This window comes from Variovorax sp. Soil_C_33 (assembly GCF_057656935.1).
Genome location: NZ_JBDGJK010000002.1, coordinates 161,101 through 382,205, shown reverse-complemented (window position 1 = coordinate 382,205; position 221,105 = coordinate 161,101). Strand labels below are relative to the sequence as shown.

The following is a 221,105-nucleotide window of genomic DNA, read 5'->3' as shown; positions in this document are numbered from 1 at the left end:
GCCTTCATCGCGTGCCATCCGAAGGAAGGAAGGACCGTCATGCAGCTCCAATCCCACGCAGCGTCCAGATACCGGCTCTCGGCGCTCGCCGCAAACAGCCGGAAGAAAAGCCGCATGCCCCGGCTGCTGCTCGGTTCGGTGGTCATGGCCGCGATCCTGCTCGCCGGCCTGGCGCTGCTCGGCCACTGGCAAGCCGAGGCCAGTGGCGCCGCGACGCAGCGCCAGGCCTGGCCTGCGGCCGCCTATCGCAGCAGCGACCCCTCGGTGCCCGCCGCGAGCGAGGTGCTGACCGACCGCGCCCCGGAACCAGCCGATCACGTGCCGGCCTTCTGACCGTCATGAACAACCAGCTCGCCTCCGACAAGGAAGAGGGCGACGCGCCCTGGCTCGTGGTGCCCTTCGTGCTGATGCTGGTGCTGGGCCTCGGCCTGCTGCTGATCGCGCGCTGGAGTCTCGGATAGGCGATTGCGGGGGCGATATGCTCCGGGCATGCCCGCCGAGCCGCTGAATCCCCCGGTCGCCCACATCCCTGCCGATGCTGCGCGCTACGGCGCGGTTGCCATGGGGCTGCACTGGCTGCTGGCGCTGCTGATCGTGGTCGCCTTCAGCGTCGGCCTCTACATGAGCGGCCTGCCCTTCTCGCCGATGCGGCTCAAGCTCATCAACTGGCACAAGTGGGCCGGCATCACGATCCTGACGCTCTCGGCCCTGCGCCTGCTGTGGCGCCTTTCGCATTCGCCGCCGCCGCTGCCGGCCCGCATCCTGGAGGCGATGCCGGGCTGGCAGCTCGTCGCGCACCGCGGCACGCATCTGCTGCTGTATTTGCTGTTCTTCACGGTGCCGCTGTTCGGCTGGGCCTACAGCTCGGCGCTGGGCATTCCGATCGTCTGGTTCGGCGTCGTCCCGCTGCCCGACCTGGTGCCGGTGGACAAGGACTTCGCCGACGCGGTGCTGAAGCCGCTGCACAAGGGCAGCGCCTACACGCTGGCCGCCCTGGTGCTGATGCATGCGGCGGCGGCGCTCAAGCATCAACTCATCGATCGCGACGGCCTGCTCGATCGCATGTGGCCAAAATGAAGCTCTTCCCCAGGCTTGCCTACTTCGTCGCCATGATCGCCATCGCAGGGCTGGCGAGCGCCGTGGAGCCGATGGCGAAGCTGGTCCCCGGCTACGGCCAGATCGTCTTCGTCACCAAGCAGATGGGCGTGCCGGTCGAAGGCGCGTTCAAGAAGTTCGACGCCCAGATCGCCTTCGACCCGCAGAAGCCCGAGGGCGGCACGGTCGCCCTGCAGATCGACATGGGCAGCGCCACCCTCGGCGTGCCGCAAAGCGACGCCGAGCTGCCCAAGGCGCCGTGGTTCGACACCACGCGATTTCCCAAGGCCAGTTTCCAATCGAGCAAGATCAAGACCCTCGGCGGCGGGCGCTTCGAAATCGCAGGCAGGCTCACGATCAAGGGCACCACCCAGGATCTCGTGGTGCCGGTCGCGATCACGCAATCCGCGGGTCAGTCGGTGGCGACGGGAAGCTTTACGATCCAGCGCCTCGCATTCAAGATCGGCGAAGGCGAATGGACCGACACCTCGATGGTCGGCGACGACGTGCAGGTGCGTTTCAAGCTCGTGCTGACGGGCCTGCGTCCGCTTTGACCCTGACCTTCTTTCATTCTTTCATCGTCCTATTCGAAAGCTCGTCATGATCAAGTCCATTGCTGTCGTTGCGCTCGCGGCTGCAGCGAGCGTCGCCGCCGCACAGCAGGCACCGGAGTTGCCCGCCCTGCCGGCAGGAGGTCCGGTCAAGGGCGCCAGCTACGTGGTCGACCCGACCCACACCTTCGTGATGTACGAGATGGGCCACTACGGCACCACCACCAACCGCGGGCGCTTCAGCACCAAGGACGGCACGGTCAGGATCGACGCCTCGGGCAAGAGCGGCAAGATCGACATCACGATGGACATCGGCTCCATCAACACCGGCGTCGATCTGCTCAACCGTCATGTGATGAGCAAGGACTTCTTCAACGTCGCGGAGTTTCCGACCGGCCGCTTCGTGGCCGACAAGATCGACTTCAACGGCGACAAGGTGGTCGAGGTCGACGGCACGCTCACGCTGATGGGCCAGACCCGGCCCGTCAAGCTCAAGGCCAACCGCTTCGGCTGCTACCTGAGCCCGCTGATCAAGCGCCAGGTCTGCGGCGGCGACTTCGAGACCGTCGTGGAGCGCAGCGACTGGGGCATCACCTGGGGCATCAACTTCGGCTTCGAGAACAAGGTGCGGCTCCTAGTGCAGGTGGAAGCGGTCAACATCACGGACCGGCCGAGCTAGGGCCTGCTAACGCTATTTGCGGGGTCGCGAAGGCATGCCAGGGCGGGCCAATCAAGGCGCGCGACGCGGTGCGTGCGTCGGCACGCACAAGGAGCGCAACGCCGAGTGGCGCGCCCTGGCATGCCTTCCCTTCGGGCTGCCCAGCCAAGGGGCCGTCTGCGGCGTTGCCCGCGCTTGCAAGGCGAAAGCCTTGCTGCGCACGGACGCCTTGCATCCAGCCCCTTGGCTGGACAACGCGATCCCCGCAAATAGCGTTAACGGGCCCTAGGGCGCGATCGCTTCTTCGCTGCCGGTGCGAGGGCCAGCTCGAACTGTTCGAGCGCTTGAGGATGTCCACCTGTCCCCTGGCGCAACTGAAGGCTCCCGGGCGTTCCTTGAAGAAGGCGGCCGGCAGACGCAGCGCGTTGCTTGAGTTCGGCGTACTGCGTCCTAAAAGCCAACTTCATGCATGCGGTACATGGCGTGCTGGACAGGCATCGATTCTTACCCCACAAAACTGAATTTTGTGCGGTGAGTCACGTTCCTGCCTTGGGCGCCAGCGCCGCAACATTCAGAAACAAGCTTCACAGAGCAGGCGGGTCCTGCTTTACGCGGGCCGGGTGCAATGACCCCCAACGGCACTTCATGCCTTCAGGAGTTTCTTCATGAACATCGCGCACACCCGTTTCTCCAAGTGGATCGCCGCCGGCGCCCTCTCCGCCGCAGCCGTGCTGGGCGCTACGTCCGCCAGCGCCAGGGACCTGGCCGTCTCGGTGGGCATCCATGTGCCGGGTGTGGCCGTCGGCATCGCCAGCCCGGTCCACTATGCCCCGGCGCCGGTCTACTACGACCCGCCGCCGCGGCACTACCGCCCGGCCCCCGTGTATGACTACCACCGCCCGCCGCCGCGGCACTTCTACCGCCATGAATACCGCGACGAGTACCGGCACGGTCATCGCCATCACTACCGTCATGACCGCCACGATCGTCATGACCGCCATGACCGTTATCGCTACTGACGAGGTCTAGAGCAGGCTCTCCGGCGCCAGCGGCGCCAGCAGTTCGAGCATCAGGTGGTCCCAGAAGCCCGCATCGGGCTCGCTGGTGAGCACCTGCTCGACGCCGGCCTCCTCGCTCACCCACTCCATTCTCTCGGTGCCGGGCGCGAAGCGCACCTTGTAGGCGCCCTGCTGCTTGAGCACCTCGACCAGCTTCAGCACCTGCTGCGCCATCTCGCGGCTGAAAATGAAGAGGCCGATCTCCGTGTTGTGCACTTCCGAGCGCGGGTCGAAGTTCATCGATCCGACGAACAGCGTGCGCCCGTCGATCACGGCCGACTTGGCGTGCAGGCGGCCGATCTGCGTGCCGAACAGGCCCAGGCGCACGCTGCGCCGCGTGCGCACCGAGCTCAGTTCGTGGATCTCGGCGCCGAGGCGCAGCATGTCGGCACGATAGCGGCGGTAGCCGGTGTGGACCACGGGCTCGTCGGTGGCGGCCAGCGAGTTGGTGACAACGCTGATCTTCATGCCGCGCCGGCGGATCTCGCGCAGCACCTCCAGCCCCTCCTTGCCGGGGATCAGGTAGGGCGACACCAGCGTCACGTCGGAACGCCCGCGCCGCATCTGCTCGACCACGTTGTAGCGCACGCTGTCGACATCGAGCAGCGGCACGCCGCCGTAAGTGACCTGCTTGCCGATCACGCGGTCGGGCGAATCGGCGTATGCCTCGGCGGTGGTCCAGATGAGGTCGAGCTTGCCGGCGTTGAGGTTCTCGACGATGGGGCTGTAGCCCAGCAGGTCGTTGGGCGCCGGCGGTCGCGGCACCGGAGTGGTGGCCGGGGCGGTCAGCTCCTCGAAGCGCCGCTGCCGTTCCTCGCGCGCGAGCGTGGGCGCGACCACGGTTTCGATCGGCCGCACGTGCTCGCTGTTCCAGTACAGGTCGAACAGGCTGGAAAGGCGCGGGATCAGCGCGCCGGCGACGAAGGTGTCGAGGTCGATGAAGTTCGCGCCGGCCGTCTGCGTGAAGTACGGGTTGCCGATGTTGCGCCCGCCGGCCACCGCCATCGCGCCGTCGGCGATGAAGAGCTTGTTGTGCATGCGCCGGTTGACGCGACTGAAGTCGAAGAGCGAGGCCGAGAAGCGCCTGAGCATGCTGCCGCGCCCGGCCGGAAACGGGTTGAAGAGCCGCAGTTCCAGGTTGGGCGTCGCGGCCAGCGCGAGCAGCAACTCGTCCTCGCCTGCGGTGTAGAGATCGTCCATCAGGAGCCGCACGCGCACGCCGCGCTGCGCCGCGTCGCGCAGCGTGCGCAGCAGGTAGCGGCCGGTCTCGTCGTTGTCGATCTGGTAGTACTGCACGTCGAGCGTGCGCTCGGCGCGGCGGGCGAGCTCGAGCCGCGTGTTGAGCGCGAAGTCGCCGCTGGGCATGAGCCGGAAGCCGCTCAAGTCCGCATCCGGCTGCGAGGCCTTGGCGATGCGGCCCAGCGCGGTGTCGGTGGACAAGAGCATCGCCTTGGAGGGCGTGCGGTCGAATTCGGCCGGCAGCATCGCGCAGCCGCTGGCCAGCAGGAGCATCGCGGTCAAGGCCAAGCCCAGGCGCCTCCACTGCGGCCACGGACCTGGGCGGGCGCGCATCGCTACAAGGCCTTGCGCAGGTTCGCAGGCGCGATGCGCAGCGCCTCGCGGTACTTGGCCACCGTGCGGCGCGCGCACTCGATGCCCTGCTCCTTGAGCATCTCGGACACCTGGCTGTCGGACAGCGGCTTCTTCACGTCCTCGGCGCTCACGAACTGCTTGATCAGCGCGCGCACCGCGGTGCTGGAGGCGTTGCCGCCGGTTTCGGTGCCGAGGGCCGAACCGAAAAAGTACTTGAGCTCGACGGTGCCGTAAGGCGTCGCCATGTACTTGGCGGTGGTCACCCGGCTGATGGTGGATTCGTGCAGGCCCAGCTCGTCGGCGATCTCGCGCAGCACCAGCGGCCGCATCGCGAGCTCGCCGTGCACGAAGTAGCTCTTCTGCCGCTCGACGATCGCGTTGGAGACGCGCAGGATGGTGTCGAAGCGCTGCTGGATGTTCTTGATGAACCAGCGCGCTTCCTGCAGCCGCTGCGACAGCGCCTGGCTGCCCTCGCCCTTGTGCTGCTTGAGCGCGCCGGCGTAGATGTCGTGCACGCGCAGCCGCGGCATGACCTCGGGATTGAGCATGACGCGGAACTTCGCGTTGGTGCCGTGGCCGATGCGCGTGACGATCACGTCGGGCACGACGATGTTGCGCTCGACATCGACGAAGCGGCGCCCCGGCTTGGGTTCGAGCTTCGCAATCAGCTGCAGCGCGGCGCGCACCTCGTCCTCGTTGCTGCGCGTGAGCGTGGCCAGGCGCTTGAAGTCGCGCCGCGCGAGCAGCTCCATCGGCTGCTTGCAGATCGCGATGGCGGTCTTGCGCACCTGGGCCTCGTCCTCGCTGTCCCTGGCGCTCGCCAGCTGGCGCAGCTGGATGGTCAGGCATTCGCCGAGGCTGCGGGCGCCGACGCCGGCCGGCTCCAGGCTCTGCAGCAGGCCCAGCGCGACCTGAAAGTGGTGCACCAGCTCGTCGAACTGGTCGTTGTCGTCGCCCGCGAGGCCCGAGGCCAGCGCCGGCAGCGAATCCTCGAGGTAGCCGTCGTCGTTGAGCGACTCGATCAGGAAGCGCAGCGCGGCGCAGTCGTTCTCCTCCAGGCGCAGCGACAGCGCCTGCCGGTGCAGGAAGGACTGCAGCGATTCCTGGCTGCGCGCGAGCTCGGTCGCATCGGCGCGCTCGTCATCGCCGAGGTTGTTGGCGCGCGCGGGCGCATCTCCGCCCCATTCGCTGTCGTCGGGCGCAAGGTCGACCGTGCCGTCGCCCTCCCAGTCGGGCTCGCTGTCGGCGGGCGCAGCCGCTTCGGCATCGCCGTTGGCGGCGACCGCCACCTCGGTCGGCGCCGCGGCCGAGCTGGGCGTGAAATCGGTCTCGCCCTCGGCCTGGCGGTCTTCGTCGCGCACCGGCGCGTCGGCGGCCTCCAGACCGAACTCCTCGCGCGGCGCCTCTTCGGCCGTGCGCTCGAGGAATGGATTCTCGTCGAGCATCTGCTCCACTTCCTGGCTCAATTCGAGCGTGGAGAGCTGCAGCAGCCGGATCGACTGCTGGAGCTGCGGCGTGAGCGCCAGGTGCTGGGAAACGCGAAGCGAGAGCCCTTGCTTCATCGAAATACGGCCCCTCCCTACATCCGGAAATGTTCGCCCAGGTACACGCGTCGTACCTCGGCGTTGTCGACGATCTCCGAGGGCGTGCCTTGTGCCAGCACATGCCCGTCGCTGATGATGAAGGCGTGATCGCAGATGCCAAGCGTTTCGCGCACGTTGTGGTCGGTGATGAGCACGCCGATGCCGCGCTCCTTCAGGAAGCTGATGATCCGCTGGATCTCGATCACCGCGATCGGGTCGATGCCGGCGAAGGGCTCGTCCAGCAGGATGAAGCGCGGCTGCGTGGCCAGCGCCCGCGCGATCTCGACGCGGCGGCGCTCGCCGCCCGACAGCGCCAGCGCTGGCGAATCGCGCAGGTGGTCGACGCGCAGGTCGTGCAGCAGGTCGCCGAGGCGCTCCTCGATGCGCCGCTTCGACAGCGGCACCGGCCGCCCCGCGTCGTCGGGTTCACGCTGCAGCTCGAGCACGGCGCGCACGTTCTCCTCGACCGTGAGCTTGCGGAAGATCGAGGCTTCCTGCGGCAGGTAGCTCAGGCCCATGCGCGCGCGGCGGTGGATCGGCATGTGCGCGATCGGCTCGCCGTCGATGCTGATCTCGCCCGCATCCGCCCGCACCAGCCCGACGATCATGTAGAAGGATGTGGTCTTGCCCGCGCCGTTCGGCCCCAGCAGGCCGACCACCTCGCCCTTTTGCACGCCCAGCGAGACGTCCTTGACGACCTTGCGGCTGCCGTAGCTCTTCTGCAGGCCGCGCGCCTCGAGGCGGCTGCCCGGGACTTCGTTGCCGCCGTTCACTTGCGCTGCTCTCCGCCGAGCGTAGTGGTCGAGCGCAGGCCCGTTCCGGACACCGGCGCGGAGGCGGCCGGCGCGGAGGCGGCCGGCGCCGCCGGCTTGGCGGCCCCGGCAGCGGGCGCCGAAGCGGCCGCCTTGGGCGTGAGGATGGCCTTGACGCGGCCGCCGGGCTGGGTCGCGACACCCGCATTGGGCGGCAGCGGCGAGCCGTTGACGGTGAAGGTGTCGTTGCTCTGGTCGTAGACGATCAAGGGTCCGCTGCTTTCGTCGTTGGGTGTCGCGCCGACCAGGCGGCGCATCACCGCGCGCCGGATGAACTTCACGTTGTCGGCGCGGCTGTCGTACTCGATGACTTCCGACTCGCCCTCGATCCACTCGTCGGGGCCGGCGTCGCGCTTCTGCTTGAAATAGGCCAGCTTGCCCGGCGCGGCCGTGACCACGCCGTACTGGTAGCCCTCAGGGTCCTGCCGGACGTCGATGCGCGTGCCGCGGATGATGATGGTGCCCTTGGTCACCACCACGTTGCCGGTGAAGACGCTGGTCTGCTTGAGGTCGTCGTAGCGCATGGCGTCGGCCTCGATGTTCATCGGCTTGGTCCGGTCCGCCTTCTCGGCCTGCGCCGCCGACACGAAGCCGGCCACGCCCAAGGCGACTACGAAAGCACGACAAAGATGGCGAAGGACAGAGGAGGAATGTAACGACGTCATAAAAGGCACGAAACTTGCTGGAAGATTGTATGCGGCCTCATGGATCCGGCTTTCGCCGGCGGATGAAAAAGCCCGCCGAAGCGGGCTTCCTGCCAGTTGCCGCGAGCGGCCAGAGAGGCCTTTTTACGCGCTCTTGCGCGCTTCGCCGACCAGGAAGTCGGTGACCTGCAGCGCGCGGTCCATGCTGCGCGCGAGTTCGCCGTCCGTGTACCACCTGCCCGCAATGCCCATCGAGGGCACGCCGGCCACCTGGTAAGCCTCCTGCAGCTGCTTGGCGCGCTGGATCTTGCTCGCGACGGTGAAGGACTTGAAGTTCTCGGCGAACTTGGCCTTGTCGAGGCCGTTGGCGGCGGCCCAATCGATGATCTGCTGCTCGCCCGAGAGATTCTGGCGCTGCTGGTGGATCGCGGCGAACACCTTGCGCTGGTATTCCTCGACCTTGCCCATCGCCTCCAGCGCGTAGTAGAGCCGCTGCTGCGGCTGGAAGCTGGGCTGGAAGGCGACCGGCACGCGCTTGAAAGACACATGAGCGGGCAGCTTCTTGATCCAGGTCTCGAGCGTCGGCTCGAAGGCGTTGCAATGCGGGCAGCTGTACCAGAAAAACTCGATCACCTCGACCTTGCCGGCCGGCGCGTCGACCGGCACGCGTTTGTCGAGCACGGCGTAATCGGTGCCCGCCTTGGGCGCGGGCGCCTGGGCGTGCGAGGGTGAGGCGAAGGGAAGAAGCCCCAGCGAAGTGGCGGCCAGCGAAAAGTCACGACGTTTCATATTGAGAAGTTCTCCTGTGCGGCTGACAGAGCCCGCGGCTGGCCCGGAGTTCCCGGCCTCGCGAGGGTGTGAAGGATGAAGGCTCAGCGCTGGACGCGCACCAGGGCCGATTCGAGGCCACCGCCGTCGAGCCGCTCCTTGAGCCGGTCCGCATCTTCCTTCTTGTTGAAAGGCCCCGCGCGCACGCGGTAGACGGTGCGGCCGGCCTGCTCGCGCTCGGTGATGCGCGCTTCCACGCCCATCAGCGAGAGCTTGGCACGCTGCGCCTCGGCGTCCTCGGGGGTGCGGAAGGCGCCGGCCTGCACGAAATACATGAAGGGATCGGTGCTGGCGCTCGGCGCCGCGGCGGCGGTGGTGGTGCTGCTGCCGGGGCTGGCGCCCGAACGGGCCCGCGCGAGATCGCCGATCGGGTCGTTCGATGGCGGCACCGCATTGGCTTCGGCCGGCAGGGGCGGCCGTCCGGCGCGCTGTTGCTGTTGCTGCTGCGCGCCGGGCGGCACCACCACGGGCACCGGCGCGGTCGGCGGCGGCGTGGGCGCCCCCGCCGTGGTGGGCTGCGGCGGTGCGGGCGTCGCGGGCGCCGGCGGGCGGGCGGCGCCTGCCTTGCCGGCGAGCGGGCCGTTGGGGTCCCAGTCGCGGTTCTTGCGGGCCTCGGCTTCGTCCTGCTCGGGGCCGCCGCGCTGGGTCTTGGTCATGAAGGGGATCGGCACCTTGGTCACGTAGACCGCGATGCCCAGCGCCACGCCCAGCCCCAGCACCAGGCCGACGATCAGCCCGATGACGATGTTGCCGCTCTGTCTTTTAGTCATGGTTCGAAATCACATCTTGCGCGGCGCGCTCACGCCGAGAATTGCCAGCCCATTGTGCAGCACCTGCGCGGTGGCCGCGACCAGCGCCAGGCGGGCCCGCTTGACCGGCTCGTCGTCGACCAGGATGCGCTCGGCGTCGTAGTAGCTGTGGTAGCAGGCGGCCAGCTCGCGCAGGTAGAAGGTGACGTCGTGCGGTGCGAAATCCTTGGCTGCGGCCGCGAGCATGTCGGGGTACTTGGCCAGAAGCAGCAGCAGCGCCTGCGCGGCCGGGCTTTGCAGCGGCGCGAGGTCGACATCCGCCAGCGCGGCCGCATCGCCGCCCCAGGCGGCCAGCACGGAGCAGATGCGCGCATGGGCGTACTGCACGTAGTAGACCGGGTTGTCGTTGTTCTGCGCCAGCGCGAGGTCGATGTCGAAGGTGTATTCGGTGTCGGGCTTGCGGCTCAGGAGGAAGAAGCGCACGGCGTCGGTGCTGGTCCACTCGATCAGGTCGCGCAGCGTCACGTAGCTGCCGGCGCGCTTGCTGATCTTGACCTCCTCGCCGCCGCGCATCACGCGCACCATGGTGTGCAGCACGTACTCGGGGTAGCCGGCCGGGATGCCGGCGTTCGCGGCCTGCAGGCCGGCGCGCACGCGCGCGATCGTGCCGTGGTGGTCGGTGCCCTGGATGTTGACCACCTCGGTGAAGCCGCGCTCCCACTTGGCGATGTGATAGGCGACATCGGGCACGAAGTAGGTGTAGCTGCCGTCGCTCTTGCGCATCACGCGGTCCTTGTCGTCGCCGTAGTCGGTCGACTTCAGCCACAGGGCGCCGTCCTGCTCGTAGGTCTTGCCGGCCTCGACGAGCCGCTTCACCGTCGCCTCGACCCGGCCGCTGGTGTAGAGGCTGGATTCGAGGTAGTAGTTGTCGAAGCGGACCTGGAAGGCCTTCAGGTCCAGGTCCTGCTCGTGGCGCAGGTAGGCCACGGCGAACTGGCGGATCGAGTCGATGTCGTCGACGTCGCCGCTCGCGGTGTACTCGCGGTCGTCCGAGCGCACGGTCTTCTTCGCCTTGAAGTCCTCGGCGATATCGGCGATGTATTCGCCGTTGTAGGCCTGCTCGGGCCATTCGGCATCGCCCGGCTTGAAGCCCTTGGCACGCAGCTGGGTGCTGGTGGCGAGCGTCTGGATCTGCACGCCCGCGTCGTTGTAATAGAACTCGCGCCACACCTGCGCGCCCTGCGCCGCGAGCAGGTTGCAGATCGCGTCGCCGAGCGCGGCCTGGCGGCCGTGGCCCACGTGCAGCGGGCCGGTGGGGTTGGCGGACACGAACTCGACCAGCACGCGATCGCTGCGAGCAGGCTGGCGGCCGAAGGCCTCGCCCGCGGCCAGCACCTCGCGCACCACCTGCTGCTTGGCAGCGGTCTTGAGGCGGATGTTCAAAAAGCCGGGGCCCGCGATCTCGATGGCATCGACCCACTGCGCGAAGGCCGGGGTGGCCTGGAGCGCGCCGCTGATGTCCTCGGCCAGCTCGCGCGGCTTGCGCGCCAGGGGCTTGGCGAGCTGCATCGCCGCGGTGCTTGCGAGATCGCCATGCGCCGCGACCTTGGGCGATTCGAACGCGGCTTTGGCGCCGGCGCCGGGCGAGAAGGATTCGAGCGTGTTCGCGAGCGCCGCGAGCAGCTCCTGTTTGACCAATAGCATCGCGGGATTTTACCGGGGGCAAACCCGGGCGTTCCTTGCAAGTGGCGGTCATCCGCAGCGCGGCCACAATCGTTAACAATTGTGGCCCAGTCTCGGGCTGCCTTTACCACTCTCAGCAAGGACGCACACACCATGAAGAAGCTCCTCTCGATCGTTGCTGCAAGCGCCTGTCTCTGCATCGGCTTCGCGCATGCGCAGGACAAGGCCCCCACGGCCCAGCAAAGCAAGATGACGACCTGCAACAAGGATGCCGGCGACAAGAAGGGCGACGAGCGCAAGGCCTTCATGAAGGAATGCCTCTCGGCCAAGCCGGTGACGCAGCAGGACAAGATGAAAAGCTGCAATGCCGACCCCAAGGCCAAGGCCCTGAAGGGCGACGAGCGCAAGGCTTTCATGAAGGAATGCCTCTCGGCCAAGCCGGCGGCCTGAGCGCAACATCATTCACTGAAAACCCCTGCAGGCTCCGCTTGGCGGGGGTTTTTATTACTTCAATACCCCGAACAGGTTGTTGAAGTCATCGGTCCAGGGTTGCAGCCCGGCGATCGTCGGGAAGGCGGAGGTCGCGCCGCGGATCGGCTCGCGCGTCAGGGCCTGCGGATCGCGCGACACCAGCACCCAGTCGGTCGAGTCCAGGTTTGTCGATTTCCCGGGCTGGTCCTCCACCAGCACCGCGTGCAGGCCCTTGGCCCGCGCGATCTTCTCGACCACCGGCGCCAGGGCCAGGTAGCGGTTGCTCACGTGGAAGGCAATCACGCCACCGGGCTGCATGTGGCGCAGATAGACATCCATCGCCTCCGCCGTGATCAGGTGAACGGGTATCGAGTCGCCCGAGAAGGCATCCACCGCGAGCACGTCGAATCGTTGCGGGCTCTCGCGCTCCAGCGCGAGCCGCGCATCGCCCAGCACCCGCTCGATGTGCGCCGCGCTGTCGGCCAGGAAGCTGAACTCGCGGTCGGCCAGCTCGAAGACCAGCGGGTTGATCTCATAGAAGCGGTAGATGTCGCCCGGCCGGCCATAGACCGCCAGGGTGCCGGCGCCGAGGCCGATCAGCCCGACGCGGCGCGGGCCTGCCGGCGCGGCGGCGATCGCGCGTCCGATACCCGAGGTGGGCCCGTAGTAAGTCGTTGGCTCGCGGCGCAATGCCGGCGCGAGGTACTGCTCGCCATGCTTGATCGAGCCGTGAAAGAGCTTGCGCATCGGGCCCTTCGCACCGCTGCGCGTTTCGGTGGTGAGCAGCGCGCCGTAGAAGTTGCGCTCCATGTGGAACATGCCGACCGCATCGCGCTTCACCTGCTGCGCGAGGAACCAGGCGCAGCAAGCGGCCAGCGCCAGCGAGGCCGCGATGCCGATGCGCCTCGCGCGCCACAGGGCGGCGGCGACGATCGCGCACAGCACGAGGCCGATGCCCAGTTCGTAGTAGGCCGGCAAGACATGCGGCGCGACCAGCCCCACGCCCACCCCGCCGATGGCGCCGCCGAGCGAGAGCATCAGGTAGAAGCGCGTGAGCCAGGCCGCCGCAGGACGCATGCGGGCCATCTCTCCATGCAGGAACATGCACAGGGCGAACAGGCCGACGACGTAGATCGGCAGCGCGGTCTTGATGTGGGTGCCGATGCGATGCTGCAACCCGAAGGCGCACAGCAGGAGCATCGCCCCTGCCAGGGGCAGGAACACGCGGCGACGGTACCAGCGGTCGCTCTCGAAGGTGAGCACGAAGGTCAGCAGGTAGACCGAAAGCGGCAGCACCCACAGGAAGGGGATGGCCGCGACGTGCTGCGTGATGTGATTGGTGATGGCGAGCAGCAGCCACGAACCGAGCGCGGGCAGCGCGAGCCAGAGCAGGTAGTCCGTGCCGCGCGGCTTCGCGGGCGGCGTAGAGGCAGCGGCCGGCGCGGCCACCGCCTGCGTGGCCGCGGCCCACTTCCGAGAAACATACAGCGTGGTGCCCGCACACAGCAGCACGAACACGGCATAGCCTGCCGACCAGCCCCAGGCCTGGTGCAGCAGCGTGCTGCGCGGTTCGATCAAGAGCGGGTAGCTCAGGAGCGAGACCAGCGAGGCCAGGTTCGACAGCGAGAAATAGCGGTAGACCTGCACCCCCCAGGGCGTGCGCGCGACCCAGGACTGCACCAGCGGCCCGGTAGTGGAGAGCAGGAAGTACGGCAGCCCGATGGTTCCGACGAGCAGGCCGAGGATCCACAGCGTCGGGTCTTCGGTACCGCTCGGCTTCCAGCGCGCGCTGGTCACGATCGGCAGGAAGGCGAGGCTCGCGACGAGCAGCGCCACATGCAGCCGCGCCTGCGCGCGCACGCCGAGCCGGCGCGTGATCCAGTCGGAGTAGGCATAGCCCGCCAGCAGCACGACCTGGAAGAACACCATGCAGATCGACCACACCGCGGCCGAGCCGCCGAACCACGGCAGGATCTGCTTGGCGATCAGCGGCTGGACCAGGAACAGCAGGAAGGCACTGGCGAAGATGGTGCCGGCGAACAGTGCCTTGACGCTGGCCGGCCCCATCGGCGCTTCAGCCTCTTGCGCCGAAGCCGCGCGCCAGGAACACGGCGACCAGCGGGATCAGCACGAGCAGGTGCGCCTGGATCATCACGAGCCGCCGGGTCTTCTTGATCTCGGCCTCGCTCGGCAGGGTGCCGGTGGAACGCAGCGCCTTGCGCCAGCGCAGGTAGGTCAGCGTCGGGAAGATCGAGGTCACGCCGATGATGATGAAGAGCGTGAGCTTCACGTGCAGTAGCGGATTGGTCCAGTACCAGGCAGTGCCCTTCATGCCCCACCAGGTGCGCGCGACGCCGGTCGCGAGCACGGCGATGGCGGCGAGGCCGTAGACCATGTCGACCTTGGCGAGGCGCTCGACCACCGCGGCGTTGAGCCACTGCACGCGGCACAGCGCGGCTTCGCTCGAGATGAAGACCACCATCGTGAGGATGGCCAGGATGTGCAGGTAGGCGAGGATCGCTTCGAGGGTCATCGTGGTTTTTCCTGTTGTTTCGACTGCGCCGCGATTGTGCCGCCCCAGAACTCCGGCCGCGCATACTGCGCCTTCAGAAAATCGAGCCACAGCCGCAGGCGCAGCGGCAGGTGCTTGCGCTGCGGGAACACCGCATAGATGCCGTTGGGCGGCGCCGCAAATTCGTCGAGCAGCGGCACCAGCAGGCCGGCGTCGATCTCGGCTTCCACCTCCCAGGTGCTGCGCCACGCGATGCCGTGGCCGGCCAGGCACCAGTCGTGCAGCACCTGGCCGTCGGAGCAATCGAGCGGGCCGGTCGGCTTCAGGTAGATCACCTCGTGCTCGCCGCCCACGGTCGGCACGCGAAAGGCCCAGCCGCGGGTCTGCGAGGCGTCGCTCGACAGGCTGAGGCAGGCGAAGCGCGCCAGCTCGCCCGGATGCCGCGGCGCGCCGTGGCGGCGCACGAACTCGGGCGTCGCGACGCAGCGGCGCCGGTTGTCCGCCAGGCGCAGGCTCACCAGCGAGGAATCCGGCAGGTCGCCCACGCGCACTGCGCAGTCGTAGCTCTCGCCCGCCACGTCGATCACGCGGTCGCTGAGGTTGAGCGAAATCGTGACCTCCGGGTGCAGCGCGTGGAAACGCGGCACCAGCGGCGCGACATGGCGCCGGCCGAAGCCCGCCGGCGCCGTCACGCGCAGGTGGCCGGCGGCCTTGACGCCGCCGGCGCTCACGCTGGCCTCGGCGTTCGCGAGCTCGACCAGCAGGCGCTGGCAGTCCTCGAGGAAGGCGCTGCCCTCGTGCGTGAGCGTGATGCGGCGCGTGGTGCGCAAGAGCAGCTTGACGCCCAGCCGCTCCTCCAGCGCATCGAGGCGCCGGCCCATGATCGCCGGCGCCACGCCCTCGGCCTTGGCCGCGGCCGTGAGGCTGCCGCGGGTGGCGATGGCGACGAAGGATTCGAGTTGCTTGAGTCTGTCCATGGCGGGGCGCCAATGATGCATGGGCGGCAGGCGCCGCGAATCCGCATTTCCATGGTGATATTGATGCTACATAGTTTGTAGCGTATGCTACGCATCATGTGGGCCATCCTGATCGTCACCCTTCCGTCTCAACCGAACGCGGTGCGCCTGCGCATCTGGCGGGCGCTCAAGGCGCTGGGCTGCGCGGCGCTGCGCGACGGCGCTTACCTGCTGCCTGACGCGCACGCACCAGCCCTGGAGTCCCTGGCCGCCGAGGTGCGCGAGCACGGCGGCTCGGCGTCGGTGATGACGCTCGCGCCGCGCGACGAGGCCCAGCGCGCCGAGGTGCTGGCGCAGTTCGATCGCACCGAGGCCTATGCGCAGTGGCGCGAAACCGCGACGGCGCTGCAGCTCGAGCTCGAGGGCCTGGCCGAAACCGAGGCCAGGCGCCGGCTGCGCGGCGTGGCCGACGCGCTGCAGGCCTTGCGCGGCATCGACTACTACCCCGGCCCGGCCGCCGAACAGGCCGAGTCCGAGCTGCTGGCATTGCGGCGCGCGCTCGACGCCCGGTTCTCCAAGGGCGAACCGCAGCCGCGTGCGGACGACGGCATCGAGCGGCTGGATCGGGCCAAGTTCCAAGGCAAGCGCTGGGCCACCCGCGCGCGCCCGTGGGTGGACCGGCTGGCCTGCGCCTGGCTGGTGCGGCGCTTCATCGACCCGGCGGCCGAGTTCGTCTGGCTGGACGACGCCCGCGCCCCGGTTCGCACGCCGCGCGGCGCCATCGGCTTCGACTACGACGGCGCGCGCTTCACCCACGTCGGCACGCGCGTCACCTTCGAAGTGATGGCCGCGAGCTTCGGCCTGGAATCCGATCCGAGGCTGCAGCGCGTCGCCGGCGCGGTGCACTATCTCGACGTCGGCGGCATCCCCGTGCCCGAAGCGGCCGGGCTGGAAGCCGTGCTGGGCGGCCTGCGCGAAGTGCACGCCAGGGACGACAAGCTGATCGCCGCCGCGGCGGCCGTCTTCGACGCGCTGTATGCGGCGCCGGGAGCATCTTCGTGAGCGCCACCTTGGAGAAAACTGCCGAGGCGATCGCGACGCCCGACCCCGTCAGCTTCGGCGAGGCCTTCCGCTTCTGGCTCAAGCTCGGCTTCATCAGCTTCGGCGGGCCGGCGGGGCAGATCGCGATCATGCACGCCGAGCTGGTCGAGCGCCGGCGCTGGATCAGCGAGAAGCGCTTTCTGCATGCGTTGAACTACTGCATGCTGCTGCCCGGTCCGGAGGCCCAGCAACTCGCCACCTACATCGGCTGGCTGATGCACCGCACCTGGGGCGGCATCGTCGCCGGCGCGCTGTTCGTGCTGCCTTCGCTCTTCATCCTGATCGCGCTGTCGTGGATCTACCTGCGCTTCGGCGAGGTGCCGGTCGTGGCCGGCATCTTCTACGGCATCAAGCCGGCGGTGACGGCGCTGGTGCTGCACGCGGCGCACCGCATCGGCACACGCGCGCTCAAGAACCCCTGGATGTGGGGCATCGCGGCGGCGGCCTTCGTGGCCATCTTCGCTTTCGACACGCCCTTCCCGGCCATCGTCCTGGCGGCCGGGCTGATCGGCCACTTCGGCGCGCGCCGCGCGCCCGCGGTGTTCGCGCTCGGCGGCGGCCACGGCAGCCAGCAGCAGCGCTACGGACCGGCGCTGATCGACGACGACACGCCGACGCCGGCGCATGCGCGCTTCTCGCGCAGCCACCTGGCGAAGCTGCTGGCCGTCGGGCTGGGCGCGTGGACGCTGGCGATGGGCGCGCTCGTCGCCATGCAGGGCCTCGAGGGCACGCTGACGCAGATGGGCTGGTTCTTCACCAAGGCGGCGCTGCTGACCTTCGGCGGCGCCTATGCGGTGCTGCCCTATGTCTACCAGGGCGCGGTCGAGCAGCACCACTGGCTCAGCGGCGCGCAGATGATCGACGGCCTGGCCCTGGGCGAAACGACGCCGGGCCCGCTGATCATGGTGGTGGCCTTCGTCGGCTTCGTCGGCGGCTGGGCGAAGCAGGTGCTGGGCCCCGATGCGCTCTTCCTCGGCGGCGCGCTGGCCGCGACGGTGGTCACCTTCTTCACCTTCCTGCCCTCCTTCGTCTTCATCCTGGCGGGCGGGCCGCTGGTCGAATCGACCCACGGCAAACTGGGCTTCACCGCGCCGCTGTCCGCGATCACCGCGGCAGTGGTCGGCGTGATCCTGAACCTGGCGCTGTTCTTCGCCTATCACGTGCTGTGGCCGCAGGGCTTCAGCGGCCGCTTCGACCTCGTCTCCGCCCTCGTCGTCGCGGCCGCAGCCATCGCGCTGTTCCGCTTCAAGGTCGGCGTGATGCCGCTGCTCGGCGCCTGCGCGCTGGCCGGGCTCGCCGTCACCTTGGGCCGGCCCCTGCTTTTCCCCTGAGGAGAGTTCCATGGATGCATCCGTCCTGCCCCCGCCGATGGCGCTGGCCCTGGCCGCCAACTTCGGCAGCGTCGAGCGTTGGCGCGAGGAGTTCATCGCATTGGCGAAAACGCCCGGTGACGCATCGGGCTCCGTGCTGCTGATGTTTCAGCCGCACGAGGGCACGCTCGTCAATCGGCAGGCGCCCGGCGGCGGCGGCATACCAATTCTGGCCGTCGACAAGCAGGAAGACATCGGAGCATTCATCACCGCCATCGACTGGAATCCGGTGTACGAGCCTTACCAGGAGGCCGTGCATGCGGCGAGCGAGCCCTTCGGCGCGAGCCAGGACGAGGTCGCGGACGCCTTGCTGCTCGACGTGCGTCGCGTCGGCGTGTTCGAACAGGCGGCATCGATGATTCCCGGCGCCCGTTGGTGCGACCCGGCCGATGTCGGCCGTTGGGCCGGCGAACTGCCCGCCGGTCGCGAGGTGGTCGTCTACTGCGTCTACGGCCACGAGGTCGGGCGTTCGACCGCGATGCGCCTGCGCGCGGCGGGCCTGAAGGCACGCTTTCTGCGCGGCGGCATCGACGGCTGGCAGGGCGCCGGGTTGCCCCTCGCCGTCAAGACGGACACCGGCTAGGGCCGGTGGGAGAACAGCTGATTCAGTCTCCTGTCGTAATGTTGCGCGTCTTCAGTTCGGCGATCTGCGCATCGCTGTAGCCGACCTCTTTTAGCAGCACGCTCGTGTGCTCGCCCAGCAGCGGCGGCTGGATGCGTATGCCGGGGCGTTCGCCGCCGAGCGTGAAGGGCATCAGCGGCACCTTCGAGGTGCTGCCGTCGTTCATGCGGATCGGCGCCAGGCCGCCGGTGGCGTTCAAGTGCGGATCGTCGAACAGCTCCTGCGGCTTGGTGATGGGCGCGAAGGGCAGCTCGTTCTTCTCGAACACGGCGGAGAGCTCGGCGGCGCTGAAGCCGGCCAGGTGCGAGCGCAGCATCGGCATCATCCAGTCGCGCGCGAGCACGCGGTCGTTGTTGGTCGCGAGGCGCGGATCGGCCAGCATCTCCTCCAGGCCGAAGGCCTTGCAGAAGATGGTCCATTGCTTGTCGCTGACGGCAGCCAGGAAGATCTGCTCGCCATCCTTGACCGTGAAGACGTCGTACACGGCCCAGGCCGAGATGCGGCTGGGCATCGGGTCGGCCGCGCGGCCGGTGGCCGCGAACTGCATCATGTGCTGCGCGACCAGGAAGATGTTGTTCTCGAACAGCGCCGACTGCACCTCGCAGCCGCGGCCGGTCTGCTCGCGCTGGCGCAGCGCCGCCATCGCGCCGATGGCGCCGAACATGCCGCCCATGATGTCGTTGACGCTGGTGCCGGCGCGCAGCGGGTCGCCGATGCGGCCGGTCATGTAGGCCAGGCCGCCCATCATCTGCACCACCTCGTCGAGCGCGGTGCGATGGTCGTAGGGGCCGGGCAGGAAGCCCTTGTGGCTCACGTAGATGAGGCGCGGATTGAGCTGCCTCAGGCTCTCGTAGTCCAGCCCCAGCTTCTTCATCGTGCCGGGCTTGAAGTTCTCGCTCACGATGTCGGCGGTGGCGACGAGGCGCAGCGCGGCCTCCACGCCCTCGGGCTTCTTCAGGTCGAGCGCGATGCTCTTCTTGTTGCGGTTGAAGGTCGGGAAGAAGCCAGCGCCGGAACCCAGCAGTCGCCGCGTGGCGTCGCCTTCGATCGGCTCGACCTTGATGACCTCGGCGCCGAGATCGGCCAGCAGCATGCCGCAGGTCGGGCCCATCACCATGTGGGTGAATTCGACGACGCGGACGCCTTCGTACGGCAGGGGAGCGGAGGTGTCAGACATGTGCTTTTCCTTGGATGAAGCCCTTGGGCAGGCCGGCCTCGGGCGTCATGCCGTAGACCGGCTCGCCCGGCAGGCCGGCCATGAGCGGCGCGCGCGCCGCGATGAGTTTTTCGATGTCGATGCCGGTGGCGACGCCCATGGCCTCGAACATGAAGACCAGGTCTTCGGTGACGACGTTGCCGGATGCGCCGGGCGCGTAGGGGCAGCCGCCCAGGCCGCCGAGCGAGGCGTCGAAGGTGCGCACGCCTTCTTCATACGCCGCCAGGCAGTTGGCGAGGCCCAGGCCGCGCGTGTTGTGCAAGTGGGCGGCGCCGGCCTTGTTGCCGAGTTCGGCACGCAGGCGCCTGAAGAGGCGGCGCACCTGCGCCGGATTGGCATAGCCGACCGTGTCGGAGAGGCCCGACTCGTCGGCGCCGGCGGCGATGCATTGCGCAGCGAGCCAGATGACTTCGTCCTCCGGCACCTCGCCCTGCAGGGTGCAGCCGAAGGCGGTCGAGATGCCGGCCTCGAGCTTGACTTGCGGCGCGATCTCGCGGCGCAGCTCGGCGATGGCGCGCACCTCCTCGACCATCTCCTCGCGCGTCTTGCGCACATTGGCCAGCGAGTGCGCGGCACTGGCCGACACCGGCATCGTGAGCTTGTGCACGCCGGCCGCGAGCGCGGCTTCGGCACCGCGGCGATTGGGCACCAGCGCCATCACCGTGAGGCCGGGCAGCGTGACGGCATGGCGCACCACCTCGGCGGCATCGGCCATCTGCGGCAGCAGGCGGGCCGGCACGAAGGAGGCGACCTCGATCTCGCGCACGCCGGCGGCGTAGAGGGCATCGATCCAGCGCAGTTTGTCCGCCGTGGGCATCGTCGCCTTGACGGATTGCAGGCCGTCGCGCGGGCCGACCTCGCTGATGAGGACATCGGAGCTTGTCATCGGGCGTTGTCTCCTTGACAGTTCTATCTAACAGAACTAGATTCTGTTTTACAGAATTAGACTGCACCAGCCCCAGCACTGTCAAGCCGAAGCCATGCCCCGCAAAGCCCAGACCGAATCGCTCTCCGACCTCAACGCCGCCCCCGGCGGCGCGGCCGCGGTCGATCGCGCCCTGAGCCTGCTCTCGTGCTTCCAGCCCGGCGACGAGGCGCTGAACCTGGCGCAGTTCGCCGAACGCACGCAGCTCTACAAGAGCACGGTGCTGCGCCTGCTCGCTTCGCTCGAGCATGCGCGCTTGATCCGCCGGCAGGAAGACGGCCGCTATGCGCTGGGCGCGGAAATCGCGCGGCTGCACGGTCTCTACGCGGCCTCGCTCTCGCTCGACCGCATCGTGCCGCCGGTGCTGCGCGAGCTGGTCGCGGCCACCGGCGAAAGCGCGGCCTACCACGTGCGCCAGGAGCAGGGCGACAGCTGGGTGCGCCTGTGCCTCTATCGCGTCGATTCATCGCACGTCGTGCGCGACCACGTGCGCGCCGGCGACCTGCTGCCCAACGACCGCGGCGTCGGCGCGCGCATCCTGATCGCCTTCGGCCCCGAGGCCGAGCGTCCGCGCGGCCCCAAGGAGCGCAAGCTCTACGACGCGATCCGCGCGCAGGGCTACTGCGCGATGGTCGGCGACCGGTCGGCCGAATTGGGTGGCATCTCGGCGCCGGTGTTCCATGCCGACGGCCGCCTGGCCGCGGCGCTCACGCTGACCATGCCGGCGCATCGCTATGACGAGCGGCACATCGAGCCGGTGCGCGCCGCCGCGCAGCAGCTCAGCGGCCAGGTCTGATTTCAGTCACTCGGCCTTGAAGCCGGAAGCCTTGATCGGCGCTTCCCAGCGCTTCAGGTGCGCCGCCTGGATCGCCGCCAACTCCGCCGGGCCGGCATGCGCCGGCACCAGGCCCAGGTTGTAGATGCGCTCCTGGATCTCGGGCGAGCGCAATGCGTCGGCCGCCGCGCGATCGATGCGCTGCACCAGCTCCGGCGCCATGCCGGGCGGGCCGTAGAGCCCGAAGAAGGCATCGGCCGTGATGTCGATGCCGGACTCCTTGAGCGTGGGAACATCCGGCAGCGCCCTGCTGCGTTGCGCGCCGGTGACGGCCAGGATGCGCACCTTGCCGGCGCGGTGGTGCTCGATGGTTTCCACGGCCGTGTCGACCATCAACGGCACCTGGCCGCCGATCAGGTCCTGCGCGGCCGGCGCGCCGCCGCGGTAGGCCACGTGCGTCATCGGCACGCCGGCCGCCTGCGAGAGCAGCAGACCGGCGAAATGCGGCACCGTGCCCGCGCCCGAGGTGCCGTAGTTGGCCTTGCCGGGATTGGCCTTCATCCAGGCCAGCACCGTCTTCAGGTCGCCCGGCGGCGCGCCGGGTCCGGCGGTGACGGCGAAGTCGAAGGTGCTCGCGAGCGAGATCGGGGTGAAGTCCTTCACCGTGTCGTAACCCAGGTTCTGGTAGAGCCACGGGTGGATCACCAGCGCGCCGCTGGGCGAGAAGATCAGCGTGCTGCCGTCCGGCGCGGCGCGCTTGACTTCGGCCAGGGCCAGGCGGCCGCCGGCGCCTGGCTTGTTGTCGACGATGACGTTGTGGCCGAGCGAGACCCGCATCCTGTCGGCCAGGAGGCGCGCCACCACGTCGGCCGATCCACCCGGCGGAAAGCCGACCAGGATGCGGGTGCTTCGGTCCTGCGCCAGGGCCAGAGGTGCGGCCAGCGCGACGGTGGCCAGCGCTGCGAAATGACGGCGTTTCATCGGGAGTCTCCTCGGGTCGTTCGATCTTCGCGGGGATCAGCGCGCCGGCGCGTTGTCGCGCAGCGCGGCCAGCACGGCCTCGTTCTGCTCGGCCAGGCCAACCGTGATGCGCAGCCAATGCGGCAGGCCGTAGTTGTCGAGCAGCGAGACCTCGATGCCGGCGGCCAGCAGGCGCGCGTGCACGGTGCGGCCCTCGCCGACCTGCACCATGAGGAAGTTGCCCGATGAAGGCACAGACGCCAGCCTGAGCTCGTGCAGCCCGTTCGCGAGTTGTGCCCGCCCGATGGTGTTGAGCTGGTAGCTGCGCGCGAGAAAGGTCTGGTCGGCCAGCGCCGCTGCCGCCGCGGCCTGGGCCGGCGTGCTCACGTTGAAGCGCGGCCGCTGTGCGTTCAGGCGCGCTGCCAGCGCCGGCTGCGCGACGCCGTAGCCGATGCGCAGCCCGGCCAGCCCGTAGGCCTTGGAGAAGGTGCGCGCCACGATCAGGTTGGGGAAGTGCCGCACCCAGCCGATGCTTTCGTAGCGCTGCGCCGGCGCGAGGTACTCGGTGTAGGCTTCGTCGAGCAGCACCGTGACGTGCGCCGGCACCGACTGCAGAAATTCGAGCAGCGGGCCCGCTTCGATGAAGGTGCCGGTGGGATTGTTCGGATTCGCCACGAAAACCAGCCGCGTGTCTTCGACGATGGCTGCCCGCATGGCAGCGAGGTCGTGGCCGAAATCCTGCGCCGGCACCACGGTGCTGCGCGCATGCGCGTGCGCGGCAGCCTGCGCATAGACGATGAAACCGTACTGCGAATAGACGACGCCTTCGCCGGGCCGGACGCTCACCTGCGCCGCCAGCTCGAGGATCTCGCTCGAGCCGCTGCCCAGCGTCAGCCAGTCCATCGGCACGTCCAGCCGCGCCGCCAGCGCATGCTTGAGCGCGGTGCCGTTGCTGTCGGGATAGTTGCCTGCGCCTTCCAGCGCTGCGGCGGCGGCGCGGCGCGCCGACTCGGGCATGCCGAGCGGGTTTTCATTGGAGGCCAGCAGGATCATCGCGGCGGATCGCAATTATTTAAGAAGTTAAATTATCCGAGGCATGTACATCGCTCCTATCAGGGCCTACCCTTTGAGCTGAAGCCTCGGCGGGTCACGATTACCTTCAATTTGGTCATTGATAAAACCCACCTTCGGCTCTTACTGATCAACGAGGTATCGAATAAAGTCGTCGACTGCATTCGATTTCAAGGAGTAAAGAACCATGACCGCCCGCACCACCGTCCACGGCCTCCAGGTCGCCGACGAGCTCCATCGCTTCATCGAAGACCAGGTGCTGCCCGCCACCGGCGTGGCCAGCGAGACCTTCTGGAAGGGCTTCGACGCGATCGTCAACGAGCTCGCGCCGAAGAACATCGCGCTCTTGGCCGAACGCGACCGGCTGCAGGCCGAAATGGACGCCTGGCACAAGGCCCACCCCGGCCCGATCGCCGACATGCCGGCGTACCGCGCCTTCCTCGAAAAGATCGGCTACCTGCTGCCGCAACCCAGGGACGTGCAGACCACCACCGCCAACGTCGATGCCGAACTGGCACAGCAGGCCGGCCCGCAGTTGGTGGTGCCCATCCTCAATGCGCGCTACGCGCTCAACGCCGCCAATGCACGCTGGGGCTCGCTGTACGACGCGCTCTACGGCACCGACGCGATCCCCGAGACCGGCGGCGCCGAGAAGGGCAAGGGCTACAACCCGGCGCGCGGCGCCAAGGTGATCGCGTACGCGCGCGGCGTGCTCGACCAGGCAGCCCCGCTCGCAAACGGCTCGCACAAGAACGCGACCGGCTACTCGGTCAAGGACGGCCAGCTCGTGGTCGCGCTGCAAAGCAGCAGCACCCACCTCGCGGACCCGGCGCAGTTCGTCGGCTACCAGGGCGATGCGGCGGCGCCGAAGTCGGTGATCATCAAGCACAACGGCATCCATGTCGACATCCAGATCGACCGCACGACCGCGATCGGCAAGACCGACCCCGCCGGCATCAGCGACGTGGTGCTCGAGGCCGCGCTCTCCACCATCCTCGACCTCGAGGACTCGGTGGCCGTGGTCGATGCCGCCGACAAGGTGCTCGCCTATTCGAACTGGCTCGGCATCCTGCAGGGCACGCTGACCGAGGAAGTTGCCAAGGGCGGCAAGACCTTCACGCGCGGCCTGAACCCCGACCGCGAATACACCGGCGCCGACGGCCGGCCGGTGAAGCTGCACGGCCGCTCGCTGATGTTCGTGCGCAACGTGGGCCACCTGATGACCAACCCGGCCATCCTCTACGGCGGCGGCAAGGAGATTCCGGAAGGAATCATGGACGCGGTGATCACCACCACCATCGCCACCGTCGACCTGAAGCGCAAGGGCAATTCGCGCACCGGCTCCGTCTACATCGTGAAGCCCAAGATGCACGGCCCGGCCGAGGTGGCCTTCGCGAGCGAGCTCTTCGGCCGCGTCGAAGCCATGCTGGGCCTGCCGGCCAACACCGTGAAGCTCGGCATCATGGACGAGGAGCGCCGCACCAGCGTCAACCTCAAGGCCTGCATCGCCGAGGCGGCCGCGCGCGTGGCCTTCATCAACACCGGCTTCCTCGACCGCACCGGCGACGAGATGCACACCTCGATGCACGCGGGGCCGATGCTGCGCAAGGGCGACATGAAGACCACGCCCTGGATCCAGGCCTACGAGAAGAACAACGTGCTGGTGGGCCTCGCGTGCGGCCTGCGCGGCAAGGCGCAGATCGGCAAGGGCATGTGGGCCATGCCCGATCTGATGGCCGCGATGCTCGAACAGAAGATCGGCCATCCGAAGGCCGGCGCCAACACCGCCTGGGTGCCCTCGCCCACCGCCGCCACGCTGCATGCGCTGCACTACCACCAGGTGAGCGTGGCGGATGTCCAGAAGGAGCTGGAGAAGATCGACGCCAATGCCGAGCGCGACAACATCCTGGGCGACCTGCTCAAGGTGCCGGTGGCGCCCGAAGCGAAGTGGACCGCCGAAGAGCGCCAGCAGGAGCTCGACAACAACGTGCAGGGCATCCTGGGCTACGTGGTGCGCTGGATCGACCAGGGCGTGGGCTGCTCCAAGGTGCCCGACATCCACAACATCGGCCTGATGGAAGACCGCGCCACGCTGCGCATCTCGAGCCAGCACATCGCCAACTGGCTGCTGCATGGCGTGGTGACCAAAGCGCAGGTCGACGCCACCTTCCAGCGCATGGCCGCGGTGGTCGACCAGCAGAACGCCGGCGACCCGCTCTACCAGAACATGGCCGGCAACTTCGCGACCTCGGCCGCGTACAAGGCGGCGCAGGAGCTGGTGTTCAAGGGGATCGAGCAGCCGAGCGGCTACACCGAGCCGCTGCTGCATGCGTGGCGGTTGAAGGTGAAGGGCGAGGCCTGACGCCGAATCTTCAGGCGCGGCCGGCCAGGCGCGACTGCACCTCCCGGCGGCTGAGCTGCCGCTTGGCGAGCGCGTAGACGCCGTCCTGCCCATACATGGCGCGTGTCGCCGGCACGCCAGGCGCCGGCGGCTGCTGCGCGTGCGCGCGGGTCACCTTGCAGCGGCGCAGCACGTCATAGCGCGCGGACGTCGCGCCCGTGCCGGGCGGCAGCGGCGCGAGTTTCACCTCGAACCAGCAGCCATCGACCCGATGCCACTGCGTGACGCTGTCGATCACGTGGTAGTCGGCATACGGCTGGTCCGTGCGCCGCTGTGCCCGCCGCGCCCGTTCCTGCTGCCGCGCCTGGTGCTGGCCCCGATTCGGCAGCAGCACGCCGGTGACGGGGTGGACGAACAGTTCGGTGTACGAATGCTCGCGCACCGGGACCCATGACGAAGGCCCGGGCCAGTTGCGCCAGACCATCACCACGCCGTCGATCCATCGCGTCTCGCGTGCGACGAACTGGTCGATGTGTTGATGGATGTGGGCCTGCACTGTGTTGCGACGATCGATGCCCCTGCACAGCTCGGAATACACCGCGTCCCACGGCCGATGCACCTGCTTGTGCAACCAGCGCTTGAGCGGCGCGAGGTTCTCGTTGAAGCCCTTGGGGTGCGCGTACCCGCGCTGCATGCCCAGGTGCGCGCCGCGATCCCGGCTGTTGCGCCAGATGCGCCCGTCGCCCTGCACGCCGCCGCCGCGCCGCGGGCGCTCGACGATGACCTTGTCCATGTCCTCGCGCATCTCAAGGCTCCTCGATCCATCGCACGGCTTTTTGCAAGGCCACGCGTTGCGCGCGCCGTTCGGCGCCTCGGCTGCGCAGGTGGCGGCCTGCACCCTGGCTCGACGCGCGATGCGCCATCGCGGCAACCACGGGGTTGCGCGGCGCCGGCGCGGCCGGCAGCGGGAAGTAAAAACGGGCGAGACGTTTGTCGTCGTCACGCGCCTTGCGTCGCGAACTCATATCCGCACTCCAAAAAACAAAGCCCCGGCAGATGGCTGCGCCGGGGCCGTTGTGTCGACGGGCCGCGGCGGGACGTAATGCACGTCCGGCCGGGGCGGTCGGAGTGCGGGTCAGGAGTTCAGAAAACGGTTCATGGAAAGTAAAGCTCGTCAGGGAGGTTGATCGTCACCGGACGCACAGCAAACGCTTGCTGAAACGAAGCGCGGATTGTGGCGAGACCGACCACCGCCTGCAAGCGCAGAGCCGGTGGTTGTGGCGCGAAGACGACGGCGCTTGCGTTCGTGTGCTACTCGGACTGCGTGCGCGCCCGCGCGCGCTCCAGCGTCCGTCCTACCTCGGCCGGATCCATCCCGTACATCTCCGCGAACTCCGCCACGCTGCGCCCGCTGGCTTCGAAAGCCCTCAGCAACGCCTCGCGCTTGGCGGTGCGCGCGCCCCAGTCGGCGAAGGCCTCGTCGAGCACGGCGTTCGATGCCTCGTCGTTCGTGCGCACGACGAGCATGTATTCCTCGCGCGAGAGGCCCGAGGCCTCGATGGCTTCGACCAGCCGCGCGCGCAGCTGGGGCCGCAAGTCGTCGGCCGTGCGTGCCTGGCGCCGGCGGAACACCTCGAGGATGGCGTGGTGCACATGCTCGGGCGCGACGTCTTCCACCGGCACGCCATTCAGGTCATGGCGCTTCTCGCCCGCGGCCACGGCCTCGAGGTAGCGGGTGGAGCGCGCATGGAGGCCGAGCGCGATCTTCAGGTCCTCTTTCTTGAATTCGTCGGGGTGCAGCGCCAGCAGGTCCTGGAACACGCCGAGCTTGAGCGGCAGGAAACGCGCGCCGAACATCTTCGGGTAGAGCTCGAACAGGCGTTCGAGCACGGGGTTCACCTTGCGCGCGCGCGGCGGCGCTTTGCCCCCCTTGGCGTCCTGGGGCTGGGTCTTGCGGCGAGGGCGCTTGCCCTCCTTCTTGGCGGCGGTCGGTGCGGGAGCGGTGTCGGTCATCAAAAACTTTTCTCTCGAATTGGTTGCCCCGGACTGTAATGCCGCGTGGTCTCCTTCCTACAGGACTGCGCGTCGGGTGCCGACCCGCCGCATGCACGCGTGGCGCCTAAGTTGAACGCAGCTGGTCATTCGGGCCGGCGCATTCCAATCGAACCCTCAGTCTGTCCTCAAGGAGCAATCAGATGAACGCACGCAAGCATCTTCTCGCCGTCCTCGCGCTAGGCGCCAGCGGCTTTGCCTTCGCGCAAGCCACGCCACCGACGACCGCATCGCCCAACCCGGCCACCGCAGCCGGCCAGCAAAGCCCCGCGGGCGGCCCGATGGGTTCGACCGGCACCTCCGTGGCGCAAGCCCAGACGCCCACAAGCCCGGGCACGACCACCACACCTCCGAGCCAAAGCCAGGCACCTGCAGCCATGCCTGCGCCGAGCACCGACACCACGACGCCGGCGCCGATGTCTCCGCCGCGCGCGGACCGCAACTGAGGCGCTGTGAGATAGCATCTTTAGCCATGAGCCGGGCTGCACGCCCGGCTTTTTCAGTTGATTCGGAGTCGATGCATTGAAGCGCTTCATCTCTTTCGTCCTTTGCCTGGCGGCCTGCTCGGCGACCGTCGCAGCAGATGCGCCCGCGGAGATCGCGCAGTTCGCGCAGCGCGCGGTGGCCACGGGCGACAGCGCCCAGCGCCCGTTCGCGATCGTGGACAAGCGCAACGCGAGGGTGTTCGTGTTCGATGCCGACGGCCGCCTGCGCGGCGACGCGCCGGTGCTGCTGGGCCTGGCGCGCGGCGATCGCTCGGTGCCGGGCATCGGCGAACGCAAGATGTCGGAGATCCGGCCCGAGGAGCGCACCACACCGGCCGGCCGCTTCCTCTCCGAGCCCGGGCGCAACATGCAGGGCGAGGACATCGTCTGGGTCGACTATGGCGCGGCCGTATCGATGCACCGGGTGCGCGCCAACGACAAGTCCGAACGCCGCCTCGAACGGCTGGCTTCCGCCACCGTCGACGACAACCGCATTTCCTATGGCTGCATCAACGTGCCGGCCGATTTCTACGATGCGCATGTGAAGCCTGCGCTGGGGACTTCGCGCGGCATGGTCTACGTGCTGCCCGAGACCGCATCCGCCACCGAACTGTTCAGCTTCGCGGCCGATGCGCGCTGAAGCTCAGGCGCGCTGCGCCGCCTCGGCCTCGGCGCGCAGCCAGCGCACGAAGTCCTGCGCATCGGCATTGCCGGCCGCGCGGCGCGAGCTCTCGATGAAGTAGGCGCGCCGCGAGGCCGCGCCTTCGCTGAAGGGCGCCACCAGCTGACCGCTCTGCACCAGCTCGCGCAAGAGCGGCAGGCGGCCGATCACCACGCCCTGTCCGGCCACGGCGGCCGCCACCGCGTCGGTGTACTGGGTGAAGCGCATGGTGTTCTTCATGCGCAGTTCGGTGAGTCCCATCAGTTCGAACCAGGGCTCCCAGTCGACGGTGGGCGCCTCGCTGTGCTTCGGCATCTCGATGGTCAGCAGGGTCTGGTCGGCCAGGTCGTCCGGCACGCGCAGCAGCGCCGCGACCTGCGGCGCGCACAGCGGCATGACCGACTCCAGGAACAACGCCGGCCCGGTGCCGCGTTCGATCGGCACGAAGCGCACTGCCAGGTCGATGCGGCTGCGCTCGAGGTCGAGCACCTCGAGCGTGGCCGACAGCCGCACGTCGACCAGCGGATGGTCGGCCGTGAAGCGCGCCAGCCGCGGGATGAGCCAGAAGGACGCGAAGCCCGGCGTGCAGGTGATCGCGACCTGGCGCGGCGCCGGCGCGGCGCGCAGACGCGCGGTGGCGTCGCGCAGCCGCTCCAGGCTTTCGACCACCGCGCGCTGCAATACGCCGCCGGCCTCGGTCAGCGCGAGCGCGCGATGACGGCGCTCGAACAGCAGTACGCCGAGGCTGGCTTCGAGTTGCTGAATCTGCCGGCTGACGGCCGACTGGGTGAGAAAGAGCTCACTGGCCGCCTGGGTGAAGCTCAACGTGCGCGCCGCCGCCTCGAAGCTGCGCAGCAGCTCCAGGGGCGGCAGGTCGGCCGCGGCGGAGAAGAGTTTCGCATTCTCAACACGCATGCAATGAGTTCCGGATTACCGTGTGACTTACGCGGGCTCACTCACTATATTCATTCTCATACCGAATGCAAAGGAGTCCCCCATGACAACCGACACCAGCCGCTTCCACCTGAGCCTGGCGAAGCGCGCCATCTTCACCCTGCCCGACGCGGCCGGCGTCGGCATCGAGTGCCGCAGCGGCACCGTCTGGGTCACGCTCGACAACGATCCGCGCGATGTGGTGCTGGAGCCCGGCGAGCGCTTCGAAGGCGATTCGCACCGGCGCATGCTGGTGTCGGCACTGGAGCCGTCGTGCATCACCGTCTCGGGCTCGCGGCCGGCAGCGTTGCCGGTGCATGCGCGCGACCAGCGGTCGCCTTGGCGACTCAGGCCCCACGGGATGTCCCCGGCTTGACCACCGGGGCCCCGGCGTAGAACCATCGACGCTCGTGGCCCTGGATGCACCGATGCACGCCGTCCCTCGGGACGGCGTTTTGCTTGGAGGCGCCGGCCATCGACTTTCTTCTTCTCCGGACAAGGAATTCACACATGGCAGAGGCATACATCGTCGCCGCCGCACGCACCGCAGGCGGCCGCCGCGGCGGCAAGCTCGCGGGCTGGCATCCGGCGGACCTGGCGGCGCAGGTGCTCGACGCGCTGGTAGCGAAAAGCGGCATCGACCCGGCCGCAGTGGAGGACGTGATCCTCGGCTGCGTGAGCCAGGTCGGCGAGCAGGCGAGCAACGTCGCGCGCAATGCGGTGCTGGCCTCGACGCTGCCCGAATCGGTGCCGGGCACCTCGCTCGACCGCCAATGCGGCTCCTCGCAGCAGGCGCTGCACTTCGCGGCGCAGGCGGTGATGTCGGGCAGCATGGACGCGGTGATCGCGGCCGGCGTCGAGAGCATGACGCGCGTGCCGATGTTCACGCCCATCGCGCTGCCGGCCAAGGCGGGGCTCGGCACCTACATGAGCCCCGGGATGCAGCGGCGCTATCCCGACGTGGAGTTCAGCCAGTTCGTCGGCGCCGAGATGATCGCGAAGAACCACGGGATCGAGAAGGAAGCGCTCGACCGCTACGCACTGGAGAGCCACAGGCGCGCGATTGCCGCGACGCGCGAAGGCCTGTTCAAGGACGAGGTCTTGGCGGTCGAGATCCGGTCGGCCGACGGCTCCGCCTCGGGCGAGATGCACACGATCGACGAAGGCATCCGCTTCGATGCCACGCTGGAAGGCATCGCGGGCGTCAAGCTGATCGCCGAAGGCGGGCGCTGCACCGCCGCTACCGCGAGCCAGATCTGCGACGGCGCGAGCGGTGTGCTGGTGGTCAACGAACGCGGCCTGAAAGCGCTGGGCGTGAAGCCGCTGGCACGCATCCACCACATGAGCGTGCTGGGCCACGACCCGGTGATCATGCTGGAGGCGCCGATCCCCGCGACCGCGCGCGCCCTCGAGAAGGCGGGCATGAAGATCGAGGACATCGACCTCTACGAAGTCAACGAGGCCTTCGCGCCGGTGCCGCTGGCTTGGCTGCAGACGCTGGGCGCGGACCCGGCGAAGCTCAACGTCCACGGCGGCGCGATCGCGCTCGGCCACCCGCTGGGCGCCTCCGGCACCAAGCTCATGACGACGCTGATCCATGCGTTGGGGCAGCGCGGCAAGCGCTACGGGCTGCAGACCATGTGCGAGGGCGGCGGGATGGCCAACGTGACGATCATCGAAAGACTCTGATGCCGGCCGTCCTCTGGGATCTCGAAAACAGCGTTGCAACACTGACGCTGAACCTTCCGCACAAGCTCAATCCGATCGCGCTCGACCTTCAGCACGAGCTGCGCGAAGCCTTCGCGCGCGTGCGCGGGGACCGCAGCGTGCGCGCCGTCGTGCTCACCGGCGCCGGCACGGCCTTCTGCGTGGGCGCGGACCTGAGCGCGATGCGGCCGCCCGACGCCGGCGAGACGCTCGGCGACCAGACGGCGAAGTGGATGCAATCGGTCAGCAACCCGCTGATCGAGGAGATGCGCGCGCTGCCGGTGCCGCTGGTGTGCGCGGTCAACGGCGCCGCGGCGGGTGCCGGCGTCGGCCTCGCGCTCGCGGGCGACGTGACCCTGGCGGGCAAGAGCGCCTACTTCTACCTCTCCTTTCTGCCCAAGCTGGGCATCGTGCCGGACCTGGGCTGCACCTGGTTCATCCCGCGCCTGGTGGGCCCGGCGCGCGCGATGGGCATGAGCCTGCTCGACGAGCGACTGCCGGCGGAACGCGCGGCGCAGTGGGGCCTGATCTGGGCCTGCGTCGAGGACGACCTGCTGCTGCTCGATGCGCAGCAGATCGCCGAGCGCCTGGCACGCCTGCCCGCGCATGCCGTGCTCGAGGCGCGCAAGGCCTTCGAGGCCTCGGCGCGGCACACGCTGCCGGAGCAGCTGCACTACGAGAGCGAACGCCAGCGCGAGCTCCTGAACCGGCCCGAATTCGGCGAAGGCGTGAGCGCATTCCTGCAGAAGCGGACCCCCACTTTTCCGGGTCGCGAGTCATGATCGAACGCACCCTTTTCACGCCCGACCACGAGGCCTTCCGCGACAGCTTCCGCCGCTTCATGGACAAGGAGATCGCGCCCTTCCACGAGGCCTGGGAGGAGCAGGGCTACGTCGCGCGCGCGGTCTGGAACAAGGCCGGAGAGAACGGCTTTCTCTGCATGGCGCTGCCCGAGGAATACGGCGGCGCGGGCGCCGACCTGCTTTATTCGGTGATCCAGTTCGAGGAGCTCTGGGCGCGCGGCTTCACCGGCATCGGCTTCGGGCTGCACAGCGAGATCGTGGCGCCCTATCTCCTGCGCTACGGCACCGGGGCGCAGAAGAAGAACTACCTGCCGAAGCTCGCGAGCGGCGAGATGATCGGCGCCATCGCGATGAGCGAGCCGGCCGCGGGCAGCGACCTGCAGGCCGTGCGCACCACAGCGCTGAAGCAGCCCGACGGCAGCTACCTGATGAACGGCAGCAAGACTTTCATCACCAACGGCTGGCATGCCGACCTCGTGATCGTGGTCGCCAAGACCGACCCCGCGGGCGGCGCCAAGGGCACCAGCCTGTTCCTGGTGGAGCGCGGCATGCCGGGCTTCGAGAAGGGCCAGCGTCTCAAGAAGCTGGGCCTGAAGGCGCAGGACACCTCGGAGCTCTTCTTCAACGACGTGCGCCTGCCGGCTGAGGCCCTGCTGGGCGAGGAGAACCGCGGCTTCGCCTGCCTGATGGAGCAGCTGCCGTGGGAGCGGCTGCAGATCGCGATCAGCGCGGTGGCCGCCGCGCAGGCCGCGATCGACCATACCGTGGCCTACGTGAAAGAGCGCAAGGTCTTCGGCCAGCCCGTGGCGGCCTACCAGAACACGCGCTACACGCTGGCCGAGCTGCAGACCGAGGTGCAGGTGGCGCAGGTCTTCGTCGACAAGTGCATCGAGCTCCTGATGCAGGACAAACTCGACACCGCGACCGCGAGCATGGCCAAGTACTGGACCACCGACCTGCAGTGCAAGGTGATGGACGAGTGCGTGCAACTGCACGGCGGCTACGGCTACATGTGGGAGTACCCGGTGACGCGCGCCTACGCCGATGCGCGGGTGCAGCGCATCTATGGCGGCACCAACGAGATCATGAAAGAGGTGATCACGCGGGCGATGGGGCTGCCGGGGCGCTGAAGCACTGGCATCCGCGAGAGGGCTGCGGGAGAATGCCGCATGACCATCCTCAATGCCTTCTACGCGCAGTCCGGCGGCGTCACCTCGGTCATCAACGCCTCGGCCTGCGGCGTGATCGAAACGGCGCGCCGCCACGCCGATCGCATCGGCACCGTCTACGCCGGCCGCAACGGCATCCTCGGCGCGCTGGCCGAGGAGCTGATCGACACCAGCCTGGAATCGGCCGAGGCCATCGCAGCGCTGCGCTCCACGCCAGCGGGCGCCTTCGGCTCCTGCCGCTACAAGCTCAAGTCGCTGGAGAAGAACCGGCGCGAGTACGAGCGCCTGATCGAGGTCTTCAAGGCGCACGGCATCGGCTACTTCTTCTACAACGGCGGCGGCGACTCGGCCGATACCTGCTTCAAGGTGAGCCAGCTGTCGCAGTCGCTCGGCTACCCGCTGCAGGCGATCCATGTGCCGAAGACCATCGACAACGATCTGCCGCTCACCGATTGCTGCCCGGGCTTCGGCTCGGTCGCCAAGTACGTCGCGGTGTCCACGCTCGAAGCCTCGCTGGACGTGCGCTCGATGGCCGCCACCTCGACCAAGGTGTTCGTGCTCGAAGTGATGGGGCGGCACGCGGGCTGGATCGCGGCGGCCGGCGGCCTGGCGGCGGACCACGGCATTCCGGTCGTGATCCTGTTCCCCGAGATTCCCTTCGACCAGCCGGCCTTCCTGGCGCGCGTCGATGCGCTGGTCAAGCACCACGGCTATTGCACGGTGGTGGTGTCGGAAGGCTGCCATCACCCCGACGGCACTTTCCTCGCCGAGCAGGGCACGAAGGACGCCTTCGGCCATGCGCAGCTCGGCGGCGCCGCACCGGTGGTGGCGCAGATGGTCAAGGAGGCGCTGGATTACAAGTTCCACTGGGCGGTGGCCGACTACCTGCAGCGCTCGGCGCGCCATATCGCCTCGGCCACCGATGTGCGGCAGGCCTACGAGCTCGGGCAGCGCGCGGTCGAGCTCGCACTCGAAGGCAAGAACTCGGTGATGCCGACCATCGACCGGACCTCCGACTCGCCCTATGCCTACCGCATCGGAAGCGCGCCGCTCGACCAGGTGGCCAACACCGAGAAGTTCATGCCGCGCGACTTCATCTCGGCCGACGGCTACGGCATCACCGACAAGTGCCGCGCCTACCTGCTGCCGCTGATCCAGGGCGAGGACTATCCGGCCTACCGCGACGGGCTGCCGGTCTACGTGACGCTGCAGAACCACGTGGTCGCGAAGAAGCTGCCGGCCTTCGAGATCGCCAAATGAACGCCGCAGCCGCGCAGCCCGATCCCTCGCGCTGCCCGCTGTGCGGCGAGGCGAACCGCTGCGCGTTGGAGATCGAGCGCGAGACCGGCCAGACGCAGCCGCCCTGCTGGTGCATGCGGGCCGACTTCGACCGCGCCGTGCTCGCGCGCGTCCGTGCAGAGTTGCGCGGCCTGGCCTGCATCTGCGCGCGCTGCGCTACTGCTGCCGATCCTGCTTCTGCGCCGGCGGTTCAGGGCTGAGGGGCGCCGGCGGCTGCCGGCCGCGCTCCCGCTCTTCTGCGATCAGCTCGTGGATGAACTGCAGCTTGCCCACGGCCGCGTGCGGCAGCACGAAGGGGTAGTAGTCGGGCTGGCCCATGCTGCGCGACAGCTCGTTGAGCACATTGGTGAGGCGCACCCAGCCGTTGAGGAAGTCGAGGAAATTCGCCGCCCCGGGATGTTCGGGCTGCCAGAGGTCCGAGAGCTCGAACAGGTCGCTCGTGAGCTCGACATTCTGCGCGTCGACGCCGAAGCTCTTCGCCGTATCCGCGGTGTCGGCCATGTGCAGATAGTGGGCCCAGGTTTCGGCCCAGTCCTCCCACGGATGCGCGCTCGCGTAGCTCGTGACGTAGCGATTCGCCCAGTCGGGCGGCGGGCCGTTGTCGTAGTGCTTGCGCAGTGCCGTCGCGTAGTCGGCGCGCTCGTCGCCGAAGAGCTCGCGAAAACTGTCGAGCCACGGCGTCGGGAAGACCAGCAGGTCCCAGTAGTAGTGGCCGATCTCGTGGCGGAAATGGCCGACCAGCGTGCGGTAGGGCTCGCGCATCTCGGCGCGGATGCGCTCGCGCACCGCGTCCTCGGCCTCCTCGGCGTTGAGCGTGATCACGCCCAATTCGTGGCCGGTCATCACGTGCGGGCCGCCCGGGATGTTGCCTAGGAAATCGAAAGCCAGGCCGTGGGCCGGATCGCTCAGGCGCGTGACGACCGGCAGGCCCAGCGCCAGCAGTTGCGAGATCAGCCGGCGCTTGGACAGTTCGAGCTTGCGCCACAGCTCGCCGTTGCTCTCGATCGACAGGTCGGGGATGGTGCGCGTGACGCTGCATGAGAGGCAGAGCCCCGGCACCAGGCCGTCGGTGTTGAAGGACGGGTCGTCGCCTTCGCGCGGCGCGGGCACCATCCAGTTGCAGGCGGCGGGGGTCATCAGATTGTCGCAGCGGCGGTAGGCCTTGCCTTGCGCGTCGCCGAAGACAGTGAAGGTGTCGGGCTCGGCGCCGTCGAAGGCGGCGGGCGCGAGCGGCACCACGCCGAGGCTTTCGATCACGTAGCCGAGCGGCGTACGACAGGCCAGGCACTGACTGTTGCGCAGGAACACCGGGCGGCCGCACTGGCACTGGTAGGCACGGGTGACGGTCGGCGCCTGGAGCTCGGCCGCGAGCGAAGGCGCGGCCTCGACGGCGGGGTCGCTGCCGTCGGGTGTGGTGGGTTCCATGGCTCTCTGTTCTTTTGGACTTCGGGCGGGACAGCCGGGCCATTGTGAAGGCACGCCCACGTGCGGGACGGGCGCGCAAACACCGATATCCTTGTAGGACGGCCCGAACAGACCGCCGACCCCGATGACCTCGACGCTCCCGCCGCAATCCCTCAGCAGCCGTTACGGCACCCGCTACCGCTGGTTGCTGCTCTTTTCCGTGATGGTGGGCGTCATGGCCTCGATCATGTCCTCGACCATCGTCAACGTGGCGATCCCGGGCATGAGCCATCACTTCGCGCTGGGGCAGGAACGCGCGCAGTGGGTCAGCTCGGGCTTCATGGTCGCGATGACGGTGTCGATGCTGACCACCCCCTGGCTGCTCGCGCGCTACGGCTATCGCCGCACCTATGTCGGCACCATGCTGCTGCTGCTTGCCGGCGGCGTCGCGGGCGGACTGGCCAATCACTTTCCGCTTGTGCTGGCCGCGCGCGTGGCCGAAGGCCTGGCGGCCGGCGTGGTGCAGCCGATCCCGGCCATCATCATCCTGCGCGCCTTCGAGCCCCACGAGCAGGGCCGCGCAACCGGCATCTTCGGCATGGGCGTGGTGCTGGCGCCGGCCATCGGCCCCAGCATCGGCGGCGTGCTGGTCGACCTGTTCGGCTGGCGCTCGATCTTCTTCATGGTGGTGCCTTTCTGCATCGCCTCGATCTGGCTGGCCTACAAGTTCGTGCCGACCACGGCGCCCGGCGGCGTGGCGGCGGCGCGCAGCGGTGGGCTCGACTGGGGCGGACTCGCATTGGGTACCGCCGGCACCTTGTGCCTGTTGAACGGCCTGGTCGAGCTGCGCGGCGATGCGCCGCTGCAGGCCGCGGCGCTGCTCGTCGGCGCGTTCGTGGCCTTCGGCGCCTTCATCGGCTGGCAGAAGCGGCTCGCGGCCGCGGGCGGCACGCCGCTGATGAACCTGGCGCTGTTCCAGTACCGGCAGTTCGCGATGGGCAGCGTGGTCGCCTTCATCTACGGCACGGCGCTGTTCGGCTCGACCTACCTTCTGCCGGTCTACATGCAGGTCGGGCTGCAGCTCTCGGCATCGCATGTCGGCACCATCCTGCTGCCGGCCGGCATCGTGCTCGCCTTCACCATCGCCGGTGTCGGCCGGCTCGCGGACCGGCAGCCGACCTGGCTCCTGGTGTGCACCGGCCTCGCCCTGCTGGCCGCCTCATTCGCGCTGATGCTGCTGCTGCGGCTCGACAGCGCGCTCTGGCTGCTGGTGGCCTTCGCGATCATCGGCCGCATCGGCCTGGGCTTCATCCTGCCCTCGCTCAACCTGGGCTCGATGCGCCCGCTAGCCAAGCCGCTGATTCCGCAGGGCGCGAGCGCAATCAACTTCCTGCGCATGCTGGGCGGCGCCGCCGGCGTCAGCCTGTGCGCGATCGTGCTCGAGTGGCGGCTGGCCGCGCATGGCGATTCGCTGGTCAACCCGGCCACCAGCCCGGCGCGGCTGGCGGCCTTCGACGAGGTGTTCGCAATGCTGGCGGCCTTGTGCGCGCTCGCCATGTGCGCGGCCTGGCAATTGCGCGAAAAGCGCTCTAATTGACCCATGTGCCAACTGCTCGGAATGAACTGCAACACGCCGACCGACGTGACATTCAGCTTCACGGGCTTCGCGCAGCGCGGCGGGCGCACCGACCACCATGCCGATGGCTGGGGCATCGCCTTCTTCGAGGACCGGGGCCTCAGGCATTTCGTCGACCACCAGCCGGCCTGCGAGTCACCGGTGGCCGAGCTGATCCGGCGCTACCCGATCCAGAGCCGCAATGTCATCGCGCACATCCGCAAGGCCACGCAGGGCGCGGTGAACCTGCAGAACTGCCACCCCTTCGTGCGCGAGCTGTGGGGCCGCTACTGGGTGTTCGCGCACAACGGCGACCTGAAGGACTTCAGGCCGCGACTGCACGGCAACTTTCATCCCGTCGGCAATACCGACAGCGAGCACGCCTTCTGCTGGATCATGCAGGAGATGGCAAAGTCGCATGCTGGCGTGCCGAGCGTCGAGGAGCTGACGCTCACGCTGCGCGAGCTGGCGCCGCGCTTCGCGTGCCACGGCACCTTCAACTTCATGCTCTCGAACGGGCAGGCGCTCTGGTCGCACGCCTCGACCCACCTCTGGTACATCGAGCGGCGCCACCCGTTCGTGACGGCCGAGCTCTCGGACGAAGACCTGAGCATCGACTTCGCGCAGCACACCACGCCGAACGACCGCGTGGCGGTGGTGGTGACGTCACCGCTCACCACCAACGAGACCTGGACCGCCTTCGTCCCCAACGAACTCGCGGTATTCGTCGACGGCCGGCGCGCCGGCTGAAATCGCCGACGCCGCGCGAAAAGCGGCCCCAGGCCTGTGTGCGGATAGATAATAACGGTTCTCATTTGCACCTTTATTCTCAACACGCCCATGTCTTCCGCCCGTTTTCCCCTGCGCCCCGTCGTCCTGGCCACCACGCTCGCGCTGCAGGCGCTGGGTGCATCGGCGCAAGCCCCGGCCCCGGTCGAGTCCGCCGGCACATTGCCCGCGGTGAAGGTCGAAGCCAGCGCCGATGCCTCCGCCGAGGGTCTGACCACGCCGTATGCCGGCGGCCAGGTGGCGCGCGGCGGGCGCGTGGGCATCCTGGGGAACCAGGACTACATGCAGACGCCCTTCTCCATCAATAGCTATACGACCGAGCTCATCCAGGATCAGCAGGCACAGAGCGTGGCCGACGTGCTGCTCAACGACCCGTCGGTGCGGGTGGCGCGCAGCTTCGGCAACTTCCAAGAGCTCTACGTCATCCGCGGCTTCCCGGTCTTCTCGGACGACGTGGCCTACAACGGCTTGTACGGGATGCTCCCGCGCCAGTACATCGCGTCTGAGTTCTTCGAGCGCGTGGAGGTGTTCCACGGCGCCAACACCTTCCTCAACGGCTCCGGCCCGGGCGGCAGCAACCTCGGCGGCTCCATCAACCTGCTGCCCAAGCGCGCGCCCAACGAGCCCCTGACGCGCCTGGGGTTCGGCCTGCAGACTGGTGGCCAGGCCGCCCTCACCGCGGACATCGCGCGGCGCTTCGGGCCGGACCAGAGCACCGGCATCCGCGTGATCGCGGCGCGCCGCGACGGCGGCACCGGCGTGGACAACGAGAAGCGCGAGCTCAGCGCCCTGGGCGTGGGACTCGACTGGCGCAGCAGCCGCGTCCGCTTCTCGGCCGACGTCGGCTACCAGGACCACGACCTGCGCGAGGGCCGCCCGAGCGTGACGCCTTCGGCCACGCTGCCCATCCTGCGACCGCCGGCGGCCGATGCCAACTTCGCGCAATCCTGGACCTACTCGCGTGAACGCGACACCTTCGGCACGGTGCGCAGCGAATTCGATCTCTCCGACAACATCACCGCCTGGGCCGCGGCCGGCGTGCGCCGCAGCACGGAATCGAACTCACTGTCGAACCCGACTATCACCAACCTGCTGGGCGATACCATCGCGCGGCGCGCGGACAACGAGCGCGAGGACCGCGTGGGCACCGGCGAGCTCGGCGTCCGCGCGAGGTTCGAAACCGGGCCCGTCAGGCATGCGTTGACGGCCTCGGCGGTGACGCTGAGCAATTCGCGTCGCAATGCCTACGCGTGGTCGGGCGTGACGATCGCGAGCAACCTCTACGCGCCGATCGACCGCTTGCCGCCGGTTCCGAGGGCGATCACGGGCGGCGTGCCGTCCAACCCGCTGGTCACCGACGAGATCAAGACCCAGAGCGTGGCGGTGGCCGACACGATGTCCTTCGCGGAGGACCGTGTCCAGTTGACCGTCGGCGCACGCCGGCAGTCGATCGAGCAGAACACCTTCAACTACAACTCCGGCCTCTTCACGGGCGGCTACGACAAGGCCAAGACCACGCCGGTCGCGGGCCTCACCGTCAAGGCGACACAGAACCTCTCACTCTACGCCAACTACATCGAGGGCCTGATCAAGGGCGAGACGGCGCCTCTGTCCGCCAACAACCTCCCGGTCACCAACGGCGGCCAGGTCTTCGCGCCCTTCGCCGCGAAGCAGAAGGAGATCGGCGCCAAGTACGACGGCGGCAACATCGGCGGCAGCGTCGCATTCTTCACGACCGACCAGCCTTCGTACTTCGTCCAGAACCAGACCTTCGGACCCAACGGCAAGCAACGCAACCGGGGCATCGAGCTCACCGTGTTCGGAGAGCCTGTCCGGGGGCTTCGGGTGCTGGGCGGCCTGACGCTGCTCGACGCCGAGCTGCGGCAGACGGCAGGCGGCCTCAACGAAGGCAATGACGCCATCGGCGTACCGCGCCGCGCGCTCAACATCGGCGTCGACTACGACGTGCCGGGCGTGCGGGGCCTAGCGCTCAACGCCCGCGTGGTGAACACGTCGAAGCAGTACGCCGACGCGGCCAATCGGCTCGTGGTGCCGGACTGGACCCGCGTCGACATCGGCGCGCGCTACCTGATGGACGTCGGCAACGGCCGGCTCCTGACCCTGCGCGCGCGCATCGACAACCTGCTCAACAAGTCCTACTGGGCGTCGGCGGGCGGCTACCCGGGCTCCAACTACCTCGTGCAGGGCGCACCGCGCACGCTGGTGGTGAGCGGCACCATCGACTTCTGAGAGGGCGCGGTCCATGCGCAGCTTCTGGACCCTGGTCCATCGCTGGCTCGGGCTCGCAACCGCGCTGTTCCTGATCGTCTCCGGCCTGACCGGCGCGGTGATCTCCTGGGATCACCAGATCGACGACTGGCTCAACGCCGAGCTCTACGAGGTCGAAAGCCGCGGCCCTTTCCGCACTCCCTTCGAACTCGCGGCGACCATCGAGGCGCAGGACCCGCGCGTGCAGGTCAGCTACCTGTCGCTCAGCTTCGAGGAAGGCCACAGCGCGGCTTTCTTCGTGCGGCCTCGCAACGATCCGGCCACCGGCAGGCCCTACCGCCTCGGCTTCAACCAGGTCTTCATCGACCCCGTCACGACCAAGGTTCGCGGCCGGCGCGACTCGGCCAGCGTGTCCCTGTCGCGCGAGAACCTGATGCCCTTTCTGCGCAAGCTGCACTACACGCTGCATGTGCCCGCCATGTGGGGGACGGACCGCATCGGCTACTGGATCATGGGTACGGTCGCGCTGGTGTGGCTCGTCGACAGCTTCGTGGCGATGTACCTCACGACGCCGCGGCGCCAGCGCGAACCGCTGCCGCATCGCAGCGCATCGGGCTGGTGGCAGCGCTGGAAGCCGGCCTGGGCGGTGCGGCGGGGTGTCGGCGGCTACAAGCTCAATTTCGACCTGCACCGCGCGGGAGGCCTGTGGACCTGGGCGCTGGTGATCGTCATCGCCTTCACCTCGTTCTCGCTCAATCTCTACCGCGAGATCTTCCACCCGCTGCTGTCGCTGGTCTCGCAGACAACGCCCGGCCCCGCCGCCGGACGCGCGCTCGCGCCGCTGGGCACGGTGGTCACGCCGCGCGTGGACTTCGAAGAGGCGGTGCGGATCGCGCGCGACGAGGCGGCGCGCCGCGGCTGGACCACGCCGGCCGCCGGAGCCTTCTACAACGGGCGCGCGGGCTTCTACAACATCTCCTTCTGGGACCGGGAGACGCACGACACGGCCGACGGGATGGATTTGTCGAACCTCTACATCGACGGCCAGGACGGCCGCATCATCTCGTCGAACCAGCCCTGGCACGGCACCGCGGCCGACGTGTTCGCACAGCTGCAGCTGCCGCTGCACTCGGGCCGCATCCTGGGGCTGCCCGGGCGCATCCTCATGTCCTTCATGGGGCTCGCGGTCGCGATGCTGTCGGTGACTGGCATCGTCATCTGGGCCCGCAAGCGCCGCGCGCGGCTCATGCAGGTGCGGCGCCAGCGCGAGGCGATGCTGGCGCCGGGCTAGACCGAGCGCTAGCGGAGGTACGCCTCCAGCGCATCGATGAACATCGCCGGCACGTCGAAGCCGGTCTGTTCGGTGATCTCCTGGAAGCAGGTCGGGCTGGTCACGTTGATCTCGGTCAGCGAGCCGCCGATCACGTCGAGGCCGATCAGGAGCAGGCCGCGTTCGTTCAGCACCGGGCCGATGGCTTCGGCGATGCGCCGGTCCTGGTCGGTCAGCGGCTGCGCCACGCCCTTGCCACCGGCAGCGAGGTTGCCGCGCACCTCGCTGCCCTGCGGAATGCGCGCCAGGCTGTGCGGTACGGCCTGGCCGCCGATCACGAGGATGCGCTTGTCGCCCTGCGTGATCTCGGGCACGAAGCGCTGGACCATGATGGTTTCGGAGCCGTTCTTGTTGAGCGTCTCGACGATCGAGCCGAGGTTCAGCCCGTCGGCCTTGACGCGGAAGATGCCCATGCCGCCCATGCCGTCGAGAGGCTTCAGAATGATGTCCTGGTGCTCGGCATGGAAGGCGCGCACCGCGGCCGCGTCGCGCGTGACCAGCGTGGGCGTCGTGTACTCGGCGAACTCCATGATCGCGAGCTTCTCGGGATGGTCGCGCAGCGCGCGCGGCCGGTTGACGACGCGCGCGCCTTCGCGCTCGGCCTGCTCGAGCAGGTGGGTGGCGTAGATGTACTCGGCATCGAAGGGCGGATCCTTGCGCATCAGCACGACGTCGAAAACATGCAGCGGGCGCTCGATCACGGCCTCTTCGCGGAACCATGCCTCGTCGCCGGTCAGCACGATCTCGCGCACCCTGGCGGTGACCGGCCTGCCGCGTTGCCAGTTCAGGTGTCGCGGCTCGCAGGCCGAGAGCGTGTAGCCGCGGCGCTGCGCCTCGCGCATCATCGAGAAGGTGGTGTCCTTGTAGATCTTGAACTGCTCGAGCGGGTCAGCGATGAAAAGGATGTGCATCAGGATGTCTTTCCGGCGATCGATGAGGAAGGGGCTGCTTCGGCAGAAGCGGGCCGAGCGTCTTGCTTGATCTTGCAGGCAGGTGCGATGTCCTTGCCGGCGAAGGGTTTGCCGCGGCCGAGCTGCTGGATGGCCGAGAGGCTCAGGTCCTTGAAGAATCGCATGGACGGCCTCGATGCCCTAGATCTCGATCTTCGAACCCAACTCGACCACGGCATTGTTCGGCAGCCCGAGGAAGCCCGCCGCTCCGCTTGCGCTGTGGTGCATCTGCGCGAAGAGCTTTTCGCGCCACGGCGCCATGCCGCTGCCGAGCGTGGGGATCACCACGTCGCGCGAGAGGAAGTAGCTGGTCGTCATCGGCTCGAGCTGGCAGCCGCGCAGGCGGGCGTGCTCCAGAGCGCGCGGCAGGTCGACGTCGTTCTTGAAGCCGTAGTGCACGACCACCTGCCAGCAGTGATGGCCGAGCGGCTCCATCTCGATGCGCTTGTCCATCGAGATCCAGGGCACTTCGTGGCTGCGCACGGTGACGAACAGGTTCTGCTCGTGCATCACCTTGTTGTGCTTGAGGTTGTGCAGCAGCGCATTGGGCACCACGCCCGGCTCCGCCGTCATGAACACCGCCGTGCCGTCGACGCGCGCCGGCGGGTTGACGAACACGGAATCCAGGAAACCGCGCAGGTCGATGGCCTCGGCCAGCTGCATCTGGCCCATGAGGCGCCGGCCTTCCTTCCAGGTCAGCATCAGCATGAAGATGGAGCCGCCGATCACGAGCGGGAACCAGCCGCCCTCGAACAGCTTCAACAGGTTGGAGGCGAAGAACAGGAAGTCCACCACGAAGAAGGCGCCGGTCGCGGCAATGCATAGCGCCAGCGGGTACTTCCATGCATAGCGGATCACGAAGAAGGTCAGCACCGTGGTGATCAGCATGTCGGTGGTCACGGCGATGCCGTAGGCCGCGGCCAGGTTGCTCGACGAGCGGAACATGACCACCGCCAGCACGATCGCGACGAACAGCCCCCAATTGACGAAGGGGATGTAGATCTGGCCGGCGGTGCGAACGCTGGTGTGCTCGATGTTCAGGCGCGGCAGGTAGCCGAGCTGGATCACCTGCCGCGTGACGCTGAAGGCGCCGGTGATGAGCGCCTGCGACGCGATCACCGTGGCGGCGGTGGCGAGCAGCACCAGCGGGATCAGGGCCCATTCGGGCGCCATCATGTAGAAGGGGTTCTTCACCGCCGACGGGTTCTCCAGCAGCAGCGCGCCCTGGCCGAAGTAGTTGAGCGTCAGCGCCGGCATCACGACCGAGAACCAGGCGATGCGGATCGGCCGCTTGCCGAAGTGGCCGAGGTCGGCGTAGAGCGCCTCGGCACCGGTCACGCACAGCACGGTCGCGCCGAGGATGATGAAGCTGGTGCCCGGGTTGTCCCACATGAAGCGCAGCGCGTAGTGCGGGCTCATGGCCTTGAGGATCTCGGGATGCGAGAGGATCTGCCACACGCCCAGCAGCGCGATCACGAAGAACCAGACCAGCGTGATCGGGCCGAAGAAGCGGCCGATGCCCGTGGTGCCGTGCTTCTGGAGCGCGAACAGGCAGAACAGCACGACCAGCGTGATCGGGATCACGTAGTGCTTGAAGTGCGGCGACACCACTTCCAGGCCCTCGACCGCCGACAGCACCGAGATGGCCGGCGTGATGACGCCGTCGCCGTAGAAGAGCGAGGTGCCGAAGATGCCGACGACCAGCAGCACCTGGCGCAAACGGGGCTTGTCGACCACCGCCTGCGAGGCCAGCGCCAGCATCGCGACCAGTCCGCCCTCGCCCTCGTTGTCGGCCCGCAGGACCAGCACCACGTACTTGAGCGAGACGATCACCGTCAGCGTCCAGAAGAACATCGACAGGATGCCGTAGACGTTCTCGATCGTGAAGGGAACGTGGCCGTGGCCGAACACCTCCTTGACCGCATACAGAACGCTGGTGCCGATGTCGCCATAGACGACACCGATGGCCGCAAGGATCAGCGCGGCAGAGGAAGATTTGGTGGGGGACACGGAGTCGATGAAAAGGGTGTCCGGCGTGACGCTGCACGCCCGGGCGCCTGGGCAGCTGGGTGCAGCCGCCGCGTCGCTTTCCGCCCTCTTGTTTGCGTTGCTGTGGGGTCGCTATTTTGCCGCCGCCGGAGGAGCCCGCAACACGTACTACGAAATCATTCGTAGATTTCGGCGTCCGGATCGGTCGCCTCGAGCTCGTAGCTGGCCGCCACCATGGCCAGCCGCCCGATCACGCCGTACATGTAGAAGCGGTTCGGGGCGCTCGCGCCGGGCTTGGCACCCGGTTGCGGTAAGTGCGCACTCTCCGAGAACGCCAAGGGCACGAAGCTCGCACCCGGGAGATTGAGGTTCTCGTCGGGGCTGCGCTCGGCATGCACGCGATAGAAGCCGCCGACCACGTAGCGGTCCATCATGTAGACCACCGGCTCGGCGACGCCGTTGTGCACGCGCTCGTTGGTCAACACGCCTTCCTGCACGATCACGTCGCCCGGCTCCTGGACCTCCCGGGTGGCGCTTTCGGTCTTGCCGCGCGGCTTGCGGCCGAGGGCCTCGAGATCCTTGACGTCGCGCACCGTCAGGACACCCATGCCGTGGGCGCCGTTGTCGGCCTTGACGACCACGAAGGGCTTCTCGTTGATGCCGTATTCCTTGTACTTGCGCCGGATCTTGGTGAGCAGCGCGTCCACGTGGCTGGTCAGCACGTCCATCCCCTGGCCCTCGGCGACGTTGACGCCGCTGGCGCGCGCATACATCGGGTTGATCAGCCAAGGGTCGATGCCCAGCAGCTTGCCGAAGCGCTTGGACACTTCCTCGTAGCTGTGGAAATGGTTGCTCTTGCGGCGCACCGTCCAGCCGGCATGCAGCGGCGGCAGCAGATACTGCTCGTGCAGGTCCTCCAGGATGCCGGGCGTGCCGGCAAGGAGGTCGTTGTTGAGCAGGATGGTGCAGGGGTCGAAATGCTTGAGTCCCAGGCGCCGCTTGCCGCGCACCACGGGCTCCAGGCACACGGTCTCGCCGTTCGGCAGCTCGATCTTCTTGGGCGACTTGATGGCCGGATCGATCGAGCCCACGCGCACGTTGAGCCCCGCCATGTGAAAAATCCGCACCAGCCGGGCCACGTTGGCCAGGTAGAAGGTGTTGCGCGCATGGTTCTCCGGGATCACCAGCAGGTTGCGCGCCTCGGGGCAGATCTTCTCGATCGCGGCCTGCGCGGCCTGCACCGCCAGCGGCAGCATCTCATCGGTCAGGTTGTTCCAGCCGCCGGGATAGAGGTTGGTGTCGACCGGCGCCAGCTTGAAGCCGGCATTGCGGATGTCGACCGAGCTGTAGAAGGGCGGGGTGTGCTCCATCCATTCGAGCCGGAACCAGCGCTCGATGGCCGGCATGGAGTCGAGAACGCGTTGTTCGAGTTCGTTGATGGGGCCGGTCAGGGCAGTGACGAGGTGGGGAACCATGCGGCGGCCTTGTTATGCGTGTTCTGCGACGAAAGGTGGAGTGGAATTGTAGGATTTGGGGGCGCCCGTTCGGATGACAAGCGGCGTCCCGATCCGCGTCACCTCTCAGCTCCGCACTTCACCCTGGCCCAGCACCACGTACTTGAGCGAAGTGAGCCCCTCGATGCCCACCGGCCCGCGCGCATGGAACTTGTCGGTGCTGATGCCGATTTCAGCGCCGAGCCCGAACTCGAAGCCGTCGGCAAAGCGCGTGCTCGCGTTCACCATCACGCTGGCAGAGTCGACCTCGCGCAGGAAGCGCTGGGCGTGCATGTGGTCGCGCGTGACGATGGCGTCGGTGTGGTGGCTCGAATAGCGGTTGATGTGCGAAATGGCCTCGTCCACGCCCTCGACCACCTTGATGCTGATGACGGCGGCCAGATACTCCTCCGACCAGTCCGACTCGACCGCGTCCACCACCCGGGCGCTCGGCGGGAGGGCACCGTCGGCGCGCAGGATGCGCGCCGCGACCGGGTCGCAGCGCATCTCCACGCCCTTGGCTGCGAAGATGGCGCCGATCTCGGGCAGGAAGCTCTCGGCCATCGAGGCCGCCACCAGCAGGCCCTCGGCCGCATTGCAGGGGCTGTACTTCTGCGTCTTGGCGTTGTCGACGATCTTCACCGCCATGTCGAGCTCGGCCGTGTCGTCCACGAAGACGTGGCAGTTGCCGTCCAGGTGCTTGATGACCGGCACCTTGGCCTCGCGGCTGATGCGCTCGATCAGGCCCTTGCCGCCGCGCGGGATGACCACGTCGACGAACTCGGGCATCGCGATCAGCTGGCCCACCGCCTCGCGGTCGGTGGTCTGCACCAGCTGCACCGCCTCCACCGGCAGGCCCGCCTCGGCGAGCGCCTCCGACACCAGCAGCGCGAGCGCCTTGTTCGACTCGATCGCCTCCGAGCCGCCGCGCAGGATCGCCGCGTTGCCGCTCTTGATCGCCAGGCTCGCGGCCTCGATGGTCACGTTGGGCCGGCTCTCGTAGATCATGCCGAAGACGCCGATCGGCACCCGCATCTGGCCGACGCGGATACCGCTGGGCTGCTGCTTCATCCCGATGACTTCGCCGATCACGTCGGGCATCGCGGCGAGCTGCTCGCAGCCCAGTGCCACGGTCTCGATGACCTTCGGCGTGAGCTTGAGCCGGTCGACCATCGGGGCCGAGAGGCCGGCCGCGGCGGCCCGTTCGATGTCGCGTGCATTGGCCGGGGCCAAGCCCTGCGCGCTCTCGCGCAGGCGCCGGGCCAGCGCCTTGAGCGCCTTGTTCTTGGTGGCCGCGGAGGCCTTGGCCATCAGGGCGGCGGCCGCCTTGGCCTGCAGCCCGAGGGTCTGCATGTGTTCGTTGACATTGAACGCGTTCATCGCCGCATTTTCCCACGCGAGCTGCGGGCCGGGCGGCAATGCGTGGAAACGCGGGGTTCCCGAAAGAGGAACGATCCGGGCTCAGCCGCGCGCCGGCGCCCCGCAGGCCCGGCACAGCATCAGCGCCAGCCGCTGCAGCGCCTGCCAGCCGCCGGCCGGCCAATCCGGCTGTTTCAGGCCCTTGACGATGCCGTCCACGGTGTGCGCGGCGCGCAGCATGCGGGCCAGCGCGCGATCGTCCAGCCGCGGCAGCACGCGCTCGAAGGCGCGCTCGCGCGGGCCCCAGATGCGGTTCTCGCGCAGCGCCATGGGCAGCGGCCGGCCGGCGGCCATCGCGTCCTTGACGCGCTTCAGCGCCCGGATGTCCTCGGCCAGCGTGTAGTGCACCAGCACCTCGGCCTCGCCTTCGGCCTGCAGGCCGTCGAGCATGCGCGCGACGCGCTGCGGATTGCCCCCGAGCACCGCCTCGGAGAGCTTGAACACGTCGTAGCGCGCCACGTTGTTGACCGCGCCTTCGACCTGCTCCCAGGACAGCTCGCCCTGGGGATGCAGCAGCGCGAGCTTCTGGATTTCCTGGTGCGCGGCGAGCAGGTTGCCTTCGACTCGGTCGGCGAAGAACTGCAGCGTGCGCTGGCCATCCTCGCCGCCCTTCACGCGCTGGCCCTGCTGCGCCAGCCGCTGCGCTATCCACTGCGGCAGCGCGGCGCGCTCGATGCTTTCGATCTGCAGGCTGATGCCGTTGTTCTCCAGCGCCGAGAACCAGGCGCCGGTGCGCGTGGCCTTGTCCAGGCGCGGCAGCATCACCAGCGTGAGGGTGCTGTCGTTGCCCTGTGCGGCTTCGGCGATCTGCTGCAGCGCGACGCTGCCGTCCTTGCCCGGCTTGCCCGAGGGGATGCGGATCTCGACGATCTGCCGGTCGGCGAACAGGCTCAGCGACCCGCCCGCGGCGAGCACCGCGCTCCAGTCGAAATGCGCGCCGGCCACGGTGTACGAGCTGCGCTCGGTGTAGCCCTGCGTGCGTGCCGCCGCGCGGATCGCGTCGGCCGCCTCCTGCGCGAGCAACGGCTCGTCGCCGTGGATGGTGTAGAGCGGCCCCATCCTCTTGGCGAGGTGTCCCGAAAGCTGAGGAAGAGTGAGTTGCACGACGTCAGTGCGGCGCTGTATCGGCCGCCGCCGGGCCGCCCCAAGGCGGCCGAGCCCACATGCTGCCGCCAGAGGCGTCAGCCCTTCGTTCCGTCCAAGGCTGCGCGGGCAGCCCTGGAGCCGCGGACTTCAGCCCCTCGGGGGGTGGCGAAGCACACGAAGTGGCAAGCCAGGGGGCCGTCGTCTGCATCAGAGGCTCTTGACGGCCGCGAGGCGGCGCATCGTCTGCTGGGCAATGTCGTTCTGCATGTCGCGGTACAGCAGCTCGGTCTCGCTCTCCTTGGCGAGGGCGGCGGTTTCGTTGTAGGTGATGTCTCGGAACTGCTCGATCTGCGTCGGCGCCAGCAGCTCCTTGCCTGCAGGCGTGCGCAGCCGGATCCGCATGACAAGGCGCAGCTGCAGCTCGCGCACCTGCCCCGCCGAATTGGTGGAAAGCACGACCGTGCCGCGGTTTTCCGACAGCACGTCCAGGATCGCATCGGCCCTCGCCTGTTCCTCGGGCGGCACCAGCTCGACGTTGCCGGCGGCACGAAACTGGCGGCGCAGCGAATTCACGAAGGCCGAGCTGCCCGGCACCGCCAGCGACTTGAAGGCGAAGACCGGCGCGCGGCGCAGCTCGAAGCCGCAGCCCGCGAGCGCGAGGGTGGCGACCGCGGCGGCGAGCAGGGCCCGGCGCTGACTGGAGGATGTATTCATGCCGCCCTTTTTCATACCACCACGTTGACCAGCCGCCCAGGCACCACGACCACGCGCTTGGGCACGGCGCCCTCGGCATGCTTGGCGAGCACCTCACTCGCCAGCGCGATCTTCTCGATTTCCTCCTTCGAGGCATTGGCCGGCACGCGCAGCGAGCCGCGCAGCTTGCCGTTGACCTGCAGCATCAGCTCGACTTCGTCCTGCTCGAGTGCGACCACGTCGACCGCCGGCCAGGGCGCGTCGAGCAGCGGGCCGTGCAGCGTGTCGTAGCCCAGCTGATGCCACAGTGCGTGCGTAATGTGCGGCGTGGCCGGGTAGAGGCAGCGCAGCAGGATGCCGAAGCCTTCGCGCACCGCCGCCCGGTCGCCCGTGCTGCCGTCGGACTTGAAGCCCTCCAGCGCGTTCAGGAGCTTCATCGCCCCCGAGACCACGGTGTTGTATTGCATGCGCTGGTAGTCGTAGTCGATCTGGCGCAGCACGGTGTGGACTTCGCGGCGCAGCGCCTTGGCCTCCTTGCCGAAGGCCGAGCGCGGGTCGACCGCGTCGATCTCCACCTCCGCGTTCTCCGCGGCAGCGACGGTCGCCGCTTCGAGCGCCACCCCGAAGTTCCAGACCCGGCGCAGGAAGCGGTAGCTGCCTTCCACGGCCGCGTCGTTCCACTCCAGCGTGGCTTCGGGCGGCGCGGTGAACATGGTGTAGAGGCGCGCGGTGTCGGCGCCGTACTTCTCGATCAGGTCCTGCGGATCGACGCCGTTGCGCTCAGTCTTGCCCATCTTGCCGACGCCGCCGTAGTCGACCTGCGTGCCGTCGGCCAGGGTGCCGCCGCTGATGCGGCCCTGCGCGTCGAGTACGGGCGTCACTTCCGAGGGCGGGAAGTATTCCTTGCCGGCCTTTTCGCTGCGCTTGTAGAAGATGTGGTTGAGCACCATGCCCTGCGTGAGCAGCTTGCTGAAGGGCTCGTCGATCTTCACCAGACCCAGGTCGCGCATCACCTTGGTCCAGAAGCGCGCGTAGAGCAGGTGCAGGATCGCGTGCTCGATGCCGCCGATGTACTGGTCCATCGGCATCCAGTAGTCCGCGCCCTCGGCCACCATGGCCTGGTCGTTCTTCGGGTCGCAATAGCGCATGAAGTACCAGGCGCTGTCGACGAAGGTGTCCATCGTGTCGGTCTCGCGCCGCGCGGCCTTGCCGCAGACCGGGCAGACCACGCCGGCATGGAAGCCTTCGTGCTTGGCCAGCGGATTGCCCGAGCCGTCGGGCACGCAGTCGGTCGGCAGCACGACCGGCAGGTCGCGCTCGGGCACCGGCACCGCGCCGTGCTCCTCGCAATGGATGATCGGGATCGGCGTGCCCCAGTAGCGCTGCCGGCTCACGCCCCAGTCGCGCAGGCGCCAGGTGGTCTGCATCTCGCCCAGGCCCTTCTGGCCGAGCGCATGCGCCACGGCCTTGACCGCCTCGGCGTAGGACATGCCGCTGAAGTTGTCGGAGTTGATGGTCACGCCGCGCTGCTTGTCGGCGTACCAGTCCTGCCAGCGGTGGTAGTCGAAGTGCGGCTCGTCGTCGACCAGCACCACCTGGATGATCTCGATGCCGTACTTGTTGGCGAAGGCGAAGTCGCGCTCGTCGTGCGCGGGCACGCCCATCACGGCGCCGTCGCCGTAGCCGATCAGCACGTAGTTGCCGACCCAGACCGGGATCGGCTCGTCGGTGATCGGGTGCCGCACGGAAAGGCCGGTGGGCACGCCCTTCTTTTCCTGCGTCGCGAGTTCGGCCTCGGTGGTGCCGCCGGTCTTGCATTCCTCGATGAAGGCGGCGACCTTCGGGTCTTTCTTCGCGGCATGCACGGCGAGCGGATGCTCGGGCGCCACGGCGCAGAAGGTCACGCCCATGATGGTGTCGGCGCGCGTCGTGAAGACGTACATGCGGCCGTCCTGGATCAGCTTGCCGTGCTCGTCCTCGATGTCATGGGGGAAGGCGAAACGCACGCCCTCGCTCTTGCCGATCCAGTTCTCCTGCATCAGCTTCACGCGCTCGGGCCAGCCCGGCAGCTTGTGCTGAGTGTGCTCGAGTAGCTCTTCGGCGTAGTCGCTGATCTTGAGGTAGTAGCCGGGAATCTCGCGCCGCTCCACCGTGGCGCCGGTGCGCCAGCCCTTGCCGTCGATCACCTGCTCGTTGGCCAGCACGGTCTGGTCGACCGGGTCCCAGTTGACCAGCTGCGTCTTGCGGTAGGCGATGCCTTTCTCGAGCATCTTGAGGAACAGCCACTGGTTCCACTTGTAGTAGCTGGGATCGCAGGTCGCGATCTCGCGGCTCCAGTCGATCGCCAGCCCCATGGCCTGGAGCTGGCTCTTCATGTAGCCGATGTTCTCGTAGGTCCATTGGGCCGGCGGCACGCCGTTCTTGAGCGCCGCGTTCTCGGCCGGCAGGCCGAAGGCGTCCCAGCCCATTGGCATCAGCACGTTGTAGCCGCTCATGCGCAGGTAGCGCGTGAGCATGTCGTTGATGGTGTAGTTGCGCACATGGCCCATGTGCAGCTTGCCGCTGGGGTACGGCAGCATCGAGCAGGCGTAGTACTTCTTCTTCCGCGCGTCCTCGGTCACGCGGTAGACATCGGCCGCCGTCCAGGCGGCCTGGGCAGCGGACTCGACGTCGCTGGGTTTGTAGCTGGGGTTCATTGGGCTTCAGGCAAGCCCGGCATCGGGCGGCCGGGGAATGCGGATTATCGCGGCAGAGGAAGCTCAAGGCTTCCTGGTGGCCGGCGCTTCGGTCACGAAGCCGATCCGGCTGAGCCCGGCCTTGTTCGCGATGCCCATCAGCTCGACCACCTTGCCGTAGGGCACGGTCTGGTCGGCGCGCAGCTGGACCTCGGTGTCGCGGCTGGCGGCGGCGGCCTGCCCGAGACGTGTGGCGAGCTCTTCGGTCGTCACAGCCTGGTCGTTGAGGAAGACCTTGCCCGCCGCATCCACCGCGAGACTCACGAACTTGGGGGTGTCGGCGGGCTGCCCGGCGTCGGTGCGCGGCAGGTCGAGCTTGATCGAGCTGGCCATCAGCGGGGCGGTGATGATGAAGATCACCAGCAGCACCAGCATCACGTCCACCAGCGGCGTGACGTTGATGTCCGACAGCGGCCGTTGCCCGCCGGCGCCGATCGCCCGCCCACCGGTGGCGGTGCTGCCGAGCGAGGTGCGACCGAAGGCCATGGGGCTGCCGCTGCTCCTAGACCGGCATCGGCCGCGCGGGCGGCAGCGGCGCTTCGCGCTGCGGCTCGTCGCCGAGCGCACCGAGCAGGTCGTGGGCGAAGCCTTCCAGCTCGGCCTCGATCCGGCTGACGACGCGGCCGAACACGTTGTACGCCAGCACGGCCGGAATCGCGACGGCCAGGCCGAAGGCGGTCATGATCAGCGCCTCGCCGACCGGGCCGGCCACCTTGTCGATGGTGAATCCGCCGCTTTCCCCGGCAATGCCCACGAGCGCGCCGTAGATGCCCCAGACCGTGCCGAGCAGTCCGACGAAGGGCGCCGTGGCGCCGACCGTGGCGAGCAGGATCTGCCCAGCCTGCAGGCGCCGCAGCGCGGCATGCAAGGCCTCGCGCAGCGCGCGCGTGAGGCGTTGGGCGCGGTCGACCGCGCCGCCGAGGGTGGCGGCATCGGACTTGGCGGCCAGGTCCCGGACCGCGCTCACGGCCGGCCAGACCAGCGCGGCGCGGTCGAAGGCCCGGAGCTTCTGCTCGGCGTCGCCGAGCGAGGCCGATTGCCAGAAGGCCGCGATGCTGCGCACCACGTCGCGCGTGCCGCCTCGCAGCAGCCAGGCCTTCCAGAGAATCACGACCCAGCTGGATACCGACATCAGGAGCAGCAGCGCGGCCACGGAGCGGCTGACGCCGTCGCCGTGGGTGAGCAGCTCCAGGACACTCATGCCGCGGGCCTGCCCTAGCGCAGGCCGAGCACGTCGAACATGTCGAACAGGCCGCTCTGCTGCCCGGCCAGGAAGCGCACCGCGCGCAGGCTGCCCTGCGCATAGGTCGCGCGGCTGGCCGACTTGTGCGTGATCTCGATGCGCTCGCCGGTGCCGGCGAACAGCACCGTGTGGTCGCCCACGATGTCGCCGCCGCGGATGGTCGCGAAGCCGATGCTGGACGGGTCGCGCGGGCCGGTGACGCCCTCGCGCGCATAGACCGCGCATTCCTTGAGGTCGCGGCCCAGCGCATCGGCGATCACCTCGCCCATCTTGAGCGCGGTGCCCGAGGGCGCGTCGACCTTGTGGCGGTGGTGCGCCTCGATGATCTCGATGTCGTAGCCGGTCGAAAGCGCCTTGGCCGCCATTTCGAGCAGCTTGAAGGTGACGTTGACGCCCACGCTCATGTTGGGCGCCATCACGATCGCGATGTCTTTCGCTGCCGCGGCGATCTCGGCCTTCTGCGCGTCGCTGAAGCCGGTGGTGCCGATCACGGCCTGCACGCCCAGTTCGCGGCACACCGCGAGGTGCGCCAGCGTGCCTTCGGGCCGCGTGAAGTCGATCAGCACCTGGGCGTCCTGGAGACCGTTGCGCAGGTCGGCCACGATGGGGACGCCGCTCGTGACGCCGAGAAAGGCGGCCGCATCGCTGCCGATCGCGGGACTGCCGGCGACATCGAGCGCACCGGCGAGGCGGCAATCCTGCGCCTCGCGCAGGGCCTCGATCAGCATGTGCCCCATACGCCCGGAAGCGCCCGCGACCGCAATGCGCCGCAGCGGGGGAATGGAGGAGGAGGAAGAGGAATCAGTCACGCGATTCAGCCTTGAAAAAGCGGGCCGGCGCGGCCGGCGCGCGCTAGCGCGATGCTTCGAGCGGGGGGTAGCTCGGCGGCAGCGGAGGCAGGGAGACGGAGGACGACTCGCCGTCCGCCTTCTTGTCCTTGGGCGGATCGAATTTCTTGAGCTGGTCTTCCGAGGCTTCCAGGGCCGGCACCTTGCCGCTGCGCTTGCGGGTGTCGAGCGCGGCGACGAATTCTTCTTCGCTGGGCATCGGGTCGCCTTCGAAACGTTCGAGCACTTCGCCATTGAAGAACACCGTCAGGCGGCGTTGCTGGGGCTCGACGCCCTGGCGCCGGATCGTGAAGACGTAGTCCCAGCGATTGGAATGGAAGACGTCGTTCAGCAAGGAGGTGCCGAGGATTTCGCGCACCTGCTGGCGCGACATGCCGGGCTTGAGCAGCTCGACCTGCTCCTTCGACACGAAATTGCCCTGGACCACCTCGACCTTGTAGGGCGTGATGGCATGCAGCGCATCGCGCGAGCGTTCGGTGACGCTGCTGCAGGCGCCGAGACAGAGGCTCCCAGCGACGGCGCCGACGAGCAGCCAGAGGCGGCGTTGTGGAATGTCAGGCATGGGCAAAAGGGCAAAGAGGGGTAGCGATATGATCGGGCCATTGTAGCGGCTGCCCCCCGGCGTGCCCCTCTCGCACAGCCGGCGCAGGAACCATCATGGGCAACATCGACGAACTGAAGAACACCGGCCTCAAGGCCACCCTGCCGCGTCTCAAGATCCTCGAAATCTTCCAGAACGGCGGCCAACGCCACATGACGGCGGAAGACGTGTTCCGGGTGCTGCTCAACGAGCACTCCGACATCGGTCTGGCCACGGTCTATCGCGTGCTGACGCAGTTCGAACAGGCAGGGATCCTCGAACGCAGCCATTTCGAGAGCGGCAAGGCCGTCTACGAGCTCAACGAGGGCAAGCACCACGACCATCTGGTGTGCACCTCCTGCGGCAAGGTCGAGGAGTTCTACGACCCCGAGATCGAGCGCCGCCAGCAAATGATTGCGACCGACAAGAAGTGGATCCTGCAGGACCACGCCATGTCGCTCTACGGCCTCTGCGGCGACTGCGCAAGCAAGAGGTAAGGCCCCCCGGCTTTTTCACGAGCTCTGCTCGTGCAACGCCACCCCCGAGGGGAGGCGCGGCGGCCGCAGACCGTCAATCGTCCTCGCGCGCGCCTTCCATGGCCTTGTGGTGGCGGGCCACGAAGTCGGCGTAGGTATCGATGCCGCGCAGCTGCAGGATCGAATTGCGCACGGCCGCTTCCACCAGCACGGCGATGTTGCGGCCGGCCACCACCTGGATGATCACCTTGCGCACCGGGATGCCCAGCACGTCCTGGGTCAGCGGCGCCGAGGGCATGCGTTCGTAGTCACGCTCGAAGCTGTCGCGCCGCACCAGGTGCACGATCAGCTTGAGGCGCATCTTCCGGCGCACCGCGGTCTCGCCGAAGATCGCGCGGATGTCCAGCAGGCCGATGCCACGCACCTCGAGCAGGTTCTGCAACAGCTCGGGGCAGCGCCCTTCCAGCGTGGTCTGGTTGATGCGGTAGAGGTCGACCGCGTCGTCGGCCACCAAGCCGTTGCCGCGCGAGATCAGCTCCAGGCCCAGCTCGCTCTTTCCCAGTCCCGACTCCCCGGTGATCATCACGCCCAGGCCCAGGATGTCCATGAACACGCCGTGCATCGAGGTGCGCTCGGCGAAGTGCTTGGAGAGGTAGGCGCGCAGGAGATCGATCACGAAGGCCGAGGATTCCCGCGTGGCGAACAGGGGCAACTGCGCCCGCTCGCAGATCGACAGCAGTTCGTCTGGCGCCGGCTGGCCGTCGGCCAGCACCAGCATGGGCGGTTCCAGGGTGACGATGCGGGCGATGCGCCGCACGCAATCGTCGGGCGTGCCGCGCGTCAGGTAGGCCACCTCTCGCGCGCCGAGAATCTGCACGCGGTAAGGATGGATGTAGTTGAGGTAGCCCACCAGGTCGGCGGCCGACTGGGCGCGGCTGATGACGCCGGGGTCGAACTGGCGCTCCGAGGCGCCCAGGCCCGCCAGCCACTCCCACCGGAGCGAGCCGCGGAATTCCTCGAACATCGCGTCGGCACTGATGACGGTCGGCTTCATGCGCCAGACTGTCTCATGCGGATGCGCTTCAAGCCACTTGGGCGGATTGCCATCCTGCGATCAGGGCATGGAGCGCGGCGGCGTCGGAACTCGACTTGATCTGCTCGCGCAGGCCGGCATCGCTGAGCAGTTCCGCGATCTCCGAAAGTATTTCAAGGTGTTTCTGAGTCGCCGCTTCGGGCACCAGCAGGAAGATCAGCAGCACCACAGGCTGCTCGTCCGGCGCGTCGAAACCGATCGGATTCGCGAGCTGGAACACCGCGGCCATCGGCGACTTGAGGCCCTTGATGCGTCCATGGGGGATGGCCACGCCGTGGCCGAGGCCGGTGGAACCCAGGCGCTCCCGGGCAAACAGGCTGTCGGTGATGAGGGCACGGCCCAGGCCGTGCAGGTTTTCAAACAGCAAGCCCGCTTCTTCAAAAGCACGTTTCTTGCTGGTGGCGTCAACGCTCACGAGGACTTGAGCGGGCGGCAGGATGGACGCGAGTCGGTTCATGTTGGGGCGGGGCGGGGGCGATTATGCACCTGCTCCGCAAAAAGCAAAGGGCCGCCCTGAGGCGGCCCGCAAGAGTATTTGCCCGGAGAGGTACTACATCACGCGCTTCGGCGCCTCGTGATGGTGGTCCTGCAGGCGGTCCTTGTGACGGACGACCTGCCGATCGAGCTTGTCCACCAGCTCGTCGACCGCGGCGTAGAGATCAGCGTGGCTCGATTCCGCGAACATGTCATTGCCCTTGACGTGAATATTGCATTCGGCTCGTTGCCGACGTTCCTTTTCCTTCTGCTTTTCCACCGTGAGGATCACCTTCACATCGACCACCTGGTCGAAATGGCGGGTGATTCGGTCCAACTTGCTCGTAACGTAGCTGCGCAAGGCGGGGGTGACGTCGAGGTGATGACCGCTGATCGTCAAATTCATGAATGACCTCCTGGATTGACGGTTGGGGAAAAAGACCCCGCTTCATGGATGGTGAAGCGCGGCCGGCGAAACAGGGAAAGAGGGGGAAGAGAGAGAGAAGGGAGAGAGAGCGGAAAGAGCGGAAAGAGGGGGAAGGTCGGTTCACTATGCCCATGCTGTCATCGAATTGCAATCCCTTCCGGGGCAAATCCCGGCATCGGCCGCCCATGCTCGCGGCGCGCTATCGATTTGATAGTGCTAAAGACCTCGCGCGATGCTCAGCGCCAGGCGGCGCGCATGCGGCTCAGCAGGTCGATCGTGGCTGCCGGCGGCGGCACGTGGGGTGCGCGTTCGGGCGCCGGCGGCCAGGTCTGCTCGTCGAAGCGGCCGGCGTCGGCGGCCGAAATGAAGCGCGTGCGGCCGGCGTACAGATGCCGGTCGCCGCGCGCCGCCTGCTGCGTGACATAGAAGCGCTGGGGCACCAGCAGGTGCAGGTGGTCGCGCGCGCGGGTCATCGCCACGTAGAGCAGGCGCCGCTCTTCCTCCAGCTCCTGCGCGCCCTGCGCCACGTCGGCCGGGATGCAGCCGTCGACCACGTTGAGCACGTGCACCGAGCGCCACTCCTGCCCCTTGGCGGAGTGGATGGTCGAGAGAATCAGGTAGTCCTCGTCCAGCAGCGGCGGACCCGGCCGATCGCTCGTGGCCTCGGGCGGATCGAGTGTGAGCTCTGTCAGGAAGCGCTCGCGCGAGGCATAGCCCGAGGCCAGGCGCGCGAGCTGCTCGACGTCGCCGCGCCTGAGTCCGGCGTCGTCGTGAAGCCGCTCCAGGTGCGGCACGTACCACTGCAGCGCAAGCTCCATGTCGGCCGGCCAGGCGAGCGTGGGCGCGCGCAGCGCGGCATAGATGGCCGCGAAACGCGCCCACTCTTCCTTCGCAGCAGCGGGCGGCACGAAGGCCTGCACGACCGCACCAGGATCCGCGGCCTCGGCCATCGCATCGAGCAGCCGCGTAGCGCTGACGGGCCCGATGCCCGGAATCAACTGCGTGACGCGAAAGCCCGCCATGCGCCCGCGCGGATTCTGGGCGAAGCGCAGCACCGCCAGCAGATCCTTCACATGCGCGGCCTCCAGAAACTTGAGGCCGCCGTACTTCACGAAAGGGATGTTGCGCCGCGCCAGCTCGAGCTCGAGCGCGGCGCTGTGGCTCGAGGTGCGGAACAGCACGGCCTGCGACTTCAGCGCCAGCCCGCCTTCGCGGTGCGCGAGCACGCGTTCGGCCACGAAGCGGGCCTGCTGCGCCTCGTCGGGCACCAGCACCAGCTGCGGCCGGCCGGCCGAGGGCTTGTCGGTCCAGAGCGTCTTGGCATGGCGCTCCGGGGCGGCGGCGATCACCGCGTTGGAGACGTCGAGGATGGGCTGGGTCGAGCGGTAGTTGCGCTCCAGCGTGACGATGCGCGCAGGCTGCGTGAACTGCTGCGGGAAGTCGAGGATGTTGCGCACCGTCGCGCCGCGGAACGAGTAGATCGACTGCGCGTCGTCGCCGACCACGGTGAGGCCGCGGCCGTCGGGCTTGAGCGCGCGCAGGATGGCGGCCTGCAACAGGTTGGTGTCCTGGTACTCGTCGACCAGCACGTGATCGAAGCGCGCGCCGATCTGCGCCGCGAGCGCGGGCTCCGCCACCATCTCGGCCCAATACAGGAGCAGGTCGTCGTAGTCGAGCACCTGCTGCGCCTGCTTGGCGTCGACGTAGGCGCCGAACAGGCGCTTGAGCTCGGCCTCCCATTCGGCGCACCACGGAAACGCATGCTTGAGCACCTCGGCCAGCGGCGCGCAGGTATTGACGGTACGCGAATAGATTGAGAGGCAGGTTCCCTTGCGCGGAAAACGCCGCTCCATGGTCGCAAGCCCGACGTCGTTGCGCACCAGGCCCATCAGGTCCTCGGCATCGCCGCGGTCGTGGATGGTGAAGTTCTCTTGAAGGCCGATCTGTGCCGCGTGTTCGCGCAGCAGGCGCGCGCCGATGCCATGGAAGGTGCCGGCCCATGGCAAGGCCGGCGGCGCCTCGGATTTCAGGCCGAGCACGCGCGCCAGCACTTGGCCCGCGCGGCGCTCCATCTCCTGCGCCGCGCGGCGCGAAAACGTCAGCAAGAGGATGCGCTGCGGATCGGCGCCGCGCGCGATCAGGTGGGCCACGCGATGCGCGAGCGTGCTGGTTTTGCCCGAACCCGCGCCAGCGATCACGAGCAAGGGCCGCTGGTCTTCGGGCGCCTCGCCCAGCGCCGCACCCACCCCATGCTCCACCGCCGCGCGCTGCGCGTCGTTGAGCTTGGCGAGCGCATCCGCGAGGCGCTCGGCCTGGCTCGTGGGTGCGGATGTCGCGACGCTTTGCATCGCCGCGACTTTACTGGATGCCCATCCAGACACCCACAAAAAGGTGGTGGAGGCCGGTGACATAATCGCGCCTCGCTGCAACCGGAGACTTCGCATGGAAACCGTTCCGCCTCGGCAGCTTTCAACTCCCCTGTGATGCGTTGTTGGCCAGGGACTTGAAAGCGCCCCGCCCCTCGCCAACCGCTACAAAAACCACCGGGAGTGAGCCATGCTCAATATCTTCACGCTCGCCAACGGCCGCCTCGTCCAGGAAGAAATCGAAGCCCTCGAGGAGCTCTCTCAGTTCCAACCCATCTGGGTCGATCTCGAATCGCCCACGCTCGAGGAAAAGCGCTGGATCAAGCAGTACTACGGCCTGTCCATCCCCGAAGACGCGATGGACGAGGACATCGAGGAGTCGGCGCGCTTCTACGAGGAAGACAACGGCGAGCTGCACGTGCGCAGCGACTTCCTGATCGACGACGCCGAGAACCCGCGCTCCGTGCGCGTGGCCTTCATCCTCAACCAGCACAACACCGAGTTGCGCAGCCGCGGCGTGCTGTTCTCGATCCATGACGAAGACGTGCCGGTGTTCCGCCTCCTGCGCATGCGCGCGCGCCGCGCACCCGGCCTCATCGAAGACGCCAAGGAAGTGCTCTTGAAGCTCTTCGACGCCGACGCCGAATATTCGGCCGACTCGCTGGAGAACATCTACGACGAGCTGGAAGTCGCAGGCAAGAAGGTGCTGGAGGGCAACGTCAGCGACGAGCTGGCCGGCGAGGTGCTGGCCGCGATCGCCCGGCAGGAAGACCTGAACGGCCGCATCCGCCGCAACGTGATGGATACGCGCCGCGCGGTGAGCTTCATGATGCGCAGCCGCATGCTCAACGCCGAGCAGTTCGAGGAGGCGCGCCAGATCCTGCGCGACATCGAGTCGCTCGACAACCACACGGCCTTCCTGTTCGACAAGATCAACTTCCTGATGGATGCGACCGTCGGCTTCATCAACATCAACCAGAACAAGACCATCAAGATCTTCTCGGTGGCCAGCGTGGCGCTGCTGCCGCCGACCTTGATCGCGAGCGTGTACGGCATGAACTTCAAGCTCATCCCGGAGCTGGACTGGTCTTATGGCTACGCGTACGCGGTCGTGCTGATGGTCGCCAGCGCGCTGGTGCCGATGTGGTACTTCCGCCGCCGCGGCTGGCTCAAGTAGCCGCAGCGCCGGGCAGCGCCGCGAGCCAGGCGTCGATCACCGCGAGGCTGTAGCGGCTCGCGACGGCGGCCACGAAGCGCAGGAAATCGGCATGCGCCGCATCGTCGGCACGGTCCGAGATCGTGCGCACTGCGGCGAAGGGCACGCGGTAGTCGTGGCACACCTGCGCCACCGCGGCGCCTTCCATTTCGACCGCGAGCGCCTCGGGCAACGCGCGCCTGAGCGCTTCGCTTTCTGCGGCGGTGGAGATGAAGCGGTCGCCGCTCACCAGCAGGCCGCGATGCAGCCGGGGCGCCTGCAGGCCGAAGTCGTCGACCACGGTCCGACCCAGCAGCGCGACCGGATCGCGCAGCACGCCGGCGACCACGGCGGCCAGCGCATCGCTGATCGCGGTATCGGCCGCGAAGCGCGCGTGCCCGGTCAGCGGCACTTCGTATCTGGGAAAGATCGGCGAGGCGTCCAGGTCGTGCTGCAGCAGCTTGGTCGCCACCACCACGTCGCCCACCCGCACGCCGGGCGCCAGGCCGCCGGCGACGCCGGTGAAGACGATGGCGCGCACGCCGAAACGCTCGAGCAGGACGGTGGCTGTGGTGGCCGCCGCGACCTTGCCGATGCGCGACAGCACCGCCACCACGGCATGGCCATGCAGATGGCCAACCCAGAAATCGCGGCCGGCAACGCGCACGCGCTGCTCGTCGGGCATGGCCGCGAGCAACGCGCCCAGCTCTTCCTGCATGGCGGCAACGATCGCGACCGGCCCCGCCATGGAGGTGCCCGCTACTTCTTGTCGCGCAGCTCGCGCCGCAGGATCTTGCCGACCGGCGTCTTGGGCAGCTCGGTGCGGAACTCCACCACCTTGGGCTGCTTGTAGCCGGTGAGATTGGCGCGGCAGAAGTCGCGCACCTGGGCCTCGGTCAGGTCGGGGTTCTTCTTGACGAGCACGAGCTTGACGGCCTCGCCGGTCTTCTCGTCGCCGATGCCCACGGCCGCGCACTCGAGCACGCCCGGGATCTGTGCGACCACGTCCTCGACCTCGTTCGGGTACACGTTGAAGCCCGAGACCAGGATCATGTCCTTCTTGCGGTCGACGATCTTGAAGAAACCGCGTTCGTCGACCACGCCGATGTCGCCGGACTTGAAGTAGCCGTCGGCCGTCATGACCTTGGCCGTCTCGTCGGGGCGCTGCCAGTAGCCTGCCATCACCTGCGGGCCCTTGATGGCGATCTCGCCGGGCTGGCCCATCGGCACCTCGCGGCCGTCGTCGTCGAGCAGCTTCAGGTAGGTGCTGGGCAGCGGCACGCCGATGGTGCCGGTATAGGCGGTGCTGGTGGTCGGGTTGCAGGTGGCCGACGGCGAGGTTTCGGAGAGGCCGTAGCCTTCGCAGATCGGGCAGCCGGTCTTCTCGAGCCAGAGCTTGGCCACCGCGCCCTGCACCGCCATGCCGCCGCCGACCGAGACCTTGAGGTTCTTCCAGTTGACGGTTCCGAAGTCCGGATGATTGGCAAGCCCGTTGAACAGCGTGTTGACGGCCGGGAAGCTGTGGAAGGTGTGCTTCGACAGCTCCTTCAGCACGGCCGGGATGTCGCGCGGATTCGGGATCAGGATCAGCTTGCCGCCGGTGCGCATGCTGAGCATCATGTTCACGGTGAACGCGAAGATGTGATAGAGCGGCAGGGCGCAGACGCTGGTAGGCTGCTCGCCGGCCGGCACCTTCTGCATGACCGGCTCGTTCCAGGCCTCGGACTGCAGCACGTTGGAGATCACATTGCGATGCAGCAGCACCGCGCCCTTGGACACGCCGGTGGTGCCGCCCGTGTACTGCAGCACCGCGACGTCGTCGGGCCCGATGGGCGCCGGCTGGGGCGTGCGCCCCGCCCCCTTGTCGAGGGCGTCGTTGAAGCGCACGGCGCCGGGCAGGCTGAACTCGGGCACCATCTTCTTGACGTTGCGCACCACGTAGTTGACCAGCGCGCCCTTGAGCAGGCCGAGCCGATCGCCCATGCCGCTCAGCACGACGTGCTTGACCGGCGTGGACGCGATGCACTGCTGCAGCGTGGCGCCGAAGTTCTCCATGATCACGATGGCCTTGGAGCCGGAATCCTTCAATTGGTGCTCGAGTTCGCGCGGCGTGTAGAGCGGGTTGACGTTCACCAGGATCAGCCCGGCGCGCAGGACGCCGCACACCGCGATCGGATACTGCAGGCAGTTCGGCATCATGACCGCGACGCGATCGCCCTTCGCGAGCCCGAGTCCCTGCAGGTAGGCCGCGAAGGCCCGGCTCAGCTTGTCGACTTCTCCGTAGCTCAGGTCCTTGCCCATGAAGCTGTAGGCGGTGCGCTCCGCGTACTTCTGGAAGCTCTCCTCCATGAGCGCCACCAGGGAAGGGTAGCGCGAGCCATCGATATCGGCGGGCACGCCTTGCGGGTAACTGGTGAGCCAGGGGCGGTCTGTCATGGACATGTCTCCTCAACGAAATTCTGAGTTCTGGTCAACGGGGCTGCCGCCGGCGCTGCCGGCTAGGCGCAGGCGCAAGACGCCCTTATTCGATCGCCTTGCCCATGTCCTCGACCACCTTCTTGGCGTCGCCGAAGACCATCATGGTCTTATCCATGTAGAACAGCTCGTTGTCCAGACCGGCATAACCCGCAGCCATCGAACGCTTGTTCACGATCACCGTCTTGGCCTTGTAGGCCTCTAGGATCGGCATGCCGTAGATCGGCGTGCCCTTGGTGAGCGCCGCCGGATTCACCACGTCGTTGGCGCCCAGGATGATCGCCACGTCGGCCTGCGCGAACTCGCCGTTGATGTCCTCCATCTCGAACACCTGGTCGTAGGGCACTTCGGCCTCGGCCAGGAGCACATTCATGTGGCCCGGCATGCGGCCTGCCACCGGATGGATCGCGTACTTCACCGTCACGCCCTTGTGGGTGAGCTTCTCGGCCAGCTCGTTGACCGCATGCTGCGCCCGCGCCACCGCCAGGCCGTAGCCCGGCACGATGATCACGGTCTCGGCGTTGGAGAGCATGTAGGCTGCGTCGTCGGCGCTGCCGCTCTTGACCGGGCGCTGCTCCTTGGCGCCGCCCGCGGCGGCCGTGGCCTCGCCGCCGAAGCCGCCCAGGATCACGTTGAAGAACGAGCGGTTCATCGCCTTGCACATGATGTAGCTCAGGATCGCACCCGAGGAGCCCACCAGCGAGCCGGCAACGATCAGCATCGCGTTGTTGAGGCTGAAGCCGATGCCGGCCGCCGCCCAGCCCGAGTAGCTGTTGAGCATCGAGACCACCACCGGCATGTCGGCGCCGCCGATCGGGATGATGATCAGCACGCCCATCACGAAGGACAGCAGCACCATCAGGAAGAAGGCCGTCCAGCTCTCGGTGAAGACGAACACCAGGCCGAGCGCGATGGTCAGCAAGCCCAGCGCCAGGTTCAGCATGTGCTGGCCCTTGAACTGGACCGGCGCGCCCTGGAACAGGCGGAACTTGTACTTGCCCGACAGCTTGCCGAAGGCGATGACCGAGCCGCTGAAGGTGATGGCGCCGATAGCCGCACCCAGGAACAGCTCGAGCCGGTTGCCCGCGGGAATGAGCTGACCCTTGGGAACGATGCCGAAGGCCCAGGGCTCGACCACCGCCGCCACGGCGATGAAGACCGCGGCCATACCGATCATGCTGTGGAAGAAGGCGACCAGCTCGGGCATCTGCGTCATCTCGACGGTCTTGGCGCGGTAGGCGCCGTAGCCGCCGCCGGCCACCAGCCCCAGCAGCACCCAGGCCATGCCCATGGCCTTGCCGTCCGAGATCTGCACGATCAAGGCCGCGGTGGTCAGGATGGCGATCGCCATGCCGACCATGCCGAAGATGTTGCCTCGGATCGACGTGGTGGGATGGCTGAGGCCTTTGAGCGATTGAATGAAGCAGACCGATGCGATCAGGTACAGCAGCGTGGCGACATTCATGCTCATGCTGCATTCCCCTTGTCCGCCGCGGGCGCCGCCTTCTTGTCCTTCTTCTTGAACATCTCCAGCATCCGCCGCGTGACGAGGAAGCCGCCGAAGACGTTGACCGCGGCCAGCGCCACGGCCAGCACGCCCATGGTCTTGCCGAGGCCGCTCTCGGTGAGCGCCGCCGCCAGCATGGCGCCGACGATCACGATCGCCGAGATCGCATTGGTCACGGCCATCAGCGGCGTGTGCAGCGCCGGGGTGACGGTCCAGACCACGTGGTAGCCGACGTAGATGGCCAGCACGAAGATGATCAGGTTGATGACGGTATGGGACACGGGATCCATGAGCTTTTTCTCCTCGCTTGTCTTGCTGGCTATTTCTTGGTGACCTGGCCGTCCTGCGTCATGCGGCAGGCAGCGACGATGTCGTCCTCGAGGTCGATCTTGAGCGCGCCTTCCTTGTTCACGATGAGCTTCAGGAAGTCGAGCACGTTGCGCGCATAGAGCGAGGAGGCGTCGGCGGCCACCAGCGCGGGCAGGTTGGTTTCGCCGACGAGGGTGACACCGTGCTTGATGACGGTCTTGTCGGCCTCCGACAGCGGGCAGTTGCCGCCCACGCCGTCGGGGCCCTTGCCGGCAGCGATGTCGACGATGACCGAGCCCGGCTTCATCGACTTGACCATGTCTTCGGTGATGAGCGTGGGCGCCGCGCGGCCCGGGATCAGCGCGGTGCTGATCACGACATCGGCCGCTGCCACGCGCTTGGCCACTTCGACCTTCTGCCGATCGAGCCAGCTCTGGGGCATCGGCTTGGCGTAGCCGCCGACGCCCTGCGCCGCTTCCTTCTCTTCCTCGGTGTCGTAGGAGACATCGATGAACTTGGCGCCCAGCGACTCGACCTGCTCCTTGACGCTCGGGCGCACGTCGCTCGCCTCGATCACTGCGCCCAGGCGCTTGGCGGTGGCGATGGCCTGCAGGCCTGCGACGCCGACGCCGAGGATCACGATGCGCGCCGCCTTCACGGTGCCGGCGGCCGTCATCAGCATCGGAAAGAAGCGCTGGTACTTGTCGGCCGCGATCATGACGGCCTTGTAGCCGGCGATGTTGGCCTGGCTCGACAGCACGTCCATGCTCTGCGCCCGCGTGGTGCGCGGCGCGGCTTCGAGTGCGAAGCCGGTGAGGCCCGCCGTCGCAAGCCTTTGCAGCCCGGCGGCATCGAAGGGGTTGAGCATGCCGATGACGACGGTACCGGGTTTCATGAGCGCCGCCTCGGCATCGCTCGGCGCGCGCACCTTGAGCACGATGTCGGCGCCGAAGGCGCCTGCCGGGTCTGTGATCTCGGCGCCGGCGGCCTGATAGGCCGCATCGGTGACGCTGGCTGCCACGCCGGCACCGGACTGGATGCGCACGGTGTGGCCCTGTGCAACGAGCTTCTTGGCCGTCTCCGCAGTGACGGCCACACGGGTTTCGCCTGGCGCAGTTTCGGCCGGCACGCCTATCAGCATGGGGGATCTCCTCGGGGCAGCATTGGAATTCGGGCCGAGCTTACATGAAGATGACAAAGAACTGGCCGAGGACCGCATCCCTCTGTACAGTAGCGCCTCGCGAATGACCGGCGCACAGATCGCCGGCTTTGTGGAAAGAAATCAGGGAGAAGAACGATGCGGATTGCAGCGCTCGACGACGAGCCGCGCCAGCTCGAACTCATTCGGCATGCCATGGCGGTGATCGGACATGAATGTCATGGATTCGAAGACGGCCGCTCCCAGCAGCGTGCCCTCTACCAGCAGAGCTTCGACATGCTGATCCTCGATTGGCGGCTTCCCGACGTCGAAGGCTCCGACGTCATCCGATGGATCCGCGAAAAGCTCGGCAGCCGCCTGCCCATCCTCTTCGTTGCCGGGCGGCGCAAGGAAGAGGGCATGGTCGAGGCGCTCACGCTCGGCGCCGACGACTCATGGCCAAGCCGATTCGCGTTGCCGAACTCCAGGCCCGGGCGAAGGCGCTTCTGCGCCGCGCCTATCCGGCGCTGTTCGAAACCGAACTGGTCTGCGGCCCCTACCGCGTCTTCCCCCTCACGCGCACGCTTCAGATCCACGGCCAGACGATCAGGCTCAAGCACCGCGAGTACACGCTGGCGCTCTTCCTGTTTCGCAACATCGGCCGCCTGCTGTCGCGCGAGCAGCTGCTCGAAGCGGTGTGGGGTGCGGATGCGGAGGTCACTTCGCGCTCGCTCGACACGCACATGTCGCGGCTGCGCTCGAAGCTGGACCTGCGCTGCGCGAACGGTCTGGTGCTGTCGGCCGTCTACGGCCTCGGCTATCGGCTCGAGTTCATCGACCAGAATGGCGTCGAGTCGCCCTACCCCATGGCGGGCGTGTCCGAATGAGCCGGTTCCCGATTGAAGGAGCAACACCGCGATGATGATCCGAATGATTCGACTTCTGTCCGCGGCCCTGTTGCTCGGCGGCTGGCTGCAGCTCGCGGCCGCGCAGGAGGTGGACCCGGGCGAGCTGGTGCGCGGCGGCCTGCAGGCGATCCAGATGATCGACCAGAACAAGATCGGCGAGCTCTGGGACGGCGCCACCCCGGCCGCCCGCAAGCGCGTCAGCCGCAGCGACTTCATGAGCCAGGTCGCCAAGGCCCGCACGCCGCTCGGCGCCGCACATCAACGCACCTGGGTAGCGATCAACCGCCAGGTGGTCGGCGATGGCGATCCCGAGCTGGCCGGCCAGTATGTGAACATCGAGTACGAGACCCGCTTCGCCAACAACAGCACGGCCACCGTGCGCGAACTGGTGACGTTTCAACTGGGCAGCGACCGCGTCTGGCGCTTCTCGGGCTACGTGCTGCGATAGCGATGTCTGAACGCTGGAAACCCAACGTCACCGTCGCCGCGGTGATCGAGCAGGACGGGCGCTTCCTGCTGGTCGAAGAGCATACGAAGGCCGGACTCAGGCTCAACACGCCGGCCGGCCATCTCGACCCGGGCGAGTCGCCGGCCGAGGGCTGCGCGCGCGAGACGCTGGAGGAAACGGCCCACCACTTCACACCGACCGCCCTCGTCGGCATCTACATGGCGCGCTTTCTCGGCGACGAGGAAGACGTGACCTACATGCGCTTCGCCTTCGCCGGCACGCTCGGCGCCTTCGAGCCGGGCCGGCCGCTGGACCAAGGCATCGTGCGCACCCTGTGGATGACGGCCGACGAGATCCGCTCGAGCGTGGCGCGCCATCGCAGCCCGCTGCTGCTGCAATGCGTGGAGGACTACCTGGCAGGGCAACGCTATTCGCTGGACCTGATCCACACCCACGTGTCGGTCGGCGCACCGTCGCAAATCTAGCCGGCCCGCGCGATCACCCCGCCGCCCAGGCACACATCCCCGTCGTAGAGCACCGCCGACTGCCCCGGCGTCACCGCCCACTGCGGCTCGGCAAAGGCGAGCCGGAAAGCGCCGTTGGCACCGTCGCCCAGGTCGCAGCCCGCATCGGCCTGGCGGTAGCGCGACTTCGCCGCATAGGCGCCCGACGGCGGCGCGCTGCCCGAAACCCAGCTCGCATCGTCGGCTTCGAGCGCCGGCGACAGCAGCCATGGATGGTCGTGGCCTTGCACCACCCACAGCGTGTTGTTCGCGATGTCCTTCTTCGCCACGAACCAGGGCGAGTGGTCGCCGGCCCCGCGCTGCGCCCCCTTCGGCTTGATCCCGCCGATGCCCAGGCCCTGGCGCTGGCCCAGCGTGTAGAAGCTGAGGCCCTGGTGCTCGCCGATCTGGCGGCCGCGCTCGTCGCGAATCGGGCCCGGCTCCTTGGAGATGTAGCGGTTGAGGAACTCGCGGAAAGGCCGCTCGCCGATGAAGCAGATGCCGGTCGAGTCCTTCTTCTTCGCGTTCGGCAGGCCGATCTCGTCGGCGATGCGGCGCACCTCGGTTTTCTTCAACTCGCCGACGGGGAACAGCGTCTTCGAGAGCTGCTGCTGGTTGAGGCGATGGAGAAAGTAGCTCTGGTCCTTGGCCGGATCGAGTCCCTTGAGCAGCTCGTAGCGCCCGCTTGGCGCGTTGCGCCGCACGCGCGCGTAGTGCCCGGTGGCAATCTTTTCGGCACCAAGCCGCATCGCATGATCGAGAAAGGCCTTGAACTTGATCTCGGCATTGCACAGCACGTCGGGGTTGGGCGTGCGGCCGGCCTGGTACTCGCGCAGGAACTCGGCGAACACGCGATCCTTGTAGTCGGCCGCGAAGTTGACGTGCTCGATCTCGATGCCCAGCACGTCGGCCACGCTCGCGGCGTCGACGAAGTCGATGTTCGACGAGCAGTACTCGCTGTCGTCATCGTCTTCCCAGTTCTTCATGAAGATGCCGACCACCTCGTGGCCCTGCTGCTTGAGCAGATGCGCCGTGACCGCGGAGTCCACTCCGCCGCTCAGGCCCACCACGATGCGCTGTTTTTCCATGAGGAGGCGATTGTCCCAGCCTCGGCAAGCCGGTGCCCGCATCCGGGAAATCACCGAGCGGCCCATGCCCGCAGCGAGGCGGCAGACTCCCACAATGGGCTGCTGCCCTCAACTGGAGACACGCATGCACAGCCTTCCCCTCGGCCCCGCACGGCCGGCCCCGGTCTCGCGCCGGCTGGTCTGCCAATCGCTCGCGCTGTTTGCCGCGGGTGGCGTCCACACCGTGCAGGCCCAGGGCGCCTGGCCGCAGAAGAGCATCCGGCTCGTGGTGCCCTTCGCGCCCGGCGGCTCGAGCGAAGTGGTGGCGCGATCGGTCGCGGCCGAACTCACCAAGCAGCTCGGCCAGAGCGTCTATGTCGAGAACAAGCCCGGCGGCGCCGGCACCATCGCCATGCAGGAGATCGCCAAGGCGCCGGGCGACGGCTACAGCCTGATCCTCGGCCACGTGGGCACGCTGGCCGTCAACCCGTACATGCTGCCCAACCAGCCCTACGACGTGAACCGAGATTTCGTGCCGGTGACCTTGCTGGCCAAGGTGCCGAACGTGCTGGTGGTGCACCCGGACGTGCCGGTGAAGAGCTTCAGGGAGTTCATCGCCTACGCCAAGGCCAACCCGGCCAAGCTCAACTATTCGTCGGCAGGCAACGGCAGCGCCGGCCATCTGAGCATGGAGTACCTGAAGCTCACGGCCGGCTTCTTCATGACGCACATCCCCTACCGCGGCAGCGGCCCGCAGATGACCGACCTGCTGGCCGGGCGCACCCAGGTGGCGATGAACGGCCTGCCCAGCGTCTCGGCCTTCATCAAGTCGGGAAAGCTGCGCGCGCTGGCCGTGGGCTCGGCGCAGCGCATCGCCGCCCTGCCCAATGTGCCCACCATCGCCGAGAGCGGCTACAAGGGCTTCGAGACCTCGCAGTGGTATGGCCTGCTCGCACCGGCCTCGACGCCGGCACCGATCGTGAAGCGGTTGCAGGAAGAAAGCCTCAAGGCGCTGAAGACCGGCCCGGTGACCGAGCGCTTCGCACACGATTCGGCGCTCGGCGTGGGCGATACGCCGGAGCAATTCAGCGCCTTCATCACGGCCCAGCAAAAGACCTGGAAAGAAATCGTCACCAAGGCCGGCATCAAGCCGGATTGATCAAGGAGAGAAAGATGGATCACCTCAGCGGCATGGACGCCTCGTTCCTGCACCTCGAAACTCCCGAGTCGCCGATGCACGTGGGCAGCCTGCAGCTCATCGACCTGCCGCCCGGCTACGAGGGCGACTTCGCCGAGGACGCCAAGAAGTACCTGAGCGGCCGGCTGCACCTGGCATCGGTGTTCGTGCGCAAGCTCGCGATGATGCCCTTCGACCTGGCGAACCCGGTGTGGGTGGACGACGACGACCTGGATCTCGACCACCACATCCGTCACGTGATCATGCCGAGGCCCGGGACCATGGCACAGCTGGAGCGCCTGGTCGGCCGGCTCCACTCCACGCTGCTGGACCGCAGCCGGCCGCTTTGGGAGATCTACATCATCGAAGGGCTGCAGACCGGCCAGGTCGCGCTCTACAGCAAGATGCACCACGCGGCGATCGACGGCCAGGCCGGCGTCGCGGTGGCGAAGGCGTTGTTCGACATCTCGGCCACGCCGTCACCGGTGAAGGCGCCGCGCGCCAGCCGCCGCCCCGACTCATCGCAGCTCGGCATGGCCGAGCTCGCGAGCGCCGCGCTCAGCAACACGGTACAGCAGTACGTGAAGCTGATCCAGTCGATCCCGGCCACGGCCAAGGCGATCACGAGCGTGCTGCTGCCGGTATCGGAGGCCACCGGCAAGCGCAGCTTCGAGCTGCCCAAGGGCTTGAAGACCGCGCCCAAGACGCCGCTCAATGTCTCGATCACCAACCAGCGTTCCTTCGCCGGGCGCTCGGTGCCGCTGGCCGAGGTCAAGCAGATGGCCAAGGCCACAGGCACCAGCCTCAACGACATCGTGCTGGCGATCTGCGCCGGCGCGCTCAAGCGTTACCTGGCCGACTACGGCTGCAAGCCGGCCAAGCCGCTCATGGCCGGTGTGCCGGTCTCGCTGCGCAGCGAGGGCAACACCGACCTCAACAACCAGGTGTCGGTGATGCTGGTGAGCCTGGCCACCGACATCACCGATCCGCTCGAGCGGCTCGCGGCCATCCATGAATCCTCGAGCGAGGGCAAGAAGCTCACGGGCAACGTGAAGGCTGCGATCCCGACCGACTTCCCGTCGCTGGGCGTGCCTTCGCTGATGTCGGGCCTGGCCTCGCTCTACGGCCGCTCCGGACTCGCCGACAAGCTGCCGCCGATGGCCAACGTGGCGATCTCCAACGTGCCCGGCCCGTCGTTCCCGCTCTACTTCGCGGGCGCCAAGCTGGCGACCTATTTCCCGGTGTCGATCCCGGGGCACGGCCTGGCGCTCAACATGACGGTACAGAGCTACAACGGCTCGCTCGAGTTCGGGCTCACGGCTTGCCGGCGCGCAGTGCCGGACATCGCCGACCTGGGCGACTATGTGGTCGCGGAGCACAAGAAGCTGTTCGGGCTGATCGTGGGGCAGGCAGCGGCTGTGCCTGTTGCAGCCGTCGCTGCGCCGGTGGAGGCGCCGGCAGCCAAGAAGCGGGCAGCACCCAAGAAGAAGGTCGTTGCGAAGGCGGTGCGCACTGCCGCGACCAGAGTACCGCGCAAGACAACCGCTGCCGCGAAGCGTGCTGGTGTCTTGAACTGACTCAGGCAGCGAGCTCTGCCAGGATCTCGTAGGAGCGCAAGCGCGCCTCGTGATCGAACACCTGCGAGGTGATCATCAGTTCGTCCGCGCCGGTGCGCTCGATGAACGACTGCAAGCCGGCGCGCACCGTCTCGCGCGATCCGACGGCCGAACACGACAGCACCGAATCGAGCAATGCGTTCTCCGCCGGCCCGACGCGCTGGCGGTAGTTCTCGACCGGCGGCGGCAAACGCCCCGGCCGCCCGCTGCGCAGGTTCACGAAGGCCTGCTGCCACGAACTCGAACGGAACACCGCCTCCTCGTCGGTCTCGGCCGCGAACACGTTGAAGCCGAGCATCACGTAAGGCTTGTCCAACTGCTTCGAGGGCTTGAAGGTCTCGCGGTAGATCCGGATCGCCTGCATCAGCTGCTGCGGCGCGAAATGCGAAGCGAAGGCATAGGGCAGCCCGAGGTGCGCCGCGAGCTGCGCGCCGAAGGTGCTCGATCCGAGAATCCAGACCGGCACTTCGAGTCCGATGCCGGGCACCGCGCGCACCGGCTGCTTCGGCTCCTTCGACATGAAATCCATCAGCTCGACCACGTCCTGCGGGAATTGGTCGGCGTCGGACTGCAGATCGCGCCGCAGCGCCTGCGCGGTGCGCTGGTCCGAGCCCGGCGCGCGGCCGAGGCCGAGATCGATACGGCCCGGGTACAGCGACTCCAGCGTGCCGAACTGCTCGGCGATCACCAGCGGGGAGTGGTTGGGCAGCATCACGCCGCCGGCCCCGATGCGGATGGTCGAGGTGCCGGCGCCGATGTAGGCCAGCAGCACGGCCGTCGCGGCGCTCGCGATGCCCGGCATGCCGTGGTGCTCGGCCAGCCAGTAGCGCCGGTAGCCGAGCTTCTCGCCATGCTGCGCCAGGGACAGCGAATTGCGGAAGGACTGCGCGGCGGTGCTACCTTCGGTGATGGGAGACAGGTCGAGGATGGAGAGTGGGGTCATGGATCGGCCGGAGCAGCAGAGCAGGGCCGGTATCTTGGACCGAAGTGCAGGCCGGCGAATGCGAAGGGCCATTGCAGCCTCGCTGCCGCTCTGCTATCCAAAGAAACCAAAGGGTGCTGCGGCAGAAAACCTCAATTGCGTTGCGCTTCATCATGACAGGCGGGCTTTTCTCAAGACCCAAACTCCCTCACGCATGAATAGACAAACCGCAGGACTGCAAAAAGGACAGAAATTCCGAAAGGAATAGATCGACAGGCGACGCAATGCTTTGCACGCTTGTCAGCGGGTGCGGACGGTGCGGATGGTGCTGGGGGTTGGCGCGACAGAATTGCCCCGGGCCGGGAAGTAGTTCTTGCGACTTACTTCTCGCTTCTTGTGCGTTCACCTGCCGGATACCCTGTGTGAGAGGGCGACCGAGGCGCGACAGGCGAGGACGAGCCGTTCTACGGAAATTGCCGGCTGAACGGACTAACCGAGCGATGTGGTCTGTCTAAGCTGTCCGTCAGAAAAAGTAGATTTGCGCGCGTGTTCTGGACACTACTTGCTGACCGCAATCAGTGCGCAGTCAATCGATATACCGCTGACTTTCGCCGCTCCTGCCTGGCGTCGCGCGCCTATTGAGGAGCAACAAAAAGGCGCAGAGCCGTCAAGCCCTGCGCCTTTTTATGAGATCTCCGAGAGATTTCGTCAGAATGGAATATCGTCGTCCATATCGTCGAAGCCCGACGAGGATTTGGCCGGCGCCTGCCGCGGTGCCGGCGCCGCGGCGCGCGGTGCTGCAGCGGGAGGACGCGAATAACCGCCGCCTTGCGCCCCCTGCGAGTAGCCGCCGTCGTCGTCGCCGCCGCCCAAAGGACCGCCCTGGCCCTGGCGACTGCCGAGCATCTGCATCTGGTCGACACGGATGTCGGTGGCGTACTTTTCGGCGCCGTCCTTGTCCGTGTACTTGCGCGTACGGATCTGGCCCTCGACGTAGATCTGCGAGCCCTTGCGCAGGTACTGGGCCGCAATCTCGGCCAGGCGGCCGTTGAACACGAGACGGTGCCACTCGGTAGCTTCGCGCATCTCGCCGCTTTGCTTGTCCTTCCACTTGTCGGTGGTGGCGAGGGTCACGTTGCAGATCTGGTCCCCGCTGGGAAAGGTGCGCGTTTCCGGATCGCGTCCGAGATTGCCGACGAGGATGACTTTGTTGACCGATGCCATATGCACTGCCCCTGATGAATGGATGGAAGAGGAGGAAAGCGGAGATTGTGCCGCAGCCGGTCGCGCCGGCCGAAGCGCCGGAGAAGTCGGCCGAATCCCGCCAGATGCCGCGGAATCGCCGGGGACTTATCATGCCCGGTTGCCCAAGATCGACCGCCCCGTGAATTCCCCCAACGACGATGCCTACCTCGGCGCCGTGCTCGCGCAGCAGCGCATCAGCATCCGCGGCGCACGCACGCACAACCTCAAGAACGTCGACCTCGACATCCCGCGCAACAAGCTGGTGGTGATCACCGGCCTGTCGGGCTCGGGCAAGTCGAGCCTGGCCTTCGACACGCTCTACGCCGAGGGCCAGCGCCGCTACGTCGAGAGCCTGTCGGCCTATGCGCGGCAGTTCCTGCAGCTGATGGACAAGCCCGATGTCGACGTGATCGAGGGCCTGTCGCCAGCCATCAGCATCGAGCAGAAGGCGACCAGCCACAACCCGCGCTCCACCGTGGGCACGGTGACCGAGATCCACGACTACCTGCGGCTGCTCTATGCGCGCGCCGGCACGCCCTACTGCCCAGACCACGACCTGCCGCTGCAGTCGCAGACCGTCTCGCAAATGGTCGATGCGGTGCTGGCCATTCCGGACGAGCCGCGGCTGATGATCCTGGCACCGGTGGCGCGCGAGAAGAAAGGCGAGTTCCTCGAGCTCTTCGCCGAGATGCAGGCCCAGGGCTACGTGCGCTTCCGCGTCAACGGCGAGACCTTCGAGTACAACGACCTGCCCAAGCTCAAGAAGACCGAGAAGCACGACATCGATGTCGTCATTGACCGGCTGCGGGCGCGGCCCGACATGCAGCAGCGTCTGGCCGAGAGCTTCGAGAACGCGCTGCGCCTGGCCGAGGGCCGCGCGATCGCACTGGAGATGCACGAGGACGGCAGCGCGAAGGAGCATCTCTTCAATGCCAAGTTCGCCTGCCCGATCTGCCACTACTCGCTGGCCGAACTCGAACCGCGCCTGTTCTCCTTCAACTCGCCCGTGGGCGCCTGCCCGAGCTGCGACGGCCTCGGCCACAGCGAAGTCTTCGATCCGGCGCGCGTGGTCGCCTTTCCCTCCCTGAGCCTGGCGAGCGGCGCCATCAAGGGCTGGGACCGGCGCAACGGCTACTACTTCAGCATGCTGGAGAGCGTGGCCAAGCACTACAAGGTCAACGTCGACACGCCCTTCGAAGACCTGCCCGCCTCGGTGCAGCAGGCCGTGCTGCACGGCTCGGCCGAGGAAGAGATCAAGTTCTCCTACACGATGGAAAGCGGCCAGCAGGCCGGCAGGAAGCTGACGCGCAAGCACCCCTTCGAAGGCGTGATCCCGAACATGGCGCGGCGCTACCGCGAGACCGATTCGGCGATGGTGCGCGAAGACCTCGCGCGCTTTCGCAACATGCAGCCCTGCCCCGATTGCGGCGGCACGCGGCTTCGGCGCGAGGCGCGCAGCGTGTTCCTGCAGGACGACTCCGGCCCCGAGCCGCGGCGCATGGCGATCTTCGAGATCAGCCGTGCCACGCTGCGCGACAGCCTCGCCTACTTCCAGGGCCTGCACCTGCGCGGCGCCAAGGCCGAGATCGCCGACAAGGTGGTGCGCGAGATCGGCCTCAGGCTCAAGTTCCTCAATGACGTGGGCCTCAACTACCTGAGCCTGGACCGCAGCGCCGAGACGCTCTCGGGCGGCGAGGCGCAGCGCATCCGCCTGGCCTCGCAGATCGGCTCCGGCCTCACCGGCGTGATGTACGTGCTCGACGAGCCCAGCATCGGCCTGCACCAGCGCGACAACGACCGGCTGATCGGCACGCTCAGGCATCTGCGCGACATCGGCAACAGCGTGATCGTGGTCGAACACGACGAGGACATGATCCAGGCCGCCGACCACGTGATCGACATGGGCCCCGGCGCCGGCGTGCACGGCGGCCGCGTGATGGCGCAGGGCAGCTATGCCCAGGTCGCGGCGAGTCCCGATTCGCTGACCGGCCAGTACCTGTCGGGCGCGAAGAAGATCGCGGTGCCGAAGCGCCGCACCCCCTGGCTGCCGGCGGTCGCCAAGCCGGCCTTCAACGAGGGCAAGAAGGCCTCGCGCTTTCCGCAGAGCCCGGCGGCCGAACGGCGCGCGGCGCGCGAGGCGGCGCACCTCGCAACGCAGACCGACCTGCAGGAAATCCGCGTAATCGGCGCCACCGGCAACAACCTCCGGGACGTGAACGCCGCCTTCCCGGTCGGCCTCCTGACCTGCGTGACCGGCGTCTCCGGCTCGGGCAAGTCGACGCTGGTCAACGACACGCTCTACAGCGCCGTGGCGCGCACCCTCTACCGCGCCCACGAAGAGCCGGCCGCGCACGAGGCGGTCGAGGGCATCGAGTACTTCGACAAGGTCATCAACGTCGACCAGTCGCCCATCGGCCGCACGCCGCGCAGCAATCCCGCCACCTACACCGGCCTCTTCACGCCGATCCGCGAGCTGATGGCCGAGACCAACACCGCACGCGAGCGTGGCTACGGGCCCGGGCGCTTCAGCTTCAACGTCGCGGGTGGCCGCTGCGAGGCCTGCCAGGGCGACGGCGTGGTCAAGGTCGAGATGCACTTCCTGCCCGACGTCTACGTGCCCTGCGAGGTCTGCCATGGCCAGCGCTACAACCGCGAGACGCTGGAGGTGCAGTACAAAGGCCGCAACATCGCGCAGATCCTCGACATGACGGTCGAGGCCGCGCATGAGTTCCTGAAAGCCGTGCCGACCATCGAACGCAAGCTGCGCACGCTGCTCGACGTCGGCTTGAGCTACATCAAGCTGGGGCAGGCCGCGACCACCTTGTCGGGCGGCGAGGCGCAGCGCGTGAAGCTCGCGCTCGAGCTCAGCAAGCGCGATACCGGCCGCACGCTCTACATCCTCGACGAGCCGACCACCGGGCTGCACTTCGCCGACATCGAGCTGCTGCTCAAGGTGCTGCACCAGCTGCGCGACGCGGGCAACACCATCGTCGTGATCGAGCACAACCTCGATGTCATCAAGACCGCCGACTGGCTGATCGACATGGGGCCCGAGGGCGGCGCGGGCGGCGGCACGGTGGTGGGCGTGGGCACGCCGGAAGCGATTGCCGCGAACGAGGCGAGCCATACAGGGCGCTACCTCAAACGACTGCTCTAGGCGCTGGCAGGGTACAGTCGGCGATGACCGAAATCACTCCTCCTGATCCAGGCCCCGAGGCGCCGGACGAGCTGCAGACGGAGGCATCGGCATTTGCAGCCGCCTGGATCGTCTTCGGCGTGCTCATGCTGCTGGTGCTTCTCGTGCTGGCAGGCGTTCGCCACTTCTTTCCCTGACGAACGCGCCGGGCGAGCGCCCCTCCGTGCGCTATCGCACTGAAAAAGCGGCCCGTTCGGAATACGCTGGCATGCGCCCCCCGGTGCCTGGAGCCATCCCATCGCCCTTTTCATGTTTGCCGCCGAATGCCTCGTTCATGACTACCTGAACGGCCGCACCATGCCGACGCTCGTGCACCGCCGTGTAGTGCGCATCGTCGAAGCACGACTCGTCGACGGCACGCTGCCGGTGCTCGATCACGATCTCTGCAGAGACGTCGACAGCGAGGCCAGCGTCCTGCCACGCGTCATCGAAGCCTCCTGAGAACCAGTGCTTCCGGCGCGGCTGTGTGCGATATCGGACATACTGCGCGCAATGGCCACGCCCCCCGATCCCCGAAAGAACCATCTGCTCGCCATGCTGCCGGACGCCGAGTGGCAGCGCTGGCGTCCGCAACTCGAGTGGGTGGACATGCCGCTCGGCCAGGCGCTCTACGAGTCGGGCAGCACGCTCAGCCACGTGTACTTTCCGACCACCGCCATCGTCTCGCTGCTGTATGTCATGGAGAACGGCTCCTCGGCCGAGATCGCCGTCGTCGGCAACGAGGGGATCGTCGGCATCTCCCTCTTCATGGGGGGCGAATCCACACCCAGCCGCGCCGTGGTGCAAAGCGCGGGCCAGGGTTGGCGGCTGAAGGCGCAGATGATGAAGGACGAGTTCAACCGGGCCGGTCCCGTGCTGCATCTGCTGTTGCGCTACACCCAGGCGCTGATCACGCAGATGGCGCAAACGGCGGTGTGCAACCGGCACCATTCGCTGGACCAGCAGTTGTGCCGCTGGCTGCTGCTGAGCCTCGACCGCCTGCAAGGCAACGAGCTCGTGATGACGCAGGAGCTGATCGCCAACATGCTCGGCGTGCGCCGCGAAGGCGTGACCGAGGGCGCCCTCAAGTTGCAGAAGGCGGGGTTGATCCGGTATGCGCGCGGCCGCATCACGGTGCTGGACCGCGAAGGACTGGAGAAGCGCACCTGCGAGTGCTACGCCGTGGTCAAGAAGGAGTACGACCGGCTGCTTCCGGAGCGGTTGGCGACCTGATCCCGCGGCTGCTCCGTGCGCTGGCAGACAGTCGTGCCGCGGCGCGGCGCGCAGACTGTGTGTTGCCTCAACGCACCGGGGAGCCCGTTGGCCGCCGTCGAAAACCACCTCATCGAGCTGCTTTCCCGCAGCGACCGCCAGAGTCTGCTCGCCATCTGCGAGTCGGTCCAGCTGGTGCTGGCCGAGGTGATGTGCGAGCCCGGCGAGCCGACCCGGCATGTCTACTTCCCTGTCGATGGCTTCATTTCGCTGATCGCGCGGATCGACGGCCAGCCGGGCCTGGAAGTCGGCATGGTGGGCCGCGAAGGCATGCTGGGGACGCAACTGGCCCTGGGCGTGGCGACGACGCCCCTGCATGCGGTGGTTCAGGGCCGGGGCGCTGCATGGCGCATCGCCGCGTCCGACTTCCGGCGCGAACTGGCGCGCAGCCCGGGCCTGCAGCGTGGTCTCCACCACTACATCCCCGTCCTGATGTCCCAGCTGGCCGATTCGGCCGCATGCCTTCGCTTTCACCTGATCGGCCCGCGCCTGGCGCGCTGGCTGTTGATGAGCCCAGGACCGCGTCCATTCGGACAGCTTCCGCGTGACGCAGGAGTTCCTGGCCTACATCTGGGCGTGCGCCGCGTCGGCATCACGGAAGCTGCCGGCGCCTTGCAGCGTGACGGTTTGATCCGATACAGCCGTGGCGAACTGAAGGTGCTGGACCGCCCCCGGCTCGAGGCGATGGCCTGTGCGTGCTACGCCGCCGACAAGAGGGCCTACGCCGAGTTGATCTGAATTGTGCGGTCGCGAACAGACGGGACGCACCCGATCGCCTACAAGGGGGCATGGACCATGACCTCGCTTCCAGACGCCTTCCGTACCACGGATGGGAGGTGCGCAGCCGCCTCACCCATGCTTCCCTGGAGGGCACCGTGGCGGCCAGTGCGGACCTCTTCGTCGGCGACGTTTGCATGTGCCACCTCGTGTCGTGCAAGCAATTTGCCCACGGAGGCGATGCCATCAGCGCGATCGAGCGCAAGGCCACCCTTTGGATCGATGACCGCGCAACGCATTCCAGGAGCCGCGATGTCGCAGCCGCCCTTCTTTCATGAGGCTTCCGGCACCGTGCGCTTCTGGGTCGAGGTCGAGGGACAGTTCGTCGGCGCCAGCGTCGGCAAGGAAACCTTGCACTACCGCTATCGGTCGACCGCCACCGACGACGAAGCACTGGACACCTATGCGCTTCACGCGCAGGACATCGATGACGCCGTGCGGCGCCGCGTCGCACAAGGTTCCACCGAACCGGTGATGCTGCGCGAGTTCGATCTGCGCCAGGACGCTCCGCGCCCCTGAGGCTCGGCCAGCCGTCATGACCTGCGAGGTCATCGACGCCGCGCGCCCGCTCTGAGACATTGGATGCAAGCCGGAACCGAGGTGGTTCCGGCAGCAACCAGGCCGAACTTCAAAGGCCGCGAAAGAGCACCATGACCTCAGGTTTCGACATCCTCCCCCTCGCCGTCGCGCTTCTCATCGGCATCGCAGCCGTGGGTTCCTGCATCGGCATCGGCATCGTCGGGTCGAAGCTGCTGGAAGGCACGGCACGGCAGCCGGAGCTCAAGGACACGCTGCAGACCCTGTTCTTCCTGATCGCCGGCGTGACCGACGGTGCGTTCATCATCGCCACCGGCATCGGCCTCTGGTTCGCCACGGCCAATCCGTTCGGGGGTTGAGGGCGCGGGCCACAATGCCCAACCATGCAAACCCTCACGCTGCGCCAGTTCGCCCTGCTCGTTCCGCTGACGCTGGCGTGGGGCCTCAACTGGCCGGTGATGAAGCTGGGCGTGGCCGACTACCCGCCGTTGGCCTTTCGCACCCTTTCGCTCTGGCTCGGCCTGCCCGTGCTCGGGCTCGCACTGGTCGCGATGAAGGTGCCGTTCCGCGTGCCGCGGCGCGATTGGCCCGAACTGCTGTGGTTGGCGGCCACCAACATGTTCGTCTGGCACGCCTGCATCATCCTGGCGGTGAAGGCGCTGTCCAGCGGGCGCGCCGCGATCCTGGGCTACACGATGCCGGTGTTCTCGGCCGTGATCGGCGCGCTGCTGTTCAGCGCGGTGCTGACGCGTCGCGGCTGGCTCGGCGTGAGCGCCTGCACGCTGGGCGTAGCGCTCTTGCTCTGGCACGAGTTCACCCATCTCGCGGGGCGCCCGGGCTACGTCGCACTGGCCTTGATGGCCGCGGCCACCTGGGCGCTGGGCACGCAGCTGCTGCGGCACACGCGCATCGCGCTGCCCACGCTCACGCTCTCGTTCTGGATGACCGCGCTCACCGCCGTCGTGATGACGCTGTTGTCGCTGCTGTTCGAGCGCCCGCAATGGCGGCCGCCCGGTGACGCCACGTGGGCCGCGATCGCCTACAACGCGGTGCTGATCTTCGGCTTCGCGCACGCCGCCTGGTTCTACCTCGCCCGCGGGCTGCCGCCGGTGGCGTCCACGCTCAGCGTCATGCTGATCCCGGTGCTCGGCGTGTTCAGCGGCGCGCTGTGGCTGGGCGAGACCGTGTACTGGCAGGACTGGACGGCGGTCGTGCTGATGATGATCGCCATCGCCTCGGTGCTGTGGCCGGCGCGCGCCGACCCCGCGCTCAAGCGGCCTTGAGCTCGACTTCGCGGCGAGCCCGCGCCGGCACTGCCGCGGCCTGACGCGCGGCTCCCTCGCTGCGCAATGCCTCCCACAGCGCGGTATCGCCGGCCCGGCGCGCGGCCTCCATCGCGGTGAGGTAGATCAGGCTGCGCTGCGCCTGGCTGCCGCCGAAGCCGTGGGCGACGGGGAGCAGCGGCAGCAGCAGTTGCGCGCAGTGGCCGTAGCGGCCTTCGCCGAAGGCCATGACAGCCTCGCAGACGGTGCCCGCCTCGCGCCACCACGGCGCGGGCGCCGTGTGCGGCACGGCGGCCATCGCGCGCTGCCCCGCCTCCACCTGCACGGGCTCGCCGCCGCCGACCAGCGCCAGCATTGCATGCACGTCGTTGAAGACCGACCAGCCCCAGGCGGCCTGGTCGCGCCAGCGCGGCGCCAGCGCCTGCCAACGCCCGGCCACATCGACACCGCGCAGCCCAAGCCGCCACAGCAGCGCACTCGCATCGACCAGGTCCAGCGCCATCGAGGCTGGCCCCGGCGCGATCGCGCGGTCGTAGAGCGCCAGCGCGGAGGTGTGATCGTCGTTGCGCAGGTGCTGCAGCGCCAGATGCCAGTGGTTGTGCACCGCAAGCGCGTTGTTCTGCTGCCAGAACGAGGTGTCGGTCGTGAGCCACCGGATGCCTTCGGCCACGCGGCCCTGCATCTCGTAGACATGGGCCACGGCATGCACGGCCCACGCGTCCTGCGGATTGCGCGCCAGCGCCTCCATGCCCAGCGCCTCGGCGCGCGCGTATTCGTTGCACTCCTCGAGGCCGAAGGCATGCATGCCCAACACGTAGCCGTAGCCGGCGTCGTCGGCGCTCCATTGATCCAGCGCACGGCCGATGCGATCGCGCAGCATGGTCGACTGGCCCAGCACCAGGTCCGCCATGTGCGTGAGCTGCAGCGCGAACAGGTCGCGCGGATGGTCGATCAGGTGGCGATCGAGCAGGCGGTTGGCGCGGCCCATGTCGCCGTCGGCCCAGACCTGCAGCGCGGCCTGGAAGGAGCGTTCGCGCTCGTTCGGCCGGTGCCGGCTCGCTGTGGCGGCAGCCAGGCTCGCGCGCGCGGCCGGCAGCACCTGGCCGTCAATGGCACTGAGCATGAAGCCGGCCATCAGCAGGTGGCCGGAAATGAAGTCGGGGTCGTGCTCCAGCGCCGGCTGCAGCACCGCGACCGGATCCAGCCGCAGGCTGTTGAAAAGGTCGAGCGCCTGCTCGTAGGCGGCGACGGAGGCCGCCTGGTCGGTGGAAAGCGCCAGGCCGCGCGCATCGTGGTGGGTCATGGTGGCTCCTTGTACGAAAGACGCAAGAAGCGTAAGTTCGCCGGGCAGAAACTCCCCCAGCGATTCCCGCAATAAGGCTGACGATTCCGCCAATCGATGAGCTCCGCAGTCGCTTCCTCCTCCGGCGATCGTCCCGTGATCGCCATCCTCGTCACCGCCGAGAGCGCAGCCTCGGTGGTCTACGGCATGTTCGACCTGCTCAAATGCGCAGGCCGCGATTGGCCGATGGTGGTCGACGGCCAGCTGGGCGCCGAGCTGCTCGAACCCGTGCTGGTCGCCGCCAGGCCGGGCATCGTGCGTGCCGCCAACGGCGTGCCCATCGAGGCTCACCGCAGCTTCGACGAGCTCGCCGCGCCGGCCGTGGTCTGCGTGCCGGAACTCATGATCTCGCCCTACGGGCCGCTCGACGGCCTGTTCGCCCGGGAGGTCGCGTGGATCCAGCGCTGCCACGCCGCGGGCTCGCTGCTCGCCGCCTCCTGCTCGGGCGCCATGTTGCTCGGCGAAGCCGGCCTGCTCGACGACGAGGACGCCACCACGCACTGGGCCTTCTGCGAGGTGCTGCAGCGCCGCTACCCGCTCGCACGGGTGCGGCCGCATTGCGCGCTGATCGCCTCCGGCGAGGGCCAGCGCCTGGTGATGGCCGGCGGCGGCAGCTCATGGATGGACCTGGCGCTCTACCTGATCGCGCGCTTTGTCGGCATCGAGGCCGCGATGCAGGTCGCCAAGCTCAACCTGATCGACTGGCACCACGTGGGCCAGCAGCCCTTCGCGCGCGTGGCGAGCACGCGGCAGGCGGAAGACGCGGTCATCGGCCGCTGCCAAAGCTGGATTGGCGACCACTATGCGCAAGCCGCGCCGGTGGCCGCGATGGCCGCTCAGAGCGGGCTGGCGGAGCGCTCGTTCCAGCGCCGCTTCAAGCTCGCGACCGGCATGACGCCGATGGAATACGTGCAGACCCTGCGCATCGAGGAAGCCAAGCACCTGCTCGAGACCACGGAAGACCCGGTAGAGGCGATTGCGGGCGAGGTGGGCTACGACGACGCGGCCTTCTTCAGCCGCATGTTCCGCCGTGCGGTGAGCCTGAGCCCGGGACAGTACCGGCGGCGCTTCGGCGGCCTGCGCGCGGCGCTGGCCGGGACCGGGCGCTGAACGCCAGGTCCGGCGTCAGATAGGCGCCGCGCCGCCGCTGCTCGACCACGGGCTTCCCTCGGGCAGCACGCGCAGCATGCCTTCCTGCGCCGTCGAGGCCACCAGCCGCCCGTCGCGCGTGAACAGGCTGCCGCGGCACAGGCCGCGCGCGCCACTGGCGCTCGGCGAATCGAGCACGTAGAGCAGCCAGTCGTCCATGCGGAAATCGCGGTGGAACCACATCGCATGGTCGAGGCTGGCGGGGCGCACCCTGCCGCTCATGAAGCTCAGGCCGTGCGGCAGCATGGCGGCGCGCAACAGGCCGTGGTCGGAGGCGTAGGCCAGGAGCGCGCGGTGCACGACCGGGTCGTCGGGCAGCGGCGCGATCGCGCGCAGCCAGAGCGCTGTGTGCGGTGGGCGCGGCGCGGGCGTGAGCAGGTCGTCGGGATCGACGCGGCGGTACTCGATGCCATGAGGCGCCAGGGCGTTGTTGCGCCAGCGCTCGGGCAGCCGCTCGCCGAGCGCGCGGCGCTGTTCCAGTTCGCTCTGCAAGCCTTCCGGCCCGCCCGCTTCGGGCATCGCGAGCTGGTGCTCGATGCCCTGGTCCGCCGTCTGGAAGGAGGCCGACATCTCGAAGATGATGCGCTCGCGCTGGCGCGCCACCACGTGCCGCGTGGTGAAGCTGCGGCCGTCCCGGACACGATCGACCGCGTACTCGATCGGTGCATGCTCGCCCGGCAACAGGAAGTAGGCATGCATCGAGTGCACCGGCCGGTCGGCGGCCACCGTGCGGCTTGCCGCGACCAGCGCCTGGCCGAGCACCTGGCCGCCGAACACGGCCGGGGTGCCGATGTCCTCGCTCTGGGCCCTGAAGCGGTCATCGCCCAGGGGTTCGAGGTGCATCAGGTCGACGAGCTGGTTGACGAGGCGGGCGGCGGTGGCGGGATCGGTCATCCGGCGAAGATAGCAAAGAGGATGCCGCGGCGCTGTCCCGCCGGCGGCTTGCTGCTATCGATCGAGCTCGGCGCCGTCGGCGACCAGCTTCTTCTGCAGCGCCGGCACATCGACCGTCGCAAAGCTGCCGCTGCCCAGCGAAGCCGCCGCCGTCCCCGCGGCCTGCCCCATGACGAAGCAGCCGCCGCTGGCCCGCGCGGCCGACTGGCCCTCGTGCGTCATCGAGGCGCAGCGTCCGGCCACCAGCAGGTTGTCGACGCGGCGCGGCACCAGCATGCGCCAGGGCAGCTGGTTGTAGGTGCGCGTTTCGTCGCGCGGGAAGGCCCATTCGATCTTGCCGGCGGCATGCATTTCCATCGGCCAGGCGTTGATGCCGATGCTGTCGTCGAAGCGCGCCGAAGACAGGATGTCTTCGCCGGTGAGCGCATAGAGCCCCTCGATGCGCCGCGTCTCGCGGATGCCGACCTGCGGCGCGATCTCGACGATGGCCGATTGCTCGAAGCCCGGCACTTCGGCCTTCAGGAAGCGGAAGTACTCGCCGATCTGGCGCCGGCCCTCGACCTCGCCGTCGCTGAGCTCGCGCGCGTCCACGCCGTTCATGGCGTCGCCGCGGGCGTTGCGGATCTGCGTGACATTGGCGCGCCATTCGCGCGGGTCGATCTGCGGCCTGAGGATCGCGCCTTCGCGCGGGAAGCGATAGGCCTCGGGGTCGCGCTCGCGCGCCTTCGCCATCAGGTCGTTGATGGCCTTGAACTCGCCCACCGCGGCCAGCGCGCGCGGCGCATCCACATGGCCGACGCGGAACATGGTGGACGGAAAGAGACCGCTGCCACGGCCGTCGCCGACGGCGAAGGGTACGCCCGCGAAGACCGCGACATCGGCATCGCCGCTGCCGTCGACGAAGGCATTGGCGCGGATCGCCTGCCGGCCCGACTTGGTCTCGACCACCAGCGCGGCGATGCGCGGGCCTTCCATCACCACGGCCGCGGCCCAGGCGTGGAACAGCAGCTCGACACCGGCATCGAGCAGCAGCCGGTCGGCCGCGCACTTGTAGATCGAGGTGTCGTAGGAGCGCACGCGGATGCGGCCCTGCATGCCGTCCTGCGGCTTGTTGAGCCCGCCCATTGCATCGATGCGTGCGAGCAGCTCGTCGACCACGCCGTGCACCAGCTGCGTCATCTCGCCACCGCGCTTGCCGTAGAGGCCCGCGAAGTTGGTCACGCCGCCGGCGGTGCCCATGCCGCCGAGGAAGCCGTAGCGTTCCACCAGCAGCGTGCGCGCGCCATGGCGCGCGGCGCTGACGCTGGCCGCGATGCCGGCCGGACCGCCGCCGACCACGACCACGTCGTATTCGCCGAAGACCGGCAGGCTGCGCGCAGGCTCGATGATGGAAGCGCTCATTGCAGCTTGATGTTGTTGGTCGAAATGATCTTCGTCATGATCGCCGCCTCTTCCTTCACGCGCGTGCGCATGCCGTCGGGCGAGGTGCCGACCGCCTGCCAGCCCTGCTCGAACAGCTTCTGCCGCACTTCGGGCGTCTTCATGATGACGGCGAGCTCGCGCGTGATGCGCTCCTGCGCGGCCTTGGACAGGTTGGCCGGGCCGAGCAGCGCGGTCCACACCTCGAGATTGAAGTCCTTCACGCCGGCATCGGCCAGCGGCGCCAGCTCGGGCACCAGCGTGCTGCGCCCGCTCGTGATGCCGATCGCCTTGACCTTGCCGGCCTTGACCTGGGGCATGGCCACGCCGGGCGGGATCAGCGCCATCTGGATCTGGTTGCCGATCAGGTCGGTCATGACCTGCGGATTGCCCTGGTAGGGCACATGCACCGCCTTCAGGCCCGGCACGCGCCCCTTGAGCAGCTCCATGCCCAGGTGGCCCACCGAGCCCACGCCCACGGAACCGTAGCTCCACTTGTCCTCGCTCTTGCGCGCCGCGTCGACGAAGGCGGCGCCGCTGGGCAGGCTGTTCTGCGCCACCAGCACCAGCGGCGCAGTGGTGAGCAGCGAGAGGTAGGTGAAGTCCTTGGCCGGGTCGTAGGGCAGCCTGGAGTAGAGCATCTTCGACGAGGTCAGGTTGCCGTTGATGACCACGCCGAGGGTGTGATCGTCGGTCGCCTTGGCCACCTGGTCGGCCGCGATGTTGCCCGAGGCGCCCGGCTTGTTGTCGACCACCACCGGCTGGCCAAGCGCCTTGGCCAGCGGTTCGGCGATGGTGCGCGCCGCGATATCGGGCGTCGAGCCGCCGGGGAAGCCCACGATCAGGCGGATCGGCTTGGTGGGCCAGGCGCCGTTCTGCGCCGCGGCGGCCAGCGGCAGCGCACAGGCGGCGATCAAAAGAGCTCTCTTGGAAAACTGCATGGGAAGTGAAGCGGGAATGGAAAGAGAAGCGAAGGATAAAGCCGACCTGTGACCAAGCGTTACTCGAGGCTGATATTGCCCCGGCGAACCAGTTCCCCATAGACCTTGGACTTGGCCTCGGCCTGCCGCTGGATCTCCTCGGGCGACCAGGCCAGCGGCTCGAAGGCAAAGGTGTCGAAGCGCGCGCGGATCTCGGGGTCGGCGATGACCTTGGCGACGTCGGCATTGATCTTCGCCTTGACCGCCGGCGATACGCCCTTGGGCGTGAGCAGCGAGACGAAAGAGCTCACCTGCAGGCTCGCCGGGCCGCCGGCCTCGGCCATGGTGGGCACATCGGGCATCTGCGGAATGCGCTGGGGCGCCGCGATCGCGATGTAGCGCAGCTTGCCGGCCTTGTACACGCCCTGGCTGGAGGGGATGGTGGCGAAGCTCCACGGCACATCGCCCGAGCCCACGTTGGCGTAGAGCTGCGAGACCTCGCGGTAGGGTACATGCTGCATGTGCACCCCGGTCAGGGACTCCAGCTGCTGCGCGCCCAGGTGGCCGGCGCTGCCGACGCCCCAGGAACCGTAGCTCAGCGGGTTGGACTTGGCGGCAGCGACCAGGTCGCTCATGTTCTTCCACTTCGAGTCGCTGGACACGGCGACGAAGAAGGGCGTGCGGAACAGCGAGGCCACCGGGTCGAAATGCTGCAGCGTCACGAAGTTGCGCGACTTGTACAGATGCGGCAGCGCGGCGACATGCTCGCTGTCGAGCTGCAGCAGCGTGTAGCCGTCGGGCGCGGCGCGCCGGGCCTGGTCGATGGCGATGAAGCCGCCGCCGCCGGGTCTGTTGTCCACCACCACGCGCTGGTTCCAGAGCCGCCCCAGCTTGTCGGAGATCAGGCGCAGCACGGCGTCGGGCCCGCTGCCGGCGGCAAAGGGGGTGACCAGGGTGACGGGCTTGCTCGGGTAGTCGGCGGCCGATTGCGCCGCGGCGCCGAAGCTGAAGAAGGCGGCGAGGCCGGCGATCAGCAGGAGGGTGGGTTTCATGCAGTTTGTCTCCGTGGTGTGTCGTTGAAATAAGGCGGGTTGTCTCAGGCCGCGGTGCGCGGCGCGTCGGCCAGGCACTTGGCCGGGCTCCATGCGTAAAGCCATTCGACTGCGTCGTAGAAGCGCTCGGGGGTGCGGCCGATCCAGAGGCTGTTGCGTACCAGCCGCTCAATGCCCTTGGCGTGGTAGAGCCGGCCCATCTCGCGCACCGACAGCACGACGCGCGCGGTGCGCGCCACGCGTGCCGACGCATAGAGTTGGAACGCGGCGGGCAGGTCGAACTCGCAGGCCTCGACGGCCGCGCCCAGCGTCACCGCATCTTCGAGCGCCATGCAGGCGCCCTGCGCGAGGTACTGCATCATCGGATGGGCCGCATCGCCCAAGAGCGTGGCCGGGCCTTCGCTCCAGTTCGCGACCGGATCGCGGTCGGCGGTGCTCCAGCGACGCCACGAGCTGGGCCGGTCCAGCAGCTGGCGCGGGCGCGCGTGCACGCCTTCGAAGTAGGACAGCACTTCCTTCCTGCTGCCTTCGGTCACGCCCCACTCTTCCTGCTCGCGGCTGTGGAAGGTCACGACCAGGTTGTACTGCTCGCCGTGACGCAACGGGTAGTGCACCAGGTGGCAATTGGGGCCGGCCCACACCACCGGCGCGTTCCAGCGCAGGTCTTCGGGCATGTCGGCGGCCGGCACCACCGCGCGGTAGACCACGTGGCCCGAGACGCGCGGCGCATCGCCGATGAGCCTGGCGCGCACCACCGACTTGACGCCGTCGCAGCCGACGATCGCATCGGCCTGGAAGCGCCGGCCGTCGCGCGTGACCGCCGTCACGCCGCTGCTGCCGATATCGAGATGCTCCACCTGCGCCGAGGTGTGGAAGCGGATCAGCGGATGCTCCCTGACCGCCTCGTGGATCGCGCCGTGCAGGTCGGCGCGGTGGCTCACCGCATACGGATTGCGAAAGCGCGCGCGGAAGGCCTCGCCCACCGGCACCGAGGCCACCTCGCTGCAATCGACCGCATCCATCATCACCAGCCGGTCGGTGAAGACCGAGCCCCGCCGCACCGCCTCGCCGACGCCCAGCGCATCGAGCGCCGCGAAGGCATTGGGGCCGAGCTGCAGGCCGGCGCCGATCTCTCCGATGGCGGCGCTCTGCTCCAGCAGGTCGATCGAGATCCCCAGCCGCGCCAGTGCCAGCGCCGCGGCCATGCCGCCGATGCCGCCGCCGACCAGCAGCACGGAGGGCTTGTCTTGTCGTGGGGTGCCCATGATGTCTGTCTCCCTGTTGTGCTTGCGAACTCAGCCGATGCGAACTGAGATCGACTCCAGGCCGTCGATGCGCACCTGCATGGTCTGCCCGCGCTGCACCGCGCCCACGCCTTCGGGCGTGCCGGTGAAGATCAGGTCGCCGGGCTGCAACGCGAACAAGGTCGAGAGGTTCGCGATGACCTCGTTCACCGACCAGATCAGGTTGCGGATGTCGCTCTTCTGGCGCGTTTCGCCGTTCACTTCGAGCACGATCGCGCCGGACGTGATCTCGCCGGCTTCCTCGCGACGGCGCACCACGCCGACCGGCGCCGAGAAGTCGAAGGCCTTGCCGATCTCCCAGGGCCGGCCCTGCTCGCGCATCTTCATCTGCAGGTCGCGGCGCGTCATGTCGAGGCCGACCGCGTAGCCGTAGATGTGCGCAGCCGCGTCCTCGACCGCGATGTCGCGGCCGCCCTCGCCGATCAGCACCACCAGCTCGGCTTCGTAGTGGTAGTTGGCGGTCTGGCCCGGATAGGGAATGCCCACCGTCTCGCCGGCAGGCACCGGAACGATCGACGCATCGTCGTTCGGCTTGCAGAAGAAGAAGGGCGGTTCGCGGTCGGGGTCGAAGCCCATCTCGCGCGCATGTGCCGCGTAGTTGCGGCCCACGCAGTAGACGCGGCGCACGGGGAACAGGTCGGTCGAGCCTGCGACAGGGAGGCCGACGACGGCCGGGGGAGTGACGACGAAAGACATGAAGGCTCCTGCCGCAGCGCGGCGCATGTGGGTCAAGAAAAAACAGGCTGCCGCCAAGCAGCCGCGAATCAGGCGTTCTCGAGAAAGGCTTCGCGCAGCACACCCATCGCCTGCTGCACCGGGCGATCGGAGAAGCTGAACAGCACCACCTCATCGCTCGCGGAGAGGCGCAGCGGCGCCCACGAAGGCACGACGAAGGTGTCGCGCGGTCCGAAGTCGAAGCGCTGGCCGCCGATCTCGGCCGTTCCGCGGCCCTCGACCACGCTGTAGACCGCGCCATCGGTCGCGCGGTGCGTCCTGCCGGCAAAACCCTTGGGCAGCAGTTGGAGGTTGGTTCCGATGGTCGGCATCGGCGCGCCGCCGGTCAGCGGGTTGATGTAGCGCAGCTTGTGGCCCAGCCAGGCATCGGGCGCTTCCTGCTTCTGCAGTTGCGCCAGCGCCTCGCGGCTGCGCACATAGGGGTAGTTGAAGATCGGCGAGGTGGGCGTGCTGTGGTCGTGGCGCACCGGCACCATGTTGTGGCCGAAGCGCGCCAGGCTGTGCCCCTCGGGCCGCGCGACATGCTGCACCTTGGCATCGTCGTTCTCGGCGAAGCCGGCATCGAAGAAGCGCAGCATCGGGATGTCGAGCCCGTCGAGCCACACCACCGGCTCGGCCACGCCTTCGATGCCCTCGTTGCCGTGGTCGTGCCAGGCCCACGAGGGCGTGATGATGAAGTCGCCCGGGTACATGGTGGTGCGCTCGCCGCCCACCGTGGTGTAGGCGCCCTTGCCGTCGACGATGAAGCGCAGCGCCGACTGCACGTGCCGGTGCGAGGGCGCGACCTCTCCCGGCATGATGAGCTGCAGCCCGGCATAGAGCGATTGCGTGATCGACGAGCGGCCCGGGATTGCCGGGTTCTCCAGCACCAGCACCCGGCGCACCGCCTCTTCGGCCGTGATGAGCGCGGCCGATTCCATCAGCAGCGGGCGGATCTCGTCGTAGCGCCACAGCGCCGGCACGCAGGGCGTCTGCGGCTCGCGCGGCACTAGGGCGTGCAGCGATTCCCACAACGGCGTGAGGTGCAGCGGGCGGATGCGCTCGTAGTAGTCGCGGCGCTCGGCGGCGTCGGCGCGCGCGGCCTGGGGGGCGGTGCTCATTTGTGGCATGTCTCCGGGGGAATGACCGCATTGTTCGCCCGTACCACTATTTGTTCAAGACGCACAGCCAATACCTGGAATCCGATTTTTCGATAATGGTCGCTGCATCCCACCCGAGGAATCCCATGTCCAAGCTCGATCTCGAATGGCTCGCGGTCTTCGACGAGGTCTACAAGACCGGCAGCGTCTCGAAGGCGGCCGAGCGCCTCGACATGGCGCAGGCCGCGGCCAGCACCATGCTCAACAAGCTGCGCGCGCATTTCGACGACCGGCTGTTCGCGCGCACCGCGCAGGGCATGCAGCCCACGCCCTACGCCCAGCGCATCTACACCCACGTGCGGGAGGCGCTCGCCCAGCTCGAGCAGGCGCGCGGCAGCCGCGCGAGCTTCGACCCCGGCGCGGCGAGCCGCAACTTCCGCATCTGCATGACCGACATCAGCGAGGTGGTGCTGCTGCCCGGGCTGCTCGATCACCTGCGCCGCACGGCGCCCGGCGTGCACATCGAGACCGAGATCATCTCGACCGCGAGCGGCCGTCGGCTGGAGGACGGCGAGGTTGACCTGGCGGTGGGCTTTATGCCGCAGCTCGATGCCGGCTTCTACCAGCAGACGCTCTTCATGCAGAACTTCGTCTGCCTGGCGGCGCGGAACCATCCGCGCATCGGCGAGCGGCTCACGAGGAAACGCTTCGAGGCCGAGGCGCACGCGGTGATCTCGTCCTCCGGCACCGGCCATGCGATCGTCGACAAGACCATCGCGCGCCTGGGCCTGGCGCGCAACGTGGTCGTTCGGCTGTCGAGCTTTCTCAGCGTGGCGCGCATCGTGGCCCACACCGAGCTGATTGTGATCGTGCCGCGCATCCTCGGCGAGGTGCTGGCCACGCAGGAGCCGGTGAAGCTGCTGGAGCCGCCTTTCGCGCTGCCTTCCTATGCGGTCAAGCAGCACTGGCACGAGCGCTTCCATGCGGATCCTGGCAATGCGTGGCTCAGGCGCACCGTGGCCCAACTTTTCGCCCCCCAAACCCACCAGGCGCTTCCATAATCGCCGCGGGCGCCCCACGACATCAACTTATCGCCCAGGCAATCATGAGCTCCATCACCCTGCGTTTTCTGGCCGAACCCAGCACCGTCAATTTCGGCGGCAAGGTCCACGGCGGCACCGTCATGAAGTGGATCGACGAGGCCGGCTACGCCTGCGCGACCAGCTGGTCCAAGCGCTACTGCGTGACGGTGTTCATCGGCAGCATCCGCTTCCACCGGCCGATCATGATCGGCGACCTGGTCGAGGTCGAGGCGCGCCTGGCCTACACCGGCAGCAGCAGCATGAACATCTCGGTCGAGGTGCGCAGCGGCGACATGAAGGGCGGCGAGATGCAGAAGACCACCGAGTGCCTGGTCGTCTTCGTCTCGGTCGACTCGCACGGCCGGCCGCTGCCGGTCGACAGCTACACGCCCGAAACGCCGGGCGAGATGGCACTGGCGGAGCGGGCACGCACACACCTCGAGGCTTCGCGCGCCGCTTCGGGCGCCGGCTAGCCGTAAACGCTGCGGCGGCTTACGCCACAGCGGGCGCGCCCTGGCTACACTGCGGCGTGCCGAGGCACGCCGCTTTCGTCCAAGGCACTTTTTCCTCACTCTGCAGGGGCAAGAGATGAACGTTCTGGACAAGTCCGTGGCGACCAGCTCAGTGGACGAGATGGCAACGCTGCTGGATGCGCTGACCCGGTTCCGCAAGGGCGATGCCAAGGTCCGGCTGCCGGCGCACTGGGCCGGGCTTTCCGGCAAGGTCGCCGACGTCTTCAACGACCTGGTCGAGCAGAACGCCGCGCTGGCCGCCGAGCTGGTGCGCCTGCGCCAGGTGGTCGGCAAGGAAGGCAAGCTCAAGCAGCGCGCGGTGCTGGCCGAAAGGCGCGGCTTCTGGGGCGAGTCGGTCGAATGCGTGAATGCGCTGATCGACGATCTCGTGCATCCGACCACCGAAGTCGCGCGCGTGATCGGCGCCGTGGCCCAGGGCGACCTGTCGAAGAGCATGGCGCTGGAAGTCGACGGGCGCGAGCTGGAAGGCGAGTTTCTCCGCACGGCCAAGACCATCAACAAGATGGTGGAGCAGCTGGGCAACTTCTCGGCCGAGGTGACGCGCGTGGCGCGCGAGGTCGGAACCGAGGGCAAGCTCGGCGGCCAGGCCAAGGTGAAGGGCGTGGCCGGCACCTGGAAGGACCTGACCGATTCCGTCAACTCCATGGCGGGCAACCTGACCGACCAGGTGCGCAACATCGCCGACGTGACGACCGCGGTGGCCAAGGGCGACCTGTCGAAGAAGATCGATGTCGACGTCAAGGGCGAATTCCTGACCCTGAAGAACACGATCAACACCATGGTCGACCAGCTGCGCTCCTTCGCATCGGAAGTGACGCGGGTGGCGCGCGAGGTCGGAACGGAAGGCTCCCTGGGCGGGCAGGCGCGGGTCGAAGGCGTCTCGGGCACCTGGAAGGACCTGACCGACTCGGTGAACTCGATGGCCGGCAACCTGACCAGCCAGGTGCGCAACATCGCCGACGTGACCAAGGCGGTGGCGGCCGGCGACCTCTCCAAGAAGATCACGGTCGACGTGAAGGGCGAGATCCTCGAGCTCAAGAACACGGTCAACACCATGGTCGACCAGCTGCGCTCCTTCGCGGCCGAGGTCACGCGCGTGGCGCGCGAAGTGGGCACCGAGGGCAAGCTGGGCGGACAGGCCGACGTGCAGGGCGTGGCCGGCACCTGGAAGGACCTGACCGAGTCGGTCAACTTCATGGCCGGCAACCTGACCTCCCAGGTGCGCAACATCGCCGACGTGACCAAGGCGGTGGCGGCCGGCGACCTCTCCAAGAAGATCACGGTGGACGTGAAGGGCGAAATTTCCGAGCTGAAGAACACCGTCAACACGATGGTCGACCAGCTGCGCTCCTTCGCCGCCGAGGTCACGCGGGTGGCGCTGGAGGTCGGTACCGAGGGCATTCTCGGCGGCCAGGCCGACGTGCAGGGCGTGGCCGGCACCTGGAAGGACCTGACGGACTCGGTCAACCTGATGGCCTCGAACCTGACCAGCCAGGTGCGCAACATCGCCGACGTCACCAAGGCGGTGGCCACCGGCGACCTCTCCAAGAAGATCACCGTCGACGTGAAGGGCGAGATCCTGGAGCTGAAGGCCACCATCAACACGATGGTGGACCAGCTCTCCTCCTTCGCCGCCGAAGTGACGCGGGTGGCGCGCGAGGTCGGCACCGAAGGCCGTCTCGGCGGCCAGGCCCAGGTGCGCGACGTCTCGGGGACCTGGAAGGACCTCACGGACAACGTCAACTCCATGGCCGGCAACCTGACCGGCCAGGTGCGCGGCATCGCGAAGGTGGTGACGGCGGTGGCCAACGGCGATCTGCAGCAGAAGCTGACTGTCGAGGCCAAGGGCGAGATCGCGGCGCTGGCCGAAACCATCAACAGCATGACCGACACGCTCGCCACCTTTGCCGACCAGGTGACGACCGTCGCGCGCGAGGTCGGCGTCGAAGGCAAGCTGGGCGGCCAGGCGAAAGTGCCCGGGGCCGCCGGCACCTGGAAGGGCCTGACCGAGAACGTGAACCAGCTGGCAGCCAACCTGACGACCCAGGTGCGCGCCATCGCGGAGGTGGCCACGGCGGTGACGCAGGGCGACCTGACCCGCTCCATCACCGTGAAGGCCCAGGGCGAGGTCGCGGCGCTGAAGGACACGATCAACGAGATGATCCGCAACCTGAAGGACACGACGCAGAAGAACACCGAGCAGGACTGGCTCAAGACCAACCTCGCCAAGTTCAGCCGCATGCTCCAGGGCCAGAAGGACCTGCTCACGGTGGGGCAGCTGATCCTGTCCGAGTTGGCGCCGGTGGTGGGTGCGCAGCAGGCGGAGTTCTATGTGCTGAGCACCGCCACGGCCACGCCGAAGCTGAAGCTCTTTGCCAGCTATGCCTCCGGCGGCCAGACCTCGCACGGCAAGGAGCTCGAACTGGGCCAGGGCCTGGTCGGCCAGTGCGCGGTCGAGAAGTCGAAGATTCTCCTGACCAACGTGCCGAGCACGGCGTTTCGCATCGTCACGGGCCTGTCCGAAGGCGCGGCCATGGACGTGATCGTGCTGCCGGTGATCTTCGAGGGCGAGGTGCGGGGCGTGCTGGAGCTGGCGTCTCTGGAGCGCTTCAACCCGGCGCACCAGGCCTTCCTGGACCAGTTGACCGAGTCCATCGGCATCGTGATCAACACCATCGCCGCCAACATGCGCACCGAGGACCTGCTGACCCAGTCGCAGTCGCTGGCCGAGGAGCTGCAGAGCCGCCAGCTCGAGCTTCAACAGACCAACGAGGCGCTGCAGGAAAAGGCGCGGCTTCTGGTGCACCAGAACCAGGAGGTGGAACGCAAGAACCAGGAGGTGGAGCAGGCACGCCAGGCGCTGGAGGAAAAGGCGGAGCAGCTCGCGCTCACCTCCAAGTACAAGTCCGAGTTCCTGGCCAACATGTCGCACGAGCTGCGCACGCCGCTCAACAGCCTGCTGATCCTGTCGGACCAGTTGTGCAAGAACAGCGAGGGCAACCTGACGGCCAGGCAGGTGGAGTTCGCGAAGACCATCCACCTCTCGGGCAACGACCTGCTGATGCTGATCAACGACATCCTGGACCTGTCGAAGATCGAATCCGGAACGGTCGCGGTGGAGGTCAGCGAGCTGCGGCTGGACGACCTGCAGCGCTCGGTCGAGCGCAGCTTCCGCCACGTCGCCGAGGCCAAGCACGTCGGCTTCCACATCCAGGCGTCGGGGCCGCTGCCGGACACGATCGTGACCGATGCCAAGCGCCTGCAACAGATCATCAAGAACCTGCTGTCGAATGCGTTCAAGTTCACCCACCAGGGTTCGGTCGCGCTGACGGTCGAGGTCGCGGACAGCGGCTGGTCGCGCGACAACGAGGAGCTCAACCGCGCCGGCCAGGTCATGGCCTTCGCCGTGTCCGATACCGGCATCGGGATTTCGGCCGACAAGCAGCAGATCGTGTTCGAGGCCTTCCAGCAGGCGGACGGTTCGACCTCCAGAAAATACGGCGGCACCGGCCTCGGCCTCGCGATCAGCCGCGAGCTGGCGCGACTTCTGGGCGGCGAGATCCGCCTGGTGAGCACGCCCGCGCAAGGCAGCACCTTCACGCTGTACCTGCCGCAGAACTACGGCTCGTCGCGCGGCGCCCGGCTCGGCCGCACGGCCGCGGCCGGGGCGGATCTTTCCCGCCGTGCCGCACGCAGCCGGGCAGCGGAACTGCGGCCCGATTTGGAGAAGCCGGCGCGGCGCATCGTTGCCGCAGGGGCCAAGCCCGACCCAGCCGCCGAACGCGGCGATGCAGCCGACGTGCTCCCGTCGCTCAACATCGCAGAGGACGACCGCGACAGCATTCTTTCCGGGGACAAGGTGCTGCTGATCGTCGAGAACGACCTCGCCTTCTCCAAGATGCTGCTGCAGGCCGGGCGCAAGAGCGGCTTCAAGGGACTGGTCAGTCCCAGCGGCGCCGGCGCATTGGCGCTCGCGCGCGACTACCGCCCGGGGCTCATCACACTCGACATCTTCCTGCCCGACATGGAGGGCTGGCGCATCCTCGAGCGCCTGAAGGCCGACCTCGCGACGCGGCACATCCCGGTCTGCGTGGTCTCGACGGACGACTCGCGGGAGCGAGCCCTGAACTCCGGCGCCGTCGGCTTTCTCGCCAAGCCGCTGCAATCGATCGACGAAATCGACGCCGCGCTCGGCCATCTCTACGGCTTCGTTCAGGCGGACGCCAGGAAGCTGGTCGTCGCCATGCGCGCCTCGTCCCTGCGCGAGCGCTATCTCGCGGCGCTGGCCGGCAGCGAGATCGACATCGTGGTCGCGGAGACGGCCGAGGCCGCCAGGGGCGCACTGGCGCGCAACGACGTGGACTGCCTCGTGACCGACGGCACGCTGGCCGGCTTCGGCCGCGCGGATACGGCCGAGTTCGCCGAAGCCCGCCCGGCGACGCGGCAATTGCCGATCGTCCTGTACAGCGCGGCCCCGGGCGGCCGCGTGCCGGGATGGGAGCCGGGCCACGGCGGCTCGGCGATGCGCGTCGCGGATTCGCCGGAGCGGCTGATCGACGCGACGGCCTTCTTCCTGCATCGGAGCCTGGCTTCGATGTCCCAGCAGGAGCGAAGAGCAGTCGAAGCGGTCAACGCCGGCGCCGGCACGCTGGCCGGCAAGAAGGTGCTGATCGTCGACGACGACATGCGCAACATCTTTGCGCTGGCGACCATCCTCGACGCGCAGGGGATGTCCATAGTGTCCGCAGAGAACGGCCGCGACGCGATCCGGCTGGTGCAGGAGGACGCCGGCATCGACATCGTCCTCATGGACATCATGATGCCGGAGATGGATGGCATGCAGACGATGCGCGAACTGCGCCGCCTGCCGCGCGGCAAGCAGCTGCCGCTGGTCGCCGTGACGGCGAAGGCCATGAAGGGCGACCGCGAGAAATGCATCGAAGCGGGGGCCTGGGACTACCTGTCGAAGCCGGTGGACACGGCCTATCTGCTGGCCGTTCTGCGGGGATGGCTGTGCAAGTAGACGAGTCGCCTGCACTGCCCGAGGAACGAGGCCCCGACGGGCTGCCGTTCGACGAGAAGGCCGACATACTGGTCGTCGACGATCTGCCCGAGAAGCTGCTGGTTTTCCGCACCGTGCTCGAGGACCTGGGCCAGAACCTGGTGCTGGTGCGCTCCGGCACCGATGCGCTGCGGGAGGTCCTGCAGCGCGAGTTCGCCGTCATCCTGCTCGATGTCAACATGCCCGGCATGGACGGCTTCGAGACGGCGACGCTGATCCGGCTGCATCGGCGCAGCGCCCACACGCCGATCATCTTCATCACCTCCTATGCCGACGAGATGCAGACCGCGCGCGGCTACTCGCTCGGTGCGGTGGACTACATCCTCTCCCCGGTGGTGCCGGAGATCCTGCGCAGCAAGGTGAGCGTCTTCGTCTCGCTGTACCTGATGCGGCGCCAGGTCCGGCGCCAGGCCGATGCGCGGGCCGCGGTGATGGCGGCACAGGCGGCTCGCCGCGTCGCGGAGGAGAACGACAGGCGCTCCGCATTTCTCGCCCATGCCAGCCGTGCGCTCAGCGGATCGCTGGAGATCACGGTCGCGATGAACCAGCTGGTCGAACTGCTGGTGCCAGGCCTGGCGCCGCTCGCCGTGCTGCTGCTGGTCGACCCCGAGCTCGGCGCGGGCGAGGTGCTTGCCGCGGCCGAGCGGCCGGGCCACGCGAGACTTCAATGCTCGGCCGTTGTCGAATCCGCACTCGACCCGGGCATCCGGGCCGCGCTGCGGGCTGCGGCAGACGGCAGGCGGCGAACCGCCGTGACGGAGCAAGCGCTGCAGCCGCTCACTCCCGCATCGTTCGGCCTCGCTCCGGCCGCGGCCGAGCTCCCATTGCTGCGCTCGGCCGCGGCCGTGCCGATGGTCTTCGGGGAACGTGTGCTGGGGGTGGTTCTGGTCGCGTCCGCGAATCCGGACGACCGGAACGCCGGCGCCGAAGCCGGGATGGTCGACGAGCTGGCGGCCCGGGCCGCGACGGCCTTCGAGAATGCGCGCCTCTACCGCATCCTGCAGCGCGAAATCCTCGAGCGGCAGGCGGCGCAGGAAGAGCTGCAGCAGGCCAACCAGCGCAAGGACGAGTTCCTCGCCATGATGTCGCACGAGCTGCGCAATCCGCTGGCGCCCATCCATACCGCCATGGAGGTGATCCGCCGCGTCGCCGCGCCGCAACCCAGGGTCACGTGGGCGCTCGACATCGCCGACCGGCAGCTGCGGCAGATGACGCGCCTGATCGAGGAGCTCCTCGATGTCGCGCGCATCAGCCAGGGCAAGATCGTGCTGAAGCGCGAGACGATGGATCTCAATACCGTGATCGGCCAGGGCGTGGAAACGGTGCAGCCCTTCATCGACAGCCGCCGCCAGGTGCTGAGCGTCGCGATACCCGAAGAGCCGGCATGGCTTCTGGGCGACGTGGCCAGGCTCACGCAGGTGATCGCCAACCTGCTGCACAACGCCTCCAAGTACAGCCCGGAGGGAACCGCCATTGCGCTCGCCTCCTGGTTCGAGGAAGACGACATCGTCGTCTCGGTGCGCGACCAGGGCATCGGCATCGACGAGGAACTGCTGACGCGCATCTTCGACCTCTTCGCGCAAGGCAAGCGCGGCCTCGACCGCGCCCAGGGCGGGCTGGGCGTCGGCCTGACGCTGGCACGGCGCCTGACGGAGATGCACGGCGGCCAGATCGAGGTATTCAGCGAAGGGCGGGACCGGGGCTCCGAGTTCAAGATCCGCTTGCCGCGCGTCGCGGCCGTGCCCGAAGCCGGGCAGAACGCTCCCGTGGTCCCGTCAGCGCCTCGCCTCGAGCCCCAGCGCGTCCTGATCGTCGACGACAACCGCGACGCGGCCGCAGGCATCGCGGCGGTTTTCGAGCTCGAAGGACACAACGTCCACACGGCGGGCGATGGCGAGGAAGCGCTCGCGATCGCAGCGGCACACCGGCCCAGCGTCGTCGTGCTGGACATCGGGCTGCCGCTGCTCGACGGCTACGAGGTCGCGCGCCGGATGCGAAGAATGCCCGAGACCGAAGACGCGCTGCTGATCGCGCTGACCGGCTACGGCCAGAACGAGGACCGCCAGGCCGCGCTCGGTGCCGGCTTCGACCATCACTTCGTCAAGCCCGCGGAGCCGAATGCGCTCCTGGCCTGCATCCATCAGTGGTTGTTCGAGCGGCGCGCCAGCGAAAGGCGCACGGTATCGCCCTCCAGCGCCACGAGATAGCCCAGGTCTTCGGCCAGCAGCTGCAGCGCGACAGCATCGATCGCCAGCTTGCGCGGCGCTCGGTGCGGATCCGCAGGCTCCGTGAGGTCCGACGCTCCGCGCGTCGCCTGGAAGCGCACGGCGTCGCCGCCTTCGGGCTCGATGCGCACCACGCTGAGTTTCGGTGCGCCGTCGTGCAGATAGCTCAGGGCGCCGAGGCACATGTAGCGCAGCGCGGCGCCGGCCGGGAAGCGCGGCTCGCCCTCGTCGGGCGCCAGTCCCTCGCCGATGTGGAGCCGGATGCCGTTCAGTTCAAAGGCAGCGCGCATCAGTCCTGCGCACTGGGCCACCAGCGCACTGCGGGTGACGCCCTCGTCGGTCACGGCCAGCTCCCAGTCGCGTAGGGAACGCACCCCGGTCGCCAGCGCGCCGACCTGGCTTTCCACCAGCGCCACCCTCTCCTCCCAGGCGGCCGTGTCGGCAGGCTTCACCGTCGCCAGGCGCTTGAACATCAGCATGGCCATTCGGATCACCGACACCGGCGAAGCCAGGTCGTGGCGCAGCGCCGGGAAGACGCGGGTGAGCAGTTCGTGGCGCACGCCGGCAGCCATCCAACTACGGGCTCCGGGGGTTGCCTTCATCGTGCAGCAGGCGGCGCCAGGATGCGATCCAGATCTTCGAAGTCGATCGGCTTCTGCAGATGATGGTCGAACAGGCCGGGAGCGGTCGTGCCGCCGGGCTCGTCGGCGCTGAAGCCCGAGATCGCGACCAGCAGCAGCGGCTTGTCGCCCGCCTGGTCACGCATGCGCCGCGCCAGCTCGGCGCCGGGGAGATCCGGCAGCACCAGATCGACCAGCGCCGCATCGAAGGCTGTCTTGGCCGCGGCGTCGAGCGCCTGTTGCGCGGTGTAGCTGCAATGCGCCGCATGGTCCTGCAGCGCCAGCAGTTCCCGCAGCAGATCGGCCGCGGCCTGGTTGTCGTCGACGATCAGCACGTTCACAGCAATACCCCCGGAAAGCGCTTGCAGTATCGAGGGCGGCCGCTGAGCGCGGCGTAGGAGCGTGCCTCGTCCCGTGCGAGGCCGCGAACGCTCAGGCGCCGGCCGCTTCGACCGTCGCGCTGGCTTCGCCCAGCCCGATGCGCACCGCGCCTTCGCGCTCGCAGAAGCCGCGCAAGGAGAGCGTGTCGCCGTCTTCGAGGAAGCTGCGACGCTCGCCGTTGGGAAGCAGGATCGGCTCCTTGCCGCCCAGCGTGAGCTCGAGCAGCGAGCCGGCCTCGTCGGGCTTCGGGCCCGAGAGCGTGCCCGAACCGAGCAGGTCGCCCGGCTGCAGGTTGCAGCCGTTCACCGTGTGGTGCGTGATGAGCTGCGCGGCGGTCCAGTAGGCGGCCTCTTTCGCGTTGCCGCGCGTGAGACGCACGGCGCCCTCGCCGGCCGCGCGCATCTTCGCGGTTTGCAGCCAGACCTCGAGCGTGATGTCGAGTGCACCGCCTTCGCGGTTGGCGGGCGCATCGAGGTAGGGCAGCGGCTGCGGATCGCCGGCCGGGCGCTCGAAGGCAGCGCGGAAGGGCGCGAGCGCCTCCATCGTCACGATCCATGGCGAGAGCGTGCTGGCGAAGTTTTTCGACAGGAAGGGTCCGAGCGGCTGGTACTCCCAGGCCTGGATGTCGCGCGCCGACCAGTCGTTGAGCAGGGTGACGCCGAACAGGTGCGCTTCCGCCTCGCCGATGGAAATCGGCTCGCCGAGCGCATTGCCCCGGCCGACCAGGAACCCGAGTTCGAGCTCGTAGTCGAGCCGCTTCGAAGGGCCGAAGGAAGGCGTTTCGGCATCGGGTGCCTTGGTCTGGCCCTTCGGACGCTTGAAGCGCTGGCCGCTCACGCCGATCGACGAGGCGCGGCCGTGGTAGCCGATGGGCACCCACTTATAGTTGGGCAGGAGCGGCTGGTCGGGACGGAACAGGCTGCCGACCGTGCGGGCGTGATGGATGCCGGTGTAGAAGTCGGTGTAGTCGCCGATGCGGCAGGGCACCGTCATCTCGATCGCCGACTGGGCCAGCAGGGCCTTCGACCACTCGGGGGCCTGGTCGCTGCCTTCGGCCAGGCCGGCGGAGATCGCGGTACGCAGGGCCTGGCGCTCCGTCGGGTTCTTCGCCATCAGCACGTTCATGTCGTCGGTATGGACCAGGCCGGTCGCCTTCAGGTCCAGCACCTGGTCGCCGATCGCCACGCCGATGCGGAAGGGCTCGCCGGTGCCGGCCGGTCGGAAGCGCCCGAACGGAAGGTTCTGGATCGGGAAATCGCAAGCGGCCTGGTTGGCCGAGCCGACCCAACTGCGCAGTGCCGGGTCGTGGGTGGGGTTCAATGCGTTGTTCATGGCTTGAATTGGTCCTTGAGGCTGGCCCAGCAGTCGGCGTAATCGGCGTCCAGCGCCGGGCTCTGCAGCGCCCAGGCGGTGGGGATGAAACGGAAGCGGCTCTCGAACATGAAGGCCAGCGTGTTGTCCAGCTTCTGCGGCTTGAGATCGGCGTGGCTGGCCTTCTCGAAGGCTTCCTCGTCGGGACCGTGCGGCACCATCGCGTTGTGCAGGCTGGCGCCGCCGGGCTTGAAGCCGCCTGGCTTGGCGTCGTACTCGCCGTAGACCAGGCCCATGAACTCGCTCATCAGGTTGCGGTGGTACCAGGGCGGACGGAAGGTATCTTCCATCACAAGCCAGCGCGGCGGGAAGATCACGAAGTCGCAGTTGGCGGTGCCGGGCGTGTCCGAAGGCGAAGTGAGCACGGTGAAGATCGACGGGTCCGGATGGTCGAAGCTGATCGAGCCGATGGTCATGAAGTTGGCGGTGTCGTACTTCACCGGCGCCAGGTTGCCGTGCCAGGCGACGACGTTGAAGGGCGACTGCTTCATCGGTGCGCGCCAGAAGCGGCCGGCGAATTTCTTGACGATCTCGTAGCTCCCGGCCTCGCTCTCGAAGGCTGCCACCGGCGCCTGGAAGTCGCGTGCGTTGGCCAGGCCGTTGGAGCCGATCGGGCCCAGCTCGGGCAGGCGGAACTGGGCTCCGTAGTTCTCGCAGACGTAGCCGCGCGAGGGGCCCGCGCCAGCCTCCGAATCCGGCAAGGCGATCTTGAACACCACGCCGCGCGGCAGCAGCGCGATCTCGCCGGGCTTCACATCCAGCACGCCCATCTCGGTGGTGATCAGGAGGCGGCCCTGCTGCGGCACCAGCAGCATCTCGCCATCGGCATTGACGAAGGCGCGGCGCTCCATCGAACGGCTCGCGAGGTAGACATGCGCGGCGACGCCACTGTGCGCCTCGGCGTCGCCATTGGCCGCCAAGGTATGGATGCCGTCGACGAAGTCGGCCTCGGCGTTGTCGAGCGGAATCGGGTGCCAGCGCAGCGGCTCGGGTGCGAGCGCGATGCCGCGGTCTGCACCGGTCTGCCAGTGCGGCTGCGCGTAGGCCTGGTAGCGGCCGGAGACCACCGAGGGCTGACGCCGGTACATCCAGCTGCGCCGGTTCTCGTGGCGCGGCGCGGTGAAGGCGGTGCCCGAGATCAGCTCGGGATAGAGGTCGAAGGGCGCGCGCTGCGGGCTGTTGCGGCCCTGCGGCAGGGCGCCGGCCACGGCCTCGCTCGCGTATTCGTTGCCGAAGCCGCTCTGGTAGCGCAATGCGTCGCTGCTCATGAGGATCCTTTCAATATCAATCCACGCGGATGTTGTTGGTCTTGATCACCTGCCCCCAGCGCTCGCGTTCGGCCTTCACGTAGCTTGCCATGTCGCCCGGCGTGCCGGGAAGGCCTTCCACGCCAAGCGCGTCGAAGCGCGCCTTGACGGCCGGCGAGGCCAGCGCCTCCTGCAGGGCCTTGGCATAGCGCGCCACCGTGGCCTCGGGCGTACCGGAGGGCACGGTGAGTCCCTGCCAGGCATAGGCCTCGTAGCCTGCCAGTCCCTGCTCCATCAGCGTCGGCACGTTGGGCAGCGAGGCGATGCGCCTGGCACTCGCCACGCCGATGACCTTGACCTTGCCCGCCTGCACGAACTGGTTGCCGCTGGCCGTGTCGACCAGCATGAAAGGCACCTGCCCGCCCAGCACGTCCTGCATGGCCGGTGCCGCGCCGCGGTAGGCCACGTGGGTGAGCTTGAGCCCCGCCTTCTCGCGCAGCAGCTCGGTGGCCAGGTGATGCGGGCTGCCGACGCCGGCCGAGCCGTAGTTGACGCCGCCCGGCTGGACCTTGGCCCAGGCGGCGAACTCCTTCCAGTTGTTCGCCGGCACCTGCGGGCCGACCACCAGCACGAGCGGGAAGCGCGCCAGCAGGCCGACCGGCTTGAAGTTCTTCTCGGCGTCGTAGCTCAGCTTGGAAAAGAGGAAGGGATTGGCCGCCAGCGTCGCGAAGTCGGCGGTCAGCAGGGTGTGCTCCACGTCCTTGGCACGCGCGACGTACTCGGCCGCGATGTTGGTGGCCGCGCCCGGCTTGTTGTTGATGACGATGGGCGCGCCCAGGCTCTTGCTCATGGTCTCGGCGGTGGCGCGCGCCACCGAGTCGGAGCCGCCGCCGGCGGCATAGCCGACCACCCATTCGATGGGCTTGCCGTCCTGGGCGGCGGCGGCAAAGGAGAGAGCGGCCAGCCCGAGGGCGGCCAGGGTGTTGCGGATCATGGGACTTGTCTCCAGCGGAAAAAGAAAATCTCTTCAGGCGCGCGCCGCCTCGAGGGCCTCGCGCAGCACCGGCAGCGCCCCGATGTGGTTGGCCAGCACCAGCACCAGGCGGGCATTGAAGGCGTGGCTTTCCTCGGTCGACAGGCCTTGGTGCGCGTCGAGGAGGGCCTCGTAGAAGTCGTCGGGCGCATCCAGGTGCGGCGTCAGGATCAGGTGGTCGTTCGACATGTCGTGCTCTCCTGGAGTCGGGTATCAGGCCTTGCCGAGCGCACGCGCATGCGCGGCGCGAATCGCGGCGGCCGTGGGACTGCGCCAACGCGCGCATACATGCTGGTCGGGACGCAGCAGGTAGGTGGTGCCGGGCCGGGCGTCGTAGCGCTGCGCGGCCAGGGCATGGGCCTGGTCGAGCGGAACGCGCAGCACCGGGGCCGGCAGGTCGGCCTCGGCCAGCGCGCGCAGGCTGGCTTCGGCAGCCTCGCCGTCGCCGAACACCAGCGCGGTGAAGCGGCCATCGGTGCCGATCGCGCGCAACAGCCAACCGTCTGCGCCAGCGGCGAAGGGCGCATCGGCCGCCACCGCGCCGGGCACCATGCGCCCTTCGAAGTCATCACTGTCCAGCGTGTTGAGCGTCGAGCCATGCAGCGTGGCCGGCACCGACAGCCGTCCGCTGTTGACCAGCGTGCGGGCGAAAGGGTGGCGCTTCGCCAACTGCAGCACCGCGTCGCGGAACACCCGGCTCATTTCGCTCTTGGGCGTGATGAAGTCGGTGGCGCGGGTCGAGTTGCGGATGTTCTCGTCGGCCGCGTACTCGCGCTCGCGGGCGTAGCTGTCCAGAAGCGCCGGCGGTGCCTCGCCGCGCAGCACCGCGGCCAGCTTCCAGGCCAGGTTGTCGGCGTCCTGCACGCCCGAGTTGGCGCCGCGCGCACCGAAGGGCGAGACGCCGTGCGCCGAATCGCCTGCAAACAGCACGCGGCCGTGGCGGAAGGCCTCCATGCGCAGGCAGGCGAAGGTGTAGACGCTGGCCCATTCGAGCTCGAACTCCGCGTCCTTGAAGGGCGAGGCCGCCAGCAACGCCTTGACGCGCGGGATGATGTTCTCGGGCTTCTTCTCTGCCTCGGGATCGGCCTCCCAGCCGAGCTGGAAGTCGATGCGCCACACATTGTCGGGTTGCATGTGCAGCAGCACGCTCTGGTGGCGGTGGAAATGCGGATCGAACCAGAACCAGCGCTCGGCGGGGAAGTCGACCTTCATCTTCACGTCGACGATCAGGAAGCGGTCCTTGAAGATGCGGCCCTTGCTCTCCTGGCCGATCAGCTGGCGCACCGCCGAGCGCGAACCGTCGCACGCGGCCAGCCAGTCGGCCTGCAGCCGGTAGTTCCCGTCGGGCGTCTCGACGGTCAGGAGCGCGTGGTCCTCGTGCTGCTCGACGCCGGCCACCTTGTGGCTCCAGCGGATGTCCAAGAGCGGCAGCTCGGCCGCGCGCTCGGCCAGGTAGCCCTCGACGTAGTACTGCTGCAGGTTGACGAAGGCCGGGCGCTGATGGCCCTCTTCGGGCAGCAGGTCGAACTCGTAGATCTGCGCGTCCTGCAGGAACACGCGGCCCAGCTTCCACGACACGCCTTTCGCCGCCATGCGCTCGCCGCAACCGAGGCGGTCGAAGATCTCCAGCGAGCGCTTGGCAAAGCAGATGGCGCGCGAGCCGGTAGACAGCTTGTTGTCGTTGTCCAGCAGCACCACGGGCACCTGGCGTTGCGCCAGGTCGATGGCCAGCGCCAGGCCGACCGGGCCGGCGCCGACCACGACGACGGGATGGCGGGCCGGCGTGGCGGCGTCCTGGTCGGGGTGATGCCGGTAGCCGTAGCGCAGGTTCTGGTAGTCGATGGGCGCGGCGGCTGAAGCAGCAGTGGCGTTCACGTTCCTGCCTCAGCCTTCGAGGGTCTTCCACATCTCGACGTCGCGCTCGGCAGTCCACACGCGCGGGTCGGCGTACTGTGTGGCCTCGTCGTAGCAGCGCGTGATGTCGAAGGGCATGCAGTGGTCGAAGATGACCCAGTGCCCATACTTGGGCTTGAGCTTCGCGTAGGTCTCCTTGTAGACCGCGTTCAGGTCCTTGCCGGCCTTGGCGCCTTCGGAGACGCTGGCGTACACGTCGGCAATGAAGTCGCGCGTGCCGGCGAGACCCTTGGTCACTTCTTCCGGCGTGGTGAGCGCGGCGCCGCGGCCGGGCACCAGGGCCTTGGGGCCCAGCGCGGCGACGTTGTCCAAGGTCTTGGGCCAGTCCTTGAAATAGGCGTCGCCGGCATAGGGCGTGGCGTCGAACTCGACCAGGTCGCCCGACAACAGGGTCTTCTCGCCCGGCAGCCAGACCACGGTGTCGCCCTTGGTGTGGCCGCGGCCGAGCTGCAGCAGCTGGACTTCGAGCTTGCCCAGCCACAGGGTCATCTTGCCGGTGAAGGTCATGGTCGGCCAGGTCAGACCGGGCGGCACGGTCTCGACGTTCTGGAACAGGCGCGGGAAGCGGCCGATCTCGCTCGCCTTGTCCTGCTCGCCACGCTCGACGATCAGGTCGTAGGTGTCCTGGCTGGCCAGGATCTCCTGGGGCTTGTAGGCGCTGGCGCCCAGCACACGCACTGCGTGGTAGTGCGTGAGCACCACGTACTTGATGGGCTTGTCGGTCACTTCGCGGATGCGGCGCACCACGTCGGCCGCCATCGCGGGCGTGGCCTGGGTGTCGGCCACCAGCACGCAGTCGTCGGCGATCACGATGCCGGTGTTGGGGTCGCCCTCGGCCGTGTAGGCCCAGGCATGCTCGGAAATCTGGCTGAAGGTGATCTTCTTTTCTTCGAGGTCGGCCTGGCTGGCGAAAACCTTGGTCTGGCTCATCGGGGTCTCCTTGAAATTTGTCTAACGCAAACGAGTTTGCAGGGAACGAACGGAAAGGAGTGTAATCCGGAGATCAGTTAATGTCTAATGCCTTCTGCATGAACGAACAAAGAGACGGTATGGCCGCTGACCGCAACGATCGCGCGCAGCGCGGCATCCAGAGCATCGAAGTGGGCGGCCAGCTGCTGCGCGCCCTGGTACACCACGGCCGGCCGATGGCGCTGAAGGACCTTGCACGCGAGGCCGACATGTCGGCCGCCAAGGCGCATCCCTACATGGTCAGCTTCGGCCGCCTCGGGCTGATCGAACAGGACCGCAGCAGCGGTCACTATCTGCTCGGGCCGCTGGCTTTGCAACTCGGGTTGATCAGCCTGCAGCAGGCCGATCCGGTCCACGTCGCCACGCCGCTCGTTGCCGAGCTCGCGCAGCAGATCGGGCACACGACGGCGATCGCGGTATGGGGCGACCGCGGCGCCACGATCGTGCGCGTGGCCGAGTCGCCGGCGGCCTTGCACGTGAGCATGCGTCACGGCACGGTGTTCTCGCTGACCAGCACCGCCTCGGGCCGCCTGTTCGCCGCCTATCTCGACGCCGCGGTGGTCAAGCGCCTGCTCGACAAGGAGCGCCAGCGCGAAAAAAGCAGCACGGCGCCGGCGCCGCACGTGGGCATGCCGCCGCCGCCGCCGCTGCCCGACTGGAAGGCCTTCGAGGCGCAGCTGCACGAGGTGCGTGAGCGCGGCATCAGCCGCTCCGAAGGCGAGATCGTGCAGGGCGTGAGCGCGATGTCCGCGCCGGTGTTCGACCACACCGGCGCGATCGCGCTGGCGATCACCGCGATCGGGCCCGCCGGCGTCTTCGATGCGAAATGGGACGGGCCCGTCGCCCGCGCATTGAGGCAATGCGCCGGCGCGGTGTCGCAACGGCTCGGAGCCGCACGCAGCTGATCGGCTCCTAGGCCCGCTTGAGGAGGCGGACAATCAGCAGAAGCACGACCGCCCCGATGGTGGCAACGACGATGCTGCCCACCAGGCCGCCGCCCAGCGAAACGCCGGCCGAGCTGAAAAGAAGGCCACCGAGAAAGGCGCCGACCACGCCGACGATCAGGTCGCCGACGAGGCCGAAGCCACCCCCTTTGACCAGCACGCCGGCCAACCAACCCGCCACGAGGCCGACGACAAGAAACAGCAAAAGGCTCATTTCTTTACTCCCTGATTGAACATGAAAGAGCGGCGGCGCCGCCCGCGCGCAGGGTATCAGCGGCCGTCGGGCAATCAGCCCGCCGTCGGCCCCGCGGGCGGGCGCGAGGCCTTCAGCGCCCTGGCGCGTGCCAGGCTCTCGGCCGGCCAGTGCTCGGCGCGGCTGTAGTACTCGGCCACGGCCGGCGTGCCCGGCGGCAACAGCACCCAGGGCTGCTTCGACATCGTGAAGATGTGGATGTCGGGCGGCAGGTGGTCCGGAGCATCGAGCGTGCCCACGCGCACAAAGCACACGGCATCGCCGGCGCCTGCGTAGTGGCTCCACAGCGCGACGCGGCAGCGCGGACAGCGCGCGACCTTCTGCCCCTTGCCGCTGGCCGACGGCGTCACGACGAGTTCGATCTCGCCCTGGAGCAGTTGCACGCGCTCGGCCTCGATCATCGCGTTGAGCGCGAAGGCGGAGCCCGTCTCGCGCTGGCACCAGCGGCAATGGCAGCAGTGCACGAAGAGCGGCCGCGTCGCCATGCGGTAGCGCAGCGCGCGGCAGGTGCAGCCGCCTTCGAGCGGGAAGGGGTCGGGGTCGATCGGGATGGCGCTCATGGTGCGCCGTACTTTGGCCTGGCCGCGTCCGAAACGCAACGCGGGCGTTCTCAGGCCGTGGCCGCCCCCAGCGCCACGAACTCGCCCTCGAGGCGGCCCACCGTTCGGCCCCCTTGTTCGAGAACGGCGGCGACCGCGATGCGGGCCCGCCCCTTGCGGTCGAGCATGCGAAGAAAGGCCGGCCATGCCTGCGGCTGGGCGATGTGCGAGCTTGCTGTGAACTCGCCTGTGATCGGCAGTTCGTAGTCCATGCTGTTGCGCTGAATGACCAGCCTGCTCGAGACACCGGCGCGCTGAAGCCGCGTGTGCAGCAGCGACCAGGCCGCCAGGATGGCGACGGCCGAGGCGCTGCCGCCGAACACGGTCTCGCGATGATTGATGTTGGGCGCGAGCGGCGCGCTCAACACGACCTCGTCTTCACGCAGCCCGAGCACCACGACCTGCATCGCCTTCGACAGCGGGATGTGCGCGTGCAAATAGTCCTGCAGCTCGCCGGGGCTCACCGCGAACGCCCGTCGAAATGCGTCACTGGCACCGATTCGAGCTCGATGCCTTCGAGGCAGCGGATGTTGACCGCCGACATCTTGTTGCCCTTGGGATCGCTGCCCTCGGCAAAGGGATGGATGCCGCAGGTGGGACAGAAGTGGTGCTCGAGCACATGCTTGTTGAACAGGTAGGTCCCCATGTCCTCGCGCGGGGTGCGCAGCGTGAAGCTGTCGCGCGGCACGAACCACAGCAGCGAGCCCTTGCGCTGGCACATCGAACAATTGCACGCCATCGCACTCTTGAGTTCGCCTTCGACCTCGAAAGCGATCCGCCCGCAGTGGCAGCTGCCTTGGTATTTCATCGGAGTCTCCTGAAAAGAAAAGCGCGGACTGCAGAGTATGCAGACCGCGCCCGCTGCCCATGTAGGCAGGCGCCCTCAGGCCATGAAGCCCACGTTCTTCGGGTAGTCGATGCCGTTGAAATTGCCGCCGAAGTTCTTGAGGTTCGGCAGGATGCTCTCCAGGTTGCCCGCCGGCACGCCGAACCAGCTCGCCAGCGTGGCGCCGTACTGGTCGACCGAGGTGGTGGGGATCAGCCGGCCCTGCCCCACATGGCCTTCGTAGCCGGCCAGCTTCGAGTCGTTGTTGATGCTGACCACCTGCGGCGTGCCGTAGATCTGCTTGCCCTTCACCGCGCCCCCGAGGATGAAATGGTGGCCGCCCCAGCCATGGTCGGAACCATCGCCGTTGGAGGCCAGCGTGCGGCCGAAGTCGGAGGCGGTGAAGGCCGTGACCTTGTCGGCCATGCCTTGCGCGACCATTTGCCGGTAGAACGCGGCCATCGCATCGCTCAACTGCTTCATCAGGCCGGGCTGGTTGGCGATCAGGTTGTCATGCAGGTCGAAGCCGCCCATCGAGACGAAGAACACCTGCCGCTTGGTGCCCAGCGTGCTGCGGCCGCGGATGAGCCGCGCGACCATCTTGAGCTGGTTGCCCAGGCCGGTGGCCGGGAAGGTGCCGGCAGCGAAATCCGTACCGATGGCCGAGGTGACCGAACCCTCGGCCTCGACCGCGCGCTTGGTGACCTTGTTGTATTCGTTCTCCAGCACATGGCCGCGCGCCTGCTGCACGAGCTGCGCCATCGCGGCCTTGACCGAGCTCGAGCCGTAGACGTTGGCGTTCTTCACGCTGTTGATGCCGACCGCACCGCCCGTGCTCACCTGGTACTGCAGTGCGGTGTCGCCGGAGAGGAACACCGCGTTGCCCGACACCGACATGCAGGTGAAGAGCGAGTTGCTGTTCTGCGTGAGCATCAGGTCGCCGATGTTGCCTCCCCAGCCGACGGTCGAGCCTTCGGGCGAGGATGACTGCCAGGTCGACTGCTGGTCGTTGTGCGAGAACAGTTTCGGCGGCTGCGGATAGAGCTTCTTGTTGCTGTTGTTGTACTGGGAGCGCGTGAGCGGGACCACCAGCGGTCCCACGTTGAGCTGCACCGCCATCTTGGCGTCTGTATTGAACAGCGCGGCCAGCTCGGTCATTGCCGGGTGCAACGCGTACTGGCGTCCGTCGGGCAGGGCCGAGGTCGGCGCGAGCAGAGTCGGCGTCAGTTCGGCCTTGCCGATCGCCACGCCTCCCGCAGCTTGGCCCGCGGCGCCGCCACGAATCGTGCTGTACGCGTTGTAGCTCGGATCGTCGTAGGTGACGACGGTGTTCGCATAGTCGTTGCCTCCGAACAGGAAGACGCAAACCAGCGCCTTGTAGTCGTCGCCGGCCGCCTGCGCGGCGGCCTCGCCCATCGCGGCCAGATTGAGCGCGAAAGGCAGCGCGGTGCCCGCCATGGCGAGCTGGCCCGAGCGGCGCAGAAATGCGCGGCGGGTGTGGGCTGCGGGATCGATCAGGTACATCGCGCGCTTCCTTATTTCTGGACCAGGTATTCCGGCGAGGCCATCACCAGCAGCACCGCGGCATAGACGCGGTTGTTCTTGACGCTGTCGCTGCTGGTCGAAGTGACCGCCGGCGTGGCGAGCGCATTCACGATCAGTGCCTGCGTGGCGGCGCTGAGCTGGTTGCCGGTCAGAAGCAGGTTCAACCGCCGCACCAGCGCGGCCGGATCGAGCACCAGCGCCTTCTCGGCCGCGTAGCTCGGGATCACGTCCTTGCTGTTGAAGCCGTTGGGCACCACGTTCTGCATGAAGTTCAGGTAGCCGCCCACGCTGGTCTCGTTGACCATCTGAAACTCGGGCGCCACCAGCCTGGCGCTGGCGATCGCGGTCGATGGCGGCACGTAACCGGGACGGAAGAAATTGAAGACCGAGGGCGAACGCAGCGGACTCTGGCCCAACTGGTCGTTGGGACGGGAGAGGTTGCCGATCTTCCAGGTGTCCTGCGTGGAGTTGATGCCACAGGTGCGGCCCCACTGCACGAGACGCAGCATGGGCTCGCGCAGGCGGCCGAAGTTCGGGTCGGTCAAGCCGGCCGGGCTGCGCGCCTCGTTGTCGAGCAGCACGGCGGCGAACACGCTCTTCATGTCGCCGCGCACGCCGGCGCCGTTGTTGGCGAACACGTCCGCGACGCGCTTCACGTAGGCCGGGCTCGGGTTGCTGGTCACGAGGCGCTGGATCAGCTGCTTGCTGATGAAGGGGCCGACGTTCGGATGGTTGAACAGCGTATCGAGCGCGATCTTGAGCGCGGCCTTGCCCTCGGTGTTGGCCGGCACGGTGGCGCCGAGGAACCTGGCTTCGAGCATCGAGTGCCTGGAAGCCGTGAGCGCCATCGGCCGCCTGGTCCAGGCGTTGCTCTCGATGGTGTAGCTGGCGCCGGGCGGCGTGAAGGTGTTGCGCTCGGCGGCGGGGATGTCGAGGTCGTAGCCGGTGAACACGCGCGCCAGGTTGGTCACGTCGTCCTGCGTGTAGCTGTCCAGCGGCGTGCCGTCGGCGGCGGTCTTGACCGTGCCGTCGGCATTGAGCTGGTAGAGCCCGATGGTCATGAGCTGCATGACCTCGCGCGCATAGTTCTCGTCCGGCTGGCGGCCCTGCGCGTTCTCTTTCTGGTTGCCGCGCGTGTTGAGGTAGTGGCCCATCGCCGGGTTGAGCGTCACGTCTTCCAGGAGCTTGCGGAAGTTGCCGGTGACGCCTGCGACCAGCATGTCCCAGTACTGGGCCATCATGTGGTCGCTCCAGTTGGAGCCGATGTCGTTGGCAGAGACCACGAAGATCTCGGTGAATGCCAGCGCCATGCGCTTGCGCATCCCGTCCGGCGCGGTCATGAGCTGGTTCCAGATCATGTCGTCGGTGTAGACGGTGTTGTAGGGCTTGCTCGCGATCCAGTCCCAGCCGGTCTGCGTGGGCGGCCGGTCCACCTGCTCGCCGAGCCAGGGCAGGTAGCCCTTGGCGCGCACTTCTGCGATCTCGGCCTCGGAAGCCGCGAACTGCGACTGCAGCAGGAAGCGGGCGGCCTCGTCGTCGGTCTTGGCCTGCGTGTAGATGTAGGTCTGGCCGGTCGGCGTGCCGGCCAGAGGCGTCAGCGAGCCGGCCTGGACCTCGCCGCCGCCCATGCCGGCGAAGCTGCTGCCGCCCCCTCCGCCGCCGCCGCCACCGCATGCGGCGAGCGCCGCTGCGGCAGCCAGTGCGGCCGCCAGGGGCAGCGGATTGTTGTGCGCCGCCGGTGCCTCGGGGACTGCGTGCGTTTCGGACGCGCGCAGCAATTCGTCGGTCGCCTCGGAGCGACCGGTCGCAATATCTTCCACCATGAGTTCCTCGCTCCTCGGCGCCCTTGCGCCGTTCTTCTCAAGGCAAGTGTCATGCCGGACTTGCGCCGGGCCGCGAGCACCCTAAAGGCGGTTCAAAGGCGCTGACTACGACAACAATTGTTCTGAAATGTGACTTTTTCCGTCACCCAGATACAACCGCGCCCTTGCCGGCGACGCGAAAAGTCGGCTCAGGGCTTGGCTTTTTCGAGGCTGTCGCGGGTGCGGATCGCCTCGCGCCGGGCGGCTTCGGCGAAATCGGCGCCGGCCGAGGCGTAGCAGATGGCGCGCGACGAACTGACCACGATCGGCGCATCGGCGCGCCAGCCCGCACGCACGGTGGCGACCGCATCCCCGCCCTGGGCGCCGATGCCGGGAATCAGCAGCGGCACGGTGGGCGCCAGCGCGCGCACGCGCTCGATTTCGGCCGGGTAGGTGGCACCGACCACGAGGCCGAGCTGGCCGTTCAGGTTCCAAGGCCCCTGGACGAGTCTTGCAACGTGTTCATACAAAAAAGGTTCTCCTTCCAGCCCGGCAAGCCGTTGGCCCTGCAGGTCTGCGCCGCCCGGGTTGCTGGTACGGCACAGCAGGAAGGCGCCCTTGCCGTGGTGGCGCAGGTAGGGCTCGACCGAATCGAAGCCCATGAAGGGCGACAGCGTGACGGCATCTGCACCGTAGCGCTCGAAGGCTTCGCGCGCGTACTGCTCGGCCGTGGAGCCGATGTCGCCGCGCTTGGCATCGAGGATCACCGGCACCTGCGGCGCATTGCGGCGCATGTGCTCCATGAGCTGTTCGAGCTGGGCCTCGGCACGGTGGGCCGAGAAGTAGGCGATCTGCGGCTTGAAGGCGATTGCCAGGTCGGCGGTGGCATCGACGATGCGCGCGCAGAACTCGTAGATCTTGCCGGCGTCGCCCCTCAAATGGTCGGGGAATCTCGCGGGTTCGGGGTCGAGGCCCACGCACAGCAGCGAGCCGTTTTGGCGCTCGGCGGCGCGCAGCTTGTCCAGGAAGATCATGGGGCGGAATTTTAGGCCGCCGCCGCTGCGCTCAGCCCGGGCGCACCAGCTGCTCGGCCGCCAGGCACAGGTCGGCCCAGGCGCGCGCCTTGTCGGCCGGATTGCGCAGCAGGTAGGCCGGGTGGTAGGTCGCGACGACCGCGATGCCTTCCAGTTCGGGGATCGCCAGCCGCACCGCCCGGCCGCGCAGCTTGCCGAGCGGCTCGCCGCTTTGCAGCAGGCTTTGCGCCGCCAGCGGCCCCATCGCGAGCACGACGCGCGGCGCCAGGGCGGCGGCGGGCGCCGCAAAGGCCTCGGCAATCGGGCCCGGGCTGCCCGGCTGGCCCGAGGCCACGCCGCGGTGCGTGCGCATCAGGTGCACGGGCGTCGCTGCGCCATGCAGCTGCAGCGCGCGCAGCATGTTGTCGAACAGCCGGCCGGCATCGCCCGCAAAGGGTTCGCCGTGGCGCCCGTCGAGCTCGGGCGGCATGTCGGCGACGATCAGCCAGCCGCCTTGCACGGCCTGCCCGTCATTGCCGTAGAGGCGACGCGGCGCTTCGATCAGCACGGCCGCGCCATGGGGCGACACGACAGGCGAACGGGCCGCCGCGGGCACCGGCGCAACGGCGCGGATCGGCGGCGGTGCAGGCAGCGTGCGCGGCACCGCCGGCATGGCGTCGGCCTCGACGCGGACAGCCACGGCCGCCACCTCGACCGCCTGCGCCTCGGGCGCCTCCACCGGCCACCAGACCTTGACGCCCATCTCGTCGAGCATCGCGCGCTGCCGCGCGTCGAGATTCAACGTGCCGGCGCTCATTTCAATGCACCCCATGCGCTGGTCGATTCGTTGAGCCGCAGGCTCATCACCACCGCATCTTCGCGCGCGTTGCCTTCTGCCGGGTAGTAGCCCTTGCGCATGCCCACGCGGCGAAATCCCTGGCGTTCGTAGATGGCGAGCGCGCGCAGGTTGCTTGCGCGCACTTCGAGCCACAGCCACTGCGCGTTCTGGCCGCGCGACCAGCCGGCCAGCGCCTCGAGCATCAGCGGCGCCCAGCCCTGGCCCTGGAAGGCCGGCGCGACCGTGAGGTTGAGCAGATGGACTTCGTCGACGCCTTTCATGGCCACGAAGTAGCCGATGATGGTTTCGTCGCCGGTCCGCGCCGCTGGCCGTCCCCAGAGCGCGCGCGGCCCGCCCGCGGGCGGCGGCAGCACCGGCGGCGCCACCAGGCACTGGCAGTGGTAGCCGGCGGCCAGCGAGTCGCTGAAGTTGGCCGGCGTCCAGGGATGGGTGAAGGCGGTTTTCTCGATCGCGCAGACCGCCGGAATCCGCTCGAGCGTGATCGGTTCGAGACGGGCTTCGCGCGGCGGTTGCTGCAGGACTGCGCTCATGATGACGAATCGGTGGTTGCCGCCTTGAGGGCTGCACGCTCTTGGGTGGTCTGCGCCACTTTATCGCGAACATAGAGCGGCCAGGCGTCTGCGGGGGCGACGGTGCGGCCGGCTGCAAGCAATTCGGGCGCCAGGCGCAGCATCGCGGCCGCGGTGGGCAGCACCTCGTGGCGCGCCGCGGCGGCCGGCAGGCGCTCGCCATAGGCCGCGAAGGCATTGCCGGCCAGCGCCCAGCCGGGCGGCACCTCGACCTCCTCGGGCGCCAGCAGTTCGGCTTCGCCCGCAGGCGCCACTGCACGCCCCAATTCGTAGCGCGCGGCATACACCTGGTCCATGCGGGCATCGAGCACGGCGACCACGCGCATGGCCCCGAAACGGTGATGCGCCTCCTCGGCCACCGCCTGCAGCGTGTCGATCGGCAGCAACCGCAGGCCGGCGCCGAAGCCCAGGCCCTGCGCCACCGAGCAGGCGGTGCGCAGGCCGGTGAAGGAACCGGGCCCGCGCCCGAAAGCGATCGCATCGAGTTCGGCCAGCGCCAGGCCGGCTTCGGCCAGCAGTTGCTGGATCAGCGGGATCAGCGTGGTCGAGGACTGCGCGCCGCCGGCGCCGCTGTGCTCGAGCAGCCGGTCGCCTCGGCGCACGGCGACCGACAGCACCTCGGTGCTGGTGTCGAAGGCCAGGAGCCTGAGCTCGGTCGCCATGGCCGTCATCCGCGCGCCGGCGCGGCAGCCGGCCTTGCCGCTGCCGCGGCGCGAACGCGCTGCACGCCGAACAGGATGCCGGCCGTCACGAGCAGCAGCCCGGCGATCAGGTTCCAGTGCAACGGCTCGCCGAGGAAGACCACGGCAGCCAGGGCCGAGAGGCCCGGCACCACGGCCGTGATCATGGTCGAGCGCACCGGCCCGAAGTACTGGATCATGCGCGTGAACGTGATGCCGGAGATCACGACCGAGCCGACGCCCTGGAACAGCATCTGGAACACGATCTCGCCGGCCGGCGCGCTGTCGAGCCGGCTCGCGACCACGCCGGCGGCGGCCAGCAGGGCATAGACCGGCACGTAGGTCACGAAGGCGAACACGGTGATGGCGATGGTGGCGCGCACCGCGTCCAGCCCATGGCGCCGCACCACCACGCTGTAGCAGGCCCAGCAGAAGGCCGCGCTCATGAAGAGCAGGTCGCCCTTCCAGATCTGGCCGCCCTCGAGGGCATGCAGCAGGCTGGCGCCGCCGACCAGCAGGTCGCCTACCACGATCAGCGCCAGCCCGAGCGCGCGGGCTGCAGTGATGCGGTCGTGCAGCACGATGGCCGCGAGCACGGCCGTCCACAGCGGCAGGCTGCCCGGCATCAACACCGAGGCATGGGTGGCGGGCGCATGGACAAAGCCGGTGTACGCGAGCAGGGCATAAGCCAGGCCGCCGAAGGTGCCAGCGGTCGCGGTGGCGCGCAGCGAAACGGGCGACAGGCCGAAGAGCGAGCCCGCCGACGGATCGCTCCGGCGCGCCTGCATCACCAGCCAGGCGCCCCAGGGCATGAGCACCAGGCTGGCGCCGCAGATGCGCGCGAAGGCGATATCGAAGGGCGTCAGCGAGCGGCCGGCCGAGGCCCGCGCGATCACGATGAAGGCGGTCCAGACCAGGACGGTGACGACAGCCGCGCCGATGCCGATGGTGCGGGCGGAAAAGCGGGGTGCGGCGGGCATCACGCGATTATCGAGGGGCTCCCATGCACCGCGCTGCCATGGGCCCTTGGCACTGCCGGCCGGGATAATCGCACGATGCCCTTCGCTCCGCACCCCGCCGCGCGCCGCGCCCTGCGCACGCTGTCCTTGGTTCTGGCGCTGGCGGCGCTGGGTTGGATGCCCGCCATCGCCCAAAGCCTCCCGCCCGAGGTCGAGGCGGCGCTGGCCCGCGCCAAGGTGCCGCGCGATGCGGTGACGATGCTGGTGGTCGACGCCGATGCTGCCCACGCCCCGCGGCTCGCGTGGCGGGCGCAGGTGCCGGTCAACCCGGCGTCGGTCATGAAGCTCGTCACCACTTACGCGGCGCTCGACCTGCTCGGCCCGGCTTTCAGCTGGACCACGCCGGTGTACGTCGACGGCCCGATCCAGAACGGCGTGCTGGCCGGCAACCTCTACATCAAGGGCCAGGGCGATCCGAAGCTGGTGCTGGAACGCCTGTGGCTGCTGCTGCGCCGCGTGCAGGGGCTGGGCATCCACACCATCCACGGCGACATCGTGCTGGACCGCAGTGCCTTCGAGGTTCCCGACGTCGATCCGGCGGCCTTCGACGGCGAAGGCCTGCGCCCCTACAACGTCGCGCCCGATGCGCTCCTGATCAACTTCAAGTCGGTGGTCATGACCTTCGTGCCGAACCGAGACAGCCAGACGGCGCAGGTCAACTTCGAGCCCTACCTCGCCGGCGTGGCGACGCAAGCCACGGTGCCGCTTTCGGCCGGCGAATGCGGCGACTGGCGCGCCGCGCTGGCGCCGGCCTTCACCGACCCGACGCGCGTGAGTTTCGCCGGCAGCTACCCCGCCGCCTGCGGAGAAAAGGTGTGGCCGGTGGCTTATGCGGACCCGCGCAGCTATGCGATGCGGGCGGTCGGCGGGCTGTGGGCCGAGATGGGCGCCAAGCTCCGGGGCCAGGTGCGCGAGGGGCAGGTGCCGGTCGGCCTCAAGCCCGCCTTCGAAGCCGCCTCGCCGCCGCTGGCCGAAGTGATCCGCGACATCAACAAGTACAGCAACAACGTGATGGCGCAGCAGCTGTTCCTCACGCTCGGCCTGCAGCAGAAGAAGCGCGGCACGCTCGAAGGCGCGCGCGCCACGATGCGCCAGTGGTGGAACGAGCGCATCGGCACCGGCGAAGGCCAGCCGGTGTTCGACAACGGCTCGGGCCTCTCGCGCGAGGAGCGCATCAGCGCAGCCGCGCTCGCGAAAATGCTGCAGGTGGCCTGGCGCTCGCCGGTGATGCCCGAGCTGATGTCCTCGCTGCCCGCCACCGGCGTCGACGGCACGCTGCGCAAGCGTGCGCTGCGCTCGGGCGGCGCGGCGCATCTCAAGACCGGCACGCTGCGCGATGCAGCCGGCGTTGCGGGCTACGTGCACGGCGCCAGCGGCCGGCGCTGGGTCGTGGTCGCGATCGCCAACAACGGCAATGCCGGCGCGGCGCGGCCGGCCTTCGATGCGCTGGTCGACTGGGCCGCCCAGGACAACTGATCCGCGCGTCGCCAAGGCGACTTCCACGCCGTTCCGGCTCCGGGTTTCCCTTGTCTTGCTTTGCAGATCGCCAGCCTAGGATCGGTGCGCCTTTCACAACAAGACTCCCGGAGACATCCATGAAGCGCCTGCATCTTCTGAGCGCCGTCGCCATGGCCAGCCTGCTGGCCGCCTGCGGCGGCGGCGGCGACGGCCCCGGTTTCAACTTCGGAGCCGGCGGCGGCGGGACCGGCACCGGCGCGCTCCAGGAACCAGCCGTCACCGTGACGACGCTGTCGGCCGCGCAGATCGATGCCGGCACAGCGCAGAACGGCTTGCAGCCGATCAGCGGCAAGGCCAAGTGCGACGTGAACGTGGTTGCGCTCAACTACAGCACGCTGGGTCCGAAGGGCGAGGCCACCAACGCCTCCGGCGTGCTGCTGATGCCCGCGGGCAGCTGCGCCAACAATGCGCCGCTGGTGGCCTACGCCAAGGGCACAGACGTGCAGAAACCGCGCACCCTGGCCAATCCGCAGGATCCGGAGACCTTCCTGCTGACGGCGATGTACGCGGCCCAGGGCTACGCCGTGGTCGCCACCGACTACCTGGGCTATGCCAAGTCGAGCTTTTCATACCACCCCTACCTGCACGCCGATTCGGAGGCCCGCTCGGTGCTCGATTCGATCCGCGCCGCGCGCACGGCGTTGGTGGCGACGGGCGGCTCGTTCTCGGGCAAGGTGATGTTCAGCGGCTACTCGCAGGGCGGGCACTCGTCGATGGCGGCACACCGGGCCGCCGAGCGCGACAGCCCGCTCGAATTCAACGTGGTGGCCGGCGCGCATCTGGCAGGTCCGTACAACATGTCGGGCTCGTTCAAGCTCACGACGGCGATCGCGGGCTACCAGTTCTTCGTTCCATTCATCGTCACGTCCTACCAGAAGGTCTACGGCGACGTCTACACCGACGTCAACACGGTCTTCAAGGCGCCCTACGCGGCGACCATCGAAAACCTGCTGCCGAGCCCGACGCTGAACTTCACCACGCTGGTGACGACCGGCGCGCTGCCCGGCGCCAACGGCGAGACGCCAGCCCAGGCACGCGACGCGCTGTTCCACAGCGCATTCCTGACGGACGTGCAGACCAATCCCAACAACGCGTTCTTCCTTGACGCGAAGAAGAACGACCTGTTCGGCTGGAGTCCGCGCGCCAGGACGCTGCTGTGCGGCGGCGCCGGCGATCCCACGGTGCCGCCGGCCGTGCACATGGTGCCCATGAAGGCGGACTTCGACGCGCGCGGCGTGACCACCGTGTCGACGGTGGACGTCGATGCGCAGATTCAGGCGACCTACGGGCCGGGCGGCAAGGCGCCGACCGATCCGACGACGCCTGCCTATGCCACCTACTTCGCCGCCTACCACGGCAGCTACGAGCCGCCGTTTTGCCATGCGCGTGCGCGCGCTCTGTTCGATACGGTGAAGTAAGCGGGCGGCTCAGGCCGCGGCCGCGCGCTGCAAGCGGTCGCGCACGCCTTCCCATTCGGGACCGGCCGGTGGCATCTCGACCCAAATCAGCTTGACTCCCTCGGCGTCGAAGGCGCGCAGCACCGCGAAGAGCTGCTGCGCGGCGGCGGCGGCATCGTCGGGCATGCGGCGCTGCAGGATGTGCTGCGATCGGCTCTTGAGCACGCTGCGCGACCAGAGCGCGATGTGGGCGGCATTGGCGCCGAGCACGTCGAGGCCGGTTTGCATGGCCTTGGCATCCATCAATCGCAGCTTGGCGCTCGGCGCGTAGTGCGCCTCGAGCGTGCCCGACGCGCGCGGATCGGGTGTGGCCAGTTCGTGCTTGTCGCGCAAGGCCTCGCCGCAAGCCGCCTCGATCTGCGTGCGCGTGATGGCGCCGGGGCGCAGCAGCACCGGCGCGCCGCGGCTGCAGTCGACGATGGTCGATTCGATGCCCACCTCGCACGGCCCGCCGTCGATCACCAGCAGCGCGTCGCCGAACTCCTGCTGCACATGCTGCGCGGTGGTCGGGCTCACGCGGCCGAAGCGGTTCGCGCTCGGCCCCGCCACGCCCGGCACGCCCTGTTCGGCGCAAGCCGCGAGCAGCGCCTGCGCCACCGGGTGGGCGGGGCAGCGCAGGCCGATGGTGTCCTCGCCGCCGGCTGCCGCCGCCGCCACGCCGGGCTGGCGCGTGACGATCAGGGTCAGCGGGCCCGGCCAGAACGCGAGCACGAGTTTCTGGGCGAAAGGCGGCAGCGGCTGCGCGAAGCGCGACAGCGCTTCGGTGCCCTTGACGCCGGCCGCCACGTGGACGATCAGCGGATGGTTGCTGGGCCGGCCCTTGGCCTTGAAGATGCCGGCCACGGCCGCGTCGCTGGTCGCATCGGCGCCCAGGCCGTAGACGGTTTCGGTCGGGAAGGCGACCAGGCCGCCGGCGCGCAGCACGCGCACGGCCTCGTCGATGGCTGCGGGCGACTGGCCGTCGCGGATCATTCGGAAAGCGGGATCGGCAGGCCGAGCAGCGCAGCCGCGAAATCGGCGGTGCTTCGAACCGTGTCGATGTTCTCGCCCGTGATCGTGAGATGGCCCATCTTGCGGCCGCGGCGCGCCTCGGTCTTGCCGTAGAGATGGAGATGCGTTCCCGGCAGCGCGAGCACATCGGCCCAGCGGGGCGCGACCGCCGTCTCCGCCGATCTGGACCCGCCCGAGGCCTCGGCGTCGGCAAACCACAGGTCACCCAGCAGGTTCAGCATGAGCGCGGGGCTGTGCTGGCGCGGCGCGTTCAGCGGCAGGCCCGCGAGGGTGCGCACCTGCAGCTCGAACTGCGAGATGTCGCAGGCCTCGATGGTCCAGTGGCCGCTGTTGTGCGGGCGCGGCGCCATCTCGTTGACCACCAGCGAACCGTCGGCGAGGATGAAGAACTCGACGCAAAGCACGCCGACATAGTCCAGCCCCTCCGCGATGGCAACAGCCGAATCGATGGCGCGCCGCGCCTGCGCTTCGGCCATGTTGCCGGGATGCACCTCGGTCACCGCGAGGATGCCGTCGCGGTGCCAGTTGCGCTGCGGCGGGAAGTGCACCACCTGGCCGTCTTCGCCGCGGGCGACGATCACCGAGCACTCGAAGTCCAGCGGCAGCAGCTTTTCGAGCACGCAGGGCACGCCGCCCATCGCGTTCCAGGCGGCTGCGAGTTCCTCGCGCGTGCCGACGCGCTGCTGCCCCTTGCCGTCGTAGCCGAGCCGCGCGGTCTTGAGGATGCCGGGCAGCAGGTTCGGCGGCACGGCCATGTGGTCGGCCGATTCGATGATCGCGTAGGGCGCGCAGTCCACGCCGCAGCCGACGAAGTGGCTCTTCTCGCGGATGCGGTCCTGCGCGATCGCCACCGAGGTCGACGCCGGCCATACCGGACGCGCGACCGAGAGATGTTCCAGCGAGGGCGCCGGCACGTTCTCGAATTCGGTCGTGATGGCATCGGCCAGCCCGGCGAGCCGCGCGAGGCCGTCGACATCGGTGTAGTCGGTGTGGATGTGGTGGTGGCTCACGCGCCCTGCGGGGCTGTCGGCATCGGGGTCGAGCACCGCCGTGAAGTAGCCCATGCGCTGCGCCGCGTGCACGAACATGCGGCCGAGCTGCCCGCCGCCGAGTACGCCGAGGGTGGCGCCCGGCAGAATGGCGCTCACAGCGCGCCTCCGCCCTGGGGCGAAAACGGTGAGACCGGCGGCGAATCGACGGGCGGGAGGGCCATCGATCGGGCCGCCTCGGTCTGCTGCGCGCGGAAGGCGTCGAGCCGCTCGCGCAGCGCCGGATCGGCCACGGCCAGCATCGCGACCGCGAACAGCGCCGCGTTGGCCGCGCCGGCGTTGCCGATGGCAAAGGTCGCGACCGGCACGCCCTTGGGCATCTGCACGATGCTGTAGAGGGAATCCACGCCCTGCAGATGCCGGCTCGCGACCGGTACGCCGAGGACGGGCACGGTGGTCTTGGCCGCCAGCATGCCCGGCAGGTGGGCCGCACCGCCGGCACCGGCGATGATGGCCGCCAGGCCGCGCGGCGCCGCGTTTTCGGCATAAGCGAACAATTCGTCGGGCATGCGATGGGCGGAGACCACCCGCGCCTCGTGGGCGATGCCGAATTGCTGGAGAATCTCGACCGCGTTGCGCATCGTCTCCCAGTCGGAGTTCGAGCCCATCACCACGCCGACCTGAATTGCTTGCTTCATGGTTTCAATTTTACGTTTCACCCCCAGGTTTCCGCGATGATCGACATCACCCTCGAAAATTTCCAAACCGAGCTGATCGACGGCTCGATGACCACGCCGGTGCTGCTCGACATCTGGGCCGAGTGGTGCGGACCGTGCAAACAGCTCGGCCCGGTGCTCGAAAAGCTCGAACTCGAGTATGACGGCCGCTTCACGCTGGCCAAGCTCGATGCCGACAAGGTGCCGCAGATCTCGCAGCAGCTGAGCCAGATGTTCGGCGTGCGCAGCATTCCCTTCTGCGTGATGTTCAAGGGCGGCCAGCCGGTCGACGGCTTCGTCGGCGCGATTCCAGCCGACCAGATCCGCAGCTTCCTCGACAAGCATGTGCCGGGCGCCGACGAGGCGGCGGCCGCGGAACAGGAAGAGGCTGCGCAGGAAGCGCTGGCCGAGGGCGATACCGAAGGTGCGCTCGAGCGCCTGCAGCACGCGGTTGCGACCGATCCGGCCAACGACGACGCGCGCTTCGACTACATCAAGCTGCTGCTGCAACAGGACCGCGTCGACGATGCCAAGGTCGCGTTCGCCCCGGTGATTGCCAAGACTTCGGCCGTGCGCCGCTTCGACGCACTGCAGCGCTGGATCGACGCGATCGACTTCGCAGCGCCGGCCACCGGTGCGCCTCCCACGCTCGCCGACGCCGAGGCCCGCATCGCGGCCAACAAGCGCGACTTCGAAGCCCGCTTCGACCGTGCGCGCCTTCTGATGAGCGCGCAGCGATGGACCGACGCGATGGACGAGCTGCTCGACATCCTGATGCGCGACAAGGGCTGGAACGAAGAGCTGGCGCGCAAGACCTATATCGCGATCCTGGACATCATCGAGCCGCCCAAGCCCAAGGTGGCGGACGGCCAGATCCCGCCGGACGATCCGACCGTGGCGACCTACCGGCGCCGCCTGAGCAGCGTGGTGCTGAGCTAGAACTTTTCCTGGGCCACGGGGCTCGCATACCATCAGCGGGTTTCAATGTGTTGCAGAAGGAAAGTACGGCCATGCGCCTCCTCTTCTTGACCACGGTCTTATTGTCTGCCGTGCTGGCCAGCGGCTGCGGCAGCGGCATCAGCCTGGACGAGCCGATCGAAGGGCCGGTCTGGCAGCTTGAGCAGCTCGGCAGCGAGCTGATCGAGCCGAGTAGCGACCCGCGGCGCAACGCCCAGATCCAGTTCGACCGCAACAGCGGGCGGGTCAGCGGTTCGGGCGGCTGCAACCGCGTGTCGGGCACTTACGAGCGCAGCGGCAGCACGCTCAGGATGCGCCAGCTGGGCTCGACCCGCATGGCCTGCCCCAACGAGGCGAGCACCATCAACGAGACCCAGTTCTTCGCGGCGCTGCAGGCCACGGCGAGCTACAGGCTGCAGGGGAGTTCGAAGCTTTCCTTGCTGGATGCGAGCGGGCGGACGGTCGCGACGCTGAGCAACGGCGGCACACGCTGAGCGCAAAGTCGTGCTTTCATCGCGAACTACCAACGCGCGGGAAGGTCCCGCAGAAGCACCAATTGCCGCCCGGCGGTATCGACGTACCCGCCGCCCTCCAGGTCCTTGATCAACCGGCTGACCATCTCCCGTGAACATCCGATTTCGCTGGCGATCGCCTGGTGCGTCAACTTTTGCGCGACGCGGCGCGTGCCATCGGCCTGCGCCTGGGCGCGCTCTTCAAGAAACTTCCTGAGCCGGCTATAGACATCCAGCAGCGCCATGCTGCGCGCACTCTCCGTCGCCAGGCGCGCCCGCTTGATCAGCCGCACGATCAGTGCCAGTGCGAACTCGGGGTCTGTCGCGATGTGCCGCAGCACCGTTTCGCGCGTGACCACCACGCAGACCGTCGGCTCCACCGCCTGCACGCTGGCCGAACGCGGTCCGCCGTCGAGCGACATCTCCCCCACGTACTCGCCGCGACCGTGCAGACCCAGCGTCACTTCGCGCCCGCGAGCGTCCGAGACGAAGGCACGGACCCGCCCCGACAGCACGATGTAGACCGAGCCGCTTTGGTCGCCCTCCTCGATCAGCAACGCGTGCGTTCGGTAGCGCCGCTGCACGCCGAGCGCCGCGAGCGCCTGGAGCGGGGGCGGCAGCTCGGCGACGAGATCGGCGGGGGACGCGGCAGGTGTCGGCAGCATGCGCGGACTATACGGCCCGCATCCCCTTCGGCGCGCCCTTCCAAGACAACGGGCGAGCCGCCGGCGTCGGCACACGCCGCTTCAGTCCTGCCCCACCAGCCGCAGTGCCGACACGATCTGCGGCATGCGCGACAACTCGCGCACCAGTTCCCGCACGCTGCCGCGGCCGGTCTTCTGCCGCACGTTCTTGATATGGGTGCGCACGGTGGAGACGCGGATGCCCTGCAAGCACGCGATCTCCTGCGCGCCGCGCCCTGCGCACAGCTGCGTCAGCACCGCCTGCTCCGCCGGGGTGAGCCGTTTGGATCGGGCGAACATCTGCACCGTGAGCGTCTCGCAGCTTGCGCGCCGGCTGCACATGACGAGCACGGTATCGATCGTCGTGCTCCCGTGCAGCATCGCGAGCGGGATGAAGGCCAGCGAGAGCGGCTCGCCCGCCGGGCCGAGCTCGACAATGCTGCGGCAATCGCGCTCGGCGTCCTTGAGCGCCTGGCGGATCTTCGCCTGCCAGACCGGCAGGGCAGCCCCCAGCATGCCCTCGGCGCTGTGAAGCGTGCGGCCCGCCGCCAGCTCGCGCTGGGCAGGCCGGTTCGCATGCAGGATGCGCCCGGTCAGGTCGACGAGCACCAGGCCGTGGTCGATCTCGTCGAGCACCCGCGCCAGCAGGGCGGCCTGCAGGGCATCGGGCGGCGGCGGAACAGTGTTCCGTACTCCCTCACGTTGGAGAACAGGTGACTCGGCGATCGCATTCATGGCACTTTCCTCATCCGTTGTGATGAGAAAAGTATCGGAAATCCCGATGGCGCCGGGCTGTGACTATTGCCGCCGGATTTGTGACTTATTCACCTCCGCCGATCGGCCGTCTCAACCTGTCAGCCGCTGCAGCGCCTCGCGGTACTTGGCCGCCGTCTTCTCGATCACCTCGGCCGGCAGGCGCGGCGCCGGCGGCGTCTTGTCCCAGGGCTTGCCGTTGATCCTGGTGGCCTCCAGCCAGTCGCGCACGAACTGCTTGTCGTAGCTCGGCGGGTTCGTGCCGGCGGCGAGCGCGGCCTCGTAGCCCTCGACCGGCCAGTAGCGCGAGCTGTCGGGCGTGAGCACCTCGTCCATCAGCACCAGCGTGCCGGCCTCGTCGAGGCCGAACTCGAACTTGGTGTCGGCAATGATCATTCCCTTGGCCAGCGCGATGGCCGCGGCCGCCTCGTAGATCGCGATGCTGGTCTCGCGGATCTGCTGCGCGAGCGCCGGGCCGACGACCTCGACCACGCGCTCGTAGCTGATGTTCTCGTCGTGCGCGCCCGCCGCCGCCTTGGCCGCGGGCGTGAAGATCGGCCGCGGCAGCTTGCTCGCATTGCGCAGGCCCTCGGGCAGCGGCACGCCGCACACGGCGCGGCTCTCCTGGTACTCCTTCCAGCCGCTGCCGGCGAGGTAGCCGCGAACCACGGCCTCGACCGGGATCGGTTTGAGCCGCTTGACCAGCATGGAACGGTCCTTGACCTGGGGCACCTCTTCCGGCTTCACCACGCTTTCCGGCGCATCGCCGGTCAGGTGGTTGGGGCACAGATGGCCGAGCCGATCGAACCACCAGAGCGCCATCTGGGTGAGGATCACGCCCTTGCCGGGGATCGGCTCGCCCATGATCACGTCAAAGGCCGAGAGTCGGTCGCTCGCGACCATCAGGATGCGGTCCTCGCCGACCGCGTAGTTGTCGCGCACCTTGCCGCGCGCGAGCAGGGGGAGGCTCTGGATGGAGGAGGTGTGGACGGTGGTCATGGCGGGGCGGCTGTGTCGGGATGGGCGAAGAACGACGGAGATTGTGCGCGCAGAAAAAAGCCACCGCGAGGGTGGCTGGCCGGGACGGGCCGAGCGTGGGGGCTGACGCCCTAGACCACTTCTTGCGCGAGCTCGCCCTTGGCGTACTTGGCGGCGACGACCTGCAACGTGCCGCCCTTGAACTTGGCACCCTGGCCCTCGCAGCCGAACTCGATGTAGCGCTGCTTGCAGATCTGCTTGGCGGCCTCGCGCGCGGGCTTGAGCCATTCGCGGGCGTCGAACTTCTCCGGGTTTTCGGCCAGGAACTTGCGCACGGCGCCGGTCATCGCCAGGCGGATGTCGGTGTCGATGTTGATCTTGCGCACGCCGTACTTGATGGCTTCCTGGATCTCCTCGACCGGCACGCCGTAGGTTTCCTTCATGTTGCCGCCGTACTGGCGGATGATGGCCAGCAGGTCCTGCGGCACGGAGGAAGAGCCGTGCATCACCAGGTGGGTGTTGGGGATGCGGCGGTGGATCTCCTTGATGCGGTCGATCGCCAGGATGTCGCCGGTGGGCTTGCGGGTGAACTTGTAGGCGCCGTGGCTGGTGCCGATGGCGATGGCCAGCGCGTCGAGCTGGGTCTTCTTCACGAAGTCGGCGGCCTGCTCGGGGTCGGTCAGCAGCTGTTCGCGCGTCATGGTGGCGTCGGTGCCGTGGCCGTCTTCCTTGTCGCCCTTCATGGTCTCGAGCGAGCCCAGGCAGCCCAGCTCGCCTTCCACCGTCACGCCGACCTTGTGGGCCATGTCCACGACCTTGCGCGTGACGTCGACGTTGTAGTCGTAGCTGGCGATGGTCTTGCCGTCGGCTTCCAGCGAGCCGTCCATCATGACCGAGGAGAAGCCCAGGTTGATCGCACCCTGGCACACGTCGGGGCTCTGGCCGTGGTCCTGGTGCATCACCAGCGGCACGCTCGGGTAGGCCTCGATGGCGGCCAGGATCAGGTGCTTGATGAAGGGCTCGCCCGCATACTTGCGTGCGCCGGCGCTGGCCTGCAGGATGACCGGCGCGCCGGTTTCCTTGGCCGCTTCCATCACGGCCTGCACCTGTTCCAGATTGTTCACGTTGAAGGCCGGGATGCCGTAGCCGTTGGCTGCGGCGTGGTCGAGCAGCTCGCGCATCGAAACAAGTGCCATGGGTAGTACCTCGCGGGGAAGATTAAGAACAAAAAACTACCGCGATTCTACCGAGCACCCCTGTCGGACAGGACCGACGCGCGGCCTGAGGGGCGGGCTAGCCCACCCGGCAGATCTTGAGCATGTTGGTGCCGCCGGGGGCACCCATGGGCTCGCCGCAGGTGATTGCGTAGACGTCGCCGGTCTGCACGATGCCGCGCTTCTTGAGGTGCGCCTCGGCCTGCAGGAGCGCCGTGTCGCGGTCGCTTTCCGAATCCATGAGCAGCGGCCGCACGTTGCGGTAGAGCGCCATGCGGCGCTGCGTGGCGAGGCGCGAGGTCAGCGCATACATCGGAATGTGCGCGCGGTGGCGGCTCATCCACAGCGGCGTGGATCCCGATTCGGTCAGCGCGACGATCGCCTTGGCCCCCAGGTGGTGGGCCGTGAACAGCGCGCCCATGGCGATCGACTGGTCGATGCGGGCGTAGGACTGGCCGCTGAAGTCGGCGTCGAGCTTCAGATCCTCGGCGGCTTCGGCGGCCTCGCAGATGCGGCTCATTTCCTGCACCGTCTCGAGGGGGTAGCGGCCCGAAGCGGTCTCGGCCGAGAGCATCACGGCGTCGGTGCCGTCGAGCACGGCGTTGGCCACGTCGCTGACCTCGGCGCGCGTGGGCACCGGGTTGGTGATCATCGATTCCATCATCTGCGTGGCGGTGATGACGACCTTGTCCATCTCGCGCGCCATGCGGATCATCTTTTTCTGCAGCGCCGGCACGGCCGCGTTGCCGACCTCGACCGCCAGGTCGCCGCGCGCCACCATGATGCCGTCGCTGGCGCGCAGGATTTCCTCCAGCTTGGGGATCGCCTCCGCACGCTCGATCTTGGCGATCAGGCCCGGCTTGTGGCCGAACTCGGCCGCCGCCACGTTGCACAGTTGGCGCGCCATTTCCATGTCGGTCGCGTTCTTCGGGAAGCTCACCGCCACGTAGTCGGCCTGGAAGCTCATCGCAGTCTTGATGTCCTCCATGTCCTTGGCCGTCAGCGCCGGCGCCGTGAGGCCGCCACCCTGCTTGTTGATGCCCTTGTTGTTGGAGAGCTCGCCGCCCAGGCGCACCGTGGTGTGCACCGCGTCGCCCTTGACGGCCTCGACCGTGAGCACGATCAGCCCGTCGTTCAGCAGCAGGCTGTCGCCGGGCTTCACGTCGCGCGGCAGGTCCTTGTAGTCCAGGCCCACTTCATTGACATCGCCCAGCTCGGTGCGCGAGGCGTCGAGCACGAACTTCGCACCGGCCTCCAGCCAGACCTTGCCCTCGGCGAACTTGCCGACCCGGATCTTCGGGCCCTGCAGGTCGGCCATGATCGCCACCTCGCGCCCCGTGCGGTGGGCCGCCTCGCGCACCATGGCGGCGCGGTTGATGTGATCCTGCGCCGTGCCGTGGCTGAAGTTGAGCCGCACCACGCTGACCTTGTTGAGGATCATCTTCTCGAGGAGATCCGGGGAGCTCGATGCCGGGCCGAGCGTTGCGACGATCTTGGTGGCGTGGCGGGGAAGGCGGGGCGTGCTCATTCAGGTCTCCGGTTTGTATTCCATACTGTATACACTTTCTCGGGCGACCGATAGAGGGTTTCAGCCGGCCGCACGCTTCGAAAGAATCTCGAACGCCGGCAGGGTCTTGCCTTCCAGGACTTCGAGGAAGGCGCCGCCGCCGGTCGAGATGTAGCCCACCTGCTTTTCGATGCCGTACTTGGCGATCGCGGCCAGCGTGTCGCCGCCGCCGGCGATCGAGAAGGCGCTGCTCTCGGCGATGGCGCGCGCGATGGCCTCCGTGCCCTTGGCGAAGGCGTCGAACTCGAACACGCCCACTGGGCCATTCCACACGATGGTGCCGGCTTCGCGCAGCTGCGCGGCCAGGACCTCCGCGGTCTTCGGGCCGATGTCGAGGATCAGGTCGTCGTCGGCCACCTCGCTTGCGGCTTTCACCGTGGCGGCGGCATCGGCCGCGAAGGTCTTGGCCGTGACCACATCGACGGGAATGGGCACCGCCGCGCCGCGCGCGCGCATCGCCTCGATCACGGCCTTGGCCTCATCGAGCAGGTCGGGCTCGGCCAGCGACTTGCCGATCTGGAGGCCGGCCGCGAGCATGAAGGTGTTGGCGATGCCGCCGCCCACGATCAGCTGGTCGACCTTGTCGGCCAGGCTCTTCAGGATGGTGAGCTTGGTGCTGACCTTAGAGCCGGCGACGATCGCGACCAGCGGGCGCTTCGGCTGCGCCAGAGCCTTGGTGATGGCGTCGATCTCGGCCGCCAGCAGCGGGCCGGCGCAGGCCACCTTGGCGTACTGGGCGATGCCGTAGGTCGTGGCCTCGGCGCGGTGCGCAGTGCCGAAGGCATCGTTGACGTAGATGTCGGTCAGCGCGGCGAGCTTGCGCGCGAGCGTCTCGTCGTTCTTCTTCTCGCCCTTGTTGAGGCGGCAGTTTTCCAGCAGCACGACCTGGCCGGGGGCCACCTGGACGCCCTCGACCCAGTCGGGCACCAGCGGCACCTCGCGGCCCAGCAGCTCGCCCAGGCGCTTGGCGACCGGCGCCAGCGAATCCTCGGGCTTGAATGCGCCCTCGGTCGGGCGGCCGAGATGGGAGGTGACCATCACAGCTGCCCCTGCATTGAGCGCCAGCTCGATGCAGGGCACCGAGGCGCGGATGCGCGTGTCTTCGGTGATGCGGCCGCTGTCGTCCTGCGGCACGTTGAGATCGGCTCGGATGAACACGCGCTGGGCGGCGACTTTGCCTTGCGCGCAGAGGTCGGTGAATCGAAGAACGTTCATGGGATGGGCGGGATAAGGAGCGGACGAGGGGAGTGCCTTGAAAAGAGGCAAGCGGCCATTGTAGGTTTCGACGGCGGCGCGCCGGCGTCAACCCGCGAGACCCGGCTTCCGCACGCACTGCTCCAGCATCTCGACGAAGCCGGCCGCCGCCGGCGACAGCGAGCGCCGCGACGCGGTGTAGACGCAGACCTCGCGGTGGAAATCGGGCCGGTCGAGCTTGACCATCTGCAGTCCGTGGGCCTTCACCAGCGGGGCCGAGTAGGTCGGGCAGACCGTGAGCCCCAGGCCCGAGGCGACCATGCCCAGCGCGGTGGTCATGTACGAGACCTCCTGCGTCGTCGCGCGCAGCATCAGCTCTCGGGCTTCGGCGTCCAGCTCGGGCAGCACGCGCTGGCGGAAGTCGCGCGTCGGCGCAATGAAGGTGTAGGGCCCGAGCTCGTTCCAGCGCACCTGGCGCCGGCGCGCGAAGACATGGTCGGCCGGGCAGATCAGCCAGTGGCGGTCGCGAAAAAGCGTGCGGCGCTCGATCACCGCCGGGTCCACCGCCACGTCCTGCCCCACCGCCAGCTCCGCCTCGCCCGAGAGCACGCCGGCCAGCAGGTGCTCGGGCAGCGTGTCGGCCAGGCGCACGTCGATGTCCGGGTAGCGCGCGCTGTAGGCCGCGATCACGCGCGGCATCAGCGTGCAGGCCATGAGCTGCGGCGCGGCGAGCCGCAGCACGCCCTTCTTCTGGTCGCGCAACTCGGTCACGCCGGCCACCGCGCCCGCGAGGTCGGCCAGGAGGCGCTGCACCGCGGGCTGGAATTCGCGCCCGGCCTCCGAGAGCAGCACGCGCCGCGTGTGGCGGTCGAAGAGCTGCACGCCCATTTCGCGCTCCAGCTCGCGCACCAGCACGCTCAACGCCGACTGGGTCAGATGCAGCCGGGCGGCGGCGGCGGTGAAGCTGCCGGTGTCGGCCACGGCGTCGAAGGCGCGCAGCTGGCGCAGGGTCAGATTCATGGCCTCAGTTCATCAATCAATGAATTTATTTCGATTGAATCATAAGAGGAACGGCGGCCCAATCATGGACCGCCCCACCCCGGAGACATGCCATGACCCCCTCGCCCGTGCCCGTGCGCGGACTGCACCACTTCGCCTGGCGCTGCCGCGACAGCGAGGAAACGCGCCGCTTCTACGAGGACCTGCTGGGCCTGCCGCTGGTGCACGTGATCAAGAGCGACCATGTACCGAGCACCGGCGAGTTCTGCCCCTACGTCCACATCTTTTTCCAGATGCGCGACGGCTCCTACATCGCCTTCTTCGACCTCGGCGACGACGTGGCCGCGCTGCCTTCGCCCAACACGCCGGCCTGGGTCAACCACATCGCGCTGCGCGTCGATTCGGTGGCCGACCTGCTTGCCGCCAAGGCGCGGCTCGAAGCGGCCGGCGTCGAGGTGCTGGGCGTGACCGACCACCACATCATCGAGTCGATCTATTTCTTCGACCCCAATGGCATCCGCATCGAGCTGACCACGCCCACCGTGCCGCAGGCCGAGATGGACGCGCATGCGAAGCGCGCCCATGCCGACCTCGAGGCCTGGACGCTGCGCAAGGCCGAACTGCGGAGGAAGGCGGCGCATGCCTGAGCTCCAACTCGCCGTCATCGACGTCAAGCCCGGTGCCGCCATGGAGAGCCAGTCGGGCCTGCAGATGCTGCGCCCGCGCATCTACGGCGCCTACCGCGCGCCGGCCGGCCCGAAGAAGATCGCGGCCATCGTGATGCACCCGACGAGCAACTTCATGGGGCACTACCTGATCGCGCCGCTGGCCGAGCGCGGCATCTGCTGCATGGGCCTCAACTCGCGCTACATGGGCAACGACACGGTGCTACTGATGGAACGCGCAATCCAGGACCTGGGCGCCGGCGTGCAGTTCCTGCGCGCCGCGGGCTACGAGAAGGTGCTGCTCATCGGCAACTCGGGCGGCGCCGCGCTCGCGAGCTTCTACCAGGCGCAGGCCGAGAAGCTCACGGCGCACCACTTCCCGGACGGCGACCCGACGCACCTGCATCCCGACGACCTGCCGCCGGCCGACGGCATCGCGCTGTGCGCGGCGCACCAGGGCCGCTCGAAGCTGATGCGCGACTGGATCGACCCTTCTGTCACCGACGAGCACGACCCGCTGTCGGTGGACCCCGAGCTCGACATGTACGACCCGCGCCATGCCGTGCCCTACAGCGCCGAGTTCCTCGCCCGCTTCGGCGCCGCACAGAAGGCCCGGCTCGACCGGCTGGAGCACTGGGCGATGGAACGCCTGCGCCTGTTGCGCAGCACGCCGGGCGCGCCGCGCGACCAGGCTTTCGTCGTCTACCGCACGCATGCCGATCCGCGCTGCGTCGACCTCTCGATCGATGCCAACGACCGCGCACCCGGCAGCGTGTGGGGCGACGCGCGGCAGGTGAACTACTCGGCCAACGCGATGGGCCGCACCACTTCGCTGACCGCCTTCCTCTCGCAATGGTCCTCGCGCTCGCACGCCGACGGGCCCTCGAACCTGGCGCGCACCACTTGCCCGAAGCTGCTCCTGACCTACACGGCCGACCAGTCCACCTTCCCGAGCACGCGCGATGCCTGGCTCGCAGCCGGCGGCGAGCGCATCCGCAATGTCGCCATCGTCGGCGGCAACCACTACCTGGCGGGCCAGCCCGAACTGGTGCCGCGTGCTGCCGACGCCATTGCCGAATGGGCCCACGCGCTCTGAACGCCGCCATGGAAAGCTTCCATTTCGCGCCCGAATACGAGCTGCCGCGCTGGCCCTTCCAGCCGCCGCCCGAGCTGGGCAGCGGCCAGGTTGTGCGCCATCCGATCGTCATCGCCGGCGCTGGCCTGGCCGGCCTCACGCTGGCCTGCGACCTCGCGCAGCGCGGCGTGCGCGCCGTGCTGCTCGACGAAGACGACACGGTGGGCGTGCGCGGCGCCTCTTCGCGCGGCATCTGCTATGCACAGAAGAGCCTGGAGATCTTCGAGCGCCTCGGCATCTACCGGCGCATCGCCGACAAGGGCATCACCTGGTCCTTCGGCCGCACCTTCTCGGGCGAAGAGGAGGTCTACAACTTCAACCTGAAGACCGACAGCGTCTCCGCGCAGCCGCCCTTCATCAACCTGCAGCAGTTCTACCTCGAGTGGTTCCTGGTCGACCGCATCCTCGAGCTCGGCTTCACGGACCTGCGCTGGAAAAACCGCGTGACGCACATCGTGCCCGGCGACGAGAGCGTTCGCGTCGAGGTCGAGACGCCGGCAGGCCGCTACACGATCGAGGCCGGCCACCTGATCGACGCGACCGGCGCCAACAGCGCGATCCGCACCCAGCTCGGCCTCGACACCCACACCTCGCGCAGCACCGACCGCTGGTGCATCAGCGACGTGCGCTTCAAGAAGCCGCTGCCCACCGAACGCTGGACCTGGGTCGACGCGCCCTTCAACGAGGGCCGCGCGGTCTGGCAGCACCTGATGGCCGACGGCGTCTGGCGCATCGATTACCAGATGCCCGAGGACTGCGACACCGCCCACATCAGCAAACCCGAGGTGGCCGGCGCGCGGCTGCGCGAGCAGCTTGGGCCCGGCGTCGAGTTCGAGTTCGTCTGGATCGGCCCTTACGGCTACCGCGACCACCTGCTCGACCGCTTCCGCCGCGGCCGCGTGTTCTTCATCGGCGACTCGGCGCACGTCGTGAGCCCCTTCGGCGCGCGCGGCGGCAACAGCGGCATCCAGGACGCGGCCAACCTCGGGTGGAAGCTGGCGCTGGTCATGCAGGGCCAGGCCGGCGATGCGCTGCTCGACACCTACGATGCCGAGCGCCGGCCGGCCGCCGCGCAGAACCTCCAGGTCACGAGCCGCACCGCCCGCTTCCTGGCGCCGCGCTCGCCGGCCGAACACACGCTGCGGCGCGCGGTTGTGGCACTGGCCTCGCGCTGCGCCTTCGCGCGCGCGCTCGTCAACACGGGCCGCATGTCGGTGGCGAATGACTATCCGACGGCGCCGCATCTGCCTGAAGGCGGCCGTAGCGTGCAGAACCTGCCGCTTCGCTGGAGCGACGGCCGGCCGACCACGCTGATGCAGCTGCTGGCCGAGGGCACGAAGTGCCTCGGCCTCTGGTTCGCACCGACGCGCGCGCAGGCCGAGGCTGCGGCATCGCTGCCGCTGCAGGTGGTCGCGGTGGGTGGCGAGAGCGGCCTGCCCGCGCTGCAGCCCGACGAGGCGCTGGCGCGCCATCTCGGCGTCGAGTCGCCCGGCAGCTTCTGCCTCGTGCGGCCCGACGCCTACCGCGCCGCGCTGCTCACCGATCCCACGCCGGCGGCGATCGCCGCCGCCCTCCAGGCCGCACTGGCGCAAGACGCGTGATCACCGACCCTCACAGCCTCGACCTCGATGGCTTCTACGCCAAGTGGTCATCCAGGCTGCCGGCGTGTGGCTACCAGCCAAGGCCCAGGTGCAGCGGCAGGTAGACCGCCATGCCGGCCAGCATCGTCCCCAACACGCCGCGGCGCCAGAAGTAGTAGGCGGCGCCGGCCGCGGCGGCATAGATCCGCGCATCCTTCCAGGTCGCGATCAGGTGCCCCTGCGTCATCACGATCTCGGGCACGATCACCGCCGCCAGCGCGGCCGCCGGCGCATAGTGCAGCGCCCGGTGCGCCCACTCCGGCAGGCCCCATGGCCGGTCGAGGATGAAGAAGAAGCAACGTGTCAGCACGGTCACTCCGGCCAGGCCGACGATCACGGCCAGGGTCCAGAAATCGGTGGCGCCACCGTTGCCGATGCTCATTTTTCATCCTCCGCATCGGGATCCAGTCCGAACTGCTTCTCCAGCCAGAAGCACAGCAGCACCGCGACGCCGATGCCGGCCACGATGTTGAGCTTGAGCGGCAGCGCATAGGCCGCGACCGCCGTGGCGCCGGCAACCAGCGCCGCCAGGATGCGCAGCCGCGTCGTCGCCATCGAGCAGACGATGGCCACCAGGCTCAGCACGCCGGCGAAGCCCAGCCCCCAGCTCTGCGGGATCAGGTTGGCCAGCAAGATGCCGAGCAGGCTCGTGCCCATCCATGAGCACCAGGTCACGAAGTAGTTGCCGGTCAGGTAGGCCTCCTGCGCGCGCTTCTCGGCTTCGGTCGCCGGCGGCTCGGGGTAGCGGCCGGTGAACATCGCATAGCTCATGTCGGCCGTGAGGTAGCCGTGCGTCAGGCGGCGCCAGCGCGGCATGTGCATGAGGTAGGGCCGCAGGTGCAGGCTGAAGACCACGAAGCGCAGGTTGACGCAGAAGCCCGTGGCGAGGACCACCCAGGCCGGCGCGCCGGCGATCAGGAGCGGAATGGCGGCCAGCTGCGAGCTGCCGGCGTAGACCAGCAAGGTCATCGCGACCGACTCGAAGACGCTCATGCCCGACTTGACCATGGCCACGCCGGTCATCAGGCCCCAGGCGCCGATGCCCACGGCGACCGAGGACATTTCGCTCGCGCCTTGGCGGAACTCGGGTTGGCGGCGGACGGAAGAAGACAGGAACATCAGGACTCCCGCCGTGCCGCCCCGAGGGAGGCCTGCGCCACCTCGGGGGGCAGCGAGGACACGCAGTGCCGAGCGTGGGGGCAGTACATCAGCCGAAGACCTGTCCCGGCTTGATGTCGAAGCCGCGCAGGAAATCGGCCGCGCCCAGGCGCTTGCCGCCGGGCCGCTGCAGTTCGGTGATCAGGACGACGGCATCGCTGGCGGCGACGGCGATGCCCGGCGCGCCGGCCGCCAGTACCGTGCCCGCCGCGTCCGCAGGCGTCCCGGGCTGAACCCGCGCTGCCCAGAGCTTGATGGTTTCGCCGTCGAGCACGCTGCTCGCGCCGGGAAAGGGATCGAAGGCGCGGATGCGGCGCACGATGGCGGCGGCATCCTGCGTCCAGTCCACCTGCGCTTCGTGCTTCTCGACCTTGTGCGCGTAGCTCACGCCTTCGGGCGGTTGCGGCTTCGCCTGCAGCGCTCCGGCCCGGGCCTGCTTCAGCGCGTCGACGATCAGCCGCCCGCCGAGCGCGGCGAGCCGGTCGTGCAGTTGCGCGGTGCTGTCCTCGCCGATGGCGAGCGATTCGGCCAGCAGCATGTCGCCGGTATCGAGCCCGGCATCCATCTGCATGACGGTGATGCCGGTCTGCGCGTCGCCGGCCTCGATCGCGCGATGGATCGGCGCCGCGCCGCGCCAGCGCGGCAAGAGGCTCGCATGGATGTTGAGGCAGCCGAAGCGCGGCACGTCGAGCACCCACTGCGGCAGGATCAAGCCGTAGGCGGCGACCACCATCACATCGGCCTTCGCCTCGAGGAGGGCGGCGCGCGCCGCGGCGGCATCCTCGGGGTACTTGCCGTCCAGGCGCAGGCTGCGCGGCTGCGCCACGGGCCAGCCATGGGATGCGGCGAACTGCTTGACCGGCGAGGCCTGCAGCTTCATGCCCCGCCCGGCGGGGCGGTCGGGCTGGGTCAGCACCAGCACGATGTCGAAACCCGCGGCGGCGATCGCCTCCAGCGCGACGCGGGCGAACTCGGGCGTACCCGCAAATACGACCCTCATGCGCCCCTCACGTCGGGGCCAGCAATTCGAGCATCAGGTCGTCGCCCGTGTGGTAGCGCTGCACCACGCCGGCAGGGTCGACATAGATGTAGAGCATGCGGGGCGTGTTCATCATCTTGTAGCGCCAGGTCCAGATCACGCCGTCGAAGGAGCTCACGCGCGTGATCTCGAACGGCCGGCCGTAGGTCCGCAGCACGTCGGCCTCGCGCCAGACGCCGACGCCCGGCTGGATGGTGCGGTCGAACAGGCGGTCGTCGAGTTCCTGGCGGATCGAGACCACGCGCCCGCCGGCATCGAGATCGACATTGCTCACCTCGAAGCCGGCCGGCGCGCGGGAATACTGGAGCCGCTCGCCGCCGCCGGGCAGCGGGTACATGGCGGTGGGCGCGCCGAGCTGGTGCAGCGCGTCGGCCTTCGAAGTGCCCGGCGCAATCCGCGTGGGCTCACCCGCACAGCCCGCCAGGCCCAGCGCCGCGGCAAGCAGCGCGGCGGCGCCGGCGCGGGCGACGACGCTCACCGCCGTCCTTCCCGTTGCTCGAGCTTCTGGTCTTCGCGCTGCTGCTTGAGCAGCTTGCTCTTGATGCGGTTGCGCTTGAGGGGAGAGAGGTACTCGACGAACACCTTGCCGAGCAGGTGGTCGAGCTCGTGCTGGATGCAGACCGCCAGCAGGCCCTCGGCTTCGATGGTCTGGGGCTCGCCGTTGGCGTCGAGGGCGGTCACGCGCACCGCGGTCGAACGCTCGACACCGTCATAGATGCCGGGCACCGAGAGGCAGCCTTCTTCGTTGAGTACTTTTTCCTCACTGGCCCAGACGATCTCGGGATTGATTAGCACCAGCGGCTGGTTGCGCTCCTCGGAGATGTCGATCACCACCAGCCGCTCGTGCACGTCGACCTGCGTGGCTGCCAGGCCGATGCCGTTGGCCTCGTACATGGTTTCGATCATGTCGGCGACCAGTGTCTTGATGCGTGCATCAACGCCCTGCACCGGCTTGGCGACCGTGTGCAGGCGCTTGTCGGGATAGCTCAGGATGGTTCTTTTGGCCATGAATGCGAGGAAAAATTGTCGTTATTTTCGCCATTTCCGCGACGGTACGACGCGCTGCGACCTGATAAACGTTGCCCCTTCAAGGGCTTCAGCGCAAAATTCGTTGCAAATTGTGAGGATTCGTACGCCCCCCTGGGCGTAGTGCGTGCACACCATCAAACCATGAAACAACTCCGAATCAACGACTGCCTGCGTCCGAACATCTTCGCCACGCTGGCGATGATCGCCATGGTGGGCACCGGCACGACGGCCCTCGCGCAGAACTACCCCGTCACGCCGCAGCAGCGCGCCACGGCCCAGCAGACGGCGCAGACCGGCGTGCCGCTCAGCGAGCTGGCGCCGAATGCGCCCGACGAATACACGATCAAGCCGCGCGACACGCTGTGGGCCGTTTCCCGCCTCTATCTGCGCAGCCCCTGGCGCTGGCCCGAGCTCTGGGGCATGAACATGGGCGAGATCCGCAACCCGCACCTCATCTATCCGGGCCAGGTGCTCTATCTCGACAAGACCGGCGGCCGCGCCCGCCTGAGCACCCGCCGCGGCGGCTCGGGCGTGGCCGACGGCGGCACCATCAAGCTGACGCCGCGCACGCGTTTCGAGTCGCTTTCGGGCATGGCTCTGCCGACGCTCAATCCCAGCCTGATCGAGCCCTTCCTGAGCGAGCCGATCGTGGTCGATCAGGAAACTCTGCTCTTGGCGCCGCGCATCGTGGCGGGCAACGACAGCCGCGTGCTGCTTGCCCGCGGCGACCGCGCCTATGCGCGCGGCGAGGTCAACTCGCCGCTGGTGGAAACCGCCGGCCCGATCAAGACCTTCCGCATCTTCCGCAACGCGACGCCGCTGAAGGATCCCGGCACAGGCGAGATCCTCGGCTACGAGGCACAGTACCTCGGCAAGGCCCAACTGCAGCGCGGCGAATCGAGCGTCACCGAGATGGTGGAAGGCAAGGAGATCAAGAGCGTGGTGCCCGCCACCGTCGACATCGTGGCAGCGCGCGAGGAAATGCGCGCCGGCGACCGTCTGCTGCCCGAGCCTCCCCGCCAGCTGCTGAGCTACGTGCCGCGCGCGCCCCATCAGACCATCGAGGAGGGCCGCATCGTCTCCGTCTACGGCAATGCGGTGCAGTTCGCGGCCCAGAACCAGGTGGTCGCGATCAACAAGGGCACGATCGACGGCATCGAGAACGGCCACGTGCTGGCGATTCTCAAGAACGGCGAAACCATCATCGACAAGACCGGATCGGGCAAGGAAACGCTGAAGCTGCCCAACGAGCGGATCGGCCTCTTGATGGTGTTCCGCCCCTTCGAGCGGGTCTCGTACGCGCTGGTGCTCGAAATCAACGACGCCCCGCGCATCGGCGATCTGCTGGTCAATCCCTGACGCCTCCTCTTCCTCCTTCGCGTGGAACGTGAAGAACTCGCGAGCTGGCTGCGGCTCACGCTGACGCCGGGCATCGGCAACGGCGCTGCGCGCAAGCTGCTCGCGGCCTTCGGGCTGCCGCCGGACGTTTTCGTTCAGTCGCCGGTGGCGCTGCGGCAGCGGGTGACCGACGCGCAGGCAGAGGCCCTGCTTCGCGCACCGGCTGAACTCGCAGCGCAGATCGATCAGACCTTCGAGTGGCTGCAAGGCACCTAAGCGCAGGCGCCACGCGGCGCATCCTGACCCTCGGCGATCCCGGCTATCCGGCCTCCTGCTCGAGATGGCGGACCCGCCACTCATGCTGCAGCTGCTGGGCGCGCCGGCATTGGATCTCACGCAGCTCGAAAACAGCATCGCCATGGTCGGCAGCCGCAATCCGACGCCGCAGGGCGCATCGAATGCGCGGGCCTTCGCCCGGGCCTTCGGCGAAGCCGGGATCCCGGTGGTATCGGGGCTTGCGCTCGGCGTCGACGGCGCGGCCCACGAAGGCGCGCTCGATGCGCCGGGCCGCCCAGCACGTGAGCGAGTTCCCGCTCGGCACGCCGCCGCTCAACCAGAATTTCCCGAAAGCGCAACCGCATCATCGCCGGCCTCGCGCGCGGCACGCTGGTGGTGGAGGCCGCGCTGCAGTCGGGCTCGCTGATCACCGCCAGGCTCGCGACCGAGCAGGGCAAGGAAGTGTTCGCCATTCCCGGCTCGATCCACTCGCCGCAGTCGCGCGGCTGCCATGCCTTGATCCGCCAGGGAGCGAAGCTGCTCGAGACGGTGGGCGACGTGCTCGAAGAGCTGCGTCTGGAAGACACCGCCGTTTTCGCCGCTGCGAACCCGGGATCCGAAGACGTCGATGCCATGCCGGAACACCGGCTGCTGCGCGGCATGGGCTACGACCCCGTGAGGCTGGATGCACTGGGCGCACGCACCGGCTTCAGCGCCGCCGAGCTGCAGGCGCAGCTGCTCGAACTCGCCGGCAGCGTGGCCCGCCTGCCCGGCGGCCTGTTCCAGCCTTTGCGCAGGGCTGACGGCGTCGCGTTCGAACAACGCGGCGAGCCAGGCGCGCCGAGTGGGCTATATTGGCCCCATGTTCGAAGTGCTCGTGTATGTCTACGAAAACTACTGGCGCGGCGATGCGTGTCCCGAGCCCGAGCAACTGGGCCGCAAGCTCAGCGCGCAGGGCTTCGATGCGGAAGAGATCCGCGACGCGTTGCGCTGGCTCGATGGCCTGAGCCTCGCCACCCAGGGCGTGCAGCTGACCCGGCACCCCGACGGCACCAGCGCCACGGTCAGCCTGCGCAGCCCGGCCGACGCCGCCCTGCCTGCATCGCCGGGCTCGATGCGCGTCTATTCGACCGCCGAGCAGGAACACCTGGGCGCCGAATGCCTGGGCTTCATCAGCTTCCTCGAGTCGTCTCGCGTGCTGCCCTCCGGCATGCGCGAGATCGTGATCGAGCGCGCGATGGCCACGCCGGGCGAGCCGTTGGCGCTCGACGAGCTCAAGATCATCGTGCTGATGGTGCACTGGAGCACCGGTGTCGAGCCCGATGCGCTGGTGCTCGACGAGCTTTGCGACGACACCACGGGCCGCGTCGCTCACTGAACTTCTGGTTCAGTTCAGCAGACGCTCCGGATTGGCATCCAGCTTGGCCAGCGCCTCGCGCGTGGCCCGCACCGTGAGCGTTTCCTCTTCGGCCGGCACCAGAAGCCCGGCCTGCAGATAGGACGCCAGCCGCCCGACCTGGACCAGGAAGCTGCGCCCATCGCTCGAGGCGAACAGGTGCAGTTGCTTGCGCTCGCTTCGCCAGACGAACTGGACCTGGCTCACGCGGTCGTTGTGGTCGAGCATGAACCAGGTACCGACCTGGAGTTCGCGCGCCCACGCGAGCATGTCCTCGCCGACCTTGGTGCCGGTGTCGGGAACGATCTCGAGCGATGCCGCATCGACCCCGAGCAGCAGCTCGATGCTGGCGGCGTCCAGCGGCAGGTCGGTCGCGCCGTCGTCGTCGGAAACGAAATCCTCGAGGTTGGCCAGGCGCTTGGCCATGGCCTCGATCTTGGCCGGCGGAATGGCTTCGGTCTTCGAGAGGAAGGCATCGGACAAGGTGGCGCCGATGGTCTTGATGTGCGCCTCCTGCGGCTCGCCCTCGATGCCCAGCAGGCCCATGCCCTGGCGCAGGCGCTGCAGCAGCTGGGGCAGATCCTGGATCACGCGGGCGCGGTCGTTGCGATTGGGTTTGGCGCTTGCGGCCCACACCAGGTCGGAAGCGGCGCGCTTGAGCGTGACCGTCTGCTCGTCCTGGGCGCCGTAGCGCAGCGCCGCGATGGCCAGCACCTCGGCCCAAACCTTGAACAGGAACTCCCGGATCTCCTCGCGCACCGGCATGTCGTTGAGCATCTTGCGCAGCTCGATGGTGTACTGGATCGCCATCGTCTCCTTCTGCTCGACCTGCTGTGCCACGCTCATCAGGCGCTGGGTGGCGTCGCTCTGCGTCAGGTACTTGTTGAGGAAGGCGACGAATTCGTCGAACACCAGCTTGAACACGCGCTGGCCGGTTTCAGGATACTGCTCGATCACCTGGACCACGCGCCGGATCTCGCCCTCGAGCGCGCTGCCCGAGATGGCGGCGGCGTCGAAGCCCATCACGCAGGAGCCCATGCGGTCGATCAGCATGCGCGCAGGATGCTGAAGCGTGCCGAAGAATTCCGGCTCGGCAATCGCGACGCGCAGCACCGGCATCTGCAGGCGCGCGAACCACACGCGCGCCGAGAACGGGATGCGCTCCTCGGCAAGAATGGCCTGGAACATCAGCGCCACGATCTCGACCGTGGCCTTGTCGGCCGTGGTCGGCGCCTTTTTCTTGAGTTCACTGGTGCGCCGGCGCAGTTCGGCCGCGGTCTGGTGAATGGCCGTGGCTTCGTCGCCGACCACGTACTGAGAGGCCATCATCTGGTAGGCCGCTTCCGCATCGGCGATGGCGGCGGCAAAGGCCGGTGCGCCGAGGCCCACGCCGCCACCGCCGCCGGCATTGCCGCCACCTGCACCACCGCCAGGCCCGCCGGCGGCCCCTGCGCGGTGCTGGGTGATGTCGCCGCCGATGCGCGCGGTCACGAAACGCTTGAGATTGAGCAGCACGCCCTGCGCACGCTGGCGCGCCAGGACCAGCGGCGAGCCGCCGGTCGCGACCAAACTGTCGCCGCCACCACCGCCGGGCCCGCGGCCGACGCCGATCGCCGCCGGCGCGAAGCTGCCGGGGGGCGCCCCGAAGGCGGCCGGATTGCCGCCGATGCCCATCGGCGCGCTGCCGGCATGGGATGCTCTCGCAAAACTGGTGCCGAGCGTCGCCGCGCCGGAACTGGCGCTGCCGGTCCGCTTGACGAAGCTCTTGAGATCGATCTCGGGCATCACGCCCTTCTCGATCAGGAAGGCATTGGATTCCTTGTAGGCCCTGACGATCACGTCGACCAGGTGGTTCTGCACCACGTCCTGCACCTTGGTCCAGAGGCTGCGGCTCAGGCCGGCGGCCAGCCACTGGTCGACCAGCACCTTGGCCAGCGCCTCGGGCTTGAGGATGTCCCGGGCAGCCAGCTCGGCCGTGCCTTCGAGATGCTGGATGCGCAGGCGCAGGTCGTTGAGCTCGAAGCTGGCCTTGTCCTGGATGGCCTGGGCCAGGCGGGAGTACAGGATGCCGGTTTCCACCACGTCGTCGCCGATCAGTTCGAGACGCGACAGCGAATTGGACGAAGGCCCGCTGCCTGTGCTGCCGGCCAGCGCCTTGCGCCACGCGGTCTGCGACAACGGAACCCAGCTCGAGCCCTGGGCTTGGAAGGCGATGTAGTCGTCGCGGTTCTCCTGCATCTGGCGCACGTTGCCGGTCATCCCGGCCAGCGCAGCCAGCCGCTCGCGGATCGCATGGGCGACCGGCGGGATCGCCCCTTCGGTGGCGGCGACGAAGCGTTCGCGCGTCTCGCGAGCGAGTTGCTGGGAAGAAGCTGGAGACCGCGAGATCATGGACAGGAGCGACGGCTAATTAAAAACGTTTCAGGCGCGAGCTTGCATCTGTAAGCGTAACCGCACAAGAGCCGCCGCTGCTCGGCAGCAACCCCGACATACGAAAGTCGGGGTTCCGTGGCGCGCCGTTCACACGGTGGCGCCTGCGTTCGGATCGTCCGGATCGCCCTCGCGCTTGACCGGCCCCTTGACCAGGTCCTCGCGCTTCACGCCCAGCCACATCGCGATCGCCGCCGCCACGAAGGCCGACGAATAGATGCCGAACAGGATGCCGATCGTCAGCGCCAGCGCGAAATAGTGCAGCGTCGGGCCGCCGAAGAAGAACATCGAAAGCACCACCAGCTGCGTGCAACCGTGCGTGATGATGGTTCGGCTGATGGTCGAGGTGATCGCGTTGTCGATGACCTCGCGCGTCGTCATCTTGCGGTAGCGCCGGAAGTTCTCGCGCACACGGTCGAAGATGACCACCGACTCGTTGACCGAATAGCCCAGCACCGCCAGCACCGCCGCCAGCACCGCCAGCGAGAACTCCCATTGGAAGAAGGCGAAGAAGCCCAGGATGATCACCACGTCATGCAGGTTGGCGAGCACGGTGGCGAGCGCGAACTTCCATTCGAAGCGGAAGGCCAGGTAGATCATGATGCCGACCACCACCATGGCCAGCGCCTTGAGGCCGTTGGTGGTGAGCTCCTCGCCCACCTGGGGGCCGACGAATTCGTTGCCGCGCAGGGTGGCCGATGGGTCTATCGCCTTCAGGGCAGCCATCACCTGGTCGCTCTGCTGGGCCGAGGTCTGGCCTTTCTGCACCGGCAGGCGGATCTGCACGTCGCGCGAGGTGCCGAAGTTCTGCACCTGCACGTCGGGGTAGCCGAGCTTGCCGATGGTTTCGCGCACCTTGCCGACGTCGACCGACTGCTGGTAGGCGACCTCCATCACGGTGCCCCCGGTGAACTCGACCGACAGGTGCAGCCCGCGATGGAACAGGAAGAACACCGCCAGCAGGAAGGTGAGGACGGAAATCGCGTTCAGCACCAGCGCATGGCGCATGAACGGGATGGTCCGGTGAATTCGGAAGAACTCCATTTTTTTGCTCCCTTACTTGGCGTCGGCCGTGGCCTTGCTGGCATCAGGCTTCCAGACCGTGCCGATCGACAGGCTCTTGAGCTTCTTCTTGCTGCCGTACCAGAAGTTCACCAGGCCGCGCGAGAAGAACACCGCCGAGAACATGGAGGTGACGATGCCGATGCAGTGCACCACGGCGAAGCCGCGCACCGGGCCCGAGCCGAAGGCCAGCAGCGCGATGCCCGCGATCAGGGTGGTCACGTTGGAATCGAGAATCGTGCCCCAGGCGCGGTCGTAGCCCGCATGGATGGCCGCCTGCGGCGAGGCGCCGCCGCGCAGCTCCTCGCGCACGCGCTCGTTGATCAGCACGTTGGAGTCGATGGCCACGCCGATCGCGAGCGCCATGGCCGCGATGCCGGGCAGCGTGAGGGTGGCCTGCAGCATCGACAGCACCGCCACCAGCAGCAGCAGGTTGACCGCCAGCGCGATCGACGAGAACACGCCGAACAGCGCGTAGTAGAGGCACATGAACACCATGATCGCGGCGAAGCCGTACATCACGCTGTCGAAGCCCTTCTGGATGTTGTCGGCGCCAAGGCTCGGACCGATGGTGCGTTCCTGGATGATCTCCATCGGCGCGGCCAGCGAACCGGCGCGCAGCAGCAGCGCGAGGTCGTTGGCCTCGACCACCGTCATCGAGCCCGAGATCTGGAAGCGGTTGCCGAGCTCGCCGTTGATCGACGGCGCGGTCAGGACCTCGCCCTTGCCCTTCTCGAAGATCAGCATCGCCATGCGCTTGCGGAAGTTCTCGCGGCTCACGTCACGCATGATGCGGCCGCCCTTGGCGTCCATGGTCAGGTCGACCTTGGGCTGCTGGGTCTGCGAGTCGAAGCCGGGCTGCGCGTCGGTGAGGTTCTCGCCCGTCACCAGCACCTGCTTCTTGACGATGACGGCGCGGCCTTCGCGGTCGAGGAATTTCTCCGAGCCGAAGGGCACCGGGCCGCTGCCGGTTTCGGCCGCACGGCCTTCGGCCGACTCGTCCACCAGGCGCATCTCGAGCGTGGCGGTGCGGCCCAGGATGTCCTTGGCCTTGGCCGTGTCCTGCACGCCCGGCAGCTGCACCACGATGCGGTCCAGGCCCTGCTGTTGGATCACAGGCTCGGCCACGCCGAGCTCGTTGATCCGGTTGTGCAGGGTCGTGATGTTCTGCTTGAGCGCCGCATCCTGCAGCCGGCGCGCGGCATCGGGCTTGATGGTGGCGACGAGCTTCCACTCGCTGCCTTCCTGGCTGTCGGTCGTCGCGAGATCCGGGAACTGGTCCTGGATGAGCGCCTTGGCAGCTTCCAGCCCGGCGGCATCGCGGAAGCGCACGTCGATGGTCTGGCCGTTGCGGTTGACCGAGGTGCCGCGGACGTTCTTGTCGCGCAGGCCTGAGCGCAGGTCGTTGGCGAAGGACTCGGCCCGCTTGTCGATGGCGCCCTTCATGTCGACCTGCAGCAGGAAGTCGACGCCGCCGCGCAGGTCCAGGCCCAGGTACATCGGATAGGCATGCAGCGCGGCGAGCCAGGCCGGCGAGCGCGACACCAGGTTGAGCGCCACGATGTAGGGCGGATCGCTCGGGTCCGGCACCAGCGCGCGCTGCAGCACGTCGCGCGCCTTCAGCTGGTCGTCGGTGCTGGCGAAGCGCGCGCGCACCGAGGTGGCGTCCAGCGTCAACAGGTCGGGCGCGAGCCCGGCGGTCTTCAGCGCCTCGGCCACGCGCGCCTGGGTAGCGGCATCGACCTTGACGGTCGACTTGCCCGCGGACACCTGCACCGCAGGCGCCTCGCCGAAGAAATTGGGCAGGGCGTAGATCAGCCCCACGAGCAGCACGATCACGATGATCGCGTACTTCCAGACCGGGTAACGGTTCATCGCTGGAAAACCTTCAAGGACGCGGGTGCGCAAGCATCCGCGTTATCGCCACTTACTTGATTGCGCCTTTGGGCAACACCTGGACCACCGCGCTGCGCTGCAGCTGCACTTCGACGCCCTTGGCGATCTCGACCGTCAGGTACTGGTCGCCGAGCTGGGTGATCTTGCCGAGCAGGCCGCCGGCGGTCGCCACCTCGTCGCCCTTGGCCAGGGCGTCGATCATGGCGCGGGCTTCCTTCTGGCGCTTCATCTGCGGACGGATCATCACGAAATACAGCACCACGAACATCAGCACCAGCGGCAGCATGCTGCCGAGCGAGGACATCATGTCGCCGCCGCCGGCAGCAGCAGGCGCGGTCTGGGCGAAAGCAGAGGAAATGAACAAGGAAGTCTCCAGCAGAGGGAAGTGATAAGAGCGCGAACCCCGGCCGGGGTTCACGCTTCCGCGGCCGCCTGACGCAGCCGCGCAGCGCGGGGCCTGGCCGCGCACAGCATCGAGCATTGTATTCGGCGACGCTCAGCCCGCCGGGGCTAACCCGGCGCGGGATTCGGGGCTTTCAGGGCAGCGCTCGGTGGTCCGCCCGCGCGGGCCTCAGGCCGCAGCGCGCTGCGCCTGCGGATCGCGCCACTTGGCCACCAGCTCGGCCCAGCGCTTGCGCGCCGCCGCCAGGTTGCGCTCCTTGACGTGGCCGTAGCCGCGGATCTGCTCGGGCAGGCTCGCGATCTCGAGGGCGAGCGCATGGTTGCCGGCGTTCAGCCCGGCCAGCACCTCGTCGATGCTGGCGCGGTATTCGGCGATCAGCGCGCGCTCGGTCTTGCGTTCCTCGGTGCGGCCGAAGACGTCGAGCGCCGTGCCGCGCAGACCCTTGAGCTTGGCGAGCAGCCGGAAGCCGGTCAGCATCGCGGGGCCGAACTTCTGCTTCTGCAGTTCGCCCCTGGCGTTGCGCTTGGCGATGATCGGCGGGGCCAGGTGGTAGTTGAGCTTGAAGTCGCCCTCGAACATGCCCTCGACGCGGTCGAGGAAGCTGCGGTCGGTGTGCAGGCGCGCCACTTCGTACTCGTCCTTGTAGGCCATCAGCTTGAACAGGTAGCGCGCCACCGCTTCGGTCAAACTGGTTTTGCCCAGCGCCGATTCGGCCTGCTGCACCTTCGCGACGAAGGCCTGGTATTGCCCGGCATAGGCCGCGTTCTGGTAGCCGGCGAGGAACTCGGAGCGGCGCGCGACCAGGCTCTCGACCGTATCGCGCTTCTTGAACTCGATCACCTGGCCGGGCGAGATGCGCTTCTGCAGCGCCTCCGGCCGTTGCGCAGCCTGGCGGCCCCATTCGAAAGCGGCCTTGTTGTTCTCGATCGCCACCGCATTGAGCTCGATCGCGCGCATCAGCGAGGCATGCTCGAGCGGGATCCAGCCCTTCTGCCAGGCATAGCCCAGGATCATCGGGTTGACGTAGATGCTGTCGCCCATGAGCGAAGTCGCCGCCGCATCGGCATCGAAGGTGCCGACGCCTTCGACGCCCACCGCGCGCGCGATCTCGGCGGCGCAGGCTTCCTGCGGGTTCTGCCAGTTGGCGTTGCGCACGAAGGCGGCCGTCGGCGTGCTGTGGCTGTTGAGCGCGACATGGGTGCGCCCTTCGCGCATGCGCGCCATGGTTTCGGCGTTCACGCTGACAAGCGGATCGCAGGCCAGGATCAGGTCGGCCGCCGCCGTGCCGACGCGCGTGGTGCGGATGTCGTCCTGCGTGTCGCCGATCAGCACGTGGCTCCAGGTGGCGCCGCCCTTCTGCGCCAGGCCGGCCGCGTCCTGCGTGACGATGCCCTTGCCCTCGATGTGCGCCGCCATGCCCAGCAGCTGGCCGATGGTGATGACGCCGGTGCCGCCTACGCCCGCAACCACCACGCCCCAGACCTTGCCGCCGGCGAGCGAAGGCAGGGCCGGCTCGGCCAGTGCGCCCAGCTCGGCCGGCGTGGCCGACTTGTCCTTGGCCTTCTTCTTGAGCTGCCCTCCTTCGACCGTGACGAAGCTCGGGCAGAAGCCCTTGAGGCAGCTCATGTCCTTGTTGCAGGTGCTCTGGTTGATGGTGCGCTTGCGGCCGAACTCGGTCTCCAGCGGCTCGACCGACAGGCAGTTGCTCTGCACGCTGCAGTCGCCGCAGCCTTCGCAGACCAGCTCGTTGATCACCACGCGCTTGGCCGGATCGACGGCCGTGCCGCGCTTGCGGCGGCGGCGCTTCTCGGTGGCGCAAGTCTGGTCGTAGATGATGGCCGTCGTCCCCTTGATCTCCCGGAACTCGCGCTGGATCTCGTCCAGGTCGTCGCGGTGCCGCACCTTCACGTCCTGGCCCGGCACGTTCACGCCCTCGTACTTCTCGGGCTCGTCGGTCACGATCACCACCTTGGCCGCGCCTTCGGCATGCAGGCTCTCCGCGATCTGCAGCACCGAGTGGCCCTCGGGCCGCTCGCCGACCTGCTGGCCGCCGGTCATGGCAACCGCGTCGTTGTAGAGGATCTTGTAGGTGATGTTGACGCCGGCCGCGATGCTCTGGCGGATCGCCAGCAGGCCGCTGTGGAAGTAGGTGCCGTCGCCCAGGTTGGCGAAGATGTGCTGGTCGGTGGTGAAGGGCTGCTGGCCGACCCACGGCACGCCCTCGCCGCCCATCTGCGTGAAGCCCAGCGTAGAGCGGTCCATCCAGGTCGCCATGAAATGGCAGCCGATGCCTGCCATCGCGCGCGAGCCCTCGGGCACCACGGTGCTGGTGTTGTGCGGGCAGCCCGAGCAGAACCAGGGCTGGCGGCCCGCGTCCGACACGCCGGTGGCCTGCGGCGCCGCCATGGCGCGCTCCTTGGCTTCGAGGATGGCCAGCTGCGCGTCGATGCGCGCGGCCATGTCGGCGCCGGCTGCCGCCAGGAGGCCGCTCTTCTTCAGGCGCTGGGCGATCGCCTTGGCGATCAGCGCCGGGTTCAGGTCGGCGTTGGCGCGCAGGAGCGTGTGCGAAGTCGGATTGGGCATCGACCATTCGCCGCCGGAGTAGCCCTCGGCCTCGTACACCTCGCCCTCGTCGAACTTGCCGACCACGTTGGGCCGCACGTCGGCGCGCCAGTTGTAGAGCTCTTCCTTGAGCTGGTATTCGATGACCTGGCGCTTCTCCTCGACCACTAGTATTTCCTGCAGGCCGGTGGCGAAGGCGCGCGTGAGCTGCGCCTCCAGCGGCCACACGACCGCGACCTTGTGCAGCCGGATGCCGAGCTGGCGGCAGGCCGCGTCGTCCAGGCCCAGGTCGATCAGCGCCTGGCGCGTGTCGTTGAAGGCCTTGCCGCTGGCCATGATGCCGAAGCGGTCGTTCGGACCTTCGATCACGTTGTGGTTGAGCCGGTTGGCACGGATGTAGGCCAGCGCGGCATACCACTTGTAGTGCATGAGCCGCGCCTCCTGCTCAAGCGCATGGTCTGGCCAGCGGATGTGCAGGCCGCCGGGCGGCATCTGGAAGTCGGTGGGCATCACGATCTCGACGCGCTCGGGGTCGATCATCGCGGTGGCGCTCGATTCGACGATCTCCTGGATCGTCTTCATGCCCGACCAGATGCCGGCGAAGCGGCTCATCGCGAAGGCATGGATGCCGAGGTCCAGGATCTCCTGCACGTTGGTCGGGAAGAACACCGGCGTGCCGCAGGCCTTGAAGATGTGGTCGCTCTGGTGCGCCGCGGTCGAGCTCTTGGAGATGTGGTCGTCGCCGGCCACCGCGATCACGCCGCCCCAGGGCGTGGTGCCGGCCATGTTGGCATGCTTGAAGACGTCGGAGCAACGGTCCACGCCCGGGCCCTTGCCGTACCAGATGCCGAACACGCCGTCGTACTTGTTGGTGCCCGCGGGCGAGAAGCCCAGCTGCTGGGTGCCCCAGAGCGCGGTGGCCGCGAGCTCTTCGTTCACCCCCGGCTGGAACACGATGTGCTGTTCCTTCAGGTACTTGCTGGCCTTCCAGAGCGCCTGGTCGTAGCCGCCGAGCGGGGAGCCGCGGTAGCCGCTGACGAAGCCGGCCGTGTTCTTGCCCGCCTGCTTGTCGCGCAGGCGCTGCAGCATCGGCAGCTTGACCAGGGCCTGCACGCCGGACATGAAGGCGCGCCCATAGTCCAGAGAATATTTGTCGTCGAGCGTGACCGTTTCTAGGGCCTTGCGAATGTGCTCCGGCAGCGGTGCGTTCATCGTGTTTGTCTCCGTGGCTGTGCCTTGTGGGCGTGGCGGTTGGTGTGGGGCGAGGCGTCCGGGTAGAACATTTCCCGCGAGCCATCATGCTCGCAAAGTGTATGCCTGCTGGCTTGATAGGTGTTTGCGTTCTTTGCCTGTTCGATGGCCACTTTTGAAAGGATCTTGCTTAAGATAGGCCTCCATGGAAAGCATTGACAAGTTCGACCTCGCCATCCTGCAAGAACTGCAGGCCGACGCCCGGCTCACCAACGCCGAGCTGGCGCAGCGCGTGGGGCTGTCGGCGGCGCCCTGCTGGCGCCGCGTGCGCGCGCTGGAAACGGCCGGCTACATCCGCGGCTACCACGCCGAGATCGACCGCCACAAGATCGGGCTGGGCGTGCTCGCCTTCGTGCGCCTGGACACCGACCGCGCCACCGGCGATGTCACGCGCAAGATCGAGGAGGCGATCCGCAAGCTGCCCGAGGTGGTGGCCTGCCACTACATCAGCGGCACCGGCATGTTCGAGCTGCAGGTGGTGGCCGAGGACCTGGACGGCTTCTCGCGCTTCGCGCTCAACAGCCTGATGCACCTGCCCAATGTGAAAGACCTGCACACCAGCTTCTCGCTCGGCGAGGTCAAGGCCAGCCGCGCGCTGCCCTTGGGCCACCTGGCGAAGAAGCCGCCGAAGTCCGGCAAGCCGGGCGCGGGACAATAGCGGTCGATGCCACCGATCTCGACCGAGGAAACCCCCGTCGCCCCGACGCGCGCACTGCCGCCGCGCATCGGCCCCTTCGAACCGCTCAAGCAGCCGGTGTTCCGCATGCTGTGGAGCACCTGGCTGGTCGCCAACGTCTGCATGTGGATGAGCGACGTGGCGGCGGCCTGGATGATGACCTCGCTGACCACCTCGCCGATCTGGGTCGCGCTGGTGCAGTCGGCCTCCACGCTGCCGGTGTTCCTGCTCGGGCTGCCGAGCGGCGCGCTGGCCGACATCCTGGACCGGCGGCGCTGGCTGGTCGCTACCCAGTTCTGGCTCGCCGGCACCGCCATCGTGCTGTGCGGCGCCGTGGTGCTGGACCTCATGAATGCGCCGCTCCTGCTGGCGCTGACCTTCGCCAACGGCATCGGGCTGGCGCTGCGCTGGCCGGTGTTCTCGGCCATCGTGCCCGAGCTGGTGCCGCGCACCCACCTGCCGGCCGCGCTCGGGCTCAACGGCCTGGCGATGAACGCCTCGCGCATCGTCGGGCCGCTGCTGGCCGGCACGCTGATCGCGAGCGCGGGCACCGTCTGGGTGTTCGGCCTCAACGCAGTGCTGTCCATCGCCTCGGGCTTCATCGTGCTGCGCTGGCGGCGCGAGCACAAGCCCAATCCGCTGGGCCGCGAAAAGCTCATCAGCGCCATGCGCGTGGGCGTGCAGTTCGTGCGCCAGTCGCAGCGCATGCGCGCGGTGCTCACGCGCATCTCGATCTTCTTCCTGCACTCGACCGCGCTGCTCGCGCTGCTGCCGCTCCTGGCGCGCAACCTGCAAGGCGGCGGGGCGGGCACCTTCACGCTGCTGCTGGCGGCCATGGGTTCGGGCGCCATCGTGGCGGTGCTGTTCCTGCCGCGGCTGCGCCAGGCGCTCGCGCGCGACCAGCTGGTGATCCGCGGCGCCATGCTGCAGTCCGGCGCCACGGCCGTGATGGTGGTGGCGCCCAACGCCTGGGTCGCGGTACCGGCGATGTTCCTCGGCGGCATGGCCTGGATCACGGTGGCCAATTCGCTCTCGGTCTCCGCCCAGCTCGCGCTGCCCGACTGGGTGCGCGCACGCGGCATGTCGATGTACCAGATGGCCATCATGGGCGCGAGCGCCTTCGGCGCCGCGCTCTGGGGCCAGGTGGCCGAGCTCTCCTCGCTCTACATCAGCCTCGGCATCGCGGCGGTGAGCGGCACCGTGTGCATGCTGGTCGCGCTGCGCTACGTGACCGACGGCGTCGGCGAGGAAGACGACACCAGCCCGGCGCGCAAGGGCTGGGTCAAGGGCCCGCCGGCGGAAGCGCCGGGCGAGGAGGGGCGGGTGGTGATCACCGTCGAATACATGATCGACCCCGCGCGCGCCGCCGCCTTCCACATCGTGATGCAGCAGACGCGCCGCGCGCGCCTCGGCCAGGGGGCGATCGGCTGGGAGCTGCTGCACGACATCGCCGAGCCTGGCCGCTATGTCGAGGAGATCGTCGACGAATCTTGGACCGAGCATCTGCGCCGCTTCCACCGCGCGACGGCGGCCGACATGGCGCTGCGCGAGCGGCGCCTGGCCTTCCACCAGGGCGAAACGGTGCCGGTGGTGACGCGCTACGTGGTGCGGCGCTGAACGCGCGCCGTCAATTGAAGAACAGCAGCCGCGTCAGGAGGGTATGGCCGGCCTCCGCCGCCATCAGCCAGACCAGCACCAGCAGGGCCAGCGGCGGCAGCAGGATGGCATAGACCAGCGACAGCCGTTCCCAGGCCATGTGCATGAAGACCGCGACGATCAGCCCGGCCTTCATCAGCATGAAGGTGAGGATCAGCCCCCAGCGCAGATAGCCCTGCAGATGCAGATAGTCCACCAGGTAGGACATCGCGCTGAGCACGAACAGGAGCCCCCAGATCTTGAGATAGAGGCTGATCGGATGTTGCTGGCCGGTGCCGGGGTTCATGGTCGAAGTCCTCACCAGAGATAGAAGAGCGCAAAGATGAACACCCACACCAGATCGACGAAGTGCCAGTACAGGCCGACGATCTCGACGATCTGGTAGTTGCCGCCGCCGCGGTCGTAGTCGCCGCGCAGCAGCTTGAAGGCGACGATGAACAGGAGCACCACGCCGCCCGACACGTGCAGTCCGTGGAAGCCGGTGATCATGAAGAAGGCCGAGCCGAACTGCGCGGCGCCCATCGGATTGCCCCAGGGCCGCACGCCCTCCATGATCAGCTTGGACCACTCGAAGGCCTGCATGCCGACGAAGATCTCGCCGCAGGTGGCGGTCACCAGCATCAGCGTGACGGCGTTTACCTTGTCGCCGCGATAGGCGCAGTTGACGGCCATCGCCATCGTGCCGCTGCTGCTGATGAGCACGAAGGTCATGATCGCGATCAGGAGCAGCGGCACGTCGGCACCGGCCACATGGAGCGCGAACACCTCGCTCGGATTGGGCCAGGGTACGGTGGTCGAGACGCGCACCGTCATGTAGCCGACCAGGAAGCAGCTGAAGATGAAGGTGTCGCTCAGCAAGAAGATCCACATCATCGCCTTGCCCCACGAGACGTGGAAGGCTTCGCGGTCGGAGGACCAGTCGGCGATCAGGCCGCGCAGGCCGTCGACTGTAGCGGCGGCGGCCGGAGCCACGGACACGGGGGCGATCGATGCGGCGGTGTTCATGGCGGAGCTCCTCGATCGATCAGGCGACGCCGCAGATGACGCGCGCCATCTCTGGCGTCAGCCATCCCAGCATGGCGAACAGCAGCAGCCACACCACGAGCATGAAGTGCCAGTAGCGCGCGATGAGCCCGATGCGCCAAGCGAGATCGGCCAGGCGCGCGCCCGGCCGCCATGCGGCGCGCGCCGTCCATGCCCAGCCGGCGAGGCCGCCCGCCACGTGCAGTCCATGCATGGCGGTCAGCAGGTAGAAGAAGCTGCCGCCAGGATTGCCGGCCGGCATCACCTGCGCGGCCAGCAGCGACTGCCAGGCCCACAGCTGGACCGCCAGGAAGGCCAGCGCGCAGAGGCCGCCGGCCAACAGCAGCCGGCGCGCCTGCGCCAGGCCGCGACCCCCGCGCGCCGCCGCGCCGGCCTTCGAAAGCGCCACGCCGCCGGCCAGCAGCAGCGCCGTGCTGAGCCACAGCTGCCAGGGCAGCGCGAGCGCGACGGCATCGCTGCCGCTCATGCGCATCACGTAGGCCGTGGCGAAGAGCGAGAACAGCGCGCTGGCCACGCCCATGAATACCCACAGGCCGATGCTCGCGGCAGTGGCGCGATCACGGAGGTCGAACGGCAATGCGGCGATCGCGTTCATGTCGGCGCCCCCCGAACCTTGTCGTCCTCTTCGCCGTAAGCCTCGGGTTCCATCCCGCCCGCCTCGGGCGGCTCGTTCTGCGCGACGTAGTCCTTCGGCCCGTCCGGCACGCCGTAGCCGTAGGCCCAGCGGTAGACCACCGGCAGCTCCGGCCCCCAGTTGCCGTGCACCGGCGGCGTCTGCGGCGTCTGCCATTCCAGCGAGGCGGCGCGCCAGGGGTTGGCATCGGCGCGCCGGCCGTAGCGCAGGCTCCAGGCGAGGTTGAAGATGAACAGCACCTGCGCCGCGCCGACGACCAGCGCCACCACCGTGATGAAGGTGTTCAGGCTGTAGGCCGAGGGCGGGATGAACTGGTAGTTGTCGAAGTTGTAGTAGCGCCGCGGCATGCCCTGCACGCCGAGGTAGTGCATCGGGAAATAGATCAGGTAGGTGCCGACGAAAGTGATCCAGAAATGCAGCTGGCCGAGCCGGTCGTCGAGCATGCGGCCGGTCACCTTCGGATACCAGTGGTAGATGCCGCCGAAGACCACCAAGAGCGGCGCCACGCCCATGACCATGTGGAAGTGCGCCACCACGAAGTAGGTGCCCGAGAGCGGGATGTCCACGCTCACGTTGCCGAGGAAGAGGCCGGTCAGCCCGCCGATGACGAAGGTGCAGATGAAGGCCAGCGAGAACAGCATCGGCACCGACAGGTGTATGTCGGCGCGCCACAGCGTGAGCAGCCAGTTGTAGACCTTGATGGCCGTCGGCACCGCGATGATCAGCGTGGTGGTGGCGAAGAAGAAGCCGAAGTACGGGTTCATGCCGGCGACGAACATGTGGTGCGCCCACACCACCAGGCTCAAGCCCCCGATGGCGACGATGGCCCAGACCATCATGCGGTAGCCGAAGATGCTCTTGCGCGCATGCACGCTGATCAGGTCGGAGACGATGCCGAATGCCGGCAGCGCGACGATGTAGACCTCGGGATGGCCGAAGAACCAGAACAGGTGCTGGAACAGCAGCGGACTGCCGCCCTTGTACTGCGTCGCCTTCCCCATCGAGAGCAGCGCCGGCATGAAGAAGCTGGTGCCCGCCACGCGGTCGAGCAGCAGCATCACGCCGGAGACGAAGAGCGCCGGGAAGCCGAGCAGCGCGAGGATGGTGGCGACGAAGATGCCCCACACCGTCAGCGGCATGCGCAGCAGCGTCATGCCCTTGCAGCGCGCCTGCAGCACGGTGGTCACGTAGTTGAGGCCGCCCATCGTGGTGGCGACGATGAAGATCAGCAGCGACACCAGCATCAGGATGATGCCGCCGTCGTGGCCCGGCGTGCCGGGCAGGATCGATTGCGGCGGGTACAGCGTCCAGCCCGCGCCGGTGGGTCCGCCCGCCACGAAGAAGCTCGCCATCAGCACGATCACCGACAGCAGGTAGACCCAGAAGCTCAGCATGTTGAGGTAGGGGAACACCATGTCGCGCGCGCCGACCATGAGCGGGATCATGTAGTTGCCGAAGCCGCCGAGGAACAGCGCCGTGAGCAGGTAGATCACCATGATCATCCCGTGCATGGTGACGAACTGGTAGTAGCGCTCGGGGGTGATGAACTCGAACACGCCCGGGTAGCCCAGCTGCAGCCGCATGAGGTTGGACAGCACCACGCCGATCACGCCGACGGCAATGGCCGTGCAGGCGTACTGGATCGCGATCACCTTGTGGTCCTGGCTCCAGACGTAGCGGGTCAGGAAGGTCTGCGGCGCGTGGTGCCCGGCAACGTCGGCGATGTCGCCGGTAGGGGGGGTTATGGCACTCATTTCTGCGCCTTCTGTTCACCGGAAGCCTGCGCCGGCGGGCTGCCGAGGGTCTGGATGTAGGCCACCAGCGCGGCCAGTTCTTCGTCGCTCAGCTCGATCTTCGGCATCACCGGCGCGAAGCCCTTGATGCCGCGCGCCTGCGGATCGCGGATGAAGTCGCGCAGGAATTTTTCGTCGACCTTCGCGGTGGAGCCGTCGCGCATGTTTTCGGTCTTGCCGTACAGGCCTTTCCATGTCGGCCCCACGCGCTGGCTGCCGTCGATCGTGTGGCAGGCCACGCAGCCCTTGGCATCCGCCAGCGCCCGGCCGCGCTCGGGAAGCGAACCGCCGGCGCCCGCCGCGACAGCGGTCCGCACGTTTTCCTGCATGGCGGCGAAGGTCGGCAGCGCGTTGTGCCAGGCCTGGAAGCTGGCGGCGTCCTCCACCACCACGTGGGCACGCATGTTGGGATGGCCGACGCCGCACAGCTGCGAGCACAGGGCCTCGTAGCGGCCGGCCACGGTCGGCGTGAACCAGAAGGTGCTGATCTGGCCCGGCACCATGTTCATGCGGGCGCGGAAGGGCGGCACGTAGAAGTCGTGCAGCACGTCGTGCGAACGCAGCAGCACGTTCACCGGCTTGCCCAGCGGCAGGTGCACCTCATCGGCCGCGATCAGGATGTCGTCCTGCCCGGCCGCGTCGGCGGGGTCGAGGCCGAAGGGATTGGTCGCACTGACGAAGCGCGTCTCGGTCAGCCCCAGCTTGCCGTCCGCGCCGGCGAAGCGGAAGCGCCATTGCCACTGCTGGCCCAGCACTTCCAACGTGAGGGCGTCAGGCGGCGCCTTGACGTAGTTCGCATACACCACGAGGCCGGGCGCCAGCAGCGCGATGATGCCCACGGTGGTGACGCCGATCAGCCAGCGCTCCAGCGACTTGCTCTCGGGCTGCCGGACCGCGCGCACGCCCTCGCGGTGCCGGAAGCGCACCAGCGTGTAGACGACGAAGAGATTGATGACGACGAAGAACAGGCCCGTGATCACCAGCGTGATGGTCAGCGTGTCGTCCATCGGCTTCCAGTTGGATGCCAGGGGAGTGAGCCACCACGGATTGACAATGTGAAACAGCACCGATGCGACGACGATGATTGCGAGCACGATGGCCATGATCATGTGTGGCACCTCGACTCGTCATCGGCGATTCGCAGTCCACGCGCCTCAGGGCAGCGCGGGGACCAGCCGCTCCTCGCCCTCGAAGCGGGCCTCCGGGTGGGCGGTTCGCAGCAGCGCCTCGATAGCCTGCACGCGCGACGGCGGCAGGTCCACCATCAGGAGAATCTGCCCGCGCCCGATCGCGCCTTCGAAGCGCGCAAGCCGCGGGCTGGGAATGGAGATGCCGATCATGCTGGCCGACCAGGCGCCGATCAGGCCGCCGAGCACGGCCAGGAGCGCAGCCGTTCCCCATTCGGGCGCTTCCCCGACGACGGGAAACAGGAGCGCGGCCGCGAGGCCGACCACGGTGCCGACGCCGCCGCCGATCACCAAGCCGCTCTCGGCGGCATGGACGACATCGGAGGTCTGCAGCGCATTGGCCGCATGGAGCCCGCGCATGTCCATGCCTTCGGCCGCGGCGAAATGAATGTGCGCAGCGTCGACGCGCGCCTGCACGAGACCGTGCATCGCTCGCCTGGCACTCGCCGAATCCGGCAGCAGCCAGTAAATGCGTCTCTTCATGGTGCTCTCCTTCCTCGTCATGCGACGAGACAAAGAAACCATGGCTGACTTATAGGCCAGGGGGAGGCGCTTAGCAAGCCCACGCCGCCTCTAAAGACGATGCCCCCGGCCGAGCGGCAGGATGAGCCGCGCCAGCCCCCTGGGGCTCACGAGCTTGGCCGGATTGTGGGTCTCCTCGAGCACGCCGGCGAGGCGCCCGACGATATGCGCGCTGCGGCGCGCACGCCAGATCACGAGGTCGGCCAGCCACGGATGCTCGTTGATGCGATTGGCCTGCGCGTAGGCCGCGAAACGCGGCTTCAGCGCGGCGAGCGCCGCTTCGTAGCGCGAGCGCACCGCCGCGTCCTCGCCGCCTTCGACCAGCGCCTCTGCAGCCAGCATGCCGGTCTCCAGCGCCTTGCCGATGCCCTCGCCGGTGAACAGATAGGTGCTGCCCGCCGCCTCGCCTGCCACCAGCAGCCCGGGCCGCGACCAGCGCGCGCCTTCGAGCGAACAGCGCAGCGGCGCGCCCTTCAGCGCGCCGAGCTGGGTGCCGCCCTGCAGCAGCTCGCGCGCCGGCGCGTGCAGGCGCGTGAAGGCGGCGAAGAGCTCGCGCAGGTTGAGCTCCGGCCTCGCAGCCTGGCCCCGGTCCTGGCTATGCGTGATCCCGACGCCGACATTGAACATGCCGGCGCCGCAAGGAAAGATCCAGCCGTAGCCGCGGCGCAGCGCGCGATGCCACACGACTTCGAGCCCGGTGATGCGCACGGCCATCGCCTCGTTCCTCACGTAGCCGCGCAGCGCGAAACCGCTCGGCGCGCGCTGCACACAGACGCCCGCCGCGATCAGCGCCACCGCGGCCGCGCCGGTGGCCAGCACGGTCCAGCGCGCGCGCAGTTCGTGCCGGCTGCCGTCGGCCAGCCTGAGCCGCGCGCCGGCCACCCGCCCGCAGGCATCGAGGAGCGGCGCGTCGAAGCGCGCCGGCGCGAGCCAGCGAGCGCCGGCTGCCATGGCCGCGCTGCGCACGATGTCGTCGAGCTCGCGGCGCGGCAGCACCGCCAGCCGCGCCGGCACCTCGACGCGTCCGCCATGCGGCGCGATACAGCCGACGTGCCGTGCGCTGCGTGCATGCGCGAGCACGTCGTCGAGCACGCCGAGCCGCGCCAGCGCGCGGTGCGCATCGGGAATCAGGCCGTCGCCGCAGACCTTGTCGCGCGGGAAATCGTGCTGGTCGCAGAGCACCACATCGAGCCCGGCGCGCGCGAGCATCTGCGCGCAGGCACTGCCGGCCGGCCCGGCGCCCACCACGAGCACCTCGCACGAGGCAGGCACGGAAGGCGCGGTCATCGCAGGCTCCGCGCTCCTTCGACTGGCTCGCGCACCGACCTGCTGCGACGCCAGGCCGCCGGCGGCGCGCCGTACTCGCGCCGGAAGGCGCGGCTGAAGGCGGTGTCGGTCTGGTAGCCCACGTCCTCCGCGATGGTCGCCAGCGGGGCATTGCTGCGGCACAGCAGATTGGCGGCCAGGAGCATGCGCCACTGCGTCAGGTACTGCATCGGCGAGCTCCCCACCAGCTGCTGGAAGCGCTCGGCCAGCACCGACCGCGAGCTGCCGGCGGTGCGGGCCAATTCGTCCAGCGTCCAGGCATGGGCGGGGCTCTTGTGCAGCGCGTTCAACGCGGCGCCGACGATCCGGTCGCCCACGCCCGCCAGCCAGCCGGTGCGCCCTTCGCCCTGCTCGTTCATGTACAGGCGCAGGACTTCGATGAACAGCACCTCGGACAGCTTGGCCAGCACGCCGGCGCCGCCCGGCCGCGGCGAGCGCGCCTCGGCCAGCGCGTAGCGAACGGAAGCCTCCAGCCAGGTGCCGGCGCTCGATCCGCGCACATTGACCCGGACCAGCGCCGGCAGCCCAGCCAGCAGCATCCCCGCGAGACGGGCATCGCAGGCCAGGTAGCCGCACACCAGGCGCGTCGTCGCGCCGCCGCCGCCGTAGGCCAGCTGGCGCGGCCGGCGCGTCAGCACCTCGGCGAGCCGCCCGCCGGTGGCCGGCGGCAGCCCCGGCTGCGAAGTCATGCGATGCGCGTCGCCCTGCGGGAAGATGATGGCGTCGCCCGCGATGAGGTGCACCGGCGCCTCGCCGGCGAGCTCGACATAGCACTCGCCCTCGGTGATCAGGTGGAAGATCACCACGCGCTCGGCGCCGGGCTCCAGGATCGGCGCCACCGTATCGGCGCGCGGCGACTGGTAGCACCAGGGTGCGGTGAACCTGGCGTTGATGAAGATGGCACCGACCAGCCGCACGACGCGAAGGGTCTCGGACAGCGCGTCCATCAGCTGTCACCCACCTCGATGCGCAGCGTCACCGGCACCGCGAGCTGGATCGCCGCGGACATCGGGGAACAGCGATGACTCTCCTCGACCAGCGTACGCAAGCGCTCTGGCGAGACGCCGGGCGCGGAAATCCGCACCCACAGCTGCATGTCCAGCGGCCCGGCGATCACCGGCGTGCCGTCGGCCTGCGCCACGTCCAGCATGCCGCGCGCATCCGAATGGCTGTCGACCCGCACCTCGAGTTGCGCCAGTTCGATTCGCTCGGTGGCAGCGCCCATCGCGATGCGGGTGGCGACGCAGGATGCGAATCCGGCGCGCAGCAGCCAGCCCGGCGTGACCCGGTCGCCGCCGCCGCCGAACTCGCCCGGCATGTCGGTCGGTACCTCGGTGCCGTTCGCATGGCTGGCAACGACCGTCAAGCCGCCGGTCCAGCGCGCAACGGCCTGCGAGTCTTCGTGAAAGCCGGCCTCGGGGCGCCGCCGCAACACCGCCTCCACCCGCTGCAATGCCGCCGCGATGTCCTCTGCTGCCATGGGTTGCTCTCCGCATCGAACTGGATCAGCCATTCTGGGCGCGTCGGCGCGCGGCGCCTAGAGGAGATACGGACTATGCCGCTTGGCCGGATGAATGGGCAGGCGATCCGGACGCTCGGCATGCCGGCGGCCGCATGGCGGACGATGGGGCAGGCCAGGCCGACGCGCAGGCAGGACGCCGCCGCGGCGGCGCGCGACAGTCAGCCCTCCCCCCACATCAACCCCAAGGAGACCACCGCCATGAATGCACCCGTCGATTTCAACGCCATCAAGAGCCGCCAGATGACCGCGTGGGCCAGCGGCGACTACGCCGTGATCGGCACCACGCTGCAGCTCGTCGGCGAGCAGCTGGCCGAGGCCTGCGACCTGCGCTGCGACGAGCGCGTGCTCGATGTCGCGGCCGGCAACGGCAATGCCACGCTGGCCGCAGCGCGCCGCGGCTGCCAGGTGACTTCGACCGACTACGTGGCCGCGCTGCTCGACCGCGGCGCCGAGCGCGCCCGCGCGGAACGCCTGAACGTGGAGTTCCAGACCGCCGACGCCGAGGCGCTGCCCTTCAAGGACGCCAGCTTCGACGCCGTGCTGTCGACCTTCGGCGTCATGTTCACGCCCGACCACGCGAAGGCGGCCTCCGAACTGGCGCGCGTGTGCCGACCCGGCGGCCGCATCGGCCTCGCCAACTGGACGCCCGACGGCTTCATCGGCCAGCTGTTCAAGGTGCTGGGGCGCCACCTGCCGCCGCCGGCGGGCGTGCAGCCGCCTTCGCTGTGGGGTACCGAAGCGCATCTGAAGGAACTCTTCGGCGAGCGCGCGGCATCGATCGCGACCACGCCGCGGCAATTCAACTTCCGCTACCGCTCGGCAGCGCATTTCATCGAGGTGTTCCGCACCTGGTACGGGCCGGTGCACAAGGCCTTCGCGGCGCTGCCGGCCGAGGGTGCCGCCGCGCTGGAACGCGATCTGACGGAGCTGCTGGAGCGCAGCAACCGGGCCGGCCCGTCCTCGCTGGTCGTGCCCAGCGACTACCTCGAAATCGTGGTCACGCGGCGCTGAGCCATGGACGCCAGGCTGCAGCGGCGTGTCCAGCGCTACGGCTGGGACCTGGCGGCCGGCGGCTACGAAGCGCTGTGGCAGGCGCAGCTTGCCGACGCCCGCGCCGGGCTGTTGGCGGTGGCGGCGCCGGCAGCGGGCGAGCGCGTGCTCGATGTGGCATGCGGCACCGGGCTGGTCGCCTTCGAGGCGGCGCGCGCGGTCGGTCCGGCCGGCGCCGTGCTCGGCGTCGACCTGTCCGGGCAAATGGTCGAAGCCGCGCGGCTCCGGGCCTCGAAGAAGGCGCTGGCCAGCGTGCGCTTCGCGCGCATGGATGCCGAAAGCCTGGCGCTGCCGGACGCGAGCTTCGACCTGGCGCTGTGCGCGCTCGGCCTGATGTACGTGCCCGATCCCGAACGGGCCGTGCGCGAGATGCGGCGGGTTCTGCGCCCAGGCGGGCGCATGGTTCTCGCGGTGTGGGGCGAGCGATCGCGCTGCGGCTGGGCGGAGGTCTTCCCGATCGTCGACGCCGAGGTCGCCAGCGAGGTCTGCCCGCTGTTCTTCCGGCTCGGCCAGCGCGACACGCTGGCGCGCCTGTGCGCCGGCGCCGGCTTCGAGGCCGTCGAGGAGCGCCGCATCGCGACGACGCTGCGCTATGCCGACGGCGACGAAGCCTGCAACGCCGCCTTCGTCGGCGGACCCGTGGCGCTGGCCTGGTCGCGCTTCGGCGCCGAGGTTCGCACGCGGGTCCGCGCGCGCTATCTCGAAGCCATCGATGCGTGGCGGCAGGGCCCGGGCTACCGCGTGCCGGGGGAGTTCGTGGTGGTCGGGGCCGTTGCGCCGGAGCGGGGGGTGTAGCCGGGCGCCTGGCGCCGCGCATTCGCCGATGCCGGCGCGGCAAACGGGTTGAAGATGGCGCCGCCCAGGCTCTCCGGCGGGGCAGGCGCCGCCGCCGGCGTGGCGGCCGGGCCCGGCCTGACGGCCGCCGGCGAGCCCGGCAGGCCGCCTTCGGCCTGCGCCGGTTGCGCGAACGCCGCGGCCGCGACAAGCGCACCCAGCATCCGCGCAAGAACCGGTTCAGTCATTGTTTCTTTCGCAGCGGCGGGCGTTGACCAGGCATGCGGCGTAGTCGGGATCGTGCTTGAGCAGGAACATCGCACGCGCGGCGACTGCCGTGTCGGCGAAGTCGCTGAACAAGCCGTCGACACCGGCCTCGTAGAACGCGAGGTATTCATTGACCGGGTTGCCGCCGAAGCTGCCGGTCAGCCGCTTCTGCTCGCTGCGGAAGGTGTACGGATGGACCAGCAGACCCAGCCGATGCGCGTTGGCGATCACGTCGGTGGGCGGCAGCAGCACGCGGTCGCGCTCGTCGACCGCGCCGTCGCCCGTCACGTCGGCGCAGGCGCCGTTCTGCACCGTCTTGCAGGCGCTCGAGATCAGGTAGGGCTTCCACGGGCCGATGCCGTCGGCGTAGCCCTTCACCTCCTGCAGGCCGCGCGGCGTCACCAGATCGCTGAACAGGCCGGCGCGGTTCGACACCACCCAGTCGTAGGGCTTGTCATAGGGCTTGCTGAGGTCCAGCGAGCCGTCGGGCTTGACGTCGTTGGCATCGACCAGCTGGATCAGCCGCACGCTGGTCTTGCCGCGCAGGTAGCGCAGATTGGCGGTCTCGAAGGACTGGATGAAGACCGGGGCGTTGCGATGATTCCAGCCGGCCGCGCTCAGCACGCCCAGTAGGCGGTCTTCCAGCGGCAGGCCGATGCCCTGGTGGTAGGTCGGATGCTTGGTCTCCGGATAGATGCCGATGCGGCGGCCTTCCTCGCGCGACTTGCGCTTGGCCAGCTCGATCACCTCGGCCAGCGTCGGGATCTGGAACTTGCCGTTGAAGCCCTGGTCGCGCTCGGGAAAGGACTGCACGGCGCGCAGCTGCTTGATCTCGGCCAGCGTGAAGTCGCTGGCGAAGAAGCCCTCGGTGGCGACGCCGTCGACCATCACGGTCTTGCGGCGGCCGGCGAACTGCGGCAGCTCCTTGACATTGGTGGTGTCGATCAGGTTGGGCTCGTGGCGCGCGATCAGCTGGCCGTCCTTGGTGGCGACCAGATCGGGTTCGATGTAGTCGGCGCCCAGGGCGATGCCGAGGGCATAGGCTTCCAGCGTGTGCTCGGGCAGATAGCCGTTGGCGCCGCCGCGGTGTCCGATCACCAGCGGCGCGTTGTCGGCGCGCCGGCGTGCTTTTTCTTCGTGCGCTGCGGCAGGCGCAGCGGCTGCGAACAGCATGCCCATGCCAAGCAGGGCGGCGCAGGCTCTCTTCAGACGGTTCATGGAAATTCTCCTCGTTGATGCGGCGGATCGACACTATGCGCCCTCCGTGACAGCCGAGTGAACCAGATCAGCCCGAGATGGGGCGTTGCGATGCGGCAGCCGAATACTGGTATTCAGGGCTACCGGGCTCCGTTCGTTGTCCTCCCGCTTCGCGGCGCCTTTGCGTTCTTCTTGTCCTCGGGCGTGACAAACCCGATTGCCCGCTTCGCAGGCAGTGCCGGGGCTTGCAACAGTTGCGACATCGAGTCGGCCAGCTCGGCGATATGGCGGTCATGCGTGGACACCTTGCGCTCCAGCCGCTCGACCTTCCCGGCCAATTCCCGGTTGCTCGCGACGAGGCCACGCAGTTCCACAAAGGCACGCACGACGTGCACGCTGATTTGGGTCGCGCGTGGGCTGCCGAGCAAGGTCGCCGCCATGATCGCGCCATGTTCCGTGAAGACCAAGGGCAGGTATTTGCGATGCTGGCCGCGTCCGCTCTTTAAGGTTGCGGATTGCAACCTTAAAGCCGCGGATTCCTCGGCGTCCAGCTGAAACATGAAGTCCGTCGGGAACCGATTCAGGTTGCGCCGCACCTGCTGGTTGAAGCGCTTCGTCGTTTCACCGTAGAACGCGGCCAAATCCGAGTCGAGCACCACCCGCTGCCCGCGGATGAGTCGGATGCGTTCCGCGATCTCGCCGATGGACAGCGGCGCAATGTCATCCGTGCTCATCTGGCCGAGTGCGCAAGAGACGAACGCTTCTCTGTAGCAACGATCATTTTTCTTTCTCCCCCTATCGCGTGAAACCTCAGTGCTGCGGCAAATACATCGTCGCCTCCACCTCCACCAGCACCTCGTCCCCCGGCAGGAAGCGCGACACCTCCACCACCGTGCTGACCGGCGGCTCGCCCGGATAGAACAGGCCGCGCACGCGGTTGTAGAAGGCGTAGTGCGGCAGCTGGCGGAAGTACTGCACCAGCTTGACCACGTCGTCCATCGTGCCGCCCTGCTCGGCCGCGATCTGGCGGATGCGCTCCAGCACGAACCAGCTCTGCGCCACGATGGCCGCCTCGAACACGTCGACCGACATCTGGCCGGTGGCATAGCCGAGCGTGCGCAAGCCGTTGCGCGCTTCTTCGGGGATATCGTCGTAGCCGGCGACCACGCGGCGCGTGGCCGGATCGACAGCGACCACGCCGCTCATGAAGACGAAGTCGCCCACTCGCTTGGCGGCCGCGTAGTTGGCCATCGGTTTGCCCATGCTCATTCGCCGTTCTCCAGGGTTCGGCCCGCACGGATGACGGTGCGCCGCCGTCCGTGCGAGTCCAGCAGTTCGTATTCGTCGGTCGCGGCCAGCAGCACCAGGTCCGCGGGGCAGCCCGACGCGATGCGGCCGTCCCAGCCCAGGCCCAGCGCCGTTGCCGGGCTGACGGTGATCGCATCGAGCCAATCGGACGCCGGCGCCAAGTGCGCCACCTGCACGCCGAGGCCGAAGGTTTCCAGCAGGTCGTAGCCGCCGTAGGGATAGAAGGCGTCCTGCACATTGTCGGTGGCCAGGCTCGCGCGCAGGCCGAGCGCGGCCGCCTCGCGGATGCGCGTGATGCCGCGCGGCACCGGCGTGCGGTCCCAGGCGCCCTGCAGATAGAGGTTGGTGGTGGGCAGCGCCACCAGGTGCAGGCCGGCCTTCGCGCACAGGCCGAGCGTGTCCCTGGCGGCCGCGTCTTCCTGCACGGACAGCGAGCAGGCGTGGCCGCAAAGCACGCGGCCGTGCAGCCCGCGCGCGATCACGAGCTGGGCGATGGTGCGCAGGCCGGTCGCTTCCGGATCGAGCCCTTCGTCGACATGGAAATCGAGCGCGAGCTGGTGGTCCTGCGCCAGGTCGAGCACGCGCCCCAGCTTGGACACGATGCCCTCGTTGCGGTAGACGAAGGCGCCGAGCACGCCGCCCGCGCGCTGCACCGCGCGGGCAATGCGCTCGCCGGCTTCGCGATCGGCGAACAGATCGAGCGGCACCAGCGCGACGAACTGCAGCTCGACGCGGCCGTGCCACTGCGAGCGCAGTTCCTCGAAGACCGCGAGCGAGGCCGGCGCCTCGGCGCTGTTCCAGTCAAGGTGCGTGCGCAGCGCGCGCGTGCCCGAAAGCCAGGCCTCGCGCAGGGCGCGTTCCATGCGCACGCGCAACGCATCGGCCGTCCAGTGGGCGCGGTGCGCGGCCATGCGCGCGATGGCCACGAACAGGTTGCCCTCGGCCGCGCCCACCTCGCGCACGGTGTAGTTCTTGTCGATGTGCGCATGCGCATCGACCATGGCGCTGAGCAGGGTGCCGCGCGCCGGCAGTTCGCTCGCTTCGATAGTCGCAACCTGCGCACCGGCCAGCGTGACGTCGAAGACCTCCGCATCGCGCGCCGCAAAGCCCCGCAGGCGCGGCGGGATGCGCACGGCTTCGAGCCTCATGCGGCCAGTGGGCGCGGCAGCGCTCGCAGCCAGCCGAGGCCGTGCGATGTGCCGCTCGCCACGGCGCCGCGGCGCGGCCGGTATTCGCAGCCGACCCAGCCTTGCCAGCCGCATTGGACCGACACCTCGTCGATCACGTCGAAGAGATAAGGATGGTTGAGCTCGCCGATGTCCGGCTCGTGCCGCTCGGGCACGCCGGCGATCTGGAAATGGCCGACGCGGCCGGTGGGCAGGTACTTGCGGATCTTCATCGCCACATCGCCCTCGACGATCTGGCAGTGGTAGAGGTCCATCTGCACCTGGAGGTTGGGCGCGGCGACCATCTCGACGATCTCGTGTGCATGGTCCTGCCGGTTGAGAAAGAAGCGCGGGATGTCGCGCGTGTTGATCGGCTCGATCAAGAGATCGCGCCCGGCCTTGGCCGCTTCGGCGGCGGCCCAGCGCAGGTTTTCGATGTAGACCGGCTGCACGGCCTCGCGCTCCGTGCCCTCGGGCACCAGGCCGGCCATCAGGTGCACGCGCGGGCAAGCGAGCGCGTCGGCATAGTCCAGCGCCTTCAGGACGCCTTCGCGGAACTCGGCCTCGCGGCCCGGCAGGCAGGCCAGCCCGCGCTCGCCGCGGTCCCAGTCGCCGGGCGGGCCGTTGAACAGCACCTGCTGCAAGCCGTTGGCGGCGAGGCGGGCCGCGAGTTCGCGGCGCTCGTAGGGGTAGGGGAAGAGGTATTCGACGGCTTCGAAGCCGTCCTTGGCGGCGGCTTCGAAGCGGTCGAGGAAATCGAGCTCCGGATAGAGCATCGAGAGGTTGGCGGCGAATCGGGGCATGGCGTCAGGCCTCCCGTAGGGCCGCCCCAAGGGAGGCCTCGGCCCCCTCGGGGGGCAGCGAATACACGTAGTGATGAGCGTGGGGGCGTTTCATTCTCTCTACCAGCGGGCGCCGAAGCTGCGGCGCAGTTCATCGATCTGGGCCGGGCCCAGGGCTTGCGGCCGGCGCTCCGTCTGCCCGCTCCATAACCAGAGTTTCGCGGTCTCCTCGAGTTCCTCGAGCACGGCCATCGCGGCGGCGGGCGTCTCGTGCCACACGTTGGGACCCAGGCGCTCGAGCATCACGGCGCGGATCGGCGTGCCCTGCGCGCCGTAGCGCTCGATGGCCTGTGCCACCAGCTCGGCCGCTTCGGGTGCGCCCGGGCGCTGGTAGGGAATCACCGGCACATGGCCGACCTTCATCACGAAATAGGGCGTGAGGGCCGGCAGCAGTTCCTCGCCCGGCTCGCGCAGCGAGAGCGCGACGCAATGCGTGGAATGGGTGTGGATCACGCAGCGCGTGCCGGCGTCGAAGCGGGTGGCTGCGGCCTGGATGCGCGCATGCAGCGCGATGGTCTTGCTGGCGCGATCGCCGCCGGTCTGGTTCAGCCCGACATCGAGCCGTGCGAGCTTCGCCGGATCGAGGAAGCCGAGGCAGGCATCGGTGGGCGTGATCAGGAAGCCGTCGTCGTCGAGCCGCACGCTGATGTTGCCCGCCGTGGCATGCACGTAGCCGCGCTCGAACAGGCTGCGGCCGATGCGGCAGATCTCTTCGCGTGCCTGGCTTTCTTCAGTCATCCGATGACTGTAAAGGCTTTGCCGAAGAAATCGTCCGTACCGAAGTTGCCGGACTTGAGCGCGATGTGCAGGCCCGCGCCGCCGGCCGCCTCGGACACCGCATGGCACCACGGCACGCCGGGATCGATCTGCGCGCCGATCTGCATCTGCGCGATGCCCAGCGCCTGCACGCAGGCACCCGATGTTTCACCGCCGGCCACCACCAGCTGGCGCACGCCTTGCGCGACCAGCCCGCGCGCGATCGCGGCGATGGCGCGCTCCACCATCGCGCCGGCTTCCTCGACGCCGAGCCGGCCCTGCACCGATTTCACGGCGCCGGACTCGGCCGTGGAATACACCAGCACCGGGCCGGATGCGACGAGCGGCGCCGCCCAGGCCAGCGCCTCGGCCACGACGTCGACACCTGCGGCGATGCGCAAGGGGTCGATCGCCAGCGCCGGCCGGCCCGAGGCGATGAAGTGCTGCACCTGCCGGTTGGTGGCGAGCGAGCAGCTGCCCGACACCACGGCCTGCAGCCCCGAGGCCGCGGGCAGCGCGCTCGCGGCGGATGACGGTGCGATGCCGAAGTTGTCTGGCAGCCCGATCGCGATGCCCGAGCCGGCCGTGACCAGCGGCATCTCTGCCAGCGCCGGGCCGAGGCGCAGCAGGTCGTCGTTGGAGACCGCATCGACGATCGCGATGCCGATCCCTTCGGCCTTCAGCTGCGCGATGCGCTCCTCGATCGCCTGTGCGCCGCGCGCAACCACGGCATGGTCGATGAGCCCCACCTTGCGCCGCGTCTGCGCCTGCAGCACGCGCACCAGGTTGGCATCGGTCATCGGCGTCAGCGGATGGTTCTGCATGCCGCTCTCGTTGAGGAGCACCTCGCCCGCGAACAGGTAGCCCTTGAAGACAGTGCGCTTGTTGTCGGGGAAGGCCGGCGTGGCGATGGTGAAATCGGTGTCCAGCGCATCCATCAGCGCCTCGGTCACCGGCCCGATGTTGCCCTCGGGCATGCTGTCGAAGGTGGAGCAGTACTTGAAATAGATCTGCCGCGCGCCCTCGGCCTGCAGCCAGCGCAGCGCGGCCAGCGATTGCGCCACCGCATCGGCCGGCGCGATGGTGCGCGACTTGAGCGCCACCACCACCGCATCGACTTCGGCGGCCAGCGGCTGTGCCGGCACGCCGATGGCCTGCACCACGCGCATGCCGGCGCGCACCAGGTTGTTGGCGAGATCGGTCGCGCCGGTGAAATCGTCGGCGATGCAGCCGAGCAGGACGGTCATGGCTTGTCTTTGTTCGGAGTGGAAGGCAGTTCGATGCCCGGAAAGATCTTGATCACAGCGCTGTCGTCTTCCTTCGCGAAGCCCGCGGTGGAGGCCTGCATGAACATCTGGTGCGCGGTGGATGCGAGCGGCAGCGGAAACTTGCTCGCGCGCGCGGTGTCGAGCACCAGGCCCAGGTCCTTGACGAAGATATCGACCGCCGACAGCGGCGTGTAGTCGCCGGCCAGCACGTGAGCCATGCGGTTCTCGAACATCCAGCTGTTGCCGGCGCTGTGCGTGATCACCTCGTACAGCGCTTCGGGCGCCACGCCTTCGCGCAGGCCCAGCGCCATGGCCTCGGCGGCGGCCGCGATGTGCACGCCGGCCAAGAGCTGGTTGATGATCTTCACCTTGCTGCCCGCCCCGGCCCGGGCGCCCAGCCGGTAGACCTTGCCGGCCATGGCATCGAGCAGTGCATCGGCCTTGGCATAGGCCTCGGGCCTCGCCGAGCTCATCATCGTCATCTGGCCGCTCGCTGCCTTGGCCGCGCCGCCGGAGATCGGCGCGTCGATGTAGTGGATGCCGGCGGCGCCGAGGCGTTCCTCCAGCGCGATGGACCAGTTGGGATCCACCGTCGAGCACATCACGAACACGCTGCCGGGCTTCATCGCCGCGGCCGCGCCCGCTTCGCCGAACAGCACCGCCTCGGTCTGCTGGGCATTGACCACGACCGAGACGATGAGCTCGCATTCGGCCGCGACCTGCGCCGGCGTCGCCCAGGCGACGCCGCCCTGTTCGGCAAAGGCGAGCGCAGCGCCGGGGCGCGCATCGCACACATGCATCTCGTAGCCCTTGCTGCGCAAGGTGGCCGCGATGCCGGCGCCCATGGCGCCCAGGCCGACGAGTCCTGCTTTTTTCATGACGATTCCTGAGAGTTGGGATGGTGCAGCGCGCGCACTGCGGGACTTCAGCATTGTCCCGGTCCTGGCCACATGATAAGAAGCGGTAGCGCCTCAACCAAGGAAAACCATGGACCACGATGGAGACAAGGGCGACGACCGGCCCGGCCACCTGCGGGCTGCTTTCATGGGCCGTGCATTGAAGGCGGTGATCGCCATCATCGCCATCGGCGCGGCCGCCGCATCGATTCCCTACTGGGGCAGCGCCGACTTCCCGGTGATGAGCCTGATCATCTACGTCGCCGGCATGGTGTTCGTCGCCATGCCGCTGTGCATGTACTACGAGTTGCTGCTCAAGGCGCACGAGGAGCGCATGGCGAGCGCCATGTCCTAGCCGTCGGGCTCGCCGCGGAACTGCGCGGTACGATGCCCTTCGATGAAGAACGCGACCCTGCGCCAGTTGAAAGTCTTCGAGGCGGTCGCCCGCCTCCTGAGCTTTTCACGCGCGGCCGAAGAGCTTCACCTGACCCAGCCGGCCGTCTCGACGCAGGTTCGCAAGCTCGAGGAGCATGCCGGCAACGTGCTGTTCGAGCAGTTCGGCAAGAAGATCTACCTGACCCCGGCCGGTGCGGAGCTGCTGCAGATCAGCCGCGCCATCATCCAGCAGTTCGAAGCGGCCGAGAACGCGATGACGCAGTTCAAGGGCGTCTCCGGCGGCAAGCTCAACGTCGGCGTGATCAGCGCCGGCGACTATTTCTTCCCGCGCCTGCTGGTGGAGTTCGCGAGCCGCCATCGCGGCGTGACGCTGAACTTCACGGTCCACAACCGCGAGGGGCTCCTGACGCACATCGCCGAGAACCTCACCGACCTCGCGATCATGGTGCGGCCGCCGACCGACATGGACACGGTCAACCAGCCCTTCGCGCCGCACCCTTACGTGATCGTCGCGGCGCCGAGCCACCCGCTGGTCGGCGAGCGGAAGATTCCGCGGGCCCGGCTGATGCGCGAGCCCTTCGTCGTGCGCGAGAAGGGCACCGACACCTGGAACTCGATGGAGGAAGGCTTCGGCGGCGACCTGCGCGACATCAACATCGCGATGGAGATCCCGAGCACCGAGACCATCAAGCAGGCGGTGATCGCGGGCATGGGCGTGAGCTTCGTGTCGGCGCACACCATCAGCCAGGAGCTGAAGGCCGGCAGCCTCCGCGTGCTCGACGTCGAGGGATTTCCGCTGATGCTGAACTGGTACGTCGTGCATCGGCGCACCAAGCGCCTGCCGCCGGTGGCGCAGGCCTTCAAGGACTTTCTGCTCAGCGACGGCGCGTCGCTGATTGCGCAGATCGTCCCCTTCGATTCTTAACGCAACCCGATGCAGGCGGCGCGCCGGCGCAGCACGCCTGCGCGCATCGGGTCGATGGCTTCGATGCGGTTCGCGTCGACCTGCAAGGCGCGCATCTGCTCGACTTCCTCGATGATCGTGTTCGGATTCAGCAAGGCATGGACGAGCACGCCGGCTTCGTCGGCCAAGGCCTTGAACGCGCCGGCCAGGCCGCCGAAAGCGCTCGCGCCGGATGATCGGGAGAGGGTGGACATATGCAGCTCCTGGATGTGAGGGCTTCATCTTCGGTTTGCCTTCGCCATAAGTAAAACGAGATTTATTGCCAGTTGAATGCAAGAATCCTGCATTCAAACGATCGACAGCAATGGACATCAACCTGGCCCGGACCTTCCTCGAGATCGTCGAGACCCGCAGCTTCCAGCGCGCCGCCGAGCGCCTGCATGTGACGCAGACCTCGGTCAGCGCGCGCGTGCGGACGCTCGAAGAGCTGCTCGGCCGCCGGCTCTTCGTGCGCAACAAGGCCGGCGCCGCGCTCACCGCGGCCGGCGAGCGCTTCCTGCCGCATGCGACCACGCTGGTGCAGGTCTGGGCACGTGCGCGCGACCAGGTGGCGGTGCCGACCGGCAGCCGGGCCGTGCTCGCGGCCGGCTGCGAAATCAGCCTGTGGGATCCGCTGCTGCTGCGCTGGCTGCTGTGGATGCGTGCCGGGCACCCCCACCTGGCGCTGCGCACGGAAGTCGGCTATCCGCAGGACCTGCTCGACAAGGTGGCCGCGGGCGTGCTCGATGTCGCCATCGCCTACGCGCCGCAGCAGCGGCCCGGCCTGCGCGTGGAGCTCCTGATCGAAGAGAAGCTCGTCATGGTGACGACGGCGAAGCGCCCGCGCGTGCCGAGCCCGGCGGACTATGTGTACGTCGACTGGGGACCCGAGTTCGCGGCGCAGCACGGTCTGGCCTTTCCCGAGCTGTCGAGCGCGGCGGTGATGGCCGGGCTCGGGCCGCTCGGCCGCGAGTACCTGCTGGCGGCCGGCGGCACCGGCTACTTCCGGCTCGACGTGGTGCGCGGCCACCTGGAATCCGGGCACCTGCGCCGCGTGCCACGCACGCCGGAGTTTCTCTATCCGGCCTATGCGGTCTACGCGGTGGGCGCCGATCCCGCCATCATCGATCCCGCGCTGGCGGGCCTGCGCCAGGCCGCGGGCACGGAGGCCAGAAAGAGCTGACTGGTTCAGCGCGCGATGCGCGCGACATGCAGCAGGTTCGTCGTGCCGGACTGTCCGAAAGGCAGGCCCGCGACCACCACCACGTCGTCGCCCGGCGTCGCGAAGCCTTCGTCGCGCGCGCTGCGGCAGGCGCACTCGATCATCTCGGCGACATCGTGAACGTCGTCGACCACTACCGCATGCACGCCCCAGACCATCGCCATGCGGCGCGCGGTGGCGACGGAGGGCGTCAGGCTCAGCACCGGCACCGCTGGCCGTTCGCGCGCAGCGCGCAGGCTGGTGAAGCCCGAGGAGGTGTAGGTCACCGTCGCGGCCGGCGAGAGCAGCCCGGCCACGTTGCGCAGCGACGCGCAGACCGCGTCGGCGGTGGTCGCCTCGGCCGCGGCATGCGTGGCGTCGATGCCGCTGCGGTAGGACGGGTCCGCCTCCACGCGGGCGACGATGCGGTCCATCATCGCGACCGCTTCCAGCGGGTACTTGCCCGAGGCGGATTCGGCGGACAGCATCACCGCGTCCACGCCGTCGTAGATCGCGGTCGCGACGTCGGAGACCTCGGCGCGGGTTGGCACCGGCGACGCGATCATCGATTCGAGCATCTGCGTCGCCACCACCACCGGCTTGCCGCTCTTGCGGCAGGCGCGCACGATGAGGCGCTGCAGCTCCGGGACCTGCTCCGGCGGCAGCTCGACGCCGAGATCGCCGCGCGCCACCATGATGCCGTCGGACAAGGCGACGATGCCGTCCAGGTGTTCGATCGCGGCCGGCTTCTCGAGCTTGGCCATGATCCAGGCGCGCGTGCCGATGAGGGCGCGCGCCTCCTCGATGTCCTCGGGGCGCTGCACGAAGGAGAGCGCAACCCAGTCCACGCCCATTGCGAGCCCGAAGGCCAGGTCGTCGCGGTCCTTCGCAGTCAGCGGCGAGATCGGCAGCAGCACGCTCGGCACGTTGACGCCCTTGCGATCCGAGATCGGTCCGCCGACGAGCACCGTGGTTTCGGCGAAGTCGGGGCCGTGCTTCTCCACGCGCAGGCGCAGCTTGCCGTCGTCGAGCAGCAGCTCGGTGTCGACCTGCAGCGCGGCGAAGATCTCCGGATGCAGCAGCGGCGCGCGGCGCGCATCGCCGGGGCGCTTGTCCATGTCGAGGCGCAATCGCGCGCCGGCTTCGAGCTGCGCCCTGCCGCCTTCGAAAGTGCCCAGGCGCAGCTTCGGCCCCTGCAGATCGAGCAGCACGCCGATCGGCCGGCCGAACTCCTTCTCCAGCGCGCGGATGGTTTCCAGCCGCTGCGCATGGTCGGACTGCGTGCCGTGGCTGAAGTTGAGCCGGAACACATCCACGCCGCGCTCGAACAGGGCACGGATGGCCTGCTCATCCGAGGTGGACGGGCCGAGCGTGGCGACGATCTTGGCGCTGCGGGCGCGTCTCACGGAACTGCCATTTCATGAAGCCGGACCCGCCCTCTTTGGTCCTCCATCGTGCGCGCCAGCAGCTTGACCAGCGAGTAGACGGTATCGATGTGCGGCGTCTGGGTGTCGGTGAGCCGCGCCAGCTCCACCACCGCCCCCACCAGCGCATCGATCTCCGGCGCGCGCCCGGCCTCCACGTCCTGCAGCATCGATGTCTTGTGCTTGCCCACCTTCTCGGCGCCTGCGATGCGCTTTTCCAGCGAGACGCGGAACTCGATGCCCAGCTTGTGCGCGACGGCCTGGGCTTCCCGCATCATCGCGGCGGCGAGGTCGCGCGAGGGCGGGTACTGGCAGATGTCGACCAGCGTCGAGTGCGCCAGGCTGCTGATCGGATTGAAGGTCAGGTTGCCCCACAGCTTGAGCCAGATCTCGGCGCGGATGTTGTCGAGCACCGGCGCCTTGAAGCCTGCCTCGGTGAAGCAGGCCGCGACGCGGTTCACGCGCTCGCTCGACGTGCCGTCCAGTTCGCCGACGGGGAAGCGATCGCCCTCGATGTGCTTCACCACGCCCGGCGCCAGCAGCTCGGATGCGGGGTAGACCACGCAGCCGATCACGCGGTCCGCCGGGATCTTGGCGCCGACCACGCCGTGCGGATCGACGCTCTTCACCGTCGTGCCTTCGAGCGGCCCTCCGTGCTTGTGGAAGTACCAGTACGGGATGCCGTTCTGCATCGTCACCACCACGGTCTCGGGGCCGAAGAGCTTCGGCACCTCGTTCGCCACCGCTTCGACCTGGTGCGCCTTCATCGCGAGGATGACGATGTCCTGCACGCCGGCCTGGTCGTAGCGGTCGGTGGCCTTGACGTTGCGCGCCACCTCTTCACTTCCGTCGGCCGCGATCAGCTTGAAGCCGTGGGTGGCGATGGCGTCGAGGTTGGCGCCGCGCACGATGAACGTCACGTCCTCGCCGGCCAATGCGAGCTTGGCTCCGACCAGGCCGCCGATGGCGCCTGCGCCGATGACTGCTATCTTCATGTCGATCCTTGAAGTGTTGAATCTCTTGGGCGGCAGGCCCTAGCCGAAGCGGTTGCTCAGCTTGCCGATGCCGTTGATCTCGATCTCGACCAGGCTGCCGGGCTTCATCGAGCCGACGCCGACCGAGGTGCCGCACAGGATCACGTCGCCCGGATGCAGCGTCATGTCCAACGAGATCAGGCTCACCAGCTGCTGCACCGAGAAGCGCATGTCGCTGATGGGGTAGTGCTGGCGCGCCGCGCCGTCGAGCAGCGTGGTCACGGTGAGCGTCGCGGGGTCGAGGCCGGTGGCCACCACCGGGCCCATCGGGCAGAAGGTGTCGAAGCCCTTGGCGCGCGCCCACTGCGCGAAGGAGGCGTCGCGGTTCAGGATGTCGGCCACCGTCACGTCGTTGGCGCAGGTGTAGCCGAACACATGGTCGAGCGCCGCTTCCTCGGGCACCGCCGTGCAGGTCTTGCCGATGACGATGCCGAGCTCGCCCTCGAACACCACCTTGCCCTCGCACAAGGGCTTGCGGATGGGCTCGCCGGCGGCGAGAAAGGAGTTGGGCGCCTTCAGCAGGTACAGCGGTTCGGCCGGCACCGGCAGCTTCAGCTTCTCGCCGAGCGCGTGGAAGTTGTTCCACAGGGCGATGACCTTGCTCGGCTGGGTGGGCGTGAGCAGCTTGAGTTCGTCGAGGCCGAACACATGGCCGGTCGCTTCGGACGAGCCGAACATGTCGCCGCGATGCTCGCGCACCTTGTGGCCGTCGAGCGTCCCGAAGCCGGGCTTGCCGGCGCGTTCGAAACGAATCCATCGTTGTGCTTGTTGCATGCCGCGTGTCTCTCGGTAGGGAGTTCAGTCGAAGGGGAGGTAGTCGGGGGCGACCAGGGACGCCAGCAGCTTTCCCATCTCGGCCGGGTTGCGCGTGACGTGGATGCCGCAGGCCTGCATCACGGCCAGCTTCTCTTCCGCCGTGCCCTGGCCATCGGAAACGATGGCGCCCGCGTGGCCCATGCGCCGGTCCGGCGGCGCGGTGGCGCCGGCGATGAAACCGACCACGGGCTTGCGCATGTGCTCCTTGATCCAGCGCGCGCAGGTCTCTTCGGCATCGCCGCCGATCTCGCCGACCATGATGACGGCGTCGGTGAGAGGGTCGTCGTTGAACATCCGAAGCACGTCGACGTAGCGCAGCCCGCCGACCGGATCGCCGCCGATGCCGACCACCGTCGACTGGCCGATGCCGAATTGATGGAGCTGGTGCACGGCCTCGTAGCCCAGCGCGCCGGAGCGCGACACCACGCCGATGCGGCCGCGCTGGTGGATGTCGCCCGGCATGATGCCGATCTTGATCTCCTCGGGCGTGATGAGGCCGGGGCAGTTGGGGCCGAGCAGCACCGTCCCCCCGCCCTCCATGCGCCGGCGGGTGCGGATCATGTCGCGCACCGGGATGCCTTCGGTGATGCAGATGACCAGCTCGAGCCCGGCATCGACCGCTTCGTCGATGGCGGCGGCCGCGAAGGCCGGCGGCACGTAGATCACGGAGACGGTCGCGCCGGTCTCGGCCCTGGCTTCCCTCACCGTGGCGAAGACCGGGATGCCGTCGACGAACGCGCCGGGCTTGTTCGGGTTCACGCCGGCGACGAAGCAGTGGCGGCCGTTGCCATAGGCGCGGCAGGCCGCGGTGTGGATGCGGCCTGCCTTGCCGGTGATGCCCTGCGTGATCACGCGCGTGTGCTTGTTGACGAGGATCGACATCTCAGTGCCCCCGTGCGGCGGCGACGGCCTTCGCGGCCGCCTCCGCCATGTCGTCCGCGCCGATGACGGCCAGGCCCGATGCGGCGAGGATGCTTCTGCCGAGCGCCTCGTTGCGACCCTTCATGCGCACCACCAGCGGCACGCGCAGGTCGAGCTCGCGCGCGGCATCGACCACGCTCTGCGCCACCAGGTCGCAGCGCATGATGCCGCCGAAGACGTTGACGAGGATGGCGCGCAGCTTCGGGTTGCGCAGCATCAGCTTGAAGGCCTCGTTCACCCGTTCGGCCGTCGCGCCGCCGCCCACGTCGAGGAAGTTGGCAGGCGATCCGCCGTAGAGCCGGATCGCGTCCATCGTCGCCATCGCGAGGCCGGCGCCGTTCACCAGCGTGCCGATGTCGCCGCCGAGCGTGACGTAGCAGAGGCCGAACTTCGCGGCCTCGATCTCGACCGCGTCCTCCTCGTCGAGGTCACGCAGCGCGGCGATCTCGGGCTGGCGGAAGAGCGCATTCGGATCGAAGCCGAACCTGGCATCGAGCGCGATCACGCGGCCGTCGCCGGTCAGCACGAGCGGGTCGATCTCGGCGCGCGACGCGTCGCATTCGTCGAAGGCGCGGTACAGGTTCTGCATCAGCGTGCGCGCCTGCGGGACCGACTTGCCCGGAATGCCGATGCGGCGTGCGATGCCGTCCGCCTGGCCTGCCGTCAGGCCGGCGGCCGGGTCGACGAACACCCTGTGGGCGACGCCGTCTTGGTCCGAGGCCATCAGGACGACCCGCTGCGTGTCACGGTCTACCGCCATCTGGATGGAGAAGGCCTGGCGGACCTCGGTGCGCTCCTCGACCAGCAGCCGCCGCACGCCGAGGCCGTCCAGCAACGCGCCAGCATGCTTGCGGACCTCGGGCACGGTCCAGGCCTGTCGCACGCCGTCGCCGTTGCCGCGCCGCGCGGCATGGACCTGCGCCTTGACCATCCATGTCCTGCCGCCCAGCCGCAGCGCGGCCTCCTCGGCCTCCTGCGGCGTATGGCAGAGAAACCCGCGGGGCGACGCCACGCCATAACGGCGCAATACGTCCTTACCTTGGTATTCGTGGATGTTCATTGGCAAGCGGGCGAATTCACGCGTCGAGTTGAGCGCCGGAAACGGCCGCCCAGTCGAAATGGCCGGAAGCTGCGCCCGGCGCGGGGCCGCGCTTGCGGTGCTCGGCCTGCTTCTGCTGGATGACTTCGACCAGGAATTTCTCGTCGTACGCGCGCAGCAAGTGGGGCTGGCGGGTCTTCAGGTAGTGGCAGATCCGGTCGGCGGCATCCGGAATCCTGGTCAGCAATTCGTAATAAGTGGGGCTGTCCCAATACCATCGGAAACCCAATTCGTAGAACGCGGCGTTGTACGCATTGCGCTCGACTTCGTCGTTCCAGTATTGAATTGGCAAATCATTGACCATGAGCTTCTCCATGAAATTGAATGCCGCAGCGGGTGAATTGGATTTCGCTCGGCATATTCAAAATGTAGGATGGCTGATCGATAATTAATAGTGAAAGTATTTTATTGAATGCATTCGTGATGAGTTATGGATAGAAGGCGCCAGAATCCGTCGCCCGCCCTCGTCCGCACCCGCTCAGATCACGCGTTCTTCACGCAGCATCGCCACGTCGTCCGCGCTGTAGCCGAGCTGGCGCAGCACTTCCTCGGTGTGTTCGCCGAGCAGCGGCGAACGCGTCACCTCGGTCGGGCTGTCGGACATCTTGATGGGGTTGCCGACCGTCAGGTACTTGCCCCGCGTCGGGTGGTCGACCTCGACGATGGTGCCGGTCTCGCGCAGCGATTCGTCCGCGGCGATTTCCTTCATCGACAGGATCGGCCCGCAGGGAATGTCGTACTTGTTGAGGATCTCCATGGCCTCGAACTTGTCCTTGGTCATGGTCCATTGCTCGATGCGCGCAAAGATCGGCTTCAGGTGCAGGAGGCGCGCGGCCGGCGTGGCGTAGGCCTCGTCGTCGATCCAGCCCTCTTCGCCGATGACCTTGCACACCGCCGGCCAGACCGCGCCCTGCGTGATGAAGTAGATGTACGCGTTCGGGTCGGTCTCCCAGCCCTTGCAGCGCAGGATCGAGCCCGGCTGCCCGCCGCCGGAGGCGTTGCCGGCGCGCGGCACCGCGTCGCCGAACTTGCCGTCGGGGTACTGCGGGTACTCGTGCATGGTGCCGGTGCGCTCCAGCCGCTGCTGGTCGCGCATCTTCACGCGGCACAGGTTGAGCACCGCGTCCTGCATCGGCGCCAGCACCTGCTGCCCGCGCCCGGTGCTGTTGCGCTGATAGAGGGCGGCGACGATGCCGAGCGCCAGGTGCAGGCCGGTGCCGCTGTCGCCGATCTGCGCGCCGGTGACGACGGGCGGGCCGTCCTCGAAACCGGTGGTCGACGCGGCGCCGCCGGCGCACTGCGCGACGTTCTCGTACACCTTGCAGTGCTCGTACTTGCCCGGGCCGAAGCCCTTGACCGAGGCCACGATCATCCGCGGGTTCAAGTCCTGGATGTGGCTCCAGGTGATGCCCATGCGCTCCAGCGCGCCGGGCGCGAAGTTCTCGACCAGCACGTCGCAGGTCTTGATCAGCGTGTCCAGCACCTGCTTGCCCTTCGGCTTCTTGGTGTCCAGCGTGATCGAGCGCTTGTTGTGGTTCAGCATCGTGAAGTAGAGGCTGTCCACGCCGGGAATGTCGCGCAGCTGGCCGCGCGTCGCGTCGCCTTCGCCGGCGCGCTCGACCTTGATCACGTCAGCGCCGAACCAGGCCAGCAGCTGGGTGCAGGTGGGGCCCGACTGCACATGGGTGAAATCGAGAATCCGAACGCCCTCGAGTGCCTTGCTCATTGTGTCTCCTTGGATCTGGCCTCGACTTCTACCAGACGGGCGCGCAGTTTGCGCTCCTCGGCGAAGCGGGCGGTCTCGTCGCGCACGATGGCGACGATGCCCGTGACCTTCCGATCTTCGGAGAACAGCATCGATACCGTGAAGGCGATCGACAGCGTGTGCCCGTCCTTGTGCAGGGCGGGCACGCGCAGCAGGTCGGCGCCGTACTTGGTGATGCCCGTGTCCATGGTCTTTTGATAGCCGTCCCAGTGCCGGCCGCGCTGGCGTTCCGGGATGATCAGATCGAGCGACTTGCCCAGCGCCTCGGCTTCGGCGTAGCCGAAGATGCGCTCGGCAGCGGCGTTCCAGAGCGTGATCGCCCCTTGCGCATCCGCGACCATGATCGCGTCACCGGCGCCGGCGACGAGTTGTTGGAGATCCACATTCGTTTGCACGGCGCCGCTCCCTTTTTTCGGCTTCAGACGGCTTTGGACTCGCGCAGATTGGTGATCTGCTGCTTGCTGTAGCCCAGCTCCGCCAGCACCTCGTCGGTGTGCTCGCCCAAAAGCGGCGAAGGCGTGATCTCGGGCTTCAGATCCGAGAACTTGATCGGGCTGCCGACGGTGAAATAGTTGCCGCGCTCCTTGTGGCCCTTCACCTCGACGATCGAGCCGCTCTTGCGCAGCGACTCGTCGTGCAGCAGTTCCTTCATGGTCAGCACCGGCGAGCAAGGGATGTCGAACTTGCGCAGGATGTCGACCGCCTCGAACTTGGTCTTGTCCGCCAGCCAGTCCTCGATGGTCGCGAAGATGGCGGTGATGTGCGGCTGGCGCGCCTTGGCCGTCGTGTAGTCGGGGTCGGTCTTCCACTCCGGCTTGCCGATGGCGTCGCAGATCGGCGCCCAGGCGTGGCCCTGCACCGTGAAGTAGATGTACGCGTTGGGGTCGGTTTCCCAGCCCTTGCACTTGAGCACCCAGCCCGGCTGGCCGCCGCCGCCGGCATTGCCGCCGCGCGGCACGACGTCGCTGAAGGTGCCGTGCGGGTACTGCGGGTACTCTTCCAGGTAGCCGAGCTTGTCCAGGCGCAGCTGGTCGCGCATCTTCACGCGGCAGAGGTTGAGCACCGCGTCCTGCATCGCGCAGGCGACGCGCTGGCCCTTGCCGGTCTGCTGGCGGCCGATGATGGCGGTCAGGATGCCGATCGCGAGGTGCATGCCGGTGTTGCTGTCGCCCAGGGCGGCGGCGCTCACGGTCGGCGGGCCGTCCCAGAAGCCGGTGGTCGAGGCGGCACCGCCGGCGCACTGCGCGACGTTCTCGTAGACCTTGAGGTCGTCGTAGTGATGGCCGTCGCTGAAGCCCTTGACCGAGGCGACGATCATCTTGGGGTTCAGCTCCTGGATGCGCTCCCAGGTGAAGCCCATGCGGTCGAGCGCGCCGGGGCCGAAGTTCTCGACCAGCACGTCGGATTCGCGGATCAGCTTCTCCAGCACCACCTTGCCCTCGGGCTGCTTGGTGTCCAGCGTCAGCGAGCGCTTGTTGCTGTTGAGCATGGTGAAGTAGAGCGCGTCGACGTCCGGGATGTCGCGCAGTTGCGTGCGCGTGACGTCGCCGGAGCCCGGGCGCTCGACCTTGATCACGTCGGCGCCGAACCAGGCCAGCATCTGCGTGCAGGCGGGACCGGCCTGGACATGGGTGAAGTCGATGATCTTGATGCCGTTGAGTGGTTTGTTGCTGCTGCTCATGGTTTATCTCCTGTATTGCCTGGGATTACTTCTTCTTCGCCGTTGCCGGGTTCAGACTGGTGATGCGCCCGCTTTCGGTGCCGGCGGTCTCGTCGATCACGGCGTTGATCAGGGTCGGCCGGCCGGAGGCGACGGCCTCGGCCAGGGCCTTTTCCAGCTCGTCCGCGGTGGTGGCGTTGACGCCGACGCCGCCGAAGGCCTCGATCAGCTTGTCGTAGCGCGCGTTCTTGACGAACACGGTCGGCGCCACATCGGGCGTGCCGCTGGTGTTCACGTCGGTGCCGCGGTAGACGCCGTTGTTGTTGAAGACAACGATGCAGACCGGCAGGTTGTAGCGGCAGATGGTTTCGACTTCCATGCCGCTGAAGCCGAAGGCGCTGTCGCCCTCGATGGCGATCACCGGCTTGCCGGTGACCACGGCCGCGGCGACGGCGAAGCCCATGCCGATGCCCATGATCCCCCAGGTGCCGACGTCGAGGCGCTTGCGCGGCTCGTACATGTCGACGATGCTGCGCGCGAAATCGAGCGTGTTGGCGCCTTCGTTCACCACGATGGCATCGGGGCGCGCCTTCACCTGGTCGCGGATCACGCTGAGCGCGCTGTGGAAGTTCATCGGCGAAGGCCGGTCGGCCAGCGTGGCGGCCATCTTCGACAGGTTCTTGTCCTTGCGCTCGGCGATGGCGCCGGTCCAGTCGGCCGGCGGCTTGGCCCACTTGCCGTCGACGCCGGCCAGGAGCGCCGCCACGCAGGAGCCGATGTCGCCGATCACCGGCGCGGCGATCGCGACGTTGCTGTCGATCTCGGTCGGCGCGATGTCGATCTGGATGAACTGCTTGGCGCCCTTCTCCTGGGCCCAGGTCTTGCCCTTGCCGTGCGACAGCAGCCAGTTGAGGCGGGCGCCGACCAGCATCACGACGTCGGCTTCCTGCAGCACATACGAACGCGCGGCCGCGGCCGACTGCGCATGGGTGTCGGGCAGCAGGCCCTTGGCCATCGACATCGGCAGATAGGGGATGCCGGTCTTCTCGACCAGCGCGCGGATGTCGGCGTCGGCCTGCGCATAGGCCGCGCCCTTGCCCAGCAGGATCAGCGGCTTCTTGGCGCTCTTGAGCAGGTCGAGCGCGCGCTTGACCGCGTCGGGTGCCGGGATCTGGCGCGGCGCCGGGTCGATCACCTTGATCAGCGATCTCTTGCCCGCGGCCGCGTCCATGGTCTGCGCGAACAGCTTGGCCGGCAGGTCGAGGTACACACCGCCCGGACGGCCCGACAGGGCCGAGCGGATCGCCCGCGCGATGCCCACGCCGATGTCCTCGGCATGGAGCACGCGGAAGGCCGCCTTGCACAGCGGCTTGGCGATCGCGAGCTGGTCCATCTCCTCGTAGTCGCCCTGCTGCAGGTCGACGATCTCGCGCTCGCTCGAGCCGCTGATCAGGATCATCGGGAAGCAGTTGGTGGTGGCGTTGGCCAGCGCGGTCAGGCCGTTGAGGAAGCCCGGCGCCGACACCGTCAGGCAGATGCCGGGCTTTTGCGTGAGGAAACCGGCGGCCGCGGCCGCGTTGCCGGCGTGCTGCTCGTGGCGGAACGAGATGACGCGCATGCCTTCGGCCTGCGCCATGCGCGTGAGGTCGGTGATCGGGATGCCGGGCAGGCCGAAGATGGTGTCGATGTCGTTCAGCTTCAGGGCGTCGATCACCAGGTGGAAGCCATCGGTCGTTTCGCGGGCCGGCGCGTCATCGGTCATGTTCTTGAGGGCACGCGCGACCAGGTCGTCGGCTGTGGTGGCTCCCTGCTGGGCTGTGCTAACTGAAGACATGTCTCTCCTTTTGCTTTGGGTAAATGGCCGGGGGCCGAGCCACGACTATGATTCGGGCCCAGGCTTTCAGCTGTTGACCTCGGTCAACTTTCCGGAAAACGGGCGCCGTGCCGTGAACCGGCGGTTGTTGCGAAATCGAGCAAGACGGGAACCATGACGTTGTTGGAAAACCACCCGGAGAAAAACATCATCCGAGCGCAGCTCCGGCAAAACATCCTTCTCAAGGACCTGAGCGAGAGCGACCGCGCCGAACTGGAAACCCATCTCGCCATCGTCGACGGCAACAAGGGCGACTTCCTGCTGCACCAGGGCGTGCGCGAGATGGAGCAGTACTTCATCCTCGACGGCATCCTCAAGCGGGTGGTGAGCAATCCGGAGGGCAAGGAAATGATCCTGCGCTTCGCCGACGAGAACGACATGGAGACCAGCTACGCCGCGCTGCGGCTGGGCACGCCCACGCCCTACGGCATCGTGTGCGTGACCAAGGCGCGCGTGGCCAGCTTGCCGCTGAAGGAATGGATCGCGTTCCTGAAAGGTCATGCCGACGCCAAGGAGCTGTTCGAGTTCAGCGTCATGCGCGGGATGAGCGAGATCATGGCGCACACGATCACGCTGCACCTGCTCGACGCGCCCGGCCGCGTGCACCGCTTCATGCGCAAGCATCCGGAACTGGTGGATCGCATTCCGAGCAAGGAACTGGCCTCCTATCTCAATCTCTCCGCGGAAACCCTGAGCCGGCTGAAGAAGCGCGGAAAGATCTAGGTCTGCTTGGACGAGGCGAACAGCCGCGAGCTGGTCATCAGCCTCAGCTGGTTGTCCACGCTGTGCACGCCGGCCACCGCGGCAGCGACGCTTTCGGTCTGCGCCCGTTCCTCGTTGTCGAGCACGATCCCGCGCAGCGCGACCTGGCCTTGCCTGGCGTTGATCGTGATGTTGATGTCACGCGTCGCCGCATGCTCCTTCAACGCGGCCCGCACGCGCGCTTCCAGCGCCATGTTGGCGAGCATGGCGCGCGACTCGGGCGTCTCGGCAAATTCCGGGCGGCTCGCCAGCAGGCGGATCTGCTCCACGCAGCTCTCCACCGACAAGCGATCGGTGTTGAGCACCAGGTCGTAGAGCACCGGGTCGCCCCAGGTGACGCCGAACTGGTCGTTCATGCGCGAGGCATGCGCCTGATCGCTGCGGCGCAGCTCGGCCTCGGCGAATTCGACATCGTCGGTGCCCAGGTGGCCCATCAGCCACTCGACCCGCTTCTTGAACGAGCGCGTGACGCGCACGCACACCACGTGCGGCACCGGACGCAGCAGACAGGTGGCGCCCCAGCCGCGCAGCACGACATTGCCGCGGTCGGCCAGCGCGAACAGTTCTTCCGCGGTGTAGAGGGCGACGCTGCGCTTGTCGGTCGTGAGCCGCTCCATCAGCCCGGCCTTGCCGTCGCGCAGGCGGCCGATCAGGCTGGTGGACACCTGCGCGCGGTCGGCCACGCGCTCGATGGCCTCGTGGCGCATGATGGCCAGGCCGAGCGACTCGGCGAGCCGCAGCGACACGTCCTTGGCGAGGGAACCCATTTCCTGGGTCATGGCGATGACGGGCATGGCGTTGGCTCCTCGATCAGTCCACCGGCCGCTCGACGGCGAACTCGTCAGGCTTTTTTGGCTTGATCAGCGCCATCACTTTCGAGATGAGCGGCCAGAACAGCAGCGTCAGGGCCAGCGTGGTGATGCTGCCGACCAGCGGGTTCGCCCACATGATCATGACGTCGCCCTGCGAGACCAGCATGGCCTGTCGGAACGAGTCTTCGGCCTTGTCGCCGAGCACCAGCGCAAGCACCAGCGGCGCCAGCGGGAAGTCGAGCTTCTTGAAGATGTAGCCGACCACGCCGAAGCCGAGCATGAACCAGATGTCGAGCATCGCGTTGTGCACGGTGTAGGCGCCGATCGCGCAGATCACGATGATCACCGGCGCGATGATCGAGAACGGGATGCGCAGGATCGAGGCGAACAGCGGCACCGTGCTCAGCACGACGATCAGGCCGACCACATTGCCCAAGTACATGCTGGCGATCAGGCCCCAGACGAAGTCCTTCTGCTCGACGAAGAGCAGCGGACCCGGCTGCAGGCCCCAGATCAGGAGGCCGCCCAGCAGCACCGCGGCCGTCGGCGAGCCGGGGATGCCCAGCGCCAGCATCGGCAGCAGCGCGCTGGTGCCGGCGGCGTGCGCAGCGGTCTCGGGCGCCACGACGCCTTCCATTTCGCCGGTGCCGAACTTGGTGCCGTTCTTCGACATCTTCTTGGCCAGGCCGTAGCTCATGAACGAGGCCGGCGTGGCGCCGCCGGGCGTGATGCCCATCCAGATGCCGATCAGCGAGCTGCGCAGCGAGGTCACCCAGTACTGCGGCAGCTGCTTCCAGGTCTGCAGCACCACCTTGGGATCGATCTTCGCGCTCTTGCCGGAGAACTGCAGGCCTTCCTCCATCGACAGCAGGATCTCGCCGATGCCGAACAGGCCGATGACCGCGATCAGAAAGTCGAAGCCGCGCATCAGCTCGGGCTGCCCGAAGGTGAGGCGCAGCTGGCCGGTCACGGTGTCCATGCCGACGCTGGCCAGCGCGAAGCCGAGCGCCATCGACGCCAGGATCTTGAAGGGCGAGCCCTTGCCCATGCCGACGAAGCTGCAGAAGGTCAGCAGATACACCGCGAAGAATTCGGGCGAGCCGAACTTGAGCGCGAACTTGGCCACCAGCGGCGCCAGGAAGGTGATCATCACCACCGCCAGGAAGGCGCCCACGAAGGACGAGGTGAATGCCGTGGTCAGCGCCGCACCGGCCTTGCCCTGCTGGGCCATCGGATAGCCGTCGAAGGTGGTGGCCACAGACCACGGTTCGCCCGGGATGTTGAACAGCACCGAGGTGATGGCGCCGCCGAACAAGGCACCCCAGTAGATGCACGACAGCATGATGATGGCCGAGGTCGGCGACATCGTGAACGTGAGGGGCAGCAGGATGGCCACCCCGTTGGCCCCGCCCAGCCCCGGCAGCACGCCGATCAGCACGCCGAGGATGATGCCGACGAACATCAGGCCGATGTTCATCGGCGTCAGGATCACTGCGAAGCCCTGCATCAGGGCGCTGATTTCTTCCATTTCGCGTTGCTCCTAGTAGCCGAGAAAGCGAAGAGGATCCAGCGCGCCTTTGAACAGCGGCACCTTGAACCACACCTCGAACATGAAGAAGAAGAGCGTGTTGACGGCCAGCGCAATAAGGACGCTCTTGACCCACGAGTACTTGCCAAGAACGATCATGAACAGGGCGATGTAGAGCGCCGATGCGATGTACAGCCCCAGGAAGGAAACGGCCAGCACGTACACCGTCGCCGGAACCAGCACCGACATCACGCGCTTCAACTGCTCCGAATCGACGAAGACCTCGGTCTTCTTGTGCTTTCCGAGCAGCGCCTGATACAGGATGCCGGCGCCCGAGATGGTGATGATCAGGCCGATGTAGAAGGGGAAGTAGCCCGCCCCGGGGCCGTCGGTCGTCCAGCCGGCGCCCAGCCTGCGGCTTTCGTAGATCACGCCCAGGCCGATGATCAACAGGATCGCCGCAACCGCCGCTTCGACCAGGTTGGTGGCAACGCCCGTGCGCGCCGCGGCGTCGCCGGATTTCTCGTCGTGCTCCATGGAGCCCCCATCGTGTGTATGTGTGATGAAAACCAACGCGGCGCCCTCGCCATCCACCGCGCAGGGTGATGGCTGTCGCGTTCGCCGTTCGGCGCGCTGTTACTTGCCGCTGGCGGCCAGGAAGCCGGCTTCGGTCATCAAGGTGCGGTGGGTGGCCTCGGCGCCGGCCAGCCATTTCGAGAACGCGTCGCCGGTCATGAAGGTCGGATTGAACGCGCCCTTCTCCATGTATTCCTTCCACTCGGGCGTGTCGGCGACCTTGGTCAGCAGGTCGACATAGAACTTCAGCTGGTCGGGCGTCACACCGGCGGGCATGAAGATGCCGCGCAGCATGGTGTACTTGGTCGGCACGCCGGCTTCCTTGCAGGTCGGGACGTCGTTCCACGACTGCGTGTCGGTGACCTTGGCCTTGAAGGGCATGCGCTCGTCGTCGAACACGCACAGCGCGCGCAGCTTGCCGGCACGCCACTGGGCGACCGCCTCGATCGGGTTGTTCACGGTGGAGTTGACGTGGCCGCCCACCAGCTGCACCGCGACTTCGCCGCCGCCCTTGAAGGGCACGTAGATGAACTTCGTGCCGGTGGCCTTCTCGAGCGCCACCGTGATGATCTGGTCTTCCTGCTTGGAGCCGGTACCGGCCATCTTGAACTTGTTCGGGCCGGCCGCCTTCGCCGCGGCGATGTATTCGGCGGCGCTCTTGTACGGCTGCTCTGCGTTCGACCACAGCACGAACTGGTCGAGCGCCATCATGGCGACCGGGGTCATGTCCTTCCAGTTGAAGGGCACGCCGGTGGCCATCGGCGTCGTGAACAGGTTCGACAGCGAAATGATGATCTTGTGCGGGTCGCCCTTGGCTTCCTTGACCGCGAGGAAGCCCTCAGCGCCGGCGCCGCCCGACTTGTTGACGACGATGAGCGGCTCCTTCATCAGCTTGTGCTTGATGATGATGCCCTGCATCAGGCGCGCCATCTGGTCGGCGCCCCCGCCGGTGCCGGCAGGGATCACGAATTCCACCGGCTTGGTGGGCTCCCAGGCGGCGAAGGCAGGCGTCGCGACCGCCAGCGCCATGACGGCCGCGGTGGCCAGGCTGGCTCCGCAGGCCCGGGTGCGCGAAATGAGATTCCGAATCATGTTGTCTCCTATGTGGCTGCTCTTTTTGCTTGGAATCTCAGTCGAAATCCCAGTGAAGCGAATGCTGCGCGCCGCCGCCCAAAGCCGGCTTGACCATGGTCAACTTTTCGGAGATTCCGTATGCGGGTAAGCCCGTGCCACGGACCGGCGGCCCATCGGGACCGTTTTAGGGTTTACCCTCTAATCGGGTAAACCCTATAAGATGAACGGAACTCGATCTTGCAATCCAGGAGTTCCCTAATGTCTACCCTCGACCAATCGTCCCGCGCGAACGCTTTCGGCGGCCTGGCCGGCGCGTTCAAGGCCTTGGCCGATGAAGCCAGCGTGCTCGTTCATGCCTTGTTGAATCCGAACAAGATCATCGAAGAAGTCGAGCAGATGCGCGCCCTGCACCTGGACGCAAACAAGATCGAAGCCAGCAACCCGGCGCGCGCCGCCGCGTTGCGCTGGCAGGCCTCGCGCGTCGGCCTGCGCTGAGCCGCGCCCCGGCCAGCGCCGGTGGGTATTCAGCTCAGGTCAGCACCCGCCTCAAGGCGCGGATGCGCTGCCACAGCTGCGCCTGCGTACCGGCCATGCCCATGACCAGCATGCAGCGCTCCAGCCAGCCGGTGCGCTCGCGCATGCGTTCGATGGCGCGCTGCAGATCGCGGCGCACGGCGTCACCGTAGGCACCTTCAGCCTTGGCAACGGCATCGCGCAGCAGCGCCAGGCTCGGCTTCATCATCGCCAAGTCGATCAGGTCGCGGCTGAACACGCCGTCATCAGGCCAGCGGTCGGAGTTGGCGAGCAGCTTGCTTGCGGCCATGTCCAAAAGCGTCAGCGTCGGCACGCCGCACAGTTCATCGGCCTTGCCGGGTTGCTGCAGCGCCATGCGGGACTCGAACACGATCTCGAACTTGATCGGCTGGTCGTCGACCTGCAGGCGCGTGCGGATGCCGTACTGGTCGGCACGCAGTTCGCCGGCCTGCGTCAGCGGCACGGCATCGGCCCGTGTCACGGTCGCAAGTCCATCGATGCCGGTCATCTGCTGCCGAAGCTGACGGTACGCCGCAAGGTCCGACACGAGGAAGTCGATGTCCACCGACTCGCGGTACTCGCCGAAGCGCAACGCGATCGCGGTGCCGCCGCCGAACAGGCAACCCCGTTCGCGCAGCCGCGGCCCATCGAGCGCCTGGAGCACCCGCGCGACGCGGCGATGGTGCGGCCGTTCAAACAACAGGGTCGCTCCCGAGCGCCAACCGCAGGGCATCGACGAGGTCCCGCTCGGCCGGAGACAGTGCCGTGGGGTCGAGGTGCCGCCAGTTGCGCTCGTAGATGCCCAAGGCTTCGCGCGGCGTGAGTTCTTGCGGGCCATGGATCTGCCACGCCAGTTCCTTGAGGCCAGGGTAGTCGGCGATGCGCACGCGTGCGGGAAGCCAGCCTCGGCGATGCGTTTCGGCGGGTGCAGCAGCTTCCTCCTGCGGCCGGATCGCCACAGCCAAACCCAGCGCCACCAGCACCCGCAGGTACGCGCCCATGGTGACCGCAGGTTCGCCCTTTTCGATCCGGTGCAGGGTGACGCGCGAGATGCCGGCAGCTTCGGCCGCGGCCACGGCGCTGATGCCCAGGTCCTTGCGGCGCCGGCGCACCGTGGCGCCGATGGCGGCCAGGGCCTCGGCGGATTGGGTAGTGGGTTCAGGGCCTGGATGCGGCATAAAGTGTTTCTCATTCTTGACAAAATCAGTGATTTGTCAAGAATGAGAAACATATCAACGCAGTGCGTGGCGCGCTGCGCCTACGATGCTCGCCGCATCCACCCCGAAGAACCGGCGCAGCGCCGCACGCGTGTCGCTGCGGCCGAAGCCGTCGGTGCCCAGCGTGAGGTAGCGCCGGCCTTCGGGCAGGAAGGCGCGGATGCTTTCAGGCACCGCGCGCACATAGTCGGTCGCCGCAATCACCGGCCCGCTGCCGCCCGCCAGCTGCTGCGCGATGAAGGGCGTGCCCGGCTCGGCTTCGCCGGCCAGCGCACGTTGCTCGCAGGCCCGGCCGTCGCGCGCAAGCTCGCTCCAGCTCGTGACGCTGAAGACCTCGGCCTCGATGCCTTCCGCGGCCAGCAGTTGTGCCGCCTTCAGGACCTCGGTCAGGATCGCACCGGAGCCGAGCAGCGTCACTTTGGCTGACGCGCGCTCCGGGCCCGCGAAGCGGTAGCAGCCGCGCAGCACATCGGCCTGCGCGCCCGCCGGCAAGTCGGGCTGGGCGTAGTTCTCGTTCATCAGCGTGACGTAATAGAAAACGTCCTTCTGCAGGACCATCATCTCGCGGATGCCGGCATCGACGATCACCGCCATCTCGCCCGCGAACGCCGGGTCGTAGGCCTTGCAGTTCGGGATGGTGGCGGCGACCAGGTGGCTGGTGCCGTCCTGGTGCTGCAGCCCTTCGCCGCCGAGCGTGGTGCGCCCCGAGGTGGCGCCGAGCAGGAAGCCGCGCGCTCGCTGGTCGGCCGCGGCCCAGATCTGGTCGCCCACGCGCTGGAAACCGAACATCGAGTAGTAGATGTAGAAGGGCAGCATCGCCAGGCCGTGCACGCTGTAGCTGGTGGCCGCCGCGGTCCAGCTCGCGATGGCGCCGGCCTCGCTGATGCCCTCCTCGAGAATCTGGCCGTCGGTGGCCTCGCGGTACGAGAGCACCGAGCCGATGTCCTCCGGCGCATAGCGCTGGCCCACGCTCGAATAAATGCCGACCTGCTTGAACAGGTTGGCCATGCCGAAGGTGCGCGCCTCGTCGGCCACGATGGGCACGATGCGCGGGCCCAGCGCCTGGTCCTTCATGAGGTTGCCCAGCATGCGCACGAAGGCCATGGTGGTGCTCATCTCCTTGCCGGCGGCGGCGACCGCGAACTGCGCGTAGGCCGCGAGCTCGGGCTTGGCGACCGGCTCGCACACGGTCTCGCGCTTGGGCATGCTGCCGCCGAGCGCGGCGCGCTTCTCGCGCAAATAGCGCATCTCGGGGCTGTCCTCGGCCGGCTTGTAGAAGGCGGCCTGCGCGGCCTGCTCGTCGGAAAGCGGCAGGTCGAAGCGGTTGCGGAATTCGACGAGGTCGTGCTCGTCGAGCTTCTTCTGCGAGTGCGTGGTCATCTTGCCCTGCCCCGCGCTGCCCATGCCGTAGCCCTTCTTGGTGTGGGCCAGGATCACGGTGGGCTGGCCGCGATGCGCCGCGGCCGCGGCGTAGGCGGCATGGATCTTCACCAGGTCGTGGCCGCCGCGCTTCAGGCGGTCGATCTGCTCGTCGGTCATGCCTTGTGCGAGGCGCGCGAGCTCCTCGTTCTGGCCGAAGAAGGTGTCGCGGTTGTAGCGCCCGTCCTTGGCCGCAAAGGTCTGCATCTGGCCGTCCACCGTGTTGGCGAAGGCGCGCGCCAGCGCGCCGCCGGCGTCGCGCGCGAACAGGCCGTCCCAGTCGCTGCCCCACACCAGCTTGATCACGTTCCAGCCGGCGCCGGCGAAGAGTTTTTCGAGCTCGTCGATGATGCGGCCGTTGCCGCGCACCGGGCCATCGAGGCGCTGCAGGTTGCAGTTGACCACCCACACGAGGTTGTCGAGCCTCTCGCGCGCGGCCAGCGTCAAGGCGCTCATCGATTCGGGCTCGTCCATCTCGCCGTCGCCGAACACGCCCCACACTTTTCTCGCTTCGCAATCGAGCAGGTTGCGATGCGTCAGGTAGCGCATGAAGCGCGCGTGGTAGATCGAGCTGATCGGACCGATGCCCATCGAACCGGTCGGGAACTGCCAGAAGTCCGGCATCAGGTATGGATGCGGATAGCTGGAGAGGCCGCGTGCGCCGTGGGCGGGTGCCGTGAGCTCCTGGCGGTAGTGCCGGAGGTCTTCTTCGCTCAAGCGGCCTTCGAGGAAGGCACGTGCGTAGACGCCCGGGGCACTGTGCGGCTGAAAAAATACCAGATCCCCGCGATGCTCTTCATCCCGCGCATGAAAGAAATGATTGAAGCCGGTCTCGAACAGGTCGGCCGCGCTTGCATAGCTCGCGATGTGGCCGCCCAGCTCGCCATAGGCCTGGTTGGCGCGCACCACCATCGCGAGCGCGTTCCAGCGCATCAGCGAGGCCAGCCGTTCCTCGATCGCGAGGTCGCCCGGGAACGCGGGCTGCGCCTCGACCGCGATGGTGTTGACGTAGGGCGTCGACAGTTCGGGCTGCCAGCCGATGCGCTGCGTGCGTGCGATGCGCGCGAGCTCGTCGAGCATCCAGCGCGCGCGCTCCGGCCCGTGCGCCTCGGCCAGCGAAGCGAAGGCCTCGCGCCATTCGGCGGTCTCTTGCGGGTCGGGATCGTTCAGGGGCACGTCGATCAGTGCGCGCAGCTGACCGGAAGAGATCGGGGCATTCATGAGCCGCACTTTAGGCCGCATCCGATGGAATGGGCTGCTGTTTCAGCGGCTATATCAGGGTTATCGCAGCATAGAATGCCGCCTTTCATCCATTTCAACGCATTTCATGCAGCTGGACACGATCGACCTGCGCATCCTCGACGAACTGCAGCGCGACGGCGCGCTCTCGAACGTCGAGCTCGCACGCCGCGTGCACCTGTCGCCCTCCCCCTGCCTGGCGCGCGTGAAGGCGCTCGAAACCGCGGGCGTGATCCAGCGCTACGTGGCACTGGCCAACGCAGCCGTGCTGGGGCTGGGACTCAACGTGTTCATCTCCATCAGCCTCAAGACGCAGAGCAAGAAGTCGCTGGCCGATTTCGAGCAGCGCATCGCCGAGCACGACGAGGTGATGGAGTGCTACCTGATGACCGGCGACAGCGACTACCTGATCCGCGTGGCGCTGCCTGACATCGGGGCGCTCGAGAAATTCATCCTCGAGCAGCTGACGCCCATTGCGGGCATCGAGAAGATCCGCTCGAGCTTTGCGCTCAAGCAGGTGCGATACAAGACGGCGCTGCCATTGCCGGCAGCGCCGTCTTGAATTGAATCGCTCAGCCCTTACAGGCCGATCACACCGCCGTCGTTTTTCGTGATGACGACCGTGGCCGAACGCGGACGGGCATTGCCGCCCTCGGGCCAATGGCTGCCGAAGAGCGCCGGGTTGCCGATGTTCGCCGCCGCGGTGGTCTCGCCCGGATGCTGGATGTTGACGAACAGCGCGCGGCCGTCGCCCGACTCGGCGATGCCGGTGATCTCGCAGTCCTTCGGGCCGACCAGGAAGCGGCGCAGGCCGTCGGTGCCCGGCGCCTTGCCGACGAAGGTGGCCTGCTGGCGCGTGGTCGCGCCGTCGACGTTGGTGATGGTCTTGGCGGCGCCGTCGCCCAGCCTGCCGGGCACCGCGCCCAGCAGCATGCAGTTGGTGACGTCGGTGTAGGCGCCGTCATCCGTCTCCAGCCACAGCAGGCCGGCGGTCGCGTTGCTGAACCAGAGGCCGTCGGGGCTCGAGAAGTCGTTGTCGGCGACCAGGCCCGAGAGGTTGACGTCGGCCGAAGCCGTGGCGCGCGCGCCGAACAGGTACACGTCCCACTTGAAGCTCACGGCCGCCGGGTCGCCGCCGTCGTCCGCGAAGCGCACGATATGGCCGTTCGGATTGCCGGTCTGCGCCGTCGCGGCCACGCCCTTGGGGTCGTTGTAGAAGCGCGGGTTGGCCGCGTCGGTGGCCGTGATGGGACGCGAGGCGGCGTTGGTGTTGGTGAGCGTCACATAGACCTCGCCGGTCTTCGGATTGACGGACGCCCACTCGGGGCGGTCCATCTTGGTGGCGCCGGCCGCATCGGCCGCGAGGCGCGTATTGATCACCACGTCGGCCGCATCGGCGAAGGCGTAGGCGGGATTGCTCGCCGTGATGCCGTTGACGCCGAGCTTGAGCTCCAGCCACACACCCGTACCGTCGGCATTGAACTTGGCGGCGTAGAGCTTGCCGTCGTCCATGTATTTGTCGCCGGCGGCCAGGCCGCCGTTGACGTCGGCCGCATCCCAGGCCTTGGTCGACACGAACTTGTAGATGTACTCGTTGCGCGAATCGTCGCCCATGTACCAGACCAGGGGCTTGCCGACCACCACCGGCCCGAGGCAGGCGCCTTCGTGGCCCATGCGGCCGAGCGCGGTGCGCTTCTTCGGTGTGCTGCCGGGCGTGAAGGGATCGATCTCGACCACCCAGCCATAGGTGTTGGCGCCGTTGCGGTAGTCGTCCGTGGCGGTGGCGCCGGTGACCTGGGCATTCCAGCGGCCGTAGATGTTGTCGGCCGTGTCGGGCGTAACGGTAGACCAGAGTTCTCGACCGGTGCCGGCGACGCCGTAACGCGTGAAGGCGGCGATTTCCTTGGCGCTGCGGCTCGGGTTGTCGGTCGCGGTGATGCGGCGGAAGTAGCCGGCCCAGTTCTCTTCGCAGGTCAGGTAGGTGCCCCAGGGGGTGGTGCCGTTGGCGCAGTTGTTCAGCGTACCGCGGGTCTTGCTGCCGTCGGTGCTGAACTTGGTCTTCATGTAGTCGGTGTTCGCGGCCGGGCCCGAAAGGCTCATCTCGGTCAGCGTGTGGACGCGGCGGTTGAAGCTCGAGTCCTGCTTGTAGCTCCAGCTGCTCGCGCCCTTGTTGACCTCGATCACGCTGACGCCGTGCAGGAAGAACTCGCGCTGCACCTCGTCGGCGACGCTGCGCACCGCGGCGTTGCCGGTGCCGACGATGGTCTGGCCGGCGGGATGCAGGAACAGCGGCGTGATGGCTTCGTGGTTCATCGCCAGCAGGCCGCGCGAGGCATTGACCGGGTCCCACTTGTTCGAGGCATCGATGCCGAAGAAGGTCATGCCATCATGGTGATCGCCGGCGCGCTTGTCGTAGGTGGCGGGCGCATCGGTGCCGTCGTTGGCGTAGGCGGGCACGCCGGCCGCGATCGGATCGCCGAGGCGGTACAGCACGGTGGCGGTGTAGCCGGGCGGCACGCTGACCACGTCGTTCAGGCTCTTGGCGACGGCCGTGAAGCCCAGCTTGGGTGCGGCTGCCGCTGGTGCGGGCGCAGGGGCCGGAGCGGGTGCCGGCGCAGGCGGCAGCACCGGGAAACCACCGCCGTTGCCGCCACCGCCGCAGGCTTGCAACAGCGCGGTGCCGGCGGTGCCGACGCCCAGGCCGAACAGTTGGCGGCGGCTCAGGCGCGATGCGATCAGGTCGTTGAAGGAGGGGTTGGAGCTCGAGTTGTGGCCGATGTCGTCGGGGTCGATCGCAGCGATTTCGTTATGGGTCTTGGCAGTCATGCGCGAAACTTTCAGTGGGGACTGGTTGTAGAAAAACTCAGCCCGGTACGCTAAAAGTTCAATGTGACGCCCAGAAGTCAGGGATGGGTCAGATCTGCGACGCTCGCCTCCTCAGCGCGCGTGCTGCAGCAGGCGCGCCGCCGCCTCGTACATCGCGGCGTTGTTGAAGGCCGCGAGCCCGGCTGTCAGCAGCGCGATGCACGCGGCGACGGGGCCCGGCAGCGAACGCGCGGCAAACACCGCGAGCGCCATCAGCAGCGGCAGGAAGTGCGCGGCATAAAGAAAGGTCTCCTCGCCGTAGACCAGATGCAGCGCGACTTGCGCCGCCAGCGTGAGTCCGAGGACCTTGCCGAAGGCATGCCACTGCGGCGAACGCAGCAGCCCGTGGGTGCCGGCCGCAAGCAGCAGGGTCCACAGGCCGAGCGCGAGCATGCCCGCCCAGCTGCCCGAACCGGGCGCGCTCAGCTGCACCGTGAGCCAGTTCAGCTTGGGTGCGTCGGAAACCTTGGCCAGCAGCACTTCGGGCAGGCTGATCGGATGCCAGAACATGCCGGCCAGCTTGTGCAGCACGGTGCCCGACTGCTCCAGGTTCATATAGTCCGCCTCTTCCCGGCTGCCGAGAAAGAAGAACTTGGCAAAGCTGTAGAAGAAGCGCTGGGGCACCGTGAGGATGGCGACGATCACGAACGCGACGGCGCTGATGCCGAGTGCGCGCCGCCAGGGCCGCTGGACCACGGCCAGTGCCAGCCCCGCGACCCAGTTGGTGACCGTGATGCTGAGGCTCGCGATGCTGGCGGCGACCAGCACCCGGTCGCCCACCGGCCGATGCACCGCCAGCGCCGCGACCAGCAGTACCCACAGCAGGGTCAGCGATCCGATGCCGAAGGTCTCCGGCACCGAGAACCAGAACTGGAAGGCGGCGCTTGCGATGGCCAGCAACGAAAAGCTGAACGCAACGAAGCGGCCGGCGCCGAGCAGCCGGCACAGCGCATAGAAAGAAACCACCCACAGCGCCGCCACCAGCGCCATGAAGCGCATGGCCGCCTGCAGATCGCTGCCCGGCCACAGCACGCGCAGGCCGGTGACCATCGGATGGATGAGGATCGAGGCGATCGGATGGACCTTGGTGCGGAAATGGTTGCTCTGCGAATCCACCATGTTGGACAGCACGCGCGGCAGGTCGGAGTGAAACCAGGCGTCCAGGCCCGCCTCCCGCGTGAAGAGCTGCGGCGGCAATTGGCGCGACAGGGCCGCCAGCAGCGTCAGGGCCAGCGCCGCGAGCAGGGCGGCGAGCAGCGCATCCCAGGCGAGGCTGCGTTTCATCGCTGGCGGATGCAGGCCGGCGCCGGGCCGGCCCCAAGGCGGCGTGCGGCCCCCTCGGGGGGCAGCTGAATTCAGCCTGCCATCCATAGCGCGACGGCCCCGATCGCCACGGCCAGGCGGCTGACCCAATCGCGCGCGGCGAAGACCACCGGGTCGTCGTGCAGCACGCCGCGGATTGCCTTGAGCCAGATGCGCATGGTCCAGAACAGGAAGACCGGGATCAGCACCCAAAGATATTCGGGGTTCTCGTAGCGCGCCACCATCTGCTGGTCGTGCAGGTAGAGGCCCAGCAGCAGGGCCGCCATCTGCCCGGCTGCGACGCCGGTACACAGCACGAAAGGCGCATCGGTGGCCACGTAGCCGCGATTGCGCTTCATCTGGCGCACCTCGGCGGGCGGGCCGGTCAGCTCGACATAGCGCTTGGCCAGCGCCAGGCTCAGGAAGATGAAGAGCGAGAACGAGAGGACCCAGAAGGACAGCGGCTGGCCGGTGGCCGCGGTGCCGGCCGCCACCCGGATCGTGTAGAGGGCGGCCAGCGAGAACACGTCGACCACCGCACGGCGCTTGAGATGCAGCGAGTAGGCCGTGGTCAGCGCCATATAAAGCAGCAGCACGCCCACGAAGGCATCCGGTAGCAACGCGAGCGACAGCGCCAGCGAGCTCGCACACAGCAGGCCTGTCATGACCAGGCCCGCCGGCACCGAGATCTCCCCGGCGGCGAAGGGCCGCGTGCGCTTGCGGTGATGCCGCCGGTCGGTTTCGAGATCGAGCAGGTCGTTGAGCACGTAGATGCCCGAGGCCATGAGACCGAAGGCCAGGAAGGCCAGCGCCGCGTTGACGACCAGCGGCTGCGTGAGATCGTGCAGCACCGGCATCAGGGGCAGGAAGATCAGCAGGTTCTTGAGCCACTGGTGCAGGCGGGCGCCGTACAGATAGCGCTTCAAGGAGGTGCGCGGCGGCGTGATCCGCGCCTCGACCGTGGTCGCGCCGGCCGCGCGCCGGGCCAGCGATTCGGAGCGGCTGACCACCACCGCTGCCTCGGCGCCGCGCCAGACCGCGAGGTCCACGCTGCGATCGCCCGCATAGCTGAAGGCGCGGCCGCCGGCGTCGGCCTCGATCGCCGCCAGCTTGCCCGCGCCGCGCAGGTTGTGCTCGCCGTCGGAGGCGAGCACCGCATCGAAAAGGTCCAGGTGCCGCGCCACCGCGTGCGCGAGCTTGCCATCGCTGGCCGTGGCCAGTACGGTGCGGCGGCCGTTGGCGCGGGCGCTGCGCACGAACTCGAGCACCTCGGGCCGGTAGGGCAAGGTGGTGACATCGACGGTGGTGCGCTGAGCCACTTCGTCCTTGAACGCCGCCTTGCCGCGCAGCAGCCACAGCGGCAGGGAGAGCAGCGACAGCGGCGAGGTGCGCACCAGCTGCAGCAGGGATTCGTGCAGCAGATCGGTGGCGATCAGCGTGCCATCGAGATCGACGTAGAGCGGGCGCATGGCATTGAGGCCTGTCATCGGGACCCTAGCTCCGGCCGAGCACCACGACGCCCGCCATGATGATGGCGATGCCCAACACCCGTCCTGTGGTCAGCGGCTCGCCGAACAGCTGCCACGCGAGCAGGGCCGCGATCACGTAGCCCATCGACAGCATGGGATAGGCGACGGTCACGTCCACGCGCGTCAATGCGAGGATCCACAACCCGGCGCTGAGGAAATAACAGACCAGGCCGAGCAGGATCCACGGCTGGGTGGCCGCGTTCCATGCGGCCGCCATCAGCGAGGCGCCGCTGCCCATGCTCACCGTGCCCAGCGTCTTCGCGCCGGCCTTGAGCATCAGCTGCGCCGCCGAGTTGAGCAGCACGCCCGCGAAGATGATCGAAAAGGTCTGGAGATTCATGAAGATCCTTGCCCGTCGAAGGCAAGGATCATGCCCTGGCACTCTCTACTTCGGCCACAAGACCCACAAACGCAGAGGCTGATTCATGCGCGCGGCCAGGCGCCCCGCTTCGGCACCGGTACCGGCGAAGTAGTCGGCGCGCACGGCGCCGACGATCGCGCTGCCCGTATCCTGCGCCACCACCAGCTTCGCGAGCGGGACCGCCGGCCCGGGCGAGGCCAGCCAGACCGGCGTGCCGTAGGGAATGCTGTCGCGGTCGACCGCGATCGAGCGCCCGGCAGTGAGCTGCACGCCCTGCGCACCGACCGGGCCGGAGGCGGCATCGGCCTCGGACAGCGGCTCCTCGCGGAAGAACACGTAGCGGGGGTTGCTCCACAGCAGCTGCGACAGGCGATGCGGATTCTGCGCCACCCACTGCTTGGTGTCGTCCGGCCACAGACTGACTTTCGTCGCGCCCTGGCTCACGAGCCATTGCTGAACGCTCTTGTACGGCTGCTCGTTGGTGGCCGCAAAAGCCACGCGCACGGTGCGCTGCGAGCCGTCGGCCTCGGTGATGCGCAGGCGCCCCGAGCCCTGGATATGCAGCATCAGCACATCGATCGGATCCGCCAGCCAGGCGATCTCGCGGCCGCGCAGCGCGGCCTGGGCCTGCGGCAGGGTGTCGATCTCCTGCCGCGTGTACCATGGGCGGCGCGCCACCAGGCCGGCCGGCGCCTGGTAGAGCGGCACGGTGTGGGTCGCGGTCGGCCGCCGCGAAGCGTCGAACACCGGCTCGTAATAGCTCGTGAGCTTGCCCTCATTCTGGCCGCCCGCGAGCGATTCGACGCGGTAGGGCTGCAGCCTCTGCTGCAACCATTCGCGCTGTTCCTCGGTCTCGGCAAGCGCCAGCTGGCGCACCTCGCGGCACAGCGGCGCGAAGGCCGCATTGGGGCGCGCGCAGTTCGCGATCATCGCGACCCAGCCTTCGTGCAGCGCGTCCTCGCCGAAGCCCGGCAGTTCGGACCAGGGCACGGGCACCCACTTGCTCTTCGGATGGGCGAGCGAACCGTTGAGCGGCCCCAGCTCGCGCGGAGGGGGCGCGCCAGGCACGGCCCCCGGCGTTGCTTCGGGCTGCAGGGTGCCGACCGAACAGCCGGCGAGCGTTGCTACGATCGCGAGCCCGACCAGCCACTGGAGTCCTTTTGTCATGGGTTTGATTTTGCTTGAAGCGCTGGGCGCCGGAATCGTGCTGGTGCTGATCGTCTGGTGGACCATGTTTTCGGGCCGCAAGCGCGGCGAAATGCACGATGCGGACGATTCTGAAAAAGAGTCGCTGTCCGACGAGCCGCCGCCGGGGGGCTCCACATAATTCCTCCTCGCTGAATCCAGCGTCTAAAAGGAATTCACATGAAAAAACTCGTACTCGCCACCACGGCAGCCGCCCTCGTTCTCTCGGGCTGCGCCGGCATGAGCGACACCCAGCGCAACACCGGCATCGGTGCCGGCATCGGCGCCCTCGGCGGCGCGGCCATCGGATCGGCAACCGGCGGTAACAGCCGCGCCATCGGCACGGGCGCTGCGGTCGGCGCGGCCGCCGGTGCGCTGGGCGGCTACCTCTGGTCGCAGCGCATGGAAGCGCAGAAGCGCGAGATGCAGGCCGCCACGCAGGGCACCGGCATCGCCGTCACCCAGACCCCCAACAACGAGCTCAAGCTCGCGATCCCAAGCGACGTCTCCTTCGACACCGGCCGCTCGGCCATCAAGCCCAACTTCGCGCCGATCCTCAACCAGTTCGCCAACGGCCTGCGCAACAACCCGAACGCCGAGGTGCGCATCATCGGCCACACCGACAGCACCGGCACCGATGCGATCAACAACCCGCTGTCGGTCGACCGTGCCGCCAGCACGCGCGACTACCTGATCGCCCGCGGCGTACCGCAGCAGGCCTTCCGCATCGAAGGCCGGGGCTCGCGCGAGCCGGTCGCCGACAACAACAGCGATGCCGGCCGGGCGCAGAACCGCAGGGTCGAGATCTACGTGGGCGAACGCCCGCAGGGCTAAGGGCGCAACAAGTTGGCCAGCTCCACGGCCGACTTGACTTCCATCTTCTCGAACACGCGCGCACGGTGAACCTCCACCGTGCGCACGCTGATCGAGAGCTGCTCGGCGATCAGCTTGTTGGGCAGGCCCTCGACCACGCGCCGCATCACCTCGCGCTCGCGCTCGGTCAGCTCCTCGACGCGGCGCATCAGCAGGCGCCGCGCGCGCTGCGCCTCGATGGCGCGCAGCGATGCGCCGAGCGCATGCTCGATGCGGTCGACCAGCGCGTTGTCCGAAAAAGGCTTCTCGCAGAAATCGAAGGCGCCGCGCTTCACCGCGTCCACCGCCGTCGGCACGTCGGCATGGCCGGTCAGGAAGATCACCGGCATGACTTCCAGCAGGCCGCGCTCGGCCAGCCGGTCGAACAGTACCAGCCCGCTGGTGCCGGGCATGCGCACGTCCAGCAGCAGGCAGTGCGGCTGGTCGGCCAGCGGCTCTTCGGTCAAACGCAGCTCGAAGGCCTCCGCGCTCGCGAAATGTTCGCTCACCAGCCGGCGCGAACGCAGCAGCCAGGCCAGCGCCTCGCGCACGCTGGCGTCGTCGTCGACGATGAAGATGAGGGCATCGATCAAGGGTTGCATCAGGAAAGGTCCATCGACTGATTCAGGCCGCAGGCAAAGTGAATCGGAACACCGTGCCGCGGGGCCGCTGCGGCTCGAACACCAGCGCGCCGCCATGCTGCTCCACCACCGTGCGGCACAGGCTCAGGCCCAGGCCCATGCCGTCGGACCGCGTGGTGAAGAAGGGCGTGAAGAGGCGCTGCGCCACTTCTTCGCTGATGCCGCAGCCGAGGTCGGCCACCGAGAATTCGATCCAGCGGCGCGTGTCGGGCTTGTCGCCGGCATCGCTGGCTTCGCCGACCGCGCGGGCGCGCGCGGCGCGCAGGCGCAGCACGCGTTCGTCGAGCTCCGGCAGGTCCATCGCCTGCATTCCGTTGCGCGCAAGGTTCAGCAGCACCTGCTCGACCAGCGTGCGGTCGCACAGCACCCGCGGCAGGCGCTCCTCGAAGCTGACTTCGATACGCACCGCGAGCTTGCGCGCCTGCAGCCGCACCAGCGGCAGCACCGCGTCGAGCAAGGCCTGCGGCGCGACGGCTTCGCGCGTGCGGTCGCGCCGGCGCACGAAGTCGTGCACGCTGCGGATCACCTTGCCGGCGCGGTCGGCCTGCTCGGCGATGCGGCGCACCGCCATCGCGACCTCGCCATGGTCGCTGCCGTGCTGCGCCTGGCCCGCACCGTGCAGCAGGTTGAGCGAGCCACTCGCATAACTCGCGATCGCGGCCAGCGGCTGCGTGAGCTCGTGGCTCAGCAGCGAGGCCATCTCGCCGACGGTCGCCAGCCGCGCGCTGGCCTGCAGGCGCTCCTGGCTGGCGCGTGAGAGTTCCTCGATGCGGCGCTGCTCGCTGAGATCGATGGAAGCGCTCATCCAGCCGGTCTGGGCACCCTGCGCATTGATCAGCGGCGCCTCGAAGATCAGCACCGGGAAGCGCGTGCCGTCCTTGCGCATGAAGACCGATTCGAAACCTTCGCGCGGCGGCGGCCCGCCGGCCAGCCGCGCAGCCTGGCGCCGGCGGTACTCGTGCGCCAGCTCGGTCGGCCAGTACGGCGCCTCGCCGGCATGGTCGAGGAGTTCCTCGGCGCTGAAGCCCACCATCTCGCAGAAGGCCGGGTTCACGTAGGTGATGCGGCCCTGCAGGTCGCGCGCACGCAGTCCGGTGATGACCGAGTCTTCCATCGCCTTGCGGAAGGCGAGCGCGTCGGCGAGGTCGCGTTCGGCGCGCTGGCGCCGCCGCGTGTCGCGCGCCAGCAGCACCAGCACTGACACCAGCGCGATCGAGATCGCCGTCACCAGCGCGGTGAGCAGATTGGGAAATAGATCGGGCGCGGCACGCCAGCCGTCGACGCGCAGCATCAGGGTGGTGCCCGGCAGATCGATGAGCTGCTGCGAGGTGAACACGCGCGTGCCCAGGCGGCGCGCCGCACCGACGGCAACCAGGCGGGTGCCGTCGGCCTCGGTGAAGGCGACCTCCTGGCCGCGCGTCAGCGTCGGCGCGACCAGCTCGACCAGCGTGTCGCGCAGCGAATAGGTGGCCACCAGGTAGCCGCCGCCATCGACCGGCAGGCACAGCTCCATCACCTCGAGGCCGCCGCTCGGGACGGAGGGCACGTAGTGGCTCGGCGAGTAGGCCGGCGCGCCCAGCTTGCGCGCCGCGGCGCAGGCGAGCGCGACGTCGGACTGGTCCACGCTGCGGCTCGACTCCTCGAACACGCGCTGGCGGTAGGGCGTGTCGACGGCAGCCAGCGGCCGCAGCGCGGCGTCGCGCCATTCGAGCCTGAGCCATTCGCGGTGCTCCCGCAGCAGCGCTGCGGCCTCGAGCGGCCAGCGCTCGCGGTCCAGGCCGCCCACCTGGGAGGCGCGCAGGCTCTGCGCGTTGCGCTGCAGGCCGCTGCGCAGGTCGGATACCGCATCGGCGGTGTCGCGGTCCAGCGCGGTCTGGACCTGCTCGACCTCGTGGCGCCCCGCCAGCCACACCACGGTGACCAGCAGCGCCAGCACCAGCACGGCCAGCAGCACCCAGAGGAACCAGCGCCGCCAGACGGAGCGCAGGAAGCGCAGCCACGCGAAGGCGTGGCGAAGGGTGCGGGCGGCGGGCAGCGTGGTCGACGACACCGTTCGCAAGCTCAGAGCACGCAATGCGAGAGCGCAGGCAGTTGCGCGCGGGCGCGTTCTATCTGCTGCGCGTCGACCTCGAAGAGCACCACGCCTTCGTCGACCGCGCGCTCGGCCACCACCGTGCCCCACGGGTCCACCACCATCGACTGGCCCCAGGTCTGGCGCCCGTTCTCGTGCGTGCCGCCCTGCGCCGGCGCGACCACCCAGGCCAGGTTCTCGATCGCGCGGGCGCGCAGCAGCACCTCCCAGTGCGCGGCGCCGGTGGTGCGCGTGAAGGCGCTGGGCACCAGCAGCAGTTCTGCACCCTGGCGCGCGAGCGCGCGGTAGAGCTCGGGAAAACGCAGGTCGTAGCAGACGCTCATGCCGATGCGCCAGCGGTGGCCGTCGCGCGAGGGCAGATCGAAGCAGACGGGTTCGCAGCCGGGCGCGATCACGCGGCGCTCGTCGTAGCGCTCGCGACCGTTGTCGAAGAAGAACAGGTGGATCTTGTCGTAGCGGGCCACGCGCTCGCCGTCCGGCGCGTAGGCCAGCGAGCTGTTGAACACGTGGGTCTCGTCGCCGGTCTCGAGCGGCAGCGTGCCGCCGACGATCCACAGGCCGAACTCGCGCGCCGCGTCCGCCAGGAAGCCCTGCACCGTGCCGGCGCCGGCGGTCTCGCGCAGCGCCAGCTTGTCGGTGTCGCGCGCGCCCATCATGCAGAAGTACTCGGGCAGCACGGCGAGCTCGGCGCCGGCGGCAGCGGCCTCGCCCAGCAGCGCGTGTGCACGCGCCAGGTTGGCTTCGCGGGCGATGGCCGACACCATCTGGATGGCTGCGACTTTCATGATCGGATCTCCGTTGTTCTTCCTCTTTCAGCGCGGCGTGGGCGCGGCCGGCGCGCCCGCGGCCTCCGGCAGCAGCCGGCGCGGCACCTTGGCGATTTTCGGATCGGTCCAGGTGCCCTCGATCTGGAATTCCTGCGTGGCGGCCGCGATCAGCGGCCGGCTCAGCACCATCTGCGCCAGGAAGGTGCCCAGCCCGATCGCGGGATTGATGGCCGTGGCCACCAGGGCCGCGGTGCCGGCATTGATCTCGGGCACCACCACCACGCGCAGCTTCTGCGTTTCGCGCGCGATGTCGGCCGAGCCGTCCATCAGCACGGCGGCGTTGACGCCCTTCATCTGCAGGTTGTTGGTGCTGGCCGCGCCCTGGCTGATCGTGGCATCCCCGCGCAGGAAATCGAAGGCGAAGCCCTGGCTGAACACATCGCGGAAGTCGAGCGTGAGGCGCCGCGGCAGCGCCTGCAGGCTGAGCACGCCGAGCAGCTTGGCGATGCCCGGATCGGCCTTGAGGAACTGGCCCTGTTCGACATCGATCTGCAGCTTGCCGCCCAGGCTCGGGTAGTCGAGCGAGAAGGGCGAGCCGCTCCAGTGGACCTCGCCCTCGAGCCGGCCGCGGCCGCGCCGCACCACGTCCTTCATGCCGAAGCGCGCGAGCAGCTCGCCGGCATCGGCGATCTCGAGCTTGAAGTCCATGGTGGTGCGGCGCTGCTCGCGCCCGCGTGCCGTGGCGCTGCCCGGCACCGCGGCCCAGCTGCCCTGGGCGCTGAAGGTGGCTTCGGGCGTGCTGAAGGCCAGCTTGTTGAGCCGCCATTCGCGTCCCGTGCCGCCGCGGTTGACTGCGTCGATCTCGGCGCGGCCGAGGCGCCGGCCCAGGAGCTCGAAATCATCGACCACGATGTCGAGCGCCGGCAGCGTGCCCGGCTGCTCGTCGAGCAGCGACTCGACCGCGGTGGCCTCGCTGGGCGCGATCTTGAGGCGCGCGAGCCGCGCATGCAGCCGCCCGGCCTGCGCGCTGCGGTACTCGGCGTAGCCGCTCAGCTCGGTGGCGTCGATGTTGGCCCGCCACAGGCCGCCGTCGCGCGTTCCGCCCATCACCACGTTGTGAAGCGTTCGGCCGCCGACGGCGAGTTCCTTCGCACGCACCGCGAGGATGGTGGGCAGGTAGGCGGAGGCGTCGTCGGCGTCGCTGCCGGCGGCCTCGGCCGGCTTGCCGGTGGTGTCGCTGAAGAGTGCCTGCCAGGCCGGCACGTCGATGCGCGCGAGCTGGATGTTGGCGAGCACGCCGCGCTCCGGCGGCGCCGCGGATTCGCCCGCTGCCAGGCCGATGCCGATGCCGCCGCGCAGCACGCGCGGCTCGCTGCCGGAGATGTCGCGCACATAGGAAGCCGATCCGACACGGCCCAGCTCGACCGACAGCCGGTCCTGAAGCAGCGCTGCAGCACCGGGGCGTGCCTCGCGCGCAACGACCTTCTTCTCGATCGACAGCGGCATCGACTCCTCGGCCGGCTTGGCCAGCGGCGCGGGCAGCTGCAGCGCGAGGCCCTGCAGGCTGCTGACGAGGGAGAACTCGGAGGCCCCCTCGCGAACCGTGAAGGAGGCCGTGTAAGGCGTGCTGCCGCTGGTGTTCTTCGCCAAGCGCGCAAGCCAGTCGACCTCGCGCGCCGCGCGCAGGCCGTCGGCGGTGGCCGTGCCCTGGGCGCGAATGCTCAGTTCGTTGGCGGCACCGGCATAGCGGCCGGCGCCCTCGATGCGCAGCGCGCCGCCCATCGCGCGGGCCTGCACGCCGGCCAGCGAGAAGCCGCTTTCGGTGAAGCTCAGCGTGCCGCGCGCCTGAGTGAGCGGCGGCATCTCGGGGGCGATCTGGATCTCGTTGTCCGCCAGGGCGACGCTGGCCTGCACCTTGGCCTTGTCCATCGCGGAGAGCGGCAGTTCCAGGCGCAGGCGGTAGTCGGCGTTGCCGGTGGCGCGCGCGTGCGCCAGCGTCGGCCCGGCCTCCCCCGCGAGCGGCGATCCGGCGCGCAGCAGTTCGCCGAGCGCGCCCTTGGCCTGGGCATCGAGCTTGAGCAGCGGTGCATGGTGGCCCATGTCGGCGATCTGGGCTTCGGCCTTGACGACCTCGATGTTGGGCGCGCCGGCGACGCGCCCGCGCGCGTTGCGCACCAGCATGCCGGCGCGCTCGAAGACCAGCTCGCCGGAGAGGCCGTTCAGCGCGGGCCAGGTTTTCGCCTCGCCCGCGACGGGCGGCACATAGGCGTAGGTGACGTCCGCCACGCGCGCGGCAATGCGGAAGTCGCCGTGCCGCGGGTCGTTAAAGGGCATGTCCCAGAGGTCGCCCTTGACCTTGAAATCCACCACGCTGGCGCTGCCCTTGGTGACCGCATCGCGCACGTAGTCGCGCGTGTGCTTGGGAATGTGCAGCGGCAGGTAGCGGAACACGCGCGTGCCGTCAGCGCGGTTGAGCTTGCCCTGCAAATCCAGAACCCCCGGAAAGCGCGAGCGGCCGCGCGAGACGGCCGGGTCGCTGGTGCGCCAGCTGGCCTGCGCCTCGCCTTCGGCATCGGCGTTGGCGAATCTCAGATTGGCGAGCTGCAGCTGGGCCTTCTCGCCATCGATCTTCCATGTCAGCTGGGCGGACAGCTGGTCGATCGAGATCATCGGGTCCTCGAACACGCCTGGAAACTCGAGCGCGCCGTTCGCGATCGAGAACGCGGCGTTGCCGCCGGCCTGGGTGGCATCGAAGTCGATGGTCGCGCCGCGCAGGCCGGGCGCACCGACCGGCGGCAGCGGCTGCGTCGGCGCGGCAGCGGCGGAACGCGGTGCAGCGGGAACGGCGGCCGCTGGCGCGCCGGGCTGCGAGGCGATGCCGAATCCGCTGACCCGCCCGCGCGCCTGGTACCTGTCGGGCGCGCCGAGCGAGCCCTGCCAGCTGGCGTCGATGCGTTCGACCAGGCCGCGCGGCTCCAGGCCGCCGATGAGCTTGTGCGTCGCCTCGCCGAGCGGCAGGCGATCGGCGATCAGCGCCAGCGCCGCGAGATCCAGCCGGTCGGCACGCAAGGCGCCGCGTTCGGACGTGCGGCCTTTCGCGGGCGTGTGCTGGAACCACAGGTTGCCGCCCGGCCAGCGCATGCCGTCGGCCGTGTCGAACTGCAGATCGGTGGTGGAGAACTCCAGGGTCTCCTCGGTCATGCGGCCGGCGAGGCGCCCGGTGACGGCACGCAGCACCAGCGGCTGAAGCCCCTTGCCGAGCGAGGTGTCGACGCGCATCAGCGCCAGGTCGACGGCGCCGCCGACGACCTGGCCCTCCTTGACATCGGCCCATACGCGCATGGCGCCGTTGCCCTCGCGAATGCGGGCGTCGAGCGCCACGTACTGGCCGAGCCGCGTGACGTCGATGTGCGGCAGCTCGGCATAGGCCTGGCCGTCCCAGCTTTGCCACTTGCCGGTGCGCACGGACAGCAGCGGCTGGCGGAACTGGCCGCGCAAGGTGAAGCGCTCGCCCCAGCCGGCCGGCGGCGTGGCGTCGAGCCGCATCGCATGGCGGCGGCCGCCGTTGCGGGCGACGAACTGCACGTCGGTCAGAAGCAGCGGCGCGGCGCCGCGGCGCTCGTCGGTCCAGCGCACCGTGCCGCCCTTGATCACGAACTCGCGTTGGGCGAAGAACCAGTCGGCGCCGCGGCCTTCGCCGGTGGTGTCGGTCGACATGTCGAGGCCGGCCACATGCAGCTTGCCGAGCGCGTCCAGCCGCACCTCCAGCTGCGGCTGCTCGATGTAGAGCTGCTCGAAGCTCAGGCGCCAGATGGAGCGCGGCGAGACGCTGGCCACCACGCGCGCGAGGCGCAGCGCCTCGCGCTGGCGCTCGTCGTGCAGCACCACGTCGCGCAGTTCGAAGCTCGGGAACAGGCTGCCGGAACGGGCGGTGATCGAACCGATGCGCACGGGCACGCCCATGGCCTTGCTGGCCTGCGCTTCCAGCGCGGCACGGTAGTCGCCGATTCGCGGCACAATCCAGACGTGTAGGACAACGACTGACAGCGCAAGCAGCAGCCATGCACCGATCAGCAAACCCAACAACCAGTGCGCCGTCACAGCGGTGATCTTGAGCAGACGTGAAGGGGAAGACGTCGTGTCGTTCATTGAGGATCGCGCTGTGTCAGGAATTATGACCGCCAGCTCCCACCCGGGTTCCACCGAAGCCGAAGTCATCGCGGCACCATCGTTGTCCGACTACTCGCGCTTCGTGCAGCGGCTGCGCCGCCGCTACGCGTCCGAGCTCGCGCTGCTGCCGCCCGGCGAGCCGCTGCGCGAGCACATGGCGCAGGCCTTCAGCGCACTGCGCGAACGCGGCGACAACGTGGCCGATGCGCTGCGCACCGTGCGGCAGCTGGTGATGGAGCGGCTCATCGCGCTGGACTGCGACCATCATGCGCCGCTGGCCGTGGTCACCACCGCCGTGACCCAGCTGGCCGAATTCGCGCTCGATGTCGCCTGCCGCGAAGCCTGCGCCGAACTCGACGCCCAGCACGGCGCGCCCCTCGGCCCCGAAGGCCAGCGCGCCCAGCTCTGGGTGGTGGGCATGGGCAAGCTCGGCGCCCGCGAGCTCAACGTGTCGAGCGACATCGACCTGATCTATCTCTACGACCAGGACGGCGAGACCGCCGGCGACGCCGACGGCCGCTCGCGCCTGGCGAACCAGGAATACTTCGCGCGCGCCGTGAAGCGCATCTACGCGCTGGTGGGCGACACCACCGCGCACGGCTTCGTGTTCCGCGTCGACCTGGCGCTGCGCCCCAACGGCAATTCGGGGCCCAGCGCGGTGTCGCTCGATGCGCTCGAAGAGTATTTCCAGGTGCAGGGCCGCGAGTGGGAGCGCTTCGCCTGGCTCAAGAGCCGCGTGGTGGCGCCGCAATCGGTGGTGGACGACCGCTCGGCCCGGGCGCTGCGCGGCGTGGTGCTGCCCTTTGTGTTCAGGCGCTATCTGGACTACAGCGTGTTCGACTCGCTGCGCACGCTGCACCGGCAGATCCGCGAGCAGGCCGCGCGCCGCAGCGCCGGGCGGCCCGAGCGCGCCAACGACGTCAAGCTCTCGCGCGGCGGCATCCGCGAGATCGAGTTCACGGTGCAGCTGCTGCAGGTGGTGCGCGGCGGCCAGTTCCCCGAGCTGCGCACACGGCCCACGCTCGATGCGCTGCAGCGCCTGGCGCGCGCCAACCTGATGCCGCAGGAAACGGCCGATGCGCTGGCCGCGGCCTACGTATTCCTGCGCCGGGTGGAGCACCGCATCCAATATCTGGACGACCAGCAGACCCATGTGCTGCCGGTGCACGACGAAGACTTGCGCTGGATCGCGCACACCCTCGGCTATGCCGACTGCTGTCCCTTCCTGGCGCAGCTCGACGCGCATCGCGAATTCGTCGCGCAGGAGTTCGACAAGCTGCTGGGCGGCAAGAAGCCTTGCTCGCGCTGCAACGGCGGCAGCGCCAACCCTGTGCCGGCCGACCTGAGCGACCTGATCGACGAGCTGCCGCAGGCCTTTGCCGAACGCATCCGGGACTGGTGCGAAAACCCGCGCGTGACCGCCTTGCGCGACGAAACGCGCGCGCGCCTGCGCCAACTCGTGCAGCGCACCGGCCAGTGGCTGCGTGAACCCGACAGCGAAGCCCCGGGGCAGATCGGCCACCATGTCGACGCCGCGCTGCGCTGGGCCGACTGGATCGAACCCTTGCTCAGGCGCGACAACTACATCGCGCTGCTGGTCGAGCGGCCGGCGGTGCAGGAGCGGCTGCTGCGCCTGCTGGGCTCGGCCAAGTGGCCGGCACGCTACCTGATGCAGCACCCCGGCGTGATCGACGAACTGGCCAGCAACGAGATGCTGGCCGGGCGCTTCTCGGCCACCGAGTTCGAGCGCGAGCTGGAGGCCCGGCATCTGTCGCTGCGCCAGACCGGCGAGGCCGACGAGGAGCGCCTCTTGAACCTGTTGCGCCATGCGCACCACGCGGAGGTGTTCCGCACGCTGGCGCGCGACGTCGACGGCCGCATCACGGTCGAACAGGTGGCCGACGATCTCAGCGCCCTGGCCGATGCGGTGCTGCGCGTGACGGCGCGCTGGTGCTGGCCCCATGTGCGCAACCCGCACCGCGAAGCGCCGCAGTTCGCGATCATCGGTTACGGAAAACTCGGCGGCAAAGAGCTCGGCTACGGCAGCGACCTGGACATCGTGTTCGTCTACGACGACGACGACGAGCGCGCCAGCGAGGTCTATGCGTCCTTCGTGCGCAAGCTGATCAACTGGCTCACGGTCAAGACGCGCGAGGGCGACCTGTTCGAGATCGACACCGCGCTCAGGCCCAACGGCAACTCCGGCCTGCTCACGACCAGCTTCGAGGCCTACGAGAAATACCAGCTCGGCCGGGGCAGCAATACCGCCTGGACCTGGGAGCACCAGGCCATGACGCGCGCGCGTTTTGTCCTGGGAGATCGTTCGCTCGGCGAGCGTTTCGACCGCATCCGCGAGGCGGTCATCACCGCGCCGCGCGACCGCGATGCGCTCAAGGCCGAGATCGTCGCGATGCGCGCCAAGGTCAGCGCCGCGCGGCCGGTGCGGCCCGAGCGCTTCGACGTCAAGCACAGCCCCGGCGGCATGGTCGATGCCGAGTTCGCGGTGCAGTTCCTCGTGCTGTCGGAAGCGAAGGCGCATCCCGAGCTGATTCCCAACGTGGGCAACATCGCGCTGCTGCTGCGCGCCGAGAAAGCCGGGCTGCTGCCCGACGGCATCGGACGCAATGCGGCCGCCGCCTATCGCGAGCTGCGGCGCGTGCAGCACCGGGCGCGGCTCAACGAAGAGCCGACGCAGGTGCCGATGAGTTCGCTCGCGGCCGAGCGCGAGGCCATGCTGGCCTTGTGGAAGGTAGTGTTTGGATAAGCCGCATCTCCCTGCCCTGATCGCAGGCGCGGCGCTCGCGCTGCTGGCCGGTTGCGCCAGCGGACCGCGCGGCGGCGCCGGCATCGGCCGCGACGGCCCGGACGCCAATCCGCCCGCCGGACTCAGCCAGGTTCCCGATGCGGAGCCGCGCATCGAAGCGATCCGCAGCAGCGGCGGCACCAGCAAGCCCTATGTGGTGCTGGGCCGCTCCTATGTGCCGATTACCGACGATCGGCCGTGGCGCGAAACCGGCCTCGCCTCCTGGTACGGGCGCAAGTTCCACAACCAGTCCACCGCCAGCGGCGAGCCCTACGACATGTACGCGATGACGGCGGCGCACAAGACGCTGCCGCTGCCGAGCTATGTGCGCGTGCGCAACCCCGCCAACGGACGCGAGGCCATCGTGCGCGTGAACGACCGCGGCCCCTTCCACGACGATCGGATCATCGACCTGAGCTACACCGCGGCGCTCAAGCTCGACCTGCTGCGCGGCGTGGCGCCGGTGGAGATCGAGCGCATCACGAACGACGAAATTCGCGCCGGCAACTGGCGGCGCGGCGATGCGGGCACGACGGCACTGGCGTTCGCGTCGCCAGCAGCACCCACGCCTCGCGCTTCGGCGGCGCCGGCCTCCGACAGCGTGGCCGTCCCTGCGGCCCTCGCCAGCCCGGTGGTGGCCACGCCGAGCGCGGAGGTGCGCGAGCTTGCGGCCCTGCCGCCGCTCACGCCCGACGCAGCGCCCGAAGCCCCGACGGCATCCGTGAAATCGCCTGCCTCCGGCTTCTGGGTGCAGCTGGGCGCCTTCAGCCAGCGCGACGGCGTCGATCGCTTCCAGCAGCAGGTGGCGCGCAGCCTGCCCGCGCTGGCGCCGGCGCTCAACGTGTTCGCGGAGCGCGGCACCTACCGGCTGCAAGCCGGGCCCTATGCCTCGCGCGAGCTGGCGCGGGACATGGCCGAACAGGTGCGCAATGGCCTTCAGCTCGCGCCGATGATCGTCGAACGCCGCTGACCGTTCAGGGCGCCGGCGTCCGCAGTGCCATCAGTTCCTCGCGCGTGATGGCTCGCGACGAGAACTGGGCGGCAATGCGTTGCAGCTTCTCCGGATTGCGCTGCGTGCGGATGCGCAGGATCCGCTCGCCGTCGGTCTCGATGGTTTGCACCGACTCCAGCGCGCCGTTGAAGAAGCGCAGCAGGCCCGGCTCGCCATTGACTTCCACCACCTGCAGGCGCAGGCCGACGCCAAGCAGCCGCACGACCGCGTAGTAGTACTGCGCAATGCGCTGGGCGCCGCGCAGCATCGCGCGAAAGGCGGGCACCTTGCCGCCGCTGTCGCCGATCAGCTCGACGTCTTCGGCCAACAGCGCCTTCAGCCGCTGCATGTCGCCGCTGGCCGCCGCTTGCGCGAAGCCCTCCAGCAGTCGCTGGTGGGCATCGCGCTCCACCGCGAAGCGCGGGCGCTCATCCTGGATCTGGGTCTTGGCGCGATGCACCAGCTGGCGGCAGGCCGCCTCGCTCTTGCCCAGGGTACGGGCCAGGTCCTCGTAGTCGGCATCGAACACCTCGCGCAGCAGGTAGGCGGCGCGCGCTTCGGGCGCCAGCCGCTCGAGCACGGCGAGGAAAGCCATCGAGACGTCGTTGGCGCGCTCCAGCATCTGCTCGGGGGAGGCCGGTGCATCGGTCACGAGCGGCTCGGGCAGCCAGGCGCCGACGTAGTGATCGCGCTGCTGCTTGGCGGCGCGCAGCCGGTCGATCGACAGGCGCGTGACCACCGTGACCAGCCAGGCCTCGGGGTTGTTCAGTGCATCGACGGTGGCATCGTTCCAGCGCAGCCAGGCGTCCTGCACCACGTCTTCGGCATCGGCCGTCGAGCCGAGCATGCGGTAGGCGATGCCCAGCAGGCGCCGGCGATGGCGGTCGAAAGTTTGAGTGGAAGCGTCCATATGCAAGCAAGACGGACGATGCGCACGTTCTGTGACGGGCGCCGAAGGGAAACGCGGGCTCAGGCGCCCTGGTAGGCCGGCTGGGGGCCCAGCGTCGCCGCCAGTTCCTTGCGGTAGCGGTTCAGCTCCTGCACGGTCTTGAAGCTGCGGTTCATCAAGAGGCTCAGGTTGTGCAGGATGCGCTCGCCGACCTTGTGCTCCCAGACGGCATCGAACTTGATCTGCTTGTCCAGCCAGTGCTCGAGCCAGTCCGGGTCGGGCACGCGGCTCTGGATGGTGTCGCGCGGGAACAGCGCCTTGTTGACGTGCAGGTTGGTCGGATGCAGCGCCTGGGCGGTGCGCCGGGCGCTGGCCATCAGCACGCCGACCTTGGTGAAGGCGGCGCGCGCCTCGTCGCCGAATTTCTCCATCGCGCGCTTCATGTAGCGCAGGTAGGCGCCCCCGTGGCGGGCCTCGTCCTGGCTCAGCGTGGTGTAGATGTGCTTGATGACCGGCTCGGTGTGCCACTCGGCCGCGCGGCGGTACCAGTGGTTCAGGCGGATCTCGCCGCAGAAATGCAGCATCAGGGTCTCGAGCGGCGGCGCGGGGTCGAAGTCGAAGCGCACGTCGTGCAGTTCCTGCTCGGTGGGCGCGTGCTGGGGGCTGAAGCGCTTCAGGTACTCCATCAGAACCAGCGAATGCTTCTGCTCCTCGAAGAACCAGATCGACATGAAAGCCGAGAAGTCGCTGTCATGCCGGTTGTCGCGCAGGAACATCTCGGTGGCCGGCAGCGCCGCCCACTCCGTGATCGCGTTCATCTTGATGGTCTGGGCCTGCTCTTCGGACAAGCGGGTTGCGTCGAAAGACTGCCACGGAATATCCTTGTCCATGTCCCAGCGGACGGATTCGAGCTGTCTGAAGAGTTCCGGATAAAGCATCAATGTCTTTCTTAAGCCGACGGATTTTAGTCGGCTGCCTTGGCGCGCTCGTGACAAGCGCGCGATGATGGAGGGTGCGCACGCCACCGTGGTGCGGATGCAACCCTCATTTCACACCGGAAACCGCCATGCGAACCTCGATCCGACGGCCAGTGCTTCTTCTTTCGGCGCTCGCGGCTGCCGCCTTTCTTCTGCCGGTCAGCGCCAGCGCCCAGGCCGCGAGCGCCCCGGCCAGCTGCCCACCCATCCTGCAACACACCTTCCCGCGGCTGCAAGACGAAAAACCCCAGGCGCTGTGCCAGTACGCGGGCAAGGTGGTGCTGGTGGTCAATACGGCGAGCTTTTGCGGATTCACGCCGCAATACAAGGGCCTGGAGGCGCTGGACAGCAAATACCGCTCGCGCGGGCTGGTGGTGCTGGGCTTCCCCTCCAACGACTTCTCGCAGGAGACGGGCACAAACAAGGAGATTGCCGAGTTCTGCGAAAGCACCTTCGGCGTGAAATTCCCGATGTTCGCCAAGTCCTCCGTTCGCGGCCCGGGCGCCAATCCGCTGTTCAAGGAACTGGCCCAAGTCTCGGGCACCACGCCGAAATGGAACTTCTACAAGTACCTGATCGGTCGCGACGGCAAGGTGGTCGAGTCCTATTCGAGCATGACGTCGCCGGACGATCGCGGCTTCGTGCGCGACCTGGAAAAGCAGCTCGATCCCAACTGAGGCGCTTCCTTCGCGCTCCTTCGCGACTGCGTCACAAATGCTTACCACTGCCCCGGGAACCGGCTCCCGCGGGCTGGGCTCATACCGGTCTCGGGCGGCAAAAAGCCCGGCCATTTTCATGTTGCGAGGTCTTCCAGGCGCCTGCCGTCCGGTCGAAATCCCGAGGCGATTCTTCTCCTCCTCCCTCCCTCCCTCCTTCGTTTCGGGGCGCCTCGCAGCATTTTTATATTCAAAGAGAAAAGGCGCCTTGCGGCGCCTTTTTTCTTTTGTCAGGGTTAGGTGTCGGCGAAACTGGGCCGAAGCATCAGCTTGTCGTACAAGCGGGCCAGGTTCGAATGCTCGGCGCGCCAGTCGATCTCGGGGAAGCGATAGCCGACCCAGCCGAGCGCGCAGCCGACCGCGATGTCCGACAGGCTCAGGTGGATGCCGCTGCAAAAGGGCTTGTCGCCAAGCCCCTTGGCCATCGCACGGATGCCGCCCTCGACCTTGGCGCGCTGGCGGTCGATCCAGGCCTGGCTGCGTTCGCCGTCGGCCCGGCGGGCCCAGGTCGCCTCGAGGCGCCAAAGCACGCCGGCATCCATGACGCCGTCGGCCAGCGCTTCCCAGGTCTTCACCTCGGCGCGCTCGCGGCTTTGCTGAGGGATCAGTTTGCCCACCGGCGAGAGGGTGTCGAGGTACTCGACGATCACGCGCGAATCGAACATGGCCTCGCTGCCGTCCATGATCAGGCAGGGAACCTTGCCGAGCGGATTGGAACTGGCGATGGTCGTGTCTTCAGACCAGACGTCTTCGATCACGAACTGGTAGTCGAGCCGCTTTTCGGCCATGACCACGCGCACCTTGCGCACATAGGGACTGGCAGCGGATCCGATCAGTTTCATGCAGGCTCTCTCCCTTGCGGGGTCGTCGTTGTAGCGTTTTGATTCTAGGTGAACGCGCGCAGTGCAGAATCCGGCTGCATACCAACGAGGGAGAAGGTAGGAAAGCATGAACATCGAAGCGCCCGTCGACGCCACTCCGGAACGCCATCCGATCGAGTTCACGGCCAGCGGCAGCGAGTACTTCCGCATCTGGATCGTGAACCTGCTGCTGATCGTCGTCACCCTGGGCATCTACCTGCCCTGGGCCAAGGTCCGCAAGCTCAAGTATTTCTACAGCAACACCTGGGTCGGCGGCGACGCGCTGGACTTCCACGGCGAGCCGGTGAAGATGCTGCGCGGCACGCTGATCGCGGCCGGCTTCCTCGTCGCCTACTCGGTGGGCAGCAACTTCTCCGGCTGGGCCGCATTGGTGGCGGCGCTGGCCTTCGTCGCGCTATGGCCGGCCCTGTTCCGTGCCGCGATGCGCTTCCGGCTCGCCAACACCAGCTGGCGCGGCCTGCGCTTCCATTTCGCCGGCGACACGGCCGGCGCCTATGCCTGCATGCTGCCGCCGCTCGCGTTGGCGCTGCTGCCGGTGGCGCTCGCCGGCGCGATGGCGGGCGCGCCGGGCGACAAGGAGGTCCAGCAGGCCCTGCCGGCAGCCGCGGCCGGCGTGATCGGCCTCGGCATGATGATCTTCATGGCGGGCCTGCCCTACTTCCTCTGGCGCGTGAAGCGCTACCAGCACGACAACTACGCCATCGGCGGCCTGCAGACCCGGCTCAAGGCCGACGTGGGCGTGCTCTACGGCATCTTCATCAAGCTGATCGGGTTGAGCTTCGTGGCCTTCCTGATCGCCATCGTCGTGTTCGGCGGCCTGACCTTCGCCGGCCGCAAGAGCGGCATGGGCGCGGCCTTCGTGCTGCTGGCCGTGGCGCTGGGCTTCGGCGGCATCCTGCTGTTCAACATCCTGCCCAAGTCCTATCTGCAGGTGCGGCTGCAGAATCTTCTGTGGTCGACCACCGGCAACGAGCTGATGCGTTTCGACAGCCGCCTGCTGCTCAAGCGCTACCTGGGCCTGCAGTGCAAGAACTACCTGCTGATCTTCCTGACCCTCGGCCTCTACTGGCCTTTCGCGGTGGTGAACACTCGGCGCGCGCAGATCGAGGCGGTCGAGCTGCAGACCCGCATCGGGCTCGACCAGATCAGCCAGGTGGCGGGCCGCGAGGACCCGGGCGCGACCGGCGACATGGCGGCCGACCTGTTCGGCCTGGACATCGGGATGTGAGCACGGCGCTCGACGCCCGTTTCTTCGACGGCCGCAGCAGCCGGCCATATGCGGCGCGCCTGCATGTGCAGGGCGACCTGTTGACGATTGCCCCGGCGCCCGGCGAAGCCTTCGAGGCGCTCACGGTGCCGCTGGCCCAGGTGCGCTGGCCCGAGCGCACGCGGCACGGCGGGCGCATCGCGCAATTGCCGCAGGGCGCCAGCGTGCAGGCGCTCGACGTCGCGGCCTGGGACGAATGGGCCGCGCAGCAGGGCCGCGCCGAAAGCTGGGTGGTGCGCGCCCAGCAGAACTGGCGCGGCGTGGCGATCGCCTTCGTGCTGCTGCTGGCCGCCACTGCGGCCATGTACCAGTGGGGCCTGCCGTGGGTGGCGCGCGGCGTCACCGCGGCGGTGCCGGCGAGCGTCGACGCCCTGATCGGCGAGGAGGTGTTGGCCTCGATCGACGGATCGCTGCTGAAGCCCAGCGCCCTGCCGCTCGCCGAGCAGGAACGCATCCGCCGCGCCTTCGCGCGGATGGTGCAGGCGGCCCATCCGGAGGACGCGCCGGCCTGGAAGCTCGAGTTCCGGCGCGGCCGCGACAAGCAGCTGGGGCCGAATGCGCTGGCGCTGCCGGGCGGCACCATCATCCTCACCGACGAACTCGTGCATTTGATGCCCGGCAACGACGAAGCCGTGCTTGGCGTGCTGGGCCACGAGTTCGGCCATGTGCGCCTGCGCCATGCGATGCGGCAACTGGTGCAGGTCTCGGCAGTCGGTTTCGCCGTCTCGGTGGCCTTCGGCGACTACGGCACGCTGATCGGCAGCGCGCCGGTGCTGCTGGCCACGCTGGGCTACTCGCGCGATGCCGAACGCGAAGCCGACGCGGAATCGGTGCGCCTGATGCGCGCCGTGGGCATTTCGCCGCGCACGATGATCGGTTTCTTCGAGGCCATCGAGCGCTGGCGCGGCGAGCAGAAACGCGCCGGCCTCGACGACGACACCATCGGCCTGGCCTTCTCCTCGCATCCGGCCACGGCCGAGCGGATCGCGTTTTTTAGAGAGGCGGCCGAGAACTCAAATTGATTGCGGCGGGGCGCCACCTAAAATTGGCCCATGAGTTTCTCCACCGTCTCCGCCCTTTCCCCCCTCGACGGCCGCTACGCGGCCAAGCTCTCGGCGCTGCGCCCGCTGATGAGCGAACAGGGTTATATGCACCGGCGGGTGCAGGTCGAGGTGGCGTGGTTCATCGCGCTGTCGGACTGCGGCTTCTCCGAATTCAAGCCGCTCACGGGCGGCGCGCGCAAGTACCTGCTGGGCCTGGTCACCAATTTCTCCGAGGCCGACGCGGTCGCGATCAAGCAGATCGAGAAGACCACCAACCACGATGTGAAAGCGGTCGAGTACTGGATCAAGTCGAAATTCGAAGCCCGGCCCGAGCTGCTCGCGGCCTCCGAGTTCGTGCATTTCGCCTGCACCAGCGAAGACATCAACAACACCAGCCACGCGCTGCAGATCCAGGCGGCCCGCGAGAAGGTGGTGCTGCCGGCGATCGACGCCCTGATCGCGACCCTGCGCGAGATGGCGACCAAGTTCGCCGCCGTGCCCATGCTCTCGCGCACCCACGGGCAGACGGCGAGCCCGACCACCGTCGGCAAGGAGTTTGCGAACGTCGCCGTGCGCCTGGCGAAGGCGCGCGAACGGATCGCCGCCGTGCAGCTGCTGGCCAAGATGAACGGCGCGGTCGGCAACTACAACGCGCACATGGCGGCCTGGCCGGAATTCGACTGGGAAGGCTTCAGCCGCAAGGTGGTCGAGACGCCGGCGCCGCTCGGCCTGGGGCTCAGCTTCCAGCCCTACAGCATCCAGATCGAACCGCACGACTACATGGCCGAGCTCTTCGATGCGGTGGCGCGCACCAACACTATCCTGGTCGACCTCTCGCGCGACATCTGGGGCTACGTGAGCCTGGGCTACTTCAAGCAGCGCCTGAAGCCGGGCGAGATCGGCTCCTCGACCATGCCGCACAAGGTCAACCCGATCGACTTCGAGAATGCCGAGGGCAACCTCGGCCTCGCGAACGCAGTGCTGCGCCACCTGAGCGAGAAGCTGCCGATCAGCCGCTGGCAGCGCGACCTGACCGACAGCACCGTGCTGCGCAACATCGGCGTGGCCTTCGGCTATGCCGTGCTGGCCTACGCGAGCCTTGCGACCGGCCTGGGCAAGCTCGAGCTCAACGAGGAGGCCCTGGCCGAGGACCTCGACGCCTCGTGGGAAGTGTTGGCAGAGCCGATCCAGACCGTGATGCGGCGCTTCGGCGTGCAGGGCGCCTACGAGCAGTTGAAGGAAGTGACGCGCGGCAAGACGGTGACGGCCGAGGCGCTGCACGGCCTGATCCGCTCGCTCGAGATCCCGGAAGCCGAGAAAGAGCGCCTGCTGGCGATGACGCCGGGCAGCTACATCGGCAAGGCCGCCGAACTCGCGCGGCGCATATGAAGGCCCCCACGCTCGGCACTTCGTGTCCTCGCCGCCCCCCGAGGAGGCTGATCCGCCTTGGGGCGGCCCGGCGGCGGATGAAGGCCCCCAAGCTCGGCACTTCGTGTGCTCGCTGCCCCCCAAGGGGGCTGATCCGCCTTGGGGCGGCCCGGCGGCGGATCTGATGGCGCTGAAATCCACGATCTTCAAGGCCACGCTCGCAGTCGCCGACATCGATCACAGCTACTACGCCGACCACGCACTGACGCTCGCACGCCATCCCAGCGAGACCGACGAGCGGATGATGATCCGGCTGGTGGCGCTGGCGCTCAACGCCCACAAGCTGCAGGACGTGTGCAACGGCGACGGCACGCTGGCCTTCGGCGCCGGCCTGTCGAACCCCGACGAGCCCGACGTCTGGCTGCGCGATTTCACCGGCGAGGTGAAGCTCTGGATCGAGGTCGGGCAACCCGAGGACAAGCCGA

211 protein-coding genes and 2 pseudogenes (1 of these 213 running past the window's edge) are annotated in these 221,105 nt (G+C 68.3%); 75 read left to right on the top strand and 138 right to left on the bottom strand.

Going from position 1 to position 221,105, the window contains the following annotated elements; translation table 11 throughout:
* Positions 1–39: 39 nt before the first annotated feature.
* The 6 genes from AC3A6B_RS04765 to AC3A6B_RS04740 all read left to right on the top strand — a co-directional run bounded on the left by AC3A6B_RS04765 (position 40) and on the right by AC3A6B_RS04740 (position 3,323).
* The gene (locus tag AC3A6B_RS04765) at positions 40–333 is read left to right on the top strand and encodes a hypothetical protein (RefSeq protein ID WP_487835608.1); all 294 of its coding nucleotides are present in this window, start codon (positions 40–42) and stop codon (positions 331–333) included.
* Positions 334–338: 5 nt separating this feature from the next.
* Positions 339–461: a hypothetical protein gene (locus tag AC3A6B_RS04760; RefSeq protein WP_487835607.1), complete on the top strand. Its 123-nt coding sequence runs from the start codon at positions 339–341 to the stop codon at positions 459–461.
* Positions 462–489: 28 nt separating this feature from the next.
* Positions 490–1,077: a cytochrome b gene (locus AC3A6B_RS04755; protein ID WP_487835606.1), complete on the top strand. Its 588-nt coding sequence runs from the start codon at positions 490–492 to the stop codon at positions 1,075–1,077.
* On the top strand, positions 1,074–1,649 hold the full coding sequence (locus AC3A6B_RS04750) for a YceI family protein (protein ID WP_487835605.1): 576 nt from the start codon (positions 1,074–1,076) through the stop codon (positions 1,647–1,649). Before AC3A6B_RS04755 ends, AC3A6B_RS04750 begins: the two co-directional genes overlap by 4 nt.
* 46 nt (positions 1,650–1,695) lie before the next feature.
* On the top strand, positions 1,696–2,325 hold the full coding sequence (locus tag AC3A6B_RS04745; protein WP_487835604.1) for a YceI family protein: 630 nt from the start codon (positions 1,696–1,698) through the stop codon (positions 2,323–2,325).
* Positions 2,326–2,969: 644 nt separating this feature from the next.
* Positions 2,970–3,323: a hypothetical protein gene (locus AC3A6B_RS04740; RefSeq protein ID WP_487835603.1), complete on the top strand. Its 354-nt coding sequence runs from the start codon at positions 2,970–2,972 to the stop codon at positions 3,321–3,323.
* A 6-nt stretch (positions 3,324–3,329) separates the two neighbouring features.
* On the opposite strand, the gene AC3A6B_RS04735 is transcribed toward AC3A6B_RS04740, so the two are convergent.
* From AC3A6B_RS04735 to argS, 7 genes are all read right to left on the bottom strand, one after another.
* On the bottom strand, positions 3,330–4,874 hold the full coding sequence (locus tag AC3A6B_RS04735) for a phospholipase D family protein (protein ID WP_487835720.1): 1,545 nt from the start codon (positions 4,872–4,874) through the stop codon (positions 3,330–3,332).
* 62 nt (positions 4,875–4,936) lie between these two features.
* On the bottom strand, positions 4,937–6,517 hold the full coding sequence (locus AC3A6B_RS04730; RefSeq protein WP_487835602.1) for an RNA polymerase factor sigma-54: 1,581 nt from the start codon (positions 6,515–6,517) through the stop codon (positions 4,937–4,939).
* A gap of 17 nt (positions 6,518–6,534) precedes the next feature.
* The gene (gene lptB, locus AC3A6B_RS04725; protein WP_487835601.1) at positions 6,535–7,311 is read right to left on the bottom strand and encodes an LPS export ABC transporter ATP-binding protein; all 777 of its coding nucleotides are present in this window, start codon (positions 7,309–7,311) and stop codon (positions 6,535–6,537) included.
* Positions 7,308–8,015, bottom strand: coding sequence for a lipopolysaccharide transport periplasmic protein LptA (lptA, locus tag AC3A6B_RS04720; RefSeq protein WP_487835600.1), 708 nt, complete (start codon positions 8,013–8,015; stop codon positions 7,308–7,310). Before lptA ends, lptB begins: the two co-directional genes overlap by 4 nt.
* Positions 8,016–8,138: 123 nt before the next feature.
* Complete coding sequence (locus AC3A6B_RS04715) at positions 8,139–8,783, bottom strand: thiol:disulfide interchange protein DsbA/DsbL (protein WP_487835599.1); 645 nt, start codon at positions 8,781–8,783, stop codon at positions 8,139–8,141.
* A gap of 83 nt (positions 8,784–8,866) precedes the next feature.
* Complete coding sequence (locus AC3A6B_RS04710; protein ID WP_487835598.1) at positions 8,867–9,592, bottom strand: SPOR domain-containing protein; 726 nt, start codon at positions 9,590–9,592, stop codon at positions 8,867–8,869.
* Positions 9,593–9,601: 9 nt separating this feature from the next.
* Complete coding sequence (gene argS, locus AC3A6B_RS04705) at positions 9,602–11,275, bottom strand: arginine--tRNA ligase (protein ID WP_487835597.1); 1,674 nt, start codon at positions 11,273–11,275, stop codon at positions 9,602–9,604.
* A gap of 132 nt (positions 11,276–11,407) precedes the next feature.
* Here argS and AC3A6B_RS04700 point away from each other — a divergent pair, with 132 nt between their 5' ends.
* Complete coding sequence (locus AC3A6B_RS04700) at positions 11,408–11,704, top strand: PsiF family protein (RefSeq protein WP_487835596.1); 297 nt, start codon at positions 11,408–11,410, stop codon at positions 11,702–11,704.
* Positions 11,705–11,758: 54 nt separating this feature from the next.
* Here the strand turns inward: AC3A6B_RS04700 and AC3A6B_RS04695 are convergent, their stop codons facing one another.
* Genes AC3A6B_RS04695 through AC3A6B_RS04685 form a run of 3 tightly spaced genes read right to left on the bottom strand, consistent with a single transcriptional unit; the run spans position 11,759 to position 15,214 of the window.
* On the bottom strand, positions 11,759–13,792 hold the full coding sequence (locus tag AC3A6B_RS04695; RefSeq protein ID WP_487835595.1) for a spermidine synthase: 2,034 nt from the start codon (positions 13,790–13,792) through the stop codon (positions 11,759–11,761).
* Between the two features lie 7 nt (positions 13,793–13,799).
* A complete protein-coding gene (locus AC3A6B_RS04690) occupies positions 13,800–14,258 on the bottom strand; it encodes a DUF2214 family protein (protein ID WP_487835594.1) in 459 nt (152 codons plus the stop codon).
* The gene (locus AC3A6B_RS04685) at positions 14,255–15,214 is read right to left on the bottom strand and encodes a LysR family transcriptional regulator (RefSeq protein WP_487835593.1); all 960 of its coding nucleotides are present in this window, start codon (positions 15,212–15,214) and stop codon (positions 14,255–14,257) included. Before AC3A6B_RS04685 ends, AC3A6B_RS04690 begins: the two co-directional genes overlap by 4 nt.
* A 96-nt stretch (positions 15,215–15,310) precedes the next feature.
* On the opposite strand from AC3A6B_RS04685, the gene AC3A6B_RS04680 reads away from it, so the two are divergent.
* From AC3A6B_RS04680 to AC3A6B_RS04670, 3 genes are read left to right on the top strand one after another with little or no spacing between them, the layout of a single operon-like run.
* Entirely contained in the window at positions 15,311–16,255 is a 945-nt protein-coding gene (locus tag AC3A6B_RS04680; RefSeq protein WP_487835592.1) for a chromate resistance protein ChrB domain-containing protein, read from the top strand.
* Complete coding sequence (chrA, locus tag AC3A6B_RS04675) at positions 16,252–17,625, top strand: chromate efflux transporter (RefSeq protein ID WP_487835591.1); 1,374 nt, start codon at positions 16,252–16,254, stop codon at positions 17,623–17,625. The genes AC3A6B_RS04680 and chrA overlap by 4 nt, the downstream gene beginning before the upstream one ends.
* Before the next feature lie 10 nt (positions 17,626–17,635).
* Positions 17,636–18,247, top strand: coding sequence for a rhodanese-like domain-containing protein (locus AC3A6B_RS04670; protein ID WP_487835590.1), 612 nt, complete (start codon positions 17,636–17,638; stop codon positions 18,245–18,247).
* 22 nt (positions 18,248–18,269) lie between these two features.
* Here AC3A6B_RS04670 and AC3A6B_RS04665 read toward each other — a convergent pair whose 3' ends face one another.
* On the bottom strand, positions 18,270–19,463 hold the full coding sequence (locus AC3A6B_RS04665; protein WP_487835589.1) for a CaiB/BaiF CoA transferase family protein: 1,194 nt from the start codon (positions 19,461–19,463) through the stop codon (positions 18,270–18,272).
* On the bottom strand, positions 19,456–20,388 hold the full coding sequence (locus AC3A6B_RS04660) for a hydroxymethylglutaryl-CoA lyase (protein ID WP_487835588.1): 933 nt from the start codon (positions 20,386–20,388) through the stop codon (positions 19,456–19,458). The genes AC3A6B_RS04665 and AC3A6B_RS04660 overlap by 8 nt, the downstream gene beginning before the upstream one ends.
* A gap of 94 nt (positions 20,389–20,482) precedes the next feature.
* Between AC3A6B_RS04660 and AC3A6B_RS04655 the strand changes: the two genes are divergently transcribed.
* On the top strand, positions 20,483–21,223 hold the full coding sequence (locus AC3A6B_RS04655) for an IclR family transcriptional regulator (protein WP_487835587.1): 741 nt from the start codon (positions 20,483–20,485) through the stop codon (positions 21,221–21,223).
* Between the two features lie 6 nt (positions 21,224–21,229).
* Here AC3A6B_RS04655 and AC3A6B_RS04650 read toward each other — a convergent pair whose 3' ends face one another.
* On the bottom strand, positions 21,230–22,183 hold the full coding sequence (locus AC3A6B_RS04650) for a Bug family tripartite tricarboxylate transporter substrate binding protein (RefSeq protein ID WP_487835586.1): 954 nt from the start codon (positions 22,181–22,183) through the stop codon (positions 21,230–21,232).
* A 36-nt stretch (positions 22,184–22,219) separates the two neighbouring features.
* Positions 22,220–23,215: a histidinol-phosphate transaminase gene (gene hisC / locus AC3A6B_RS04645; RefSeq protein WP_487835585.1), complete on the bottom strand. Its 996-nt coding sequence runs from the start codon at positions 23,213–23,215 to the stop codon at positions 22,220–22,222.
* A gap of 205 nt (positions 23,216–23,420) precedes the next feature.
* Here hisC and AC3A6B_RS04640 point away from each other — a divergent pair, with 205 nt between their 5' ends.
* On the top strand, positions 23,421–25,595 hold the full coding sequence (locus AC3A6B_RS04640) for a malate synthase G (protein ID WP_487835584.1): 2,175 nt from the start codon (positions 23,421–23,423) through the stop codon (positions 25,593–25,595).
* A 10-nt stretch (positions 25,596–25,605) separates the two neighbouring features.
* On the opposite strand, the gene AC3A6B_RS04635 is transcribed toward AC3A6B_RS04640, so the two are convergent.
* The 3 genes from AC3A6B_RS04635 to AC3A6B_RS04625 all read right to left on the bottom strand — a co-directional run bounded on the left by AC3A6B_RS04635 (position 25,606) and on the right by AC3A6B_RS04625 (position 27,587).
* A complete protein-coding gene (locus AC3A6B_RS04635) occupies positions 25,606–26,379 on the bottom strand; it encodes a hypothetical protein (protein ID WP_487835583.1) in 774 nt (257 codons plus the stop codon).
* Between the two features lies 1 nt (position 26,380).
* The gene (locus tag AC3A6B_RS04630; protein ID WP_487835582.1) at positions 26,381–26,599 is read right to left on the bottom strand and encodes a hypothetical protein; all 219 of its coding nucleotides are present in this window, start codon (positions 26,597–26,599) and stop codon (positions 26,381–26,383) included.
* A 286-nt stretch (positions 26,600–26,885) separates the two neighbouring features.
* Entirely contained in the window at positions 26,886–27,587 is a 702-nt protein-coding gene (locus AC3A6B_RS04625; RefSeq protein ID WP_487835581.1) for a ProQ/FINO family protein, read from the bottom strand.
* A gap of 182 nt (positions 27,588–27,769) precedes the next feature.
* Here AC3A6B_RS04625 and AC3A6B_RS04620 point away from each other — a divergent pair, with 182 nt between their 5' ends.
* Positions 27,770–28,072 (top strand): proteophosphoglycan ppg4, encoded by a 303-nt coding sequence (locus AC3A6B_RS04620; protein WP_487835580.1) that lies wholly within the window; start codon positions 27,770–27,772, stop codon positions 28,070–28,072.
* A gap of 76 nt (positions 28,073–28,148) precedes the next feature.
* On the top strand, positions 28,149–28,751 hold the full coding sequence (locus tag AC3A6B_RS04615) for a L,D-transpeptidase (RefSeq protein WP_487835579.1): 603 nt from the start codon (positions 28,149–28,151) through the stop codon (positions 28,749–28,751).
* Positions 28,752–28,754: 3 nt separating this feature from the next.
* On the opposite strand, the gene AC3A6B_RS04610 is transcribed toward AC3A6B_RS04615, so the two are convergent.
* Positions 28,755–29,687: a LysR substrate-binding domain-containing protein gene (locus tag AC3A6B_RS04610; RefSeq protein ID WP_487835578.1), complete on the bottom strand. Its 933-nt coding sequence runs from the start codon at positions 29,685–29,687 to the stop codon at positions 28,755–28,757.
* An 82-nt stretch (positions 29,688–29,769) separates the two neighbouring features.
* Here AC3A6B_RS04610 and AC3A6B_RS04605 point away from each other — a divergent pair, with 82 nt between their 5' ends.
* From AC3A6B_RS04605 to AC3A6B_RS04580, 6 genes are all read left to right on the top strand, one after another.
* Positions 29,770–30,081 carry a DUF2917 domain-containing protein gene (locus AC3A6B_RS04605; protein WP_487835577.1) on the top strand — a complete coding sequence of 104 codons (312 nt, stop codon included), beginning with the start codon at positions 29,770–29,772 and terminating at the stop codon, positions 30,079–30,081.
* A gap of 134 nt (positions 30,082–30,215) precedes the next feature.
* Positions 30,216–31,394 (top strand): acetyl-CoA C-acetyltransferase, encoded by a 1,179-nt coding sequence (locus tag AC3A6B_RS04600; RefSeq protein ID WP_487835576.1) that lies wholly within the window; start codon positions 30,216–30,218, stop codon positions 31,392–31,394.
* Complete coding sequence (locus AC3A6B_RS04595) at positions 31,394–32,194, top strand: enoyl-CoA hydratase-related protein (protein ID WP_487835575.1); 801 nt, start codon at positions 31,394–31,396, stop codon at positions 32,192–32,194. Before AC3A6B_RS04600 ends, AC3A6B_RS04595 begins: the two co-directional genes overlap by 1 nt.
* Positions 32,191–33,345 (top strand): acyl-CoA dehydrogenase family protein, encoded by a 1,155-nt coding sequence (locus tag AC3A6B_RS04590; protein WP_487835574.1) that lies wholly within the window; start codon positions 32,191–32,193, stop codon positions 33,343–33,345. The genes AC3A6B_RS04595 and AC3A6B_RS04590 overlap by 4 nt, the downstream gene beginning before the upstream one ends.
* A 39-nt stretch (positions 33,346–33,384) precedes the next feature.
* The gene (locus tag AC3A6B_RS04585) at positions 33,385–34,644 is read left to right on the top strand and encodes a 6-phosphofructokinase (RefSeq protein WP_487835573.1); all 1,260 of its coding nucleotides are present in this window, start codon (positions 33,385–33,387) and stop codon (positions 34,642–34,644) included.
* Positions 34,641–34,883, top strand: coding sequence for a cysteine-rich CWC family protein (locus AC3A6B_RS04580; protein ID WP_487835572.1), 243 nt, complete (start codon positions 34,641–34,643; stop codon positions 34,881–34,883). Before AC3A6B_RS04585 ends, AC3A6B_RS04580 begins: the two co-directional genes overlap by 4 nt.
* Here AC3A6B_RS04580 and AC3A6B_RS04575 read toward each other — a convergent pair.
* The gene (locus AC3A6B_RS04575; RefSeq protein WP_487835571.1) at positions 34,840–36,108 is read right to left on the bottom strand and encodes a zinc-binding metallopeptidase family protein; all 1,269 of its coding nucleotides are present in this window, start codon (positions 36,106–36,108) and stop codon (positions 34,840–34,842) included. The genes AC3A6B_RS04580 and AC3A6B_RS04575 overlap by 44 nt on opposite strands.
* A 124-nt stretch (positions 36,109–36,232) precedes the next feature.
* Between AC3A6B_RS04575 and AC3A6B_RS04570 the strand changes: the two genes are divergently transcribed.
* The 4 genes from AC3A6B_RS04570 (at position 36,233) to AC3A6B_RS04555 (ending at position 42,011) form a co-directional block, all read left to right on the top strand.
* The gene (locus AC3A6B_RS04570; RefSeq protein WP_487835570.1) at positions 36,233–37,684 is read left to right on the top strand and encodes an MFS transporter; all 1,452 of its coding nucleotides are present in this window, start codon (positions 36,233–36,235) and stop codon (positions 37,682–37,684) included.
* 3 nt (positions 37,685–37,687) lie between these two features.
* A complete protein-coding gene (locus tag AC3A6B_RS04565; RefSeq protein WP_487835569.1) occupies positions 37,688–38,452 on the top strand; it encodes a class II glutamine amidotransferase in 765 nt (254 codons plus the stop codon).
* Between the two features lie 90 nt (positions 38,453–38,542).
* On the top strand, positions 38,543–40,741 hold the full coding sequence (locus AC3A6B_RS04560) for a TonB-dependent receptor (RefSeq protein WP_487835568.1): 2,199 nt from the start codon (positions 38,543–38,545) through the stop codon (positions 40,739–40,741).
* A gap of 13 nt (positions 40,742–40,754) precedes the next feature.
* Entirely contained in the window at positions 40,755–42,011 is a 1,257-nt protein-coding gene (locus tag AC3A6B_RS04555) for a PepSY-associated TM helix domain-containing protein (RefSeq protein WP_487835567.1), read from the top strand.
* A gap of 8 nt (positions 42,012–42,019) precedes the next feature.
* Here the strand turns inward: AC3A6B_RS04555 and gshB are convergent, their stop codons facing one another.
* The 12 genes from gshB to AC3A6B_RS04495 all read right to left on the bottom strand — a co-directional run bounded on the left by gshB (position 42,020) and on the right by AC3A6B_RS04495 (position 55,068).
* Positions 42,020–42,961 carry a glutathione synthase gene (gene gshB / locus AC3A6B_RS04550; protein ID WP_487835566.1) on the bottom strand — a complete coding sequence of 314 codons (942 nt, stop codon included), beginning with the start codon at positions 42,959–42,961 and terminating at the stop codon, positions 42,020–42,022.
* On the bottom strand, positions 42,961–43,125 hold the full coding sequence (locus tag AC3A6B_RS04545) for a hypothetical protein (RefSeq protein ID WP_487835565.1): 165 nt from the start codon (positions 43,123–43,125) through the stop codon (positions 42,961–42,963). The genes gshB and AC3A6B_RS04545 overlap by 1 nt, the downstream gene beginning before the upstream one ends.
* A gap of 16 nt (positions 43,126–43,141) precedes the next feature.
* On the bottom strand, positions 43,142–45,010 hold the full coding sequence (locus AC3A6B_RS04540; RefSeq protein WP_487835564.1) for a potassium transporter Kup: 1,869 nt from the start codon (positions 45,008–45,010) through the stop codon (positions 43,142–43,144).
* A 155-nt stretch (positions 45,011–45,165) separates the two neighbouring features.
* Positions 45,166–46,464 carry a glutamate--cysteine ligase gene (gene gshA / locus AC3A6B_RS04535; RefSeq protein ID WP_487835563.1) on the bottom strand — a complete coding sequence of 433 codons (1,299 nt, stop codon included), beginning with the start codon at positions 46,462–46,464 and terminating at the stop codon, positions 45,166–45,168.
* A gap of 105 nt (positions 46,465–46,569) precedes the next feature.
* Positions 46,570–47,862, bottom strand: coding sequence for a glutamate-5-semialdehyde dehydrogenase (locus AC3A6B_RS04530; RefSeq protein WP_487835562.1), 1,293 nt, complete (start codon positions 47,860–47,862; stop codon positions 46,570–46,572).
* A gap of 81 nt (positions 47,863–47,943) precedes the next feature.
* Positions 47,944–49,005, bottom strand: coding sequence for a DNA polymerase III subunit delta (gene holA, locus AC3A6B_RS04525; protein ID WP_487835561.1), 1,062 nt, complete (start codon positions 49,003–49,005; stop codon positions 47,944–47,946).
* A gap of 189 nt (positions 49,006–49,194) precedes the next feature.
* The gene (locus tag AC3A6B_RS04520; RefSeq protein ID WP_487835560.1) at positions 49,195–49,701 is read right to left on the bottom strand and encodes an LPS-assembly lipoprotein LptE; all 507 of its coding nucleotides are present in this window, start codon (positions 49,699–49,701) and stop codon (positions 49,195–49,197) included.
* Between the two features lie 11 nt (positions 49,702–49,712).
* Positions 49,713–52,376: a leucine--tRNA ligase gene (leuS, locus tag AC3A6B_RS04515; RefSeq protein ID WP_487835559.1), complete on the bottom strand. Its 2,664-nt coding sequence runs from the start codon at positions 52,374–52,376 to the stop codon at positions 49,713–49,715.
* A 63-nt stretch (positions 52,377–52,439) separates the two neighbouring features.
* Entirely contained in the window at positions 52,440–52,901 is a 462-nt protein-coding gene (locus tag AC3A6B_RS04510; protein WP_487835558.1) for an ExbD/TolR family protein, read from the bottom strand.
* 16 nt (positions 52,902–52,917) lie between these two features.
* Positions 52,918–53,616 carry a MotA/TolQ/ExbB proton channel family protein gene (locus AC3A6B_RS04505; RefSeq protein ID WP_487835557.1) on the bottom strand — a complete coding sequence of 233 codons (699 nt, stop codon included), beginning with the start codon at positions 53,614–53,616 and terminating at the stop codon, positions 52,918–52,920.
* Between the two features lie 14 nt (positions 53,617–53,630).
* Entirely contained in the window at positions 53,631–54,431 is an 801-nt protein-coding gene (gene dapB / locus AC3A6B_RS04500) for a 4-hydroxy-tetrahydrodipicolinate reductase (protein ID WP_487835719.1), read from the bottom strand.
* Between the two features lie 79 nt (positions 54,432–54,510).
* Positions 54,511–55,068, bottom strand: a complete 558-nt coding sequence (locus tag AC3A6B_RS04495) for an outer membrane protein assembly factor BamE (protein WP_487835556.1) — start codon at positions 55,066–55,068, stop codon at positions 54,511–54,513.
* Positions 55,069–55,163: 95 nt separating this feature from the next.
* On the opposite strand from AC3A6B_RS04495, the gene fur reads away from it, so the two are divergent.
* Complete coding sequence (gene fur, locus AC3A6B_RS04490) at positions 55,164–55,583, top strand: ferric iron uptake transcriptional regulator (protein ID WP_093109943.1); 420 nt, start codon at positions 55,164–55,166, stop codon at positions 55,581–55,583.
* A gap of 73 nt (positions 55,584–55,656) precedes the next feature.
* On the opposite strand, the gene hprK is transcribed toward fur, so the two are convergent.
* The 4 genes from hprK to AC3A6B_RS04470 all read right to left on the bottom strand — a co-directional run bounded on the left by hprK (position 55,657) and on the right by AC3A6B_RS04470 (position 59,904).
* Positions 55,657–56,616 (bottom strand): HPr(Ser) kinase/phosphatase, encoded by a 960-nt coding sequence (gene hprK / locus AC3A6B_RS04485; protein WP_093109942.1) that lies wholly within the window; start codon positions 56,614–56,616, stop codon positions 55,657–55,659.
* Between the two features lie 28 nt (positions 56,617–56,644).
* Complete coding sequence (locus tag AC3A6B_RS04480) at positions 56,645–57,112, bottom strand: PTS sugar transporter subunit IIA (protein WP_093109941.1); 468 nt, start codon at positions 57,110–57,112, stop codon at positions 56,645–56,647.
* A 93-nt stretch (positions 57,113–57,205) separates the two neighbouring features.
* On the bottom strand, positions 57,206–57,535 hold the full coding sequence (hpf, locus tag AC3A6B_RS04475; RefSeq protein WP_093109940.1) for a ribosome hibernation-promoting factor, HPF/YfiA family: 330 nt from the start codon (positions 57,533–57,535) through the stop codon (positions 57,206–57,208).
* Positions 57,536–57,792: 257 nt separating this feature from the next.
* Entirely contained in the window at positions 57,793–59,904 is a 2,112-nt protein-coding gene (locus AC3A6B_RS04470; RefSeq protein WP_487835555.1) for an ATP-dependent helicase, read from the bottom strand.
* 208 nt (positions 59,905–60,112) lie between these two features.
* Here AC3A6B_RS04470 and corA point away from each other — a divergent pair, with 208 nt between their 5' ends.
* A complete protein-coding gene (gene corA, locus AC3A6B_RS04465; RefSeq protein WP_487835554.1) occupies positions 60,113–61,099 on the top strand; it encodes a magnesium/cobalt transporter CorA in 987 nt (328 codons plus the stop codon).
* Here the strand turns inward: corA and AC3A6B_RS04460 are convergent.
* The 5 genes from AC3A6B_RS04460 to AC3A6B_RS04440 all read right to left on the bottom strand — a co-directional run bounded on the left by AC3A6B_RS04460 (position 61,092) and on the right by AC3A6B_RS04440 (position 66,549).
* Positions 61,092–61,865, bottom strand: coding sequence for a 5'-methylthioadenosine/adenosylhomocysteine nucleosidase (locus tag AC3A6B_RS04460; RefSeq protein ID WP_487835553.1), 774 nt, complete (start codon positions 61,863–61,865; stop codon positions 61,092–61,094). The genes corA and AC3A6B_RS04460 overlap by 8 nt on opposite strands.
* An 11-nt stretch (positions 61,866–61,876) precedes the next feature.
* The gene (locus AC3A6B_RS04455) at positions 61,877–63,553 is read right to left on the bottom strand and encodes a long-chain-fatty-acid--CoA ligase (protein ID WP_487835552.1); all 1,677 of its coding nucleotides are present in this window, start codon (positions 63,551–63,553) and stop codon (positions 61,877–61,879) included.
* Positions 63,554–63,638: 85 nt separating this feature from the next.
* Positions 63,639–65,063, bottom strand: a complete 1,425-nt coding sequence (locus tag AC3A6B_RS04450) for an NAD(P)(+) transhydrogenase (Re/Si-specific) subunit beta (RefSeq protein WP_487835551.1) — start codon at positions 65,061–65,063, stop codon at positions 63,639–63,641.
* A complete protein-coding gene (locus AC3A6B_RS04445; RefSeq protein WP_093109934.1) occupies positions 65,060–65,389 on the bottom strand; it encodes an NAD(P) transhydrogenase subunit alpha part 2 in 330 nt (109 codons plus the stop codon). The genes AC3A6B_RS04450 and AC3A6B_RS04445 overlap by 4 nt, the downstream gene beginning before the upstream one ends.
* Before the next feature lie 29 nt (positions 65,390–65,418).
* On the bottom strand, positions 65,419–66,549 hold the full coding sequence (locus AC3A6B_RS04440; protein ID WP_487835550.1) for a Re/Si-specific NAD(P)(+) transhydrogenase subunit alpha: 1,131 nt from the start codon (positions 66,547–66,549) through the stop codon (positions 65,419–65,421).
* A 213-nt stretch (positions 66,550–66,762) separates the two neighbouring features.
* Between AC3A6B_RS04440 and AC3A6B_RS04435 the strand changes: the two are divergent.
* The 3 genes and pseudogenes from AC3A6B_RS04435 to AC3A6B_RS04425 all read left to right on the top strand — a co-directional run bounded on the left by AC3A6B_RS04435 (position 66,763) and on the right by AC3A6B_RS04425 (position 68,387).
* Positions 66,763–67,433, top strand: a pseudogene (locus AC3A6B_RS04435) (response regulator transcription factor).
* Between the two features lie 43 nt (positions 67,434–67,476).
* Positions 67,477–67,902 carry a DUF4019 domain-containing protein gene (locus AC3A6B_RS04430; protein ID WP_487835549.1) on the top strand — a complete coding sequence of 142 codons (426 nt, stop codon included), beginning with the start codon at positions 67,477–67,479 and terminating at the stop codon, positions 67,900–67,902.
* A 2-nt stretch (positions 67,903–67,904) separates the two neighbouring features.
* Positions 67,905–68,387 carry an NUDIX hydrolase gene (locus tag AC3A6B_RS04425; protein WP_487835548.1) on the top strand — a complete coding sequence of 161 codons (483 nt, stop codon included), beginning with the start codon at positions 67,905–67,907 and terminating at the stop codon, positions 68,385–68,387.
* On the opposite strand, the gene mnmA is transcribed toward AC3A6B_RS04425, so the two are convergent.
* Positions 68,384–69,493 carry a tRNA 2-thiouridine(34) synthase MnmA gene (gene mnmA / locus AC3A6B_RS04420; protein WP_487835547.1) on the bottom strand — a complete coding sequence of 370 codons (1,110 nt, stop codon included), beginning with the start codon at positions 69,491–69,493 and terminating at the stop codon, positions 68,384–68,386. The genes AC3A6B_RS04425 and mnmA overlap by 4 nt on opposite strands.
* Positions 69,494–69,617: 124 nt before the next feature.
* Here mnmA and AC3A6B_RS04415 point away from each other — a divergent pair, with 124 nt between their 5' ends.
* Both AC3A6B_RS04415 and AC3A6B_RS04410 read left to right on the top strand, forming a co-directional pair.
* Positions 69,618–70,631, top strand: a complete 1,014-nt coding sequence (locus AC3A6B_RS04415; protein ID WP_487835546.1) for a Bug family tripartite tricarboxylate transporter substrate binding protein — start codon at positions 69,618–69,620, stop codon at positions 70,629–70,631.
* A gap of 14 nt (positions 70,632–70,645) precedes the next feature.
* The gene (locus AC3A6B_RS04410; protein ID WP_487835545.1) at positions 70,646–72,226 is read left to right on the top strand and encodes a WS/DGAT/MGAT family O-acyltransferase; all 1,581 of its coding nucleotides are present in this window, start codon (positions 70,646–70,648) and stop codon (positions 72,224–72,226) included.
* A gap of 1 nt (position 72,227) precedes the next feature.
* Here the strand turns inward: AC3A6B_RS04410 and AC3A6B_RS04405 are convergent, their stop codons facing one another.
* A complete protein-coding gene (locus tag AC3A6B_RS04405; protein ID WP_487835544.1) occupies positions 72,228–73,208 on the bottom strand; it encodes an LLM class flavin-dependent oxidoreductase in 981 nt (326 codons plus the stop codon).
* 687 nt (positions 73,209–73,895) lie between these two features.
* Positions 73,896–74,411: a single-stranded DNA-binding protein gene (gene ssb, locus AC3A6B_RS04400; protein ID WP_487835543.1), complete on the bottom strand. Its 516-nt coding sequence runs from the start codon at positions 74,409–74,411 to the stop codon at positions 73,896–73,898.
* 160 nt (positions 74,412–74,571) lie between these two features.
* Here ssb and uvrA point away from each other — a divergent pair, with 160 nt between their 5' ends.
* The 9 genes from uvrA (at position 74,572) to AC3A6B_RS04355 (ending at position 81,476) form a co-directional block, all read left to right on the top strand.
* Positions 74,572–77,589, top strand: coding sequence for an excinuclease ABC subunit UvrA (uvrA, locus tag AC3A6B_RS04395; RefSeq protein ID WP_487835542.1), 3,018 nt, complete (start codon positions 74,572–74,574; stop codon positions 77,587–77,589).
* A gap of 23 nt (positions 77,590–77,612) precedes the next feature.
* The gene (locus tag AC3A6B_RS04390) at positions 77,613–77,765 is read left to right on the top strand and encodes a hypothetical protein (protein WP_487835541.1); all 153 of its coding nucleotides are present in this window, start codon (positions 77,613–77,615) and stop codon (positions 77,763–77,765) included.
* 112 nt (positions 77,766–77,877) lie between these two features.
* Positions 77,878–78,069 carry a hypothetical protein gene (locus tag AC3A6B_RS04385; RefSeq protein WP_487835540.1) on the top strand — a complete coding sequence of 64 codons (192 nt, stop codon included), beginning with the start codon at positions 77,878–77,880 and terminating at the stop codon, positions 78,067–78,069.
* Between the two features lie 51 nt (positions 78,070–78,120).
* A complete protein-coding gene (locus AC3A6B_RS04380; RefSeq protein ID WP_487835539.1) occupies positions 78,121–78,840 on the top strand; it encodes a Crp/Fnr family transcriptional regulator in 720 nt (239 codons plus the stop codon).
* Positions 78,841–78,927: 87 nt separating this feature from the next.
* Entirely contained in the window at positions 78,928–79,617 is a 690-nt protein-coding gene (locus AC3A6B_RS04375) for a Crp/Fnr family transcriptional regulator (RefSeq protein WP_487835538.1), read from the top strand.
* A gap of 98 nt (positions 79,618–79,715) precedes the next feature.
* Positions 79,716–79,934, top strand: coding sequence for a hypothetical protein (locus tag AC3A6B_RS04370; protein WP_487835537.1), 219 nt, complete (start codon positions 79,716–79,718; stop codon positions 79,932–79,934).
* On the top strand, positions 79,909–80,175 hold the full coding sequence (locus AC3A6B_RS04365; protein ID WP_487835536.1) for a DUF1488 family protein: 267 nt from the start codon (positions 79,909–79,911) through the stop codon (positions 80,173–80,175). The genes AC3A6B_RS04370 and AC3A6B_RS04365 overlap by 26 nt, the downstream gene beginning before the upstream one ends.
* Before the next feature lie 131 nt (positions 80,176–80,306).
* On the top strand, positions 80,307–80,552 hold the full coding sequence (gene atpE / locus AC3A6B_RS04360) for a F0F1 ATP synthase subunit C (RefSeq protein ID WP_214688816.1): 246 nt from the start codon (positions 80,307–80,309) through the stop codon (positions 80,550–80,552).
* A 24-nt stretch (positions 80,553–80,576) separates the two neighbouring features.
* Positions 80,577–81,476, top strand: a complete 900-nt coding sequence (locus AC3A6B_RS04355) for a DMT family transporter (protein WP_487835535.1) — start codon at positions 80,577–80,579, stop codon at positions 81,474–81,476.
* Here the strand turns inward: AC3A6B_RS04355 and AC3A6B_RS04350 are convergent.
* Positions 81,463–82,779, bottom strand: a complete 1,317-nt coding sequence (locus AC3A6B_RS04350) for a tetratricopeptide repeat protein (RefSeq protein WP_487835534.1) — start codon at positions 82,777–82,779, stop codon at positions 81,463–81,465. The two genes, AC3A6B_RS04355 and AC3A6B_RS04350, sit on opposite strands and share 14 nt — an antisense overlap.
* A gap of 96 nt (positions 82,780–82,875) precedes the next feature.
* On the opposite strand from AC3A6B_RS04350, the gene AC3A6B_RS04345 reads away from it, so the two are divergent.
* A complete protein-coding gene (locus AC3A6B_RS04345) occupies positions 82,876–83,928 on the top strand; it encodes a GlxA family transcriptional regulator (RefSeq protein ID WP_487835533.1) in 1,053 nt (350 codons plus the stop codon).
* A 15-nt stretch (positions 83,929–83,943) separates the two neighbouring features.
* Here the strand turns inward: AC3A6B_RS04345 and AC3A6B_RS04340 are convergent, their stop codons facing one another.
* The 7 genes from AC3A6B_RS04340 to gtdA all read right to left on the bottom strand — a co-directional run bounded on the left by AC3A6B_RS04340 (position 83,944) and on the right by gtdA (position 91,400).
* Positions 83,944–84,861 (bottom strand): acyl-CoA thioesterase, encoded by a 918-nt coding sequence (locus tag AC3A6B_RS04340; protein ID WP_487835532.1) that lies wholly within the window; start codon positions 84,859–84,861, stop codon positions 83,944–83,946.
* 54 nt (positions 84,862–84,915) lie between these two features.
* Positions 84,916–86,262: an FAD-dependent oxidoreductase gene (locus AC3A6B_RS04335; RefSeq protein WP_487835531.1), complete on the bottom strand. Its 1,347-nt coding sequence runs from the start codon at positions 86,260–86,262 to the stop codon at positions 84,916–84,918.
* Entirely contained in the window at positions 86,259–87,221 is a 963-nt protein-coding gene (locus AC3A6B_RS04330; RefSeq protein ID WP_487835530.1) for a Bug family tripartite tricarboxylate transporter substrate binding protein, read from the bottom strand. Before AC3A6B_RS04330 ends, AC3A6B_RS04335 begins: the two co-directional genes overlap by 4 nt.
* A 59-nt stretch (positions 87,222–87,280) precedes the next feature.
* Positions 87,281–88,252, bottom strand: a complete 972-nt coding sequence (locus AC3A6B_RS04325) for a Bug family tripartite tricarboxylate transporter substrate binding protein (protein ID WP_487835529.1) — start codon at positions 88,250–88,252, stop codon at positions 87,281–87,283.
* Positions 88,253–88,296: 44 nt separating this feature from the next.
* Positions 88,297–89,517, bottom strand: a complete 1,221-nt coding sequence (locus AC3A6B_RS04320; protein WP_487835528.1) for a 3-hydroxybenzoate 6-monooxygenase — start codon at positions 89,515–89,517, stop codon at positions 88,297–88,299.
* Positions 89,518–89,547: 30 nt separating this feature from the next.
* Positions 89,548–90,252, bottom strand: coding sequence for a fumarylacetoacetate hydrolase family protein (locus tag AC3A6B_RS04315; RefSeq protein ID WP_487835527.1), 705 nt, complete (start codon positions 90,250–90,252; stop codon positions 89,548–89,550).
* 68 nt (positions 90,253–90,320) lie between these two features.
* Positions 90,321–91,400 (bottom strand): gentisate 1,2-dioxygenase, encoded by a 1,080-nt coding sequence (gene gtdA, locus AC3A6B_RS04310; protein WP_487835526.1) that lies wholly within the window; start codon positions 91,398–91,400, stop codon positions 90,321–90,323.
* A gap of 116 nt (positions 91,401–91,516) precedes the next feature.
* On the opposite strand from gtdA, the gene AC3A6B_RS04305 reads away from it, so the two are divergent.
* The 4 genes from AC3A6B_RS04305 (at position 91,517) to AC3A6B_RS04290 (ending at position 100,254) form a co-directional block, all read left to right on the top strand.
* The gene (locus tag AC3A6B_RS04305; RefSeq protein ID WP_487835525.1) at positions 91,517–92,431 is read left to right on the top strand and encodes a LysR family transcriptional regulator; all 915 of its coding nucleotides are present in this window, start codon (positions 91,517–91,519) and stop codon (positions 92,429–92,431) included.
* Between the two features lie 44 nt (positions 92,432–92,475).
* Positions 92,476–92,925 carry an acyl-CoA thioesterase gene (locus AC3A6B_RS04300; protein WP_487835524.1) on the top strand — a complete coding sequence of 150 codons (450 nt, stop codon included), beginning with the start codon at positions 92,476–92,478 and terminating at the stop codon, positions 92,923–92,925.
* A gap of 115 nt (positions 92,926–93,040) precedes the next feature.
* Positions 93,041–98,008, top strand: coding sequence for a HAMP domain-containing protein (locus tag AC3A6B_RS04295; RefSeq protein WP_487835523.1), 4,968 nt, complete (start codon positions 93,041–93,043; stop codon positions 98,006–98,008).
* Complete coding sequence (locus tag AC3A6B_RS04290) at positions 97,993–100,254, top strand: response regulator (RefSeq protein WP_487835522.1); 2,262 nt, start codon at positions 97,993–97,995, stop codon at positions 100,252–100,254. The genes AC3A6B_RS04295 and AC3A6B_RS04290 overlap by 16 nt, the downstream gene beginning before the upstream one ends.
* Here the strand turns inward: AC3A6B_RS04290 and AC3A6B_RS04285 are convergent.
* The 8 genes from AC3A6B_RS04285 to AC3A6B_RS04250 form a co-directional block, all read right to left on the bottom strand.
* Positions 100,188–100,844: a hypothetical protein gene (locus tag AC3A6B_RS04285; protein ID WP_487835521.1), complete on the bottom strand. Its 657-nt coding sequence runs from the start codon at positions 100,842–100,844 to the stop codon at positions 100,188–100,190. The two genes, AC3A6B_RS04290 and AC3A6B_RS04285, sit on opposite strands and share 67 nt — an antisense overlap.
* A 26-nt stretch (positions 100,845–100,870) precedes the next feature.
* Positions 100,871–101,233, bottom strand: a complete 363-nt coding sequence (locus tag AC3A6B_RS04280; RefSeq protein WP_487835520.1) for a response regulator — start codon at positions 101,231–101,233, stop codon at positions 100,871–100,873.
* Between the two features lie 91 nt (positions 101,234–101,324).
* Positions 101,325–102,605 carry a fumarylacetoacetase gene (gene fahA / locus AC3A6B_RS04275; protein WP_487835519.1) on the bottom strand — a complete coding sequence of 427 codons (1,281 nt, stop codon included), beginning with the start codon at positions 102,603–102,605 and terminating at the stop codon, positions 101,325–101,327.
* Positions 102,602–103,912, bottom strand: a complete 1,311-nt coding sequence (gene hmgA, locus AC3A6B_RS04270; protein WP_487835518.1) for a homogentisate 1,2-dioxygenase — start codon at positions 103,910–103,912, stop codon at positions 102,602–102,604. Before hmgA ends, fahA begins: the two co-directional genes overlap by 4 nt.
* Positions 103,913–103,928: 16 nt before the next feature.
* Positions 103,929–104,885 carry a Bug family tripartite tricarboxylate transporter substrate binding protein gene (locus AC3A6B_RS04265; protein ID WP_487835517.1) on the bottom strand — a complete coding sequence of 319 codons (957 nt, stop codon included), beginning with the start codon at positions 104,883–104,885 and terminating at the stop codon, positions 103,929–103,931.
* 33 nt (positions 104,886–104,918) lie between these two features.
* On the bottom strand, positions 104,919–105,113 hold the full coding sequence (locus AC3A6B_RS04260) for a DUF2783 domain-containing protein (RefSeq protein WP_487835516.1): 195 nt from the start codon (positions 105,111–105,113) through the stop codon (positions 104,919–104,921).
* 24 nt (positions 105,114–105,137) lie between these two features.
* Complete coding sequence (locus AC3A6B_RS04255) at positions 105,138–106,799, bottom strand: FAD-dependent oxidoreductase (protein WP_487835515.1); 1,662 nt, start codon at positions 106,797–106,799, stop codon at positions 105,138–105,140.
* A 9-nt stretch (positions 106,800–106,808) separates the two neighbouring features.
* Entirely contained in the window at positions 106,809–107,768 is a 960-nt protein-coding gene (locus AC3A6B_RS04250) for an MBL fold metallo-hydrolase (protein WP_487835514.1), read from the bottom strand.
* Between the two features lie 119 nt (positions 107,769–107,887).
* On the opposite strand from AC3A6B_RS04250, the gene AC3A6B_RS04245 reads away from it, so the two are divergent.
* Complete coding sequence (locus AC3A6B_RS04245) at positions 107,888–108,712, top strand: IclR family transcriptional regulator (RefSeq protein ID WP_487835513.1); 825 nt, start codon at positions 107,888–107,890, stop codon at positions 108,710–108,712.
* A gap of 7 nt (positions 108,713–108,719) precedes the next feature.
* Here the strand turns inward: AC3A6B_RS04245 and AC3A6B_RS04240 are convergent, their stop codons facing one another.
* The 11 genes from AC3A6B_RS04240 to AC3A6B_RS04190 form a co-directional block, all read right to left on the bottom strand.
* Complete coding sequence (locus AC3A6B_RS04240; RefSeq protein WP_487835512.1) at positions 108,720–108,965, bottom strand: GlsB/YeaQ/YmgE family stress response membrane protein; 246 nt, start codon at positions 108,963–108,965, stop codon at positions 108,720–108,722.
* 74 nt (positions 108,966–109,039) lie between these two features.
* Positions 109,040–109,564 (bottom strand): GFA family protein, encoded by a 525-nt coding sequence (locus tag AC3A6B_RS04235; RefSeq protein ID WP_487835511.1) that lies wholly within the window; start codon positions 109,562–109,564, stop codon positions 109,040–109,042.
* Between the two features lie 50 nt (positions 109,565–109,614).
* Positions 109,615–110,067 carry a YiiD C-terminal domain-containing protein gene (locus AC3A6B_RS04230; protein WP_487835510.1) on the bottom strand — a complete coding sequence of 151 codons (453 nt, stop codon included), beginning with the start codon at positions 110,065–110,067 and terminating at the stop codon, positions 109,615–109,617.
* The gene (locus AC3A6B_RS04225; RefSeq protein ID WP_487835509.1) at positions 110,064–110,411 is read right to left on the bottom strand and encodes a GFA family protein; all 348 of its coding nucleotides are present in this window, start codon (positions 110,409–110,411) and stop codon (positions 110,064–110,066) included. Before AC3A6B_RS04225 ends, AC3A6B_RS04230 begins: the two co-directional genes overlap by 4 nt.
* A 75-nt stretch (positions 110,412–110,486) precedes the next feature.
* Positions 110,487–111,953: a DUF1501 domain-containing protein gene (locus AC3A6B_RS04220; protein ID WP_487835508.1), complete on the bottom strand. Its 1,467-nt coding sequence runs from the start codon at positions 111,951–111,953 to the stop codon at positions 110,487–110,489.
* 11 nt (positions 111,954–111,964) lie between these two features.
* On the bottom strand, positions 111,965–113,797 hold the full coding sequence (locus tag AC3A6B_RS04215) for a DUF1800 domain-containing protein (RefSeq protein ID WP_487835507.1): 1,833 nt from the start codon (positions 113,795–113,797) through the stop codon (positions 111,965–111,967).
* Positions 113,798–113,985: 188 nt separating this feature from the next.
* Entirely contained in the window at positions 113,986–114,810 is an 825-nt protein-coding gene (gene pyrF / locus AC3A6B_RS04210; RefSeq protein WP_487835506.1) for an orotidine-5'-phosphate decarboxylase, read from the bottom strand.
* 31 nt (positions 114,811–114,841) lie between these two features.
* Entirely contained in the window at positions 114,842–115,606 is a 765-nt protein-coding gene (locus AC3A6B_RS04205; RefSeq protein WP_487835505.1) for a uracil-DNA glycosylase family protein, read from the bottom strand.
* Positions 115,603–116,178: a GNAT family N-acetyltransferase gene (locus AC3A6B_RS04200; RefSeq protein ID WP_487835504.1), complete on the bottom strand. Its 576-nt coding sequence runs from the start codon at positions 116,176–116,178 to the stop codon at positions 115,603–115,605. Before AC3A6B_RS04200 ends, AC3A6B_RS04205 begins: the two co-directional genes overlap by 4 nt.
* Entirely contained in the window at positions 116,175–116,879 is a 705-nt protein-coding gene (tsaB, locus tag AC3A6B_RS04195) for a tRNA (adenosine(37)-N6)-threonylcarbamoyltransferase complex dimerization subunit type 1 TsaB (RefSeq protein ID WP_487835503.1), read from the bottom strand. Before tsaB ends, AC3A6B_RS04200 begins: the two co-directional genes overlap by 4 nt.
* Positions 116,880–116,884: 5 nt before the next feature.
* Complete coding sequence (locus tag AC3A6B_RS04190) at positions 116,885–117,877, bottom strand: DMT family transporter (RefSeq protein WP_487835502.1); 993 nt, start codon at positions 117,875–117,877, stop codon at positions 116,885–116,887.
* 75 nt (positions 117,878–117,952) lie between these two features.
* On the opposite strand from AC3A6B_RS04190, the gene dacB reads away from it, so the two are divergent.
* Both dacB and AC3A6B_RS04180 read left to right on the top strand, forming a co-directional pair.
* Positions 117,953–119,392: a D-alanyl-D-alanine carboxypeptidase/D-alanyl-D-alanine endopeptidase gene (gene dacB, locus AC3A6B_RS04185; RefSeq protein ID WP_487835501.1), complete on the top strand. Its 1,440-nt coding sequence runs from the start codon at positions 117,953–117,955 to the stop codon at positions 119,390–119,392.
* A 119-nt stretch (positions 119,393–119,511) separates the two neighbouring features.
* A complete protein-coding gene (locus AC3A6B_RS04180; protein WP_487835500.1) occupies positions 119,512–120,852 on the top strand; it encodes a lipase family protein in 1,341 nt (446 codons plus the stop codon).
* Between the two features lie 9 nt (positions 120,853–120,861).
* On the opposite strand, the gene AC3A6B_RS04175 is transcribed toward AC3A6B_RS04180, so the two are convergent.
* The 3 genes from AC3A6B_RS04175 to purE are packed head-to-tail and all read right to left on the bottom strand — an operon-like array spanning position 120,862 to position 123,589.
* Positions 120,862–121,863 (bottom strand): L-threonylcarbamoyladenylate synthase, encoded by a 1,002-nt coding sequence (locus AC3A6B_RS04175; RefSeq protein ID WP_487835499.1) that lies wholly within the window; start codon positions 121,861–121,863, stop codon positions 120,862–120,864.
* Positions 121,860–123,050: a 5-(carboxyamino)imidazole ribonucleotide synthase gene (locus AC3A6B_RS04170; RefSeq protein WP_487835498.1), complete on the bottom strand. Its 1,191-nt coding sequence runs from the start codon at positions 123,048–123,050 to the stop codon at positions 121,860–121,862. The genes AC3A6B_RS04175 and AC3A6B_RS04170 overlap by 4 nt, the downstream gene beginning before the upstream one ends.
* Positions 123,047–123,589, bottom strand: coding sequence for a 5-(carboxyamino)imidazole ribonucleotide mutase (gene purE / locus AC3A6B_RS04165; RefSeq protein ID WP_487835497.1), 543 nt, complete (start codon positions 123,587–123,589; stop codon positions 123,047–123,049). The genes AC3A6B_RS04170 and purE overlap by 4 nt, the downstream gene beginning before the upstream one ends.
* A gap of 36 nt (positions 123,590–123,625) precedes the next feature.
* Here purE and AC3A6B_RS04160 point away from each other — a divergent pair, with 36 nt between their 5' ends.
* Both AC3A6B_RS04160 and AC3A6B_RS04155 read left to right on the top strand, forming a co-directional pair.
* On the top strand, positions 123,626–124,546 hold the full coding sequence (locus tag AC3A6B_RS04160; protein WP_487835496.1) for a tetratricopeptide repeat protein: 921 nt from the start codon (positions 123,626–123,628) through the stop codon (positions 124,544–124,546).
* A 71-nt stretch (positions 124,547–124,617) separates the two neighbouring features.
* Positions 124,618–125,058, top strand: coding sequence for an META domain-containing protein (locus tag AC3A6B_RS04155; protein WP_487835495.1), 441 nt, complete (start codon positions 124,618–124,620; stop codon positions 125,056–125,058).
* Between the two features lie 26 nt (positions 125,059–125,084).
* On the opposite strand, the gene AC3A6B_RS04150 is transcribed toward AC3A6B_RS04155, so the two are convergent.
* The 7 genes from AC3A6B_RS04150 to AC3A6B_RS04120 all read right to left on the bottom strand — a co-directional run bounded on the left by AC3A6B_RS04150 (position 125,085) and on the right by AC3A6B_RS04120 (position 132,485).
* The gene (locus AC3A6B_RS04150; RefSeq protein WP_487835494.1) at positions 125,085–125,741 is read right to left on the bottom strand and encodes a Crp/Fnr family transcriptional regulator; all 657 of its coding nucleotides are present in this window, start codon (positions 125,739–125,741) and stop codon (positions 125,085–125,087) included.
* 81 nt (positions 125,742–125,822) lie between these two features.
* On the bottom strand, positions 125,823–126,494 hold the full coding sequence (locus tag AC3A6B_RS04145; RefSeq protein ID WP_487835493.1) for a helix-turn-helix transcriptional regulator: 672 nt from the start codon (positions 126,492–126,494) through the stop codon (positions 125,823–125,825).
* A 111-nt stretch (positions 126,495–126,605) separates the two neighbouring features.
* Positions 126,606–127,511, bottom strand: a complete 906-nt coding sequence (locus tag AC3A6B_RS04140) for a phosphoribosylaminoimidazolesuccinocarboxamide synthase (RefSeq protein WP_487835492.1) — start codon at positions 127,509–127,511, stop codon at positions 126,606–126,608.
* A 110-nt stretch (positions 127,512–127,621) separates the two neighbouring features.
* Positions 127,622–128,686, bottom strand: coding sequence for a class II fructose-bisphosphate aldolase (fba, locus tag AC3A6B_RS04135; protein WP_487835491.1), 1,065 nt, complete (start codon positions 128,684–128,686; stop codon positions 127,622–127,624).
* Between the two features lie 97 nt (positions 128,687–128,783).
* On the bottom strand, positions 128,784–130,232 hold the full coding sequence (pyk, locus tag AC3A6B_RS04130; RefSeq protein ID WP_487835490.1) for a pyruvate kinase: 1,449 nt from the start codon (positions 130,230–130,232) through the stop codon (positions 128,784–128,786).
* Positions 130,233–130,292: 60 nt separating this feature from the next.
* Complete coding sequence (locus AC3A6B_RS04125; RefSeq protein ID WP_487835489.1) at positions 130,293–131,486, bottom strand: phosphoglycerate kinase; 1,194 nt, start codon at positions 131,484–131,486, stop codon at positions 130,293–130,295.
* A gap of 87 nt (positions 131,487–131,573) precedes the next feature.
* Positions 131,574–132,485: a LysR family transcriptional regulator gene (locus AC3A6B_RS04120; RefSeq protein WP_487835488.1), complete on the bottom strand. Its 912-nt coding sequence runs from the start codon at positions 132,483–132,485 to the stop codon at positions 131,574–131,576.
* Positions 132,486–132,577: 92 nt separating this feature from the next.
* Here AC3A6B_RS04120 and AC3A6B_RS04115 point away from each other — a divergent pair, with 92 nt between their 5' ends.
* The 3 genes from AC3A6B_RS04115 to AC3A6B_RS04105 are packed head-to-tail and all read left to right on the top strand — an operon-like array spanning position 132,578 to position 135,865.
* On the top strand, positions 132,578–133,111 hold the full coding sequence (locus tag AC3A6B_RS04115; protein ID WP_487835487.1) for a VOC family protein: 534 nt from the start codon (positions 132,578–132,580) through the stop codon (positions 133,109–133,111).
* A complete protein-coding gene (locus tag AC3A6B_RS04110) occupies positions 133,104–134,225 on the top strand; it encodes an alpha/beta hydrolase family protein (RefSeq protein ID WP_487835486.1) in 1,122 nt (373 codons plus the stop codon). The genes AC3A6B_RS04115 and AC3A6B_RS04110 overlap by 8 nt, the downstream gene beginning before the upstream one ends.
* Positions 134,226–134,233: 8 nt before the next feature.
* The gene (locus tag AC3A6B_RS04105; protein WP_487835485.1) at positions 134,234–135,865 is read left to right on the top strand and encodes an FAD-dependent monooxygenase; all 1,632 of its coding nucleotides are present in this window, start codon (positions 134,234–134,236) and stop codon (positions 135,863–135,865) included.
* 70 nt (positions 135,866–135,935) lie between these two features.
* On the opposite strand, the gene AC3A6B_RS04100 is transcribed toward AC3A6B_RS04105, so the two are convergent.
* From AC3A6B_RS04100 to def, 5 genes are all read right to left on the bottom strand, one after another.
* Complete coding sequence (locus tag AC3A6B_RS04100; RefSeq protein WP_487835484.1) at positions 135,936–136,286, bottom strand: AzlD domain-containing protein; 351 nt, start codon at positions 136,284–136,286, stop codon at positions 135,936–135,938.
* Positions 136,283–137,023 carry an AzlC family ABC transporter permease gene (locus AC3A6B_RS04095; protein ID WP_487835483.1) on the bottom strand — a complete coding sequence of 247 codons (741 nt, stop codon included), beginning with the start codon at positions 137,021–137,023 and terminating at the stop codon, positions 136,283–136,285. The genes AC3A6B_RS04100 and AC3A6B_RS04095 overlap by 4 nt, the downstream gene beginning before the upstream one ends.
* A gap of 88 nt (positions 137,024–137,111) precedes the next feature.
* On the bottom strand, positions 137,112–138,062 hold the full coding sequence (gene fmt / locus AC3A6B_RS04090) for a methionyl-tRNA formyltransferase (RefSeq protein WP_487835482.1): 951 nt from the start codon (positions 138,060–138,062) through the stop codon (positions 137,112–137,114).
* Between the two features lie 7 nt (positions 138,063–138,069).
* Entirely contained in the window at positions 138,070–138,579 is a 510-nt protein-coding gene (locus AC3A6B_RS04085; protein ID WP_487835481.1) for a hypothetical protein, read from the bottom strand.
* The gene (gene def / locus AC3A6B_RS04080; protein ID WP_487835480.1) at positions 138,576–139,109 is read right to left on the bottom strand and encodes a peptide deformylase; all 534 of its coding nucleotides are present in this window, start codon (positions 139,107–139,109) and stop codon (positions 138,576–138,578) included. Before def ends, AC3A6B_RS04085 begins: the two co-directional genes overlap by 4 nt.
* A gap of 162 nt (positions 139,110–139,271) precedes the next feature.
* Here def and AC3A6B_RS04075 point away from each other — a divergent pair, with 162 nt between their 5' ends.
* From AC3A6B_RS04075 to AC3A6B_RS04065, 3 genes and pseudogenes are all read left to right on the top strand, one after another.
* Positions 139,272–140,489, top strand: coding sequence for a LysM peptidoglycan-binding domain-containing protein (locus AC3A6B_RS04075; protein ID WP_487835479.1), 1,218 nt, complete (start codon positions 139,272–139,274; stop codon positions 140,487–140,489).
* A 21-nt stretch (positions 140,490–140,510) separates the two neighbouring features.
* Positions 140,511–141,545 (top strand): annotated as a pseudogene (locus tag AC3A6B_RS04070) (DNA-processing protein DprA); the annotation flags it as partial.
* A gap of 61 nt (positions 141,546–141,606) precedes the next feature.
* On the top strand, positions 141,607–142,122 hold the full coding sequence (locus tag AC3A6B_RS04065; RefSeq protein WP_487835478.1) for a Smg family protein: 516 nt from the start codon (positions 141,607–141,609) through the stop codon (positions 142,120–142,122).
* Positions 142,123–142,131: 9 nt separating this feature from the next.
* Here the strand turns inward: AC3A6B_RS04065 and AC3A6B_RS04060 are convergent, their stop codons facing one another.
* From AC3A6B_RS04060 to AC3A6B_RS04040, 5 genes are all read right to left on the bottom strand, one after another.
* Positions 142,132–144,531, bottom strand: coding sequence for a DUF1631 family protein (locus AC3A6B_RS04060; RefSeq protein ID WP_487835477.1), 2,400 nt, complete (start codon positions 144,529–144,531; stop codon positions 142,132–142,134).
* A 129-nt stretch (positions 144,532–144,660) separates the two neighbouring features.
* A complete protein-coding gene (gene secF / locus AC3A6B_RS04055) occupies positions 144,661–145,614 on the bottom strand; it encodes a protein translocase subunit SecF (protein WP_487835476.1) in 954 nt (317 codons plus the stop codon).
* 12 nt (positions 145,615–145,626) lie between these two features.
* On the bottom strand, positions 145,627–147,507 hold the full coding sequence (gene secD / locus AC3A6B_RS04050) for a protein translocase subunit SecD (protein ID WP_487835475.1): 1,881 nt from the start codon (positions 147,505–147,507) through the stop codon (positions 145,627–145,629).
* A 52-nt stretch (positions 147,508–147,559) separates the two neighbouring features.
* The gene (gene yajC / locus AC3A6B_RS04045) at positions 147,560–147,892 is read right to left on the bottom strand and encodes a preprotein translocase subunit YajC (RefSeq protein ID WP_126835916.1); all 333 of its coding nucleotides are present in this window, start codon (positions 147,890–147,892) and stop codon (positions 147,560–147,562) included.
* 207 nt (positions 147,893–148,099) lie between these two features.
* Positions 148,100–151,705 (bottom strand): indolepyruvate ferredoxin oxidoreductase family protein, encoded by a 3,606-nt coding sequence (locus AC3A6B_RS04040; RefSeq protein WP_487835474.1) that lies wholly within the window; start codon positions 151,703–151,705, stop codon positions 148,100–148,102.
* 184 nt (positions 151,706–151,889) lie between these two features.
* Between AC3A6B_RS04040 and AC3A6B_RS04035 the strand changes: the two genes are divergently transcribed.
* Both AC3A6B_RS04035 and AC3A6B_RS04030 read left to right on the top strand, forming a co-directional pair.
* Positions 151,890–152,402 (top strand): Lrp/AsnC family transcriptional regulator, encoded by a 513-nt coding sequence (locus AC3A6B_RS04035; RefSeq protein WP_487835473.1) that lies wholly within the window; start codon positions 151,890–151,892, stop codon positions 152,400–152,402.
* A 6-nt stretch (positions 152,403–152,408) separates the two neighbouring features.
* Positions 152,409–154,037, top strand: coding sequence for an MFS transporter (locus tag AC3A6B_RS04030; RefSeq protein ID WP_487835472.1), 1,629 nt, complete (start codon positions 152,409–152,411; stop codon positions 154,035–154,037).
* A gap of 10 nt (positions 154,038–154,047) precedes the next feature.
* On the opposite strand, the gene AC3A6B_RS04025 is transcribed toward AC3A6B_RS04030, so the two are convergent.
* The 9 genes from AC3A6B_RS04025 to AC3A6B_RS03985 all read right to left on the bottom strand — a co-directional run bounded on the left by AC3A6B_RS04025 (position 154,048) and on the right by AC3A6B_RS03985 (position 162,062).
* On the bottom strand, positions 154,048–154,362 hold the full coding sequence (locus tag AC3A6B_RS04025; protein ID WP_487835471.1) for a cytochrome C oxidase subunit IV family protein: 315 nt from the start codon (positions 154,360–154,362) through the stop codon (positions 154,048–154,050).
* An 11-nt stretch (positions 154,363–154,373) separates the two neighbouring features.
* Entirely contained in the window at positions 154,374–155,081 is a 708-nt protein-coding gene (locus tag AC3A6B_RS04020) for a heme-copper oxidase subunit III family protein (RefSeq protein WP_487835470.1), read from the bottom strand.
* Positions 155,082–155,100: 19 nt separating this feature from the next.
* The gene (locus tag AC3A6B_RS04015) at positions 155,101–155,715 is read right to left on the bottom strand and encodes a cytochrome c oxidase subunit 3 (protein WP_487835469.1); all 615 of its coding nucleotides are present in this window, start codon (positions 155,713–155,715) and stop codon (positions 155,101–155,103) included.
* On the bottom strand, positions 155,712–157,508 hold the full coding sequence (gene ctaD / locus AC3A6B_RS04010) for a cytochrome c oxidase subunit I (protein WP_487835468.1): 1,797 nt from the start codon (positions 157,506–157,508) through the stop codon (positions 155,712–155,714). The genes AC3A6B_RS04015 and ctaD overlap by 4 nt, the downstream gene beginning before the upstream one ends.
* The gene (locus AC3A6B_RS04005) at positions 157,505–158,656 is read right to left on the bottom strand and encodes a cytochrome c oxidase subunit II (RefSeq protein WP_487835467.1); all 1,152 of its coding nucleotides are present in this window, start codon (positions 158,654–158,656) and stop codon (positions 157,505–157,507) included. The genes ctaD and AC3A6B_RS04005 overlap by 4 nt, the downstream gene beginning before the upstream one ends.
* 45 nt (positions 158,657–158,701) lie before the next feature.
* Complete coding sequence (locus AC3A6B_RS04000) at positions 158,702–159,217, bottom strand: DUF1269 domain-containing protein (protein ID WP_487835466.1); 516 nt, start codon at positions 159,215–159,217, stop codon at positions 158,702–158,704.
* Between the two features lie 90 nt (positions 159,218–159,307).
* Positions 159,308–160,543, bottom strand: coding sequence for an NAD(P)/FAD-dependent oxidoreductase (locus AC3A6B_RS03995; RefSeq protein ID WP_487835465.1), 1,236 nt, complete (start codon positions 160,541–160,543; stop codon positions 159,308–159,310).
* Complete coding sequence (locus AC3A6B_RS03990; RefSeq protein WP_487835464.1) at positions 160,540–161,529, bottom strand: AraC family transcriptional regulator; 990 nt, start codon at positions 161,527–161,529, stop codon at positions 160,540–160,542. Before AC3A6B_RS03990 ends, AC3A6B_RS03995 begins: the two co-directional genes overlap by 4 nt.
* Complete coding sequence (locus AC3A6B_RS03985; protein WP_487835463.1) at positions 161,529–162,062, bottom strand: OsmC family protein; 534 nt, start codon at positions 162,060–162,062, stop codon at positions 161,529–161,531. Before AC3A6B_RS03985 ends, AC3A6B_RS03990 begins: the two co-directional genes overlap by 1 nt.
* A 240-nt stretch (positions 162,063–162,302) precedes the next feature.
* Between AC3A6B_RS03985 and AC3A6B_RS03980 the strand changes: the two genes are divergently transcribed.
* The gene (locus tag AC3A6B_RS03980; protein ID WP_487835462.1) at positions 162,303–163,115 is read left to right on the top strand and encodes a class I SAM-dependent methyltransferase; all 813 of its coding nucleotides are present in this window, start codon (positions 162,303–162,305) and stop codon (positions 163,113–163,115) included.
* Positions 163,116–163,118: 3 nt separating this feature from the next.
* The gene (locus AC3A6B_RS03975) at positions 163,119–163,949 is read left to right on the top strand and encodes a class I SAM-dependent methyltransferase (protein WP_487835461.1); all 831 of its coding nucleotides are present in this window, start codon (positions 163,119–163,121) and stop codon (positions 163,947–163,949) included.
* On the opposite strand, the gene AC3A6B_RS03970 is transcribed toward AC3A6B_RS03975, so the two are convergent.
* From AC3A6B_RS03970 to ltnD, 9 genes are all read right to left on the bottom strand, one after another.
* Positions 163,889–164,176, bottom strand: a complete 288-nt coding sequence (locus AC3A6B_RS03970; RefSeq protein WP_487835460.1) for a hypothetical protein — start codon at positions 164,174–164,176, stop codon at positions 163,889–163,891. The genes AC3A6B_RS03975 and AC3A6B_RS03970 overlap by 61 nt on opposite strands.
* A complete protein-coding gene (locus tag AC3A6B_RS03965; protein WP_487835459.1) occupies positions 164,169–165,413 on the bottom strand; it encodes a glycerophosphodiester phosphodiesterase in 1,245 nt (414 codons plus the stop codon). Before AC3A6B_RS03965 ends, AC3A6B_RS03970 begins: the two co-directional genes overlap by 8 nt.
* A gap of 119 nt (positions 165,414–165,532) precedes the next feature.
* The gene (locus AC3A6B_RS03960) at positions 165,533–166,126 is read right to left on the bottom strand and encodes an ORF6N domain-containing protein (RefSeq protein ID WP_487835458.1); all 594 of its coding nucleotides are present in this window, start codon (positions 166,124–166,126) and stop codon (positions 165,533–165,535) included.
* 76 nt (positions 166,127–166,202) lie between these two features.
* On the bottom strand, positions 166,203–166,661 hold the full coding sequence (locus AC3A6B_RS03955) for a RidA family protein (RefSeq protein ID WP_487835457.1): 459 nt from the start codon (positions 166,659–166,661) through the stop codon (positions 166,203–166,205).
* The gene (locus AC3A6B_RS03950) at positions 166,658–167,848 is read right to left on the bottom strand and encodes an amidohydrolase family protein (RefSeq protein WP_487835456.1); all 1,191 of its coding nucleotides are present in this window, start codon (positions 167,846–167,848) and stop codon (positions 166,658–166,660) included. The genes AC3A6B_RS03955 and AC3A6B_RS03950 overlap by 4 nt, the downstream gene beginning before the upstream one ends.
* The gene (otnI, locus tag AC3A6B_RS03945; protein ID WP_487835455.1) at positions 167,845–168,669 is read right to left on the bottom strand and encodes a 2-oxo-tetronate isomerase; all 825 of its coding nucleotides are present in this window, start codon (positions 168,667–168,669) and stop codon (positions 167,845–167,847) included. The genes AC3A6B_RS03950 and otnI overlap by 4 nt, the downstream gene beginning before the upstream one ends.
* 99 nt (positions 168,670–168,768) lie before the next feature.
* Positions 168,769–169,446: a class II aldolase/adducin family protein gene (locus AC3A6B_RS03940; protein ID WP_487835454.1), complete on the bottom strand. Its 678-nt coding sequence runs from the start codon at positions 169,444–169,446 to the stop codon at positions 168,769–168,771.
* Positions 169,443–170,711: a 3-oxo-tetronate kinase gene (gene otnK, locus AC3A6B_RS03935; RefSeq protein WP_487835453.1), complete on the bottom strand. Its 1,269-nt coding sequence runs from the start codon at positions 170,709–170,711 to the stop codon at positions 169,443–169,445. Before otnK ends, AC3A6B_RS03940 begins: the two co-directional genes overlap by 4 nt.
* A complete protein-coding gene (gene ltnD / locus AC3A6B_RS03930; RefSeq protein WP_487835452.1) occupies positions 170,708–171,664 on the bottom strand; it encodes an L-threonate dehydrogenase in 957 nt (318 codons plus the stop codon). Before ltnD ends, otnK begins: the two co-directional genes overlap by 4 nt.
* Positions 171,665–171,719: 55 nt before the next feature.
* Here ltnD and AC3A6B_RS03925 point away from each other — a divergent pair, with 55 nt between their 5' ends.
* A complete protein-coding gene (locus AC3A6B_RS03925) occupies positions 171,720–171,983 on the top strand; it encodes a hypothetical protein (protein WP_487835451.1) in 264 nt (87 codons plus the stop codon).
* A 42-nt stretch (positions 171,984–172,025) separates the two neighbouring features.
* Positions 172,026–172,949, top strand: coding sequence for a LysR family transcriptional regulator (locus tag AC3A6B_RS03920; RefSeq protein WP_487835450.1), 924 nt, complete (start codon positions 172,026–172,028; stop codon positions 172,947–172,949).
* Here the strand turns inward: AC3A6B_RS03920 and AC3A6B_RS03915 are convergent.
* Positions 172,946–173,182: a hypothetical protein gene (locus AC3A6B_RS03915; RefSeq protein WP_487835449.1), complete on the bottom strand. Its 237-nt coding sequence runs from the start codon at positions 173,180–173,182 to the stop codon at positions 172,946–172,948. The two genes, AC3A6B_RS03920 and AC3A6B_RS03915, sit on opposite strands and share 4 nt — an antisense overlap.
* A gap of 110 nt (positions 173,183–173,292) precedes the next feature.
* On the opposite strand from AC3A6B_RS03915, the gene AC3A6B_RS03910 reads away from it, so the two are divergent.
* On the top strand, positions 173,293–174,150 hold the full coding sequence (locus tag AC3A6B_RS03910) for a LysR family transcriptional regulator (RefSeq protein WP_487835448.1): 858 nt from the start codon (positions 173,293–173,295) through the stop codon (positions 174,148–174,150).
* A gap of 5 nt (positions 174,151–174,155) precedes the next feature.
* Here the strand turns inward: AC3A6B_RS03910 and pyk (AC3A6B_RS03905) are convergent, their stop codons facing one another.
* The 10 genes from pyk (AC3A6B_RS03905) to oxc form a co-directional block, all read right to left on the bottom strand.
* On the bottom strand, positions 174,156–175,574 hold the full coding sequence (pyk, locus tag AC3A6B_RS03905) for a pyruvate kinase (RefSeq protein WP_487835447.1): 1,419 nt from the start codon (positions 175,572–175,574) through the stop codon (positions 174,156–174,158).
* The gene (locus tag AC3A6B_RS03900) at positions 175,571–176,587 is read right to left on the bottom strand and encodes a 2-dehydropantoate 2-reductase (RefSeq protein WP_487835446.1); all 1,017 of its coding nucleotides are present in this window, start codon (positions 176,585–176,587) and stop codon (positions 175,571–175,573) included. The genes pyk (AC3A6B_RS03905) and AC3A6B_RS03900 overlap by 4 nt, the downstream gene beginning before the upstream one ends.
* Positions 176,588–176,626: 39 nt before the next feature.
* Complete coding sequence (locus tag AC3A6B_RS03895) at positions 176,627–177,400, bottom strand: fumarylacetoacetate hydrolase family protein (RefSeq protein ID WP_487835445.1); 774 nt, start codon at positions 177,398–177,400, stop codon at positions 176,627–176,629.
* Positions 177,401–177,424: 24 nt separating this feature from the next.
* Complete coding sequence (gene sucD, locus AC3A6B_RS03890; RefSeq protein WP_487835444.1) at positions 177,425–178,324, bottom strand: succinate--CoA ligase subunit alpha; 900 nt, start codon at positions 178,322–178,324, stop codon at positions 177,425–177,427.
* 1 nt (position 178,325) lies between these two features.
* A complete protein-coding gene (gene sucC / locus AC3A6B_RS03885; RefSeq protein ID WP_487835443.1) occupies positions 178,326–179,423 on the bottom strand; it encodes an ADP-forming succinate--CoA ligase subunit beta in 1,098 nt (365 codons plus the stop codon).
* 16 nt (positions 179,424–179,439) lie between these two features.
* A complete protein-coding gene (locus AC3A6B_RS03880) occupies positions 179,440–179,778 on the bottom strand; it encodes an HAD family hydrolase (protein WP_487835442.1) in 339 nt (112 codons plus the stop codon).
* Positions 179,779–179,940: 162 nt separating this feature from the next.
* Positions 179,941–181,188 carry a formyl-CoA transferase gene (frc, locus tag AC3A6B_RS03875; protein WP_487835441.1) on the bottom strand — a complete coding sequence of 416 codons (1,248 nt, stop codon included), beginning with the start codon at positions 181,186–181,188 and terminating at the stop codon, positions 179,941–179,943.
* Positions 181,185–181,622 (bottom strand): PAS domain-containing protein, encoded by a 438-nt coding sequence (locus AC3A6B_RS03870; RefSeq protein WP_487835440.1) that lies wholly within the window; start codon positions 181,620–181,622, stop codon positions 181,185–181,187. The genes frc (AC3A6B_RS03875) and AC3A6B_RS03870 overlap by 4 nt, the downstream gene beginning before the upstream one ends.
* A gap of 23 nt (positions 181,623–181,645) precedes the next feature.
* Positions 181,646–182,908 carry a formyl-CoA transferase gene (gene frc / locus AC3A6B_RS03865; protein WP_487835439.1) on the bottom strand — a complete coding sequence of 421 codons (1,263 nt, stop codon included), beginning with the start codon at positions 182,906–182,908 and terminating at the stop codon, positions 181,646–181,648.
* A 25-nt stretch (positions 182,909–182,933) separates the two neighbouring features.
* A complete protein-coding gene (gene oxc, locus AC3A6B_RS03860) occupies positions 182,934–184,721 on the bottom strand; it encodes an oxalyl-CoA decarboxylase (protein ID WP_487835438.1) in 1,788 nt (595 codons plus the stop codon).
* 153 nt (positions 184,722–184,874) lie between these two features.
* Here oxc and AC3A6B_RS03855 point away from each other — a divergent pair, with 153 nt between their 5' ends.
* Positions 184,875–185,483: a Crp/Fnr family transcriptional regulator gene (locus tag AC3A6B_RS03855; protein ID WP_487835437.1), complete on the top strand. Its 609-nt coding sequence runs from the start codon at positions 184,875–184,877 to the stop codon at positions 185,481–185,483.
* Here the strand turns inward: AC3A6B_RS03855 and AC3A6B_RS03850 are convergent.
* The 4 genes from AC3A6B_RS03850 to AC3A6B_RS03835 all read right to left on the bottom strand — a co-directional run bounded on the left by AC3A6B_RS03850 (position 185,480) and on the right by AC3A6B_RS03835 (position 189,530).
* The gene (locus tag AC3A6B_RS03850; protein ID WP_487835436.1) at positions 185,480–186,316 is read right to left on the bottom strand and encodes a cytidylate kinase family protein; all 837 of its coding nucleotides are present in this window, start codon (positions 186,314–186,316) and stop codon (positions 185,480–185,482) included. The genes AC3A6B_RS03855 and AC3A6B_RS03850 overlap by 4 nt on opposite strands.
* A 16-nt stretch (positions 186,317–186,332) precedes the next feature.
* Entirely contained in the window at positions 186,333–187,862 is a 1,530-nt protein-coding gene (locus AC3A6B_RS03845; protein WP_487835435.1) for a tripartite tricarboxylate transporter permease, read from the bottom strand.
* Positions 187,863–187,874: 12 nt separating this feature from the next.
* Entirely contained in the window at positions 187,875–188,399 is a 525-nt protein-coding gene (locus AC3A6B_RS03840) for a tripartite tricarboxylate transporter TctB family protein (protein WP_487835434.1), read from the bottom strand.
* 99 nt (positions 188,400–188,498) lie between these two features.
* Positions 188,499–189,530 carry a Bug family tripartite tricarboxylate transporter substrate binding protein gene (locus AC3A6B_RS03835; protein WP_487835433.1) on the bottom strand — a complete coding sequence of 344 codons (1,032 nt, stop codon included), beginning with the start codon at positions 189,528–189,530 and terminating at the stop codon, positions 188,499–188,501.
* A 240-nt stretch (positions 189,531–189,770) separates the two neighbouring features.
* On the opposite strand from AC3A6B_RS03835, the gene AC3A6B_RS03830 reads away from it, so the two are divergent.
* A complete protein-coding gene (locus AC3A6B_RS03830) occupies positions 189,771–190,007 on the top strand; it encodes a hypothetical protein (RefSeq protein WP_487835432.1) in 237 nt (78 codons plus the stop codon).
* A 34-nt stretch (positions 190,008–190,041) separates the two neighbouring features.
* Here the strand turns inward: AC3A6B_RS03830 and AC3A6B_RS03825 are convergent, their stop codons facing one another.
* From AC3A6B_RS03825 to mdeB, 3 genes are read right to left on the bottom strand one after another with little or no spacing between them, the layout of a single operon-like run.
* Complete coding sequence (locus tag AC3A6B_RS03825) at positions 190,042–190,746, bottom strand: nucleotidyl transferase AbiEii/AbiGii toxin family protein (RefSeq protein ID WP_487835431.1); 705 nt, start codon at positions 190,744–190,746, stop codon at positions 190,042–190,044.
* Positions 190,739–191,224, bottom strand: coding sequence for a helix-turn-helix domain-containing protein (locus tag AC3A6B_RS03820; protein ID WP_487835430.1), 486 nt, complete (start codon positions 191,222–191,224; stop codon positions 190,739–190,741). The genes AC3A6B_RS03825 and AC3A6B_RS03820 overlap by 8 nt, the downstream gene beginning before the upstream one ends.
* Before the next feature lie 54 nt (positions 191,225–191,278).
* Positions 191,279–193,903, bottom strand: coding sequence for an alpha-ketoglutarate dehydrogenase (mdeB, locus tag AC3A6B_RS03815; protein ID WP_487835429.1), 2,625 nt, complete (start codon positions 193,901–193,903; stop codon positions 191,279–191,281).
* 106 nt (positions 193,904–194,009) lie between these two features.
* Here mdeB and AC3A6B_RS03810 point away from each other — a divergent pair, with 106 nt between their 5' ends.
* Positions 194,010–194,483, top strand: coding sequence for an Lrp/AsnC family transcriptional regulator (locus AC3A6B_RS03810; protein ID WP_487835428.1), 474 nt, complete (start codon positions 194,010–194,012; stop codon positions 194,481–194,483).
* A gap of 17 nt (positions 194,484–194,500) precedes the next feature.
* Here the strand turns inward: AC3A6B_RS03810 and AC3A6B_RS03805 are convergent, their stop codons facing one another.
* From AC3A6B_RS03805 to mltA, 5 genes are all read right to left on the bottom strand, one after another.
* Entirely contained in the window at positions 194,501–196,747 is a 2,247-nt protein-coding gene (locus tag AC3A6B_RS03805; RefSeq protein WP_487835427.1) for a PhoX family protein, read from the bottom strand.
* A gap of 111 nt (positions 196,748–196,858) precedes the next feature.
* On the bottom strand, positions 196,859–198,070 hold the full coding sequence (locus AC3A6B_RS03800) for a hypothetical protein (RefSeq protein ID WP_487835426.1): 1,212 nt from the start codon (positions 198,068–198,070) through the stop codon (positions 196,859–196,861).
* A 71-nt stretch (positions 198,071–198,141) separates the two neighbouring features.
* The gene (locus AC3A6B_RS03795; RefSeq protein WP_487835425.1) at positions 198,142–199,575 is read right to left on the bottom strand and encodes a UbiA family prenyltransferase; all 1,434 of its coding nucleotides are present in this window, start codon (positions 199,573–199,575) and stop codon (positions 198,142–198,144) included.
* A gap of 7 nt (positions 199,576–199,582) precedes the next feature.
* Positions 199,583–199,957, bottom strand: coding sequence for an SMR family transporter (locus AC3A6B_RS03790; RefSeq protein ID WP_487835424.1), 375 nt, complete (start codon positions 199,955–199,957; stop codon positions 199,583–199,585).
* 45 nt (positions 199,958–200,002) lie between these two features.
* Positions 200,003–201,145 (bottom strand): murein transglycosylase A, encoded by a 1,143-nt coding sequence (gene mltA / locus AC3A6B_RS03785; protein WP_487835423.1) that lies wholly within the window; start codon positions 201,143–201,145, stop codon positions 200,003–200,005.
* On the opposite strand from mltA, the gene AC3A6B_RS03780 reads away from it, so the two are divergent.
* Positions 201,144–201,305: a hypothetical protein gene (locus AC3A6B_RS03780; protein WP_487835422.1), complete on the top strand. Its 162-nt coding sequence runs from the start codon at positions 201,144–201,146 to the stop codon at positions 201,303–201,305. The genes mltA and AC3A6B_RS03780 overlap by 2 nt on opposite strands.
* Before the next feature lie 38 nt (positions 201,306–201,343).
* Positions 201,344–201,997, top strand: a complete 654-nt coding sequence (locus AC3A6B_RS03775) for a YiaD family glycine zipper/OmpA-like lipoprotein (protein ID WP_487835421.1) — start codon at positions 201,344–201,346, stop codon at positions 201,995–201,997.
* On the opposite strand, the gene AC3A6B_RS03770 is transcribed toward AC3A6B_RS03775, so the two are convergent.
* Genes AC3A6B_RS03770 through AC3A6B_RS03755 form a run of 4 tightly spaced genes read right to left on the bottom strand, consistent with a single transcriptional unit; the run spans position 201,994 to position 209,664 of the window.
* Positions 201,994–202,617 (bottom strand): response regulator transcription factor, encoded by a 624-nt coding sequence (locus tag AC3A6B_RS03770; protein WP_214695007.1) that lies wholly within the window; start codon positions 202,615–202,617, stop codon positions 201,994–201,996. The genes AC3A6B_RS03775 and AC3A6B_RS03770 overlap by 4 nt on opposite strands.
* Positions 202,618–202,639: 22 nt before the next feature.
* On the bottom strand, positions 202,640–204,691 hold the full coding sequence (locus tag AC3A6B_RS03765) for a two-component system sensor histidine kinase NtrB (protein WP_487835718.1): 2,052 nt from the start codon (positions 204,689–204,691) through the stop codon (positions 202,640–202,642).
* A 26-nt stretch (positions 204,692–204,717) separates the two neighbouring features.
* Complete coding sequence (locus tag AC3A6B_RS03760; RefSeq protein ID WP_487835420.1) at positions 204,718–205,533, bottom strand: carbon-nitrogen hydrolase family protein; 816 nt, start codon at positions 205,531–205,533, stop codon at positions 204,718–204,720.
* Positions 205,534–205,560: 27 nt separating this feature from the next.
* Positions 205,561–209,664 carry a YhdP family protein gene (locus AC3A6B_RS03755; protein ID WP_487835419.1) on the bottom strand — a complete coding sequence of 1,368 codons (4,104 nt, stop codon included), beginning with the start codon at positions 209,662–209,664 and terminating at the stop codon, positions 205,561–205,563.
* A gap of 25 nt (positions 209,665–209,689) precedes the next feature.
* On the opposite strand from AC3A6B_RS03755, the gene glnE reads away from it, so the two are divergent.
* Both glnE and AC3A6B_RS03745 read left to right on the top strand, forming a co-directional pair.
* Positions 209,690–212,449, top strand: a complete 2,760-nt coding sequence (gene glnE, locus AC3A6B_RS03750; protein WP_487835418.1) for a bifunctional [glutamate--ammonia ligase]-adenylyl-L-tyrosine phosphorylase/[glutamate--ammonia-ligase] adenylyltransferase — start codon at positions 209,690–209,692, stop codon at positions 212,447–212,449.
* Positions 212,442–213,458 carry a septal ring lytic transglycosylase RlpA family protein gene (locus AC3A6B_RS03745; protein WP_487835417.1) on the top strand — a complete coding sequence of 339 codons (1,017 nt, stop codon included), beginning with the start codon at positions 212,442–212,444 and terminating at the stop codon, positions 213,456–213,458. The genes glnE and AC3A6B_RS03745 overlap by 8 nt, the downstream gene beginning before the upstream one ends.
* Positions 213,459–213,462: 4 nt before the next feature.
* Here AC3A6B_RS03745 and AC3A6B_RS03740 read toward each other — a convergent pair whose 3' ends face one another.
* Together AC3A6B_RS03740 and AC3A6B_RS03735 are read right to left on the bottom strand one after the other, a co-directional pair.
* A complete protein-coding gene (locus tag AC3A6B_RS03740) occupies positions 213,463–214,389 on the bottom strand; it encodes an RNA polymerase sigma-70 factor (protein WP_487835416.1) in 927 nt (308 codons plus the stop codon).
* Between the two features lie 59 nt (positions 214,390–214,448).
* Entirely contained in the window at positions 214,449–215,306 is an 858-nt protein-coding gene (locus tag AC3A6B_RS03735; protein WP_487835415.1) for a ferritin family protein, read from the bottom strand.
* 128 nt (positions 215,307–215,434) lie between these two features.
* Between AC3A6B_RS03735 and AC3A6B_RS03730 the strand changes: the two genes are divergently transcribed.
* On the top strand, positions 215,435–216,022 hold the full coding sequence (locus tag AC3A6B_RS03730) for a glutathione peroxidase (protein WP_487835414.1): 588 nt from the start codon (positions 215,435–215,437) through the stop codon (positions 216,020–216,022).
* A 275-nt stretch (positions 216,023–216,297) separates the two neighbouring features.
* On the opposite strand, the gene AC3A6B_RS03725 is transcribed toward AC3A6B_RS03730, so the two are convergent.
* The gene (locus AC3A6B_RS03725) at positions 216,298–216,903 is read right to left on the bottom strand and encodes a glutathione S-transferase N-terminal domain-containing protein (RefSeq protein WP_487835413.1); all 606 of its coding nucleotides are present in this window, start codon (positions 216,901–216,903) and stop codon (positions 216,298–216,300) included.
* Positions 216,904–217,009: 106 nt separating this feature from the next.
* Here AC3A6B_RS03725 and AC3A6B_RS03720 point away from each other — a divergent pair, with 106 nt between their 5' ends.
* The 4 genes from AC3A6B_RS03720 to AC3A6B_RS03705 form a co-directional block, all read left to right on the top strand.
* On the top strand, positions 217,010–218,170 hold the full coding sequence (locus AC3A6B_RS03720; RefSeq protein ID WP_487835412.1) for a YjgN family protein: 1,161 nt from the start codon (positions 217,010–217,012) through the stop codon (positions 218,168–218,170).
* Positions 218,167–219,231: a M48 family metallopeptidase gene (locus AC3A6B_RS03715; RefSeq protein ID WP_487835411.1), complete on the top strand. Its 1,065-nt coding sequence runs from the start codon at positions 218,167–218,169 to the stop codon at positions 219,229–219,231. Before AC3A6B_RS03720 ends, AC3A6B_RS03715 begins: the two co-directional genes overlap by 4 nt.
* A gap of 30 nt (positions 219,232–219,261) precedes the next feature.
* Positions 219,262–220,641: an adenylosuccinate lyase gene (gene purB / locus AC3A6B_RS03710; protein WP_487835410.1), complete on the top strand. Its 1,380-nt coding sequence runs from the start codon at positions 219,262–219,264 to the stop codon at positions 220,639–220,641.
* A 163-nt stretch (positions 220,642–220,804) separates the two neighbouring features.
* Positions 220,805–221,105 carry the 5' portion of a YaeQ family protein gene (locus tag AC3A6B_RS03705; protein ID WP_487835409.1) on the top strand. 260 nt of this gene lie beyond the right edge of the window, so 301 of the gene's 561 nt are visible here — the first part of the coding sequence; it begins with the start codon at positions 220,805–220,807; its stop codon lies beyond the right edge, outside the window.

Coding starts and splice junctions, on each gene's coding strand:
- AC3A6B_RS04765 (WP_487835608.1), top strand. CDS start 40: ATGCAGCTCCAATCCCACGCAGCGTCCAGATACCGGCTCTCGGCGCTC.
- AC3A6B_RS04760 (WP_487835607.1), top strand. CDS start 339: ATGAACAACCAGCTCGCCTCCGACAAGGAAGAGGGCGACGCGCCCTGG.
- AC3A6B_RS04755 (WP_487835606.1), top strand. CDS start 490: ATGCCCGCCGAGCCGCTGAATCCCCCGGTCGCCCACATCCCTGCCGAT.
- AC3A6B_RS04750 (WP_487835605.1), top strand. CDS start 1,074: ATGAAGCTCTTCCCCAGGCTTGCCTACTTCGTCGCCATGATCGCCATC.
- AC3A6B_RS04745 (WP_487835604.1), top strand. CDS start 1,696: ATGATCAAGTCCATTGCTGTCGTTGCGCTCGCGGCTGCAGCGAGCGTC.
- AC3A6B_RS04740 (WP_487835603.1), top strand. CDS start 2,970: ATGAACATCGCGCACACCCGTTTCTCCAAGTGGATCGCCGCCGGCGCC.
- AC3A6B_RS04735 (WP_487835720.1), bottom strand. CDS start 4,874: ATGCTCCTGCTGGCCAGCGGCTGCGCGATGCTGCCGGCCGAATTCGAC.
- AC3A6B_RS04730 (WP_487835602.1), bottom strand. CDS start 6,517: ATGAAGCAAGGGCTCTCGCTTCGCGTTTCCCAGCACCTGGCGCTCACG.
- lptA (WP_487835600.1), bottom strand. CDS start 8,015: ATGACGTCGTTACATTCCTCCTCTGTCCTTCGCCATCTTTGTCGTGCT.
- AC3A6B_RS04715 (WP_487835599.1), bottom strand. CDS start 8,783: ATGAAACGTCGTGACTTTTCGCTGGCCGCCACTTCGCTGGGGCTTCTT.
- AC3A6B_RS04710 (WP_487835598.1), bottom strand. CDS start 9,592: ATGACTAAAAGACAGAGCGGCAACATCGTCATCGGGCTGATCGTCGGC.
- argS (WP_487835597.1), bottom strand. CDS start 11,275: ATGCTATTGGTCAAACAGGAGCTGCTCGCGGCGCTCGCGAACACGCTC.
- AC3A6B_RS04700 (WP_487835596.1), top strand. CDS start 11,408: ATGAAGAAGCTCCTCTCGATCGTTGCTGCAAGCGCCTGTCTCTGCATC.
- AC3A6B_RS04695 (WP_487835595.1), bottom strand. CDS start 13,792: ATGGGGCCGGCCAGCGTCAAGGCACTGTTCGCCGGCACCATCTTCGCC.
- AC3A6B_RS04690 (WP_487835594.1), bottom strand. CDS start 14,258: ATGACCCTCGAAGCGATCCTCGCCTACCTGCACATCCTGGCCATCCTC.
- AC3A6B_RS04685 (WP_487835593.1), bottom strand. CDS start 15,214: ATGGACAGACTCAAGCAACTCGAATCCTTCGTCGCCATCGCCACCCGC.
- AC3A6B_RS04680 (WP_487835592.1), top strand. CDS start 15,311: ATGTGGGCCATCCTGATCGTCACCCTTCCGTCTCAACCGAACGCGGTG.
- AC3A6B_RS04670 (WP_487835590.1), top strand. CDS start 17,636: ATGGATGCATCCGTCCTGCCCCCGCCGATGGCGCTGGCCCTGGCCGCC.
- AC3A6B_RS04665 (WP_487835589.1), bottom strand. CDS start 19,463: ATGTCTGACACCTCCGCTCCCCTGCCGTACGAAGGCGTCCGCGTCGTC.
- AC3A6B_RS04660 (WP_487835588.1), bottom strand. CDS start 20,388: ATGACAAGCTCCGATGTCCTCATCAGCGAGGTCGGCCCGCGCGACGGC.
- AC3A6B_RS04655 (WP_487835587.1), top strand. CDS start 20,483: ATGCCCCGCAAAGCCCAGACCGAATCGCTCTCCGACCTCAACGCCGCC.
- AC3A6B_RS04650 (WP_487835586.1), bottom strand. CDS start 22,183: ATGAAACGCCGTCATTTCGCAGCGCTGGCCACCGTCGCGCTGGCCGCA.
- hisC (WP_487835585.1), bottom strand. CDS start 23,215: ATGATCCTGCTGGCCTCCAATGAAAACCCGCTCGGCATGCCCGAGTCG.
- AC3A6B_RS04640 (WP_487835584.1), top strand. CDS start 23,421: ATGACCGCCCGCACCACCGTCCACGGCCTCCAGGTCGCCGACGAGCTC.
- AC3A6B_RS04635 (WP_487835583.1), bottom strand. CDS start 26,379: ATGCGCGAGGACATGGACAAGGTCATCGTCGAGCGCCCGCGGCGCGGC.
- AC3A6B_RS04630 (WP_487835582.1), bottom strand. CDS start 26,599: ATGAGTTCGCGACGCAAGGCGCGTGACGACGACAAACGTCTCGCCCGT.
- AC3A6B_RS04625 (WP_487835581.1), bottom strand. CDS start 27,587: ATGACCGACACCGCTCCCGCACCGACCGCCGCCAAGAAGGAGGGCAAG.
- AC3A6B_RS04620 (WP_487835580.1), top strand. CDS start 27,770: ATGAACGCACGCAAGCATCTTCTCGCCGTCCTCGCGCTAGGCGCCAGC.
- AC3A6B_RS04610 (WP_487835578.1), bottom strand. CDS start 29,687: ATGCGTGTTGAGAATGCGAAACTCTTCTCCGCCGCGGCCGACCTGCCG.
- AC3A6B_RS04605 (WP_487835577.1), top strand. CDS start 29,770: ATGACAACCGACACCAGCCGCTTCCACCTGAGCCTGGCGAAGCGCGCC.
- AC3A6B_RS04600 (WP_487835576.1), top strand. CDS start 30,216: ATGGCAGAGGCATACATCGTCGCCGCCGCACGCACCGCAGGCGGCCGC.
- AC3A6B_RS04595 (WP_487835575.1), top strand. CDS start 31,394: ATGCCGGCCGTCCTCTGGGATCTCGAAAACAGCGTTGCAACACTGACG.
- AC3A6B_RS04590 (WP_487835574.1), top strand. CDS start 32,191: ATGATCGAACGCACCCTTTTCACGCCCGACCACGAGGCCTTCCGCGAC.
- AC3A6B_RS04585 (WP_487835573.1), top strand. CDS start 33,385: ATGACCATCCTCAATGCCTTCTACGCGCAGTCCGGCGGCGTCACCTCG.
- AC3A6B_RS04580 (WP_487835572.1), top strand. CDS start 34,641: ATGAACGCCGCAGCCGCGCAGCCCGATCCCTCGCGCTGCCCGCTGTGC.
- AC3A6B_RS04575 (WP_487835571.1), bottom strand. CDS start 36,108: ATGGAACCCACCACACCCGACGGCAGCGACCCCGCCGTCGAGGCCGCG.
- AC3A6B_RS04570 (WP_487835570.1), top strand. CDS start 36,233: ATGACCTCGACGCTCCCGCCGCAATCCCTCAGCAGCCGTTACGGCACC.
- AC3A6B_RS04565 (WP_487835569.1), top strand. CDS start 37,688: ATGTGCCAACTGCTCGGAATGAACTGCAACACGCCGACCGACGTGACA.
- AC3A6B_RS04560 (WP_487835568.1), top strand. CDS start 38,543: ATGTCTTCCGCCCGTTTTCCCCTGCGCCCCGTCGTCCTGGCCACCACG.
- AC3A6B_RS04555 (WP_487835567.1), top strand. CDS start 40,755: ATGCGCAGCTTCTGGACCCTGGTCCATCGCTGGCTCGGGCTCGCAACC.
- gshB (WP_487835566.1), bottom strand. CDS start 42,961: ATGCACATCCTTTTCATCGCTGACCCGCTCGAGCAGTTCAAGATCTAC.
- AC3A6B_RS04545 (WP_487835565.1), bottom strand. CDS start 43,125: ATGCGATTCTTCAAGGACCTGAGCCTCTCGGCCATCCAGCAGCTCGGC.
- gshA (WP_487835563.1), bottom strand. CDS start 46,464: ATGGTTCCCCACCTCGTCACTGCCCTGACCGGCCCCATCAACGAACTC.
- AC3A6B_RS04530 (WP_487835562.1), bottom strand. CDS start 47,862: ATGAACGCGTTCAATGTCAACGAACACATGCAGACCCTCGGGCTGCAG.
- AC3A6B_RS04520 (WP_487835560.1), bottom strand. CDS start 49,701: ATGAATACATCCTCCAGTCAGCGCCGGGCCCTGCTCGCCGCCGCGGTC.
- leuS (WP_487835559.1), bottom strand. CDS start 52,376: ATGAACCCCAGCTACAAACCCAGCGACGTCGAGTCCGCTGCCCAGGCC.
- AC3A6B_RS04510 (WP_487835558.1), bottom strand. CDS start 52,901: ATGGCCTTCGGTCGCACCTCGCTCGGCAGCACCGCCACCGGTGGGCGG.
- AC3A6B_RS04505 (WP_487835557.1), bottom strand. CDS start 53,616: ATGAGTGTCCTGGAGCTGCTCACCCACGGCGACGGCGTCAGCCGCTCC.
- AC3A6B_RS04495 (WP_487835556.1), bottom strand. CDS start 55,068: ATGCCTGACATTCCACAACGCCGCCTCTGGCTGCTCGTCGGCGCCGTC.
- fur (WP_093109943.1), top strand. CDS start 55,164: ATGGGCAACATCGACGAACTGAAGAACACCGGCCTCAAGGCCACCCTG.
- hprK (WP_093109942.1), bottom strand. CDS start 56,616: ATGAAGCCGACCGTCATCAGTGCCGACGCGATGTTCGAGGAATTCCGC.
- AC3A6B_RS04480 (WP_093109941.1), bottom strand. CDS start 57,112: ATGAACCGACTCGCGTCCATCCTGCCGCCCGCTCAAGTCCTCGTGAGC.
- hpf (WP_093109940.1), bottom strand. CDS start 57,535: ATGAATTTGACGATCAGCGGTCATCACCTCGACGTCACCCCCGCCTTG.
- AC3A6B_RS04470 (WP_487835555.1), bottom strand. CDS start 59,904: ATGCAAAGCGTCGCGACATCCGCACCCACGAGCCAGGCCGAGCGCCTC.
- corA (WP_487835554.1), top strand. CDS start 60,113: ATGCTCAATATCTTCACGCTCGCCAACGGCCGCCTCGTCCAGGAAGAA.
- AC3A6B_RS04460 (WP_487835553.1), bottom strand. CDS start 61,865: ATGGCGGGGCCGGTCGCGATCGTTGCCGCCATGCAGGAAGAGCTGGGC.
- AC3A6B_RS04455 (WP_487835552.1), bottom strand. CDS start 63,553: ATGACAGACCGCCCCTGGCTCACCAGTTACCCGCAAGGCGTGCCCGCC.
- AC3A6B_RS04450 (WP_487835551.1), bottom strand. CDS start 65,063: ATGAGCATGAATGTCGCCACGCTGCTGTACCTGATCGCATCGGTCTGC.
- AC3A6B_RS04445 (WP_093109934.1), bottom strand. CDS start 65,389: ATGGATCCCGTGTCCCATACCGTCATCAACCTGATCATCTTCGTGCTG.
- AC3A6B_RS04440 (WP_487835550.1), bottom strand. CDS start 66,549: ATGCTGATAGGCGTGCCGGCCGAAACTGCGCCAGGCGAAACCCGTGTG.
- AC3A6B_RS04430 (WP_487835549.1), top strand. CDS start 67,477: ATGATTCGACTTCTGTCCGCGGCCCTGTTGCTCGGCGGCTGGCTGCAG.
- AC3A6B_RS04425 (WP_487835548.1), top strand. CDS start 67,905: ATGTCTGAACGCTGGAAACCCAACGTCACCGTCGCCGCGGTGATCGAG.
- mnmA (WP_487835547.1), bottom strand. CDS start 69,493: ATGGAAAAACAGCGCATCGTGGTGGGCCTGAGCGGCGGAGTGGACTCC.
- AC3A6B_RS04415 (WP_487835546.1), top strand. CDS start 69,618: ATGCACAGCCTTCCCCTCGGCCCCGCACGGCCGGCCCCGGTCTCGCGC.
- AC3A6B_RS04410 (WP_487835545.1), top strand. CDS start 70,646: ATGGATCACCTCAGCGGCATGGACGCCTCGTTCCTGCACCTCGAAACT.
- AC3A6B_RS04405 (WP_487835544.1), bottom strand. CDS start 73,208: ATGACCCCACTCTCCATCCTCGACCTGTCTCCCATCACCGAAGGTAGC.
- ssb (WP_487835543.1), bottom strand. CDS start 74,411: ATGGCATCGGTCAACAAAGTCATCCTCGTCGGCAATCTCGGACGCGAT.
- AC3A6B_RS04390 (WP_487835541.1), top strand. CDS start 77,613: ATGACCGAAATCACTCCTCCTGATCCAGGCCCCGAGGCGCCGGACGAG.
- AC3A6B_RS04385 (WP_487835540.1), top strand. CDS start 77,878: ATGTTTGCCGCCGAATGCCTCGTTCATGACTACCTGAACGGCCGCACC.
- AC3A6B_RS04380 (WP_487835539.1), top strand. CDS start 78,121: ATGGCCACGCCCCCCGATCCCCGAAAGAACCATCTGCTCGCCATGCTG.
- AC3A6B_RS04365 (WP_487835536.1), top strand. CDS start 79,909: ATGTCGCAGCCGCCCTTCTTTCATGAGGCTTCCGGCACCGTGCGCTTC.
- atpE (WP_214688816.1), top strand. CDS start 80,307: ATGACCTCAGGTTTCGACATCCTCCCCCTCGCCGTCGCGCTTCTCATC.
- AC3A6B_RS04355 (WP_487835535.1), top strand. CDS start 80,577: ATGCAAACCCTCACGCTGCGCCAGTTCGCCCTGCTCGTTCCGCTGACG.
- AC3A6B_RS04350 (WP_487835534.1), bottom strand. CDS start 82,779: ATGACCCACCACGATGCGCGCGGCCTGGCGCTTTCCACCGACCAGGCG.
- AC3A6B_RS04345 (WP_487835533.1), top strand. CDS start 82,876: ATGAGCTCCGCAGTCGCTTCCTCCTCCGGCGATCGTCCCGTGATCGCC.
- AC3A6B_RS04340 (WP_487835532.1), bottom strand. CDS start 84,861: ATGACCGATCCCGCCACCGCCGCCCGCCTCGTCAACCAGCTCGTCGAC.
- AC3A6B_RS04335 (WP_487835531.1), bottom strand. CDS start 86,262: ATGAGCGCTTCCATCATCGAGCCTGCGCGCAGCCTGCCGGTCTTCGGC.
- AC3A6B_RS04330 (WP_487835530.1), bottom strand. CDS start 87,221: ATGCAGTTTTCCAAGAGAGCTCTTTTGATCGCCGCCTGTGCGCTGCCG.
- AC3A6B_RS04325 (WP_487835529.1), bottom strand. CDS start 88,252: ATGAAACCCACCCTCCTGCTGATCGCCGGCCTCGCCGCCTTCTTCAGC.
- AC3A6B_RS04320 (WP_487835528.1), bottom strand. CDS start 89,517: ATGGGCACCCCACGACAAGACAAGCCCTCCGTGCTGCTGGTCGGCGGC.
- AC3A6B_RS04315 (WP_487835527.1), bottom strand. CDS start 90,252: ATGTCTTTCGTCGTCACTCCCCCGGCCGTCGTCGGCCTCCCTGTCGCA.
- gtdA (WP_487835526.1), bottom strand. CDS start 91,400: ATGCCACAAATGAGCACCGCCCCCCAGGCCGCGCGCGCCGACGCCGCC.
- AC3A6B_RS04305 (WP_487835525.1), top strand. CDS start 91,517: ATGTCCAAGCTCGATCTCGAATGGCTCGCGGTCTTCGACGAGGTCTAC.
- AC3A6B_RS04300 (WP_487835524.1), top strand. CDS start 92,476: ATGAGCTCCATCACCCTGCGTTTTCTGGCCGAACCCAGCACCGTCAAT.
- AC3A6B_RS04295 (WP_487835523.1), top strand. CDS start 93,041: ATGAACGTTCTGGACAAGTCCGTGGCGACCAGCTCAGTGGACGAGATG.
- AC3A6B_RS04290 (WP_487835522.1), top strand. CDS start 97,993: ATGGCTGTGCAAGTAGACGAGTCGCCTGCACTGCCCGAGGAACGAGGC.
- AC3A6B_RS04285 (WP_487835521.1), bottom strand. CDS start 100,844: ATGGCTGCCGGCGTGCGCCACGAACTGCTCACCCGCGTCTTCCCGGCG.
- fahA (WP_487835519.1), bottom strand. CDS start 102,605: ATGAACAACGCATTGAACCCCACCCACGACCCGGCACTGCGCAGTTGG.
- hmgA (WP_487835518.1), bottom strand. CDS start 103,912: ATGAGCAGCGACGCATTGCGCTACCAGAGCGGCTTCGGCAACGAATAC.
- AC3A6B_RS04265 (WP_487835517.1), bottom strand. CDS start 104,885: ATGATCCGCAACACCCTGGCCGCCCTCGGGCTGGCCGCTCTCTCCTTT.
- AC3A6B_RS04260 (WP_487835516.1), bottom strand. CDS start 105,113: ATGTCGAACGACCACCTGATCCTGACGCCGCACCTGGATGCGCCCGAC.
- AC3A6B_RS04250 (WP_487835514.1), bottom strand. CDS start 107,768: ATGAGCCAGACCAAGGTTTTCGCCAGCCAGGCCGACCTCGAAGAAAAG.
- AC3A6B_RS04245 (WP_487835513.1), top strand. CDS start 107,888: ATGGCCGCTGACCGCAACGATCGCGCGCAGCGCGGCATCCAGAGCATC.
- AC3A6B_RS04240 (WP_487835512.1), bottom strand. CDS start 108,965: ATGAGCCTTTTGCTGTTTCTTGTCGTCGGCCTCGTGGCGGGTTGGTTG.
- AC3A6B_RS04235 (WP_487835511.1), bottom strand. CDS start 109,564: ATGAGCGCCATCCCGATCGACCCCGACCCCTTCCCGCTCGAAGGCGGC.
- AC3A6B_RS04225 (WP_487835509.1), bottom strand. CDS start 110,411: ATGAAATACCAAGGCAGCTGCCACTGCGGGCGGATCGCTTTCGAGGTC.
- AC3A6B_RS04220 (WP_487835508.1), bottom strand. CDS start 111,953: ATGTACCTGATCGATCCCGCAGCCCACACCCGCCGCGCATTTCTGCGC.
- AC3A6B_RS04215 (WP_487835507.1), bottom strand. CDS start 113,797: ATGGTGGAAGATATTGCGACCGGTCGCTCCGAGGCGACCGACGAATTG.
- pyrF (WP_487835506.1), bottom strand. CDS start 114,810: ATGATCTTCCTGGACAAGCTGCGCGCCGCCGAGCGCCAAAACGGCTCG.
- AC3A6B_RS04205 (WP_487835505.1), bottom strand. CDS start 115,606: ATGAGCGCCGGCACGTTGAATCTCGACGCGCGGCAGCGCGCGATGCTC.
- AC3A6B_RS04200 (WP_487835504.1), bottom strand. CDS start 116,178: ATGAGCGCAGTCCTGCAGCAACCGCCGCGCGAAGCCCGTCTCGAACCG.
- tsaB (WP_487835503.1), bottom strand. CDS start 116,879: ATGGCGACCGAGCTCAGGCTCCTGGCCTTCGACACCAGCACCGAGGTG.
- AC3A6B_RS04190 (WP_487835502.1), bottom strand. CDS start 117,877: ATGCCCGCCGCACCCCGCTTTTCCGCCCGCACCATCGGCATCGGCGCG.
- dacB (WP_487835501.1), top strand. CDS start 117,953: ATGCCCTTCGCTCCGCACCCCGCCGCGCGCCGCGCCCTGCGCACGCTG.
- AC3A6B_RS04180 (WP_487835500.1), top strand. CDS start 119,512: ATGAAGCGCCTGCATCTTCTGAGCGCCGTCGCCATGGCCAGCCTGCTG.
- AC3A6B_RS04175 (WP_487835499.1), bottom strand. CDS start 121,863: ATGATCCGCGACGGCCAGTCGCCCGCAGCCATCGACGAGGCCGTGCGC.
- purE (WP_487835497.1), bottom strand. CDS start 123,589: ATGAAGCAAGCAATTCAGGTCGGCGTGGTGATGGGCTCGAACTCCGAC.
- AC3A6B_RS04160 (WP_487835496.1), top strand. CDS start 123,626: ATGATCGACATCACCCTCGAAAATTTCCAAACCGAGCTGATCGACGGC.
- AC3A6B_RS04155 (WP_487835495.1), top strand. CDS start 124,618: ATGCGCCTCCTCTTCTTGACCACGGTCTTATTGTCTGCCGTGCTGGCC.
- AC3A6B_RS04150 (WP_487835494.1), bottom strand. CDS start 125,741: ATGCTGCCGACACCTGCCGCGTCCCCCGCCGATCTCGTCGCCGAGCTG.
- AC3A6B_RS04145 (WP_487835493.1), bottom strand. CDS start 126,494: ATGAATGCGATCGCCGAGTCACCTGTTCTCCAACGTGAGGGAGTACGG.
- AC3A6B_RS04140 (WP_487835492.1), bottom strand. CDS start 127,511: ATGACCACCGTCCACACCTCCTCCATCCAGAGCCTCCCCCTGCTCGCG.
- fba (WP_487835491.1), bottom strand. CDS start 128,686: ATGGCACTTGTTTCGATGCGCGAGCTGCTCGACCACGCCGCAGCCAAC.
- pyk (WP_487835490.1), bottom strand. CDS start 130,232: ATGAGCACGCCCCGCCTTCCCCGCCACGCCACCAAGATCGTCGCAACG.
- AC3A6B_RS04125 (WP_487835489.1), bottom strand. CDS start 131,486: ATGAACGTTCTTCGATTCACCGACCTCTGCGCGCAAGGCAAAGTCGCC.
- AC3A6B_RS04120 (WP_487835488.1), bottom strand. CDS start 132,485: ATGAATCTGACCCTGCGCCAGCTGCGCGCCTTCGACGCCGTGGCCGAC.
- AC3A6B_RS04115 (WP_487835487.1), top strand. CDS start 132,578: ATGACCCCCTCGCCCGTGCCCGTGCGCGGACTGCACCACTTCGCCTGG.
- AC3A6B_RS04110 (WP_487835486.1), top strand. CDS start 133,104: ATGCCTGAGCTCCAACTCGCCGTCATCGACGTCAAGCCCGGTGCCGCC.
- AC3A6B_RS04105 (WP_487835485.1), top strand. CDS start 134,234: ATGGAAAGCTTCCATTTCGCGCCCGAATACGAGCTGCCGCGCTGGCCC.
- AC3A6B_RS04100 (WP_487835484.1), bottom strand. CDS start 136,286: ATGAGCATCGGCAACGGTGGCGCCACCGATTTCTGGACCCTGGCCGTG.
- AC3A6B_RS04095 (WP_487835483.1), bottom strand. CDS start 137,023: ATGTTCCTGTCTTCTTCCGTCCGCCGCCAACCCGAGTTCCGCCAAGGC.
- fmt (WP_487835482.1), bottom strand. CDS start 138,062: ATGAGGGTCGTATTTGCGGGTACGCCCGAGTTCGCCCGCGTCGCGCTG.
- def (WP_487835480.1), bottom strand. CDS start 139,109: ATGGCCAAAAGAACCATCCTGAGCTATCCCGACAAGCGCCTGCACACG.
- AC3A6B_RS04075 (WP_487835479.1), top strand. CDS start 139,272: ATGAAACAACTCCGAATCAACGACTGCCTGCGTCCGAACATCTTCGCC.
- AC3A6B_RS04065 (WP_487835478.1), top strand. CDS start 141,607: ATGTTCGAAGTGCTCGTGTATGTCTACGAAAACTACTGGCGCGGCGAT.
- AC3A6B_RS04060 (WP_487835477.1), bottom strand. CDS start 144,531: ATGATCTCGCGGTCTCCAGCTTCTTCCCAGCAACTCGCTCGCGAGACG.
- secF (WP_487835476.1), bottom strand. CDS start 145,614: ATGGAGTTCTTCCGAATTCACCGGACCATCCCGTTCATGCGCCATGCG.
- secD (WP_487835475.1), bottom strand. CDS start 147,507: ATGAACCGTTACCCGGTCTGGAAGTACGCGATCATCGTGATCGTGCTG.
- AC3A6B_RS04040 (WP_487835474.1), bottom strand. CDS start 151,705: ATGAACGCACCGCTGCCGGAGCACATTCGCAAGGCCCTAGAAACGGTC.
- AC3A6B_RS04035 (WP_487835473.1), top strand. CDS start 151,890: ATGGAAAGCATTGACAAGTTCGACCTCGCCATCCTGCAAGAACTGCAG.
- AC3A6B_RS04030 (WP_487835472.1), top strand. CDS start 152,409: ATGCCACCGATCTCGACCGAGGAAACCCCCGTCGCCCCGACGCGCGCA.
- AC3A6B_RS04025 (WP_487835471.1), bottom strand. CDS start 154,362: ATGAACCCCGGCACCGGCCAGCAACATCCGATCAGCCTCTATCTCAAG.
- AC3A6B_RS04020 (WP_487835470.1), bottom strand. CDS start 155,081: ATGAACACCGCCGCATCGATCGCCCCCGTGTCCGTGGCTCCGGCCGCC.
- AC3A6B_RS04015 (WP_487835469.1), bottom strand. CDS start 155,715: ATGAACGCGATCGCCGCATTGCCGTTCGACCTCCGTGATCGCGCCACT.
- ctaD (WP_487835468.1), bottom strand. CDS start 157,508: ATGAGTGCCATAACCCCCCCTACCGGCGACATCGCCGACGTTGCCGGG.
- AC3A6B_RS04005 (WP_487835467.1), bottom strand. CDS start 158,656: ATGATCATGGCCATCGTGCTCGCAATCATCGTCGTCGCATCGGTGCTG.
- AC3A6B_RS04000 (WP_487835466.1), bottom strand. CDS start 159,217: ATGAAGAGACGCATTTACTGGCTGCTGCCGGATTCGGCGAGTGCCAGG.
- AC3A6B_RS03995 (WP_487835465.1), bottom strand. CDS start 160,543: ATGACCGCGCCTTCCGTGCCTGCCTCGTGCGAGGTGCTCGTGGTGGGC.
- AC3A6B_RS03990 (WP_487835464.1), bottom strand. CDS start 161,529: ATGGACGCGCTGTCCGAGACCCTTCGCGTCGTGCGGCTGGTCGGTGCC.
- AC3A6B_RS03985 (WP_487835463.1), bottom strand. CDS start 162,062: ATGGCAGCAGAGGACATCGCGGCGGCATTGCAGCGGGTGGAGGCGGTG.
- AC3A6B_RS03980 (WP_487835462.1), top strand. CDS start 162,303: ATGAATGCACCCGTCGATTTCAACGCCATCAAGAGCCGCCAGATGACC.
- AC3A6B_RS03975 (WP_487835461.1), top strand. CDS start 163,119: ATGGACGCCAGGCTGCAGCGGCGTGTCCAGCGCTACGGCTGGGACCTG.
- AC3A6B_RS03970 (WP_487835460.1), bottom strand. CDS start 164,176: ATGACTGAACCGGTTCTTGCGCGGATGCTGGGTGCGCTTGTCGCGGCC.
- AC3A6B_RS03965 (WP_487835459.1), bottom strand. CDS start 165,413: ATGAACCGTCTGAAGAGAGCCTGCGCCGCCCTGCTTGGCATGGGCATG.
- AC3A6B_RS03960 (WP_487835458.1), bottom strand. CDS start 166,126: ATGAGCACGGATGACATTGCGCCGCTGTCCATCGGCGAGATCGCGGAA.
- AC3A6B_RS03955 (WP_487835457.1), bottom strand. CDS start 166,661: ATGAGCATGGGCAAACCGATGGCCAACTACGCGGCCGCCAAGCGAGTG.
- AC3A6B_RS03950 (WP_487835456.1), bottom strand. CDS start 167,848: ATGAGGCTCGAAGCCGTGCGCATCCCGCCGCGCCTGCGGGGCTTTGCG.
- otnI (WP_487835455.1), bottom strand. CDS start 168,669: ATGCCCCGATTCGCCGCCAACCTCTCGATGCTCTATCCGGAGCTCGAT.
- AC3A6B_RS03940 (WP_487835454.1), bottom strand. CDS start 169,446: ATGACTGAAGAAAGCCAGGCACGCGAAGAGATCTGCCGCATCGGCCGC.
- otnK (WP_487835453.1), bottom strand. CDS start 170,711: ATGACCGTCCTGCTCGGCTGCATCGCCGACGATTTCACCGGCGCGACC.
- ltnD (WP_487835452.1), bottom strand. CDS start 171,664: ATGCTGAAGTCCCGCAGTGCGCGCGCTGCACCATCCCAACTCTCAGGA.
- AC3A6B_RS03925 (WP_487835451.1), top strand. CDS start 171,720: ATGGACCACGATGGAGACAAGGGCGACGACCGGCCCGGCCACCTGCGG.
- AC3A6B_RS03920 (WP_487835450.1), top strand. CDS start 172,026: ATGAAGAACGCGACCCTGCGCCAGTTGAAAGTCTTCGAGGCGGTCGCC.
- AC3A6B_RS03915 (WP_487835449.1), bottom strand. CDS start 173,182: ATGTCCACCCTCTCCCGATCATCCGGCGCGAGCGCTTTCGGCGGCCTG.
- AC3A6B_RS03910 (WP_487835448.1), top strand. CDS start 173,293: ATGGACATCAACCTGGCCCGGACCTTCCTCGAGATCGTCGAGACCCGC.
- AC3A6B_RS03900 (WP_487835446.1), bottom strand. CDS start 176,587: ATGAAGATAGCAGTCATCGGCGCAGGCGCCATCGGCGGCCTGGTCGGA.
- AC3A6B_RS03895 (WP_487835445.1), bottom strand. CDS start 177,400: ATGCAACAAGCACAACGATGGATTCGTTTCGAACGCGCCGGCAAGCCC.
- sucD (WP_487835444.1), bottom strand. CDS start 178,324: ATGTCGATCCTCGTCAACAAGCACACGCGCGTGATCACGCAGGGCATC.
- sucC (WP_487835443.1), bottom strand. CDS start 179,423: ATGAACATCCACGAATACCAAGGTAAGGACGTATTGCGCCGTTATGGC.
- AC3A6B_RS03880 (WP_487835442.1), bottom strand. CDS start 179,778: ATGGAGAAGCTCATGGTCAATGATTTGCCAATTCAATACTGGAACGAC.
- frc (WP_487835441.1), bottom strand. CDS start 181,188: ATGAGCAAGGCACTCGAGGGCGTTCGGATTCTCGATTTCACCCATGTG.
- frc (WP_487835439.1), bottom strand. CDS start 182,908: ATGAGCAGCAGCAACAAACCACTCAACGGCATCAAGATCATCGACTTC.
- oxc (WP_487835438.1), bottom strand. CDS start 184,721: ATGTCTTCAGTTAGCACAGCCCAGCAGGGAGCCACCACAGCCGACGAC.
- AC3A6B_RS03855 (WP_487835437.1), top strand. CDS start 184,875: ATGACGTTGTTGGAAAACCACCCGGAGAAAAACATCATCCGAGCGCAG.
- AC3A6B_RS03850 (WP_487835436.1), bottom strand. CDS start 186,316: ATGCCCGTCATCGCCATGACCCAGGAAATGGGTTCCCTCGCCAAGGAC.
- AC3A6B_RS03845 (WP_487835435.1), bottom strand. CDS start 187,862: ATGGAAGAAATCAGCGCCCTGATGCAGGGCTTCGCAGTGATCCTGACG.
- AC3A6B_RS03840 (WP_487835434.1), bottom strand. CDS start 188,399: ATGGAGCACGACGAGAAATCCGGCGACGCCGCGGCGCGCACGGGCGTT.
- AC3A6B_RS03835 (WP_487835433.1), bottom strand. CDS start 189,530: ATGATTCGGAATCTCATTTCGCGCACCCGGGCCTGCGGAGCCAGCCTG.
- AC3A6B_RS03830 (WP_487835432.1), top strand. CDS start 189,771: ATGTCTACCCTCGACCAATCGTCCCGCGCGAACGCTTTCGGCGGCCTG.
- AC3A6B_RS03820 (WP_487835430.1), bottom strand. CDS start 191,224: ATGCCGCATCCAGGCCCTGAACCCACTACCCAATCCGCCGAGGCCCTG.
- mdeB (WP_487835429.1), bottom strand. CDS start 193,903: ATGAATGCCCCGATCTCTTCCGGTCAGCTGCGCGCACTGATCGACGTG.
- AC3A6B_RS03810 (WP_487835428.1), top strand. CDS start 194,010: ATGCAGCTGGACACGATCGACCTGCGCATCCTCGACGAACTGCAGCGC.
- AC3A6B_RS03805 (WP_487835427.1), bottom strand. CDS start 196,747: ATGACTGCCAAGACCCATAACGAAATCGCTGCGATCGACCCCGACGAC.
- AC3A6B_RS03800 (WP_487835426.1), bottom strand. CDS start 198,070: ATGAAACGCAGCCTCGCCTGGGATGCGCTGCTCGCCGCCCTGCTCGCG.
- AC3A6B_RS03795 (WP_487835425.1), bottom strand. CDS start 199,575: ATGACAGGCCTCAATGCCATGCGCCCGCTCTACGTCGATCTCGATGGC.
- AC3A6B_RS03790 (WP_487835424.1), bottom strand. CDS start 199,957: ATGAATCTCCAGACCTTTTCGATCATCTTCGCGGGCGTGCTGCTCAAC.
- AC3A6B_RS03780 (WP_487835422.1), top strand. CDS start 201,144: ATGGGTTTGATTTTGCTTGAAGCGCTGGGCGCCGGAATCGTGCTGGTG.
- mltA (WP_487835423.1), bottom strand. CDS start 201,145: ATGACAAAAGGACTCCAGTGGCTGGTCGGGCTCGCGATCGTAGCAACG.
- AC3A6B_RS03775 (WP_487835421.1), top strand. CDS start 201,344: ATGAAAAAACTCGTACTCGCCACCACGGCAGCCGCCCTCGTTCTCTCG.
- AC3A6B_RS03770 (WP_214695007.1), bottom strand. CDS start 202,617: ATGCAACCCTTGATCGATGCCCTCATCTTCATCGTCGACGACGACGCC.
- AC3A6B_RS03760 (WP_487835420.1), bottom strand. CDS start 205,533: ATGAAAGTCGCAGCCATCCAGATGGTGTCGGCCATCGCCCGCGAAGCC.
- AC3A6B_RS03755 (WP_487835419.1), bottom strand. CDS start 209,664: ATGAACGACACGACGTCTTCCCCTTCACGTCTGCTCAAGATCACCGCT.
- glnE (WP_487835418.1), top strand. CDS start 209,690: ATGACCGCCAGCTCCCACCCGGGTTCCACCGAAGCCGAAGTCATCGCG.
- AC3A6B_RS03740 (WP_487835416.1), bottom strand. CDS start 214,389: ATGGACGCTTCCACTCAAACTTTCGACCGCCATCGCCGGCGCCTGCTG.
- AC3A6B_RS03735 (WP_487835415.1), bottom strand. CDS start 215,306: ATGCTTTATCCGGAACTCTTCAGACAGCTCGAATCCGTCCGCTGGGAC.
- AC3A6B_RS03730 (WP_487835414.1), top strand. CDS start 215,435: ATGCGAACCTCGATCCGACGGCCAGTGCTTCTTCTTTCGGCGCTCGCG.
- AC3A6B_RS03725 (WP_487835413.1), bottom strand. CDS start 216,903: ATGAAACTGATCGGATCCGCTGCCAGTCCCTATGTGCGCAAGGTGCGC.
- AC3A6B_RS03720 (WP_487835412.1), top strand. CDS start 217,010: ATGAACATCGAAGCGCCCGTCGACGCCACTCCGGAACGCCATCCGATC.
- purB (WP_487835410.1), top strand. CDS start 219,262: ATGAGTTTCTCCACCGTCTCCGCCCTTTCCCCCCTCGACGGCCGCTAC.